The 223,140-nt window shown below is 64.6% G+C and carries 226 protein-coding genes, 3 tRNA genes, 1 pseudogene and 1 riboswitch (1 of these 231 only partly in view); of the genes and pseudogenes, 128 read left to right on the forward strand and 102 right to left on the reverse strand.

Annotated elements, in window-relative coordinates; genetic code table 11:
• The 3 genes from JQ635_RS14235 to JQ635_RS14245 form a co-directional block, all read left to right on the forward strand.
• Positions 1–198, forward strand: a 198-nt coding sequence (locus JQ635_RS14235; protein ID WP_211410502.1) for a GDP-mannose 4,6-dehydratase, incomplete at its 5' end; no start/stop codon positions are given.
• A complete protein-coding gene (fcl, locus tag JQ635_RS14240) occupies positions 179–1,123 on the forward strand; it encodes a GDP-L-fucose synthase (RefSeq protein WP_211410503.1) in 945 nt (314 codons plus the stop codon). The genes JQ635_RS14235 and fcl, both read left to right, overlap by 20 nt.
• A gap of 161 nt (positions 1,124–1,284) precedes the next feature.
• Complete coding sequence (locus tag JQ635_RS14245; protein ID WP_211410740.1) at positions 1,285–1,488, forward strand: hypothetical protein; 204 nt, start codon at positions 1,285–1,287, stop codon at positions 1,486–1,488.
• Between the two features lie 5 nt (positions 1,489–1,493).
• On the opposite strand, the gene JQ635_RS14250 is transcribed toward JQ635_RS14245, so the two are convergent.
• Together JQ635_RS14250 and JQ635_RS14255 are read right to left on the reverse strand one after the other, a co-directional pair.
• Positions 1,494–2,429, reverse strand: a complete 936-nt coding sequence (locus JQ635_RS14250; RefSeq protein ID WP_211410504.1) for a sugar kinase — start codon at positions 2,427–2,429, stop codon at positions 1,494–1,496.
• Entirely contained in the window at positions 2,413–3,459 is a 1,047-nt protein-coding gene (locus JQ635_RS14255) for an SPFH domain-containing protein (protein ID WP_211410505.1), read from the reverse strand. Before JQ635_RS14255 ends, JQ635_RS14250 begins: the two co-directional genes overlap by 17 nt.
• A 167-nt stretch (positions 3,460–3,626) precedes the next feature.
• Here JQ635_RS14255 and JQ635_RS14260 point away from each other — a divergent pair, with 167 nt between their 5' ends.
• The 8 genes from JQ635_RS14260 to JQ635_RS14295 all read left to right on the forward strand — a co-directional run bounded on the left by JQ635_RS14260 (position 3,627) and on the right by JQ635_RS14295 (position 11,627).
• A complete protein-coding gene (locus tag JQ635_RS14260; RefSeq protein WP_246583539.1) occupies positions 3,627–4,310 on the forward strand; it encodes an NUDIX hydrolase in 684 nt (227 codons plus the stop codon).
• 272 nt (positions 4,311–4,582) lie between these two features.
• Complete coding sequence (locus JQ635_RS14265; protein WP_211410507.1) at positions 4,583–5,980, forward strand: MFS transporter; 1,398 nt, start codon at positions 4,583–4,585, stop codon at positions 5,978–5,980.
• Between the two features lie 109 nt (positions 5,981–6,089).
• Complete coding sequence (locus tag JQ635_RS14270; RefSeq protein ID WP_211410508.1) at positions 6,090–6,917, forward strand: 3-keto-5-aminohexanoate cleavage protein; 828 nt, start codon at positions 6,090–6,092, stop codon at positions 6,915–6,917.
• A gap of 134 nt (positions 6,918–7,051) precedes the next feature.
• Positions 7,052–8,272, forward strand: coding sequence for an MFS transporter (locus JQ635_RS14275; RefSeq protein WP_211410509.1), 1,221 nt, complete (start codon positions 7,052–7,054; stop codon positions 8,270–8,272).
• A gap of 163 nt (positions 8,273–8,435) precedes the next feature.
• Positions 8,436–9,665 (forward strand): CaiB/BaiF CoA transferase family protein, encoded by a 1,230-nt coding sequence (locus tag JQ635_RS14280; RefSeq protein WP_211410510.1) that lies wholly within the window; start codon positions 8,436–8,438, stop codon positions 9,663–9,665.
• 209 nt (positions 9,666–9,874) lie between these two features.
• On the forward strand, positions 9,875–10,750 hold the full coding sequence (locus JQ635_RS14285; RefSeq protein WP_211410511.1) for a 3-keto-5-aminohexanoate cleavage protein: 876 nt from the start codon (positions 9,875–9,877) through the stop codon (positions 10,748–10,750).
• 175 nt (positions 10,751–10,925) lie between these two features.
• The gene (locus JQ635_RS14290; RefSeq protein ID WP_063682708.1) at positions 10,926–11,141 is read left to right on the forward strand and encodes a hypothetical protein; all 216 of its coding nucleotides are present in this window, start codon (positions 10,926–10,928) and stop codon (positions 11,139–11,141) included.
• Between the two features lie 93 nt (positions 11,142–11,234).
• Positions 11,235–11,627, forward strand: a complete 393-nt coding sequence (locus tag JQ635_RS14295) for a RidA family protein (protein ID WP_211410512.1) — start codon at positions 11,235–11,237, stop codon at positions 11,625–11,627.
• A gap of 192 nt (positions 11,628–11,819) precedes the next feature.
• Here the strand turns inward: JQ635_RS14295 and JQ635_RS14300 are convergent, their stop codons facing one another.
• On the reverse strand, positions 11,820–12,491 hold the full coding sequence (locus tag JQ635_RS14300; protein ID WP_211410513.1) for a TetR/AcrR family transcriptional regulator: 672 nt from the start codon (positions 12,489–12,491) through the stop codon (positions 11,820–11,822).
• 213 nt (positions 12,492–12,704) lie between these two features.
• On the opposite strand from JQ635_RS14300, the gene JQ635_RS14305 reads away from it, so the two are divergent.
• The 4 genes from JQ635_RS14305 to JQ635_RS14320 all read left to right on the forward strand — a co-directional run bounded on the left by JQ635_RS14305 (position 12,705) and on the right by JQ635_RS14320 (position 16,492).
• Positions 12,705–13,940 carry an acyl-CoA dehydrogenase family protein gene (locus JQ635_RS14305; protein ID WP_211410514.1) on the forward strand — a complete coding sequence of 412 codons (1,236 nt, stop codon included), beginning with the start codon at positions 12,705–12,707 and terminating at the stop codon, positions 13,938–13,940.
• Between the two features lie 144 nt (positions 13,941–14,084).
• Positions 14,085–15,143: a phosphotransferase family protein gene (locus tag JQ635_RS14310; RefSeq protein ID WP_211410515.1), complete on the forward strand. Its 1,059-nt coding sequence runs from the start codon at positions 14,085–14,087 to the stop codon at positions 15,141–15,143.
• 359 nt (positions 15,144–15,502) lie between these two features.
• Complete coding sequence (locus JQ635_RS14315; RefSeq protein WP_211410516.1) at positions 15,503–15,844, forward strand: NIPSNAP family protein; 342 nt, start codon at positions 15,503–15,505, stop codon at positions 15,842–15,844.
• A gap of 21 nt (positions 15,845–15,865) precedes the next feature.
• Entirely contained in the window at positions 15,866–16,492 is a 627-nt protein-coding gene (locus tag JQ635_RS14320) for a LysE family translocator (protein ID WP_211410517.1), read from the forward strand.
• Between the two features lie 121 nt (positions 16,493–16,613).
• Here the strand turns inward: JQ635_RS14320 and argE are convergent, their stop codons facing one another.
• Entirely contained in the window at positions 16,614–17,801 is a 1,188-nt protein-coding gene (gene argE, locus JQ635_RS14325; protein ID WP_211410518.1) for an acetylornithine deacetylase, read from the reverse strand.
• 922 nt (positions 17,802–18,723) lie between these two features.
• On the reverse strand, positions 18,724–19,509 hold the full coding sequence (locus tag JQ635_RS14330) for an SDR family NAD(P)-dependent oxidoreductase (protein ID WP_211410519.1): 786 nt from the start codon (positions 19,507–19,509) through the stop codon (positions 18,724–18,726).
• Between the two features lie 134 nt (positions 19,510–19,643).
• Here JQ635_RS14330 and JQ635_RS14335 point away from each other — a divergent pair, with 134 nt between their 5' ends.
• Both JQ635_RS14335 and JQ635_RS14340 read left to right on the forward strand, forming a co-directional pair.
• Positions 19,644–20,342: a histidine phosphatase family protein gene (locus tag JQ635_RS14335; RefSeq protein WP_211410520.1), complete on the forward strand. Its 699-nt coding sequence runs from the start codon at positions 19,644–19,646 to the stop codon at positions 20,340–20,342.
• A 67-nt stretch (positions 20,343–20,409) separates the two neighbouring features.
• Positions 20,410–21,177, forward strand: coding sequence for an SDR family NAD(P)-dependent oxidoreductase (locus tag JQ635_RS14340; RefSeq protein ID WP_211410521.1), 768 nt, complete (start codon positions 20,410–20,412; stop codon positions 21,175–21,177).
• Positions 21,178–21,322: 145 nt separating this feature from the next.
• On the opposite strand, the gene JQ635_RS14345 is transcribed toward JQ635_RS14340, so the two are convergent.
• Positions 21,323–22,546, reverse strand: coding sequence for a serine hydrolase domain-containing protein (locus JQ635_RS14345; RefSeq protein WP_211410522.1), 1,224 nt, complete (start codon positions 22,544–22,546; stop codon positions 21,323–21,325).
• A gap of 148 nt (positions 22,547–22,694) precedes the next feature.
• On the opposite strand from JQ635_RS14345, the gene JQ635_RS14350 reads away from it, so the two are divergent.
• Positions 22,695–22,770, forward strand: a tRNA-Trp gene (locus JQ635_RS14350).
• A 93-nt stretch (positions 22,771–22,863) separates the two neighbouring features.
• Here the strand turns inward: JQ635_RS14350 and JQ635_RS14355 are convergent.
• The 3 genes from JQ635_RS14355 to JQ635_RS14365 form a co-directional block, all read right to left on the reverse strand.
• A complete protein-coding gene (locus JQ635_RS14355) occupies positions 22,864–23,625 on the reverse strand; it encodes a glycosyltransferase family 2 protein (protein WP_211410523.1) in 762 nt (253 codons plus the stop codon).
• A 127-nt stretch (positions 23,626–23,752) separates the two neighbouring features.
• On the reverse strand, positions 23,753–24,259 hold the full coding sequence (locus tag JQ635_RS14360; RefSeq protein ID WP_211410524.1) for a hypothetical protein: 507 nt from the start codon (positions 24,257–24,259) through the stop codon (positions 23,753–23,755).
• A 7-nt stretch (positions 24,260–24,266) separates the two neighbouring features.
• Positions 24,267–24,842, reverse strand: coding sequence for a hypothetical protein (locus JQ635_RS14365; RefSeq protein ID WP_246583540.1), 576 nt, complete (start codon positions 24,840–24,842; stop codon positions 24,267–24,269).
• A 100-nt stretch (positions 24,843–24,942) separates the two neighbouring features.
• Here JQ635_RS14365 and JQ635_RS14370 point away from each other — a divergent pair, with 100 nt between their 5' ends.
• Positions 24,943–26,607 carry a hypothetical protein gene (locus JQ635_RS14370; protein WP_211410525.1) on the forward strand — a complete coding sequence of 555 codons (1,665 nt, stop codon included), beginning with the start codon at positions 24,943–24,945 and terminating at the stop codon, positions 26,605–26,607.
• On the opposite strand, the gene JQ635_RS14375 is transcribed toward JQ635_RS14370, so the two are convergent.
• The 18 genes from JQ635_RS14375 to JQ635_RS14460 all read right to left on the reverse strand — a co-directional run bounded on the left by JQ635_RS14375 (position 26,597) and on the right by JQ635_RS14460 (position 45,493).
• The gene (locus JQ635_RS14375; protein ID WP_211410526.1) at positions 26,597–27,631 is read right to left on the reverse strand and encodes a Gfo/Idh/MocA family protein; all 1,035 of its coding nucleotides are present in this window, start codon (positions 27,629–27,631) and stop codon (positions 26,597–26,599) included. The genes JQ635_RS14370 and JQ635_RS14375 overlap by 11 nt on opposite strands.
• Positions 27,632–27,634: 3 nt before the next feature.
• The gene (locus JQ635_RS14380) at positions 27,635–28,840 is read right to left on the reverse strand and encodes a class I SAM-dependent methyltransferase (RefSeq protein ID WP_211410527.1); all 1,206 of its coding nucleotides are present in this window, start codon (positions 28,838–28,840) and stop codon (positions 27,635–27,637) included.
• Positions 28,833–30,050: a class I SAM-dependent methyltransferase gene (locus tag JQ635_RS14385; protein ID WP_211410528.1), complete on the reverse strand. Its 1,218-nt coding sequence runs from the start codon at positions 30,048–30,050 to the stop codon at positions 28,833–28,835. The genes JQ635_RS14380 and JQ635_RS14385 overlap by 8 nt, the downstream gene beginning before the upstream one ends.
• A gap of 190 nt (positions 30,051–30,240) precedes the next feature.
• Complete coding sequence (locus tag JQ635_RS14390; RefSeq protein WP_211410529.1) at positions 30,241–32,529, reverse strand: hypothetical protein; 2,289 nt, start codon at positions 32,527–32,529, stop codon at positions 30,241–30,243.
• A 111-nt stretch (positions 32,530–32,640) separates the two neighbouring features.
• Positions 32,641–33,624 (reverse strand): lysylphosphatidylglycerol synthase transmembrane domain-containing protein, encoded by a 984-nt coding sequence (locus JQ635_RS14395; protein ID WP_211410530.1) that lies wholly within the window; start codon positions 33,622–33,624, stop codon positions 32,641–32,643.
• 59 nt (positions 33,625–33,683) lie between these two features.
• The gene (locus tag JQ635_RS14400) at positions 33,684–34,262 is read right to left on the reverse strand and encodes a WbuC family cupin fold metalloprotein (protein WP_211410531.1); all 579 of its coding nucleotides are present in this window, start codon (positions 34,260–34,262) and stop codon (positions 33,684–33,686) included.
• A complete protein-coding gene (locus tag JQ635_RS14405; RefSeq protein WP_211410532.1) occupies positions 34,240–34,905 on the reverse strand; it encodes a class I SAM-dependent methyltransferase in 666 nt (221 codons plus the stop codon). The genes JQ635_RS14400 and JQ635_RS14405 overlap by 23 nt, the downstream gene beginning before the upstream one ends.
• 25 nt (positions 34,906–34,930) lie before the next feature.
• Positions 34,931–35,323, reverse strand: a complete 393-nt coding sequence (locus JQ635_RS14410) for an LIC12192 family sporadic carbohydrate cluster protein (protein WP_211410533.1) — start codon at positions 35,321–35,323, stop codon at positions 34,931–34,933.
• Positions 35,316–36,122 carry a sporadic carbohydrate cluster 2OG-Fe(II) oxygenase gene (locus JQ635_RS14415; RefSeq protein ID WP_211410534.1) on the reverse strand — a complete coding sequence of 269 codons (807 nt, stop codon included), beginning with the start codon at positions 36,120–36,122 and terminating at the stop codon, positions 35,316–35,318. Before JQ635_RS14415 ends, JQ635_RS14410 begins: the two co-directional genes overlap by 8 nt.
• Positions 36,119–37,237, reverse strand: coding sequence for a DegT/DnrJ/EryC1/StrS family aminotransferase (locus tag JQ635_RS14420; protein ID WP_211410535.1), 1,119 nt, complete (start codon positions 37,235–37,237; stop codon positions 36,119–36,121). Before JQ635_RS14420 ends, JQ635_RS14415 begins: the two co-directional genes overlap by 4 nt.
• Entirely contained in the window at positions 37,227–38,333 is a 1,107-nt protein-coding gene (locus JQ635_RS14425) for a DegT/DnrJ/EryC1/StrS family aminotransferase (RefSeq protein WP_211410536.1), read from the reverse strand. The genes JQ635_RS14420 and JQ635_RS14425 overlap by 11 nt, the downstream gene beginning before the upstream one ends.
• A gap of 8 nt (positions 38,334–38,341) precedes the next feature.
• Positions 38,342–39,301 carry a transketolase family protein gene (locus JQ635_RS14430; protein ID WP_211410537.1) on the reverse strand — a complete coding sequence of 320 codons (960 nt, stop codon included), beginning with the start codon at positions 39,299–39,301 and terminating at the stop codon, positions 38,342–38,344.
• A 10-nt stretch (positions 39,302–39,311) separates the two neighbouring features.
• Complete coding sequence (locus tag JQ635_RS14435) at positions 39,312–40,160, reverse strand: transketolase (RefSeq protein ID WP_211410538.1); 849 nt, start codon at positions 40,158–40,160, stop codon at positions 39,312–39,314.
• Entirely contained in the window at positions 40,135–41,172 is a 1,038-nt protein-coding gene (locus tag JQ635_RS14440; RefSeq protein WP_246583543.1) for an aminoglycoside phosphotransferase family protein, read from the reverse strand. Before JQ635_RS14440 ends, JQ635_RS14435 begins: the two co-directional genes overlap by 26 nt.
• Positions 41,169–41,780: an HAD family hydrolase gene (locus tag JQ635_RS14445; protein ID WP_246583544.1), complete on the reverse strand. Its 612-nt coding sequence runs from the start codon at positions 41,778–41,780 to the stop codon at positions 41,169–41,171. Before JQ635_RS14445 ends, JQ635_RS14440 begins: the two co-directional genes overlap by 4 nt.
• A 5-nt stretch (positions 41,781–41,785) precedes the next feature.
• Positions 41,786–42,787: an NAD-dependent epimerase/dehydratase family protein gene (locus JQ635_RS14450; protein ID WP_211410541.1), complete on the reverse strand. Its 1,002-nt coding sequence runs from the start codon at positions 42,785–42,787 to the stop codon at positions 41,786–41,788.
• Between the two features lie 27 nt (positions 42,788–42,814).
• The gene (locus tag JQ635_RS14455) at positions 42,815–44,380 is read right to left on the reverse strand and encodes a PfkB family carbohydrate kinase (RefSeq protein ID WP_211410542.1); all 1,566 of its coding nucleotides are present in this window, start codon (positions 44,378–44,380) and stop codon (positions 42,815–42,817) included.
• An 84-nt stretch (positions 44,381–44,464) separates the two neighbouring features.
• Positions 44,465–45,493, reverse strand: coding sequence for an SDR family oxidoreductase (locus JQ635_RS14460; protein WP_211410543.1), 1,029 nt, complete (start codon positions 45,491–45,493; stop codon positions 44,465–44,467).
• Positions 45,494–45,653: 160 nt separating this feature from the next.
• On the opposite strand from JQ635_RS14460, the gene JQ635_RS14465 reads away from it, so the two are divergent.
• From JQ635_RS14465 to JQ635_RS14530, 14 genes are all read left to right on the forward strand, one after another.
• The gene (locus tag JQ635_RS14465; RefSeq protein WP_246583545.1) at positions 45,654–46,241 is read left to right on the forward strand and encodes an SIS domain-containing protein; all 588 of its coding nucleotides are present in this window, start codon (positions 45,654–45,656) and stop codon (positions 46,239–46,241) included.
• A gap of 11 nt (positions 46,242–46,252) precedes the next feature.
• A complete protein-coding gene (locus JQ635_RS14470; RefSeq protein WP_211410545.1) occupies positions 46,253–47,275 on the forward strand; it encodes a lysylphosphatidylglycerol synthase transmembrane domain-containing protein in 1,023 nt (340 codons plus the stop codon).
• 85 nt (positions 47,276–47,360) lie between these two features.
• A complete protein-coding gene (locus JQ635_RS14475; protein WP_211410546.1) occupies positions 47,361–48,629 on the forward strand; it encodes a class I SAM-dependent methyltransferase in 1,269 nt (422 codons plus the stop codon).
• A 328-nt stretch (positions 48,630–48,957) separates the two neighbouring features.
• Complete coding sequence (gene secE, locus JQ635_RS14480) at positions 48,958–49,149, forward strand: preprotein translocase subunit SecE (RefSeq protein WP_063682740.1); 192 nt, start codon at positions 48,958–48,960, stop codon at positions 49,147–49,149.
• Positions 49,149–49,703, forward strand: a complete 555-nt coding sequence (gene nusG / locus JQ635_RS14485) for a transcription termination/antitermination protein NusG (protein WP_018647229.1) — start codon at positions 49,149–49,151, stop codon at positions 49,701–49,703. Before secE ends, nusG begins: the two co-directional genes overlap by 1 nt.
• A gap of 131 nt (positions 49,704–49,834) precedes the next feature.
• Complete coding sequence (gene rplK, locus JQ635_RS14490) at positions 49,835–50,263, forward strand: 50S ribosomal protein L11 (RefSeq protein ID WP_011088164.1); 429 nt, start codon at positions 49,835–49,837, stop codon at positions 50,261–50,263.
• Positions 50,264–50,269: 6 nt separating this feature from the next.
• On the forward strand, positions 50,270–50,962 hold the full coding sequence (gene rplA / locus JQ635_RS14495) for a 50S ribosomal protein L1 (protein WP_011088163.1): 693 nt from the start codon (positions 50,270–50,272) through the stop codon (positions 50,960–50,962).
• 91 nt (positions 50,963–51,053) lie between these two features.
• A complete protein-coding gene (locus JQ635_RS14500) occupies positions 51,054–52,007 on the forward strand; it encodes a 2-hydroxyacid dehydrogenase (protein ID WP_211410547.1) in 954 nt (317 codons plus the stop codon).
• Positions 52,008–52,595: 588 nt separating this feature from the next.
• A complete protein-coding gene (gene rplJ, locus JQ635_RS14505) occupies positions 52,596–53,114 on the forward strand; it encodes a 50S ribosomal protein L10 (RefSeq protein WP_025037001.1) in 519 nt (172 codons plus the stop codon).
• Between the two features lie 54 nt (positions 53,115–53,168).
• Positions 53,169–53,546: a 50S ribosomal protein L7/L12 gene (gene rplL / locus JQ635_RS14510; protein WP_100177007.1), complete on the forward strand. Its 378-nt coding sequence runs from the start codon at positions 53,169–53,171 to the stop codon at positions 53,544–53,546.
• A 480-nt stretch (positions 53,547–54,026) separates the two neighbouring features.
• The gene (gene rpoB, locus JQ635_RS14515) at positions 54,027–58,145 is read left to right on the forward strand and encodes a DNA-directed RNA polymerase subunit beta (RefSeq protein ID WP_211410548.1); all 4,119 of its coding nucleotides are present in this window, start codon (positions 54,027–54,029) and stop codon (positions 58,143–58,145) included.
• A gap of 129 nt (positions 58,146–58,274) precedes the next feature.
• Positions 58,275–62,471, forward strand: a complete 4,197-nt coding sequence (gene rpoC, locus JQ635_RS14520; protein WP_130369831.1) for a DNA-directed RNA polymerase subunit beta' — start codon at positions 58,275–58,277, stop codon at positions 62,469–62,471.
• Positions 62,472–62,664: 193 nt separating this feature from the next.
• A complete protein-coding gene (locus JQ635_RS14525; RefSeq protein WP_211410549.1) occupies positions 62,665–64,725 on the forward strand; it encodes an FAD-dependent oxidoreductase in 2,061 nt (686 codons plus the stop codon).
• A 133-nt stretch (positions 64,726–64,858) separates the two neighbouring features.
• Positions 64,859–66,892, forward strand: a complete 2,034-nt coding sequence (locus JQ635_RS14530; RefSeq protein WP_211410550.1) for an ABC transporter ATP-binding protein — start codon at positions 64,859–64,861, stop codon at positions 66,890–66,892.
• Here JQ635_RS14530 and JQ635_RS14535 read toward each other — a convergent pair.
• A complete protein-coding gene (locus JQ635_RS14535; protein WP_211410551.1) occupies positions 66,808–68,058 on the reverse strand; it encodes an FAD-dependent oxidoreductase in 1,251 nt (416 codons plus the stop codon). The genes JQ635_RS14530 and JQ635_RS14535 overlap by 85 nt on opposite strands.
• A gap of 672 nt (positions 68,059–68,730) precedes the next feature.
• Here JQ635_RS14535 and rpsL point away from each other — a divergent pair.
• From rpsL to rplQ, 32 genes are all read left to right on the forward strand, one after another.
• On the forward strand, positions 68,731–69,102 hold the full coding sequence (gene rpsL, locus JQ635_RS14540; RefSeq protein WP_007603006.1) for a 30S ribosomal protein S12: 372 nt from the start codon (positions 68,731–68,733) through the stop codon (positions 69,100–69,102).
• 15 nt (positions 69,103–69,117) lie between these two features.
• Positions 69,118–69,588, forward strand: coding sequence for a 30S ribosomal protein S7 (rpsG, locus tag JQ635_RS14545; RefSeq protein WP_008136420.1), 471 nt, complete (start codon positions 69,118–69,120; stop codon positions 69,586–69,588).
• Between the two features lie 30 nt (positions 69,589–69,618).
• Positions 69,619–71,691, forward strand: a complete 2,073-nt coding sequence (fusA, locus tag JQ635_RS14550) for an elongation factor G (protein WP_018322261.1) — start codon at positions 69,619–69,621, stop codon at positions 71,689–71,691.
• A 40-nt stretch (positions 71,692–71,731) separates the two neighbouring features.
• A complete protein-coding gene (gene tuf, locus JQ635_RS14555; protein WP_080137239.1) occupies positions 71,732–72,922 on the forward strand; it encodes an elongation factor Tu in 1,191 nt (396 codons plus the stop codon).
• An 81-nt stretch (positions 72,923–73,003) separates the two neighbouring features.
• The gene (rpsJ, locus tag JQ635_RS14560; RefSeq protein ID WP_002712302.1) at positions 73,004–73,312 is read left to right on the forward strand and encodes a 30S ribosomal protein S10; all 309 of its coding nucleotides are present in this window, start codon (positions 73,004–73,006) and stop codon (positions 73,310–73,312) included.
• A 51-nt stretch (positions 73,313–73,363) separates the two neighbouring features.
• Entirely contained in the window at positions 73,364–74,077 is a 714-nt protein-coding gene (gene rplC, locus JQ635_RS14565) for a 50S ribosomal protein L3 (RefSeq protein WP_211410552.1), read from the forward strand.
• A 1-nt stretch (position 74,078) separates the two neighbouring features.
• Entirely contained in the window at positions 74,079–74,699 is a 621-nt protein-coding gene (gene rplD, locus JQ635_RS14570; protein ID WP_018647243.1) for a 50S ribosomal protein L4, read from the forward strand.
• Positions 74,696–74,998, forward strand: a complete 303-nt coding sequence (locus tag JQ635_RS14575; protein WP_018647244.1) for a 50S ribosomal protein L23 — start codon at positions 74,696–74,698, stop codon at positions 74,996–74,998. Before rplD ends, JQ635_RS14575 begins: the two co-directional genes overlap by 4 nt.
• 12 nt (positions 74,999–75,010) lie before the next feature.
• Positions 75,011–75,844, forward strand: coding sequence for a 50S ribosomal protein L2 (gene rplB / locus JQ635_RS14580; protein ID WP_211410553.1), 834 nt, complete (start codon positions 75,011–75,013; stop codon positions 75,842–75,844).
• A 12-nt stretch (positions 75,845–75,856) separates the two neighbouring features.
• Positions 75,857–76,135, forward strand: coding sequence for a 30S ribosomal protein S19 (rpsS, locus tag JQ635_RS14585; RefSeq protein ID WP_008136357.1), 279 nt, complete (start codon positions 75,857–75,859; stop codon positions 76,133–76,135).
• A 10-nt stretch (positions 76,136–76,145) separates the two neighbouring features.
• Positions 76,146–76,532: a 50S ribosomal protein L22 gene (rplV, locus tag JQ635_RS14590; RefSeq protein ID WP_024342451.1), complete on the forward strand. Its 387-nt coding sequence runs from the start codon at positions 76,146–76,148 to the stop codon at positions 76,530–76,532.
• A 17-nt stretch (positions 76,533–76,549) separates the two neighbouring features.
• Entirely contained in the window at positions 76,550–77,275 is a 726-nt protein-coding gene (gene rpsC / locus JQ635_RS14595; RefSeq protein ID WP_211406467.1) for a 30S ribosomal protein S3, read from the forward strand.
• Between the two features lie 30 nt (positions 77,276–77,305).
• The gene (rplP, locus tag JQ635_RS14600; RefSeq protein WP_008136349.1) at positions 77,306–77,719 is read left to right on the forward strand and encodes a 50S ribosomal protein L16; all 414 of its coding nucleotides are present in this window, start codon (positions 77,306–77,308) and stop codon (positions 77,717–77,719) included.
• A 5-nt stretch (positions 77,720–77,724) separates the two neighbouring features.
• The gene (gene rpmC / locus JQ635_RS14605) at positions 77,725–77,931 is read left to right on the forward strand and encodes a 50S ribosomal protein L29 (protein ID WP_011088144.1); all 207 of its coding nucleotides are present in this window, start codon (positions 77,725–77,727) and stop codon (positions 77,929–77,931) included.
• A gap of 13 nt (positions 77,932–77,944) precedes the next feature.
• The gene (gene rpsQ, locus JQ635_RS14610) at positions 77,945–78,193 is read left to right on the forward strand and encodes a 30S ribosomal protein S17 (protein WP_007603028.1); all 249 of its coding nucleotides are present in this window, start codon (positions 77,945–77,947) and stop codon (positions 78,191–78,193) included.
• 84 nt (positions 78,194–78,277) lie between these two features.
• Positions 78,278–78,646, forward strand: coding sequence for a 50S ribosomal protein L14 (rplN, locus tag JQ635_RS14615; RefSeq protein ID WP_007603030.1), 369 nt, complete (start codon positions 78,278–78,280; stop codon positions 78,644–78,646).
• Positions 78,646–78,960: a 50S ribosomal protein L24 gene (gene rplX / locus JQ635_RS14620; protein ID WP_011088142.1), complete on the forward strand. Its 315-nt coding sequence runs from the start codon at positions 78,646–78,648 to the stop codon at positions 78,958–78,960. The genes rplN and rplX overlap by 1 nt, the downstream gene beginning before the upstream one ends.
• Positions 78,953–79,510, forward strand: coding sequence for a 50S ribosomal protein L5 (gene rplE, locus JQ635_RS14625; RefSeq protein WP_211406466.1), 558 nt, complete (start codon positions 78,953–78,955; stop codon positions 79,508–79,510). The genes rplX and rplE overlap by 8 nt, the downstream gene beginning before the upstream one ends.
• 46 nt (positions 79,511–79,556) lie before the next feature.
• The gene (gene rpsN / locus JQ635_RS14630) at positions 79,557–79,862 is read left to right on the forward strand and encodes a 30S ribosomal protein S14 (protein WP_018647251.1); all 306 of its coding nucleotides are present in this window, start codon (positions 79,557–79,559) and stop codon (positions 79,860–79,862) included.
• Between the two features lie 14 nt (positions 79,863–79,876).
• A complete protein-coding gene (gene rpsH / locus JQ635_RS14635) occupies positions 79,877–80,275 on the forward strand; it encodes a 30S ribosomal protein S8 (protein WP_018647252.1) in 399 nt (132 codons plus the stop codon).
• Between the two features lie 16 nt (positions 80,276–80,291).
• Positions 80,292–80,825, forward strand: coding sequence for a 50S ribosomal protein L6 (gene rplF / locus JQ635_RS14640; RefSeq protein ID WP_211410554.1), 534 nt, complete (start codon positions 80,292–80,294; stop codon positions 80,823–80,825).
• Positions 80,826–80,836: 11 nt separating this feature from the next.
• Positions 80,837–81,199, forward strand: a complete 363-nt coding sequence (gene rplR, locus JQ635_RS14645) for a 50S ribosomal protein L18 (protein WP_008549238.1) — start codon at positions 80,837–80,839, stop codon at positions 81,197–81,199.
• Between the two features lie 44 nt (positions 81,200–81,243).
• Positions 81,244–81,837 (forward strand): 30S ribosomal protein S5, encoded by a 594-nt coding sequence (gene rpsE / locus JQ635_RS14650; RefSeq protein WP_008136332.1) that lies wholly within the window; start codon positions 81,244–81,246, stop codon positions 81,835–81,837.
• A 23-nt stretch (positions 81,838–81,860) separates the two neighbouring features.
• Positions 81,861–82,067 carry a 50S ribosomal protein L30 gene (gene rpmD / locus JQ635_RS14655; protein WP_211410555.1) on the forward strand — a complete coding sequence of 69 codons (207 nt, stop codon included), beginning with the start codon at positions 81,861–81,863 and terminating at the stop codon, positions 82,065–82,067.
• A gap of 18 nt (positions 82,068–82,085) precedes the next feature.
• The gene (gene rplO / locus JQ635_RS14660) at positions 82,086–82,571 is read left to right on the forward strand and encodes a 50S ribosomal protein L15 (RefSeq protein WP_018322273.1); all 486 of its coding nucleotides are present in this window, start codon (positions 82,086–82,088) and stop codon (positions 82,569–82,571) included.
• A gap of 150 nt (positions 82,572–82,721) precedes the next feature.
• Positions 82,722–84,053, forward strand: a complete 1,332-nt coding sequence (gene secY, locus JQ635_RS14665) for a preprotein translocase subunit SecY (protein ID WP_211410556.1) — start codon at positions 82,722–82,724, stop codon at positions 84,051–84,053.
• 17 nt (positions 84,054–84,070) lie between these two features.
• Positions 84,071–85,282, forward strand: coding sequence for a preprotein translocase subunit SecY (locus JQ635_RS14670; protein ID WP_211410557.1), 1,212 nt, complete (start codon positions 84,071–84,073; stop codon positions 85,280–85,282).
• Positions 85,279–86,157: an adenylate kinase gene (locus tag JQ635_RS14675; protein WP_211410558.1), complete on the forward strand. Its 879-nt coding sequence runs from the start codon at positions 85,279–85,281 to the stop codon at positions 86,155–86,157. Before JQ635_RS14670 ends, JQ635_RS14675 begins: the two co-directional genes overlap by 4 nt.
• A gap of 186 nt (positions 86,158–86,343) precedes the next feature.
• Positions 86,344–86,712, forward strand: coding sequence for a 30S ribosomal protein S13 (gene rpsM / locus JQ635_RS14680; protein WP_018647258.1), 369 nt, complete (start codon positions 86,344–86,346; stop codon positions 86,710–86,712).
• A gap of 122 nt (positions 86,713–86,834) precedes the next feature.
• Complete coding sequence (gene rpsK / locus JQ635_RS14685) at positions 86,835–87,224, forward strand: 30S ribosomal protein S11 (protein ID WP_007603045.1); 390 nt, start codon at positions 86,835–86,837, stop codon at positions 87,222–87,224.
• A gap of 112 nt (positions 87,225–87,336) precedes the next feature.
• Positions 87,337–88,368 (forward strand): DNA-directed RNA polymerase subunit alpha, encoded by a 1,032-nt coding sequence (locus tag JQ635_RS14690; protein ID WP_211410559.1) that lies wholly within the window; start codon positions 87,337–87,339, stop codon positions 88,366–88,368.
• Positions 88,369–88,491: 123 nt separating this feature from the next.
• Positions 88,492–88,908 (forward strand): 50S ribosomal protein L17, encoded by a 417-nt coding sequence (gene rplQ / locus JQ635_RS14695; protein ID WP_211410560.1) that lies wholly within the window; start codon positions 88,492–88,494, stop codon positions 88,906–88,908.
• Between the two features lie 77 nt (positions 88,909–88,985).
• Here rplQ and JQ635_RS14700 read toward each other — a convergent pair whose 3' ends face one another.
• Positions 88,986–89,963 carry a Bug family tripartite tricarboxylate transporter substrate binding protein gene (locus JQ635_RS14700; RefSeq protein ID WP_211410561.1) on the reverse strand — a complete coding sequence of 326 codons (978 nt, stop codon included), beginning with the start codon at positions 89,961–89,963 and terminating at the stop codon, positions 88,986–88,988.
• 188 nt (positions 89,964–90,151) lie between these two features.
• Here JQ635_RS14700 and JQ635_RS14705 point away from each other — a divergent pair, with 188 nt between their 5' ends.
• A complete protein-coding gene (locus tag JQ635_RS14705; RefSeq protein WP_211410562.1) occupies positions 90,152–90,940 on the forward strand; it encodes an SDR family NAD(P)-dependent oxidoreductase in 789 nt (262 codons plus the stop codon).
• A 9-nt stretch (positions 90,941–90,949) separates the two neighbouring features.
• Positions 90,950–91,246: a DUF1330 domain-containing protein gene (locus JQ635_RS14710; RefSeq protein WP_211410563.1), complete on the forward strand. Its 297-nt coding sequence runs from the start codon at positions 90,950–90,952 to the stop codon at positions 91,244–91,246.
• 100 nt (positions 91,247–91,346) lie between these two features.
• Here JQ635_RS14710 and JQ635_RS14715 read toward each other — a convergent pair whose 3' ends face one another.
• On the reverse strand, positions 91,347–92,360 hold the full coding sequence (locus JQ635_RS14715) for a zinc-binding alcohol dehydrogenase family protein (protein WP_211410564.1): 1,014 nt from the start codon (positions 92,358–92,360) through the stop codon (positions 91,347–91,349).
• Positions 92,361–92,491: 131 nt separating this feature from the next.
• On the opposite strand from JQ635_RS14715, the gene JQ635_RS14720 reads away from it, so the two are divergent.
• Complete coding sequence (locus JQ635_RS14720) at positions 92,492–92,866, forward strand: winged helix-turn-helix transcriptional regulator (protein ID WP_211410565.1); 375 nt, start codon at positions 92,492–92,494, stop codon at positions 92,864–92,866.
• A 50-nt stretch (positions 92,867–92,916) separates the two neighbouring features.
• Here JQ635_RS14720 and JQ635_RS14725 read toward each other — a convergent pair whose 3' ends face one another.
• From JQ635_RS14725 to JQ635_RS14740, 4 genes are all read right to left on the reverse strand, one after another.
• Entirely contained in the window at positions 92,917–94,206 is a 1,290-nt protein-coding gene (locus tag JQ635_RS14725) for an IS4 family transposase (RefSeq protein WP_211410566.1), read from the reverse strand.
• A gap of 243 nt (positions 94,207–94,449) precedes the next feature.
• Positions 94,450–96,042, reverse strand: a complete 1,593-nt coding sequence (gene purH, locus JQ635_RS14730) for a bifunctional phosphoribosylaminoimidazolecarboxamide formyltransferase/IMP cyclohydrolase (RefSeq protein ID WP_211410567.1) — start codon at positions 96,040–96,042, stop codon at positions 94,450–94,452.
• Between the two features lie 25 nt (positions 96,043–96,067).
• A riboswitch (ZMP/ZTP riboswitch) is annotated at positions 96,068–96,149 on the reverse strand.
• A gap of 59 nt (positions 96,150–96,208) precedes the next feature.
• Complete coding sequence (locus JQ635_RS14735; protein WP_211410568.1) at positions 96,209–97,927, reverse strand: heparinase II/III family protein; 1,719 nt, start codon at positions 97,925–97,927, stop codon at positions 96,209–96,211.
• Positions 97,928–98,085: 158 nt separating this feature from the next.
• Complete coding sequence (locus tag JQ635_RS14740; protein WP_211410569.1) at positions 98,086–99,432, reverse strand: RsmB/NOP family class I SAM-dependent RNA methyltransferase; 1,347 nt, start codon at positions 99,430–99,432, stop codon at positions 98,086–98,088.
• 187 nt (positions 99,433–99,619) lie between these two features.
• Between JQ635_RS14740 and JQ635_RS14745 the strand changes: the two genes are divergently transcribed.
• Together JQ635_RS14745 and JQ635_RS14750 are read left to right on the forward strand one after the other, a co-directional pair.
• The gene (locus tag JQ635_RS14745; protein WP_211410570.1) at positions 99,620–99,820 is read left to right on the forward strand and encodes a DUF1674 domain-containing protein; all 201 of its coding nucleotides are present in this window, start codon (positions 99,620–99,622) and stop codon (positions 99,818–99,820) included.
• Positions 99,821–99,872: 52 nt separating this feature from the next.
• Positions 99,873–100,463 carry a thermonuclease family protein gene (locus JQ635_RS14750; protein ID WP_211410571.1) on the forward strand — a complete coding sequence of 197 codons (591 nt, stop codon included), beginning with the start codon at positions 99,873–99,875 and terminating at the stop codon, positions 100,461–100,463.
• Between the two features lie 54 nt (positions 100,464–100,517).
• On the opposite strand, the gene JQ635_RS14755 is transcribed toward JQ635_RS14750, so the two are convergent.
• Entirely contained in the window at positions 100,518–101,033 is a 516-nt protein-coding gene (locus tag JQ635_RS14755) for a L,D-transpeptidase (RefSeq protein ID WP_211410572.1), read from the reverse strand.
• A gap of 461 nt (positions 101,034–101,494) precedes the next feature.
• Positions 101,495–103,441 carry an acetate--CoA ligase gene (gene acs / locus JQ635_RS14760; protein ID WP_211410573.1) on the reverse strand — a complete coding sequence of 649 codons (1,947 nt, stop codon included), beginning with the start codon at positions 103,439–103,441 and terminating at the stop codon, positions 101,495–101,497.
• A 391-nt stretch (positions 103,442–103,832) separates the two neighbouring features.
• Between acs and JQ635_RS14765 the strand changes: the two genes are divergently transcribed.
• On the forward strand, positions 103,833–105,002 hold the full coding sequence (locus tag JQ635_RS14765; RefSeq protein ID WP_211410574.1) for a DNA topoisomerase IB: 1,170 nt from the start codon (positions 103,833–103,835) through the stop codon (positions 105,000–105,002).
• A gap of 108 nt (positions 105,003–105,110) precedes the next feature.
• Here JQ635_RS14765 and JQ635_RS14770 read toward each other — a convergent pair whose 3' ends face one another.
• A complete protein-coding gene (locus JQ635_RS14770; protein ID WP_211410575.1) occupies positions 105,111–105,566 on the reverse strand; it encodes an SRPBCC family protein in 456 nt (151 codons plus the stop codon).
• Between the two features lie 102 nt (positions 105,567–105,668).
• Here JQ635_RS14770 and JQ635_RS14775 point away from each other — a divergent pair, with 102 nt between their 5' ends.
• Positions 105,669–106,748, forward strand: coding sequence for an adenylate/guanylate cyclase domain-containing protein (locus tag JQ635_RS14775; protein WP_211410576.1), 1,080 nt, complete (start codon positions 105,669–105,671; stop codon positions 106,746–106,748).
• A gap of 98 nt (positions 106,749–106,846) precedes the next feature.
• On the opposite strand, the gene JQ635_RS14780 is transcribed toward JQ635_RS14775, so the two are convergent.
• From JQ635_RS14780 to tsaD, 3 genes are read right to left on the reverse strand one after another with little or no spacing between them, the layout of a single operon-like run.
• On the reverse strand, positions 106,847–107,260 hold the full coding sequence (locus tag JQ635_RS14780; protein WP_211410577.1) for an EVE domain-containing protein: 414 nt from the start codon (positions 107,258–107,260) through the stop codon (positions 106,847–106,849).
• A 2-nt stretch (positions 107,261–107,262) separates the two neighbouring features.
• The gene (locus JQ635_RS14785) at positions 107,263–108,243 is read right to left on the reverse strand and encodes an NAD(P)H-dependent glycerol-3-phosphate dehydrogenase (RefSeq protein ID WP_211410578.1); all 981 of its coding nucleotides are present in this window, start codon (positions 108,241–108,243) and stop codon (positions 107,263–107,265) included.
• Positions 108,244–108,245: 2 nt separating this feature from the next.
• Positions 108,246–109,319, reverse strand: coding sequence for a tRNA (adenosine(37)-N6)-threonylcarbamoyltransferase complex transferase subunit TsaD (tsaD, locus tag JQ635_RS14790; protein WP_211410579.1), 1,074 nt, complete (start codon positions 109,317–109,319; stop codon positions 108,246–108,248).
• A 151-nt stretch (positions 109,320–109,470) separates the two neighbouring features.
• Between tsaD and JQ635_RS14795 the strand changes: the two genes are divergently transcribed.
• The 5 genes from JQ635_RS14795 to JQ635_RS14815 all read left to right on the forward strand — a co-directional run bounded on the left by JQ635_RS14795 (position 109,471) and on the right by JQ635_RS14815 (position 114,051).
• Complete coding sequence (locus JQ635_RS14795) at positions 109,471–110,217, forward strand: uroporphyrinogen-III synthase (protein ID WP_211410580.1); 747 nt, start codon at positions 109,471–109,473, stop codon at positions 110,215–110,217.
• Between the two features lie 90 nt (positions 110,218–110,307).
• A complete protein-coding gene (locus tag JQ635_RS14800) occupies positions 110,308–111,525 on the forward strand; it encodes a COG4223 family protein (protein ID WP_211410581.1) in 1,218 nt (405 codons plus the stop codon).
• Positions 111,526–111,561: 36 nt separating this feature from the next.
• Positions 111,562–113,361, forward strand: a complete 1,800-nt coding sequence (locus JQ635_RS14805; protein ID WP_211410582.1) for a heme biosynthesis protein HemY — start codon at positions 111,562–111,564, stop codon at positions 113,359–113,361.
• 89 nt (positions 113,362–113,450) lie between these two features.
• A tRNA-Thr gene (locus tag JQ635_RS14810) sits at positions 113,451–113,526 on the forward strand.
• A gap of 159 nt (positions 113,527–113,685) precedes the next feature.
• Entirely contained in the window at positions 113,686–114,051 is a 366-nt protein-coding gene (locus tag JQ635_RS14815) for a hypothetical protein (protein WP_211410583.1), read from the forward strand.
• Between the two features lie 80 nt (positions 114,052–114,131).
• Here the strand turns inward: JQ635_RS14815 and JQ635_RS14820 are convergent, their stop codons facing one another.
• On the reverse strand, positions 114,132–115,193 hold the full coding sequence (locus tag JQ635_RS14820) for a polysaccharide deacetylase family protein (protein WP_211410584.1): 1,062 nt from the start codon (positions 115,191–115,193) through the stop codon (positions 114,132–114,134).
• 252 nt (positions 115,194–115,445) lie between these two features.
• Between JQ635_RS14820 and JQ635_RS14825 the strand changes: the two genes are divergently transcribed.
• Both JQ635_RS14825 and JQ635_RS14830 read left to right on the forward strand, forming a co-directional pair.
• The gene (locus JQ635_RS14825; protein ID WP_211410585.1) at positions 115,446–115,754 is read left to right on the forward strand and encodes a hypothetical protein; all 309 of its coding nucleotides are present in this window, start codon (positions 115,446–115,448) and stop codon (positions 115,752–115,754) included.
• 174 nt (positions 115,755–115,928) lie between these two features.
• Entirely contained in the window at positions 115,929–116,144 is a 216-nt protein-coding gene (locus JQ635_RS14830) for a cysteine rich repeat-containing protein (protein ID WP_211410586.1), read from the forward strand.
• Between the two features lie 120 nt (positions 116,145–116,264).
• On the opposite strand, the gene JQ635_RS14835 is transcribed toward JQ635_RS14830, so the two are convergent.
• Positions 116,265–117,953, reverse strand: a complete 1,689-nt coding sequence (locus tag JQ635_RS14835; protein ID WP_211410587.1) for an MFS transporter — start codon at positions 117,951–117,953, stop codon at positions 116,265–116,267.
• Between the two features lie 138 nt (positions 117,954–118,091).
• Here JQ635_RS14835 and JQ635_RS14840 point away from each other — a divergent pair, with 138 nt between their 5' ends.
• The 7 genes from JQ635_RS14840 to JQ635_RS14870 all read left to right on the forward strand — a co-directional run bounded on the left by JQ635_RS14840 (position 118,092) and on the right by JQ635_RS14870 (position 125,841).
• Complete coding sequence (locus JQ635_RS14840) at positions 118,092–119,462, forward strand: hydrolase (protein ID WP_211410588.1); 1,371 nt, start codon at positions 118,092–118,094, stop codon at positions 119,460–119,462.
• 34 nt (positions 119,463–119,496) lie between these two features.
• The gene (locus JQ635_RS14845) at positions 119,497–120,864 is read left to right on the forward strand and encodes a cytochrome P450 (protein ID WP_211410589.1); all 1,368 of its coding nucleotides are present in this window, start codon (positions 119,497–119,499) and stop codon (positions 120,862–120,864) included.
• A 50-nt stretch (positions 120,865–120,914) separates the two neighbouring features.
• Positions 120,915–122,324 (forward strand): adenylate/guanylate cyclase domain-containing protein, encoded by a 1,410-nt coding sequence (locus tag JQ635_RS14850; protein ID WP_211410590.1) that lies wholly within the window; start codon positions 120,915–120,917, stop codon positions 122,322–122,324.
• Between the two features lie 166 nt (positions 122,325–122,490).
• Positions 122,491–122,979 (forward strand): TerB family tellurite resistance protein, encoded by a 489-nt coding sequence (locus JQ635_RS14855; protein ID WP_211410591.1) that lies wholly within the window; start codon positions 122,491–122,493, stop codon positions 122,977–122,979.
• A gap of 220 nt (positions 122,980–123,199) precedes the next feature.
• Positions 123,200–123,979, forward strand: coding sequence for an SDR family NAD(P)-dependent oxidoreductase (locus JQ635_RS14860; RefSeq protein ID WP_211410592.1), 780 nt, complete (start codon positions 123,200–123,202; stop codon positions 123,977–123,979).
• A 129-nt stretch (positions 123,980–124,108) separates the two neighbouring features.
• On the forward strand, positions 124,109–124,903 hold the full coding sequence (locus tag JQ635_RS14865; protein ID WP_211410593.1) for a glutamine amidotransferase: 795 nt from the start codon (positions 124,109–124,111) through the stop codon (positions 124,901–124,903).
• 125 nt (positions 124,904–125,028) lie between these two features.
• Positions 125,029–125,841 carry an enoyl-CoA hydratase gene (locus JQ635_RS14870; protein WP_211410594.1) on the forward strand — a complete coding sequence of 271 codons (813 nt, stop codon included), beginning with the start codon at positions 125,029–125,031 and terminating at the stop codon, positions 125,839–125,841.
• A gap of 123 nt (positions 125,842–125,964) precedes the next feature.
• On the opposite strand, the gene JQ635_RS14875 is transcribed toward JQ635_RS14870, so the two are convergent.
• Positions 125,965–126,040 (reverse strand) — tRNA-Ala (locus tag JQ635_RS14875).
• Between the two features lie 205 nt (positions 126,041–126,245).
• Here JQ635_RS14875 and JQ635_RS14880 point away from each other — a divergent pair.
• From JQ635_RS14880 to JQ635_RS14890, 3 genes are read left to right on the forward strand one after another with little or no spacing between them, the layout of a single operon-like run.
• A complete protein-coding gene (locus JQ635_RS14880) occupies positions 126,246–126,536 on the forward strand; it encodes a YggT family protein (RefSeq protein WP_018645113.1) in 291 nt (96 codons plus the stop codon).
• A 15-nt stretch (positions 126,537–126,551) separates the two neighbouring features.
• Complete coding sequence (locus JQ635_RS14885) at positions 126,552–126,911, forward strand: DUF167 domain-containing protein (RefSeq protein ID WP_211410595.1); 360 nt, start codon at positions 126,552–126,554, stop codon at positions 126,909–126,911.
• 9 nt (positions 126,912–126,920) lie between these two features.
• A complete protein-coding gene (locus JQ635_RS14890; RefSeq protein WP_211410596.1) occupies positions 126,921–127,805 on the forward strand; it encodes a bifunctional methylenetetrahydrofolate dehydrogenase/methenyltetrahydrofolate cyclohydrolase in 885 nt (294 codons plus the stop codon).
• A 94-nt stretch (positions 127,806–127,899) separates the two neighbouring features.
• Here the strand turns inward: JQ635_RS14890 and ppa are convergent, their stop codons facing one another.
• A complete protein-coding gene (ppa, locus tag JQ635_RS14895; RefSeq protein WP_211410597.1) occupies positions 127,900–128,436 on the reverse strand; it encodes an inorganic diphosphatase in 537 nt (178 codons plus the stop codon).
• Between the two features lie 178 nt (positions 128,437–128,614).
• Complete coding sequence (locus tag JQ635_RS14900) at positions 128,615–129,124, reverse strand: GNAT family N-acetyltransferase (RefSeq protein ID WP_008136728.1); 510 nt, start codon at positions 129,122–129,124, stop codon at positions 128,615–128,617.
• Positions 129,125–129,390: 266 nt separating this feature from the next.
• On the opposite strand from JQ635_RS14900, the gene JQ635_RS14905 reads away from it, so the two are divergent.
• The 4 genes from JQ635_RS14905 to JQ635_RS14920 are packed head-to-tail and all read left to right on the forward strand — an operon-like array spanning position 129,391 to position 132,489.
• Positions 129,391–130,290 (forward strand): alpha/beta hydrolase family protein, encoded by a 900-nt coding sequence (locus JQ635_RS14905; RefSeq protein WP_211410598.1) that lies wholly within the window; start codon positions 129,391–129,393, stop codon positions 130,288–130,290.
• Positions 130,287–130,754, forward strand: a complete 468-nt coding sequence (locus JQ635_RS14910; protein ID WP_211410599.1) for a DUF2269 family protein — start codon at positions 130,287–130,289, stop codon at positions 130,752–130,754. The genes JQ635_RS14905 and JQ635_RS14910 overlap by 4 nt, the downstream gene beginning before the upstream one ends.
• 8 nt (positions 130,755–130,762) lie before the next feature.
• A complete protein-coding gene (locus JQ635_RS14915; protein ID WP_211410600.1) occupies positions 130,763–132,082 on the forward strand; it encodes an SDR family oxidoreductase in 1,320 nt (439 codons plus the stop codon).
• Positions 132,082–132,489 (forward strand): thiol-disulfide oxidoreductase DCC family protein, encoded by a 408-nt coding sequence (locus JQ635_RS14920; RefSeq protein WP_211410601.1) that lies wholly within the window; start codon positions 132,082–132,084, stop codon positions 132,487–132,489. The genes JQ635_RS14915 and JQ635_RS14920 overlap by 1 nt, the downstream gene beginning before the upstream one ends.
• Before the next feature lie 62 nt (positions 132,490–132,551).
• Here JQ635_RS14920 and JQ635_RS14925 read toward each other — a convergent pair whose 3' ends face one another.
• From JQ635_RS14925 to JQ635_RS14950, 6 genes are all read right to left on the reverse strand, one after another.
• A complete protein-coding gene (locus JQ635_RS14925) occupies positions 132,552–133,829 on the reverse strand; it encodes a flavin monoamine oxidase family protein (RefSeq protein WP_211410602.1) in 1,278 nt (425 codons plus the stop codon).
• 218 nt (positions 133,830–134,047) lie between these two features.
• Positions 134,048–135,874 (reverse strand): translational GTPase TypA, encoded by a 1,827-nt coding sequence (gene typA, locus JQ635_RS14930; RefSeq protein WP_211410603.1) that lies wholly within the window; start codon positions 135,872–135,874, stop codon positions 134,048–134,050.
• Between the two features lie 239 nt (positions 135,875–136,113).
• Positions 136,114–136,392: a hypothetical protein gene (locus tag JQ635_RS14935; protein WP_211410604.1), complete on the reverse strand. Its 279-nt coding sequence runs from the start codon at positions 136,390–136,392 to the stop codon at positions 136,114–136,116.
• 266 nt (positions 136,393–136,658) lie between these two features.
• Complete coding sequence (locus tag JQ635_RS14940) at positions 136,659–138,104, reverse strand: radical SAM protein (protein WP_211410605.1); 1,446 nt, start codon at positions 138,102–138,104, stop codon at positions 136,659–136,661.
• Positions 138,085–138,801 (reverse strand): prolipoprotein diacylglyceryl transferase, encoded by a 717-nt coding sequence (locus JQ635_RS14945; protein ID WP_211410606.1) that lies wholly within the window; start codon positions 138,799–138,801, stop codon positions 138,085–138,087. The genes JQ635_RS14940 and JQ635_RS14945 overlap by 20 nt, the downstream gene beginning before the upstream one ends.
• Before the next feature lie 202 nt (positions 138,802–139,003).
• A complete protein-coding gene (locus tag JQ635_RS14950) occupies positions 139,004–139,768 on the reverse strand; it encodes a Crp/Fnr family transcriptional regulator (RefSeq protein WP_211410607.1) in 765 nt (254 codons plus the stop codon).
• Between the two features lie 181 nt (positions 139,769–139,949).
• Between JQ635_RS14950 and JQ635_RS14955 the strand changes: the two genes are divergently transcribed.
• Complete coding sequence (locus JQ635_RS14955; RefSeq protein ID WP_211410608.1) at positions 139,950–140,330, forward strand: response regulator; 381 nt, start codon at positions 139,950–139,952, stop codon at positions 140,328–140,330.
• Between the two features lie 4 nt (positions 140,331–140,334).
• Here the strand turns inward: JQ635_RS14955 and JQ635_RS14960 are convergent, their stop codons facing one another.
• From JQ635_RS14960 to JQ635_RS14970, 3 genes are all read right to left on the reverse strand, one after another.
• Positions 140,335–141,048: a hypothetical protein gene (locus tag JQ635_RS14960; protein WP_211410609.1), complete on the reverse strand. Its 714-nt coding sequence runs from the start codon at positions 141,046–141,048 to the stop codon at positions 140,335–140,337.
• Between the two features lie 115 nt (positions 141,049–141,163).
• Positions 141,164–142,705 carry an alkaline phosphatase D family protein gene (locus JQ635_RS14965; RefSeq protein WP_211410610.1) on the reverse strand — a complete coding sequence of 514 codons (1,542 nt, stop codon included), beginning with the start codon at positions 142,703–142,705 and terminating at the stop codon, positions 141,164–141,166.
• Positions 142,706–142,833: 128 nt separating this feature from the next.
• Complete coding sequence (locus JQ635_RS14970) at positions 142,834–144,279, reverse strand: TAXI family TRAP transporter solute-binding subunit (RefSeq protein WP_211410611.1); 1,446 nt, start codon at positions 144,277–144,279, stop codon at positions 142,834–142,836.
• Positions 144,280–144,432: 153 nt separating this feature from the next.
• On the opposite strand from JQ635_RS14970, the gene JQ635_RS14975 reads away from it, so the two are divergent.
• A complete protein-coding gene (locus tag JQ635_RS14975) occupies positions 144,433–144,732 on the forward strand; it encodes a 4a-hydroxytetrahydrobiopterin dehydratase (protein WP_211410612.1) in 300 nt (99 codons plus the stop codon).
• 105 nt (positions 144,733–144,837) lie between these two features.
• A complete protein-coding gene (locus JQ635_RS14980; RefSeq protein WP_211410613.1) occupies positions 144,838–145,221 on the forward strand; it encodes a YkvA family protein in 384 nt (127 codons plus the stop codon).
• Positions 145,222–145,387: 166 nt separating this feature from the next.
• Here the strand turns inward: JQ635_RS14980 and JQ635_RS14985 are convergent, their stop codons facing one another.
• The 3 genes from JQ635_RS14985 to JQ635_RS14995 form a co-directional block, all read right to left on the reverse strand.
• Positions 145,388–146,542, reverse strand: a complete 1,155-nt coding sequence (locus JQ635_RS14985; protein WP_211410614.1) for a TAXI family TRAP transporter solute-binding subunit — start codon at positions 146,540–146,542, stop codon at positions 145,388–145,390.
• An 18-nt stretch (positions 146,543–146,560) separates the two neighbouring features.
• Positions 146,561–147,673, reverse strand: a complete 1,113-nt coding sequence (locus JQ635_RS14990; protein WP_433996564.1) for a hypothetical protein — start codon at positions 147,671–147,673, stop codon at positions 146,561–146,563.
• Between the two features lie 88 nt (positions 147,674–147,761).
• Complete coding sequence (locus JQ635_RS14995; RefSeq protein WP_211410615.1) at positions 147,762–148,736, reverse strand: NADPH:quinone oxidoreductase family protein; 975 nt, start codon at positions 148,734–148,736, stop codon at positions 147,762–147,764.
• 221 nt (positions 148,737–148,957) lie between these two features.
• Between JQ635_RS14995 and JQ635_RS15000 the strand changes: the two genes are divergently transcribed.
• The 7 genes from JQ635_RS15000 (at position 148,958) to argG (ending at position 155,168) form a co-directional block, all read left to right on the forward strand.
• Complete coding sequence (locus JQ635_RS15000) at positions 148,958–149,797, forward strand: SDR family oxidoreductase (RefSeq protein ID WP_211410616.1); 840 nt, start codon at positions 148,958–148,960, stop codon at positions 149,795–149,797.
• A 116-nt stretch (positions 149,798–149,913) separates the two neighbouring features.
• Positions 149,914–150,549, forward strand: a complete 636-nt coding sequence (locus tag JQ635_RS15005) for an invasion associated locus B family protein (protein WP_211410617.1) — start codon at positions 149,914–149,916, stop codon at positions 150,547–150,549.
• 181 nt (positions 150,550–150,730) lie between these two features.
• Positions 150,731–151,933: a 23S rRNA (adenine(2503)-C(2))-methyltransferase RlmN gene (gene rlmN, locus JQ635_RS15010; RefSeq protein WP_211410618.1), complete on the forward strand. Its 1,203-nt coding sequence runs from the start codon at positions 150,731–150,733 to the stop codon at positions 151,931–151,933.
• Positions 151,934–152,100: 167 nt separating this feature from the next.
• The gene (locus tag JQ635_RS15015) at positions 152,101–152,592 is read left to right on the forward strand and encodes a hypothetical protein (protein WP_211410619.1); all 492 of its coding nucleotides are present in this window, start codon (positions 152,101–152,103) and stop codon (positions 152,590–152,592) included.
• Complete coding sequence (locus JQ635_RS15020; RefSeq protein ID WP_211410620.1) at positions 152,589–152,963, forward strand: hypothetical protein; 375 nt, start codon at positions 152,589–152,591, stop codon at positions 152,961–152,963. Before JQ635_RS15015 ends, JQ635_RS15020 begins: the two co-directional genes overlap by 4 nt.
• Positions 152,960–153,736: a phosphatase PAP2 family protein gene (locus JQ635_RS15025; RefSeq protein ID WP_211410621.1), complete on the forward strand. Its 777-nt coding sequence runs from the start codon at positions 152,960–152,962 to the stop codon at positions 153,734–153,736. Before JQ635_RS15020 ends, JQ635_RS15025 begins: the two co-directional genes overlap by 4 nt.
• A 94-nt stretch (positions 153,737–153,830) precedes the next feature.
• Positions 153,831–155,168, forward strand: a complete 1,338-nt coding sequence (gene argG, locus JQ635_RS15030) for an argininosuccinate synthase (RefSeq protein ID WP_211410622.1) — start codon at positions 153,831–153,833, stop codon at positions 155,166–155,168.
• Positions 155,169–155,452: 284 nt separating this feature from the next.
• On the opposite strand, the gene JQ635_RS15035 is transcribed toward argG, so the two are convergent.
• The 12 genes and pseudogenes from JQ635_RS15035 to JQ635_RS38975 form a co-directional block, all read right to left on the reverse strand.
• Positions 155,453–157,567, reverse strand: a complete 2,115-nt coding sequence (locus JQ635_RS15035; RefSeq protein WP_211410623.1) for an OmpA family protein — start codon at positions 157,565–157,567, stop codon at positions 155,453–155,455.
• Positions 157,568–157,753: 186 nt separating this feature from the next.
• Entirely contained in the window at positions 157,754–157,996 is a 243-nt protein-coding gene (locus JQ635_RS15040; protein WP_211410624.1) for a hypothetical protein, read from the reverse strand.
• A gap of 83 nt (positions 157,997–158,079) precedes the next feature.
• Positions 158,080–158,466 carry a VOC family protein gene (locus JQ635_RS15045; protein ID WP_211410625.1) on the reverse strand — a complete coding sequence of 129 codons (387 nt, stop codon included), beginning with the start codon at positions 158,464–158,466 and terminating at the stop codon, positions 158,080–158,082.
• A 25-nt stretch (positions 158,467–158,491) separates the two neighbouring features.
• Positions 158,492–159,316 (reverse strand): FkbM family methyltransferase, encoded by an 825-nt coding sequence (locus JQ635_RS15050; RefSeq protein ID WP_211410626.1) that lies wholly within the window; start codon positions 159,314–159,316, stop codon positions 158,492–158,494.
• Between the two features lie 239 nt (positions 159,317–159,555).
• Complete coding sequence (locus tag JQ635_RS15055; protein ID WP_211410627.1) at positions 159,556–161,508, reverse strand: ABC transporter ATP-binding protein/permease; 1,953 nt, start codon at positions 161,506–161,508, stop codon at positions 159,556–159,558.
• A 54-nt stretch (positions 161,509–161,562) separates the two neighbouring features.
• Positions 161,563–163,716, reverse strand: a complete 2,154-nt coding sequence (locus JQ635_RS15060; protein ID WP_211410628.1) for a hybrid sensor histidine kinase/response regulator — start codon at positions 163,714–163,716, stop codon at positions 161,563–161,565.
• Positions 163,717–163,908: 192 nt separating this feature from the next.
• On the reverse strand, positions 163,909–164,691 hold the full coding sequence (locus JQ635_RS15065) for a succinate dehydrogenase iron-sulfur subunit (protein WP_211410629.1): 783 nt from the start codon (positions 164,689–164,691) through the stop codon (positions 163,909–163,911).
• Positions 164,692–164,798: 107 nt separating this feature from the next.
• Positions 164,799–166,634 (reverse strand): succinate dehydrogenase flavoprotein subunit, encoded by a 1,836-nt coding sequence (sdhA, locus tag JQ635_RS15070; RefSeq protein ID WP_211410630.1) that lies wholly within the window; start codon positions 166,632–166,634, stop codon positions 164,799–164,801.
• 3 nt (positions 166,635–166,637) lie between these two features.
• The gene (gene sdhD, locus JQ635_RS15075; protein WP_211410631.1) at positions 166,638–167,042 is read right to left on the reverse strand and encodes a succinate dehydrogenase, hydrophobic membrane anchor protein; all 405 of its coding nucleotides are present in this window, start codon (positions 167,040–167,042) and stop codon (positions 166,638–166,640) included.
• Complete coding sequence (gene sdhC / locus JQ635_RS15080; protein ID WP_211410632.1) at positions 167,039–167,437, reverse strand: succinate dehydrogenase, cytochrome b556 subunit; 399 nt, start codon at positions 167,435–167,437, stop codon at positions 167,039–167,041. Before sdhC ends, sdhD begins: the two co-directional genes overlap by 4 nt.
• Positions 167,438–167,840: 403 nt before the next feature.
• Positions 167,841–168,557: a substrate binding domain-containing protein gene (locus JQ635_RS15085; protein ID WP_246583562.1), complete on the reverse strand. Its 717-nt coding sequence runs from the start codon at positions 168,555–168,557 to the stop codon at positions 167,841–167,843.
• Positions 168,558–168,617: 60 nt separating this feature from the next.
• Positions 168,618–168,752, reverse strand: a pseudogene (locus JQ635_RS38975) (LysR family transcriptional regulator); the annotation flags it as partial.
• 99 nt (positions 168,753–168,851) lie between these two features.
• On the opposite strand from JQ635_RS38975, the gene JQ635_RS15090 reads away from it, so the two are divergent.
• Both JQ635_RS15090 and JQ635_RS15095 read left to right on the forward strand, forming a co-directional pair.
• Positions 168,852–169,115, forward strand: a complete 264-nt coding sequence (locus JQ635_RS15090; RefSeq protein ID WP_211410634.1) for a hypothetical protein — start codon at positions 168,852–168,854, stop codon at positions 169,113–169,115.
• Entirely contained in the window at positions 169,112–169,969 is an 858-nt protein-coding gene (locus tag JQ635_RS15095) for a sulfite exporter TauE/SafE family protein (protein ID WP_211410635.1), read from the forward strand. The genes JQ635_RS15090 and JQ635_RS15095 overlap by 4 nt, the downstream gene beginning before the upstream one ends.
• A gap of 143 nt (positions 169,970–170,112) precedes the next feature.
• Here JQ635_RS15095 and JQ635_RS15100 read toward each other — a convergent pair whose 3' ends face one another.
• Entirely contained in the window at positions 170,113–171,642 is a 1,530-nt protein-coding gene (locus JQ635_RS15100; protein ID WP_211410636.1) for a malonate--CoA ligase, read from the reverse strand.
• Between the two features lie 95 nt (positions 171,643–171,737).
• Between JQ635_RS15100 and JQ635_RS15105 the strand changes: the two genes are divergently transcribed.
• From JQ635_RS15105 to JQ635_RS15120, 4 genes are all read left to right on the forward strand, one after another.
• Entirely contained in the window at positions 171,738–172,499 is a 762-nt protein-coding gene (locus JQ635_RS15105; RefSeq protein ID WP_211410637.1) for an SDR family oxidoreductase, read from the forward strand.
• 397 nt (positions 172,500–172,896) lie between these two features.
• Positions 172,897–173,451, forward strand: a complete 555-nt coding sequence (locus tag JQ635_RS15110) for a fasciclin domain-containing protein (protein WP_211410638.1) — start codon at positions 172,897–172,899, stop codon at positions 173,449–173,451.
• 183 nt (positions 173,452–173,634) lie between these two features.
• Complete coding sequence (locus tag JQ635_RS15115) at positions 173,635–174,264, forward strand: cytochrome b/b6 domain-containing protein (RefSeq protein WP_211410639.1); 630 nt, start codon at positions 173,635–173,637, stop codon at positions 174,262–174,264.
• A gap of 14 nt (positions 174,265–174,278) precedes the next feature.
• The gene (locus JQ635_RS15120; RefSeq protein ID WP_211410640.1) at positions 174,279–175,061 is read left to right on the forward strand and encodes a molybdopterin-binding protein; all 783 of its coding nucleotides are present in this window, start codon (positions 174,279–174,281) and stop codon (positions 175,059–175,061) included.
• A gap of 118 nt (positions 175,062–175,179) precedes the next feature.
• Here JQ635_RS15120 and JQ635_RS15125 read toward each other — a convergent pair whose 3' ends face one another.
• Positions 175,180–176,382: a YbfB/YjiJ family MFS transporter gene (locus JQ635_RS15125; protein WP_211410641.1), complete on the reverse strand. Its 1,203-nt coding sequence runs from the start codon at positions 176,380–176,382 to the stop codon at positions 175,180–175,182.
• 243 nt (positions 176,383–176,625) lie between these two features.
• Between JQ635_RS15125 and leuB the strand changes: the two genes are divergently transcribed.
• Positions 176,626–177,738, forward strand: a complete 1,113-nt coding sequence (gene leuB, locus JQ635_RS15130) for a 3-isopropylmalate dehydrogenase (protein WP_211410642.1) — start codon at positions 176,626–176,628, stop codon at positions 177,736–177,738.
• A 173-nt stretch (positions 177,739–177,911) separates the two neighbouring features.
• Here leuB and JQ635_RS15135 read toward each other — a convergent pair whose 3' ends face one another.
• Together JQ635_RS15135 and JQ635_RS15140 are read right to left on the reverse strand one after the other, a co-directional pair.
• Positions 177,912–178,295 (reverse strand): hypothetical protein, encoded by a 384-nt coding sequence (locus JQ635_RS15135; protein WP_211410643.1) that lies wholly within the window; start codon positions 178,293–178,295, stop codon positions 177,912–177,914.
• 156 nt (positions 178,296–178,451) lie between these two features.
• Positions 178,452–179,246, reverse strand: a complete 795-nt coding sequence (locus tag JQ635_RS15140; RefSeq protein ID WP_211410644.1) for a hypothetical protein — start codon at positions 179,244–179,246, stop codon at positions 178,452–178,454.
• A gap of 116 nt (positions 179,247–179,362) precedes the next feature.
• Between JQ635_RS15140 and JQ635_RS15145 the strand changes: the two genes are divergently transcribed.
• Positions 179,363–180,397 carry an aspartate-semialdehyde dehydrogenase gene (locus tag JQ635_RS15145; protein WP_211410645.1) on the forward strand — a complete coding sequence of 345 codons (1,035 nt, stop codon included), beginning with the start codon at positions 179,363–179,365 and terminating at the stop codon, positions 180,395–180,397.
• Between the two features lie 277 nt (positions 180,398–180,674).
• Here the strand turns inward: JQ635_RS15145 and JQ635_RS15150 are convergent, their stop codons facing one another.
• A complete protein-coding gene (locus JQ635_RS15150; RefSeq protein WP_211410646.1) occupies positions 180,675–181,319 on the reverse strand; it encodes a carbonic anhydrase in 645 nt (214 codons plus the stop codon).
• Positions 181,320–181,430: 111 nt separating this feature from the next.
• On the opposite strand from JQ635_RS15150, the gene JQ635_RS15155 reads away from it, so the two are divergent.
• Positions 181,431–182,312 (forward strand): HpcH/HpaI aldolase/citrate lyase family protein, encoded by an 882-nt coding sequence (locus JQ635_RS15155; protein ID WP_211410647.1) that lies wholly within the window; start codon positions 181,431–181,433, stop codon positions 182,310–182,312.
• Positions 182,313–182,316: 4 nt separating this feature from the next.
• Here JQ635_RS15155 and JQ635_RS15160 read toward each other — a convergent pair whose 3' ends face one another.
• The 5 genes from JQ635_RS15160 to JQ635_RS15180 all read right to left on the reverse strand — a co-directional run bounded on the left by JQ635_RS15160 (position 182,317) and on the right by JQ635_RS15180 (position 186,396).
• Positions 182,317–183,105 carry a Crp/Fnr family transcriptional regulator gene (locus tag JQ635_RS15160; RefSeq protein ID WP_211410648.1) on the reverse strand — a complete coding sequence of 263 codons (789 nt, stop codon included), beginning with the start codon at positions 183,103–183,105 and terminating at the stop codon, positions 182,317–182,319.
• 393 nt (positions 183,106–183,498) lie between these two features.
• On the reverse strand, positions 183,499–183,918 hold the full coding sequence (locus JQ635_RS15165) for a DUF6455 family protein (protein WP_211410649.1): 420 nt from the start codon (positions 183,916–183,918) through the stop codon (positions 183,499–183,501).
• Between the two features lie 293 nt (positions 183,919–184,211).
• The gene (locus tag JQ635_RS15170) at positions 184,212–184,997 is read right to left on the reverse strand and encodes a hypothetical protein (RefSeq protein WP_211410650.1); all 786 of its coding nucleotides are present in this window, start codon (positions 184,995–184,997) and stop codon (positions 184,212–184,214) included.
• A 136-nt stretch (positions 184,998–185,133) separates the two neighbouring features.
• Positions 185,134–185,739, reverse strand: coding sequence for a 3-isopropylmalate dehydratase small subunit (gene leuD / locus JQ635_RS15175; RefSeq protein ID WP_008539074.1), 606 nt, complete (start codon positions 185,737–185,739; stop codon positions 185,134–185,136).
• Between the two features lie 87 nt (positions 185,740–185,826).
• Entirely contained in the window at positions 185,827–186,396 is a 570-nt protein-coding gene (locus JQ635_RS15180) for a pyridoxamine 5'-phosphate oxidase family protein (protein WP_211410651.1), read from the reverse strand.
• Positions 186,397–186,495: 99 nt separating this feature from the next.
• On the opposite strand from JQ635_RS15180, the gene JQ635_RS15185 reads away from it, so the two are divergent.
• Positions 186,496–187,299, forward strand: a complete 804-nt coding sequence (locus JQ635_RS15185; RefSeq protein WP_211410652.1) for a helix-turn-helix transcriptional regulator — start codon at positions 186,496–186,498, stop codon at positions 187,297–187,299.
• A gap of 58 nt (positions 187,300–187,357) precedes the next feature.
• Here JQ635_RS15185 and JQ635_RS15190 read toward each other — a convergent pair whose 3' ends face one another.
• A complete protein-coding gene (locus JQ635_RS15190) occupies positions 187,358–187,756 on the reverse strand; it encodes a metallopeptidase family protein (protein ID WP_211410653.1) in 399 nt (132 codons plus the stop codon).
• A 172-nt stretch (positions 187,757–187,928) separates the two neighbouring features.
• Between JQ635_RS15190 and JQ635_RS15195 the strand changes: the two genes are divergently transcribed.
• Both JQ635_RS15195 and JQ635_RS15200 read left to right on the forward strand, forming a co-directional pair.
• Entirely contained in the window at positions 187,929–188,222 is a 294-nt protein-coding gene (locus JQ635_RS15195) for a hypothetical protein (protein ID WP_211410743.1), read from the forward strand.
• Between the two features lie 33 nt (positions 188,223–188,255).
• Positions 188,256–188,522: a hypothetical protein gene (locus JQ635_RS15200; protein ID WP_211410654.1), complete on the forward strand. Its 267-nt coding sequence runs from the start codon at positions 188,256–188,258 to the stop codon at positions 188,520–188,522.
• Between the two features lie 4 nt (positions 188,523–188,526).
• Here the strand turns inward: JQ635_RS15200 and JQ635_RS15205 are convergent, their stop codons facing one another.
• Positions 188,527–188,826, reverse strand: coding sequence for a DUF1330 domain-containing protein (locus tag JQ635_RS15205; RefSeq protein WP_211410655.1), 300 nt, complete (start codon positions 188,824–188,826; stop codon positions 188,527–188,529).
• 160 nt (positions 188,827–188,986) lie between these two features.
• Here JQ635_RS15205 and JQ635_RS15210 point away from each other — a divergent pair, with 160 nt between their 5' ends.
• Entirely contained in the window at positions 188,987–189,517 is a 531-nt protein-coding gene (locus tag JQ635_RS15210) for a hypothetical protein (RefSeq protein ID WP_211410656.1), read from the forward strand.
• Positions 189,518–189,570: 53 nt separating this feature from the next.
• On the opposite strand, the gene JQ635_RS15215 is transcribed toward JQ635_RS15210, so the two are convergent.
• From JQ635_RS15215 to ffh, 8 genes are all read right to left on the reverse strand, one after another.
• Complete coding sequence (locus tag JQ635_RS15215) at positions 189,571–189,780, reverse strand: hypothetical protein (protein ID WP_211410657.1); 210 nt, start codon at positions 189,778–189,780, stop codon at positions 189,571–189,573.
• Between the two features lie 94 nt (positions 189,781–189,874).
• A complete protein-coding gene (leuC, locus tag JQ635_RS15220) occupies positions 189,875–191,281 on the reverse strand; it encodes a 3-isopropylmalate dehydratase large subunit (RefSeq protein WP_211410658.1) in 1,407 nt (468 codons plus the stop codon).
• 400 nt (positions 191,282–191,681) lie between these two features.
• The gene (gene rplS, locus JQ635_RS15225) at positions 191,682–192,062 is read right to left on the reverse strand and encodes a 50S ribosomal protein L19 (RefSeq protein WP_011083318.1); all 381 of its coding nucleotides are present in this window, start codon (positions 192,060–192,062) and stop codon (positions 191,682–191,684) included.
• Positions 192,063–192,172: 110 nt separating this feature from the next.
• Positions 192,173–192,940, reverse strand: coding sequence for a tRNA (guanosine(37)-N1)-methyltransferase TrmD (trmD, locus tag JQ635_RS15230; protein ID WP_211410659.1), 768 nt, complete (start codon positions 192,938–192,940; stop codon positions 192,173–192,175).
• An 88-nt stretch (positions 192,941–193,028) separates the two neighbouring features.
• Positions 193,029–193,664 (reverse strand): DUF4304 domain-containing protein, encoded by a 636-nt coding sequence (locus JQ635_RS15235; protein WP_211410660.1) that lies wholly within the window; start codon positions 193,662–193,664, stop codon positions 193,029–193,031.
• Positions 193,665–193,765: 101 nt separating this feature from the next.
• Positions 193,766–194,290: a ribosome maturation factor RimM gene (gene rimM, locus JQ635_RS15240; protein ID WP_211410661.1), complete on the reverse strand. Its 525-nt coding sequence runs from the start codon at positions 194,288–194,290 to the stop codon at positions 193,766–193,768.
• A gap of 9 nt (positions 194,291–194,299) precedes the next feature.
• Positions 194,300–194,632: a 30S ribosomal protein S16 gene (gene rpsP, locus JQ635_RS15245; RefSeq protein WP_211410662.1), complete on the reverse strand. Its 333-nt coding sequence runs from the start codon at positions 194,630–194,632 to the stop codon at positions 194,300–194,302.
• Positions 194,633–194,732: 100 nt separating this feature from the next.
• On the reverse strand, positions 194,733–196,280 hold the full coding sequence (ffh, locus tag JQ635_RS15250) for a signal recognition particle protein (protein WP_211410663.1): 1,548 nt from the start codon (positions 196,278–196,280) through the stop codon (positions 194,733–194,735).
• A 436-nt stretch (positions 196,281–196,716) separates the two neighbouring features.
• On the opposite strand from ffh, the gene JQ635_RS15255 reads away from it, so the two are divergent.
• Positions 196,717–197,781 carry an MBL fold metallo-hydrolase gene (locus JQ635_RS15255; RefSeq protein ID WP_211410664.1) on the forward strand — a complete coding sequence of 355 codons (1,065 nt, stop codon included), beginning with the start codon at positions 196,717–196,719 and terminating at the stop codon, positions 197,779–197,781.
• A 221-nt stretch (positions 197,782–198,002) separates the two neighbouring features.
• Here the strand turns inward: JQ635_RS15255 and JQ635_RS15260 are convergent, their stop codons facing one another.
• Complete coding sequence (locus tag JQ635_RS15260; RefSeq protein WP_211410665.1) at positions 198,003–198,701, reverse strand: SIMPL domain-containing protein; 699 nt, start codon at positions 198,699–198,701, stop codon at positions 198,003–198,005.
• Between the two features lie 5 nt (positions 198,702–198,706).
• Positions 198,707–199,483 (reverse strand): GyrI-like domain-containing protein, encoded by a 777-nt coding sequence (locus tag JQ635_RS15265; protein ID WP_211410666.1) that lies wholly within the window; start codon positions 199,481–199,483, stop codon positions 198,707–198,709.
• A 234-nt stretch (positions 199,484–199,717) separates the two neighbouring features.
• On the opposite strand from JQ635_RS15265, the gene dapF reads away from it, so the two are divergent.
• Positions 199,718–200,593: a diaminopimelate epimerase gene (dapF, locus tag JQ635_RS15270; protein ID WP_211410667.1), complete on the forward strand. Its 876-nt coding sequence runs from the start codon at positions 199,718–199,720 to the stop codon at positions 200,591–200,593.
• Positions 200,593–201,846 carry a tRNA (N(6)-L-threonylcarbamoyladenosine(37)-C(2))-methylthiotransferase MtaB gene (gene mtaB, locus JQ635_RS15275; RefSeq protein WP_211410668.1) on the forward strand — a complete coding sequence of 418 codons (1,254 nt, stop codon included), beginning with the start codon at positions 200,593–200,595 and terminating at the stop codon, positions 201,844–201,846. The genes dapF and mtaB overlap by 1 nt, the downstream gene beginning before the upstream one ends.
• A 172-nt stretch (positions 201,847–202,018) precedes the next feature.
• On the opposite strand, the gene JQ635_RS15280 is transcribed toward mtaB, so the two are convergent.
• A complete protein-coding gene (locus tag JQ635_RS15280; protein WP_211410669.1) occupies positions 202,019–203,128 on the reverse strand; it encodes a DUF2336 domain-containing protein in 1,110 nt (369 codons plus the stop codon).
• A 133-nt stretch (positions 203,129–203,261) separates the two neighbouring features.
• Positions 203,262–203,963, reverse strand: a complete 702-nt coding sequence (locus tag JQ635_RS15285) for an RluA family pseudouridine synthase (protein ID WP_211410670.1) — start codon at positions 203,961–203,963, stop codon at positions 203,262–203,264.
• A 57-nt stretch (positions 203,964–204,020) separates the two neighbouring features.
• Between JQ635_RS15285 and ftsY the strand changes: the two genes are divergently transcribed.
• A complete protein-coding gene (ftsY, locus tag JQ635_RS15290; protein ID WP_211405264.1) occupies positions 204,021–204,968 on the forward strand; it encodes a signal recognition particle-docking protein FtsY in 948 nt (315 codons plus the stop codon).
• A 2-nt stretch (positions 204,969–204,970) separates the two neighbouring features.
• Positions 204,971–205,573 (forward strand): septation protein A, encoded by a 603-nt coding sequence (locus JQ635_RS15295; protein WP_211410671.1) that lies wholly within the window; start codon positions 204,971–204,973, stop codon positions 205,571–205,573.
• 135 nt (positions 205,574–205,708) lie between these two features.
• Here JQ635_RS15295 and JQ635_RS15300 read toward each other — a convergent pair whose 3' ends face one another.
• The 5 genes from JQ635_RS15300 to ccmA form a co-directional block, all read right to left on the reverse strand.
• A complete protein-coding gene (locus tag JQ635_RS15300) occupies positions 205,709–206,305 on the reverse strand; it encodes a DsbE family thiol:disulfide interchange protein (RefSeq protein ID WP_211410672.1) in 597 nt (198 codons plus the stop codon).
• Entirely contained in the window at positions 206,302–206,487 is a 186-nt protein-coding gene (gene ccmD / locus JQ635_RS15305; RefSeq protein ID WP_211410673.1) for a heme exporter protein CcmD, read from the reverse strand. Before ccmD ends, JQ635_RS15300 begins: the two co-directional genes overlap by 4 nt.
• Positions 206,484–207,269: a heme ABC transporter permease gene (locus tag JQ635_RS15310; protein ID WP_211410674.1), complete on the reverse strand. Its 786-nt coding sequence runs from the start codon at positions 207,267–207,269 to the stop codon at positions 206,484–206,486. The genes ccmD and JQ635_RS15310 overlap by 4 nt, the downstream gene beginning before the upstream one ends.
• 91 nt (positions 207,270–207,360) lie before the next feature.
• Entirely contained in the window at positions 207,361–208,029 is a 669-nt protein-coding gene (ccmB, locus tag JQ635_RS15315; RefSeq protein ID WP_130362890.1) for a heme exporter protein CcmB, read from the reverse strand.
• Positions 208,030–208,279: 250 nt separating this feature from the next.
• The gene (gene ccmA / locus JQ635_RS15320; RefSeq protein WP_211410675.1) at positions 208,280–208,882 is read right to left on the reverse strand and encodes a heme ABC exporter ATP-binding protein CcmA; all 603 of its coding nucleotides are present in this window, start codon (positions 208,880–208,882) and stop codon (positions 208,280–208,282) included.
• Positions 208,883–209,123: 241 nt separating this feature from the next.
• Between ccmA and acnA the strand changes: the two genes are divergently transcribed.
• From acnA to JQ635_RS15335, 3 genes are all read left to right on the forward strand, one after another.
• Entirely contained in the window at positions 209,124–211,844 is a 2,721-nt protein-coding gene (gene acnA / locus JQ635_RS15325) for an aconitate hydratase AcnA (protein ID WP_211410676.1), read from the forward strand.
• Between the two features lie 233 nt (positions 211,845–212,077).
• Complete coding sequence (locus tag JQ635_RS15330) at positions 212,078–212,854, forward strand: DUF1223 domain-containing protein (RefSeq protein WP_211410677.1); 777 nt, start codon at positions 212,078–212,080, stop codon at positions 212,852–212,854.
• A gap of 622 nt (positions 212,855–213,476) precedes the next feature.
• Entirely contained in the window at positions 213,477–213,848 is a 372-nt protein-coding gene (locus JQ635_RS15335; RefSeq protein WP_211410678.1) for a DUF2794 domain-containing protein, read from the forward strand.
• A 218-nt stretch (positions 213,849–214,066) separates the two neighbouring features.
• On the opposite strand, the gene JQ635_RS15340 is transcribed toward JQ635_RS15335, so the two are convergent.
• The 4 genes from JQ635_RS15340 to JQ635_RS15355 all read right to left on the reverse strand — a co-directional run bounded on the left by JQ635_RS15340 (position 214,067) and on the right by JQ635_RS15355 (position 219,238).
• On the reverse strand, positions 214,067–214,597 hold the full coding sequence (locus tag JQ635_RS15340) for a GNAT family N-acetyltransferase (RefSeq protein ID WP_211410679.1): 531 nt from the start codon (positions 214,595–214,597) through the stop codon (positions 214,067–214,069).
• A gap of 296 nt (positions 214,598–214,893) precedes the next feature.
• Positions 214,894–215,685, reverse strand: a complete 792-nt coding sequence (locus tag JQ635_RS15345; protein WP_211410680.1) for a Bax inhibitor-1/YccA family protein — start codon at positions 215,683–215,685, stop codon at positions 214,894–214,896.
• 269 nt (positions 215,686–215,954) lie between these two features.
• The gene (locus JQ635_RS15350; RefSeq protein WP_211410681.1) at positions 215,955–218,525 is read right to left on the reverse strand and encodes an ABC transporter permease; all 2,571 of its coding nucleotides are present in this window, start codon (positions 218,523–218,525) and stop codon (positions 215,955–215,957) included.
• Positions 218,522–219,238 carry an ABC transporter ATP-binding protein gene (locus tag JQ635_RS15355; protein WP_211410682.1) on the reverse strand — a complete coding sequence of 239 codons (717 nt, stop codon included), beginning with the start codon at positions 219,236–219,238 and terminating at the stop codon, positions 218,522–218,524. The genes JQ635_RS15350 and JQ635_RS15355 overlap by 4 nt, the downstream gene beginning before the upstream one ends.
• Positions 219,239–219,293: 55 nt before the next feature.
• Between JQ635_RS15355 and JQ635_RS15360 the strand changes: the two genes are divergently transcribed.
• The 4 genes from JQ635_RS15360 to mdh all read left to right on the forward strand — a co-directional run.
• Positions 219,294–219,929, forward strand: a complete 636-nt coding sequence (locus JQ635_RS15360) for an arylesterase (protein ID WP_211410744.1) — start codon at positions 219,294–219,296, stop codon at positions 219,927–219,929.
• 173 nt (positions 219,930–220,102) lie between these two features.
• Positions 220,103–220,639 carry an RNA 2',3'-cyclic phosphodiesterase gene (thpR, locus tag JQ635_RS15365; RefSeq protein WP_211410683.1) on the forward strand — a complete coding sequence of 179 codons (537 nt, stop codon included), beginning with the start codon at positions 220,103–220,105 and terminating at the stop codon, positions 220,637–220,639.
• Positions 220,640–220,823: 184 nt separating this feature from the next.
• A complete protein-coding gene (zapE, locus tag JQ635_RS15370) occupies positions 220,824–222,011 on the forward strand; it encodes a cell division protein ZapE (RefSeq protein ID WP_211410684.1) in 1,188 nt (395 codons plus the stop codon).
• Between the two features lie 249 nt (positions 222,012–222,260).
• Positions 222,261–223,140 carry the 5' portion of a malate dehydrogenase gene (gene mdh / locus JQ635_RS15375; protein ID WP_008145224.1) on the forward strand. Its footprint extends 89 nt past the window's final position, so only the first 880 of its 969 coding nucleotides appear in the window; its start codon is at positions 222,261–222,263; its stop codon lies beyond the right edge, outside the window.

Raw genomic sequence — 223,140 nt, forward strand, 5'->3', positions numbered from 1 at the left:
GGCAAGACGGTCGTGAAGATCGATCCGACCTATTTCCGCCCGACCGAGGTCGATCTCCTGGTCGGCGATGCCAGCAAGGCGCGCGAGGTGCTCGGCTGGAAGCCGAAGCGGACGTTCGCAGAGCTCGTCGCGGAGATGATGGGAAGCGATCTGGCCGAGGCGAAGCGGGACGCAGGCCATGGCCAACGCACCGTTTGAGCTCAAGGGCAAAAGCGTCTACGTCGCCGGCCATCGCGGCATGGTCGGCAGCGCGATTGTGCGCCGGCTCGAGCGGGAAGACGTCCAGCTCGTCACGGTGGCTAGGGACGAGGTTGATCTGCGCAACCAGGCTGCCGTGTTCGACTGGTTCGCAAAAGTGCGGCCGCAGGTGGTGTTCCTCGCCGCGGCCAAGGTCGGCGGCATCGTCGCCAACGACACGCTGCGCGCCGAGTTCATCTACGACAACATCGCGATCGCCGCGAACGTGATCCAGGCCGCGCATCAGAGCGGCGCCGAGAAGCTGATGTTCCTGGGCTCCTCCTGCATCTATCCGAAGTTGGCACCGCAGCCCCTGCGCGAGGACTCGGTGCTGACAGGTCCGCTGGAGCCGACCAACGAGCCCTATGCGATCGCCAAGATCGCGGGCATCAAGATGGTGGAGGCCTATCGCAGCCAGTACGGATGCAACTTCATCAACGTGATGCCGACCAATCTCTACGGCCCCGGCGATAATTATCATCCTGAAATGAGCCACGTCGTCGCCGCCCTGATCCGCCGCTTCCACGAGGCGAAGCTGTCGGGCGCGAAGAATGTCGTGGTCTGGGGCACCGGCACGCCGCGGCGCGAGTTCCTCTATGTCGACGACATGGCGGATGCGTGCGTGCACCTGATGAAGACCTATTCCGGTGCGGAACTGGTCAATATCGGCGCCGGCGAGGACATCGCCATCGCCGAATTCGCGCGCGTCGTCGCCGACATCGTCGGCTACAGTGGCGAGATCTCATTCGACACCACGCGGCCCGACGGCACCCCGCGCAAGCTGCTCGACGTCAGCCGCCTCGACAAGCTCGGCTGGCGCGCCACGACCTCGCTTCGCGACGGCTTGAAACGGGCATACGCAGCGTATCAGGCGAGCGCGCGGTGACTGCGCGGGAGTAGGAACCTTCGCCGCAAGCGCGAGTTGGCCGGTCGGGCAGGGCCATCCGATGCTGGTGCCGATCCCGATCGCATGGCGCTGCTGACGCCGCACATCCGCAGCTCATGCAGCGATAGAGCATGAATTTGAGAGAGCTGGAGGAGGAGACCATGGGCCTTGCTCAATACGCGATCGTGCCGGTGCAGAACGAATGGGGCGTGCTGCACGACGGCGATGTCAAGAGCAGATACGCCACCAAGGAAGCCGCCTTCGAGTCGGCGATCGCGGCGGCGTCCCTGGCCCTACGCGAGGGCCACGAAGTCCATGTCAGTGTGCCCGGGCGCGAGGCCGGTGAGAATGCGCTCGGGAGCTAACATCGTCACACGATCAGCCGCCCGCGCCGCGCGGCGATCCCGATCGTGAGCTCGGCGCCGGCATTGAAATCGAGCCGGTCGGCTTCGACGCCATCGCTGAAGATGACGCCGTTTTCCGCCATCAGGGAGCGGATGCGCAATTGTTCGGCGCCAGCGAGCCGGCCGCAGACGAGACTGGTCTGCGAATGGCGGCTGGGGAAGGGCTCGCGCACGGCGAAGCGCAATTCCGCTGCGTCCCAGGGCAGGGCGTCGTAATTGGCCGGCGGGGAGGGCTGGCCGAAACTGCCGGCGATTGCGAGCGATCCGGTGACGATGCTCTTGAACCAGGCGGTCGATCCGAGCCCGGTCGAGACGATCAGCCCGCTCGAGGACTGCCGCTCAGACAATCCGCCGGCTGCGATCTCGTAGACCGCAGAGACATGCGTGCGTGCGCCGACGAACAGGTCATTCACGGCATGCAGGACCTGGCCGTCGCTGAGCCGGGCTTCTGCCATCGTCACGGCCTGGCTGTCGCGCTTCTCGGTGGCGACATCCGGCAGGAGCTTTGCGAGGTCGCGGGGGGCGAAGGGCAGGAGAATGCCGTCATAGCGCGCAGGGTCTGGATTGACCCCGATCAGCGGATGGCCGTCGAGATATTTCATCGTGTTGGCGACGACGCCGTCCTGGCCGAGCGCAACCACGATGTCATCGGGCGCGAAGATGAAGTTGGGCAGGAAGCCGCGCTCGATGATTTGATAGCGTCCCCATTGCTCCAGCACCTGCAGCGTCGTGCGATGCTGCGCCTGATACACCTCGTGCTCGCGCTCATAGTCGGAGAAGTCGGCGCCGAGATGCTCGACATAGAAGCGCGCCTGCGCCGGCGTCAGGTAACGCGCGATCAGGTCTTCAAGCCTGGTCTTGCGCGTCACCAGCACGATCTTGCGGTCATTGGCGGCGGGCACTGCCGGCCTCCGTCAGCTTCGGCTTCTCCATCAACTGGCTGAGCAGGTCCGGAGAGACATTGAGCTGGCCGATCTTCTCGGCCTTTTCGGCGATGCCCGAGAAGGCCTGCGCGATCAGCTGCCCCGGCTGCATGCCGGCAGCGGCGAGGGCCTGGATCACGCGGGTGTCGACGCCCTCGAAGATCTTCATCAGCGCGCCGACACGATAGGCTTCCGCGTCCGCCAGCGTCCTGGTGTTCTCGGCGTTGAGGCCGACGAAATCCTTGCGCTTGCCTTCCAGCACGATGTCCGCGGCCATGCCGGCCTGGCGCAATTCGTTGCGCTTTGCGGCGACGCTCGCCTCGGCGTCCATCTGGGTCTCGCGGATCGATCGCTTCTTCTGCTCGACCGCGATCTCGGTGTCGAGCTCGCTTTCGCGAATGGCGCGCTCCTGCTCGACGGCAAAGTTGCGCCGGGCGAAGATCGCTTCGTCCGCATTCTTCAGGATCGCCTCGCGGGCTTCCGCTTCCAGCGCCTTTGCGGTGTCGGGCGTCGGCTTGATGCCGCGAATGGACACGCCGAGGATCTCGAGGCCGAGAGCGGCGATGTCGGCGCGCGCCCTGAGACCCGCTTCGATGATATCAGCGATGCGATCGGGGGACTGCAGCGCGTCCTTCAGCGTCAGCTCCTTGACCGCTTGCTGGGCGAGGACCTCGACCGTGCCGAGGATGCGCTGCGGCAGCTTCTCGGGATCGTCGGTTTCGTAGGTCTTGCCGTCCGACTTCAGCGTGAAGTCGAGCATCGAGGCCGCCTTCTTCGGCTCGTTGATGCGATAGGTGACGTGGCCCTGCACGGTCAGCGTCTGAAAGTCGCGCGCGATCTGCTGGAAGATGAAGGAGGCGTCGCGGCTGCCGATCGGCACGGCGACGAGCATGGTCACCGGCGCGTAGTAGAGCGCGGAAAGTCCGGCGCCTTCGGCGACGATCGCGCCGGCGCGATATTTCATCAGATAGGTGGTGGGCTGAGCCTTGATGAACCTGACGCCGAACATGGCTTTCTCCGTGATCCTATAAGTTGGTCTGGACAACTAAGTAAGTTGGACTGTACAACTAAGTGTGCTACTGTCAAGGCCGAACAGCGGAGTTGGCGATGGCAGGGGAGACTCGGAGCAAAGATCTTGGCAAAGATCTTGGCAAAGACCTTGGAAAGTTTGGACAATTGGACTTTCCGCGGCCCCTGACGACGGTCGATGTGGTGATCTTTGCGATCCTGAACGACAGCCTTCAGGTGTTGCTGGTGCAGCGTCCGGCGGGTGAGGGTGAGCCGTTTCCGCTGGGCTGGGCGCTGCCGGGCGGCTTCGTCGACGTCGCGAAGGACCGCGATCTCGCGGCCTGTGCCGCCCGCAAGCTCAGGGAGAAGACCGGAGTTACGAGCCCTTATCTCGAGCAGCTCGGAAGCTGGGGCAGTGCAACGCGTGATCCGCGCGGCTGGTCGGCGACGCACGCCTATTTCGCGCTGATCCCGGACGACGCGGGCGAGCTCGCGCCCGATGCGCGCTGGTTTCCGCTTCCTGGCGGCAGGCTCAAGGACAAGCTCGCTTTCGATCACGGCGACATCCTGGCAACCGCAATCCAGCGCCTGCGCAACAAGGTGGAGTACACCTCGCTGCCGGCCTATCTGATGCCGGCCGAATTCACGCTGCCGGACCTGCAGCGCGTCTACGAGATCGTGCTCGACCGCCCCCTCGAGAAGAGTGCCTTCCGGACGCGGATCCTGTCGGCCGACATGATCGAGCCGGTCGCGAAGATGCGGCGGGGCCCGAACCGTCCGGCGCAGCTCTATCGCCTGAAGAAGGGCAGGGAGCCCGTGTATTTCGTGCGGACGTTCAATCCTCCGGAATGATCTCTAGCGGCGAAATGCCGAGCCGACGTGCTGCGAGCATGGCCGCCGCCCCGGCGGAGGCGGGCGCCGACCAAGATAACATCATGTTAGGTTTATCGCATAACTGGGTAATTGTGTTAGCCCGGCGAAAGCCTATTGTTGCGAGCAATCAGACAGCCATCGGCAATGACAAGCGCTCCGCGAAGCCCCGCAGAGTGGCCGGAGAGTGCTGTCCGATTTCGAACGAAGCCCGCCAACGGGACGTCGATAAACCCAGAGGAGGAATTTCTGAGATGACCACGACTCGCGCGATACATGACAGGAGTCAGTCCAAGAAGGCTGCTGCGAGCGGCTGGATTGGGTCGGCTCTCGAATATTATGACTTCTTCATCTACGCGACTGCTGCCTCGCTGATCTTCCCGCAAATCTTCTTCCCGTCCGAAAATCCCACCGTCGCCATCGTCGCGTCACTGGCGACCTATGGCGTCGGCTATGTGGCTCGTCCCATCGGCGCCTTCGTCCTCGGACATTGGGGCGACACCCATGGCCGCAAGACCGTGCTCATCGTCTGCATGTTCCTGATGGGCATCTCGACCATGGCTGTTGGCCTCCTGCCGACCTATCAGCAGGTCGGCATCCTCGCTCCGATCCTGCTCGTCATCCTGCGCCTGGTGCAGGGATTTGCCGTGGCCGGTGAAATCTCCGGCGCGAGCTCGATGATCCTGGAGCACGCGCCGTTTGGCCGGCGCGGCTTCTACGCAAGCTTCGCCCTGCAGGGCGTGCAGGCCGGACAGATCCTCGCTGCAGCCGTATTCCTACCGCTGGCGGCCTACATGCCGACCGACGCCTTCAACAGCTGGGGCTGGCGGATTCCCTTCCTGCTCAGCTTCTTCGTCATCGTCGCCGGCTACATCATTCGTCGCGAAGTCGACGAAACCCCTGCCTTTGCCCGCGAGGGCGAACGGGGAGAAACGCCGCGGGCGCCCATCGTCCAGGCCATCAAGCTGAGCTGGCGCGACATGCTCAGGGTCATCTGCATGGCCCTGATGAACGTCATCCCCGTCGTTGCGACCATCTTCGGCGCGGCCTATGCGGTGCAGCCGGCCTACGGCATCGGCTTTGCCAAGGACGTCTATCTCTGGATCCCGGTGCTCGGAAACATGCTGGCCGTGTTCGTCATTCCCTTCGTCGGCCATCTCTCCGACAAGGTCGGCCGCAAGCCTCCGATCATCGTGGGCGCGCTGCTCTCCGGCTTGCTCGCCTTCGGCTACCTCTATGCCATCAGCATCAGGAACGTGCCGCTGGCGATCCTGCTGTCGCTCCTGATGTGGGGCGTCGTCTACCAGGGCTACAACGCGATCTTCCCGAGCTTCTACCCGGAGCTGTTTCCGACGCGCACCCGTGTGTCGGCGATGGCGATCTCGCAGAACATCGGAACGACCATCACCGCTTTGCTTCCGGCCCTGTTTGCGACCGTGGCGCCTCCCGGCTCGGCCAATATTCCCTTGACCGTCGGCGCGATCGCCTTCGGCATCACGGTCATCGCGGCGCTGGCGGCGATTACGGCCCGGGAGACCTATCGGATCAGCATCGACGATCTCGGTAATCCCAAGGCCGTTCCGATGCCACGGGCCGACTATGAGCGGCAGCGTGCGGAGGCGGCGGGCGGTGCGACCGCGGTCCCGACCTGACGTAAGAAAGCCCTGCCGCTGCGAACGATGATGTTTGCAGCGGCAGGGCCCCATGCGTTACGTAAAGGTCTATTTGTGCGCGCGAGCGCGATCATCATGAGGTCAATGGATGAACCCCGTCGTCGTTGCTGTCGCCATCACCGGCTCCGTTCCGCGCAAGAAGGACAATCCGGCGGTGCCCATCCTGCCGTCCGAGCAGATCGAGTCGACGCACCAGGCCTTCGAGGCCGGCGCCACGCTTGCCCATATCCATGTTCGCAACGATGACGAAACGCCGTCCTCCGATCCCGAGCGTTTTGCCCTGGTGCAGGAGGGGATCAAAAAGCATTGTCCGGGGATGATCGTTCAGTTCTCGACCGGCGGGCGAGGGCGCGATCCCTCGGCGCGGGGATCGTCGCTCTACCTGAAGCCTGACATGGCCTCGCTGTCCACGGGCTCGGTGAACTTTCCGACCATCGTCTACGAGAACAGCGCTGCTCTGGTCGAGACGCTCGCCACCGGAATGAAGGCGAACGGCATCCGGCCGGAGATCGAGATCTTCGATCTGTCGCATCTGCATGGTGCCCGCCGTCTGATCGAGGCGGGACTGATGGACTCGCGTCCGCATGTGCAGTTCGTCATGGGCGTCAAGAACGCGATGCCTGCGGACGAGCATGTCCTCGACATCCTCCTGGGAGAGCTCAAGCGTCTGATCCCGAAAGCGACGTGGACGGCTGCCGGGATCGGACGCCATCAAGCCGAGGTCATGGGCTGGGCGCTCGCGCGGGGCGCCGACGCAGTTCGCACCGGGCTCGAGGACAATATCAGGATCGACAAGACGCGCCTCGCGGCCAGCAACGCGGAGCTTGTGACCGTCGCCTGTGAGGCGGTCACGCGCCATGGCCGGCGCGTCGCCACCGCGGCCGAGGCGCGATCCCTGCTCGGCCTCGCGGGATAGGGCCTATTGCCTCCTCCTGACATGCTTCCGGCTGCCTGCTGCCATTCGGTGGCCGGCGTTCCCGCGCGCTGAGTCTCCGGCTAAGACGGGTACCACAGGCGTGATCGGCGCCTGCCGGGCAGGCGACGTTTGGAATGCAATTCTTGAAATCTGACAGCAGGCTCATCGGGGGCCTGCTCGTGCTTGCAATCACCCAGCTCATTGGATGGGGCACGATCGGGCTTCCGCCCATTATCGGGCGCGAGCTTGCGGCGGATCTCGGCATGAGCCTGCCGATGGTGTTTGCGGGCACCTCGACACTTTATGTCACCATGGGGCTGTGCGCGCCCTGGCTCGCCAAGGCCTTCGCGCGGCATGGGGCACGCAAGGTGATGATGATCGGGACGGTCGTCAGCGTGCCCGGATTCGTGCTTCTGTTCTTCGCGCGCGACCCAGCCCTCTATTTCGCAGCCTGGATCGTCTTTGGCCTTGCCGGCAGCGCCACGCTCTCGACCGGTGCCTATATCATGCTGAACGAGGTCGCCGGGCGGCAGGCCAAGAGCGCGATCGGCGCGCTCATGCTGGTGACGGGGCTTTCGAGCAGCATCTTCTGGCCGGCCACATCGTTCCTGAACGGCCTCGTCGGCTGGCGCTGGACGTGCCTCGTCTACGCCGCCATGCTGATCGTGGTCTCGCTCCCGCTCTATGCGTTGGCCGCGCCGCGCAGGAGCGTCGCAGAGGACGAGGGCCCCACGCCGGCAAAGCACGCGGATGTGCCGCCGGTTGCGCGCAGCACGTTCGGCCTCGTCGTCTCCGCGATCACCCTCAATGCCTTCGTCAATTTCGGCCTCGGCGCCGTGTTCATCGAGCTGCTGCGGGCGGAGGGGCTGGCGCCGGCCCAGGCCGTCGCGTTCGGCTCGATGCTCGGCGTGATCCAGGTCAGCGCCCGGGGCCTCGACTTCCTCGGCGGCGGGCGGTGGGACGGAATCACGACGGGGCTGGTGGCCGGCACGGCGCTGCCCGTCGCCATGCTGCTCTTGATGCTGAGCGAGGGGGCGACCTGGGCGGTCGCGGTGTTCATCCTGCTCTATGGTGCCGGCAGCGGCGCGATGGCGGTGGCGCGGGCGACCATCCCTCTCGTGTTCTACGACCAGGCCGAGTTCGCCAAGGCGATGTCGATGATCGCATTGCCGCTCAATCTCGCCTCCGCACTGTCTCCGCCGCTGCTGGCCAGCCTGCTCACCCAGTTCGGCAGCCGCAGTGCGCTCGGTCTCACCTTCGTCTGCTCCTGCGCGACGGTGCTGATCCTGGTCATGCTCGGCCGGCGCAGGCCAGGCGTGGCCGCAGCGGCTGCAAACCTGAGCTCGGCGAGGTAATCTTCGCGGCGCGGAAATTCGCCGCCGCGGGGCCGCTGCTGCCGGGTCAGGGATGGCCGTATGCCTGGAGCGCAGTGCTCGGGGAACGAAAATGGTGTATCCGCAGGGAGCGTGGCCCGCTTTCAGCCGCCGCGCCAACACCAGTTCCCCGGAGGAAACCGACATGTCGGCCTTGCCGCTCTCAGGCATCAAGATCCTTGACCTCACCCGCGTGCTTGCCGGGCCCTTGTCGGCCCAGATGCTGGGCGATCTCGGCGCGGAGGTCATCAAGATCGAGCGGCCGGGCACCGGCGACGACGCGCGCGCCTTCGGCCCGCCTTATTTGACCGATCCCGAGGGCAAGGCGAACAACAACAACTCGTTCTATCTCTGCGCCAACCGCAACAAGAAGTCGGTCACCGTCAACATCGCCAAGCCCGAGGGGCAGGCGATCATCCGCGAGCTCGCCAAGGACGTTGACGTCTTCATGGAGAACTACAAGGTCGGCGATCTCAAGCGCTACGGCCTCGACTACGAGACCATCAAGGCGATCAATCCCGGCATCATCTATTGCTCGGTGACTGGCTTCGGCCAGACCGGGCCTTACGCGCCGCGCGCCGGCTATGACGCCATCCTGCAGGCGATGGGCGGCCTCATGAGCGTCACCGGCCATATCGACGGCGAGCCGGGCGAGGGCCCGATGAAGGTCGGCCCGTCCATTGTCGACTACATGACCGGCATGAATTCCTCGATCGGGATTCTCTCGGCGCTCTACCATCGCGACGCCAATGACGGGCAGGGCCAGCACATCGACGTCTGCCTGTTCGACACCGTGATCGCATCGCTGTCGCACTGGCTACAGATCTACCTCGTCAACGGCAAGACGCCGCCGCGCCGCGGCACCTGGGGCAATGGCGGCATGCCGGCCGGCGTGTTCCGCTGCACCGACGGCGAATTGATGCTGGTGGTCGGCAATGACGGCCAGTTCCAGCGCACCTGCGCCGTGCTCGGCGAGCCCGAGCTCGCCAACGACAAGCGCTTCATCAAGAACAATGACCGCGTCGTGCACGGCAAGGAGATCATGGCGATCTTCGCCGGTCTGTTCCTGAAGAAGCCGGTGGCCTACTGGCTGGACAAGCTGGAGGAGGCCGGCGTGCCGTCGGGTCCGATCAACAATTTCGAGCAGGTGTTCTCCGATCCGCACGTCCAGTCGCGCGGCATGCGGGTGAAGAGCGAGCACAAGTTCGAGCCGGAGCTGTCGTTGATCCGCAACGCGCTGACCTTCTCGGAAACCCCGATCAAGAACTACCGCGCCCCGCCGCTGCTGGGCGAGCACACGCAGGAAATTCTTGGCGGCAAGCTCGGCTATGATGCGGGTAAGATCGAAGAGCTGAAGAAGCAGGGGATTATCTAGCTTCGACGAAGCGGCGAAGCTTCTTCCCCTCTCCCCTTGTGGGAGAGGGTGGCTCGCCGCGATAGCGGCGAGACGGGTGAGGGGTATCTATCCTCACGAACGATCTTGCGAGCGGAGAGAACCCCTCATCCGGCGCTTCGCGCCACCTTCTCCCACAAGGGGAGAAGGGAAGAGGGCAGCGATCGCGTTGAGATAGAGGACGATCACGGATGACCGGCAAAACCATCATCACCTGCGCCATCACGGGTAATCTCACAAAACCCGAGCAGTCGCCGTATCTCCCCATCACGCCCGAACAGATCGCGACATCCGCGCTGGAGGCGGCTGAAGCCGGCGCCGCCATCGCCCACATCCATGTCCGCGATCCCAAGACAGGCCGTCCCTCGATGGAGATCGATCTCTACCGCGAGGTGGTCGAGAAAATCCGCGCCCGCAACAAGAGCCTCGTCATCAATCTCACGACCGGTCCCGGCGGCCGCTTCGTGCCCTCGATCGAGGATCCCCGCGTCGCCGGTCCGGGCACCACGCTGCTCCAGCCTGAGAAGCGCGTCGAGCATATCGAGCTGCTCAAGCCCGACATCTGCACGCTCGACCTCAACACCATGAATTCCGGCGGCGAGGTCGTGATCAACACGCCGCGCAATGTCCGCATCATGGCCGAGCGGATGAAGGCGGCCGGCGTGCTGCCCGAGATCGAGCTGTTCGATTCCGGCGACTGCCATCTGGCGCGCGACATGTTCGCCGACGGCTCGCTGAAGGGGCCGGGCCTGTTCTCCCTCGTGCTCGGGGTGAAGTACGGCTTCTCGGCGACGCCGGAGACGATGTTCTATGCCCGGAGCCTGTTGCCGCCGGGCGCGATCTGGTCCGGCTTCGGCATCGGCCGTGCCGAATTCCCGATGATGGCGCAGGCCTGGTTGCTCGGCGGCCACGTCCGCGTCGGCATGGAGGACAATCTCTATATGTCCAAGGGCGTGCTGGCGAAGACCAATGCCGAGCTGGTCGCTCATGCCGCGGGCATCCTGAAGAGCCTGGGGGCGAGCGTTGCGAGCGCGGAGGACGCGCGTGCTATGCTGGGGCTGGCATAACAACGGTGCCGGCACCGGTCGCCTCGCATAGACTGGTGACGACAACGTGGCGCTCGCGCGGCCTTGCGTGGAGCTTGCGCGCAATCCCCAGATAAACCCGGTCCGTAGTCGCACAGGCTTCCACTCTGCGCGCGACTCTGATTCGATCTCTTTACTTGAGCGCGGGAGGGAACGAATGTCCTACACCATCGGGTTTCAGTCCAAGAACCAGAAGTCCATTCTGGCGACTGAGGCGGCTACCGCCAATCAGGCCGTCGCCATCATTGCCGCGCTGCGGCAGAGCGCCGACGAAATAAAGTTCATCCGCTCGCCGCAGGAAGGCGAGATGGGCATCGAGATGCTGCTGCTGCTCGCCAAGGAAGAGGCCGAGGAGATGCCGCAGCGGGCGTAGTTCCCGCACCCACACTTCGAGCTTAAGCGAAGCATGCCGGCTGCAGAATGATGTAGCAAGGCACCAGTCTCGCTTGAACCGAAGGTGGCCGCCATGAAACGCGAAGCGCTCCGCGTCGAACCGATCTCGTCGTTTCTGGATCGCTGGAAGGCGCCGACCTCGCCGGTGACGCGCGCCGGCAACATGATCTTCGTGGCCGGCCTGCCGCCATTCGATCCAGAGACCGGCGAAATCGTCGCTGCCCCGATCGAGCGCCAGAGCGAGCTCGTCATGGAGCAGATGAAGCTGTGCCTCGAGACGGCCGGTGCGAGCCTCGACAACGTCATGAAGTGCAACGTCTACTGCACCTCGACAAAACACTTCGCCGCCTTCAACGCGGTCTACGCCCGATACTTCCCGCACGATCCGCCGGCGCGGATCTTCGTCTGCACCCCGGAATGGTTCGCTCCCTTCGACGTCGAGATCGACTGCATCGCGATGATGTGAGGTGGTTGCTTCGCCTCCCTCCGCTTGCGGGGAGAGGCCGGAATGCGCGCGTAGCGCGGATTCCGGGTGAGGGGGAGTCTCCGCGAGTCCAACTTTCTCTGTCTTTGTGGAAGCGGCCCCTCACCCCAACCCTCTCCCCGTAAGAACGGGGCGAGGGAGTGCACCGTCATTGCGGCTTCCAGTTCCGTACTGTCAGCGCGCGTCCCGCGCCAATGCACGCGCGGGCGCCTTGGTCTCCGTCCGTCCCGCCGTCAGCGCCATCGTCGCCACGCTGACGACGCGCGCGACCACGTCCTCGACATCGTCGAGGTCGCATTTGCCTTCCGACAGTTTTGTCAGGCGCTCGCTCTCGCGGATGGTGTGGTGCGCCATGGCGAGCGCGAAGTTGAGGCCCCAATAGATATCGACGTCGCTGCGGTCGGGCAGGGAGCGGCGCATCGCGCCGGCGAATTTGCGCAGATGGTCGATCTCGCGGTTCTTGATGCGGCGGATCGGCGGCACGGATTCGATCGAGGCGCGGATCATGAAGCGCGCCGCGGTGGAGCGCTGGTTCTCCGGCCCGAGGCAACCCCGCAAGGTCGGCCCCACCAGCGCGCGCAAGATCACCTCGATCGGCGCGCGGCCGCCGCCTTGCTCTTCCGCCGCCTTCAATTCGCGCAGGCGCTCGCGGTTGGTGGCGATCGAGCGGGTGACAAATAATTCCGCGATCAGCTCGTCCTTGGAGCCGAAATGATAGTTCACCGCCGCGAGGTTGACGCCGGCCTCCGCGACGATGTCGCGCAGCGTCACGTCGCCGAAGCCGCGATCGGCATAGAGCCGTTCGGCGGCGGCGAGAATGGCAGACCTCGTATGATCGCTGGCCATGGGTGCCCTCTGGGAGGGGAGTTGCAATTCAAACAGTTGTATGAAACTATCGTTTGAAGGCCGGGAAATGTCAATCCGCAATCGGGACTCGTTCGCAACTGCGCTGGGTTCCGCAATGCCCGCAAGGCCAGCGCATTCGCGCTTGCGGGCCGCGCGCGGCGGGAGGACAGTCCGGCGCAAAACGACCAGCGAGAGAGAAACGAGGAGCGTCCCATGGATTTCGATCTGTCCCCCAAGCAGAAGGAATGGCTCGACCGCGTGCGGTCTTTCATGGCCAAGCACGTGCGCCCGGCGGTGCCTGTCTATGACGAGCAGGATCGCAGCGGTGAGCGCTGGAAGGTCATCCCGGTGCTGGAGGACCTCAAGAAGAAGGCGAAGGCCGAAGGCCTCTGGAACATGTTCATGCCGCCGAACGAGCATGAAGATGATGAATTCCGCGGCGCGGGATTAACCAATCTCGAATACGCGCTGCTGTCGGAAGAGATGGGCCGCATCACCTGGGCTTCCGAAGTGTTCAACTGTTCCGCGCCCGACACCGGCAACATGGAAGTGTTCATCCGCTACGGCTCCAAGGAGCAGAAGCGCAAATGGCTGCGTCCGCTGATGGACGGCGAGATCCGCTCGGCCTTCCTGATGACGGAACCCGCGGTCGCCTCGTCCGACGCGACCAACATCGAGACCCGCATCGAGAAGGACGGCGATCACTACGTCATCAACGGCCGCAAATGGTGGTCGTCCGGCGTCGGCGATCCCCGCTGCAAGATCGCGATCCTGATGGGCAAGACCGATCCGAAGGCCGCCAAGCATCAGCAGCAGTCGCAGATCCTGGTTCCGCTCGACACGCCCGGCATCAAGGTCGAGAAGATGCTTCCCGTGTTCGGCTTCGACGACGCGCCGCATGGCCATGCGCAGGTGCTGCTCGAGAACGTGCGGGTGCCGAAGGAGAACATCCTGCTCGGCGAGGGCCGCGGCTTCGAGATCGCGCAAGGGCGCCTCGGTCCGGGCCGTATTCACCACTGCATGCGCACGATCGGCAAGGCCGAGGAGGCGCTGGAGAAGATGGTGAAGCGGCTCGCCTCGCGCACCGCGTTCGGCAAGAGGATCATCGAGCACTCAGTGTGGGAGCAGCGCATCGGCGAGGCCCGCACCGACATCGAGATGAACCGCCTCCTGTGCCTCAAGGCCGCCGACATGATGGACAAGGTCGGCAACAAGACCGCGCAGCTCGAGATCGCCATGATCAAGGTCGCAGGTCCCAACATGGCCTTGAAGATCATCGATCAGGCGATCCAGGCCTTTGGCGGCGCCGGCGTCTCGGACGAGGCGGGCCTTGCCAAGGACTATGCCCACATCCGCACGCTCCGTCTCGCCGACGGTCCGGACGAGGTGCACAATCGCGCCATTGCCAGACTTGAACTTCGGAAGTATGCAAACTCTCCCAGTCATTGACAGGGGGCGCCAGGCGGGCTCCCGACTTGAAGAAACGACAGGGTATGATCCGCGTCGACAACGGCTTGACGCAAGTGCATCAGCTGTGGCCGGCTAGGATCATGCTCGACCTGAAATGGTCAGGACTGAAGAGGGAGCGTCACCGTGGCTGACGGCGTCAGGAAAGACGAGGAGTTCTCGGGCACCAAGCCGGTCGAGGAGCGGCATCGTTTCGACGAGCTGCGCCTGGAGGCGTGGATGCGCGAGAACGTCGAAGGTTTCGAAGGCCCGCTGGTCGTCCTGCAGTTCAAGGGCGGCCAGTCCAACCCGACCTATCGCCTCAACACGCCGAAGCGTTCCTACGTGATGCGCAGAAAACCGTTCGGCAAGCTGCTGCCGTCGGCGCATGCGGTCGATCGCGAATATCGCGTCATTGCAGCCCTTGGAAAGCAGGGTTTTCCGGTCGCGCGCGCCTACGCGCTGTGCCAAGACGACAGCGTCATCGGCGCGGCCTTCTACATCATGTCGATGGAGGAGGGCCGCGTATTCTGGGATCCGACGCTGCCGAGCCAGGATCCTGACGCGCGCCGAAAAATCTTCACCAGCAAGATCGAGACGCTGGCGAAGCTCCACATGTTCGACCCTGTCGCGATCGGCCTCGGCGACTTCGGCAAGCCCGGCAACTATTTCGCGCGCCAGATCGACCGCTGGACCAAGCAGTACCGGGCGTCTGAGACCCAGCACATTCCGGAGTTCGAGAAGGTCGCCGAATGGCTGCCCAAGACCGTGCCGGAGCAGGCGCGCGTCTCTATCGTCCATGGCGACTACCGTCTCGACAACATGATTTTCCACGCAACGGAACCGCGCGTGCAGGCCGTGCTGGATTGGGAGCTGTCGACGCTCGGCGATCCCATGGCCGACTTCACCTACCTGCTCATGCAGTGGATCATGCCGGGCCTGCAGGGCGTCGACCTCAAGGCGCTCAACATCCCGAGCCTGGAAGAGGCGGCGCAGATCTACTGCAACGTCACGCAGATGAGCGTCCCGGATCTCAACTGGTATTTCTCCTACAATCTGTTCCGCCTTGCGGGCATCACGCAGGGTATCGCCGGCCGCATCCGCGACGGCACCGCCGCGAATGCAAAAGCGCTCGAATCCGCCAAGCGCACCGTGCCGCTGTCGCAGGCCTCATGGCACTACGCGCAGAAGGCGGGCGCGGTTTAGGAATGACGAAGGCGCGGCCGGTGGCCGCGCCTTTTGCTTTTGATGTGCGCCGCTGTTTCCGCACACTCAGTGTCGTAGCCCGGATGAGCGAAGCGATATCCGGGACAGATGATCCCGCATGTCGCTTCGCTCATGCGGGCTACGCCAGCTCTCGTAGGGTGGGCAAAGGCGCGTAGCGCTGTGCCCACCATCTCTCCGCGATCACGGAGAAAATGGTGGGCACGCCTCCGCCTTCGCTCTTCGAGCTACGGCGGACAAGTCGCTTTGCCCACCCTACGGAGCTGGAACTCGGGTCTGGGAATCGCCACGTTTGACATCCCTCACCGTGATCTTATCTCCGCGAAGCACGGAGAATGATCATGATCCAGCAACTGCGCATCTATGAGATTTTCGAGAAGAACAAGGCCGCATTCCACGCCCGCTTTCGCGATCACGCCGCACGCATCATGCGAACCAGATATGGCTTCCAGATCATGGCGATGTGGGAAACGAAGTTCGGCGACAGGACCGAATTTGCTTATCTCCTGGAGTGGCCGGACGAGGCGGCCAAGACGTCGGCATGGGCGGCTTTCATGGCGGATACCGAGTGGAGCGAGATCAAGCGCGTGACCCATGCGGAGCACGGGTTGATGGTCGGTCAGATCGAGGATCGCCTGCTTGCGCCGGTCGACTATTCGCCGTCGCTCAGCCTCCCGCATTAATGCGTCTCCGGAGCCCGTCACATGATCGATCACGCCACCCTCATCACCTACATCCTCATCGTGCTCGGCTTCGTCTTCATTCCCGGCCCGGCGACCCTGCTCACCATGGCGCGAGCGGTCGGTTCGGGAACGAAGGTCGGCATCGCGACGGGCGCGGGGATTGCGGCCGGTGACTTGATCCACACCTCGATGGCGATCGTAGGTCTCTCGGCGATCATCGCGACATCCGCGCTGCTGTTCAGCATCGTCAAATATGCCGGCGCGGCGTTCCTGATCTATCTCGGCATTCGCGCCATGCTCGACAAGGCGCCGATCGAGCTGAACGGCGGCGCCCCCGCGATCAGCGCGGGCCGTGCCTTCCGCCAGGCCGTGCTGACTGAAGTGCTCAATCCCAAGACCGCGCTGTTCTTCCTGGCGTTCCTGCCGCAATTCGTGAAGCCGGAGCACGGGGCGATCACACTTCAGCTTGCCATTCTCGGTGTCGTCTTCGTGCTGCTGGGCCTTGTCAGCACCGTCGTGTTCGCCGTCGGCGCCGGCCGTCTCGGCAATCTCCTGCGCCGCCATCCGGCGGTAGTGAAGTGGCAGGGCAAGGTGGTCGGCACCATCTACTGTGCCGTCGGTGTCAGGCTGGCCTTGCAGGAAAGATGAGGCGGCTCGCGCCAGCTCTCGTAGGGTGGGCAAGAGCGCGTAGCGCTGTGCCCACCATCTCTCCGCGATCACAGCGACAATGGTGGGCACGCTTCGCTTTGCCCACCCTACGGCACCGACGTCACCCCTTCGCACAATGCGCGATCAGTCTCTCCACGAACCCGGCGCACTTCTCCAGCTCGGCCATCTCCACGAACTCGTCCGGCGTATGCGCCTGCGCGATTGCGCCGGGGCCGATCACCACGGAGGGGATGTCGGCGATGCTGGCGAACAGGCTCGCCTCGGTGCCGAAGGCGACCTTGGCGTGATCGTTGCGCCCGGCAAGGCTCTTGGCGAGGGTGACGATGGCGGCGTCGGCGGCGGTGTCGAGCGCGGGATAGTCGAGGATTTCCTCGAAATCGATACCGCAGTCCGGATGCCTCGCCTTCATCGCCGGCTCGAGCTCGGCCTTGGCCCAGGCGACGATCGCATCCGTGACCTCCCTGGACTCGGTGATGCCGATGCCGCGGCATTCGAAATCCACCGTGCAGGTATCAGGCACGATATTCAGCGCGGCGCCGCCATGCACGATGCTAGTGAGCAGCGTCGAGTGCGGGACGTCGTAGAGGCTGTCCGTCGATCGCGCGGCCGCGAGTTGCACAGCGCGGCGGCGGATCTCGACGATCAGCTCGGCCGCATATTCGATCGCGTTGACGCCGTCGGGCGCGATCGAGGAATGGCGCGCGAGCCCGCGAAAGGTTGCGCGCACGCCGTGCTTGCCCTTGTGGCCGATGATGACCTGCATCTGGGTCGGCTCGCCGATGAAGGCACCGAGCGGTCTGACCTTCTTCTTCGCGACCTCGCGCAGCATCGGCCGCACGCCGACGCAGCCGATCTCCTCGTCATAGGAGATTGCCAGATGGACGGGCGTGTTGAGCTTCGTCTCCAGCATCTCCGGCACCATGGCGAGGCACACCGCGACAAAGCCCTTCATGTCGGTGGTGCCGCGGCCGTAGAGCTTGCCGTCACGCTCCACCAGCTTGAACGGATCATGGCTCCAGTCCTGGCCGACGACGGGAACGACGTCCGTGTGGCCCGACAGCACGAAGCCCGGACGGTCCTGTGGCCCGATCGTGACCCAGAGCGAAGCCTTCTGCCCGGTGTCGTTGGTGATGCGCTCGCCCTTGACGCCGAGCGAAGCGAGGTAGCTCTCGATATGGGCGATCAGGGGCAGGTTGGTGCGGTCGCTGATGGTGTCGAAGCCGACGAGGTCGGCGAGGAGGTGGCGGATGCGGTCGGGTCTTGAGCTTGGGAAGATCGGGTTGGGCATTGTCATTTCTTGTCGTGAGAACGGAAGCAGAAGCGCTTGCACGAACCATACCAACGTAATGCCGGGGCGGGCAAATCGACACAGTGCCGTAGCCCGGGTGAGCGAAGCGATACCCGGGGCCGCTCGTGCCGAGAACCCCGGATATCGCTTCGCTCATCCGGCCTACGAGGCCTTGTGTTGTTCGACGGGCAAAACACCCAAAATGGCGGTCAATCCACATCGCCAAAAATATTCCACTTTACCGAAATTCGGAAACGGCGTATGCCTCGCCGCAACCCGGCCCAAGGAAGAGGGGCGTATCGCGATCGTCACGAACGCGGGCCGGGCGGCGGTGGACGCTGATCGCATCGGCGCGAAGGGCTTCGCAGGGCAGGCGACTGTGAGCGGAGACCTCGTGCCAACGACAAATGCGGTTCGCGTACGGCAAAATCGTGTGGTCCTGGCGCCCGGGGTCTGTGCGTCAAGTCTTGCGGTGATGTGGCGGCCCGACCGGGCACGCGCATCAGCCATCTGCAAGGCGACGGGGGCAATAGTGCATCGCTCCCCGGGGAGATCACGACATAAGCCGTAAAACCACTGCGCAGGGAAGGCCGGATGTTTGGCTTCACCTGTATGCCGCTGTGCAAATTCTTGTTGCCACCTTTCGCACAGTGGACCGTGGGTGCCCGGCCGGCACCCGGTCTTCCCTGCGCCCTCTTTCAATTGAGGGTGAGACGACCAGGCAAAGCTCGGGCGGAAGATGCCGCGAGGACGCGAAGTCATGTCAGTCATTCGACAACAGTCTCGTGCCCCGGACGCTGCGCAGCGCGAAGCGGTGCGCTGCAGAGCCGGGGCCCAGGCACCAGCGAACTGTGCGGCCTGCTGGGTCCCGGCTCTGCGCAGCAAGGCTTGCGCGTTGCAGCGCGTCCGGGACACGAGAGGGCTAAACCGGCTTGCCCGTATACGGCATCGACGCCGTCAAACCGCCATCCACCGGGAACGCCTGGCCGTTGACATACGACGCCTCGTCGCTTGCCAGGAACAGTCCCATCGCCGCGAGTTCGTGCGGCTGGCCGGGGCGCTTGAGCGGGTTGAGCTGGCCGATCTTGTCTTGGGTGCCGCGCTCCTTGGCGCGGTCGAAGATCGGCTTGGTCATGCCTGTTTCGATCAGGCCGGGGCAGACCGCGTTGATACGCACGCCGGTACCGGTGAGCGAATAGGCCGTGGTCTGCACCAGCGAGATCACGCCGGCCTTGCTCGCGGCATAGGGATGTCCGCTCGCGCCGGCCTTGAGGCCTGCGACCGAGGCGGTCAGCACGATCGCGCCCGACTGCTGCTTCACCATGTGCGGCATCGCATACTTCACCGCGAGGAACGGCCCGATCAGATTGACGCGTAAAATCTCCTGCCAGTGTTCGACGGTCTGTTCGGCGAGCGGAACAAGGCCGCCGGAGACGCCGGCATTGGCCCAGATCACGTCGAGCCGGCCATGCGTCTTCACCGCCTTGTCGATGACGGCGATGACGTCCTTCTCCGAGCCCGCGTCCGCCACCATCGCTTCCGCGACACCACCGGCCTTCTTGATCTCGTCGACGGTCTCTTTCACCGCCTCGGTGCGATCGACCGCGATCAGTTTTGCACCTTCCCTGGTGAACAGCAGCGCAGCCGCACGGCCGATGCCGCTGCCGGCGCCGGTGATGATGACGGATTTGCCTTGCAGACGGCCCATGCGTTTCTCCCTTTGGTGCCTCGCGCGACGCTTGCCGCGCGACGGAATTTCAAACAAGATTTCAAACGGTAAAGTGTCTTGAGACACGTTGCCTACTCACGTACAGCGACATCAGACGGGATGGAAGGGTTTCGATGGCAGCCGAAGACAAGCCCAATGTGGTCACGACACGATGGTGGTGGGTCCGTCACGCGCCGGTACGCAATGACGGCGGCAACATCTACGGGCAGAGCGATATCGCCTGCGACACCAGCGACACCTACGTTTTCAATGCTGTTGCCAAGGTGCTGCCACGCAAGGCGGTCTGGTATTCGAGCAATCTGATGCGCACGCATCAGACGGCGGAAGCGATCTGGGAAGCCGGCTTCCCGCGGCCTGCCTCGATGAAGTGGGAAGCGGACCTTGCCGAACAAAATCTCGGCCGCTGGCAGGGCATGAACCGGGCTCAGTTCATTGCCAGCCGCCCCGTCGGCACAAGCTGGTTCGCGGACATCAACGAGCCCGCGCCCGGCGGCGAGAGTTTCATGGATCTCTACAACCGCACCCGCCGCACCATCGAGCGCATCAACGTGGAGGCGGCCGGGCAGGACATCATCGCGGTCGCGCATGGCGGCACCATCAAGGCGGCGCTCGGCCTTGCGCTGGATGGCCAACCGGAGCGGGGACTGTCGTTCGATATCGACAACGTGTCGGTGACGCGGCTCGACTATTTCGCAAGCGCGGAGCGGACCGTCTGGCGGCTGCCGATGGTCAATCAGCAGCCGTGGATCGCGGATGACGCGCACGCGGCGATGCATCAGCTGGCGGGGCCGGAAGTCAAGAAGCTCGCCTGAAGCTGATGTCCGCTCGCGCGAGCGGCATAAGCTCCGGGCCAATCAAATCGTACTCAGGGAGAGAAACATGACCTTGTTCGACATGAAGGGGAAAGTCGCCGTCATCACGGGATCGACGCGCGGCATCGGGCTCGCGATCGCCGAGCGCATGGCCGAGCACGGCGCCAAGGTCGTGATCTCATCGCGCAAGGCCGATGTCTGCGAGCAGGTCGCGAAGGGCATCAACGACAAGTTCGGCAAGGGCACCGCCGCCGCGGTCGCCGCCAACATCTCATCAAAAGAGAATCTGCAAAACCTCGTCGACGAGAGCAACCGCGCCTTCGGCAAGATCGACGTGCTGGTCTGCAACGCCGCGTCGAATCCGTATTACGGGCCGCTCGCCGGCATCTCCGACGATCAGTTCCGCAAGATTCTCGACAACAACATCGTCGCCAACAACTGGCTGATCTCGATGGTGGTGCCGCAGATGATCGAGCGCAAGGACGGCTCGGTCATTATCGTCTCCTCGATCGGCGGCCTGAAGGGCTCGACCATCCTCGGCGCCTACGCGATCTCGAAAGCCGCCGACATGCAGCTCGCGCGCAACCTCGCTTGCGAATACGGCAAGCACAACATCCGCGTGAACTGCATCGCGCCAGGTCTGATCAAGACCGACTTTGCGAAAGCGCTGTGGGACAACCCGGAGAATTTGAAAGCCTCGACCTCGCGCTCGCCGCTGCTGCGCATCGGCATCCCCGACGAGATCGCCGGCGCCGCGGTGTTCCTGGGCTCGAAGGCCGGCGACTTCATGACCGGCCAGACCATGGTGATCGACGGCGGCGCGACGATTAGTTGAGGATCTCGTGTCCCGGACGCGGCGCAGCGCGAAGTGCTGCTCCGCAGAGCCGGGACCCAGAAAGCCAAGAGCGAGATCGCGGAGTCATGGGCCCCGGCTCTGCGCAGCAACGCCAAGGGCGTTGCAGCGCGTCCGGGGCACGAGACTAATCCACCGCCGCGTAAACCAGATCCCGCACCAGGGTCCGCGTGTAGTCGCGCTGGCCCGGGCCCTGGGTCATGAACACCGCGAACAGGTCTTCCTTCGGATCGATCCAGAAGAATGTTCCTGCAATGCCGCTCCAGAAATACTGGCCGACGCTGCCGGGGAAGGGCGCGATGCCGGCCTGCGTGCGCACCGCAAAGCCCAGGCCAAAGCCGTGGCCGGGCGACAGCAGCGTGCCGTTGGTGGGAACGCCGGGTCCGAGATGATCGGACGCCATCAGCTCCAGCGTCTTGCGGCCGATGATCCTGTTGCCGTCGAGCGTGCCGCCGTTGCGCAGCATCAGCGCGAAGCGGGCGTAGTCCATGGTGGTCGAGACCAGGCCTCCGCCGCCGGATTCCATCACCGGCTGCTCGAGCATGTTGAAGAGGGCGACCTTGTCGCCGGTCCAGGGATCGGCCGCGAACGGCTCGGCGAGCCTGTTGGCATTGGCCCCGGAGGTCGCAAAGCCGGTCTCGGCCATCTGCAGCGGCGCAAGCACGCGTTCGGAGAGGAATGTGCCAAGTGACTTGCCGCTGACGACCTCGATGATGCGGCCGAGGATGTCGGTGGAGCGGCTGTAGTTGAACTCGTCGCCGGGATGGCAAACCAGCGGGAAGCTCGCCACCAGCGCCGCGTGCTCGGCATTCGTGATCTTGCGGCTGCGGACGCGGGACTCCTGGTAGAGCTTGTGCACGGGACCGTCGCCCTGGTGCTCGTAGGTGAGGCCAGAGGTGTGGCGGAGCAGGTCCTGCACCGTCATCGGCCGCTTCGGCGGAACCAGCTCCAGCTTGCCGCCGCTGACGACGCCGACCTTCTGGTCGGCGAATTCCGGAATGAACTTGGCCACGGGGTCGCCCAGCAAGAGGTGGCCGTCCTCGACCAGCGCCATGGCCGCAACCGAGACGATCGGCTTGGTCATCGAGAAGATCCGGAAGATCGAATCGCGCGCCATCGGGGCCGCACCCGCCGGGCTCTGCTTGCCGAGCGCCTCGAACCAGCCGACCTGGCCGCCCCTCGCCACCAGCACGGTGACGCCGGGGACGGTGCCCTTGTCGATCTCGCGCTTGAAGGCGTCCGACATGGCCTGCAGGCGGGGGCGGGACAGCCCCAGCGTCTCGGGCCTGGCTTCCGGCAAAGGCGCCGTCTGGGCTGCGGAGGCGGGATTAGGGGCGGCTTGGGCGTGCATAGGGGCTCCCGGGTTGTTCTTGTCGTTCGGGACGGACTGTCGCCCAGAAGTCGCAGTGTGAACAAGCGCCCCGTGTGCGCTTCTCCCTTGCAATCCGGTCGTCCCCTGTGCTTGAAAGCGGCCCTGAGCCGCGGCGACGCAGGTTCGTAGGAGTGTAGCTCAATTGGTAGAGCACCGGTCTCCAAAACCGGGGGTCGCAGGTTCGAGCCCTGCCACTCCTGCCAGATAAATCAATCACTTAAGTCAAATTCTGGCGGGACGGGGATAAGTATGCCCGGCGGCCAGTATTGCCCGCCAGCATCGGCTTTGCCCGTGGATCAGCGTGCGGAGGTCCGGCCGGCTTCGACGGGAATCTGGCTGAGATCGACGTCCCGGATGGGAACGCGGCGGAGCAGCGAGAAGATCGTCCCGCCGAGCTCGAAATAGGTGCGCAGCCGCAGCGCACGGGAAGAGCCTTTCAGCTCCGCGTTCAGGCTGACCGGCACCTGCACATGGGTGAGACCGAGCTGGAGCAGCGAGATCAACGCACAGATCTGATAGCCATAGCCGTCGGCCTTAACCGCGATCCGGCGCAGCCACTTCACGGGGTAGACGATCATGCTGTGGTAGTCGGACAGCCAGAAGCCGAACAGGCAGTTCAGGATGAAGCGCAGCGAGTGCGACTGGATCGAGCGGTTGACGGAACGGTCCGATTGATTGTCGCGGTAGGTGATCACCATGTTGGCGGCGCCCACTGCCTTGAACATCCTCTCAATGCCCTCGTTCTGGAAGGCATGATCGCCGGGGATCAGGGTAATGGCATCGAACTTCGCGCGCGCCAGGGCGTACTCGAAGCCGGCGCCGACGCCCCGCCGCTCGGCGTTATGATGAACTGTGATCCGTGGCTCCCCGGCCGCGAACTCGTCCATGATCGCGCCGGTGGCGTCGGTGCTGCCGTCGTCGATCAGGAAAATCTCGAAATCGTCGAGCAGTTCGCGCGCAAGCGGCAGCACGCCGTCGATGGTATCGGCGATCTTGTCCTGCTCGTTCAGCGCAGGAATGACGATCGTAAGCCGTTTTGCCGCCCTGGAAGGTGTCATTGTATACCGCCGTTGCCGGCCACTCAGTTACTGTTGGAACCCCACCCACAACTCTAGGTGATCAGGATGCGGCCAACAATATCGGTCCCGTCAGTCAGGTCAACGCAACTGCGTTGCATTCGGGCAACTACTCCCCAAAATCGTAGAGTCCGGTATCACCGATGCCGAAGGCACGCCGCAGCCGCCCGATCCGGCCTGCCATGATCTGCCCTGCCGCCGTTGCGGCAAATCGCGAATCGACCTGCTCGACCAGACCGCCGTCAACCAAGATCCCTGTGCGTCCCCGGAACAGAGCTGGAACTTGCCGTTCGACGACGTCCGACAGCGGAGCCGTCCCTTCGGGCCGCTCGGCAAGACCCAGCAGGATGTCCAGCGAGACCGATTTGTAGACTGCGCCGAAAGCGAAAACGTAACCCATGACGCCAAAGCCGAAAATCGATGCGGCGTCCCAATAGCGGAATTGCGGAACGATCAAGACGCCGAGCAGCACGCCAAGAAGATGCGAAACGAGCGCGGCAATCGCGAGCACGATCACCGGCGCGAGCGACCATGCCCGCGCGCGAGCGACGAACTGCAGGACAGGCGCCAGCACGGCAAAGACGACGGCAGCAATGAAACCGACAGCGAATGACATCGTGGCGTTATCCGAGCCCCGTTGAGAAACGAACAAGCTTGACGAGATGCACCACGGCAAGCCCCTTGGCCGTCGGCGCCAATTTGCCGTCGGCCATCATCACCATCCCCGAACCGATCAGCAGCTTCAATCGATTGTGTGCGAACGTGCCGAGATCTCCGCCCTGCATGTAGGCAGCAGCCCATTGCTCCAAGGTGAGGGGAGATCCGGCCCTGGCGAGCGCCGTGAGCAGCGTCAGGGTAAAGCCCCAGGCCAGCAGGCTGAACAGGACGTAGCAAAGCATCATCGCCGTCGCGAGGAGGAAGAGGCCGCTGACCACGTCGTCGAGATGCCTTGGACCCGGAAGCGCGATGCAGGCGATCACAAAGAGCACGATCACGCTGAGGCAGCCGAGCCGAAAACGGCGGCCAGCTCCGCGAATGGCAGTGATACGTGCATAGCACAGCAACAGCAGCGGAAGCGCGACACTGAGACAAATCGCAGTGGTCTGCGCTGGGCCCGGTAGGAAGTTCATCGCGGAAAATCGCCTTGGACGCTGCCCGGCCTGTGCGGTGTCTATAGGAGGTCGGATTTTGGGGGTCAATGACCAATCGATATCCGATGATCCGGCTCTTGCGGCGCTCAGATAGGCATGCGAATTCTTGCTGCCGATGCCATCCCTCTTCCCTCTCGGCACATCCGGAATGCTGCGCGCGACAGTCGTTCTGCTGGCACTGCTGCTGGTAGCGCATGCGCCGATGCTGCTGAACGACGGCCTCTTCATGGACGACTGGCTGGTGCTCAAGCCGCGTCCGGACTACATGATCGACATCGACTTCCTTCTGTCCGGTGCCGGCCACCCGGTTTTCTACAGCTACGATACCATCGCCAACTGGACCGGCGCGCCGGTCGTCGTGATGGTGGCGCTGGCCTTTGCCGGAATTCTCCTCGGCGCGACGTGTCTGATGCTGACCGCAACGCGGCTCGATCTGCTCGATCGCGCCGAGGCGGTCGGCTTCGCGCTGATCGTCTGGACCTATCCCGGCTATCAGCTCTGGGCGGGGAAGGCGAATGCGGTCTACGTGTTCAGCTTCGGGCTCGTGTTCGTCGGCGCGTGGCTCTTGACGCTCGCCTTCAGTGCTCGTGGCCTGCGACGCGTTCTTCTTCGCATCGCCGTCGCGCTGGTATTCCTTCTGAGCTTCGCGCTCAACTCGACGATCGTACTCTATACCTTCGTGGTGCTCGGTCTCTTCGTCGCGATATGGCGGGGCGGGAACGCGGCACACGGCTTCGTTCTCCGCACATGGCTCGCAGCCTGGCGATGCGCCCTGGGCTATCCGGAACTGATAGTGCTTCCTCTGGTCTATTGGGGCACGCTCAATATCTGGTTCAAGCGGATCGGCGTGTACGCGCAGCACTATGGCGCCCATTTCCCGACGCTCGGCGAGTTGGCGGACGGCTGGAAGGCGTTTTTCATCACGAGCTATTGGGACGTCGTGGTCGGCGCGCTCAAGATGATGATCGAGGCACCGGTGCCGCTCGTCGTGGCCGCACTCCTCGTCGGCGCCGCCTTGTTGTTGTTGTTGCGGTCCGAGGCGAGACCGACCACCGCGAAATATGCGGTTGCCGCGCCGCTCTTGCTCGCCGTCGTGCTGTTTCTGGCCTTGTCGTTTCCCTACCTGGTCGCCGGCTTGCGGCCCTCCAGCATGCACTTCTATGAGAGCCGTCATCTGCTGATGTTCGGCCTGCCATCGGCGCTGATCGTTCTCGGTCTCAAGCGGTGGGTCGAGCACGCGATCGGTCCGAAGGCAGCCTTCGCAGTCGTGCTCGGATTTGGATCGGTGCTATCGATCGGCCTGCTATGGAACACATACATCTTCATGCAGGCGAGAACCCTCAGGCAGGAGGCCCTTGCGACTGATCTTGCGAACCGGGCACAGCCGGCAGCAACGGTCTTTGCGGTCGATGATGGCTTTGTCGACTACCCGTCCCAGCATGTGCCGTTCGGCTTGGCTGAGGTTACCGGCATGCTCCGCCTTGCCTGGGGCGATCAACCCTTCTTCGGATTTGCGTTGCGGGCAGAGCGTCCGACCATCCTTGAGGAAATGGAAATGGCGCGGACGGCGCCCGGAAGCGCGTTCCGTCATTTCGATCCGTCGGGGCCGCAGGCGACGATCTCGTTCCAGCCGGGTCCCGGCGCGGCGCCGAACCAGGCTCTGGTGCGCAAGTACTACGCATGCCGCCTGCTGTCGCGCTGCGACGTTTCACAGTTTCTGCGTCAACTGGCCGAGGTGACGATAAAGCTGGGTCCGATCGCGGGGATAGTGCCGCTCGATCGCCCGAAAGCGGATGCGATGCCTAGCCGCTGAGCTGCCGCTTCCAGATCGCCTCGGCAAGCGCAATGTCGGTCATCGAATCTGCGCCGGACGCAAGCGGCGTCCGGCGTTCGACGATGTCGGCGACGAATGCATTGGCTTGACGCCGAAACGCCCAGCTGGGCTCGCCCGTCAAGCGCGTGATTTGTCCGTGCTGGTCGAGGATGACCTCCGCCTCCTGCTCGGCAAAAGGCGGGGGCAGTTCAATGGTCACCGCGCCCCGCTCGAAATCGATCGTCAGCCCCTCGCGCCAGGTACCTTCGGACCCGTTCGCAAGCTGCAGCGCGCAGGCAATACCTCCGAAGTCGAGCGTCACCGTTGCGGCGCCGGAGGTCTCGACGATGCTTTCGGCGACTGTCGGCGATGATCCGAGCAGGTAGCGCGCGAGGTTGATGATATGGCTGAACACGTTCAGAAAGTTGTCGTAACCGGGCCGGAACGCGCCCGGCATCCAGTCGGGACCATCCTGCCAGAGCTCGAGCCCGTCCGGCCGGGTTTCACCGGTCATGACGAAGTTGTCGTGCGATCGGCCGGTTTCGCCGCCGAAGCACCAGCCTCTTGCCCCGACGATGCGTCCGAGCGAGCCGTCTGCGCGCAAGCGCGCCAGGTCGGCCAGCGCGCGCGCTACGCCGGCGTCGTGCCGCTTCATGTAGCCGATGCTGTAGACGAGGTGTTGTCGCCGCGCAGCTTCGACTAGCGATGCGGCCTGAGCCGTCGTGTAGGCCATCGGCTTCTCCGACAGCACGTGCCGGCCACTGTTCAACGCGTCCAGCACGATCGGGCCGGTGGCGCGACGCTTCGTCACGACGACGACGGCGGACACCTCGCTATCCGCGAGCAGCTCGCGATGCGTGCCGTAGACCCGTGAGATGCCGAATTTCTGCGCGGCGGCGGCCGCCAGATCGGGCCGGAGATCGGCGATCGCGACGACGCGGCAGGCGGGATTGGCAACGAAATTGGCGAGGTGGCACATCTGGCCGACCATGCCTGTTCCAATGATGCCAATGCCTGGCCTCACGGGTTACGATCCCTCGAGGCGCTTCCGGACGACGAGGAAATGCGCCGGCTGACCCCATGTGTTGATGAACGCTGGGTCTGATTGGGTGAGGGAGGTGATCGCGGACGCATCGCGCCGCCCGATCGCGCTGAAGATGCGATGGAAGCTGTCGAGCGTTGCCGTGATGGCTTCGATGTCGGAAGCATCGTCGGCGAGAATGTCCGTCGCCAGGATCGTCTCGCGCAGCGAAGCGAGGCTCGCGATCACGCGCGGCAGGCTGTCGCCGAAGGGCTCGTCGATCATTCTGTCGACATCGAGCACCAGCGCTTCAATTGAAGCCGAGATCGCGCTCACCGCGTCGGCCTGGCCGACCAGATAAAGCTTTCGTCCGCCGAGGAAGCTGAGGCGGCTGCGGTCGAGATGGCGCGTCGCGCGACGCAGCTTCTCGTCCCCCGACAGGACCTTCTTGTGCCAGTAGACGTCCAGGCTGTCCCGATAAGCGGGCCATGCCGAATGGATGTCGAATCCCTGCTCATGCGCCGCCGTACAAAGGGCGGCCGAATCGAGGAAGTACCGGTGTCGGACGAACGGATTTTCGAGCACGTCCATCAGCCAGGATTCGAAGCTGCGGGTGTGCCGAATGCTGTTCCACTTCGCCTCGAACAGCGACTTCGCCGTCTCCAGCGCCGGGCGGCCCGTCAGAGCCTTGCCAGCGGCATGGATCGCCTTGAGCGCGAGCTCGAAGAAGCCGCCATAGCGTTCGTAGTAGGAAACGACGGCGTAACCGTCCGGATTGAGCAGCCGGTGGAAAATGCCGAGCCATTTTTCGCTCGGCTGCACCGTGTAAATGAAACCCTCGGCGTCGATGATGTCGTAGCGGCGCTCGCTGCGAAATCCTTCGACATCGGCCAATGCGAGTTCGCGCAGACGATCGGTCAGGCCGAAATGCGCGAAATAGGCCTCGATTTTCGGATGCGCATGCCGGTTCGGTTCGGCGAGCGTCATGTTCGCGCCCCAGCCGGCAAACACGAGGGCGTTCTCACCGGAATCAGGACCGAACTCGAGCACCTCGGCATCGCGGAACAGCCGCGGAGGCAGCACCAGCTTGTCTGAAAACAGTTCGCGCCGCTGGCCGGCATAGGCGGCGAGTTCGGTCGAGGATTTGAAATTGCCGAACGTCGGCAGGATGTCCTGACGTTCGTAGTAGTTGAAGAGCTTGTCGTCAGCCATGCCGCGACCCTGCGGCCGCTTCGAGGCGATCGAGCTCGCTCCAGATATCGGAGGGCGCGAAGATAGAGACGATGTGTAGCGGGCGCTTCACGTTCTCGCGCAGCCGGCTGCTGACCTTGGCCTCGTTCTCCTCGTTCACGGCAAGAAGACAGACGAGCGCGTTCGACTTGCCGGCAAGGTCCTCCGGCGAGCGGATCGGGATCCCGGTACCCGGCAGGAACAGCCCCTGGCGCTCCTTCTGGTCGTCGACCGAGAGGTCGATGAGATCCGCGAGTTCGTGCGCATTGGTAAAGGTGCAGGCGCGGCAGCCGGCGCCGTAGATGGCGATCTCGGCGCCACTGGCGCGGGCCTTGGCGAGAATCGGTCGCAGGCGGGCGCCATACTCCCGCGCGCGCTGGCCGAATTTCTCGCCGACGCCGGCCGGCGCGGGCGGCACCGTCACTGGGCCTGCGGCACGGCGGGCGGCAATCGCGAGACTGCCGCCGCTGAAATTGTACTTCTTCACGGACACCGCCTCGAAGCCGTGGCGCGCGAGCAGTGCGACCAGCGTCGGCTCGGTGAAGTAGCTGACGTGCTCCTCCCAGAGCACCGAGAGATCGCCTGCCGTCGAGCCGGGCGCGAAATCAGGCACGTCGATGAAGAGCAGCCCGTCCTCCTTCAGCGCGATCTTCACGCAGGCGAAGAAGTTCTCGAAATCGACGATGTGTTCGAGCACTTGGCGCGATATCACGAGGTCGAACTTGCCGGACTGAGCGACTGCGTCGTGGGCCATCTCCGGGCTCAGCATGTCGGCATAGACCTTGATGCCGCGCTCGCGGGCGATCTTGCCCGACACCGGATTGGGCTCGACGCCGACCATGACCTTGGTGCCGCGCTCGCGGAGCTTGTCCATGAACAGGCCATCGTTGCAGCCGATCTCGAACACGGATTGATGCTTCGAGAATTTCGCGATGGTGTCGAGCTCGTCGACCTGGTGCGGTTCAGGCTTCCAGCTGCTGAAATTGTAGTTGAACTGCCGATACAGGATGTCGGGATCGATCGGCTTGACGATCTGGGGCAGGCCGCACTCGCCGCAGGCGAACACCTCGAACGGGTACCGTTCGTCCTGCTCGTTCCGGCTGTGTCGAAGCCGATGCGCAATCGGCATCAATCCAAGGTCGATGACCGGTCGCAGGTCGGTCGAATGGCAGAGGCGGCAATGGTCGGTCACGGGTCTAGCTCTTTGCAGGAAAAGCAAGGGAACATCGGTGTCCCCGGGGCGGCGCCCGGAGCTGCTAAAAGCCTATATAGCGCGACAGGCCATGCTACAATTCCTAAGTTGCCCTGACTGAGCTTTTCACAGGCGGAAGCTTTTCTGAAGCTTGTACTTGCGGCCTTCCGAGCCGGCACCGCATCTTTGATCATTCGCATGTGAAGAGCTTATCGAGGGCGTTGACGTCCGCGCGCTTGCCGCTAGGAGGCGAGCGGTGCTTCACCACCTCAAACGGCTCGACACCGTACGCCTCCCGGTAGATATCCTTTGATCGGGTCCGCAACGCGGAAATGCCGGTCTCGGCCTCTGGGTCCAATGCTTGACTGCCGTTCTTCCAGGTCAGCATCCAATAATTCGGTGTCTCGCTACGGACGGTAAACCGCCTCCCCAGTTCGGCGGGTTGGAACAGATCGGAAAACCCGTTGAGCCAGAAATCGCAATTCTGCTTCTGGACATAGAACAGATTTACGCCGAGTGACCGGAGCGTCGCTTCCGCGGTATCGGCAGTTCCCAATGCGATTTTCGCGAAGTCGCGCGCAACGTCGCTCTGATAGGTGTGTACGATCTTGCCTCGTGTGAGCAGGAGCGAAAAATAGCATGGCACCATCGCGCGATAGCCGTTGAGGGCGAGGACGCGATCGGAGCCCGTCGCTTGCTGCAATTCATCGCAGCGTTGCCAGTTCAGGCTGACGCGGGGCATCCGATCAAGCGGACGCCCCTGTACAAAGGCCATGGCCTTGTCGTTCCTGAAGCTCTGCCACGGATACGAAACGGTCATCCAGGCGCAGGCGGTCAGGAGTGCAAGGAGTGCTACATCGGGAGCGTAGCGTCCGGCGAACCAGCTAGGTCTGAATTGCCGGACGAGAACCAGTCCCCAGCAGCCGATTCCGGCAGCCGCAAGCGGAAATAGCGCGTTCACATGAATGGATAATCTGATCAGGCTCGGGATATTCAAAGTCATGTCCAAAAGCCGGACGCTGGCAACGTAGGCGATAACGACGAAAAGCGCCGCAATATTGGGCCATGCCCGCGACTTTGAGACGTCGGAGCGATCGGGAAACAGCTTCGAGTCCGCGAAAGCGACAACACAAATCGCCGCCGTGACAAGGATTGTGACCAGGAGTACAGACTTGGCCTGATTGAGGAAGGCGAGTACCCCCGCCTTGCTGAGGAAATCGCTGACCTCCAGCGACTGCGCCAGTACGAAATAATCAAGAATATCTAGGCTGCCGAATTGCGAAAAACGTTCTACCGATGCGACTCTCCGGAAGAGCGAGTACGGATTTGTCGCCGGGATTCCGAGATAGAAATAATTAACAGAGAAGGCCAGGATGCATCCCGCGATCGCGCCCAGCCCGAGGAGCAAACTCGTGATGAGGCCGGGCCGATCCCGTTGAAGTGCCTTGGTGAGCACTCCCAATCCTGAGATCAGGAAGACGAACGCGGCGTATAGCGGATAGGAAGAGGCAGCGGCAAAGGCGCAAATGCCGGCGGCAAGCCTGTCCCGGCTACGGGAGGACCGAATGACGACCAGCAGAAAATAGACAAAAAAGGCCGCTGTTTGAAGATGGTACTTGCCAAATTCCATGATGTAGAGGCCGGGCTTGACGCTCGGCATCGTTCGCGGCCACGCAAGTCCGAGGATCGCCAAGCCGAGTGCAATCGGTATCGCCGCGTCTTCCCACCGGCGACCGAGCGCTTGCAATGGCAGAACGATGCGGGCGAGCTCAAAAATGACTGCGCCGATTCCAACGAAATAAAGAAATGAAATGATCTGCGCGACGTGAGGAGGTAGGAACGTCGCAAGCATCAAATGCAGGCCGTTTCCGTGGCCGATTTCGAAGTCGGAGAAGATGGGATTGTCAGCCGCGAGCCAGATGCTGTGATTTCTCGCAACCTCCGCAAGATAGGGCGTATAGAGCTGCTGAACGTCGGTCGAAATGACGTCGGGTATGACGGCGCGATCGACGAACACCGTTGCGAGCAGCCAAAGACCTAGCAGCGATGTTGCTACCAGCGGCAACGTCACCGCGAATTTTTGCGGCTTCCTGAAGCTGTGGCTATCCCACAGGAGGACTGCGATCGCAGACCCGAGAACGATTTGCGGGTACAGGATGGAAAGGGCGCCGAGCCCGAAGCCGACCAATATGAGTGTAGCCGCGCCGACGAAGAATTCATCGACCCGCTGGGTAGGCTCGTGCTTGATCAGGGAGAATGTCAGGCGCCCAGTCGCCATCACAAACCAGCCGAGATATGGCGTCAGGATGACCCAGGCGACGACGTAAAATCGCGTTGTCCAGCCGCCGTCGAATAGCAAGGTGCGGTATGTGCCGGGGCGGTTCAGAAGCCAGATGGAAAGAGCGGCCGGCGTACAAATGACGATACGCCACGACAACGCCTGAATGAGGGCGCGCAAATTCGCTTGGGCTACTACCATTGCTTGACTTGTCCGTTGTCATATAGCCGAAAAGAACGTCGATCGACCGGGCGGTCCAGCGTCGATCGATTGTCAAATAAGGTATGGGCAGGATGTTCATTCGCGCCATTGCTAGATCGGTGCGGCGTCGGGCCGTTCGGCAGTGGCCCGCAGCTTGTCGGTGCTGAAATTGGCGCGCTCCGGTGCGAGGAGCCATACCAGGCCGCCCAGTAGCCCAACGATCAGGCCGCCAAGTCCGAGCAATACCGATATCGCAAGGGCCTTGTCGGGCGCGATTCCCGCGAGGCTGAGCGCGGCGACCATCGCGCCCTCACGCACGCCCCATCCTCCAATCGAGATCGGGACTGCTGACGAGAGAATCACGAGAGGGACAAGAACGAATGCGTCGAGTGCAGAGAGAGGCGCCTCCAGTCCGATCGCAAGGACATAACAGGCTGCGACCGTCATCAGATGGATGACGATGGCGGACGCGATCAGCATTCCGCGCACTTCGCTAGCCAGCAACGGCGCCCTGATCAAGGTCACGAACTGTATGATCCTGGCCGGCAGGACTGCGATCAGACGGGGCGGCCACCAGTTCAACGTAACCAGGGTGATCACACCGGAACATGCAAACGCGAGCACGGTCATGATGGCAAAAAGCAGCGAGCTGTCGCTGATGCGCGGCAGAAGGAACGGCATTCCTGCCAGGATGACGACGACGAGAGCCAGCAACGCGAGGAAGCGATCGGCGACGATGCTACTGATCGTCTGCGACCACTGCTTCCCATGCCGCCGCAGCATCCAGATGCGGACGGCGTCACCGCCTGCGGGCAGCACCTGGTTGAAAAATGTACTAATGATGAGGATGCGCCAGCCTGCGAACCAACCCAGGGAAACGTCCATGGCGCGGAGAATTAGAATCCAGCGGTGACAGAGAACGAAGGTCTGCGCGAACAGCAGCGACACCGCAAGCGCCAGCATGTCGAGTTTGGCGGCGAGAAGATCCACTTTCAACGACCCCAGATCCTGGCCGCGCATGATCAGCACGAGTATCCCGATCGAGACAACGAACTTGACTAGGGTCACCACCGCTTTCGTACCGGGCAGCTTCATCGGCTAGTTTGTCCTCGAAGATTCAAGGCGGGGCGTGGAACAGCGATGGCAGTCGAAGTCTATTTGCTCGCCAGATGCTCCGCGGCGAGCGTACCAGTCCTCGTCACGTAGTCCTGCACCTCGGCAGCATCGCTGCCGTCAGGCGCCCAGTCGGGAAATGCCGTGCGAGCCGGATCGAACGGGCCGGCGGTGGTTTCGTGAAACACCAGCCATTCCGAGGTGATCAGGATCGAGTGGAAGACCTTTTCCGGCATGCGGTAATAGCAGCGCTTGCCCTGGCCGTAGGGCGCCATCTCGAGCACCTCGCGAATGCGGCCGTCATCCTCGAAGATCACGACCTGCGCGGTGCCCTCGATCACGTGGAACGATTCCGGCTTGCCAAGATGCTTGTGCGGTCGCACATAGGCCTCGCGGTGATGCACGATGAGCATTTCGTGCAGGCCGGATGAGGGATCCGGATGCGTGCACAGGCGGCTGCGCAGGCGCGGGTTGCCGGCCGCGATGCGCTTCAGCTCCGCGATCGTGGCATCGTCCGCGGTGACGATGGCGTCGTCGGAATAATAGACTTCCGGATTTTGTGCACGCAGCGAGGTCGGCGGGCGCGAACGCGCCGTCTCATTCGAAGAAGATGAAGCCATGGTCGCCCCGGTAGCTGCATTTGTCATAGATCCAGGCCCATGTTTCCGGACCGTGGAAGCTCAGGCAGGTGAGCTGCCAGTAGAGGAGGTTCGCCTTCTCGCGTTCGTTGCGGAACGATTCCACCATCAGATATTTCGAGGTGCCGCGTCCGACGCGCTCGATCTCGGGCACCGCGCGGAAGACGTCCTCGAGCGGAAGGTTGTGCAGCACGCCGAGCGACACCACGAGGTCGAAGCTGTGGTCGGGGTAGGGGAGCTCGACGGCACTGCCGACCTTCAGGTGTGGCCGCACCTCCTCCTTGGCGTTGGCGATGCCGTAGTCGGAGATGTCGATGCCGGCGATCGAGAGGTCGGGGACGAGCTGGGTGAACTCGTACAGCAGATAGCCCTTGCCGCAGCCGACATCGAGCACGCACATGCCGGGCTTGATGCCATAGCGGTCGATCAGGGTCTGGGCGAGCGGGCGCCACCTTCCGTCATAGCGGTAACCGCCATAGCCGTAGCGTCGGTCGCCGTCCCAGTAGTCGCGTCCCCATTGCCGGGCGACTGTCGCCGATTCCGCCTTGTCATGCTCGACCACGCGCTGAACGTAGTTCCGCTTGGTCGACGCGTGCATCGGCTGGAGCAGGTTGACCTCGGCCATGGTCGTTAACGGGATCGCGGCATCGTCACAGGATGGTCGCGAATTTGTTGACGAGCAGGATGTCCTCGACGGCCTGGATGTCCTTCGGCGACGAGAGCGTGATCTCCTCCACAGCCGCGTGCAGATCGCAGCCCTCGCGCAGCACGCGATCGTAGATCTCGCGCCGCCGTGCCTCGTCGGGCGGCAGCATGAAGATGCTGTAGAGGATCAGGCCGTTCAGGCGGGGCAGCTCGTCCAGGATGTCCTCGAGCACCATGTAGCTGCCAGGCATGATGTGCTCGACGGCGCTGAGCAGATACTGCAGGTTCTTCCGCCGCGCGTAGTCGCGGATCACGATGTTCTGGACGTGCTGCGGGGTGCGGCTGCCGTTCAGCGGCCGGGCGCCGATATAGCCGCGGTGACCGGCTCGCTCAGCCATGGAAGCCTCCCGGCAGCTTGTACTGCATGCCGACGCGCGTCGCCGGACGCAGCAGGATCGGCTCGAAGAACTCGCCGAAGCGCTTGTCCGCGTAGGGCGACATGATGCTCTTGAAGCGGCAGTTCATGCTCCAGCGCGTGCCGGGCTCCTCGTTGACGCGATTGCCGTGCATCAGGGTCTGGTTGAACAGCATGACGTGACCGTAAGGGATCTCGATGAAGGTCGCGTGCGGCTTGATGGTCTTGTACAGTTCCTCGGCGCTGCGCAGGCCGGCCATCCGGTCCTGCATCTCGCCGTTCAGGGACGGCGGCAGCAGGTACATCGCTTTAGTACGGTGAACGTCGACCAGCGGCACCCACACCACGACCTCGAACGGCGAGTCGCCCGACCAGACGTCGGAATGGGTGGCGAGCAGCGACGAGCTGTCGCCGGGAAGCTGGATGCTGAGATTGACGCGGCGCTGCATGCAGAGCTCGTTGCCGACGATGGTCTCGATCGTTGAGCGCGCCAGACGGAAATAGGTCGGCCGGAACCAGGGCTCGGCGTTGAGGCCGTTGAAGACGTGCAGCCGCAGTCCGTTGAGATCATCCACGCTCACCCGCGTGTGGATGGTGTCGAGCATCGCATAGGGATCGTTGCTGTGCGGCAGCTTGAGATAGTCCGCCGCGAGCTCAGCGGCGCGCCGCTGGATGCGGTCGAGCCCGGCGCGGTCGTCAGCCGGCGTGGTGACAAAGCCGTTGTCGACGAAGCGCTGCGCCAGCGCCTGCTCATCGGCCTCGAGGAAGTCGGTATCCGTCATGCAAAGTACCCCCGGGCGGTCGCGCAGATATGGCTGATATCGGCGGCCGAGAGGAATTGGTTGATGGGAAGGGTGAGGATCTGGTCCGCCTGCCGCTCGGTTACCGGAAACGCGCCGCGACCGTGACCCAGATGCGCTGCCGCCGGCTGCAGATGGATCGGGACCGGATAGTGGATCGCGGTCTCGATGCCCTTGTCGGCAAGATATTTCTGGAAATCGTTGCGACGGTCGGTCTGCACGACGAAGGTGTGGAAGGTGTTGAACTCGATGTTGCGGCAGGGCGGAATGAACAGCGGTAAGTCTGCGAGCTCGGCGCGGTATTGCGCGGCGTTGCGCCGCCGGCGTTCGATCACCGAGGGCAGGTGGCGCAGGCGAATGCGAAGCACCTCGGCCTGCAGCGTGTCGAGCCGTGACACGAGGCCCCATTCCTGGACGTCGCTGCGGTTGATCAGGCCGTGATTGCGCAGGCGGCGGATCCGTGCGGCAAGTTCGGCGTCGGCCGTGACGAGGAAGCCGGCATCGCCTGCGGCATTGAGATTCTTCAGGGGATGCGCGGAGAAGCAGCCGAACGTTCCGATGGTGCCGCTCATGCGTCCGTCGTAGGTCGAGCCCACGGCCTGCGCGCTGTCCTCGATCACGGCGAGAGCGTGCTTGCTCGCGATCGCCATCAGCGGGTTCATGTCGGCCATGCGCCCGGTCAGATGCACCGGCATGATCGCCTTGGTGCGCGGGGTGACGGCGGCCTCGACCGCGGCCGGATCGATGTTCTGGTCCGGCAGCACGTCCGCAAAGACCGGCGTGGCGCCGACCGCGATGATCGCGGCGGTCGAGGCCACGAACGAATTCGGCGGGGTGATGACCTCGTCGCCGGGACCGATGTTGAGCGCCCGCATCGCGAGGATCAGCGCGTCGGTGCCGGAATTCAGCGTCACCACATGCGGCGAGCCGAGATAGACCGACAATTCCTCCTCGAGCTTTCCAACAGCAGCCCCGCCGATGAAATCGCTGCGCTGGAACACGCCTTCCACCGCCTGCATGATCTCCGCGCGCTCTTCCTCGAATTGGGCGGGAAGATTGACGTAACCGATGCGCCGGCGGCCGGTGTCAGCGTCCATGGCAGAACTTCCTGACGGTCGCGATGACGCGGTCCTGCTGGGCGCGCGTCAGGTGCTGGTCGACCGGGAAGCTGATGACTTCCTTGGCATGGCGGTCGGTGACCGGGAACGTGCCCGGCGCGTAACCGAGATGCTTAAGACCCTCCTGCTGATACAGCGGGATCGGATAGTGGATCTTGGCCTCGATGCCGTTGTCCAGGCAGTACTTGTAGAGCTCGTCGCGGCGCTCGGCGAACACCATGTAGAGATGATAGACGTGCTTCACGTTGGGACGGCGCGGCGGAACGCGCAGGCCGGGCAGGCCGGCGAGACCCGCGTCGTAATAGGCCGCATTCTCGATCCGGCGGCGCGTGATCTCGCTGGTCTGGCCGATCAGCCAGTTGCCGACGACGGCCTGCAAGGAATCGAGCCGCGAGTTGCAGCCGAGGATCGCGATCTCGTCGCGGTTCTTCATGCCGTGGTTGCGGATCAGGCGGAGCTTCTCGTTCATGCCGTCGTCATTGGTGACGACGACGCCGGCATCGCCCCAGACGTTGAGGTTCTTGAGCGGATGCAGGGAGAAGCCGGCCGCAATGCCGTGGGTGCCGGACCGCTTTCCGGCAAACTCCGACAGGATGCCCTGGCAGGCATCCTCGACGACGGGGATGTTGTGGCGCTGCGCGATCGCCATCAGCTTGCCCATGTCGGTGACCTCGCCGGTCAACTGGACCGGCATGATCGCCTTGGTCTTCTCAGTGATCGCGGCTTCGACATAGTCGACATTCATGCAGAAGGAATCGTCGCAGTCGACCAGGACCGGCGTCGCGCCGGTCTCGGCGATGGCGCCGACCGTGGCGATGAAGGTGTTGGCGGCGGTGATGACCTCGTCGCCATGGCCGATGCCGAGCGCCTTGAGCGGCAGCTTGAGCGCATCGGTGCCTGATCCGACGCCAATGGCGTGACGCACGCCGATCAGCTCGGCAAAGCGCTTCTCGAATTCGGCGACGGGCTTGCCAAGGGTGAAGTCACCGGTCGCCACCAGTCGGCCGATCTCGGCCAGGATCGGGGCGGGATCGGAGAATTGCTCGAGCAGATAGGAATATCGAACGTCGTACATGTGATCCGTCAGGTGGAATGAAGTTGAGGAGTGGAGGTGCGCGACGCCGCGAGCGCATGCTCGATCGAGGTCGCAATGGCGTTGGCGGAGAGCCCGTGCTTCTTCAGCAACGAGTCCTGCGAGCCGTAATTGTGCATGAAGCGATCCGGCAGCGACAGCCGAAGCATCGCGGGCAGGTTTGATCCGAGCTTGTCGATCAGCGTCTCCGCGACCGCGCTGCCCAGACCGCCGGAGGGGACATGTTCCTCGAGCGTCACCAGCAGGCGAGTGGCGCGCACCGTCTGCAGCAACGCCTCGGTGTCCAGCGGCTTGACCGTATGCATGTGCAGGATGCCAGCGCGAATGCCTTGCGCGGCTAGCACGTCGGCCGCGGCGAGGGCGCGCTGGAGCATGATGCCGGTGGTGACCATCACGACGTCGCCGGGCGGCCGCATCAGGATGGCCTTGCCGATCTCGAAGCCGTGCTCGGCCTTGGAGACGATGGCATCGCCGCCCTTGCCGAGCCGGACGTAGATCGGGCCCTTCCAGTCCAGCGTCTGCTCCATCATGCGCGCTGCCTCGTCGGCGTCGCACGGGCAGATCACCGTCATGTTCGGCAGCGCCCGCATGATGGCGATGTCCTCGATCGCCTGGTGGGTGGGGCCGAGCGGCGCATAGACGAGGCCGCCGCCGTTGGCGATCAGCCGCACCGGCAGATTGTGCAGGCACAGATCGACGGCCACCTGCTCGTAGCAGCGCCGCGTCAGGAAGGTCGCGATGGTGTTGACGTAAGGCACGAAGCCTTCCATCGCGAGGCCGGCCGACATGCCGATGATGTGAGCTTCCGAGATGCCCTCGATGAGGTGGCGCTTGGGAAATTCCTTGCTCATCGCGCGCAGCGTGCCGGCGCCGGGATCAGAGCCGATGTAAAGCACACGCTCGTCGCGCGCGGCGAGCTTGTGGACCATGTTCATCGCGGTGTTGCGCATGGGGAGCCGATCAAAAATCGCCGACAGCAACGCGAATGGCGTCGAGCTCGCTGTCGGTCAGCTTGTTCTTGTGATGCCAGTCGGCGTTGGACTCCGCAGCCGGAAGACCCTTGCCCTTGACGGTGTGGCAGATCATGGCGGTGGGTTTCCCCGCAACGGCGGGGACCTGCTTCAGCACGGTGCGCAGGGCGCCGACGTCGTGGCCGTTGACCTCCTGCACGGCGAAGCCGAAGCTGCGCCACTTGTCCGCTAGCGGCTCCAGCGGCAGCACGTAGTCGGTGGGCCCGTAGCTCTGCAGCTTGTTGTAGTCGATCAGCGCGACCAGGTTGTCGAGCCCGTGCTTGGCCGCGCCCATCGCAGCTTCCCACACCGATCCCTCGTTGATCTCGCCATCGCCGAGCAGGACGAAGGTCCGATAGCTGCGCTCGCGCATGCGCGCGGCAAGCGCAAGGCCGACGCCGATCGAAAGGCCGTGCCCGAGTGCGCCGGTCGACGCCTCGACCCCCGGCACCATGCCGTATTCGGGATGTCCGCCCAGGATGCTGTCGGGGCCGCAAAAGCCATCCAGCTCCGACAGCGGGAAGAAGCCGCGATCGGCGAGGAGCGCGTAGAGCGCCAGACAACCGTGTCCCTTGCTGAGGATGGCGCGGTCGCGATTGGGATCGCGCGGATTCTTCGGATCGATCCGCAGCACGTCGTCGTAGAGCACGCGGACCATCTCGATCAGCGACAGGGCAGGTCCGACATGTCCGCGTCCCGCGGAACGGACAGAACCGAGCACCAGGCGGCGCAAATAAAGGCTGCGCTCGTCCAGCGTGCAGGTGAGGGCGGCTTCAGCGTGGGGTGAGATCTGGATCACGTTGGCAAATCGTTTTGTGGAGCCGGCGCGCTTTGGCGAGCTGACCGGCGAGGCGGACCGTCAGATCGCCACCTTGCGCGGCCAATGCGCGTCGGGAGCGGCTTTCCGGCAAATAGGCATTCAGGACAATCAGGCACCAGATCGCCCCGAACACAGGATACAGTACGTCACGGCGGATCGCAAACGCGTCATCCCTAGCCGCAAAAGCTTGCGTGAGGCGTTCGGTCAACCGATTTGCGTTGGCTTCGGGCAGATCGCTACCGGGGTGAAGCGCGGTGTCAGACACGAGCTTGACCGGATCGTCCCAGCCGAAATATTCGAAGTCGATGAATCGCAGGCGGCCGTCTTCGCCGCGCAGCGCATTGTGCAGCCCGAAATCGGACGGGCTCAGTGCGCGATGCACCGGCGCAAGGTCCTCTCCAGGATCCCGGCCCAGTTCTGTATAGCGCCGGCGGAGCCGCTGGATCGCGACGTCAGTGCTGGGAACCAGGCTGCTGTCCACGAACGCTCGCAGCTCGGGTTCGTCAGCCGAGGCCCGCCGTAATCCGTCCAGGCGCTGCTCGTACTGCGCGATGGCTTCCTCAGGCGAGAAGATGCTGGCTGAAGCGTTCCGCAACGTCTGCGCGCCGTCGGCGTCGCGCAGTTTCTGCAGCTCGATCAGGAAATCCGCCAGTTGATCCGCATCGTCGTCTTGGGGACGCTGCACCGCCGCCTCGCCGTCGAACCATTGATACAGCGCGCAGAACGCATCCGCATCCCTCGCGATCGGACGCGGTGTCGACGTGATGCCGTGGCGCGACAGAAACGACAGCGCGTCATATTCCTGTCCCAGGCGATCGCGCCCGTCGGACGGATAATGCTTGAGGGCAAGGGCCGGTCCCTTTGCCATCTCGAGCCGAAACACCCTGTTGTTGCCGCCGGATCGCGCCGGTTGGGCGGCCGCGACCGGGGCGCCCGCCAGACGGCTGCCGATCGCCATTGCATCCGCTGCGCTGATGTCGGGCTCGCTCATGCCGCAAACACTTCGTTGCGGATGCCGGCCCATGTCGCGATCGGCTTGCAATGTTCGGGGTGCAGGGCCTGCGAACGCGTGAACAGGATCGATCGCGTCGCCTTCGGGAAATGCGGTTGGTCGAAGACCTCGACGAGATCGTCGATGAAGACGTCGAGCTCCAGGCTCGCGAGTCGCTCGACCTTGGCGGCCATCGTGTCCTCGAAATAGACGTCGCCGGCGGCCACCGCCGCATCCGCAGCGTCGATCAGGCCGACTTCACGCAGCCAGCCGCGCGCGGCCTCGCGCAGGTCGGTGTGGTCGGGGTCCTGATGACCGTATCGGGTCTTGTGGCTGACGATGTACACCTTCGCGCCAGCCTGTCTGCACGCCGCCAGGAATTCCCGCACGCCCGGATAGATTTCGGCGCCGCCGATGCCCTTGCCATAGACGAAGCCTTGCAGGCCCTGCCAGGCGAGCTCACCGCCAGTGCGGGATCGCAAGTAATCCCGCACATCGGTCTTCAGCCCCTCCCAGCCCTCCGGCACCAGATCGCGCTGACGCGCCGCGGCGGCAAAGACCTTGTCGTAGCAGATGATCGTGTTGTCGAAATCGATGCCGATCCGCACGCCGCTCACTTCAGGCTGATATTCTGCATCATCTTGATGTTGAAGTACCTGGGGTCGTTGAGCGAGTTCGGCAGACGGCCGGTCTTGAAGGCGTCCACCAGACCCGACACGGCCTGCTCGATCGTGTGCGTCGGCGCAAATCCGAGCTCGCGACGGATCTTCTCCGAAGAGACGTGATACGAGCGCAGATCGTCGGTCGGCTCGACCGCGATGTCGACGTTATTGCCGACCACCGACTTGACGATGTCGGCGATCTTCATCAGCGAGTGGTTCTCGTAGCCGATATTGTAGGTCTTGCCGTCGATCTTCGCGTCATCCTGCTGAAGCAGGAACAGATAGGCTGCCGACATGTCCTGGATGTGCAGGTTGGGCCGGCGCTGCGTCCCGCCGAACACGCGGATGCGGCCGGTGTTGACCGCAAGGTTGGTCAGGATGTTGACGACGACGTCGAGCCGCTGCCGCGGCGCGTAACCGCAGACGGTAGCCGGACGCACGGTGCAGGTGACGAACCCGGATGCGGCCTCCTCGGCGAGGTCGGTCTCGCACATCGCCTTGAACTTGGAATAGTCGGTGAGCGGTTCGCAGGACAGCTCCTCCGTCACCTCGGCTTCGTCCTTGATGCCGTAGACGCTGGACGAGGACGCATAGATGAAACGCTTGATGCCGGCCTTCTTCGCCGCGCGCACCATCGGCCGGAAGCAGTCGTAGTTGATGGACTTGCCGAGCGTCGGGTCGAGCTCGAACGAGGGATCGTTGGAAATGCAGGCGAGGTGGATCACCGCATTGTTGCCGCGCAGGGCTTCGTTGATCGCGGCCTCGTCGCGGATATCGCCCTTGATCAGGCGCAGGTTGGGGTTGTCACGGACGGCGTCGAAGACATTCTCGCCGTACATGAACAGGTCGAGCACCGTGACCTTGTGGCCTGCGGCGAGCAACTGGGGAACCAGCACGCTGCCGACATAGCCGGCGCCACCGGTGACCATCACATTCCACTTTTGATCAATCACTGTCGTTCTCCAGAATTTGCCTTCGCGCTACTTCAACAACGCGGTGACGAACTTGACCAGCGGCGCCTTCTCGACCGAGCTGCGGTGGCCGACGATACCGACCTTGATAGCGCCGGCCGCATTGCCGATGAAGGCGACGTCCTCGATATTGCCGCCGGCGGCAACCAGCGGCGCCGTGATCGTCAGGAACGCATCACCCGCGCCGACGGTGTCGACGACGGTCTTGGTGAAGGCGGGAACGCGTGCGACGCCGGTCTTCGACGAGAAGGGGTAGCAGCCGAAGGAGCCGTGCGTGATGATCATGTTGTCGCAGTCGATCTTGCTGTGGAGACCGCCCTCGATCACCGATGCGATGTCGCTGAACTTGTCGGTGGCGGCCAGCCGCGCTTCCGGTGCGTCGATGCAGATGTAGTCGGCCCGCGGATACTTCGTGATCAGATTGTAGCCGTGGTTTCCGCTGTTGCTCTGGGCGTTGATCGCCAGGAACTTGGAATTCGCGATCAGCGTGTCGATCGTGCTGGACGCGATCATGCCGTGGCCGAAATCGGTGACGATGACCACGTCCGCGCCGCGCACGCGCTCGGCGGTGACCCGGTCGATCTCCTGCCGCTGGGTCTCGCTGACCGGCGTGTCGTTCATGGTGTAGACCTCGAACAACTTGTGCAGGTAGCCGAGCTCGACGTAGCGGAGCTTGCGGGTGGTGGGGCGGTTTTCGACGCGGATCGGCGTCAGCTTGACGTTCTGGCGGATATGCGCGCGAAGGAATTCTTCGGGATAGTCGTCACCGCCGAGCGTCGTGACGATTTCGACCGACTTGCAGAAGCTGGCGACGTGGTTCGCCGCGGCGATCACGCCACCCGCGAACTGCTCCCGGTTCTTGAACAGGGTCGCGACGATGTTCTCCTTCGAGGCCTTTCCGAGCGCCGTGACATATTGGTACTCGTCGATGATGGTATCTCCGACCAGCACGACGTGCATGTCCTGGATCTTGTCGATCAGTTTCAGCAGGCGTTCGGCGCCGCCGCCTTCGCGCACCTTCTGGAGGTAGTCGCGCAGAGGGGGGTCGTAGATGTCGAAGTAGCGGTTCAGCAGCGACGACGAGCTGAAGGTCACGTCGCGCGTGAAGACGATGCGCCCGCCATGGCGCTCGACGGCCTCGCGCTCGGTGGCGATCTTGCCGGTGACGTCATCCTCGGGATTTTCGTAGTCCGAGCCCTTCACGTAGATGTCGGGGCGTACGGTGTCGAGGACCGGCTCGGCGCTGGAGGTCCGGTTGATGGCGACCCAGTCGACCGTGCCGAGTGCGGCCAGCATCTCGGCGCGCATGTTCTCGGGAAAGATCGGCCGTCCCGGGCCCTTGTTGACGAAACGGTCGGCGGTGATGGTTACGATGACGACGTCGGCCTCGTTGCGCGCCGCCAGGATGTGCCGGACGTGACCGAGATGCACCAGATCGAACACGCCGTGGCAGAGCGCAACGGTACGGCCCTCGGCCTGCGCGGCGCGTGCGATCGCTCCCAATTCCTCGAGCGTCTTGATCTTCTCGTGCGGTGCCGGATGGACCGCCGCCTTGTCTGTCGAAAAATTACCCATGTGAACTACCCAAAAGCGCCGGCCGGCCTCGGCCGGCTGGCCCGGAATTGATCGATTCGCGGCAACGATATCTCGCGAACCTGTTCAATAGCTTGCCTTGTGCGGCGTACCGGACGCCGCATCGTTGTCGTCACCGAGATATTTGAACCAGTCCTTGGTGGCGTCGGCAATCTTGTCCACTGTCCACAGGGGAGCGTCCTTGTACTGGTCCATGGACTTCAGCATCGTCGCGACGCCGTCCTCGAATTTCACCTTCGGCGTCCATTGCAGGACCCGCTTGATCTTGGTGATGTCGGCATAGGTGCAGTCGGGCTCGCCGGGGCGCTTGGGGATGTGGACCTTGTCGCCGCCGAGCAGCTCGACCAACCGGTTGACGCTGTAGGTGTTGTCCGAGCCGACGTTGAAGATCTCGTGCGAGACGTCGGAGCGTGCGGCCGTGACGAAGGCGTCCGCGACATCGCTGACGAAAGTGAAATCGCGGGTCTGCTCGCCGTCGCCGACCACAGTGAACGGCTTGCCGGCAAGCTTCTGCGCCATGAACACGCCGAACACGGCGCCGTAGGTTCCCGTGGTGCGATGGCGTGGCCCGAACACGTTGAACAGACGGAGCGCCACCGCCGGAAGCTTGTAGACCTGGCACCAGTGCATGACGCACTGCTCGCCGAGGTTCTTGGTGAGAGCATAGGGATACATCGGCCGGATCTCGGCGCTCTCCGGCGTCGGGTAGACATCGGGGATGCCGTAGCAGGACGACGACGCCGCATACACGAAGCGGCTGACGCCAGCCTGCCGCGCGGCCTCGAGAACGTTGACCGTGCCGTCGACATTGGCGCGGTGATACGGGATCGGCGATTCGATCGAGGGAACGATGTCGGCGAGTGCCGCGAGGTGGAACACCCAATCGATACCGTTGAAATACGGGGTGATCGATTCGCGGTCAGTGACGTCGGCGCGAACGATCTTCAGCCGGCTCGAACCGGCGTGCGACGACAGATTTTCGGAACGTCCGATGACGAAATTGTCGAGCGCAATAACCTCATGGCCGTCATTGAGGAGGCGATCAACGAGGTGACTGCCGATGAAACCGGCGCCGCCAGTCACGATACATTTCATGGGAACATCCGTAGCGCGAATGCCCTGCGGGCGTCGCCAATGTTGAGTGAGACCCTGACGCCGACTAACAGCCGGTCGCAACTTTTGCAAGTATTATACCTTTGCAATCCCTAGTAATAGCCGGTATCAGGGCGACATGTTGCAGTCGAGCCGCCACCCCATGCCCGCCGAGTCTCTCGATCCCGATCACAAGGCCTTCCTTGACGATTACGTGGGGCGCCTTCATCGCGCGACGTCGATTGACGACGGTATTTTCGTTAGCATCTCCGCCACCCGCGCGGCCTGGTTGCGCGCGCGCGAGCAGGGCGGTCGCGTCATCTTCATCGGCAATGGCGGTTCGGCCGGCATCGCCTCGCATCTTGCGATCGACCTGGCGAAGAACGCATCGGTGCCTGCGCTCTGCTTCAGCGATGCAAGCATGATGTCTTGCCTTGCCAACGACTACGGTTTCGAGGACTGGATCGCGCACGCCGTGCGGCTGAGCGCTCGCGCCGGCGATTGCCTCGTCGCGATCAGTTCGTCGGGACGCTCGAAGAACATCCTGAATGCCGTTGCGCAGGCGCGCACGATGAAGCTCGGCGTGATCACACTGTCGGGCATGAATGCGGACAATCCGCTGCGCAATCTCGGTGACGTCAATTTCTTTGTGGACAGCCGCAGCTACAACATTGTCGAGACCACGCACCAGTTCTGGATGATGGCCGCGATCGACCTCGTCATCGGTCGCGCAGAATACCCGGCATCCTGAGGCGGGCTCCGATGCAGGCGCGGTTCAAGCAGGCGGTCCTGTTCTCGGTGAAGCTGCTGCTGTCGATCGCCGTGCTGGTCTACATCGCGCGCGGTCTCGACCTGCACCGATTGCGCACCCATCTCCTCTCCGTCGATCCTTTCCTGTTCGGTCTCGCGCTGGCGCTGATCTTCTTTCAGACCTTCGCGCTCAACGGCCGGTGGGAGCTGATCATGCGCGCGCTCGGCGTGTCGCTGGACTGGCTGGCTGGTTGGCGGATCCTGATGATCAGCCTCTGGTTCAACCAGGTGCTGCCGTCGTCGGTCGGCGGGGACGCGGTTCGGATGTGGCTGTTGCGCCAGCGTGGCGTGCAGTGGCCGGAAGCGGTCAAGGGCGTTGCCGCAGACCGTTTCACGGCGTTGATCGGGCTGATCGTGCTGATGGTGGCGGGATTGCCGTTCCTGATGTCGCGCGTGTCCAACGAGGCCGCGATTCTGGCGATCGGAGGGCTGACGCTGGCGGGTGTCGCCGGTACCGTGGTCCTGTTGACGCTCGACCGCCTGCCGAAGCGTCTCATCGCGCTTCCCGCGATCGCCAGCTTCGTCCGGTTTGGAACGCTTGTCAGATTTCTTCTCTTGCGATCCGAGCACCGCGGTTTGCTGTTCGGATCGGCGCTCTTCATCCATCTCGTGACGGCGGCGGCGTGCTATGCCTTGGCGCGCGGCGTGGGAGCTCAGCTCTCGGTGGTGGACGCCGCTATCCTGATTCCACCGGTGGTCCTGCTGACGGCGGTTCCGATCTCGATCAGCGGCTGGGGCGTTCGCGAGGGCGCAATGGTCGCCTGTCTCGGCTTGGCCGGCGTTCCTTCCGAGGAAGCGCTTTCGGTTTCGCTCCTGCTGGGGGCCGTCAGCGTGATCGTCGGCCTGGCGGGCGGAGTGATCTGGCTGGCCAGTCCGGAGCGGGGCTCGTATTCAGCGGACAAGGCGGCGCAGGCTGCCGAAGAACCGCTGGATTACGGGCTGGCGAAGGCCGGGGAGGTCTCGAGCCGCACTTGACTCACTTGAACCATTACCGTCGATCTGATCTTCACAGGGTGGGGTTGTCCCGCTCGCTCGCTTGTCTCCGTTTTCCGGTTCCATGATGCAAAACCTGTTCTACGTCCGTCATACCTGCCGTCTCTGTCATTCGGACAAGCAAGAGCTGGTCGTTCCGATGGCAGGCATGCCCATTGGCACCCCGAACTTCCAGGTGCCCAACGCAAGCGTCGACGATCCCGTCTTCCGGGCCGCGGTGCCGATGGCGCTGCACCTGTGCAGGGATTGCGGCCACCTCCAGATCCTCCATGTCGGCAATCCTGAGGTCCAGTACCGCAACTACGTCTACACCACCTCGCTCTCGCTCGGCCTGCGGGAGCATTTCGCGGGTTACGCCAACGACGTCGTCAGCCGCTTCGGGATTGCGCCGGGCTCGCTGGTCGTCGAACTCGGCAGCAATGACGGATCGCTGCTCGGCTTCTTCAAGGAGCGGGGTATGCGGGTGCTGGGCGTCGATCCGGCCGTCGACATTGCGCGGCGCGCGACGGAGGCGGGGATCGAGACCATCGGCGATTTCTTCACCGACGTGATCGGTCGCCGCATCCTTCAGAGCCATGGTGCCGCCAGCGTCGTGATCGCCAACAACATGATCGCCAATGTCGACAACCTCGATCCGCTGGTGATCGGGGTTCGCGATGTGCTGGCGCCGGACGGCTTGTTCGTGTTCGAAACGCAGTATGGCGTCGACGTGACCGAGAAGAACCTTCTCGACACCGTCTATCACGAGCATCTGTCGTATTTTAACATCAAGCCGCTGATCCGTTTCTTTGCCCGGCTCGGCATGGAGCTGATCGACGTTCAGCACATCTGGACCAAGGGCGGCTCGATTCGCGTCACCGTGCAGCGCGCCGGCGGCGCCAAGAAGCCGTCGGCGGAAGTCGCGCGGTTCGTTGCTGAGGAAGAGCGGCTCGGTGTCGATCAGCCGGCCTACTATGCGCCCTATGTGAAGAGGATCGCCGCCATCCGCGACGAGCTGGTCGCGATGGCCGATGCCGCCCATGCGCGCGGCCAATCGGTTGCCGGCTATGGCGTCTCCGTGGGTACCACGACCCTGCTGCCGCAGTTCGGCCTGGAGAACAAGATCGACTTCCTGGTGGACGACGATCCCAAGAAGGCGAACGTGATGGCCGGCCCGGGTTACGACATCCCGATCCTGCCGCCCGCCGCCCTTTACGAACGCAAGCCGGCCTTTGTCGTCGTCTTCGCCTGGCGCTATGTCGATCCGATCCGGGCCAAGCACGCCCGTTATTTCGCCGAGGGCGGAAAGTTCGTGGTGCCGCTGCCGGGCATTACCATGGTGGACCGGGCCGACTGACGTTGCCAGTCTTGCTGAAAGCCTCCCCGGATGGCGGCCTGCGGGCGGTGGATAAGTCCTTGATCCACATGGTCTCTGCACGGCCGTCCGGGGGAGGGCGGCTTACCCGCACGAGCCCTCTATATCTTGACCTTTGGTCCCATCCGCAGTAGATACCCCGCACTCGCAGCCGGCCCGTTAGACGCGGATCTCCGGCGCGGCTTTGAAATCCCCGAACAATCGAGCCCGGTTCCCGGCTCATCCTTCGAGACAGAGGGCTGGGCCAACGGCGGCTGTTCGGATCCCTGAAATTCATATGCGTCTGTCGACGGACGCTGGACCTCAAACGATGGCAGTCAGCCCGTTCAAGTTCTTGCAGGAAGTGCGCTCGGAGACCGCCAAGGTCACCTGGCCGACCCGTCGTGAGACGACGATCACCACCATCATGGTGTTCGTCATGGTCGCCGTGGCGTCGGTCTTCTTCTTCGCCGCCGACCAGATTATCCGTGTCCTCATCACTTTCCTTTTGGGCATTCACTGATGGCTACAGCAACCGCTCAAGTGTCCGACAAGCGCTGGTACATCGTCCACGCCTATTCGAACTTCGAGAAGAAGGTCGCCGAATCGATCCGTGAGCAGGCCAAGCAGCGCGGGCTCGAGGAGCTGTTCGAGCTGGTGCTGGTTCCGACCGAGAAGGTCACGGAAGTGCGCCGCGGCCGCAAGATCGATGCCGAGCGCAAGTTCTTCCCCGGCTACGTGCTGGTGAAGATGAAGCTGACCGATGAGGCGTTCCATCTGATCAAGAACACGCCGAAGGTGACCGGCTTCCTCGGCGCGGAAAACAAGCCGATGCCGATCTCGGAAGCCGAGGCCATGCGCATCCTGCACCAGGTGCAGGAGGGTGTGGAACGGCCGAAGGCGTCGGTGTCGTTCGAGATCGGCGAGAACGTGCGCGTGGCCGACGGCCCGTTCGCCTCGTTCTCGGGTGTGGTCGAGGAAATCGACGAGGCGCGCTCGCGCGTGAAGGTCGCGGTGTCGATCTTCGGCCGCGCAACGCCGGTCGAACTGGAATTCGGTCAGGTCGAGAAGGTCTGATCGGGTACGCGTGAAGCCGAAAAGCTTCACGCAAAGAGAGGCCGTGGGAGGGAGAGGGCGGTTGCCAGCCGCATCCGACCCAGACCACGAACCTGAAACCGCCGGCTCCGCCGGCACAACAGGAGTGATACATGGCAAAGAAAGTGACCGGATACCTGAAGCTTCAGGTCCCGGCCGGTGCGGCGAATCCTTCGCCCCCGATCGGTCCCGCGCTCGGTCAGCGCGGTCTCAACATCATGGAGTTCTGCAAGGCGTTCAACGCCCAGACCCAGAAGGAAGAGAAGAACACCCCGATCCCGGTGATCATCACCATCTATGCGGACCGTTCCTTCACCTTCGAGATGAAGACGCCGCCGATGTCCTACTTCCTCAAGCAGGCCGCCAAGATCCAGTCCGGCTCGAAGGCGCCAGGCCGTGACAAGGCCGGCAAGGTGACCAAGGCGCAGGTGCGCGAGATCGCCGAGAAGAAGATGAAGGACTTGAATTGCGACACCATCGAATCGGCCATGAAGATGGTCGAGGGCTCCGCCCGTTCGATGGGTCTGGAAGTTGCGGGGTAAGCGGTCATGGCAATCGGAAAGCGTTTGAACAAAGCCCGCGAAGGCGTTGACCGCGAAAAGCTTTATCCGCTCGCGGAAGCCATCAAGATGGTCAAGGAGCGCGCGAAAGCGAAGTTCGACGAGACCATCGAGGTCGCGATCAATCTCGGCGTCGATCCGCGTCACGCCGACCAGATGGTCCGCGGTGTCGTGACCCTGCCGAACGGCACCGGCCGTACCCTCCGCGTCGGCGTGTTCGCCCGCGGCGCCAAGGCCGACGAGGCCAAGGCTGCGGGTGCTGACGTCGTCGGCGCCGAGGATCTGGTCGAGAAGGTGCAGAACGGCTCGATCGATTTCGACCGCTGCATCGCCACCCCCGACATGATGCCGCTGGTCGGCCGTCTCGGTAAGGTGCTGGGCCCGCGCGGCCTGATGCCGAACCCGAAGATCGGCACCGTGACCATGGACGTCACCGGTGCGGTGAAGGGCGCCAAGGGCGGCTCGGTCGAGTTCCGCGTCGAGAAGGCCGGCATCCTGCAGGCCGGCGTCGGCAAGGCGTCCTTCTCCGAGGAGAAGCTGGTCGAGAACATCAAGGCTCTTGCTGACGCCGTCTCCAAGGCGAAGCCGGCCGGTTCCAAGGGCACCTACATCCAGCGCGTTGCGGTGTCCTCGACGATGGGCCCCGGCGTGAAGGTCGAGCCGGGCACCATTCTCGGCTGAGGTTTGGAAATTGCATGAGGCGAGGGGCGGAATCGGGCGACCGATTCCGCCCCTCGTCGTTTGTGGCGGCGCTTTACCGGAAACAAGAACAATGGCTGACAAGGTCCTGATCTACTCGCGCTTTCCCAAGACGATGACGGCGCGCTTCGCCGAGCGGTTCGAGCTGCTCGACACCGGCGGCAAGCCCGCGCACGAGGTGTTTCCGGCGGAGGAGCTCGGCGGCATTCGCGCGATGCTGGCCCAGGGTGGCAGCCCGCTGGGCGCCGACGCCATGGACCTGTTTCCGAAGCTCGGCACCATCGTCTGCTACGGCACCGGCTATGACGGCGTGGACCTGAAGGCGGCCGCCGCGCGCAATATTACGGTCGGCCACAGCCCGGGCGCCAATGCGGCCTCGGTCGCCGACATCGCGATGACCCTGATGCTGGCGACGACGCGGCGAATCCTGGTCGCGGACCAATATGTCCGCAGCGGTGATTGGGCGGCGTCAAAGCAGTCGCCGCTGATGCGCGCGCAGGCCGGCATGCCCAGCCGCCGCATCGGCGTCTATGGCATGGGCGAGATCGGCCGCAAGATCGCGGCGCGCTGCGCCGCCTTCGAGAGCGAGGTCGGCTATTTCAGCCGCACCAGATACGATCTGCCCTATCAATATTTCCCCTCGCTGGAGGCGCTGGCCGACTGGTGCAGCGTGCTGATGATCGCGGTGCGGGCAGGGGCCGAGACCCAGAATATCGTCAACGCGGACATCCTTCGGCGCCTCGGCGCGGACGGCTATGTGGTCAACATCTCCCGCGGCTCCGTCATCGACGAGAAGGCCCTGGTTGCGGCACTTTCCGACAAGACCATCGCCGGCGCCGGCCTCGACGTCTTCGAGATGGAACCGCACGCGCCCGACGCGCTGACCGCTCTTCCCAACGTCGTGCTCGCTCCTCATATCGGCGGCCACACCCTGGACTCGCACGTCGCCATGCAGAACTGCGTGCTGGCGAACCTGACCGCGTTCTTCGCGGGCAAGCCGCTACCTTACGCGGTCAAATCGGCCTGAAACGGTCCTTGTTGGGCCATCTCAAGCCTGGCCGGCAACGGATTGGAACTGGTGTGAATTTTGCTCTTGGCAAGCAGGCCCGGAGCGGTTAAAGAACCGCCTCCGGACGTGCCGGCCTCGGCTGGCGCGTCCGTGCACGCATTCCGAAAACCCGACACGACAGGAGATCATTCCTTTTCAGGACGTCCGCAAGGATTTGCCGGAAAAGGAAGGAAAATCCGTCGGTTGGCTGGGATGCGGGCAGAGGTCGGGCGGTTCGCCGGCTGACCTTGTCCTGTCCAAGACTGCAGGCGCCCGCGGGAAATTTCGATTTCTCAACGGCTTAATCGCATGGCCTGCATAGACGGGTGAAGACCGGATTTCACTTCGCACCCAGCTTTAAGGGCTGGCTTTGCGAAACGGGTCTGGTTCGGACCTCGACACGCCGTGGGCCTTTTAAGGGGCTCCCGGAGGGCAGGCTTTGAATTGTCGTCTTGCCCGGCGTGTCCGAAGGGGTTTTGGCCCGGAGGTTCAGGTTTTGGGTGGGACGATGGGTGCAACCCGGCGGTCCCGCTTCTCGCGATGACCGCCAACCGGAGAGAGCTTGCTGTGGAACGAGCGGCAAAAAAGGAAGCGGTCGAACAGCTCAATGAGGTCTTCAAGACCACGAGCGTCGCGGTCGTTGCTCAATATTCCGGCCTCACCGTCGCCCAGATGCAGAAGCTGCGCCAGCAGATGAAGCAGGCGGGCGCTGCGGTGAAGGTCTCGAAGAACCGTCTCGCCAAAATTGCTCTTGAAGGCACTGACGTCGTTGCCATCGGCCCTATGTTGAAGGGGCCGACCGTGATCGCCACTTCGAACGATCCGGTAGCGGCGCCAAAGGTCGCCATCGAATTCGCCAAGGCGAACGAAAAGTTCGTCATCGTCGGCGGCTCGATGGGGAAGACCGTCCTGAATGTCGACGGCGTGAAGGCGCTTGCCTCGCTGCCGTCGCTTGACGAACTGCGCGGCAAGATCGTCGGCCTCATCGTGGCCCCGGCGACCAAGCTGGCCCAGCTCGCCAACGCGCCTGCGGGCAAGCTCGCGCGCGTCATCCAGGCTCATGCCTCAAAGGGCGAAGCGGCCTGACGCCCTTCGCAAAACTCAAACCCGAACCAGACTTACACGTAAGGAAACTGAACAATGGCTGACTTGCAGAAGATCGTTGACGACCTCTCGAGCCTCACCGTGCTCGAGGCCGCTGAACTCGCGAAGCTCCTCGAAGAGAAGTGGGGCGTTTCGGCTGCCGCGGCTGTCGCCGTGGCCGGCCCGGCCGGTGGTGGCGCTGCCGCCGCTCCGGCCGAAGAGAAGACCGAGTTCACGGTCGTTCTCGCCAGCGCCGGCGACAAGAAGATCGAGGTCATCAAGGAAGTCCGCGCCATCACCGGTCTCGGCCTGAAGGAAGCAAAGGACCTCGTCGAGGGTGCTCCGAAGCCGCTGAAGGAAGGCGTGAACAAGGAAGAAGCCGACAAGATCAAGGCCCAGCTCGAGAAGGCTGGCGCGAAGGTCGAACTCAAGTAAGCACTGCTTACTGGTGCGGGATCCCGGGCGGGCGTCAGCTCAGCCCGGGATCTTGGCCCCTCGGTAGGGTGGGCCGGATGCAAAAGGCGTGCGACGGAACATCCCGACGCGGGTCGAACACGAAAAAGTGTGGGGATTTGCGGGTTTAACCCTCGAATCTACACTATTGTCGCCCCATATCGGGTCGACAGCACGAAAGCGCGGTGGGCAGGGAGGCCGGATTTCCCTGTAAGCCGTTGGGAGAGCAGGCTATTTCGGGCTTTTGCAGTCCGTGAAGACGATCGTTGTGACGGGCGGGCGCGCCTATGCGCCCCGCGCGTCGTTTTGCGTTTTGAAGGTCTGAAGAACAGATTCAGGACATGACGGCCTGAAACTGGATTTTTGGCCCCCAAAGCGGGTTCGAAAAATTCAACCCGGGGAGCGGTGGCAGCCGCGTCCTGGACGGCGCGCCCAGAGCGGGCGACGAAATGAGAGGCCACGATGGCGCAGCAGACATTCACCGGTCGCAAACGCGTTCGCAAGTTCTTCGGACACATCAAGGAAGTCGCCGAGATGCCGAACCTCATCGAGGTTCAGAAGGCGTCCTATGACCAGTTCCTGATGGTTGACGAACCCCAGGGCGGTCGTCTCGACGAGGGTCTGCAGGCGGTGTTCCGCTCGGTGTTCCCGATCTCGGACTTCTCGGGCACCTCGATGCTGGAATTCGTCCGCTACGAGTTCGAGCAGCCGAAATATGACGTCGACGAGTGCCGCCAGCGCGGCATGACCTTCGCAGCGCCCCTCAAGGTGACGCTGCGCCTCATCGTGTTCGATATCGACGAGGAAACCGGCGCGAAGTCGGTCAAGGACATCAAGGAGCAGGACGTCTACATGGGCGACATCCCGCTCATGACGATGAACGGCACCTTCATCGTGAACGGCACCGAGCGCGTCATCGTCTCGCAGATGCACCGTTCGCCGGGCGTGTTCTTCGACCACGACAAGGGCAAGACCCATTCGTCGGGCAAGCTGCTGTTCGCCGCCCGCGTGATCCCGTATCGCGGCTCCTGGCTCGACATCGAGTTCGACGCCAAGGACATCGTCTATGCGCGTATCGACCGTCGCCGCAAGATTCCGGTGACGTCGCTGATGTTCGCCCTCGGCCTCGACGGCGAAGCGATCCTGTCCACGTTCTACAAGAAGATTCAGTACAAGCGGACCAAGGAAGGCTGGCGCGTTCCGTTCGACGCCAACCGTTTCCGTGGCTACTCGACCGTCAACGACCTGATCGACGCCGATACCGGCAAGGTCGTGCTCGAGGCCGGCAAGAAGCTCACAGTGCGCGCTGCCCGCCAGCTCCAGGAGAAGGGGCTGAAGGCGCTGCGCATGGCTGACGAAGAGCTGGTCGGCAACTACGTCGCCGAGGACCTCGTCAACCCGAAGACCGGTGAGATCCACGCCGAAGCCGGCGAGGAAATCACCGACAAGCTGATGAAGGCGCTCAACGAGCAGGGCTACAAGGAACTGCCGCTGCTCGACATCGACCACGTCAATGTCGGCCCCTACATCCGCAACACGCTCTCGGCCGACAAGAACATGACGCGCGAGGACGCGCTGTTCGACATCTACCGCGTGATGCGTCCGGGCGAGCCGCCGACGCTGGAATCGGCGCAGGCCATGTTCCAGTCGCTGTTCTTCGACGCCGAGCGCTACGACCTCTCTGCGGTCGGCCGCGTCAAGATGAACATGCGCCTCGACCTCGATGCGCCCGACACCCAGCGCACGCTGCGCAAGGAAGACATCCTCTCCGTCATCAAGACGCTGGTGGACCTGCGCGACGGCAAGGGCGAGATCGACGACATCGACCATCTCGGCAACCGCCGTGTGCGCTCGGTCGGCGAGCTCATGGAGAACCAGTACCGCATCGGCCTCCTGCGCATGGAGCGCGCGATCAAGGAGCGCATGTCCTCGGTCGACATCGACACAGTCATGCCGCAGGACCTGATCAACGCGAAGCCCGCGGCTGCCGCGGTGCGCGAGTTCTTCGGTTCCTCGCAGCTCTCGCAGTTCATGGACCAGACCAACCCGCTGTCGGAGATCACCCACAAGCGCCGCCTGTCGGCGCTTGGACCGGGCGGTCTGACCCGCGAGCGCGCCGGCTTCGAGGTGCGCGACGTGCATCCGACGCATTACGGCCGCATCTGCCCGATCGAGACGCCGGAAGGTCCGAACATCGGCCTGATCAACTCGCTCGCGACCTTCGCGCGCGTGAACAAGTACGGCTTCGTCGAGACGCCGTATCGCAAGGTCAAGGACGGCCGCGTCACCGACGAGGTCGTGTACCTCTCGGCGATGGAAGAGGGCCGCTACACGGTCGCGCAGGCCAACGTGCCGCTCGACCCGAAGGGCCGCTTCACCGAAGACCTCGTGGTCTGCCGTCACGCCGGCGAAGTCTTGCCGGTGACGCCGGACAAGGTCGACTACATGGACGTGTCGCCGAAGCAGCTCGTCTCGGTCGCCGCGGCGCTGATCCCGTTCCTCGAGAACGACGACGCCAACCGCGCGCTGATGGGCTCGAACATGCAGCGCCAGGCGGTGCCGCTGGTTCGCGCCGAGGCGCCGTTCGTCGGCACCGGCATGGAAGGCGTGGTTGCGCGTGACTCGGGTGCTGCGATCGCGGCGCGCCGTTCGGGCGTGATCGACCAGATCGACGCGACCCGCGTCGTCATCCGCGCCACGGAAGATCTCGATCCGACCAAGTCGGGCGTCGATATCTACCGCCTGATGAAGTACCAGCGGTCGAACCAGTCGACCTGCATCAACCAGCGTCCGCTGGTGAAGGTCGGCGACATCGTCAAGAAGGGCGACATCATCGCCGACGGTCCGTCGACCGATCTCGGCGAGCTCGCGCTCGGCCGTAACGTGCTCGTCGCGTTCATGCCGTGGAACGGCTACAACTTCGAAGACTCGATCCTGCTCTCCGAGCGGATCGTGAAGGAAGACGTCTTCACCTCGATCCACATCGAGGAGTTCGAGGTGATGGCCCGCGACACCAAGCTCGGACCTGAGGAAATCACTCGCGACATTCCGAACGTCTCGGAAGAAGCGCTGAAGAACCTCGACGAAGCCGGTATCGTCTACATCGGTGCGGAAGTGCGCGCCGGCGATATCCTGGTCGGCAAGATCACGCCGAAGGGCGAAAGCCCGATGACGCCGGAAGAAAAGCTCCTGCGCGCCATCTTCGGCGAGAAGGCTTCCGACGTCCGCGACACCTCGCTGCGCGTTCCTCCGGGCGTGCAGGGCACGATCGTGGAAGTCCGCGTGTTCAACCGCCACGGCGTCGACAAGGACGAGCGTGCGCTGGCGATCGAGCGGGAAGAGATCGAGCGTCTGGCCAAGGACCGCGACGACGAGCAGGCGATCCTGGACCGCAACGTCTACAACCGTCTTGCCGAGCTGCTCGAAGGGCGGCAGGGCATTGCCGGTCCCAAGGGCTTCAAGAAGGACACCAAGATCACCCGTGCGGTGCTCGAGGAGTACCCGAAGTCGCAGTGGTGGCTGTTCGCCTCGCCGAACGACAAGCTGATGGCCGAGATCGAGGCCATGCGGAAGCAGTACGACGAGTCGAAGAAGGGCCTTGAACAGCGCTTCCTCGACAAGGTCGAGAAGCTTCAGCGCGGTGACGAATTGCCGCCCGGCGTGATGAAGATGGTCAAGGTCTTCGTCGCGGTGAAGCGCAAGATCCAGCCCGGCGACAAGATGGCCGGCCGCCACGGCAACAAGGGCGTGGTGTCGAAGATCGTGCCGATCGAGGACATGCCGTTCCTCGAAGACGGTACGCACGCCGACATCGTGCTCAATCCGCTGGGCGTGCCCTCGCGCATGAACGTCGGACAGATCCTCGAGACCCATCTCGGCTGGGCCTGCGCCGGCCTCGGCAAGCGTATCGGCCAGACGGTCGATGCTTACCTGTCGAAGCAGGACATCAAGCCGCTGAAGGAAACCTTGAAGAAGGTCTACGGCGAGGACGAGACCATCAAGTCGCTCAACGACAACGAGCTGCTCGAACTCGGCCATAACCTCAGCCGCGGCGTGCCGATCGCAACTCCGGTGTTCGACGGCGCCAAGGAAGCCGACATCGAGGAGATGCTGAAGCTTGCCGGTCTCGACGCTTCGGGTCAGTCGACCGTCTATGACGGCCGCACCGGCGATCCGTTCGATCGCAAGGTGACGGTGGGCTACATCTACATGCTCAAGCTGCACCATCTCGTCGACGACAAGATCCATGCGCGTTCGATCGGTCCGTACTCGCTCGTCACCCAGCAGCCGCTGGGCGGCAAGGCGCAGTTCGGCGGCCAGCGCTTCGGCGAAATGGAGGTGTGGGCGCTCGAGGCTTACGGCGCGGCGTACACGCTCCAGGAAATGCTGACGGTGAAGTCGGACGACGTCGCCGGCCGCACCAAGGTGTACGAGGCGATCGTGCGCGGCGACGACACGTTCGAGGCCGGTATTCCGGAATCGTTCAACGTGCTGGTCAAGGAAATGCGCTCGCTCGGCCTCAACGTCGACCTGCACAACTCCAAGATGGGACCGGCGCCGACGTCGGAAGCGGCCGAGTAATTCGACCTTTCATGCCTGGCCTTCGCGGCCGGGCATTGGCGCCCCTCCCGAGGCCTTGAGGGCAGGGCGCCGTGCACGAGTGATTTTCGAATTTGCGGCCGGAGGCGACCGGCACGCGAGGAGAAGACGATGAACCAAGAAATTATGAATCTCTTCAACCCGACGACGCCGGCTCAGGTCTTCGACCAGATCCGGATCTCGATCGCGTCTCCAGAGAAGATTCTGTCCTGGTCCTACGGCGAGATCAAGAAGCCGGAGACCATCAACTACCGTACCTTCAAGCCCGAGCGCGACGGCCTGTTCTGCGCCCGCATCTTCGGGCCGATCAAGGACTACGAGTGCTTGTGCGGCAAGTACAAGCGCATGAAGTACAAGGGCATCATCTGCGAGAAGTGCTCGGTCGAGGTCACGCTGTCGCGCGTCCGGCGCGAGCGCATGGGCCATATCGAGCTCGCAGCCCCCGTCGCCCACATCTGGTTCCTGAAGTCGCTGCCCTCGCGCATCGGCCTTCTGCTGGACATGACGCTGAAGGATCTCGAGCGGATCCTCTACTTCGAATACTACGTCGTTCTCGAGCCGGGTCTCACCGCGCTCAAGGACCGTCAGCTGCTGTCTGAAGACGAGTATCTGAAGGCGCAGGACGAGTACGGCCAGGACAGCTTCACCGCCATGATCGGCGCCGAGGCGATCCGCGAGTTGCTCAAGGGCATGGACCTCGAGAAGCTCGAGGCTTCGCTGCGCGTCGAGATGCAGGAGACCGACTCCGACATCAAGCACAAGAAGCTCGCCAAGCGCCTTAAGATCGTGGAAGCGTTCCGCCACTCCGGCAACAAGCCGGAATGGATGATCATGACCGTGGTCCCGGTGATTCCGCCGGACCTGCGTCCGCTGGTGCCGCTCGACGGCGGCCGCTTCGCGACCTCTGATCTCAATGACCTCTACCGCCGCGTCATCAACCGCAACAACCGCTTGAAGCGGCTGATGGAGCTGCGCGCGCCCGACATCATCATCCGCAACGAGAAGCGCATGCTTCAGGAAGCGGTCGATGCGCTGTTCGACAACGGCCGCCGCGGCCGCGTCATCACCGGCGCCAACAAGCGTCCGCTGAAGTCGCTCGCCGACATGCTCAAGGGCAAGCAGGGCCGCTTCCGCCAGAACCTGCTCGGCAAGCGCGTCGACTATTCGGGCCGTTCGGTGATCGTGGTCGGTCCCGAGCTGCGCCTGCATCAGTGCGGCTTGCCGAAGAAGATGGCGCTCGAGCTGTTCAAGCCGTTCATCTACTCGCGGCTTGACGCCAAGGGCCTGTCCACCACGGTGAAGCAGGCCAAGAAGCTGGTCGAGAAGGAGCGGCCCGAGGTCTGGGACATCCTGGACGAGGTCATCCGCGAGCATCCGGTGCTGCTTAACCGCGCGCCGACGTTGCACCGCCTCGGCATCCAGGCGTTCGAGCCCGTGCTGATCGAGGGCAAGGCGATCCAGCTTCACCCGCTGGTCTGCTCGGCGTTCAACGCCGACTTCGACGGCGACCAGATGGCCGTGCACGTCCCGCTGTCGCTCGAAGCGCAGCTGGAAGCGCGCGTTCTGATGATGTCGACCAACAACATCCTGCATCCGGCGAACGGCCAGCCGATCATCGTGCCGTCGCAGGACATCGTGCTCGGTCTCTACTACGTCTCGATCATGCGTGAAGGCCTGCCCGGCGAGGGCAAGGTGTTCGGCGACATGGCCGAGCTCGAGCACGCCCTGCACGCGAAGGTCATCCACCTCCACACCAAGATCAAGTACCGGTGGGAAGGCATGGACGAAACCGGCAAGGTCTCCAAGCGCTGGATCGAGACCACCGCGGGCCGCGTCATGCTCGGCAATCTGCTGCCGAAGAACCCGCGCATCTCGTACGAGATCATCAACAAGCTGATGACCAAGCGCGAGATCTCCGGCGTCATCGATCAGGTCTACCGCCACTGCGGTCAGAAGGAGACGGTGATCTTCTGCGACCGCATCATGGCGCTCGGCTTCTACAACGCGTTCAAGGCCGGCATCTCGTTCGGCAAGGACGACATGGTCGTGCCGCACGGCAAGTGGAAGATCGTCGACACCACCCGTACGCTGGCGAAGGATTTCGAGCAGCAGTACAACGACGGCCTGATCACCCATGGCGAGAAGTACAACAAGGTCGTCGACGCCTGGTCGAAGGCCACGGAAGAAATCGCCAAGGCGATGATGAAGGAGATCTCCGCCACCAAGAAGACGGCGAGCGGAGCCGATGCCGACATCAACTCGATCTACATGATGGCTCACTCCGGTGCCCGCGGTTCGCCGGCCCAGATGCGCCAGCTCGCCGGCATGCGCGGCCTGATGGCCAAGCCGTCGGGTGAGATCATCGAGACGCCGATCATCTCGAACTTCAAGGAAGGCCTCTCGGTTCTCGAGTACTTCAACTCGACCCACGGCGCCCGCAAGGGTCTCGCGGACACCGCGTTGAAGACCGCGAACTCGGGCTACCTGACCCGTCGTCTGGTCGACGTCGCGCAGGACTGCATCATCACGCAGAGCGACTGCGGCACCAAGCTCGGCATCAAGATGCGCGCCATCGTCGACGCCGGCACCGTGGTTGCTTCGCTCGGCTCGCGCATCCTCGGACGCACGGCCTGCGAAGACATCCGTGACAGCTCGGGCAAGGTGATCATCAAGCGCGACACGCTGATGGAAGAAAGCCATCTGGACGCCATCCAGCAGGGTGGTGTGCAGGAGGTGAAGATCCGCTCGGCGCTGACCTGCGAACTCGTCAACGGCATCTGCGGCAAGTGCTACGGCCGCGACCTCGCCCGCGGCACGCCGGTCAACCACGGTGAAGCCGTTGGCGTCATCGCGGCGCAGTCGATCGGCGAGCCGGGCACCCAGCTCACCATGCGCACCTTCCACATCGGTGGTGCGGCGCAGCTCAACGAGCAGTCGTTCGTCGAAGCCAATTTCGACGGCAAGATCGTGATCCGGAACAAGGCCATCGCCCGCAACAGCGAAGGTCACTTGATCGCGATGGTGCGCAACATGGTGGTGGCGATCGTCGATGCCGACGGCACCGAGCGTGCGACGCACCGCGTCCAGTACGGCTCGCGCCTGCACGTCGACGAAGGCGATATGGTCAAGCGCGGCCAGCGCGTCGTCGAGTGGGATCCCTACACCCGTCCGCTCCTCACCGAAGTCGAAGGTACGATCGGCTTCGAGGATCTGGTCGAGGGGCAGTCGATCTCGGAAACGCTCGACGAGGCCACCGGTATCGCCAAGCGCGTGGTCATCGACTGGCGCTCGACCCGCGGCGGCTCGGACCTGCGTCCGGCCATCGTGGTCAAGGGCAAGGACGGCAAGGTGCTCAAGCTCGCCCGTGGCGGCGATGCCCGCTACATGCTGTCGGTCGACGCCATTCTCTCGGTCGACGTCGGAGCCAAGGTCAACCCGGGTGACATCCTCGCCCGTGTCTCGACCGAAAGTGCCAAGACGCGTGACATCACCGGCGGTCTGCCGCGGGTGGCGGAACTGTTCGAGGCCCGGCGACCGAAGGATGCGGCGATCATCGCCGAAATCGCGGGCACCATCCGGTTCGGGCGCGACTACAAGAACAAGCGTCGCATCTCGATCGAGCCGATGGACAAGACCGAGGAGCCGCGCGAGTACCTGATCCCGAAGGGCAAGCACATCCACCTTCAGGACGGCGACGTCGTCGAAAAGGGCGACTTCATCGTCGAAGGTAACCCGGCGCCGCACGACATCCTTGCGGTCAAGGGCATCGAGGAGCTCGCGGCCTACCTGGTCAACGAAATCCAGGAGGTTTACCGCCTCCAGGGCGTGCTCATCAACGACAAGCACATCGAGGTGATTGTCCGTCAGATGCTCCAGAAGGTGGAAGTCACCGACCAGGGCGATACGGACATGATCTCCGGCGAGCAGGTCGACAAGATCGAGTTCGACGCGCTGAACGAGAAGGCCAAGGAAGAGGGCAAGAAGCCCGCCACGGGAACGCCGGTTCTGCTCGGCATCACCAAGGCGAGCCTCCAGACCCGCTCGTTCTTCTCGGCGGCCTCGTTCCAGGAGACCACCCGCGTCCTCACCGAGGCGGCGGTCAACGGCAAGATCGATCCGCTCGAAGGCCTCAAGGAGAACGTCATCGTCGGCCGGCTGATCCCGGCAGGTACCGGCGCCTCCATGGCCAAGATCCGCGAAGTCGCGATGAAGCGCGACAAGCTGATTCTGGACGAGCGCGAGAAGCAGGCGTCCGTCGTGCCGCCCGCGCCGGAAGCGGAGCTTCCCGCGCTGCCGCCCGCGGAATGATCGTTCATCCGTAGGAATACCGAGGACACTGAAAAGGCCGGCGCAAGCCGGCCTTTTTGCTGCTTTGTTTGCTTGCTGCGGTGCAGGATCAACCTTTGTTCATCTTTCCTTCAGACGCAAAAGCGCTTCTGCTAGGGGTGTTTAGACCGGTGGATCCCGTGACGGGGGCAGGGCCGGAGACCACGGAACTGACATGCTTGATCTCGCAATCGTAGGCGGCGGCCCCGGCGGGCTGATGAGCGCCTGGTATCTGAAGCGTAAGCTCGGCGACCTCTGCCGCGTCACCATCTACGAGGCGTCGGACCGGCTCGGCGGCAAGATCGTCACGCGCAAATTCGATTCCGCGCCCGCGATGTACGAGGCCGGCGTCGCCGAGATCTACGACTACTCGATGACGGGTCCGGATCCGCTGCGCGAGCTGATCCAGCATTTCGGCCTGCAAACGATTCCGATGGATGCCGAGCAGGTGCAGTTCGGCGGCGAGCTGCTCAACGACGTGCCCGGCATGCGCCGCAAATACGGCGCCAAGACCGCGGCCGCGATCGAGGCGTTCCGCAAGCGCTGCACCGAAGTGATGTCGCCGATCGAATATTACGAAGGCGTCGGCGCGCACGACAACGAGAATCCCTGGGCCTACAAGACGGCCGAGCAGGTGCTCGACGAGGAGGTCGAGGACGAGACCGCAAAGCGCTTCTTCAAGGTGATGGCGCGCTCGGACATCGCGACCGAAAGCCACAACACCAACGGCCTCAACGCGCTCAAGAACTATCTGATGGACGTCGACGGCTATATCGGCCTCTATTCCATCCAGAACGGCAACGAGCAGCTGATCGAGTGCCTGCAGTCGGAGGTCAATGCCGACATCCAGCTCAATCACCGCGTGCTCACCGTCGGCAAGGCGCCGACCGGCCGCTACCAGCTCAAGATGATGAACGGCAAGGGCCCGGAGACGCGCGATTTCGATCTCGTGCTGGTCTGCCTGCCGCATTCCTGGCTCGCCACTGTTGGGTGGGAAGGCGAGCAGCTGCGCAAGTCGATGGTCAAGCACGTCTCCTATTTCGACCGTCCGGCGCACTATTTGCGCGTCTCGATCCTGTTCGACGAGCCGTTCTGGGGCGAGAAGATTCCCGGCGCCTGGTTCATGTCTGAAGCCTTCGGCGGCTGCTGCGTCTACAACGAGGGCGCGCGCCACGACGTCGGCAAGCATGGCGTGCTGAACTGGCTGATTCCCGGCTCCGACGCGCTGGCCTTCGCCAATCTCTCCGATCAGGAACTGATCGATGCCGCGCTGAAATCGCTGCCGGCCTCGCTCGGCGATGCGCGCGCGCATTTCATCGAAGGCAAGATCCATCGCTGGCTGTCGTCGGTGAATGCGCTGCCGGGCGGTCTGCCCGTGCGCGACGTCATGACCAATCACCGCCCCGAGCCGAAGGAACATCCCGGGATCGTGGTGGTCGGCGACTATCTGTTCGACTCGACGCTCAACGGCCTGCTCGACTCCTCGGATGCGGCCACCGACATCATCCTGACCGAGATGATGCGCCTGCGCCGCGAACGCGCGCAGGAGGACAAGCCGCTCTCCGACAAGATCGACCGCGACTATTTTGAGAACTATCGCGGCCTCGGTCCCTACAGCGATGCGTGGCAGCACTTCACCGATCCCGATTACGTGACAAAATTGATCGGCATCGTCTGGGGCAAGGCCAAGGGCACCAAGCTGCTCGTCGCGGGCTCGGCCAGCGGCGAACTGGTCGGCGCACTGCGCGAGCGGGGCATCGATGCCTGGGGCATCGAGAGCAACCGTGCGATCTACGCCAGGACGCCGAAGGCGCTGAAGAAGTACAACAAGCTCGGCTCGATCACCGACATGCCGTTCAAGGACGGCAGCTTCGACTTCGTGTTCGAGACCAGCCTCTGCCACGTGTCCCCGAAGCAGGTGGTCCGCGCGATCCGTGAGCTCAACCGCGTGGTCAAGACCGGCCTCGTGTTCGGCTCGGTCACCTCGGACATGGCGCCGGCTCTGATCGACCGCTACGACCTGCTGCGCGGGGTCAAGAAGCTCGGCACCTGGTGGGAATGGTCCGAGCTGTTCTTCGGCAACGGCTTCGATCTGTCGATGCACCGCAAGGACTGCACCGATGCGCTCTGGGAGGCGACGCTCGCCGCGGGCAAGGGCCCGGGCCAGTGGTACGCCGACGCGGACTCTTTGCGTTATTCGTTCTTCGACAAGGTCGAGGACGAGGACGACGACTAGCCCAAGGGATTGGGTGAATTCGCCAATTGCTTTGCCGAATTCATCGTGATCGCATAGAATCGGGGCAATAGCGGCTCTCCGCTATCTCCTGCTTTCTCTGCGGTCATGCCGGCCGTCAGCATCGGTTGGTTTCATGGCGTCCAAGCCTCTCTCGCCCGACAAACAGAAGCTCGCTGCCGAAGAGGCGGCCGAGCTCGACGACAAGCTCGCCTCCGCCGCCAAGCCCGATCTCGAAGACGACGAGGACGACGAAGACGAGAAGGATGACGAGCTGGAGCTCGACGACGACGATGAGGACGAGGACCTCGTCGTCTTTACCGCGCGCGAGGCCGCCGGCGCGCTCGCGACCATCCTGGCTTTCGTCAAGCCCTATCTGGCCAACTACAAGCGGATGCTGTCATTCGTGGCGTTCGGCGTCGTCGTCGAGACGCTGTTCAACGTCATCATGCCGCTCAGCCTGAAATACCTGATCGACGACGCGCTCGGCGAGGAGGATTTCCAGGCGCTGTACAAGATCCTCGGCGTGCTCGCGACCGCCGGCATCTTCACCTCGATCGTCGCGGTCTGGTACGAGCGCTGGGACGCGAGGCTGGCGGCCTGCGTCATCTCAGACGTCCGCAAGCGTCTGTTCGAGCACGTCCAGGACCTGCCGGCAGCCTATTTCGGCCGCACCAAGCGCGGCGAGATCCTGTCGCGCTTCTCGGTCGACCTCTCGGCCTTCGAAGGCTCGGTGAAGACCTTCGCCAACAGCGCGGCGCTGCCGTTCCTGGAATTGGTCGCCGGCATCATCCTGATGGTGTTTTTGAACTGGCAGCTCGCTGTGGTCGCGCTGCTGGTGTTCCCGATCACGCTGATCGGGCCGCGCATCCTCACCCCGAAGGCGGTGCAGGCCAATTACGAGCAGAAGCAGAACGAAGCCGCGCTGCTCGGCATGGTGCAGGAGAACATCGGCGCCCAGGCCGTGATCAAGGCGTTCAGCCTGCAGCGCAAGATGTTCGGCTTCTTCGCCTTCCGCAACGACGAGACGCGCAACAGGATCGCCTCGGCCGCCTTCCTGTCGACCATGGTGGAGCGGACGGTCACGATCTCGGTCTTGCTGCTGCACCTCGTGGTGCTCGCGATCGGTGCGTATCTGGCGACCAAGGGCCAGATCACCATCGGCACCTTCGTTACCTTCGAGAGCGCTTTCTGGGAGGTCTCCTACAACATCGCCCATGTGATGCATTTCATTCCGGTGTCGATCTCCTCGGCCGCCGCGATCCGGCACATCCAGGAGCTGCTCGACGAGCCGACGCGCGGCGCCGATCGTCCCGGCGCGCCCGATCTGCCGCGTATCACCCACGACATCACCTTCGACCGCGTGACGTTCCAGTACGAGGGCAGCCAGACGCCGGTGCTGGACAATCTCAGCCTCAAGCTGAATGCCGGCAAGAGCATCGCCATCGTCGGACCCTCGGGCTCCGGCAAGAGCACGCTGCTCAACCTGATCCTGCGGCTGTACGTGCCGGACGAGGGACGCGTCACCATCGACGGCGTCGATGTCCGCAAGGTGACGCTGGATTCGCTGCGTCGGAGCATGGCCGTGGTGTTCCAGGAGAACATGCTGTTCAACATGTCGATCCGCGAGAACATCCGGCTCGGCAAGGAAGGCGCGACCGACGCGGAGGTGGAGGACGCCGCCAAGAAGGCCGAGATCCACCGCTACATCATGAGCCTGCCGCACCGCTACGACACGCAGGTCGGCGAGCGCGGCGATACGCTCTCGGGCGGCCAGCGCCAGCGCATCGCGATCGCGCGCGCGATCATCCGCAATCCGTCCGTGCTGCTGCTAGACGAAGCGACCTCGGCGCTCGACCAGACCACGGAAGCCGCGATCAACCGCACGCTGCTGAAGGTCGCCAAGGGCCGCACCATGATCTGGTCCACCCACCGCCTGACCTCGGTGGTCGAGATGGACGAGATCATCGTGATTTCAGGGGGCAGGGCGATCGAGCGCGGCTCGCATGCCGAGCTGCTTGCCAAGAACGGCACCTATCGCCAGCTGTGGAACGACCAGATCCACCAGCCGCACGGCGCTGTGGCTCAGGCCGATGACGACAGCGACGATGACGACGAGGATGAAGACGACCTCGAGGATGATGAGGACGAGGACGACGAGGAGGAGTGACCGAGGAAGTTCGGCTCCAGATCGAAAGCGCCCCCGAGCGGTCGCAACAGCCCCTGAACCGACCAGGCGATGAAGCGCGCCCAGCGCTGCGCAGTCCAGTATGGGTTCGTGGCGGTCGAAACTGAGCGGAAGTCGAACGCCTTCGCCGCCGACCATTGGTCGCAGGCCCGCTTGACCGGATCGGCGTAGAATGCGGCGACCTTGGCGGCATCCATCCCGTCGGAGGCCAGCCATTGCGGAATGTAGTGGTTGCAGAGCCGCTCGACGTCCGTGAAGACCTTGTCGCAGCCGGTCCCGGCGACCGGGCAGGAGGTCGAAAAGGCATCGCCCACCAGCACGAGCCCGGGCTGGCCCCTTGCATCGTTCACATAGAGATCCACGGGGCGGATCGTCATTTCACTGACAATGTCGAACGGGCCGGTGATGCGCTTGAGCCGGGGCAGGGCGGCATGCAGGGTCTCGGCTGGGGCGCGGCGCAGCTCACGCAGCCAGGGATCGTCGAAGCCGCGATAGACGAACAAATTGGCGCGCATCCGCGTGCCGATCGGAAACAGGCTGATATAGGGGATGCGGTCGCTCGGCCGTTCCGAAAAGTAGGTGAGGGCCGGGAAGTCGAACGAAGTCCGTCCCGCCGGCGTCACATCGAATCCGATTGAGATCGAATGGCAGGCGCTGATGACCTTGCGGGTGATGCCGAGCTGGTGGCGCAGGCCGACATTCAGGCCGTTGGCGAGCACGACCAGGCGAGCCGAGATGGTCTCGTCATTGGAGAGTGTGACCCTCTGCCGCTCCGGGCTGGTCTCGACCGCGACAGTCTTGGCCCAGATTCGCTCGACGGTTGCAGGGATTTCGTCGCGGACGGCGTTGACCAGGGAATCGTAGCGGATGTTGAACTGCCGGCTCGGCGCCTTGTCGAGCAGATGGCCGAATCTCGCGATCCAGTTCTCGCCCGAATAGATCGCGCGCCGCAGCACCGATTCTGCGATTCCGGTCTTCAGGAATCGCTCGACCTGCACCTCGCCGCTGAGTTTTTCGACTCGAAAGTCCGGCGGATAGCTCTCATGCGGATCGATCAGCACCGCCGAAATGTCGGCGCGGCCGAGCATCGCGGCGGCGGTCGAGCCGGACAATCCCCCGCCGATAATGGCAATGTCGGTGTACCGCATGACGCAAATCTCTGCCGAAGGCGGCAGATTGACGCATCAACAGCAAAAAAAGCCTTAGCACGGGTTATAAAAGTATATTTCGCCCGGGTATAAATAGGTCATTGGGGTGGCGGAACAAGCCCTGCGTTCCCATATCCGCGCGAGGCGGTGAGTGCGGTAAACGTCGATTTCGACAGGCGCGAGAAGCGTTTTGTGACTGTCGTTTCACCTTGACTTGACCGATTCTCACTTATAGAAAGCGCCTCACTTAACGACAGGCGGTGAGCATCGCCAGCGTCGGAACGGGCCACCCGTTGATCCCTTAGGGGGTCGCTTAGGCGGGCACCAACCTCGACGAATGCCGCTCAAACGCTGTCGATCATAGCTAGGCAATGCCAGTGCGATTCTAGTTCTCTTGAGATTGTTCTCTTGAGATCGAATTCGGATGCATGACCTCGGTGCGCAAGCCGCAGCTTCACGCTGATTGGCCTGAAAACTGCGGTCCTCTGTGGCGTCGTAACGCTTTCCGCTCGGTGATGGAGCGGTTGGCGCAATTTCGCTTTGTGCGGATTGTTCCGCTTGAGGCGGCCTCGTCGGGCGGGTGGCTCGAAACGAATTTGCGGTCCCGGCAACGGGCCGCGGCAAGACAGCGGGCCCGGAAGGGGCCGCGGCAGAACAAAGGGTAAGGCCAGGATGCCGACGATCAACCAGCTGATCGCTCAACCGCGGGAAGTGCAGAAGTCGCGCAAGAAGGTGCCGGCGCTGCAGCAGTCGCCTCAGAAGCGTGGTGTTTGCACCCGCGTCTACACCACGACCCCGAAGAAGCCGAACTCGGCGCTTCGTAAGGTCGCTAAGGTGCGCCTGACCAACGGCTTCGAGGTGATCGGCTACATCCCCGGCGAGGGCCATAACCTCCAGGAGCACTCGGTGGTCATGATCCGCGGCGGTCGCGTCAAGGACTTGCCCGGCGTGCGCTACCACATCCTCCGCGGCGTTCTGGATACCCAGGGCGTCAAGAACCGTAAGCAGCGTCGTTCGAAGTACGGCGCCAAGCGTCCGAAGTAAGCGGGAACCAAGCCTATGTCTCGTCGCCACTCAGCGGAAAAGCGCGAAGTTCTCCCGGATCCGAAGTTCGGGAACATCATCGTCACGAAGTTCATGAACTCGGTGATGTATGCCGGCAAGAAGTCGGTTGCGGAAGGCATCGTCTACGGTGCGTTCGGCATCATCGAATCCAAGACCAAGCAGAACCCGCTCGGCGTGTTCGAGCAGGCGCTCGAGAACGTCATGCCGACGATCGAAGTGCGCTCCCGCCGTGTCGGTGGCGCGACCTACCAGGTTCCGGTCGAAGTTCGTTCGACCCGCCGTCAGGCGCTGGGCATTCGCTGGCTGATCTCGGCCGCGCGCGAGCGCAACGAGAAGACGATGACCGAGCGGCTCTCGGCTGAGTTGCTGGACGCCTCCAACAACCGCGGCAACGCCGTCAAGAAGCGTGAAGACGTGCACCGGATGGCGGAAGCCAACCGCGCCTTCTCGCACTATCGCTGGTAACGGCGACACACGGAATCTAAGGAACAACCCATGCCTCGCGTTCATGCCATAGAGAACTACCGCAATTTCGGTATCATGGCGCATATCGATGCCGGCAAGACCACGACGACCGAGCGCATCCTCTATTACACCGGCAAGAGCCACAAGATCGGCGAAGTGCACGAAGGTGCCGCGACGATGGACTGGATGGAGCAGGAGCAGGAGCGTGGCATCACGATCACCTCCGCTGCGACCACCGCGTTCTGGGCCGGCAAGCGTCTGAACATCATCGACACTCCCGGCCACGTCGACTTCACCATTGAAGTCGAGCGTTCGCTGCGCGTGCTCGACGGCGCCGTCTGCGTGCTCGACTCCAACCAGGGCGTCGAGCCCCAGACCGAGACCGTCTGGCGCCAGGGCGACAAGTACAAGGTTCCGCGCATCGTCTTCGCCAACAAGATGGACAAGACCGGCGCCGACTTCTTCAAGTGCCTGGCCGACATCGTCGACCGCCTTGGCGCCAAGCCGATCGCGATCCAGCTTCCGATCGGCGCCGAGAACAACTTCAAGGGTCTCGTCGACCTCGTGAAGATGCAAGGCATCATCTGGAACGATGAATCGCTCGGCGCGAAGTTCGACTATGTCGACATTCCCGAGGATCTCGTCGAGCAGGCCAAGGAATACCGCGAGAAGATGGTGGAAGCCGCCGTCGAGCTCGACGACGACGCCATGGCCGCCTATCTCGACGGCAAGGAGCCGGACGAAGAGACGCTGAAGCGGCTGATCCGCAAGGCGGTCTTGACGGGCGCGTTCTATCCCGTGCTGTGCGGCTCGGCCTTCAAGAACAAGGGCGTGCAGCCGCTGCTCGACGCCGTCGTCGACTATCTGCCGTCGCCGATCGACGTGCCCGCGATCAAGGGCACCGACGACCGCGGCAACGAGGTCGTGCGCAAGGCGGACGACAAGGAGCCGCTCGCGCTGCTCGCGTTCAAGATCATGGACGACCCGTTCGTCGGCACCATTACCTTCTGCCGCATCTACTCCGGCGTCCTGCAGAGCGGCACCGGCGTCGTGAACTCGACGCGCGAGAAGAAAGAGCGCATCGGGCGCATGCTGCTGATGCATGCGAACAACCGCGAGGACATCAAGGAAGCCTATGCCGGCGACATCGTCGCGCTGGCCGGCCTGAAGGAAGCGCGCACCGGTGACACGCTGTGCGATCCCGACAAGCAGGTGATCCTGGAGAAGATGGAATTCCCCGAGCCGGTCATCGAGATCGCGATCGAGCCGAAGTCCAAGGCCGACCAGGAAAAGCTGGGCGTGGCGCTGGCCAAGCTCGCTGCGGAGGATCCGTCCTTCCGCGTGTCGACCGACCAGGAGTCCGGCCAGACCATCCTCAAGGGCATGGGCGAACTCCATCTCGACATCAAGGTCGACATCCTCAAGCGCACCTACAAGGTCGACGCCAACATCGGCGCGCCGCAGGTTGCGTTCCGTGAGCGCGTGACCAAGAAGGCCGAGGTCAAGTACACCCACAAGAAGCAGACCGGCGGTACCGGTCAGTTCGCGGAAGTGTCGATCGTGGTCGAGCCGAACGAGCCCGGCAAGGGCTACGAGTTCGAGTCCAAGATCGTCGGTGGTGCGGTTCCGAAGGAATACATCCCCGGCGTTGAAAAGGGCCTCAACAGCGTGATGAGCTCTGGCGTGGTCGCGGGCTTCCCCGTGGTCGACGTCAAGGTTCAGCTCGTCGACGGCAAGTATCACGACGTCGACTCGTCGGCGCTCGCCTTCGAAATCGCATCGCGCGCGGCATTCCGCGAAGCGCTGCAGAAGGGCAAGTCCGTCCTGCTCGAGCCGATCATGAAGGTCGAAGTGGTGACCCCGGAAGACTACACCGGCTCGGTCATCGGCGACCTGAACTCCCGGCGCGGTCAGATCCAGGGTCAGGACATGCGCGGCAACGCCAACGTCATCAACGCGATGGTGCCGCTCATGAACATGTTCGGTTACGTGAACAACCTGCGCTCGATGAGCCAGGGTCGCGCGACCTTCACCATGCAGTTCGATCACTACGCAGAAGCGCCGGCCAACGTGTCGGCAGAAGTCCAGAAGAAGTTTGCCTGATTGTCGTCGGTTGAAAGCTGACGATTGAACGGAGAGTCAAATGGCCAAAGCAAAGTTTGAACGTACCAAGCCGCACTGCAACATCGGCACCATCGGTCACGTCGACCATGGTAAGACGTCGCTGACCGCGGCGATCACCAAGGTTCTCGCCGAAGCCGGCGGTGCGACGTTCACCGCGTACGACCAGATCGACAAGGCGCCGGAAGAGAAGGCCCGCGGCATCACCATCTCGACCGCGCACGTCGAGTACGAGACGCCGAACCGCCACTACGCCCACGTCGACTGCCCCGGCCACGCCGACTACGTGAAGAACATGATCACCGGCGCTGCCCAGATGGATGGCGCGATTCTGGTCGTGTCGGCCGCTGACGGCCCGATGCCGCAGACCCGCGAGCACATCCTGCTCGCCCGCCAGGTCGGCGTGCCCGCGCTCGTCGTGTTCCTCAACAAGTGCGACATGGTCGACGATCCGGAGCTCCTCGAGCTCGTCGAGCTCGAAGTCCGCGAGCTGCTCTCGAAGTACGAATTCCCCGGCGACAAGATCCCGATCATCAAGGGTTCGGCTCTGGCCGCTCTCGAAGATTCGGACAAGAAGCTCGGCCACGACGCCATCATCGAGCTGATGAAGAACGTCGACAGCTACATCCCGCAGCCGGAGCGTCCGATCGACCAGCCGTTCCTGATGCCGGTTGAAGACGTGTTCTCGATCTCGGGCCGCGGCACCGTCGTGACCGGCCGTGTCGAGCGCGGCGTCGTCAAGGTCGGCGAGGAAATCGAGATCGTCGGTCTCCGCGCCACCCAGAAGACCACCGTCACCGGCGTCGAAATGTTCCGCAAGCTGCTCGATCAGGGTCAGGCCGGCGACAACATCGGCGCTCTGCTCCGCGGCACCAAGCGTGAGGACGTCGAGCGCGGCCAGGTTCTGGCCAAGCCGGGTTCGGTCAAGCCGCACACCAAGTTCAAGGCTGAGGCTTACATCCTCACCAAGGAAGAGGGCGGTCGCCACACCCCGTTCTTCACCAACTACCGTCCGCAGTTCTACTTCCGCACCACCGACGTGACCGGTGTCGTGCACCTGCCGGAAGGCACCGAGATGGTGATGCCGGGCGACAACATCGCGATGGAAGTGCACCTGATCGTTCCGATCGCGATGGAAGAGAAGCTCCGCTTCGCGATCCGCGAAGGCGGCCGCACCGTCGGCGCCGGCGTCGTCGCCTCGATCATCGAGTAATTACGAGAAAAGGGACGGCGAGTAGCGAATGGCAACATTCGCTATTCGCTATTCGCCACCCACTGAAGAGAGACCACGGCAATGAACGGCCAAAACATTCGTATCCGTCTCAAGGCGTTCGACCATCGTATCCTCGATACGTCGACCCGTGAGATCGTGAACACGGCGAAGCGCACCGGCGCGCAGGTCCGCGGACCCATTCCGCTGCCCACCCGCATCGAGAAGTTCACCGTCAACCGTTCGCCCCACGTCGACAAGAAGAGCCGCGAACAGTTCGAGATGCGCACCCACAAGCGCCTGCTCGACATCGTCGATCCGACCCCGCAGACCGTCGATGCTTTGATGAAGCTCGACCTGGCCGCCGGTGTCGACGTCGAGATCAAGCTCTAAGATTTTGGATCCCGTTCGCGAAAGCGGACAAAGAGAACAGGAAGCAAGCCGATGCGCTCCGGAGTGATCGCACAAAAGGTCGGGATGACGCGGGTCTTTACGGAGGCCGGCGAACATATCCCCGTGACCGTGCTGAAGCTCGGCAATTGCCAGGTCGTAGGCCACCGCACCGAAGAGAAGAACGGTTACGTCGCGCTCCAGCTCGGTTCTGGTGCCCGCAAGACCGTTTACATGCCCAAGGCCGAGCGCGGCCAGTTCGCGGTCGCCAAGGTCGAGCCGAAGCGCCGGGTCGAGGAGTTCCGCGTCACCGCGGACGCCATGATCCCGGTCGGCGCCGAGATCCAGGCCGATCACTTCGTCGTCGGCCAGTTCGTCGATGTCACCGGCACCTCGGTCGGTAAGGGCTTCGCGGGCGGTATGAAGCGCTGGAACTTCGGCGGTCTGCGCGCCACGCACGGTGTGTCGATCTCGCACCGCTCGATCGGTTCGACCGGTGGTCGTCAGGACCCCGGCAAGACCTGGAAGAACAAGAAGATGCCCGGCCACATGGGTGTCGATCGCATCACCACGCTCAACCTTCGCGTCGTCCAGACCGATGTCGAGCGCGGCCTGATCCTCGTCGAAGGTGCCGTTCCCGGCTCCAAGGGCGGCTGGATCCGCGTGCGCGACGCCGTCAAGAAGCCGCTGCCGAAGGACGCTCCGAAGCCCGGCAAGTTCAAGGTTGCTGGCGACGCGGAAGCCGCTCCGGCTGCGCAGGAGGCGTGAGATGGAACTGAAAGTCACCACCCTCGAAGGTAAGGAAGCCGGCTCCGTCCAGCTCTCCGACGCCATCTTCGGTCTCGAGCCGCGCGAGGACATCATCGCGCGCTGCGTGCAGTGGCAGCTCAACAAGCGCCAGGCCGGCACGCACAAGGCCAAGGGCCGCGCCGAGATCTGGCGCACCGGCAAGAAGATGTACAAGCAGAAGGGCACCGGCGGTGCTCGTCATGGCTCGGCCCGTGTGCCGCAGTTCCGTGGCGGTGGCCGTGCCTTCGGTCCGGTGGTGCGTTCGCACGCCACCGACCTGCCGAAGAAGGTCCGCGCGCTCGCTCTCAAGCATGCGCTCTCGGCCAAGGCCAAGGACGGCGATCTCGTCGTGATCGAGAAGGCCGCGCTGGAAGCCGCCAAGACCAAGGCGCTGCTCGGTCACTTCTCGGGCCTCGGCCTGACCAACGCGCTGATCATCGACGGTGCCGAGCTCAACAACGGCTTCGCCGCTGCGGCCCGCAACATCCCGAACATGGACGTGCTGCCGATCCAGGGCATCAACGTCTATGACATCCTGCGCCGTCAGAAGCTCGTTCTGACCAAGGCCGCCATCGATGCGCTGGAGGCGCGCTTCAAATGACGAAGAACATCGAGCCTCGCCACTACGACGTGATCCTGTCGCCGGTCGTGACCGAAAAGGCGACGATCGCCTCGGAGCACAACAAGGTGCTGTTCAAGGTGGCCGCGAAGGCGACCAAGCCGCAGATCAAGGAAGCGATCGAGAAGCTGTTCGACGTCAAGGTCAAGAGCGTCAACACGCTGGTCCGCAAGGGCAAGGTCAAGGCCTTCCGCGGCAATCTCGGTTCGCAGTCGAACACCAAGCGCGCGATCGTGACCCTCGAAGAGGGCCACCGGATCGACGTCACCACCGGTCTGTAAGGTCGTACGACGATGGCACTGAAGACATTCAATCCCACGACGCCGGGCCAGCGCCAGCTGGTGATGGTCGATCGTTCGGCGCTCTACAAGGGCAAGCCGGTCAAGGCGCTCACCGAAGGCAAGAAGTCCTCGGGCGGCCGCAACAACACCGGCCGCATCACCGTGCGCTTCCGCGGCGGCGGTCACAAGCAGACGCTGCGCATTGTCGACTTCAAGCGTGACAAGGTCGATGCACCCGCGACGGTCGAGCGGCTGGAATACGATCCGAACCGCACTGCGTTCATCGCGCTGATCAAGTACCAGGACGGCGAGCAGGCCTACATCCTGGCGCCGCAGCGCCTGGCCGTGGGTGACACCATCGTCGCCGGCAACTACGTCGACGTGAAGCCGGGCAATGTCATGCCGCTCGGCAACATGCCGGTCGGCACGATCATCCACAACATCGAGGTCAAGATCGGGAAGGGCGGCCAGCTCGCCCGTTCCGCCGGCACCTACGCCCAGCTCGTCGGCCGCGACCAGGACTACGTCATCATCCGCCTGAACTCGGGCGAGCAGCGCCTAGTGCACGGCCGCTGCCGCGGCACGATCGGCGCGGTGTCGAACCCGGATCACATGAACACCTCGATCGGCAAGGCCGGTCGCAAGCGTTGGATGGGCCGTCGCCCGCACAACCGCGGTGTCGCCATGAACCCGATCGACCATCCGCACGGCGGTGGTGAAGGTCGTACCTCGGGCGGTCGCCACCCGGTCACCCCGTGGGGCAAGCCGACCAAGGGCAAGAAGACCCGCACCAACAAGTCGACCAACAAATTCATTCTCCTAAGCCGCCACAAGCGGAAGAAGTAAGGAACGCCGGACATGGTTCGTTCAGTCTGGAAAGGCCCGTTCGTCGAGGGTTCTCTGCTCAAGAAGGCAGATGCCGCGCGCGCGTCCGGCCGTCACGACGTCATCAAGATCTGGAGCCGTCGCTCGACGATCCTGCCGCAGTTCGTCGGCCTGACCTTCGGTGTCTACAACGGTCAGAAGCACGTGCCGGTGGCGGTCAACGAGGAAATGGTCGGTCACAAGTTCGGCGAGTTCTCGCCGACCCGGACCTTCCATGGCCACTCCGGCGACAAGAAAGCCAAGAAGGCTTGAGGATTAAACGATGAGCAAACCTAAGCGCGAACGGAGCCTCGCCGAGAACGAGGCCAAGGCGGTCGCCCGGATGCTGCGGGTGAGCCCGCAGAAGCTCAACCTGGTCGCCCAGCTCATTCGCGGCCGGAAGGCTTCCGCCGCGCTCGCCGACCTGCAGTTTTCGCGCAAGCGGATCGCGGTCGACGTGAAGAAGTGCCTGGAATCGGCTATCGCCAACGCCGAGAACAACCACGACCTCGACGTCGACGATCTCGTCGTGGCGCAGGCCTTCGTCGGCAACGGCCTCGTGATGAAGCGCTTCGCCGCCCGCGGCCGTGGCCGTTCGGGCCGTGTCTACAAACCATTTTCGCAGCTGACGATCATCGTTCGTCAGGTCGAAGCCGAAGCAGCGGCTTAAGGGCGCAGGAGAACACGATGGGTCAAAAGATCAATCCGATCGGTCTGCGTCTCGGCATCAACCGGACCTGGGATTCCCGCTGGTTCGCCGGCAAGCAGGAATACGGCAAGCTGCTGCACGAGGACGTCAAGATCCGCGAGATCCTGCACAAGGAGCTCAAGCAGGCGGCCGTCGCCCGCATCGTGATCGAGCGTCCGCACAAGAAGTGCCGCGTCACCATCCACTCGGCCCGTCCGGGCGTGGTGATCGGCAAGAAGGGCGCCGACATCGACAAGCTGCGCAAGCGCGTTGCGGACATCACCTCGTCCGACGTCGTCATCAACATCGTCGAGATCCGCAAGCCGGAGCTCGATGCGACGCTGGTGGCCGAGTCGATCGCGCAGCAGCTGGAGCGCCGCGTGGCGTTCCGCCGGGCCATGAAGCGCGCCGTGCAGTCGGCGATGCGTCTCGGCGCGGAAGGTATCCGCATCAACTGCTCGGGTCGTCTGGGCGGTGCGGAAATCGCGCGCATGGAGTGGTACCGCGAAGGTCGCGTGCCGCTGCACACGCTGCGCGCCGACATCGACTACGGCGTTGCGACCGCGTTCACGACCTTCGGCACCTGCGGCGTCAAGGTCTGGATCTTCAAGGGCGAGATCCTCGAGCACGATCCGATGGCCCAGGACAAGAGAATGGCCGAAGGCGAGAGCAGCGGCGGTGGTGATCGTGGTGGCCGTGGGCGCCGCGATACGGCCGCAGCCTAAGGCCGCACAGGGATTTGAGGGCTTAAAGCCATGATGCAACCTAAGAAAACGAAGTTCCGGAAGGCGCATAAGGGCCGCATCCACGGCGTTGCGTCTTCGGGCGCGACGTTGGCGTTCGGCCAGTTCGGCCTGAAGGCGACGGAGCCGGAGCGCGTCACCGCGCGTCAGATCGAAGCCGCCCGCCGCGCGCTGACCCGCCACATGAAGCGCGCCGGCCGCGTCTGGATCCGCGTATTCCCCGACGTTCCGGTGTCGAAGAAGCCGGCCGAAGTCCGCATGGGCTCGGGCAAGGGTTCGCCGGAACTGTGGGTGGCTCGCGTCAAGCCGGGCCGGGTGCTGTTCGAGATCGACGGCGTCAACACCCAGACGGCGCGCGAGGCGCTGACCCTCGCGGCCGCCAAGCTGCCGATCAAGACGCGCTTCGTCGAGCGCATTGCGGAGTAATGGCCATGGCCCAGATGAAGATCGAAGACATCCGCGCGATGAGCCCCGACCAGCAGGATGACGCCATCCTGAACCTGAAGAAGGAGCGCTTCAACCTGCGCTTCCAGCGCGCCACCGGGCAGCTCGAGAACACCTCGCGCCTGCGCGAGGCCCGCCGTGACATCGCCCGGATCAAGACCGTCGCCGCGCAGACGCGCGCGAAGAAGAAGTAAGAGGCTTACGAAGATGCCGAAACGTACTTTGCAGGGCGTGGTCGTCAGCGACAAGCAGGCCAAGACCATCGTGGTGCGCGTTGACCGCCGGTTCACGCACCCGATCTACAAGAAGACGATCCGCCGTTCGAAGAACTACCACGCGCACGACGAGAGCAACGAGTTCAAGCCGGGCGACATGGTGTGGATCGAGGAATCGAAGCCGATTTCGAAGTTGAAGCGCTGGGTCGTGATCCGGGGCGAACACAAGAAAAGCGCCTGATCTGTTGGCTTTAGCCGACTGACTTCAGGGAAATGTTGAGCGCCGGCTGGGCTGGCGCAAAGAGAAAGAGGACGAGGTGCATCAATGATTCAGATGCAGACCAACCTCGACGTGGCCGACAATTCTGGCGCACGCCGTGTCATGTGTATCAAGGTGCTCGGGGGCTCCAAGCGCCGCTACGCCACGATCGGCGACATCATCGTCGTCTCGATCAAGGAAGCGATTCCGCGTGGCAAGGTGAAGAAGGGCGACGTGATGAAGGCCGTCGTGGTGCGCGTCCGCAAGGACATCCGCCGCGCCGACGGTTCGGTCATCCGTTTCGACCGTAACGCCGCCGTTCTGATCAACAACCAGTCCGAGCCGGTCGGCACCCGTATCTTCGGGCCCGTGCCGCGCGAGCTGCGCGCCAAGAACCACATGAAGATCATCTCGCTCGCGCCGGAGGTGCTGTAATGGCTGCGAAGATCCGCAAGGGCGACAAGGTCGTCGTGCTGACCGGTCGCGACAAGGGCCGCACCGGCGAGGTGTTCGAGGTTCGCCCCGACGCCGGCACGGCGCTCGTGCGCGGCATCAACATGGTCAAGCGTCACCAGAAGCAGACGCAGGCCCAGGAGGGCGGCATCATCTCGAAAGAGGCGCCGATCCAACTGTCCAACATCGCGTATGTCGGCAAGGACGGAAAGCCGACCCGCGTCGGATTCAAGATTCTGGCGGACGGCAAGAAGGTTCGCATCGCCAAGAGCTCGGGAGCTGAGATCGATGGCTGAGACCGCTTACACGCCGCGCCTGCGCGCGGAATATGACGCGAAGATCCGCACGGCTCTGACCGAGAAGTTCGGTTATGAGAACGTGATGCAGGTTCCGCGCCTGGACAAGGTCGTGCTGAACATGGGCGTTGGCGACTCCGTCAACGACCGCAAGAAGGCCGAGACCGCCGCTGCCGAGCTGACCCAGATCGCCGGCCAGAAGGCGATCGTGACCTATTCGCGCATCGCGATCGCGACCTTCAAGCTGCGTGAGAACCAGCCGATCGGCTGCAAGGTCACGCTGCGCAAGGCCCGCATGTACGAGTTCATCGATCGCCTGGTGACGGTGGCGCTGCCGCGCGTCCGCGACTTCCGCGGCCTGAACCCGAAGAGCTTTGACGGCCGCGGCAACTACTCGCTCGGCATCAAGGAGCACATCATTTTCCCCGAGATCGACTTCGACAAGGTCACGGAAGCCCGCGGTATGGACATCACCGTCTGCACCACGGCCAAGACCGACGAAGAGGCGAGGGCCTTGTTGACCGCTTTCAATTTCCCGTTCCGGCAGTGAGACGCTGACCTAAAGCCTCTCAAACGCGGATACCCAGGAGCCAAGCATGGCAAAGAAGAGTTCAGTCGAGAAGAACAACCGGCGCAAGCGGATGGTGAAGAACGCCGCCGCCAAGCGCGAGCGGTTGAAGGCGATCATCGCCGACAAGAAGCTGCCGATGGAGGAGCGTTTCGCTGCGACGTTGAAGCTGGCCGAAATGCCGCGCAATTCGTCGGCGACCCGCATCCGCCTGCGTTGCGAGCTGTCGGGCCGCCCGCGCTCGAACTATCGCAAGAACAAGCTGTCCCGTATCGCGCTGCGCGACCTTGGCTCCAAGGGCATGGTCCCGGGCCTCGTGAAGTCCAGCTGGTAAGGAGGGTCGTTTAGATGTCTACGCACGATCCAATCAGCGATCTGATCACCCGCATCCGCAACGCGCAGATGCGCTCCAAGACCAAGGTCTCCACGCCTGGCTCGAAGATGCGCGAGAACGTGCTCGAGGTGCTGAAGTCCGAGGGCTACATCCGCGGCTACGCCACGCTCGAGCATCCCTCGGGCCGCAGCGAGATCGAGATCGAGTTGAAGTATTTCGACGGCGAGCCCGTCATCCGCGAGATCGAACGCGTTTCCAAGCCAGGGCGTCGTGTTTACGCCTCGGTGAAGAACCTGCCGCGGGTCAACAACGGGCTCGGCATTTCGGTGTTGTCGACGCCGAAGGGGATCATGGCCGACCACAGCGCGCGCGACGCGAATGTGGGCGGTGAAGTCCTCTTCACGGTGTTCTGAGAAGGATTTTTCATCCATGTCACGAGTTGGCAAAAGGCCTGTGGCGGTTCCGTCGGGTGTGACCGCGACCGTCGATGGGCAGACCGTCAAGATGAAGGGACCGAAGGGTCAGCTTCAGTTCGTCGTCCATGACGACGTCGAGGTGAAGCTCGAGAGCGGCCAGATCAAGGTCAAGCCGCGCGCTGATACCAACCGCGCCCGCGCGCTGTACGGTACCGCTCGCGCCCAGGTCGCGAATCTGGTCGAAGGCGTCACCAAGGGCTTCGAGAAGAAGCTCGAGATCACCGGCGTCGGCTACCGTGCCGCGATGCAGGGCAAGAACCTGCAGCTCGCGCTCGGCTACAGCCACGACGTGGTCTATCCGATCCCGGAAGGGATCACGATCACCGTGCCGAAGCCGACCGAGATCACGGTCGCGGGCAGCGACGTCCAGCGCGTCGGCCAGGTCGCCGCGGAGATCCGCGCCTACCGTCCGCCGGAGCCCTACAAGGGCAAGGGCGTGAAGTATGTGGGCGAATTCATCTTCCGCAAGGAAGGCAAGAAGAAGTAACGGAGCCGGTCATGTCCAAAGCCAAGGTTACGAATGCCCGGCGCAAGCGGAGTGTGCGGCTGAAGCTGCGCCGCTCCGGTGGCGGCCGTCCGCGTCTGTCGGTGTTCCGCTCGTCCAAGCACATCTACGCCCAGGTCATCGACGACCTGAAGGGCGAGACGCTGGCCTCTGCCTCGTCGCTAGAGAAGGCGATGCGCGACGGCGGCAAGACCGGTGCCGACATCGATGCGGCGAAGGCGGTCGGCAAGCTGCTGGCCGAGCGCGCCGCCGAGAAGGGCGTCAAGGAAGTCGTGTTCGATCGCGGCAGCTACCTCTACCACGGGCGCGTCAAGGCTTTGGCCGACGCCGCGCGTGAGAGCGGGCTGAGCTTCTAACAGAATTTGAGGATTGAGGCGTAAGCCTCTGAAGGATTGGAAAAATGGCAGAACGCGAACAACGTGGTGGACGCGATCAACGCGGCGGCGGACGCGAACGCAAGGAGCGCGAGGAGCGCGACAGCGAGTTCGTCGACAAGCTGGTCCACATCAACCGCGTGGCCAAGGTCGTCAAGGGCGGCAAGCGCTTCGGTTTCGCAGCGCTGGTCGTGATCGGCGACCAGAAGGGCCGCGCCGGCTTCGGTCACGGCAAGGCGCGCGAAGTGCCTGAGGCGATCCGTAAGGCAACCGAGTCCGCCAAGCGCAACCTGACGCGGGTGTCGCTGCGCGAGGGTCGCACGCTCCATCACGACATCGCCGGCCGTCATGGCGCGGGCCGTGTCTACCTGCGTGCAGCCCCGGCTGGTACCGGCATCATCGCCGGCGGCCCGATGCGCGCCGTGTTCGAGACGCTTGGCGTCCAGGACGTGGTGGCGAAGTCGATCGGCTCGTCGAACCCGTACAACATGGTTCGCGCAACCTTCGACGCGCTGAAGCATCAGGATTCGCCGCGTTCGGTCGCAGCCCGCCGCAACATCAAGGTGTCCACTCTGCAGTCGCGCCGTATCGGTGGCGATGCCGAGGCGGCTGCCGACTAACGGAAGCTTTGGAGTAGACTCCCATGGCCAAGAACGCCGCTAAGTCCAGCAAGACGATCAAGCTCGAGCAGATCGGCAGCGCGATCCGCCGCCATCACTCGCAGCGCTCGACGCTGATCGGTCTCAAGCTCAACAAGATCGGTCGCACCAGCGAACTGCAGGACACCCCGGCAGTCCGCGGCATGATCGAGAAGGTTCACCATCTCGTCCGCATCGTCGACGAGAAGTAAGAAATAAGGAGAAGGGCGATGAAGCTCAGCGATATCGCCGACAACGCCGGCTCGCGCAAAAAGCGTATGCGCGTCGGCCGCGGCATCGGTTCGGGCAAGGGCAAGCAGTCCGGCCGCGGCGGCAAGGGCCAGACCGCGCGTTCGGGCGTGCGCATCAAGGGTTTCGAAGGCGGCCAGATGCCGATGCATCGCCGTCTGCCCAAGCGCGGCTTCAACAACATCTTCCGCGTTGAGTTCGCCGAGATCAATCTCGACCGGCTCCAGGAAGCGGTCGATGCCAAGAAGATCGACGCCGGCAGCGTCGTGAACGTCGAGGCCCTGGTGAAGGGCGGCGTGCTGCGCCGCGCCAAGGCCGGCCTGCGGCTGCTCGGCCGCGGCGAACTCAAGTCCAAGCTCAACATCGAAGTGCATGGCGCCACCAAGACCGCGATCGCGGCGGTCGAGAAGGCCGGCGGCTCGGTGAAGATCCTCGCCCCTGCCAAGGAAGAAGGCGAGGCGGCGTAACAACTGCGTCATTGGCCCGCGGCTCGCGGGCCTTTACGCATGCGGGACGTGGACTTATCGAAGCCGAGCCCCAGATAATGTCCGGCGTCCGCTAGATAGTAGCCCGGCCGCGGGCATGACGGCGCAACAGGCGGCGGGAGAAAGTCCAAGATGGTCTCTGCAGCGGAACAACTGGCAGCCAACCTCAATTTCGGCGCGTTTGCCAAGGCCGACGAACTGAAGAAGCGCATCTGGTTCACCCTGGGTGCGCTGCTCGTTTATCGGCTCGGAACCTACATCCCGCTGCCGGGCATCGATCCCAACATCTGGGAGCAGGTGTTCAAGTCGCAGGCGGGCGGCATCCTCGGCATGTTCAACATGTTCGCCGGCGGCGGCATCCACCGCATGGCGATCTTCGCGCTGAACATCATGCCGTACATCTCGGCCTCGATCATCATCCAGCTCCTGACCACCGTCTCGCCGCAGCTCGAGGCGCTGAAGAAGGAGGGTGAGGCCGGCCGCAAGACGCTGAACCAGTACACGCGCTATCTGACCGTGATCCTGGCTGCGTTCCAGTCCTACGGTATCGCGGTCGGTCTCGAAGGCGCCGGCAACGTCGTCAGCGACCCCGGCATGTTCTTCCGCCTGTCCACGGCGATAACGCTGACCGGCGGCACCATGTTCCTGATGTGGCTGGGCGAGCAGATCACCTCGCGCGGCATCGGCAACGGTATCTCGCTGATCATTCTCGCCGGCATCGTCGCCGAGCTGCCCGCGGCGCTCGCCAACATGCTCGAGCTCGGCCGCCAGGGCGCGATGTCGACCGGCCTGATCCTGGTCGTCATCATCATGGCCGTCGCCGTGATCGCCTTCATCGTGTTCATGGAGCGCGCACAGCGCCGGCTCTTGATCCAGTATCCGAAGCGCCAGGTCGGCAACAAGATGTTCGAGGGCCAGTCCTCGCATCTGCCGCTCAAGCTCAACACCTCGGGCGTGATTCCGCCGATCTTCGCGTCCTCGCTGCTTTTGCTGCCGACCACGGTTGCGAACTTCAACGCGGGCAGCGGGCCGGAATGGTTCCAGTGGATCACGACCCAGCTCGGCCACGGCCGTCCGCTGTTCCTGATCATGTATCTGGCGCTGATCGTGTTCTTCGCGTTCTTCTACACCGCGATCGTGTTCAACCCGACCGAGACCGCGGACAATCTGAAGAAGCATGGCGGCTTCATTCCGGGCATCCGCCCCGGCGAGCGCACTGCGGAATATATCGACTACGTGCTGTCCCGCATCACGGTGCTCGGTGCGATCTATCTCGCGATCGTCTGCTTGATCCCGGAGATCCTGATCTCCTACGCCTCGGTGCCGTTCTACTTCGGCGGCACCTCGCTGCTGATCGTCGTCAGCGTCACCATGGACACCGTGGCTCAGGTGCAGGGCTATCTGCTGGCCCATCAGTACGAAGGCCTGATCCGCAAGTCCAAGCTGCGCGGTCGTCGCCGCTAGCCGCGGCGTCGCCGTAGATGAGCAGGGAGCTCGCGCGCCGAATCGCTTTCACGATTGGCGCGCTGCTCCTTTTCAGGCTAGGCACCCAGATCCCGGTCGCGGGAGTGAACACGTCCGGCTTCTCGCCGACGTCGGACATCATCGCCCGTCTCTCGCTCTTCGCGCTCGGCCTCGTTCCCTATCTGACCGCGGCGATCTTCGTCCGGCTGCTGTCCGTGGTGTGGCGCGGCCTGAATTCGCTGGAGCAGTCGGGTGAGGGCGGCCGGCGCAAGGTCGCCCGTGCCACGCTCGCACTCACGCTGGGACTTGCCGCCTTCCAGGCCTATGGCATCGCCTCCTCGTTGACGTCCATTCCGGGCCTGGTCAGCAATCCAGACGGCTGGTTCGCGGTGACTGCGACGGCTTCGATGGTCGGTGGCGTCTTCGTGCTGGTGTGGTTGAGCGAACAGATCACCCGCTACGGCATCGGCAACGGTTTGGCGTTGATCTTGAGCGTCGGCATTCTCGTCTCCATTCCTCGCGACGTTGCTGGCATCGTGGAGCTGGTGCGGAGAGGCGCGATCTCGAGCAACCTCGTGTTCGTCCACGCCATGCTCTGGGTCGTGACGGTTGCCGCGATCGTGCTTGTCGAAGGCGCGCGGCGAAATGTGCGCGTCGAGTTCGGCGCACTCGCCGTCGGCCATCGGCAACTGCCGGCGCGCGATGCCGTGCTGCCGATCAAGCTCAACAGCGCCGGGTTCCTGATTCCAGTTACCGTGGCGCCGTGGATCTTCTTTCTTCCGCTCGCCTTTGCGGGCCTCGTGCTGGGCGTCGATCACCCCTTGGTCGCCGCGGCCTACCGGCATTTTCAGTTGGGGCAGCCGGCGCACCTCATCCTCGTGTCGATCGCCGTGTTCGTGATCGCCTTCGTTTATACCGCCTATGTCGTCGATCCCGAACACACCGCCAAATCCCTGGCCCGGCATAGTGGCACTATTCCCGGTATCGCTCCCGGCGAGGCCACTGCCGGCTATCTCGATCGCGTCGTGTCATTGACGACGGTCGTCGGAGCCGTCTACCTGACGGTGTTGCAGTTGATTCCGGAGGTGTTCGAGCTTTACGGGATCGGTCTGCCTTATAGTATGGTCGTCGATGGCGGTGCGGCGCTGGTTGTGGTTTGCACTGTCCTTGATATCAAAACACAGGTGCGCGACGTATCGCTCACCAATCCGGGGGGCGTACGCCGATGAGAATTATACTTCTGGGACCGCCGGGGTCGGGCAAGGGGACCCAGGCGCAGCTCTTGGTGGAGCGCTATGGCATCGTCCAGCTTTCGACCGGCGAGATGCTGCGCGCGGCCGTTGCGGCGGGAACGCCGGTCGGTCTGAAGGCCAAGGAAGTCATGGCCGCCGGCGGGCTCGTGCCCGACGAGGTCGTGGTTGGAATCATCTCCGACCGGATCGACGAGCCGGACGCCAAGAACGGTTTCATCCTCGACGGTTTCCCGCGCACCGTGCCGCAGGCCGAGGCGCTGGATGAATTGCTCAAGCACAAGCACCTCAAGCTCGATGCGGTGATCGAGCTCCGGGTCAACGAGAGCGCGCTTCTGAGCCGGGTCGAGACCCGCGTCGCCCAGATGCGGGAGCGGGGCGAGGAGGTCCGACTCGATGACACCCCGGAGGTCCTGAGCAAGCGTCTAGCCAGCTACCGCAGCCAGACGGAACCCCTGATTCACTACTATTCCGAGCGGCGGAAGCTCTCCACCATCGATGGCATGATGGCCATCGACGAGGTCACCCGCGCTATCCACCGCCAGCTCCTGGCGCTTGGGGCGGTCGAGCCCAAGACCCATGCCCGCAGCGCGGCCAAGGCGGCCCCGGCCAAGAAGGCCAAGGCGGCGAAGAAAGCGGCCAAAAAGCCTGCGAAAACGGCCAAAAAGGCCGCCAAATCGGCCAAAACCGCCAAAAAGGCGGCCAAGAAGGCCGTGAAGGGTGCCAAGAAGGCAGCCAAGAAAACGACCAAGAAAACCGCTAAAAAGGCAGCCAAAAAGATCGCCAAGAAGGCTGTCAAAAAGAGTGCCAAAAAGGCCGCAAAAAAGGTCACGAAAAAGCGAGCCAAGCGCTAGCAGCGGTTGACGAAAGCCCCTGGAATCCCCTAATAAGCCCCGCATCCAAGTCGGATAGTTTCAGACGATGCCGGGCCCCAGGAAGACCGGGGGTGGGCGTCGTGTTCGCGTTTGTGAACACCTGCCCGAGAACGCAAGCACTTAAGCCCGATTCCTGACGAGGGATCGGCAACAGGAGAGAAGGCCGTGGCCCGTATTGCCGGCGTGAACATTCCCACCAACAAGCGCGTGCTGATCGCGCTTCAGTACATCCATGGCATCGGCCCGAAGATCGCCGGTGACATCATCGAGAAGGTGAAGATCCCCGAGGATCGTCGCGTCAATCAGCTCAGCGACGCCGAAGTTCTCCAGATCCGCGAAGTGATCGACCGTGACTATCTCGTCGAGGGCGATTTGCGTCGCGAGGTCGGCATCAATATCAAGCGTCTGATGGACCTCGGCTGCTATCGCGGCCTGCGCCATCGTCGCGGTCTGCCGGTGCGCGGTCAGCGTACCCACACCAATGCGCGTACGCGCAAGGGTCCGGCCAAGGCCATCGCCGGCAAGAAGAAGTAAGTTTTCGAATCCAATCGCGGCGTGTGGCGAAAGGGGATGACCCGTTCGCCACGCGCTTTTCGTTCCACAGGTGTAGCCGCTGGCATTACGGCGGCGTTTGAGATCTTCAGGAAAGGGACTCAATGGGCAAGGAAGCCACCCGCGTTCGCCGTCGTGAGCGCAAGAACATCGCCTCCGGCGTTGCGCACGTGAACTCGTCGTTCAACAACACGACCATCACCATCACCGACGCGCAGGGCAACACGATTGCCTGGTCTTCCGCCGGCACGATGGGCTTCAAGGGCTCGCGCAAGTCGACCCCGTACGCCGCGCAGGTTGCCGCCGAGGACGTGTCGAAGAAGGCGCAGGAGCACGGCATGCGCACGCTGGAAGTCGAAGTCGCCGGTCCCGGTTCGGGCCGCGAGTCGGCGCTCCGCGCGCTGCAGGCCGCTGGCTTCACCGTTACCTCGATCCGCGACGTGACCACGATCCCGCACAACGGTTGCCGTCCCCGCAAGCGTCGGCGCGTTTGATACCAAATTGCGGGCGCATCGGCGCCCGCAATGACTTTTGCAAGAAGCCGCGGGTGCGACCTGCGGCCTTTCTCCAACGCCAGTGTCTGCAACGGCAGTTCGACTGGCCTGTATGGGTGAAACAGTGACGATCCAGAAAAATTGGCAAGAACTGATTCGGCCGAACAAGCTCCAGATTCAGCCCGGCAGCGATCCCTCGCGTTTTGCGACCATCGTCGCCGAGCCGCTCGAGCGCGGCTTCGGCCAGACCCTCGGCAACGCGCTGCGCCGCATCCTGCTCTCCTCGCTCCAGGGCGCGGCGGTGCAGTCGGTGCACATCGACGGCGTGCTGCACGAGTTCTCCTCGATCGCGGGCGTCCGTGAGGACGTCACCGACATCGTGCTCAACATCAAGGACATCTCGATCAAGATGCAGGGCGAAGGCCCCAAGCGCATGGTCGTGAAGAAGCAGGGCCCGGGTGTCGTCACCGCCGGCGACATCCAGACCGTGGGCGACGTCGTGGTGCTGAACCCGGACTTGCAGATCTGCACCCTCGACGAGGGCGCCGAGATCCGCATGGAGTTCACGGTCTCGACCGGCAAGGGCTACGTCCCCGCCGAGCGCAACCGTCCCGAGGACGCGCCGATCGGCCTGATCCCGGTCGACAGCCTGTACTCGCCGGTCCGCAAGGTTTCTTACAAGGTCGAGAACACCCGCGAGGGCCAGATCCTCGACTATGACAAGCTGACCATGACGATCGAGACCAACGGCGCGCTGACGCCGGATGATTCCGTGGCCTATGCCGCGCGCATCCTCCAGGACCAGCTCAACGTGTTCGTCAACTTCGAAGAGCCGCGCAAGGAAGTCGCCCAGGAGATCATCCCGGACCTCGCCTTCAACCCGGCCTTCCTCAAGAAGGTGGACGAGCTCGAGCTGTCGGTGCGTTCGGCCAACTGCTTGAAGAACGACAATATCGTCTACATCGGCGACCTCGTGCAGAAGAGCGAAGCGGAAATGCTCCGCACCCCGAACTTCGGCCGCAAGTCGCTGAACGAGATCAAGGAAGTGCTGGCCCAGATGGGTCTGCATCTCGGCATGGAAGTGCCGGGTTGGCCGCCGGAGAACATCGACGAGCTCGCCAAGCGCTTCGAGGATCATTACTGATCCGCTTTTCACCGTCGCGGCCGGACATATCCGGCCGCGATTTTTATGGGCGAACGCAGGAAGCCCACCTGAGCAACTGGTCCGACGAACCGTCGCGGCAGTTCATACGTAAGGAATAGACACATGCGTCACGGCAAGGTTCATCGGAAGCTCAACCGCACGGCCGAGCACCGCCGCGCGATGTTCGCCAACATGGCGGCCGCGCTGATCAAGCACGAGCAGATCGTCACCACGCTGCCGAAGGCCAAGGAGCTCCGTCCGATCGTCGAGAAGCTCGTCACCCTCGGCAAGAAGGGCGGGCTGGCCATGCGCCGCCAGGCGATCTCCGAGATGCGCGACAAGGATCAGGTCAAGAAGCTCTTCGACACGCTGGCGACCCGCTACAAGGACCGCCAGGGCGGCTACACCCGCATCATCAAGGCCGGCTTCCGCTACGGCGACAACGCCGCGATGGCCGTGATCGAGTTCGTCGATCGCGACGTCGATGCCAAGGGCCAGGACTCCGGTCCGGTGCAGGAGAAGGAAGCCGAGGCGGCGTAAGCTGTTTCTGCGATATGGATTGAAAACGGCGCCCTCGGGCGCCGTTTTTGTTTCTGGAATGGTGCGGATCCGAAGGACTATTCCTCCTTGATCCCCGCTCGTTGCGCGATCTCCTTCATCTCGGCGGTCTCCTTGCCGATGGTGCCTGCCCAGTCGCTGTAGCGCACGAAGCCCGGTTCGAAGCCGACCTGGGTGAAGCGCTCGATGACCGAAGGGGTGTTGACGATCTCCTCCAGCGTCGTCGTCAGCTTGTCGCGAACGGCCGGCGGCAGCCCCTTGGGTGCGACCACAGCGCCCCAGGACGCGAAGTCGACGCCGCTGTAGCCGAGCTCGGCTAGCGTCGGCACGTCGGGCAGGAACGGCGTGCGCTTGCCCGAGAACACCGCGAGCACTTTGACGGTGCCGGCCTCGATCTGCGGCTTCACGGCGATCACGGTGTCGACGTGGTACTGGATGTGCTTGCCGATCAGGTCGTTCATCGCGGGGGCGCTGCCCTTGTAGGGCAGGTGGACCATCTTGATTCCGGCGGCCGATTTGAACAGCTCGCCGGCGAAATGCGAGACGGTCGCGACGCCGAAGGAGGCCAGCGACAGCTTGTCGGGATTGGCCTTCGCTTCGGCAACGAGTGCAGCGACGTCCGAGATCGGATTGTCCTTGTAGGTAACCAGCGCCAGCGTGGTCTGGCCGATCCGACCGATAGGCTCGAAATCCTTGGTGGCGTCGTAAGGCACGCTTTCCTTCACGGCCGCCGGCAGGGTGAAGCTCGAGTTCGAGCTGTAGAACAGGGTGTATCCGTCGGGTGCCGCGCGCGCCGCTTCCTTGGCCGCGATCGTGGTGCCGCCGCCCGGACGGTTCATGATGACCACGGGCTTGCCGAGCCGGGTCTCAAGCTCGCCGCCGAAGATGCGCGCGAGCACGTCCGAGGCGCCGCCGGGCGGGAACGGGACGAGCAGTTGCAACGACTTTTCCGGATAGACCGCTTGAGCCGATGCGAGCGAAGTGCCGCCGATCAGGCCGATCAACCCGAGGACAACAGTGAGAGTCGTTGATTTCATGCAGAGTTTTTCCGTGTTCACATGAGCAAGAGTGCTCGGTGCAGCCTAGCAATAATCGTTCCATCCGTAGACAGGACGTCCACGTTGTCGCGGGGAAGGCCGCGCAACGCCTCACTGATTGGTGAGGCCGATTGCAACCCGATCCGCCGCGTCCGATATCACCACCACCGAACTGACGGAGATATTGCATGAACATCGACCTTTCCGGAAAGACCGCACTCGTCACCGGCTCGACCGCCGGCATCGGCCACGCCATCGCCAAGGGCCTTGCCGGCTCCGGCGCCAGCGTCGTGATCAACGGCCGCGGCCAGGACAAGGTCGATGCCGCGGTGCGCAAGCTGGAAGGGACGGGCGCGAAGGTCCGCGGCATCGCTGCCGACGTTTCCACCGCCGCGGGCTGCAAGGCGCTGGTCGCGGCATTGCCCGAGGTCGACATCCTCATCAACAATGCCGGCATCTTCGAGCCGAAGGATTTTTTCGACATCCCCGACGAGGATTGGAGCCGCTTCTTCGAGGTCAACGTGATGAGCGGCGTGCGGCTGTCGCGGGCCTACATGAAGGGCATGCTCAAGCGCAACTGGGGCCGTATCGTCTTCATCTCTTCCGAGTCCGGCCTCAACATTCCCGTCGAGATGATCCACTACGGCATGAGCAAGACGGCCCAGCTGTCGGTCGCGCGCGGCCTCGCGCAGCTTACCCGCGGTACCGGCGTCACCGTCAATTCCGTGCTGCCGGGCCCGACCTTGTCGGAGGGCGTCGAGACCTTCGTGAAGGATCTCGCGAAGCAAAACGGGCAGTCCGTGGACGAGGCCGCAGCCAATTTCGTCAAGCAGCATCGCCCGAGCTCGCTGATCCAGCGTTTTGCGAGTGTCGACGAGATCGCGAACATGGTGGTGTATGTCGCCTCGAAGGAAGCCTCCGCCACCAACGGTGCGGCGCTGCGCGCGGAAGGTGGAATCGTCAATACGATCGCCTGAGGCCGAGTCATGTCGGCTTATGTGATCTCCGAGGTCGAGGTGCGCGACAAGGCCGCGATGGAGGCCTATCGCACGCTCGCGGCGCAGACCATCGTGCAATATGGCGGCCGCTACCTCGCGCGTGGTGGCGCCGCTGAAGTGGTGGAGGGCGGCCCGCCGGCGAAGACGATCATCATCGTGGAGTTTCCATCGATGGCGCGGGCGCGCGAATGGTACGCATCGGTCGAATATGCCGAAGCGCTCAAGCTGCGGCGAACGGCCCTGGAGCGGCGGTTGATGTTCGTTGAAGGGGTGCCGGTGCTGTAGGGTGGGCAAAGCGCAAGCGTGCCCACCACTTTGATTGCGCGTGTCGAGAAGATGGTGGGCACGGCGCAAGTGCGCCTTTGCCCACCCTACGAGATCTTCGCTACCACCCCTCCAGTACGATCTTGCCGCGCGACTTGCCGCTCTCCAGGAGCGCATGCGCGCGCTTGAGGTTGGCGGCATTGATCGTGCCAAAGGTCTGGTCGAGCGTCGTGCGCAGCACGCCCTTGTCGATGAGGTCGGCGACGTCGTTGAGCAGATGATGCTGCGCGATCATGTCCGGGGTCTGGAACGAGGAGCGCGTGAACATCGATTCCCAGTGCACCGAGATCGCCTTGCCCTTGAACGTGCTCATGGCGAATTCCGGGGGATCGTCGATCAGGCCGAACCGTCCCTGCGGAGCCATGAACTCCGCGATCGCCTTGTAGTGCTGATCGGTGAAGGTGAGGCTCGCGACCAGCGCGACCGGCGGCAGCTTCAAGCTCTCGATCTGCTCCTTCATCGGCTTGCCGTGGTCGATCACCGCATGCGCGCCGAGGTCGAGGCACCATTTCTGCGATTCCGGCCGCGTCGCGGTTGCGAGCACCGTGAGCCCGGTGAGACGGCGGGCGAGCTGGATCAGGATCGAACCGACGCCACCAGCGCCGCCCGTGATCAGCAGCGTGCGCGGATCGACGCTCTTGCCGGGCACGGCGCCGAGACGATCGAACAGCAATTCCCACGCCGTGATGGAGGTGAGGGGAAGGGCTGCCGCCTGCGCGAACGAGAGCGACTTCGGCTTGTTGCCGACGATGCGTTCATCGACCAGGTGGAATTCGGCGTTGGTGCCCTGGCGCAGGATCGAACCGGCGTAGAACACTTCGTCGCCCGGCTTGAACAGCGTGACATCGGGACCGACCGCATCGACCACGCCGGCTGCGTCATAGCCGAGAATCTTGGTCTCGCCCTCGGGCGGGGCGGCGCGCTTGCGCACCTTGTAATCGACCGGATTGGCCGAGATCGCCTTCACGGCAACGCGGATGTCGCGCCCCTTGGGCTCGGGTTTTGCGGTCTCGAAATCGATCAGTGACTCCGCGTCCTCGATCGGAAGCGATTTCTTGTAGCCGACGGCCTTCATGGCGTGTCTCCATCAGATGGCGCAGCTTGTCACGTGCGCCTGGCCTGCTAACTGTCCCGCTGGCGTCCATTTGGCAAGTACTGTAAATTCGGGGATATAGTCCCTGTTTGGATACTATTGGGAAAACACGCATGAAACGGCGCAATTTTGCCCGTCGTCCCGGCTGCTCGGTCGAGGCGACGCTGGACCTGATCGACGGCAAGTGGAAGGGCGTGATCCTCTACCACCTGCAGAGCGGGACCCAGCGCTTCGGCGAATTGCGCCGCCGGATGCCCGGCATCACTCAGCGCATGCTCACGAAACAGCTTCGTGCGCTGGAGGAGGACAAGCTCGTCATCCGCAAGGTCTATGCGGAAGTGCCGCCGCGGGTGGAGTATTGCCTCTCCGAGTTGGGTGAGAGCCTCAAGCCGGTGATCGACATCCTCAAGGCCTGGGGCGAGAGTCATCAGCAGCGGCTGTCCTGCGCGCCGCCGCCGGTGGTCGTGAAGAAGAAGCGCGCGGCATAAGTTTCTAGAGACGCCGGCGTCGCATTCTCCGTGTCGTCCCTGCGAACGCACTAGGGCATGCACATATCTCTGAGGCTCCATCCTGCTGCGACGGCATGGAAGTATTCGAGGCCGTTCTTGAAGGTGATCGGGCCTGGCGGCTTGGACGATGGGTAGCCGTCCCAGCCACCGAGACGGCCGATGATCCAGGCGGCCCAGGCGAGGCTATCGGGTGGATGTGGGTTCTTTAACCGCTTGCTCCCGGCTTCGAGTTGCTGGTTGAGGGCAGTGAGCGCGTTAATTTGGCCGTTGTCGAAGGCGGCGAGAATGGGCTGGCGACTACCATTGCGGGCCTGCAGAAGCTGGATTGTGATGACGGCCGCCTTGGCGGCGATTGCAACCAGTTTGAGAAGACGATCGGCGGCTCCGATCTGACTGTCTTCGAGCTTGAGGCCTTGCGTTTTCAGGACGCGGAAGAACTGCTCGATGATCCAGCGCTGCTTGTACCATTGGACGATGCGCCAGGCGTCCTCGAGGCCGTTGACCTCGTGCGTGGTGAGCAGCCGCCAGTGCAGCGGCTCCACACCGGTTTCGGCATTGATCTCGCGCACGTCGACCACTGCCAATGGCAAGCTTTTTGGCAAATGGCGCAGGAACTTGCTCTGCGGGCGAGCGAGCTCGATTGCGCCAAAGCGAAGTTCGAGGTGAGCCAGACGGGCGGGCCGCGCGGGGCGCGCAGGCAATTGGATCGCACGCCGATCTGCTACGGCCATGGTATCGCTGACCTCATACAAGCCAGTGCGGTCGGCAAGCTTGCGATCATGCATGCTGCGCGCGATGACGTGGAAGTGTTGCTCAGCCGAACTGGCATAAAGGGCAAAAATATCGCTCTCGCGGTCACCCAGCACCGTCACCGCCGCGGCTTTGGTGAGCAGCGGCTTGGCCGCCACGGCAGTGGATATCCAGCGCTGCGATTCCTTGTCCGATAACTCCCGATCGTCGTGCGAGGTCGTGCGGCGACCTGCGCGCGTCCATATCTGCCCGCTCAAAAGTCCAAGACAGTTGCCGTCGTCGGCATCCACAGCCAGCAGCGGATGCAGCAGCACGCCGTGGTTATTGCCTTTGCCGATTTCTCCAAGCCCGCGCCGGCGTTGCGGTATGGTGTTGAAGTGAATCTCGCTGGTGTCCTGGATGGCCAGTACGTGGCGGCCCTCTACCGCAGCGACCGTGCTTTCGCTCCAGCTTTCGATGATCCGCTCCGCCGTCACCTTGTCATGGCCAAGAAAGCGGTTGAACCGCACTTCCAGCGCACGGTTCCCCCTGGAGAGCTGCCGAAGGCAGACAGTTCTGCCCACAACCATGCGTTCGACGAACGCCGCCCCCCTTTATCGAGACGACGATCCCCGAACCGGCCCAGTGTCCAGTCAATCCGTGACAACATCGCGGCACCCCGTTCAAACCATGGAGTGCCACAATAGGAATCACACAGACTTCCGATTCTGGAATCCCCTGTGGCCAACCCGAGTCAATCCGCCGCACTAGATACGTGCATGCCCTAGCGCCTTCGCGGGGACGACCCTTTGAGAGTTTAGAGCACCAAAAACTTAGTGCCTGAAGTGCCGCGTGCCCGTGAACACCATGGCGATGCCGTGCTCGTCGGCGGCCTTGATCACCTCGTCGTCGCGCATGGAGCCGCCGGGCTGCACCACCGCGGTGGCGCCGGCCTCGATGCAGGCGAGCATGCCGTCGGCGAACGGGAAGAACGCATCCGATGCCACGACCGAGCCCTTGGTCAGCGGCTCGGCGAGCTTCAGCTCGTTGGCCGCATCCTGCGCCTTGCGCGCTGCGATCCGGGCTGAATCGACGCGGCTCATCTGGCCCGCGCCGATGCCGACCGTGGCGAGATCCTTGGCATAGATGATGGTGTTGGACTTGACGTGCTTGGCGACCCGGAACGCGAATTTCAGGTCGCGCATCTCGGCGTCCATCGGCGCACGCTTGGTCACGACCTTGAACGTCATGTCGTCGACCACGGCATTGTCGCGGCTCTGCACGAGAAGGCCGCCGGCGACGGTCTTGGCGGTGAGGCCGGGCGCGCGCGGATCGGGCAGGCTGCCGGCGAGCAGCAGGCGCAGGTTCTTCTTCCCGCCGATGATGGCGATCGCCTCCTCGCTGGCGTCGGGCGCGATGATCACCTCGGTGAAGATTTTTGTGATCTCGCGCGCGGTGTCGGCGTCGAGCGCGCGGTTCATCGCGATGATGCCGCCGAAGGCCGAGGTGGAGTCGCAGGCCAGCGCCTTGCGATAGGCGTCGACGAGGTTCGAGCCTTCCGCCACGCCGCAGGGATTGGCGTGCTTGACGATGACGCAGGCCGCGGTGCGCTTGGTGTCGAACTCGCCGATGCATTCATAGGCCGCATCGGTGTCGTTGATGTTGTTGTAGGAGAGCTCCTTGCCCTGCAGCTGTCGCGCGGTCGAGACGCCCGGACGCTTGTCGGGCGTGGCATAGAACGCCGCGGTCTGATGCGGGTTCTCGCCGTAGCGCAGCGACTGGATCAGTCTGCCGCCGAAGGCGCGGAAGTCGGGCGCGTCGATCTCGAGCTGACGGTTGAACCAGTTTGAGATCGCGGCGTCATAGGCCGCGGTGCGCGCGTAGGCTTTTGCGGCGAGACGCCGGCGCAGCTTCAGCGTGGTCGCGCCCTTGTTGGCTGCGAGCTCGTCGAGCACGGCCTTGTAATCTTCTGCTTCGACCACGACGGCGACGTCGTCATGGTTCTTCGCGGCGGCGCGGATCATCGCGGGGCCGCCGATGTCGATGTTCTCGATGCAATCCTCGAAGCCCGCGCCTTTGTCGACGGTCGCCTCGAACGGATAGAGATTGACGACGAGCAGGTCGATCGGCGCGATGCCGTGCGCCTTCATCGCCTCCGCATGCTCCTTGTTGTCGCGGATCGCGAGCAGGCCGCCATGCACCTTCGGATGCAGCGTCTTGACGCGGCCGTCCATCATCTCGGGGAAGCCGGTGAGGTCGGAAACGTCCTTCACCTTGAGGCCGGCGGCGGCGATTGCCTTCGCGGTGCCGCCGGTCGAGACCAGCTCGACATCATGCGCGGCAAGCGCCTTGGCGAACTCGATCAGGCCGGTTTTGTCGGAGACGGAGAGAAGGGCGCGGGTGACGCGGCGGGGATGGTCAGTCATGAGCAAGATCCTCTGTCTTAAGGAGTGTCTATGCCCAGGCGCGCGGCAGATATGTGTCGCGCTTCCCGATGGTGCTCCATCCAAGGTCGCCAGTCGCGCGAGCGAGGGCTCGATAGCAGCTTTCAGCCGTTTTCACAACGACGAGATGGGGCCGAATCGAGCGCGTTTACAGCGGAAGTTCCGGCTCGCGCCGGGCGTTGCGGCGGGCATTGGTAATCGCGGGCGACGTCGTGGAGCGGATGAAGCTCCAGCGGATCGAGGGGGCCTGCCGCGCGTCCTGCCGGATCACGATCTGGGCGGTGCGGCGCGGACCGTCATTGCCGGCCAGGAACACGCTATCCTCGAGGTCGACCTTGTCGTCCAAGGCTTCAAAGGTCCAGACGTCGCGGTTCGGCAGCACCAGCATGACGCCGCGGGCATCCGACAGCCGGCTCGCCTTCACCGCGGGATGCAGGTGGAAGCGCAGCGCGAAATCGGCATCCGCGCCCTTGAAGCGACCGCCCTGCGGCGGCGACAGCGTGTCCTCGCCGTCGATGCGTGCGCCGTCATTGGCGATCATCAGCACGCGGCGGTGGATCGCGCCGAATTTGGAGAGATAGCCGTCATGCGAGGTCGTGAGCAGCGTGCCGTTCTGCACGACCTCGCGATAGCTCTCGACCTCGACCGGGCCGCTGGTGACGGGCGAGCCGTGCAACAGCCGCTTCATCGCCGACATCTCCACGAACTGGCATGACGAGGTGTCGTGATAGGTCAGTGTCGAATGCGCCGCGGTGCCGCGCGCGAACGGCCGCCAATTATCGCGGCCCGTGGTCGGCATGCCGCAATTGGTGACGATGCGGCTGATGCCGGAGGACAGTTCGAACGACAGGCAGCCGGCATGGGCGTCGTGACTGACGCCGGCCGGCGGCGGCGGGCCGGTGTCGATGATCAAAGTGGTCTGGCCGGCGTCGAGGCGCTGGAAGCCGGTATGCGGCATGTTCGCCATCGGCGCGCCGTGGGTGTCGTCATAGGCGAGCAGTGTCGCGAGCAGGTCGGACGGCGTCGCGCTCATGCCGTTGAACAGCGCGAAATTGCCGTCGCCATGCCGGAAGAAGCGCAGCATCGGCATCATGCGGTCGATGGCGTTGAGCAGCGCCGGCGGCGGCGCGATGTTGCGCGCGGCAAAGGTCTGCCGCAGCGGCAGCAGGTCGATCAGCAATTCGATCAGCGCGCCCGGGTTGCGCGAGATGTGGCCGCCGTCGGGCAGGATCTGCCGCTGCAATTCGTCGGACAGTTTCTTCGACGCGCTGCGAATATGCCGCGCCTGGTTGGCGAGGCAGAGTGTCGTGTAGCACAGCGCGATCAGCACCTGGAGTTTCGGCACCCCGTCGGGGATGTCGACCATGGTGTAGCGCAGGAAGCGGATCTCGCGCGCGAGGGCGCGCAGGTAGCGGCGGTAGAACTTGTTGTCGGTGTCGTTGAGCACCAGGGGCGCCTGCGACAGCAGCGAGATCACGCGCCGCGCCAGCACATCGGCGCGCCGCGCGACGGGGCGGCGCTTGTTGGCGGGATTGGCGATCCAGTCCTCGACCAGCGCGCGCGCATTGGCCCGTGTCAGCGCGGTGTCGGCGGCGCGCAAGTGGCGCAGCCAGCCGAAGCCGAGCAGCGCGACTTCCCAATCCTCCGACGGCGGCTCGAGATCGAAGATCGAGCGGCCGTGGCAATTGACGATCTTGCCGGCGAAGACGAAGCGGCCGGCATAGATCTCGGCGGCGCGGGTCGCGTCCGCGGTGCGCAGGTCATGCGGCGCGATGATCAGCCGGTCGGTACGGCCGGGCCAGACCCGCGACAGCGCAACCGAACCGCCGCTCGCGCGTGCGAGCATGTTCCGCGCGAAGCGGTTCATGACCAGCGTCGAGATACGTCTGCGTTGAGCGACCGACACGCCTTGCCTTGAAGGGGGAGAGAGGATTCCGACGAATCCTTATTAATCCCAAAATCGGCCGGCTGACACCACCCTGAACGGCGCGAATCGGCGTCGGGATTGCAAAAACCAGTGCAAAATCAGGATTTAACGAGCCGGCTTGCGAAGAATCCATCGAGCCCGCCGAGCTTGGGATCGGCGTTCGGCAGATGGCTCGGCAGGGTGCGAAGATCGCCATCTCCGGTGATGATTTCGGCGAGGCCCGCGACCTCCGACGCCGCGATCGGGACGCGGCGAAGCGCGGGCTCCGCGGCCAGCAGCGTTGCGATCGCCTGCTCACCCTCTTCGGGTTCCAGCGAACAGGTGCAGTAGACCAGCGTGCCGCCCGGCTTGAGCAGCGAGACGGATTTCTTCAGCAGCCGCTGCTGGAGCGCGGTCAGGGCGGCGATGTCGGATTCCTGGCGGAGCCAGGCGACATCGGGGTGACGGCGGATGGTGCCGGTCGAGGTGCAGGGCGCATCGATCAGGATGCCGTCAAAACCTTCGGCCGGGCAGGCCCACTCCACGGCGTCGGCGACGACGGTCTCGGCCTGGAGCGACAGCCGCGCCAGATTCTCGCGCAGCCGCGCCACACGGGCGGGCGAGCGGTCGATCGCCGTGACCTGCGCGCCTGATAGCGCCAGTTGCGCGGTCTTGCCGCCGGGCGCGGCGCAGAGATCGGCAATGGACTTGCCCTTGACGTCGCCGAACAGCCGGGCCGGCAGTGCGGCGGCGGCGTCCTGCACCCACCATTGTCCCTCGGCGAAGCCGGGCAGCATGGTCACCGAGCCGTGCAGCAGCATCCGCACCGTCCCGGTCGGCAGCGTCGCGCCATGCAGGCGGCTCGCCCATTGTTCGGGGTCCGACTTCACGGTCAGATCGAGCGACGGCTCATGGCCGAGCGCCAGCGCCATGTCCCTTGCGGCCCTCTCGCCATAATGCGCGCTCCAGCGCGAAAGCAGCCAGGGCGGCAGATCCAGCGATTGCGTCGCGACTTCGTCGACCAGCGCCTTGCCCTCGCGCGCGCAGCGGCGCAGCACGGCGTTGACGAGGCCGGCATAGCGCGCGGCGCGCCGGTCGGATTGCACGAGGCGGACGGAGAGGTCGACGGCGGCGTGATCGGGCACGTCCATCCAGAGGATCTGGGCGGCGCCGATCAGGAGCGCGCTCTGCGCGCGTGGTGCGTCGGAGGGAATGCCCTTGTCGAGCAGGCGGGACAGCACATGGCCGAGCGTGCCGAGCCGGCGCAGCACGGTCGCAACCAGGCGGCGCATCAGCGCGCGGTCGCGGTCGGCCAGCGTCTTCAGTCCGGGATGGGCGCCACCGCCGTCGAGCTGATCGTCAAGCGTGCGGTGCTTGTGCAGCACGCCGTCGACGATATCGGCGGCAATCCGCCGTGCCGCAAGACCAGGCACTTCGGACGGAGGGGCGAAACGTTGAGATGGCATGCGGAAGCAAGGTTCTGAGCGAGCGGCAGTTCCGCCGCTATGGGCGCATGCCTAGAGGATTCGATCTGTGGCACGCGAATATGCCAAATGTAAGAATGGCGTCTCGCGTTTACAGCCCGTCATGACCATTTCAGCAATGCGATATTGGACCTCGCATGCCCCGTGATCTTGCGCTAGGAGCGCCGACATGAGTGACCAGCCCTCCGTTCCCGATCGCAAGCAGCTCCCGCCGGCCGCCCAGCGCGCGTTGGCCGAGGCCGAAGCACGCCGGCAGGCTGCTGCTGCGGCTCATGCCGAAGCATCGCCCAAGGAATTGCAGGGACCGAAGGGGCCTGAGCCCACCCGCTACGGGGATTGGGAGCGCAAAGGCATTGCCTCGGACTTTTGAGGCGCCCTCCACTCTCTTGCCGGTTCAGCCGACTCAGCCCTAGCGTGTGCGGATGCCACGCTTCGAGTCCAACCATCCACGTCGGCCGTCCTACGGCGGCTCGCCGTTCGGCCGCCGCTTCTCCGGTTTGCTCCCGTGGATGTTCGTAGTCGGCGTCGCGGTCGCGATCGTGCTTACGTTCCGGCACGGAACCAACTGGCTCATTCCGCATGCGGATGACGGCCGGTCGCAGGACGTCGAGATCATCTTGCAGCAGTCCGGCAACGCCAATGCACGTCAGCCGGTCGATGTCATCCGCGCCATCGACGGCGATACTTTTCTCGCACGCGTGCTCCAGCGCAACGGCCGCGATCTCGTCGTGCGGGTTCGCCTGCGCGGCATCGATGCGCCGGAGATGAAAGCATCCTGTCAGGATGAACTGGACAAGGCCAAGGCTGCGACCGCCGCGCTGCGCGATTTGCTTGGCCAGGGTGACGTGACCATCAGCAATCTCGGAGCTGACAAATACGGCCGCGTTCTCGCCGACGTCACCACCAGGCGCACCGCCAACGTTTCGGCGGCGTTGCTCGCCGGCGGTTACGTGCGCAGCTACAATGGCGGCCACCGCGACGGCTGGTGTGCACGGAGCAGGCGCTTCTGGTAACAAAAAAAGCCGCGTCGAACGACGCGGCCTTTCCATACTCTGCGATCTTAGCGATCAGCGCGTCACGACCACCGTGGTGCCGACGGAGACGCGGCTGTAGAGATCGGTGATGTCGTCGTTGAGCATGCGGATGCAGCCATAGGAGACGAAGCCGCCGACCGAGCCCGGCACGTTGGTGCCGTGGATCGCATATTCGCCGCCGGCCAGCGTCATTGCGGCAACGCCCATCGGGTTGCGCGGCGAGCCGCCGGGAATGACGTCGGGTAGCTGCGGCTTGTCGCGCTTCACCTCGGCGGGCGGCGACCAGGCCGGGTTGCGATACTTGCCGTCGATGCGGGTGGTGCCGGCCCACTGCTTGCCGGACTTGCCGACGCCGACCGGATAGCGCACGGCGTGGCCGGAATCGAGAATGAGATAGAGTTTGCGCTCGTTGGTCTTCACCACGATGGTGCCCGGCGAATAGTCGGCGAGGCGGGTCCCCACCATTTCCGGCCGCGCTTCGGCCGCCGTCGACATCAAGACCCCTGCCCCGATGGTGGCGGCCAGTGCCACCGCAATCCTCATCGACATTAATGCTTCCCTTCCGTTGCCCCGAACGGGTCGTCCAAATCTACGCAAACCCGGCAATGCCCGCTCGCCCACACAGTATTAACCGCGCCCGTTAACCGGATGGTTTCCAAGGGCGGCCGCCGAGGGCCAGCCAGCAGGGGGAACAAAGAAAATGTTCGAAATAAAGTAAATGACCTGAAAACAACACTCGGCGGGAAAGAAGCGGCCACGCCGGCGCGCGCCCTGACAAGAGCGTGAGGATGTGAACGGCTGTTGTTTTCGGCGGGTCAGCGCAAACCGCGGCTTCGAGTCCCGGACAAGGCGCGGCACGAAAAGCGCGTTTACGCGCGTCTTCGACGCGCTATGGTGACGCGACGCAGAGCCGGGACCCAGGAGGCCGCACGTTCTGCCGTTGCATGGGCCCCGGCTCTGCAGCGCACCGCTGAACAAGCGCTGCGCTGCGTCCGGGGCACGCGAGCGGCTTACGCCGACTTCTTGTTCTGCCGGTTCTTCACGAGATCATCGACCACGGCGGGATCGGCCAGCGTCGAGGTGTCCCCCAGGCTGCCCGGCTCGTCCTCGGCGATCTTGCGCAGGATGCGGCGCATGATCTTGCCGGAGCGGGTCTTGGGCAGGCCCGGCGCGAACTGGATCTGGTCCGGCGAGGCGATCGGGCCGATCTCCTTGCGCACCCAGGTCACGAGCTCCTTGCGCAGATCCTCGGTCGGCTGCACGCCGGCCATCAGGGTGACATAGGCGTAGATGCCCTGGCCCTTGATGTCGTGCGGGAAGCCGACCACAGCGGCCTCCGACACCTTCTCGTGCGCAACCAGCGCGCTCTCGACTTCCGCGGTGCCCATGCGGTGACCGCTGACGTTGATGACGTCGTCGACGCGGCCGGTGATCCAATAATAGCCATCGGCATCGCGCCGGCAGCCGTCGCCGGTGAAGTACTTGCCCGTGTAGGTCGAGAAGTAGGTCTGTTCGAAGCGCGCGTGATCGCCATAGACGGTGCGCATCATGCCCGGCCACGCCCGGGTGAGGCAGAGATTGCCGGTGGTCTCGCCTTCCAGCACCTTGCCGTCGGCGTCGACGATCTCCGGAGCCACGCCGAAGAATGGTAGCGTCGCCGAGCCCGGCTTGAGTTTCGTCGCGCCCGGCAGCGGCGTGATCAGAATGCCGCCGGTCTCGGTCTGCCACCAGGTGTCGACGATCGGGCAGCGGTCCTCGCCGACGACGCGATGATACCACTCCCAGGCTTCGGGATTGATGGGCTCGCCGACCGAGCCGAGCAGACGGAGCGAAGCGCGCGAGGTCTTTTTCACGGGCTCGTCACCGCCCTGCATCAGCGCGCGGATCGCGGTCGGCGCGGTGTAGAAGGTGTTGACCTTGTGCTTGTCGATGACGTTCCAGAACCGCGAATTGTCCGGATAATTCGGCACCCCCTCGAACATCAGCGTCGTGGCGCCGTTGGCGAGCGGCCCGTAGAGGATGTAGCTGTGGCCGGTGACCCAGCCGACGTCGGCGGTGCACCAGTAGATGTCGCCGTCGTGATAGTCGAAGACATATTGATGCGTCATCGCGGCATAGACGAGATAGCCGCCCGTGGTGTGCAGCACGCCCTTCGGCTGGCCAGTCGAGCCCGATGTGTAGAGGATGAACAGCGGATCCTCGGCGTGCATGTGCTCGACCGGGCATTCGGTCGTCACCATCGCCGCCGCCTCGTGGTACCAGAGGTCGCGCGTCGGGTTCATGTCGATCTTGCCGCCGGTGCGCTTGACCACGACGACCCAGTCGACGCCATCGGCCTTGGCGAGCGCCGCGTCGACATTGGCCTTCAGCGGCACCTTCTTGCCGCCGCGCAGGCCTTCGTCAGCGGTGATGATCACCTTGGATTGGCAGTCGTTGATGCGCTGGGCGAGGCTGTCGGGCGAGAAGCCCGCGAACACCACGGAGTGGATCGCGCCGATCCGCGCGCAAGCCAGCATCGCATAGGCGGCCTCGGGGATCATCGGCAGGTAGATGGTGACGCGGTCGCCTTTCTTGACGTTGCGGGTGCGCAGGATGTTGGCCATCCGGCAGACTTCGTCGTGCAGCTCCTTGTACGTGATGTGGCGGGATTGCGAGGGATCGTCGCCTTCCCAGATGATCGCGGTCTGGTTGGCGCGCGTGTGGAGATGCCGGTCGATGCAGTTGTGGGCGACGTTGAGGATTCCGTCCTCGAACCATTTGATCGAGACGTTGCCGGGCGCGAAGGAGACGTTCTCGATTTTGGTCGGCGCGTGCATCCAGTCGATGCGCTTGGCCTGCTCCGCCCAGAAACCGTTCGGGTCCGAGATCGAGCGGGCGTACATTTCCTTGTACTTGGCCTGGTCGACCCAGGCGCGTTTCGTCCATTCCGCCGGCACGTCGTAGATCTTCTCGGACATATTTCCCTCCACAAGCGGCAAGCTCAGGCAATGCCGACATCAATCATTTGGCTGATTATGCGTCGGGCTAACCGGACCCGACAAGGAGCACAAGCTGGACCTTCGGCGAGCCGCCGACCATGCGGAGGATCAAGGTCAGCCAGGTTGGCTGTCGCAAATCTGAAACAGGCCGACAGGTGCCTTTCGGCTCCTTACCCAAATCCCGGGAATAAGCCCCTGCAGAGCCCCATGCACCCTTTGGAGGTATTTAGAAACCGCCCCTCACTGATTCGGGACTCGCAATACGGTTCGGAACACCCTAAATGGCCAACCCGGGTCCGAAGAGACCCCGTGGAACAAAAATCAGAACAGCGGCATTGACCGATAACAGGCAGGGCTAAGGCGTAAGACTATGATGGATCAGCAGAATCTCGGGACGTTGCGGCCCGCTTCAGCCGATCCAGCCGCTATTGCGCTGGCCAAGGCCCTCGGACAATGGCCGAAAACGGCCGGTTCCACCCGCCCCAGCCCGAAAAAGGTGTTCGATACGGCGCCCGCGGCGACGGTCGAGGCGCTCGCCAAGGAGCTGGGCCTGCGGCTCGGCGACCAGAACGAGCTGAAGATCCGCCGCATCAAGCGCGGCAAGGGCTATTCCTTCGTGCGCCCCAACGGCGCGCATATCCGCGACGCCCGCACCATCCGCCGGCTGCACGCCATGGCGGTGCCGCCGGCCTATCGCGAGGTGCGCTACTCAGCCGATCCGAGCTCGCATCTCCAGGCGGTGGGTCGCGATGCCGCGGGCCGCCTGCAATATCGCTATCACGCCGACTGGGAGAAGGTCCGCGAGCATCGCAAGGCGCATCGCCTGGAGAAGCTCGTCGGCGCGCTGCCAAAAATCCGGCGCAAGGTCTCGGCGTTCCTGTCGGGCGACGAGCCGACGCGCGAGTTCGCGCTCTCGGCCGTGATCGAGCTGATCGCCCGCACCGCGATCCGCCCCGGCAATGAATCCTATGCCCGCCTCAATGGCACCCGCGGCGCCACCACGCTGCTGAAGGCCAATGTCACGCTCGAAGAGGACAGCTTCGTGCTGACCTTCAAGGCGAAGGGCGGCAAGGCGGTGCGCAAGGAGTGCGACGCGGCCAAGCTGGTGCGCGCCATCGGCATTCTGCGCGGCGTTCCCGGCAAGCGCATGTTCCAGTACCGCGACGCCTACGGCATCGTGCGCGCGGTCAACACCACACAGGTGAATGCGTTTCTGCGCGAGATCGCAGGCATCAAGATCTCTTTGAAGGATTTCCGCACGCTGATGGCATCCGCCGTCGTGGTGGAATCGCTGTCGCGGATCACGCCGGCGACCAGCCAGCGTGGCCGCAAGAAGCAGGTGCTGGACGCGATCCGCGCCGCGGCCGACAAGCTCTCCAACACGCCGGCGATCTGCCGCAAGAGCTACGTCCACGACACCATCGTCACTGCCTTCGAGGACGGCATCCTCGAGCGTTTTGCGGCGACGATGAAGGGCCAGCGCTCGCAGGCAAGGCGCGAGCAGCTGCTGGCGCAGGTGGTGGCGACCGCGGCGGTGTAACGACACGCTGCCGTAGGGTGGGCAAAGCGCAAGCGTGCCCACCATTTGCTCATGGTGAAAGGTGGTGGGCACAGCGCGAAGAGCGCGCCTTTGCTCACCCTACGAGAGCTACCACTTATCTGACACGCCCTTATCTGGACCGGGATCGCTGCCAGCGGCTGCGCTCGTGAGCCGTTCCAGATAATGCGCCCACCCCTTCGCATGCGCTGCCACCTGTTCCGCATTCGGCAGCCCGCTATGCGTCATGCGCAGCAGCGTGCCGCCGTCGCGTTCGATCAGGTCGATCTCGATCAGGCTCGAGCCGGGCGGCACTTCCTGGCCGCCCTCCCAGCCGAACGTGTACGCCAGACGATGCACCGGCACGACCTCGCGGAAGGCGCCGCGGGCGGCGGCGCCGCGCGGACCGATGCCCTTGAGCAGGTAGAGCCCGCCGGGATGTGGTTCCGTGGTCGCGTCGGACCCCATCCAGCTCAAAATCTTCTCGGGGTCGGTGAGATAGGCGAAGACGGTGGCGCGCGGGGCGGCGATCTGGGTCTCGCGTCGCACTATGAACGGCTCGGTCATCGGCGATCATCCCTGGCTGACGATGGGACATGGCGGCGCTGTGCCGCTCCGTCAAGGATTTGCCCGTGACAAAGACGGCCCGGCTTCGTCATCATCGGACCCATGCATCTGTCCCCGACCCTAGCCTGGCTCGTCGATGCCGCCTCGGATTGTCCCGGGGCAGACCGCCTGCTCGCGGAACTCGGCGCGCATCTGATCGCCGACGGCGTGCCGCTTGCGGCAGGCAGCCTGACGCTGGAGGTGCCGCATCCGCTGATCGCGAAGCGGACCTGGCTGTGGCGCGCCGAGACTGGCAGCGTCATCGAAGCGCTCGGCTTCGCGCCGGGCGGCCTTGCGCCCGACCCGCCCAACGATGGCGGTCGTCGCTGGCTGCGCGAGGTCGCGGGCGGCGAGGTGCACGAGGATGCCGTCGGACGGGCCGATGGGCCGTTGCTCGGCTGGGCCGGATCGCGACCGTTCACCGCCGATGACATCGAACGATTGCGCCAGGCTGCTCGCTTTGCGGCGACGCCCCTTGCCGTGCTCGCCGCGCGCGCCACGCTGCGGGCGACGCTGGATGCTTATCTCGGCAAGCGCAGCGCGGAGCGGGTGCTGGCGGCGCCCTTGCGGCGCGATCTCGGCGAGACCATCCAGGCCGCGCTGCTCTATGCGGATTTGCGCAATTTCACGACCCTGTCGGAAACCACACCGCCGGCCCAGGTCATCGCGGCGCTCGATGCCTGGTTCGACCGCATCGCCGGTGCTGTTCATGCCTTCGGCGGTGAGGTGCTGAAATTCATCGGCGACGGCGTGCTCGCGATCTTTCCGGTGGTCGAGGCATCCCCGCGCCGCGCGTGTGAGGCCGCTCTGCGTGCGGCGAGTGCGGCCGAAGCCGGCATGGCCTATCTCAACGCCGAACGCCGCGCGCAAGGGCTGCCACCCCTCGCGTTCGGTGCCGCGCTCCATCTCGGCGAGATGCTCTGGGGCAATATCGGCGCCGCCAACCGGCTCGACTTCACGGCGATCGGTCCCGCCGTCAATCTCGCGAGCCGGCTGGAAGGCTTGTGCAAACAGCTCGGCAGGACGGTGCTAGTGTCGGGCGCACTCGCTGCCGAGACGGAGATGCCGCTGATCGCGCTCGGTGAGCATGCGTTACGCGGCATTGCCGCGCCTTGCGAGGTGTTCGCGCTGCCGGAGACGTGAGGCCGGATATCGTAGCTACCGTAGCCCGCATGAGCGTAGCGACATGCGGGACCAGACTATCCCGGATGTCGCTGCGCTCATCCGGGCTACGGCACTGACTACACCCCGCCCATCTTGCAGACGAGCTTCCACTCCTCGACCGTCACCGGCTGCACCGAGAGGCGCGAATATTTCACCAAGGCCATGTCGGCGAGCTTTTTCTCGGCCTTGACCGCTGCCATCGTCACCGGCGCCTTCAGCGGCTTGTCGGCCTTGATGTCGACGCAGACGAATTTTTCGGTCTTGTCGGTCGGATCGAGGTAGGCTTCCTTGATGATCTCGACGATGCCGACGATCTCCTTGCCCTCGTTGGAATGATAGAAGAACGCCTTGTCGCCCTTCTTCATGTTCACGAGGTTCTGGCGCGCGGTGTAATTGCGCACGCCGGTCCAGGCTTCGCCCTTGGCGCCCTTCGCCACCTGCTGGTCCCAGGACCACACCGACGGTTCGGATTTCACCAGCCAGTACGCCATGCTCATTCCTCTGCCTTGAAGGGACGCGTCAACAGCCCCGAAATGGCGGCGTCGATCGTGCTGCGGCCGCTCAGGATCGAAGCGACCGCTTCTGATACTGGCATCTCGATGTTTTGCGAAGCTGCGAGTTCGATCAGTACCGGCGCGGTGAACTCGCCCTCGGCGAGCTTGCCGGCAGACGGCTGCTCACCGCGGCCGAGGGCGAGGCCGAGCGCGAAATTGCGCGATTGCGGGCTCGAGCAGGTCAGGATCAGATCGCCGAGGCCGGACAGGCCGGTGAGCGTCTCGCTGCGCGCGCCGAGCGCGCGACCGAGGCGCGTCAGCTCGGCAAAGCCGCGGGTCGTCAGCGCCGCCTGGGCCGAGGCGCCGAGCTTGCGCCCGACCGCAATGCCGACCGCGATCGCCAGCACGTTCTTGGCTGCGCCGCCGATTTCGACGCCGCGGATGTCGGTGGAGTGATAGGGGCGGAATGTCGGCGAGCCCAGTGCCTGCACCAGGCTGCTCGCCAGCGCGTCATCCTTCGCCGCCAGTGTCACCGCCGTCGGCAGGCCGCGCGCGACGTCGTCGGCAAAGCTCGGGCCTGACAGGATCGCCGGCAGCGCATGCGGCGCGGCCTCCGCGATCACGTCGGTCATGAATTTGTGGGTGCCGTGCTCGATGCCCTTGGCGCATGCAATGATCGGGACCGGCTTCGTGATGTGCGAGGCCAGCATGTTGACCGCGCCGCGCAGGTGCTGCGCCGGCGTTGCGATCAGCAGCATCTCCGCGCGCGATGCCTCCGCGAGATCGCTCGTCACCACGATCTCCGGCGCCAGCCGCACGCCGGGCAGCCGCGGATTGTCGCGCGTCGATGCGATCCGCGTTGCATGCTCCGCGTTGCGCGCCCAGAGCGTCACGCTCCGCCCTGCCCGCGCCGCCACCGTCGCCAGCGCCGTCCCCCAGGCGCCCGCTCCGATCACCGCGACGGATTGGAACGCGGTCATCGTCAATATCCCGCCCGCGTCTTGCCGTAGCCGGCCGGTGCCGTCGCATTGGCGTCGAGCAGCCAGCGTGCGCGCGGCTGCGCCTCCATCGTGTCGGTCATTCCCAGCGCGAGGCGCTCGGCGCCGGCCCAGGCGATCATCGCGCCGTTGTCGGTGCAGAGCGCCGGCGGCGGCATGATCAATTGCGTCCCGGCCTGCTGTGCGACGTCGTGCAGCGCGCCACGGATCGCCTGATTGGCGGCGACGCCGCCGGCGGCCACGAGCGCGCGTGGTGCGCCGAACTGCGCGCGGAAAAGCTTGAGGCCGACACTCAGCCGGTCGGCGGTCGAATCCAGCACCGCGGCCTGGAAGCTCGCGCAGAGATCGCTGATGTCCTGCGGCGTGATCTCAGGCAATCGGCTCGCTTCGGTGCGGACGGCCGTCTTCAATCCGGACAGCGAGAAATTGGCGTCGGGGCGTCCCTGCATCGGCCGCGGGAACGCAAACCGCGCGGCGTCGCCGCTTGCGGCCGCGCGTTCGACCTGCGGGCCGCCGGGGTATGGTAAGCCCAGCATCTTCGCGACCTTGTCGAAGGCTTCGCCGATGGCGTCGTCGACGGTGGTGCCGAGCCGCACATACTGGCCGACGCCGGTGACCGCCACGATCTGGGTATGGCCGCCCGAGGCGAGAAAGAGGCAGTAGGGAAAATCGATTCCGTCGGTGAGGCGCGGCGTCAGCGCATGCGCCTCCAGATGGTTGACCGCGACCAGCGGCGTGTCATGCACCATCGCGATCGCCTTCGCGGTGGTGAGTCCGACGATCACGCCGCCGATCAGCCCGGGCCCTGCGGCCGCGGCGACGCCGTCGAGCTGGGCATAGTCGATGCCGGCCTCGTGCATGGCACGGTCGATGATCCCGTCGAGCACGTCGACATGCGCGCGCGCGGCGATCTCCGGCACCACGCCGCCGAAGCGGGCGTGCTCCTCGACCTGCGACCGCACGATGTTCGACAGGATCTTGCCACTGCCGCCAGGCGCACGCTCGATCACCGCCGCGGCGGTCTCGTCGCAGGTGGTTTCGATGCCCAATACCAGCATTGGCGAATCGTTATCCAATTTGCGCCCTTGCACTCATCCGTAAAGCAGAGTTCTGGTAAGTCCGGTAGCATTCCGGGGTCGGCTTGCGCAATCGTCACGCGCAGCCATTCCGGCGAATACGTCACCGTCACGCGGTTCGGGAACACACGCGATGTCCATTCTTGTCACACGGCCGCATCCCGACAATGAGGCGACGGCGGAAAATCTGCGCGCACGGGGGCATGTGGTGCTGCTCGCGCCGGTGCTCAAGTTCGAGCCGGTCGCCTTCCATGACGAGAGTGAAGCGGGCTATGGCGCCGTCATCGTCACGTCGGCCAACGCGATCCGCGCCGTCGCGCCGCAATTGCGGGACCTCGGCCTTTTGGCGCTGCCGCTGTTCGCGGTCGGCGAGCACACCGCGTCTGCGGCGCGCGACGCCGGCTTTGGCGAGGTCATCGTCGCCGGCGGCGATGCCGCTTCTTTGCGCGACAGGGTCGTTCAAAGCGCACGCGACAAGGTGCTGAAGAAGAAAAGCACGCTGCTTTATCTCGCCGGCGCGGATCTGTCGCGCGATCTCGGCGGTGAGCTCGGTGCGGAAGGATTCAACGTGGTGACGCAGACCACGTATCGCATGGCGCCGGTCAAGCATCTGCCGCGCGAGGTCTGCGAGGGCTTTGCCGCCCACGGGGTCGAGGCGGTGCTGCACTACTCCCGGCGCAGCGCGCGGGCGTTTCTGGATGCGGCGCGGGATGAAGGCGTCGAAATTTCGGCGCTGGCGATCCCGCAATGCTGCCTGTCCGAGACGGTCGCCGGCGTGCTGCGCGATGCCGGCGCATCGCAGGTTCTGGTGGCCGCGACACCGGACGAAAATGCCTTATTTGACACCTTGGAGCGTGCTTTGCGTACTCGTTTGGCGTAAGAGGTCGGGCCGAATCCGGCGCGATCGGGTCCGCTTAAGGATCTATGCTAGGGATCTGTGCAAGGTATGGAAGTGTGAGGAACCGTCACGATGGCCGACGACAAGCCTGAAGACGCAGGATTGGCTCCCGACACCGGTCGTGCCAAGCGCACCCCGCCCACCATCGATCTGGAGGCGACGGAAGTCTCGACCCAGCCGCAGGACGTGGCGGGCGAGCCCGAGGCTCAGCCGGCGACCGAGCAAGCCGCGCATGAGGAGGTGAAGGTCGAGGAGAGCAAGCCCGAGCCTCAAACCGAGTCAGCCGAGGACCAGCCTTCCATTGCGCCCGCGCCCGCCTCGCGGCCGATTTCCCCTTGGGTCATCGCACCGTTCTCCGGTGCAGTGGCCGCAGCCATCGTGATCGGGGTCGGCTGGATGCTGGGCTGGCCCGCGGTGCAGGCGCCGCCGGCCGCGCCGCAAGTCACGAGTGCGACGGTCGATGCGCTGAGCGGTCGTGTCGCCGCGGTCGAGGCCAAGGCCGGCAAGCCCGTCGCCGATCCGGCCATGGTGGCGCGGATCGACGCGCTGGAGAAATCGGCAAGCGCCCTGCGCAGCGACATCGCCAATCTGCGCGCGCAGTCAGACAAGACCGCGAGTGCGCTCAACGATACCAAATCCGCGCCGCGCACCGCTTCGCCCGATGTTGCCGCGCTCTCCGACCGCATCGCGCAGCTCGAGCGCGCGAGCAAGACGGAGCGGGCCGAGCTCGCACAGCAGGGCGAGAAGATCGCCGATACAAAGGCGATGGATGACAAGCCGCTGCGCTTCGTGGTGGCGGCGACCCTGCTCGACGTCGCCGTTCGCCATGGCGATCCCTATCAGGCGCAACTGTCCGCGGCGCGTTCGCTCGCCGCCAAGCCCGACATGCTGAAGCCGCTCGATGCGTTTGCATCGTCGGGCATCCCGACGCCGGTCGCGCTGAGCCGCGAGCTGCTCAACATCGTGCCGAAATTGTCGCCGCCGGCGGAGGCCCCGGCTGCGAATGCCGGCATCGTCGAGCGCCTTCAGGCCGGCGCGTCGAAACTCGTGCGCATCGAGCGTACCGACGGCGTCGGCAACGATCGCGGCGCCATCGTCGCCCGCGTGACGGCCGCGGCGCTCCGCAACGATTTCGTCGAGGCGCGGCGGGAGCTCAAGACCCTGCCCGAGGCTGATCGGGCGCCGGCGCAGGCCTGGCTCGACAAGGCCGACGCCCGTGACGCCGCGCTCGCTGCGTCCCGCAAATTCGCCGACGATGCCATGGCGGATCTCGCCAAATCTGCTCAATAAGATTCGCGCAACAATCAGCGCGTAATAGGGATCGCCATGCTTCGCATCGTCCTTTTCCTTGTCCTGATTGCACTCGCCGGCGCCGGCGCGGCCTGGGTTGCCGACCAGCCCGGCGATGTCGTGATGAGCTGGGGCGGTTTTCGGGCCTCACCAAGCATTCCGGTGTTCGTGCTCTTGCTTGGGCTTTTTGCGGTCGCAGTCGTGCTCCTCTGGAGCATCCTGACGATGCTCTGGCGTATGCCGGGCCGCATGCGCCGCCGCCGTCACGAGAAGCGTCACGCGCGTGGCCGCCACGCCATCACCCACGGCCTGCTTGCGATCGGTCATGGCGACACTGCGCTCGCCCGCCGGCACGCCGAAGCGGCGCGGCGCCACGCGCCGAACGATCCACTGGCGCTGCTGCTGCATGCGCAATCCGCCCAGCTCGAAGGCAATCGCGACGAGGCGCAGCGCGTCTTCCGCGCCATGGCCGAGCGCGAGGATACGCGCCTGCTCGGCCTGCGCGGCCTGTTCATCGAGGCGCAGCGCGCCGACGATGTCGTCGGTGCCGTGATGATCGCCGAGGAAGCGATCAAGCTGTCGCCCTCCTCGACCTGGGCCTCGCATGCGGTGCTCGGCTTCCGCTGCGCCCGCAGCGACTGGAGCGGTGCGCTCGCGATCCTCGATTCGAATCTGTCCGCGGGCCTGATCGACAAGCCGGCCTATCGCCGCCAGCGTGGCGTGCTGCTCACGGCGCGCGCGCTGGAATTGGCAACCATGGACCGCGACGTCGCGCGCGAGAGCGTGATGGATGCGATCAAGCTCGCGCCGACGCTGGTGCCGGCCGCGGTGCTCGCCGCGAAATTCGAGAGCGAGGCGCATCAGGTGCGCCGCGCCATGAAGCTGGTCGAGGTCGCCTGGCTCGCCAATCCGCATCCCGATCTGGCGGACGCCTATGCGCATGTGAAGCTCGGCGATTCTGCGCGGCAGCGCCTGCAGCGGGTGGAGACGCTCGCGGCCAAGACGTCGGCCGACAAGCCCGGCCATGTCGAGGGCCAGCTCGCGATCGCGCGCGCCGCGATCGATGCCTCCGAGTTCGCCCGCGCACGCCAGGTGCTCGCGCCCTATGTCAACGACCCGACCCAGCGCGTCGCGCTGCTGATGGCCGAGATCGAGCGCACCGAGCATGGCGACGGCGGCCGTGCCCGCGCCTGGACCTTGCGCGCCGTGCGCGCCCGCCACGATCCGGCCTGGACCGCGGACGGCTATGTCAGCGACCGTTGGCGCCCCGTCTCTCCGGTCACCGGCCGGCTCGACGCCTTCCAGTGGCAGACGCCGGTCGCGAGCCTTCCTTCCGATAAGGGGACCACGATCGAATCCTCGGCCTTCGAGGAAGCCATGCTGGCCGCCCCGCCGCCGAAGCGGGTGACGGCGGCTCCGAGCCAGAGCCCGGTGGAACCGGTCGTGACTGCACCAGACCCGGTGCCGGCCGCCCAGGATAATTCGCCCCCTGATGAGGCCAAGGAGACAGTCAAGGAACCGGTCGGGGAAGCCGCCAAGGAAGCTGCCAAGGAAGAACCGGTGGTCAAGCCCGCCGAGCCGGTCGATCCGGCCCCCGAGGCAGCCGAATCATCGCCGCCGGCGGCAACCCCGGTGTTCAGGCCCCGCGCCGACCTCGGCAAGCCCGCACCTGCCCCGATCCCCGCCGTCATCCCGATCGTCCGTGCGCCAGATGATCCCGGGATCGATGACGAGGGGCCGAGCGATGAATTTACGGAACAAATCGGCACGCCCAAGGCCCATGCAAAGGCCCAGGCGGGCGGCTGGCGCGGATTCTGGTCCCGCTGGGGGGCGTGAGGCGCCGCTTGTCCTTGCCAATTCGGGCCATGCCCGATATCAGGGGCGCGCGTATCGGGACCGGCATCGCCCGGGTCCCGGCAGGGTTCGCCGCAATAGCTCAGTCGGTAGAGCACGTCATTCGTAATGACGGGGTCGGGGGTTCGAATCCCTCTTGCGGCACCAGCGCCTTGTTTCATCAGACCGCCATGAATGCGTGTGCCGACTGCAGCCGGCTCGCATAAGCGCGCGTTGTGTGCGGCGCCGGGTTGCGTGACGTGTGCCACATAACCCCAGGCGCCGCTCCCCTACTGTCCGCGTCACGCAAACACGGGGAGATTTCACATGCGCAAGATCATTCTGGTCGTTGCCATGGTCCTGGCTTCCGCATCTGCCCACGCAGGCGACCGCAGCCTGTCGCTGTCCGCAGCACCCGAGCGGACCTCCTCTCCGCCGGCAGCGGCGACAACCACCATGGCGCAGGTGAGTGACGTCGCACCGGCCAGCGAGGCTCCGAAATATGTCGACCGGCCACCGGCGATCCCGGCTCCTGCGGTGACCGCTCCCGCCGCGACCACGACGACCTCAGCTCCAGTCGCGGCGACGAAGACCACCGCCAGGACGGCAAAGGCGGACAAGCCGAGGCACAAGCACGGCTGGACCGAGCGCCGCATCATCAGCGAGCTGCATCGCCACGGCATCTACTGGTAGGCGGTCGCTCACTCCAAAAAAAGCAAATGGCCGGGCAAAAGCCCGGCCATGATTCGTTTTGAGGAGTCGTTTCGATCGAGCTACTGCGAGACCGTCTGCACCACGCTCGAGATCGGGCGCGTGTTCGTGCCCGCGGTCGGCACCTTCAGGTCCTTCATCAGCGCCTCGTCATATTCCGGCAGCGTCTGAAGCGTCGTCTTGGCCTTCATCTGCACGACCTTGTAGCCGCCGGCCTTGAGGCGCGCGAGCAGCGCCGGCAGCGCTTCGCCGGTGTGCTTCTGGAAGTCGTGCATCAGGATGATGCCCTTGCCGAGCTTGTCGAGCCGCGTCATCACCGTCTCGATGATCTTCTCCGGCGTCGCGCCCTTCCTGAAGTCGAAGGAGTCGATGTCGGTCGAGAACATCGCGACGTTGCGGGTGCCGAAATAGCTCACGATCGCCGGATTGTGCTGAAGCTGCGGGAAGCGGAAGAACGGCGCGGGGTTGGCACCGAGCGCGAATTTCACCGCGCTGATACCCTTTTCGACTTCGTCCTTGGCCATCTGCTCGGTCATCTTCTTGCCGTTCAGATTGACGTGCGACCAGGTGTGCGTGCCGACCGTATGGCCCTGGGCCAGCACCTGGCGCAGGATCTCCGGATGATAGGTCGCATGCTTGCCGACCGAGAAGAACAGGCCCTTGGTGCATTCATCCGCGAGCGCCTTCAGCACGGCGGGCGTGTTCACCGGCCAGGGACCGTCGTCGAAGGTCAGCACGACCTCCTTGTCGGTGAGGAAGTCGAACTGCTTGAAATGGTCGAAGCCGAAGCCGGGGCCGCCGGTGGTGTCGATCTCGACCACGCGGGAGACGCCCAAGGCGTTCGGATTGGCGCAGGCCTGCTTCGGCTGAACCGGCGCGGCCGGGGCGGGCGCAGGCGCGGGTGCCTGGGCAACGGCCGTCGGTTTCGCCGCGATCGTCGCGGTGGTCGCGACGTCGTCCTTGGCGGCGATTTTCGCCTGTGCCGGCAACGGGTCGGCGGCACGGGCGGCAACTGTCTTGGGGGCGCCCTGATCGGCGCTCGCGGAATAATAAAACCAACCGCCGGCGGCGATCACGACCGCCGCAACTACACTGGCCAGCATCAGGCCCAACGCATTACGCATCGCTACTCTTTCCAATTACGCAACCAAACCGGCGGAATCTCCCGCGCGACGAGCCATTAATGCGAAGGAACAGTTAACGTGACACCAACACGACGGCGGATGCGGAGGAATTTCAGCAAGGTGCGCCAAAGTGACCGAGGTCACAGAGGGCGGGGCTCTCGTGACCGTCATCACAGTGGAAACTGTTTTGCCGGAGCATCGTAGTTCCCATTAACAACGGGCCCGCCAAGGCGGCGCCAATGGGAGCTTCAAATGACCACGTCCTGCACGACCAAATCCCTGAGTAGCAAGATCCGCGACACCAGCCTGGCGCTGGGCTTTGCCGCGATCGTCTCGATCGTCTCGACGACATCGAGCTTCGCCTTCTCGGCCGAGGCGCAGCAGCAGTGCACCGGCGATGCCTTCCGCCTGTGCTCGGCGGAAATCCCCAACATCCCGAAGATCACCGCGTGCATGATGAAGCATCGTTCGGATCTGAGCGCTGGCTGCCGCGCGGTGATGGACAAGGACCTCGCCAAGGGCGCCTCACGCAAGGTCGCTGACGCGCAGGACAAGCAGTAAGAGAACGCGCAACGCCGCAAGCGTTGCGATTGACGAGCTCCCCTCGCGATGCGCCCCGGCGTCAAGCCGGGGCGACGCGGCGGTGTCATGCAGCCTGCCAATAAAGCCGTTGCGGCTGAGGGATCGTCGCACTAGCTTCGCCCGCACGTTCTTCCGGTTAAGAGGCATTACGCGATGACCAGATTTCTTTTCATGATTTCCCTGCTCCTGTGCGCATCCGCTGCGTCCGCGCAACAGCAACCCGGACACGACGCCTGCGCGCGCGATGTCAGCCGCTTCTGCCGTGCCGTGATGAACAATGGCGATGGCGCCGTGCTGGCGTGCCTGAAGCAGAACCGCACCCGCCTCAGCAAGGCCTGCGACAAGGTGCTGACGGAGCACGGGCAGTAAACACACCCTCGTCATTCCGGGGCGCGCCGCAAGGCGCGAGCCCGGAATCCATTTCTCCACGTTTATGCTGCTTGATGGATTCCGGGTTCGCGCTTTGCGCGCCCCGGAATGACGAGAGGCCTACGTGCTGCTCCCCGCCGCGGTCGCGACCACCGGCAGCACCTCGCCGCCCGCGCGGTCCGGCGTCTCGTCCTTCCAGCGCACCGAACCGAACGGACGCTCCAGCATGCGGCGGACGCGCACCGGCTCGGGGCCGATGTGGAAATCGATCGCCTGCTGATGCAGCGCGCGTTCGGACAGGGTCGAGCGGTTGCGCTGGCGTAAGTAGTCGAACCAGGTCGGGCAGTGATAGCGCTCGGTCCACAATTCGGGGTCGGCGATGTCGCGCGCGATCGACCAGCCATAGGCGCCGTTGCGCTGCCTCGAGAGCTGCACGTCCTGCATCACATTGTGGAAGGCGCGCGCGTTCTCCTGGGCGACGCGATATTCGATCTCGACCACCAGCGGCCCGCTGCGGCCGGTGAGCGACAGCCGCACCTCGGGATCGGCCAGCACCTCGGCATCCTCGTTGCGGGCGCCGACGCGCGGCATCGCGAGCCAGATTCCGAGCAGCGGCGAGAGCAGCATCAGGCCGGCGGCCGTTAGCAGCGCGACCTCGACGCCGGCATAGTCAGTGAGATGGCCCCAGCCCCAGGCGCCGATGGCGATGCCGCCGGAAATCGACGCTTGGAACGCTGCCAGCGAGCGGCCGGCGACCCAGCGCGGTGCAGAGAGCTGCACGCCGATATTGAACAGCGCGACCGCCGCCATCCAGACCGCGCCCGCAAGCACCAGCGCGGTAGCTGTCAGCACCGGCTCCGTGCTCACGGCGAGGGCGGCCATCGCGAACGCCATCGAGATGGTGCAGGCGCGGATCGCGGCCTCGCCGCTCATGCGCTTGCGGAGTTCGTGAATGTTGAGCGCGCCGACCACCGCACCCATGCCGAAGGCGCCGAGCATGATGCCGTAGGTTTGCGCGCCGCCATGCAAGAGGTCGCGCGCGACCAGCGGCATCAGCGCCATGATGGCGCCGCCGGTCAGGCCCATCACCAGCGTGCGCAGCAGCACGATCTTGATCGGCGGCGAATTGGCGATGTAGCGGAAGCCCGAGACCATGGCGCGGTTGAGCTTTTCCCGCGGGAGGCGCGATGGTTCGACTGAGCGGCGCCAGAGCAGCAGCACCACCAGCAGCGGCAGATAGAGGATTGCATTGCAGGCGAAAGCAGCCACCGCGCCAAGCGCAGCGACGATGACGCCGCCGACTGCAGGACCGAAGCTGCGCGCGATATTGTAGCTGATGCCGTTCAGCGCGACCGCCGACGGCAGGGCTTCCGGCGGCACCTGCTCGCTGACCGACGATTGCCAGGCCGGCCCGAACAGCGCGTTGCCGCTGCCGACGACGAAGCAGAAGGCGAGCAGCGTTTCCGGCGTGATGAGCTTGAGGCCGGCGAGGATCGTCAGCGCGCTCGCGCCGGTCAGCGCGATCGCGAGCGAGACCAGGGTGACGACGCGGCGGTCATACATGTCGGCGATGGCGCCGGCCGGCATCGAGATCAGCATGATCGGCAGCATCAAGGCGGTCTGCACCAGCGCCACCTTGTCCGCCGAGGCCGCCATCTGCGTCATCGCCCAGGCCGCGCCCACGCCCTGGATCAGGAGGCCGAGATTGGAGAGCAGGCTGGCGAGCCAGATGCGCCGGAATACGGTGAACCGCAGGGGGGCGGCGATGCCGTCGGCGGCAATTTTCTGACGTTTCGTCTGCTCGGTCATATCCCCTTCCATATGGGCTGGCAGAACTGGTCTTGGGTAATTCCGGCAAAATCAGTGATGCCCGCGAAAGTCCTTCGCTGTCCAGTGGTTAGGCCGGTATAAGCGGTGCAAAGACTGAGGTTTTGCCGGGAGGAACATGTGAAGCTGTCGCGACGGACGATCCTGCTGGGGGCGGGCAGCCTGCCTTTCGCGGTTGCGAGCTTGCGGACAAGCGCGCTGGCCCAGACGGCGCCCGCAGCGCAAAACGCGGAAGTGCCCCCGATCCTGTTCGTCCACGGCAATGGCGACTACGACGCGCTCTGGATGACGACGCTTTGGCGGATGGAATCCAACGGCATCGCCCGCGATCGCATGATGGCGATCAATTTCACCGATCCGCTGGCGCGCAGCGACGACAAGGTCGAGCAGGCGAACCGCTCCTCGACCGAGGACCAGCGCCGCGAGCTCGCTGCTGCCATCGCTGAGCTGAAGCGCCGGACCGGCGCGGCGCGCGTGGCCCTGGTCGGCAGCTCGCGCGGCGGCAACGCGATCCGCAACGTCATCAAAAGCGGCGGCGCCGGCGATGTCAGCCACGCAGTGCTGTGCGGCACGCCCAATCACGGCGTGTTCGCGACCGACGACCAGCTTGGAAACGAGTTCAACGGCCGCGGCCCATTCCTGCGCGGCCTGAACGAGGGCGAGAGTGAGGTGACGCCGGGTGTTGCCTTCCTCACGCTGCGCAGCGACGGTATGGACAAATATGCGCAAGCGGACGGCCGCTTCATCGGCAAACCCGGCACGCCGACCGGCGTCACCAATGAGGGGCCGGAACTGAAGGGCGCCACCAATCTGGTGCTCGGCGCGCTCGACCATCGCGAGGTGGCGTTCCACCCGCGCGCCTTCCGCGAGATCTACAAATTCATCGCCGGACGCGAGCCCCAGCGAATTGCGATCCTGCCGGAGCAGAGTGTCCGCCTGAGCGGACTCGTCACCGGCACGCCGGGCGGAGTGTCGACCAATCGCCCGGTCGCGGGTGCAACCGTCGAGATATTTCGCGTCGATCCTGATACCGGGGAGCGCAAGGGCGGTGCCGTGCACAGCGCCAAGACCGGCGCCGACGGCCGCTGGGGACCGGCGCAGGTCGAGCCGTCCTGGTCGCTCGAATTCGTTCTGGCGGCGCCGGATGCGCCGACCACGCATTTCTATCGCTCGCCCTTCCCGCGCTCGTCCGACGTCGTGCACCTCCGGGCCGCGCGCCCGCTCGGGCCGGCGGACAAGGACGCCGGGGCTGTCGTGATCATGTCGCGTCCGCGCGGCTATTTCGGCCTGCCACGGGACGTGGTGCTGTTCGACGGCAAGGAGCCGGCCGACGTCAAGCCGGGCGTGCCCACCGATGCGGCAGCAACATTGCGGCTTCCAGCCGCAGAGATCGGGCGTAACATCGTGGCCCAGTTCGGCGAAGAACGGATTGTGGCACGCCTCTGGCCGGCCGCCGAGAACAGGATTGCGATTGCCGAAATGACTTACTAGCTATTCATCTGCGCCAGATCTGCGGGAGCGAGCCATGAATATCGCCAGTGTGCGTCGGCCCATCGTCCCCCCCGCCCCGCCGCGTGCGCCCGACAACATGTCGTTCCTTGCTAAGCTCGCAGTGATCCGGCGCAACATGATCGCGACCTGGGGGCAGCGTGCCTACGAGGAAGAGGTCATCCCGGGCCGCTTCATCTTCCGCAACAGTTTCATCCTGAACCAGCCGGATGCGATCCGGCATGTCCTGCTCACTAATTACGAGAATTACACGCGTACGCCGGCGGCCATCCGCATGCTGCGTCCGGTGCTCGGCGAAGGTCTTCTGATCGCGGAAGGTCACTCATGGACGTTCCAGCGCCGCACGCTCGCGCCGGCCTTCACGCCGCGCGCGACCGCGAACCTCGTCCCGCACATGACGGCGGTGCTCGACGAGACCATCGCCAAGCTCGAGGCACGCACGAGCGAGCCGGTCGATCTGCGCGAGATCATGCAGCGCATGACGCTCGAGATCGCCGGCCGCACGATGTTCTCGTTCGGCATGGACCGGCACGGCGCGACCTTGCGCAACTTCGTGATGGAGTACGGCGAGCGGCTGGGACGGCCGTACTTCCTCGACATGCTGCTGCCGGTGTCCTGGCCGACCCCGATGGATCTTGCCCGCGCCCGCTTCCGCAAGCGCTGGACCGAATTCGTTTCGATGCTGATCGCCGAGCGGCGCCAAATGGGCAAGAAGGACGGCGCGCCGCCGCGCGATTTGTTCGATCTCATGGACGAGGCGCGCGATCCTGAAACCGGCAAAGGCTTTTCCGACGCGCAGCTCATCGACGAGGTCGCGACCATGATTCTCGCCGGTCATGAGACGACGGCGACGGCGTTGTTCTGGGCGCTCTATCTGCTCGCGCTCGATCCGGAGACGCAGGAGGAGGTCGCCTCCGAGACGCGGGGCGAACATCTCGACAGCATGGCCGATATCGATCGCCAGAAATTCACCCGCGCCGTGATCGAGGAGACGATGCGGCTCTATCCGCCTGCGTTCCTGGTCGCGCGGGCCGCGCGCGAAAAGGACAATGCGGCCGGCGTCGAGATCGGCAAGGGCGACATCATCATGATCGCGCCCTGGCTTCTGCACCGGCACGAGAAGCTGTGGGATCAGCCGAACGCGTTCATCCCAAAGCGCTTCATGTCGAAAGAGCCCGACCGTTTCGCCTACCTGCCGTTCGGCGCCGGCCCGCGGGTCTGCATCGGCGCGCCGTTTGCGCAGGCCGAATCCGTGCTGGCGCTGGCTCGGCTGATTGGCGCCTTCCGCGTCGAGCTTGCCGATGCAACGAATCCCGTGATTCCGCATGGCGTCGTCACGACCCAGCCGGATCACTCACCCATGTTCCGCATCACGCGTCGATGACAGGCGATCGCCTGGTCGAGGTCGTGATCGACCCAAGATAGAGTTACGCCATGAGCGACATTCAGGCCCAGTTTTCCGTTCTGAAGCAGACCGCCGATGCGAAGGCGGTCGATGAGATTGCGCGCCTCATCGAGGACGGCGAGGATCACGAACTCAATCGGGTCAATGTGCTCGATTTCGCCAGGCAGCACGGTGTCGACGAAGAGCGCGCGATCTCGGCCTTCCTGCATTCGGCGCGGCTTGGGCTGTTCGATCTCGGCTGGAACGTGCTGTGCCCGGGTTGCGGCGGCGTGCTCGGGGCACACTCGACCCTGAAGGCGCTCAAGCCTGATGATTATCACTGCGCGCTCTGCGCCTGCGGCTACAAGGCCTCCGTGGACGATCAGGTCGAAGTCTCCTTCACCGTGAATCCGCGCGTCCGGCGCATCGCAGCGCACGATCCTGACACGCTTCCGGTGTGGGAATATTTCAAGCAGGTGTTCTGGAGCTCCGGCGTCGACTTCAACAAGGAATCGTTTGCGACGCTCGCCAACGAGGTGACGCTGGATACGATGGAGCTGCCGGCCGGCGAGAAGGCGACCATGTCGCTGCAACTGCCGAACGATTTCATCATCATCTTCGAGCCGGTGACGCACGCCGCCCATTTCATCGACGTCCAGGGCGAGCCGACCAAGGACCGTCAGCAGCTCGCCATCATGTACAACAAGGTGCAGGCGCCGACGGGGACCACGACGATGCGGCCGGGCCCGCTACGGCTGTCGCTGGAGAATCAGGCCGGGGTGCGTGTGCTGCCGTCGGTGTTCATCGCGGCCGAGGCACTTCATCATCTCATCGGCAAGCGCAAGCCGTTCCTCACCGCCAAGCGGATGCTGTCGAACCAGACCTTTCGCGATGTGTTCAAGGCGGACAATCTCAGTCTCGACCAGCGGCTCCAGATCACCTCGCTCACCTTCCTGTTCACCGACCTGAAAGGTTCGACCGCGCTTTACGAACGCGTCGGCGATCTCGCCGCCTTCGACCTCGTGCGCGCGCATTTCCATGCGCTGCTCGAGATCATCTCCTCCGAGAAGGGCGCGGTGGTGAAGACCATCGGCGATGCCGTGATGGCGACCTTCGTCCGTCCCGAGCACGCGATCGTCGCGGGCTTGCGGATGCGCGCGGCGATGGACGAGCTCAACAAGCAGCGCGGCACCGCCGACCTCATCGTCAAGATCGGCATCCATGAGGGCCCATGCCTCGCCGTGATGCTCAACGAGCGGCAGGATTATTTCGGCCAGACCGTCAACATCGCCGCGCGCGTGCAAAGCCTGTCGACCGCGCAGGAGATTCACATCACCGGGCCGGTGGCGGATGCGCCGGCGGTCGCCGAACTGCTCCAGCGGCGCGAGATCAAGCCGATCCAGAAACAGGCCGCGCTCCGCGGCATCGCCGACAAGATGGTGGTGTACGAGATACCGTAGTCGGTGTCGTCAGGACGACATCGGTGGAGCCCGCCATCAGCCCGCCCAGATTGCCGAAACGTAATGCGCGCGCGAAACTGACGCACGTTGCGCCGGTTGAGTTTCCCGCTCATATAATGCTGGTAGCCGCCGCACCCCGCGGCGGCATCGATTTCGGTAGGACCTTATGCTCGACGGCCTGCGTCAATTCATCGCCGACATTGTTGCTCCCCAGGCCGGGGATCGCGCCTTCGGCGACAGCGACTATCGGCTCGCGGCAACTGCGTTGCTGGTCCACGTGGTGTCGCTGGATGGTCAGCCGAGCGCGGGCGAGCAGCGCAAGCTGCACAGCCTGATCGAAAGCCATTTCGGGCTCGATCGCGGCACGGCCGATCGCCTGATCGCCGATGCGACGGAGGTCGAGGGCGAGGCCGTCGATCTCTATCATTTCACCAGCGTCATCATGCGCTCGCTCGACGAAGCAGGCCGCAAGCGCATCGTGCAGATGATGTGGGAGCTGGTCTTTGCCGACGGCCAGGTCAGCGAGTTCGAGGACAACGTCGTCTGGCGCGCCTCCGACCTGCTCGGGATCTCCCAGCGCGACCGGATCGACCTCAAGCATGCCGTTGCGGAGCGCGCCGGTAGCCGGGTGAAGGACAGCGCCGTCGGCGGTTGATCCGCGCCAGCCGGCCGACGGCCGGTTGTGCGGATCACATGACGAAACTTTAATGTGGGTGATGTTCACCCGGATTTGCCCGTAAATTCCCGGGTTTTCTGCTTTCCCTGATGTCCGCTCAAGCGGCCATGCGGCCAGCGACGCTTGCCTGTCGCGCACGGCCTATGCTCTCGTTCCGCCATTGCGGGACCAAAAAACTTCAATTCAAGAGACATCGATCGTGACTGAGCGGGTAACGTTGATCACCGGTGCCTCGGCGGGCATAGGCACGGAGCTGGCGCGTGTGTTCGCCGCCAATGGACACCGCCTCGCGCTGACGGCGCGACGGGCCGACCGGCTGGAGGCGCTTGCCAATGAGCTCGCCGCCAAGGGCGGCAAGAAGCCAATCGTGATCGCCTGCGATCTTCAGGACGCCGGTGCCGGCGACAAGATCGCCGAAGCGCTCGCAGCCGAAGGCGTCGAGCTCGATCATCTCGTCAACAATGCCGGCTTCGGCGTGTTCGGCGATGCCATCGAGTGTGACCGTGCCGAGCAGGTCGGCATCGTCGATGTCAACGTGCGGGCGCTGACGGATCTGTCGCTACGCTTTGCCGATCAGCTCATCAGGAACAAGGGCGGACTTCTGAATGTCGGATCGGTCGCCGGCTTTCTGCCCGGCCCCGGCATGGCCGTCTACTACGCCTCCAAGGCCTATGTGATTTCCCTCACCGAGGCGCTGCGGGCCGAGCTCGCGCCGCGCGGCGTTCGCGTCACCGTGCTTTGCCCGGGCCCGGTGCCAACCGAATTCCAGGCCCGTGCCGGTGTCGGGTCCGGGCACAATACGGCGCTTCTCAACGTTTCGGCACCCGATGTTGCCCGGCAGGCCTATCACGGCCTGATGGCCAACAAACGGGCAGTGCTGCCGGGTCTCGGCATCAAGATTGTGCCGTTCGCGCTGCGGTTCTTTCCGCGCGGCTTCATCCTGTCCGCCACCAGCCGGTTCCAGCGGCAGCGGTACTGAACTCAGCTTGAAGTGACCGTAGTGGCCCGGAGCTTGCTTCAGTGTTGCAGCGTGTGTGCGCAAACTCACACGATGTTAACCATCGCTTAGCTATGCTGGCGGCTTGAACCGATAGCACTCGCAGAGGCCATGTCGTTCCGGACGGACAGGTTTGGTGGCGCAGATGTGGTGCCCTTCCGAAAGAGGGCGCCGCGCGCCGCCGCCTCCGAAAACCGGTTGCCGGTTCTGATCGTCCTGCATCAGGAATCCTCGACCCCCGGTCGCGTCGGCAATGCGCTGCGCGCACTCGGCCATCGCCTCGACATCCGCCGTCCCCGCTTCGGCGATCCCCTGCCCGAAACCCTCGACCGGCATGCCGGTGCCGTGTTCTTCGGCGGCCCGATGAGTGCCAACGATCCCGACGACTACATCCGCCGCGAGATCGACTGGATCGAAATTCCGCTCCGCGAACAGCGGCCGTTCCTCGGCATCTGCCTGGGGGCGCAGATGCTGGCGATGCAGCTCGGGGCCCGGGTCGCGCCGCATGCGGAGGCGCTGACCCAGATCGGCTACTACCCGATCCGTCCGACGGCGGCGGGACACGCGCTCTGCCCGCACTGGCCGGCGCAGGTCTATCACTGGCATCGCGAGGGATTCACGTTGCCAGTCGGTGCCGAACTGCTTGCGGAAGGCGATGACTTTCCGATCCAGGCCTATCGCGCCGGCAATGCTTTCGGCGTGCAGTTTCACCCTGACGTGACCTACGCGATGATGCATTGCTGGACCACGCGCGGTTATGACGGCCTGAGCGCACCCGGCGCGCGCGAGCGGCATCATCACTTTGCGGACCGCGCCGTGTATGACGCGGCGGAGCGCGCCTGGCTCGACCATTTCATCGACGGCTGGCTGGCGCGCCGGCCGGTGCTGGCGCAAGCCGCCGAGTAACCCGCGCCTTTGCGCAGATCCTTTGCGCAGGTCCTTGGCGCAAGTCCTTGCCTCATCCCTGGATATGCTAGGCTCGTCAACAACGAGCGCGCGCGAACGCGTGCCGGCAGCAAAGGGAGAGCGCCGTGGCCTATGAACACATTCTCTACGAGGTGAGCGACAGGATCGCGACCATCACGCTCAATCGTCCTGACCGCATGAACGCGTGGACGCCGATCATGGAGCGCGACGTGCGTCATGCCATGGAAGCCTCGAGCGCCGACGACAATGTTCGCGTCATCGTGCTGACCGGCGCGGGGCGCGCCTTCTGCGCCGGCGCCGACATGGATGCACTGAAGGGGCTCGATCCCGATGACGTCAGGCGCGCATCGAATCTGCCGGCGTTCGACATGAACCGCCGGCCGGACTGGCAGACGCGCTACGGCTTCTATCCGTCGATCGGAAAGCCCGTCATCGCCATGCTCAACGGCGCGACCGCCGGCATCGGTCTCGTCCACGCGCTCTATTGCGATCTGCGCTTTGCCGCCGACAACACCGTGTTCACCACGGCCTTCGCGCGTCGCGGACTGATCGCCGAGCACGGCATCAGCTGGATGCTGCCGCGCATCGTCGGCCACGCCAATGCGATGGATCTGCTGCTTTCGGCACGCCGTGTGTCGAGCGAGGAAGCGCTGCGCATCGGACTGGTCAACCGGCTCTGCTCGCCCGAGAAGCTGCGCGAGGAGACCTACGCCTATGCGCGCGACCTCGCCGATTTCGTCTCGCCGAGCGCGATGGCCGTGATCAAGCGCCAGCTCTACGAGGTCCCGTTCCAGACGCTGGCGGAGGCGACGATCGAGGCCAACAGGGAAATGATGGTGGCGCTGGCTGGCAGCGATTTCCGGGAAGGGGTCGCGAGTTTTATGGAGAAGCGGCCGCCGCGGTTTACGGGCAGGTAGGGGGAGATTTGCGGATAGAGCCCGCCGTCGCCCTCCGGGCTATGGCGGGGCAGCCCTCGCTCACTTCGCTACGATGGATTTCCTCAGGCTTGCCCAGCCGAAGCTCGCGAAGCGAGCGAAGGCTGGTGGAGCCAGGCGGGATCGAACCGCCGACCTCGTCATTGCGAACGACGCGCTCTCCCAGCTGAGCTATGGCCCCTTTGCTGGCCGCTCTGGTAAACGCGGCCGACAACCGGGCGCCATTTAAGTCCCTGCCAAGGTCAAGTCAAGGACGGGCGTAACCCGGTTTTAGCCATTTCGGTGCCCGAACTTCCCTTGTTTGGGCCGGGGGGAACCGATATCTAGCAAAAGGCGTCACTCCCGACCGAAGCCAGAATTTTCAAAAGCCAGAGGCCTCAAAAGCCATGCGTGCCGTTCTCGACATCGTCATCATCGTGCTCGACCTCTACGTCTGGCTGCTGATCGCCTCCGCGATCCTGTCCTGGCTGATCGCCTTCAACGTCGTGAACACGCGTAATCAGTTCGTGTCGGCGGTGGCGGAGTTCCTGTACCGGATCACCGAGCCGCTGCTGGCGCCGATTCGCAATTTCCTGCCCAGCCTCGGCGGTCTCGACATCTCGCCGATCATCCTGATCCTGATCATCATGTTCATCGAGCGGGTGATCCTGTACTACATCTACCCGAACGTGATCTGAGCAGGCTGGAGCGCCTTGGACGCGAAAGAGGCTCGCAAGGAACCCTGGCGTTATTCCGCCGCAGGAATCAGCATCGCGCTGCGGGTGACGCCGCGCGGCGGTCGCGACGACATCGACGGGATCGAGCAATTGGCCGACGGCCGCAGCGTGCTCAAGGTGCGGGTGCGCGCCATTGCCGATGGCGGCGAGGCCAACAAGGCCGTTTTGGTCCTGTTGGCAAAATCGCTCGGGGTGCCCAAAGCCAGCGTGAAACTGCTATCCGGAGCCACCTCGCGGCTGAAGCAGATCGCGGTCGACGGCGATCCGGCGCGGCTGGGCGAAGCCCTGCGCCAGCTCGTCCAAGCCAAAGCGGCAAACGCCAAATCGACAGACTAAGGAACTGACATGACCGCCAAGATCATCGACGGAAAAGTCATCGCCGCGGAACTCCGCGCCCGCGTCGCCGACGAGGTCGCCCGGGTCAAGCGCGAGCACAATCTGGTGCCGGGCCTCGCGGTGGTCCTGGTCGGCAATGACCCCGCCAGCGAGGTCTATGTCCGCTCCAAGGGCACCCAGACCCAGGCGGCCGGCATGGCCTCGTTCGAGCACAAGCTGCCGGCCGATGTGTCGCAAGCGGACTTGCTGGCCGTCGTCGCAAAGCTCAACCGCGATCCCACCGTGCACGGCATTCTCGTGCAATTGCCGCTCCCGAAGGGGCTGAACACCGAGGCCGTGATCAACGCCATCGATCCCGCCAAGGACGTCGACGGCCTGCATCCGAACAATGCCGGTCGTCTCGCCGGCGGTTTCGAAGCGTTGTCGCCCTGCACGCCGCTCGGCTCGATCATTTTGACCAAGAGCGTGCATGCCTCGCTCGAAGGCATGAACGCCATCGTCATCGGCCGCTCCAACCTGGTCGGCCGCCCGCTGGTGCAATTGCTGCTGAACGAGAACGCCACGGTGACGATCGCGCATTCGCGCTCGCGCGATCTGCCGGGCCTCGTGAAGCGCGCCGACCTCGTCTATGCCGCCGTCGGCAAGGCCGAGATGGTGCGCGGCGACTGGCTGAAGCCCGGCGCGACCGTGATCGACATCGGCATCACCCGTATCCCGAAGGAGGATGGCAAGACGCGCCTCGTCGGCGACGTCGCCTATCAGGAAGCGCTTGACGTGGCCGGCGCCATCACGCCGGTGCCGGGCGGCGTCGGTCAGATGACGGTGGCGTGCCTCTTGGTGAATACGCTGCGCGCGGCCTGCGCGATCGCCGGGCTGCCGAAGCCGGCGGTGTAGCTGTTCGTCATTCCGGGGCGATGCGCAGCATCGAACCCGGAATCTCGAGGTTCCGGGTTCGCCTCTTCGAGGCGCCCCGGAACGACGGAAGGGCTCAGCCCTTCTTCTTCTTCTCGCGCTCGATGCCCTCGAGGATCAGCTTGTGCGCTTCCTCCGGGCCGCCCCAGCGCAGGATCTTCACCCACTTGCCCTTCTCGAGATCCTTGTAGTGCTCGAAGAAGTGCTGGATCTGCTGCAGCGTGATGTCCGGCAGGTCGGAATAGCTCTTCACCTTGTCGTAGCGCTGCGTCAGCTTCGAGGACGGCACCGCCAGGATCTTCTCGTCGCCGCCGGCTTCGTCCTCCATGAACAGCACGCCGACCGGGCGCACGCTCATGACGGCGCCGGGGATGATGGCACGGGTGTTGATGATCAGCACGTCGCAGGGGTCGCCGTCGTCGGACAGCGTGTGCGGGATGAAGCCGTAGTTACCGGGGTAACGCATCGGCGTGTACAGGAAGCGGTCGACCACCAGCGTGCCGGCCTCCTTGTCCATCTCGTACTTGATCGGTTCGCCGCCCACGGGGACTTCGATGACGACGTTGACGTCGTGGGGTACGTTTTTTCCGATCGAGATCGCATCGATACGCATTCAAGGCTCCGTTGTTGCCGAGGTTAAATCGCGCCCGGCAGCGATTTTCGCGCTGTCATACGCGGGCTTGGCCCGCCAATCCATCGTGTTTTTGTGAAATAATGAATCCAGCGATCACCGGCGCGACAGGCGGGCGGTATCGCAGGAAGGAAAGCGCTGCCGGCTGGACTTCAGCAGGTCAATTGGTCCAAGCGAAGGCAACCTTGTCGAGCGACTTCGGCCCGAAACGTTCCGAGGAGCGCGCCACCATGCGGCCGCCCAGGGCACGGTAGAACTCGGTCGCCGGATCGTTGTCCGAGAGCGCCCACACCACCATGCTCTTCAGGCCGCTCTGCATCAGGTCGCGGCGGGCGGCGGCGAACAGGCGGCGGCCGAAGCCGAGGCCCTGAAACTCAGGGCGCAGGTAGAGCTCGTAGATCTCGCCGTCGAAGTGCAGGCTGCGGGCGCGGTTGCGGCCGTAATTGGCGTAGCCCGCGATCTTGTCGCCGAACACCAGCACGCTGACGCGGCTGCCCTTGCGGATCGCGCTGTCCCACCACTGCGGACCGCGGCGGTTGATCAGCTTCTCGAGCTCGGCGCCTGGAATGATGCCCTGATAGGCCGAACGCCAGGCTTCGTCATGCGTCGACGCCACCGCAGTTGCATCTGCAGCTTTGGCCGGCCGGACCTCGATCAGGGTTGTGCTCATGGACGCGATCAAATCAAGTCGCCGCGCCGGCGGCAAGACCTATCGTTAATTATCGGTTAACCTGTGGACTTTCTGCATCAGTATTGTGGCCATGTTGTACCGAAAGAGGACAAGGCGCTGCCTTGAACGGCAACCCGCTGCCACGCGCCGGTGCAAAACTGCGTCGCGGCAACCAATGAACGGCAATGGCAGCGCAGAAAGTCCAACCAGAATGATTCGTTCCTACTAGTCTGGCGGTCGCTGTCCGTGCTCGCCTTTGGCAATTCATGCGGCTCTTCAACATCCTTGCGCTCATGCCTCTGCTGGCCCTGCTGACCGTGTCGCCTCTGTGCGCTCAGGTCACGTTCGGTGCGGCGGGCGCAGAAGGCGAGCCGTTTCGCAGGCAGGCGTGGCGCGTGCCCTCGCCGGATTCTGCTATCGCCGCGCATGCGCTGCTGTTTCGCCCCGCTGGTGTCGGTCCGTTCCGGCTTGCGGTCATCGCGCATGCCTCGACGCAGAACGCGTTGCGTCGTGCGCAAATACCGCAATCGGAATACCGCGCGCTCGCAGCGTTTCTCGTTGCGCGCGGGTTTGCCGTGCTGGTGCCGGAGCGGCTCGGCCATGGTGCGACCGGTGGCCGCTATCTCGAAGACCAGGGCAGTTGTGACGAGGCGGACTATGCGCGCTCCGGTCGCGCAACGGCCGAAGAAATCTCGCTCGCGCTGGACTATTTGCGCAAGCAGGATTTTACCCGCAAGGATGCCGCGATCGTGATTGGCCATTCCGCCGGTGGCTGGGGCGCGCTGGCGTTTGCGAATGCCGATCCAAAGGCGATTTCCGCGATCATCGCGTTTGCGCCCGGGCGTGGCGGCCATGCCAACGACGAGCCCAACCGGATCTGTGCGCCGCATGCGCTTGTGGCGGCGGCGACCGAATTCGGCAAGGCGGCGCGCATTCCCGTCACATGGTTCGTCACAAGCAATGACAGCTATTTTGCCCCGGCATTCTCGAAGTCGTTGGCAGATGCATTTCGTAGCGCCGGCGGGAAGGTCGATTTCCGCGCGCTGCCCGCGGTCGGCAGCGAGGGGCATGGGATGATCGAGACGGACGCCGGCGTGAAGGCCGCGGGCGCCGAACTCGAACGCGTGCTGAACCAGTCGAAGCCAATGGCGACCAAGAAGCCATGACGCTGTATTTCCTGGTCAAATATCTGCATGTGCTCGGCGCCATCGTCATTCTCGGCACCGGGACCGGCATCGCCTTCTTCATGCTGATGGCGCATCGTACGCACGATGCCGAGTTCATCGCGCGCACCGCGTCGGTGGTGGTGATCGCGGATGCGATCTTCACGCTGTCGGCCGTGGTTCTCCAGCCGGTCAGTGGCGGCCTGCTGATGATGCTCTCCGCGACGTCGATCACGGAGCGCTGGCTGCTGGTCTCACTCGCGCTCTATGCCATTGCTGGCTTGTTCTGGGTGCCGGTCGTGTTCATGCAGATCGAGATGCGCGATCTCGCGCGCAAGGCTGCCGATCAGCGCGCGGCACTGCCGGAACGCTATTTCGTGCTATTCCGTCGCTGGTTCGCGTTTGGTTTTCCCGGCTTCGGCGCGACAATGCTGATCCTCTGGCTGATGGTCGCAAAGCCGTTTTGAGGGACGCGATGACCCCAAAAACCATTTTGGTGCTCGGCGCTTCCGGCCTGATCGGCCGCTTCGTCACCGACGATCTGCGCTCGCGGGGTTTTCGTGTGGTCGGCATGGCGCGCAACCTGTCGCCGGCGCAGACAATGAGTGCGCTGGATCTCGAATTACCGATCCTCTCGCTCGATGTGACCGCCTTGAAGCGGCTCCTGAGCGAGCATTCCGTCGATGTCGTCGTGAACTGCCTCGGCGTGCTCCAGGATGGTCCGGGCAGCGACACCGGCGCCGTGCACTGCGACTTTGTCGCGCGCCTGCTTCAGGCCGTCGCCGACAGCGGCCGCGCGGTTCGGCTGGTGCACATCTCGATTCCCGGCGCCGCTGAGGCCGATCGGACAGCCTTCGCGACGACCAAGCGCGAGGCCGAACGGCTGATCGCGGTATCAGGCATTCCCTATGCCATCCTGCGCCCCGGCTTCGTGGTCGCACGATCCGCCTATGGCGGCAGTGCGATGCTCCGCGCGCTCGCGGCCTTTCCGCTGGACCTGCCGGAAAAAGAAATGACAGCGCCATTTCAGCTCCTTGCAGTCGAGGATATTTCGGCCACCATCGCCTGGCTCGCCGTGCGCGACATCGACGATGCCGCTGTCAAAGCCGTGACTTGGGATCTGATGCAGGCCGAATCGATCACCATGGCCGGCGTCATCAAGCAGTTTCGCCATGCGTTCGGCACGGCCGGCTGGCCACGCATCGCGATGCCGTCCGTCCTGCTCGATCTCAGTGCGAAGATCGGCGATCTCGCCAGTTATCTCGGCTGGATGCCGCCGATGCGCTCTACGGCCATCACCGAGCTCCGCCGCGGCGTCCGAGGCGATCCCTCCGCCTGGATCGCTGCGACAGGCATCGCGCCCAAAACGCTGGCTGAGACGATCGGACGCCATCCCGCCACCATCCAGGACAAATGGTTCGCGCGGCTGTTCCTGGTCAAGGCGCTGATCTTCGCGAGCCTCGTGGCGTTCTGGGTTGTCTCCGGCTTCATCGCACTGTTCGTGTCCTACCGCGCCGCCGCCGGCATCTTGACCGCGCACAATTTTCCGCCCGCGCTGGTCGATCCCATCACTATCGGTACCAGCCTGATGGACATGAGCATCGGCGTGCTGATCGCCTTCCGCCGCACCGCGGCGGCCGGGCTCGTCGCGGGCATCGTGGCCTCGCTCGGATATATGTTCGGCGCGGCAATCCTCACGCCCGACCTCTGGATCGAGCCGCTCGGCGCGTTGGTGAAGACCGGACCGGCGATCGTGCTGATGCTCGTCGGCCTCCTGATACTGGATAACCGCTGATGCCCAAATGGCCCGACGATGATGTGATCCTGTTCGACGGCGTCTGCATCTTCTGCTCGCGCTGGGTCCGCTTCGTCGCCAGGCGCGACACGGCGAAGCGGTTTCGCTTCACGCCGATCCAGTCGGACTATGGAGCGCGGCTCGCGCAGACGTTCGGCATTGATCCCGCCGATCCCGATACCAACGCAGTCGTCCATGGCGGCGAGGTGTTCATGAAGTCCGATGCCGCACTGACGGTGTTGTCGCAGCTCCCCGGCTGGAGCTGGGTGCGCGCATTGTTCGTCGTGCCGAAGCCGCTGCGCGACCCCGTCTACAACCTCATCGCGCGCAATCGCTATCGAATCTTTGGCAAGTATGATGCGTGTTTCGTGCCTGATGCCGATTTGCGGGCGCGGGTGATCGAGTAGCCCGTCATTGCGAGCGCCGCGAAGCAATCCAGAATCTTTCCGCGGTGACAGTCTGGATTGCTTCACTTCGCTCGCAATGACGGAGTGTGTGGCTTTGGCTTGCCCAGAGCCACCAGCACTTCCTTCGCCGCCCGCTCCCCACTGTCCCGCGCGCCGTGCGCCGTCGTGAAGAAGGTCGGTGACGTCGCTTCGCCTGCGAAGAACAGGCGTTCATCCACCGGCGCGGCCAGCACGGCGCGATCGCCCGCATGCCCCGGCAGCGCATGCGAATACGATCCCCGCGCAAATGGATCATGCGCCCAGCGCGATTCATACAGCGGCTTCAGCTTGCGCCTGACATCGTTGCCGAGAAAACCCGCGATCTCGTCGATGCTGTGCGCGGCGATGGCGCCTTCGCCGGCGTCCTCCAACGTGCGCGCAAAGCTGCCGCCGAAAAAGCCTTCGATGCAGGGCTGGCCGAACGGGCGGATGTGATAGGTACCCATCTCCGTGCGCATGGTGGCACCGCGCAGATTGCCCTCTTTCGGGAAGGCTTCGGCATCGCCAAGTGCCAGCGTCACCTTGTCGTCGATGCCGAGCGGCAGGCCGGCGGCAGCGCCCACCTTGGAAGGGAGTGGTGGCGAGAAGCGGATCGCTTCGTCCGCGATCAGGTTGGTCGGCACGGTGACGATCACCTTGTCCGCGGTCAGCGTGCCCTGCGACGTCTCGATGCGGATGCGTTTGCCGGAATGATCGATCAGGGTGACGTTGCAGTTCAGCGCCACCGGGCAGGGCGCGCCATAGGCTGAAACAAGCGCGCCATAGCCGCGGCGGACGCGCCAGTTGAGGTTGGTATCCTCATAGGCGTCCCAGTCGAGCGTCGACATGTCCTTCAGCTCGCAGCCGTTGATATAGGTCGAGATCGCGTCGATCATCGCATTCCAGCGATTGCCTACCTCCAGACTCAGGCTCGCGGGCTCGTCCTTGCCCGTCTGCGCCGCCTGCCCCAGGCGCTCATAGAACGCGTCCATCGCGCGCATGAAATCGTCGCGCTGGTCCTGCGGAAACGCATTGCCATAGGCGCGCTCGCGCCAGGGCGGCAGGTCCTTGTTGAGCTCGAAACCCAGCTGTTTGGCGATTGCGACGAAGGAGTTTTTGTCCGCCGAATGCAGCCAGCCGCAGCCGACGTCAAAGGTCACCTCGGGCGAGGCCTGTACGGTCCAGGCCCGGCCGCCGAGCCTGTCGCGCGCCTCCAGCACGATCGCGGAGAGGCCGGAGCCCGCCAGCGCATGCGCCGCGCCGAGGCCGGCGGCACCGGCGCCGATGATGGCGACGTCGACGGAGGAGGGCAGGGAGGTCATGGGCGGGCTCTAGCACGTTCGGAATGTGCGCTAAAGCCACCACGCGTATAGCCGTCATCACCCGCCCATGTGCGCAACAGCACTTTGGAGCGGGTGATTCAATATTCCAGAGACGGTCTCGTAGGGTGGGCAAAGGCGCTCTTGCGCCGTGCCCACCATTCTCAAGTGGTGGGCACGCTTGCGCTTTGCCCACCCTACGGCACTGAGGCGTGATGGCCTTACGCCACCGCTTCCTTGGCCTTTTCCGCGCGCTTGCGCTCGTTCGGGTCGAGGTGCTTCTTGCGCAGGCGGATCGACTTCGGGGTGACCTCGACGAGCTCGTCGTCCTCGATATAGGCGAGCGCCTTTTCCAGCGTCATGCGGATCGGCGGGGTCAGGCGCACGGCTTCGTCCTTCGAGGTCGTGCGGATGTTGGTGAGCTGCTTGCCCTTGAGCACGTTGATCTCGAGATCGTTGTCGCGGGTGTGCTCGCCGACGATCATGCCCTTGTAGACCTTCCAGCCCGGCTCGATCATCATCGGGCCGCGGTCTTCCAGCTTGAACATGGCGTAAGCGACCGCTTCGCCCTGGTCATTGGAGATCAAGACGCCGTTGCGGCGGCCCTGGATCTCGCCCTTGTACGGCGCATAGCCGTGGAACAGGCGGTTCATGATCGCGGTGCCGCGGGTGTCGGTGAGCAGCTCGCCCTGGTAGCCGATCAGGCCGCGGGTCGGCGCGTAGAACACCAGGCGCTGACGGTTGCCGCCGGATGGCTTCATCTCGATCAGCTCGGACTTACGCTCGCTCATCTTCTGCACGACGACGCCGGAATGCTCCTCGTCGACGTCGATCACGACTTCCTCGATCGGCTCCATGGTGGCGCCGGTGGCTTCGTCCTTCTGGAACACGACGCGCGGACGCGACACCGAGAGCTCGAAACCTTCGCGGCGCATGGTCTCGATCAGGATCGCGAGCTGGAGTTCGCCGCGGCCCGACACTTCCATCGCGTCCTTGTCGGCGGATTCGACGACGCGCAGCGCGACATTGCCCTCGGCCTCGCGCAGCAGACGGTCGCGGATCATGCGGCTGGTCACCTTGTCGCCTTCGGTGCCGGCGAGCGGCGAGTTGTTGACGATGAACGACATCGACACGGTCGGCGGATCGATCGGCTGGGCCGGCAGCGGCACCTCGACGGTCGGATCGCAGAAGGTGTCGGCGACGGTGCCCTTGGTGAGGCCCGCGATCGCGACGATGTCGCCGGCTTCGGCTTCATCGAGCGGGGTGCGCTCGAGGCCGCGGAACGCCAGGATCTTGGTGATACGCCCGGACTCGACCAGCTTGCCGTCGGCGCTCAGCACCTTGACCTGCTGGTTCGGTTTGAGAGTGCCGGACGAGATGCGGCCGGTGATGATGCGGCCGAGATAGGGGTTTGCCTCCAGGATGGTGCCGATCATCTTGAACGGGCCTTCCTCGACCTTCGGAGGCGCGACGTGGCGCAGGACCAAGTCGAACAGCGGCTCCATGCCCTTGTCCTGCGGACCCTCCGGGCTGTCGGCCATCCAGCCCTGCTTGGCCGACCCGTAGAGGATCGGGAAGTCGAGCTGCTCCTCGCTGGCATCGAGCGCCGCGAACAGGTCGAACACCTCGTTGATGACTTCGGTCGGGCGCGCGTCGGGGCGGTCGACCTTGTTGATGACGACGATCGGCTTGAGGCCGACCTTGAGCGCCTTGGAGACGACGAACTTGGTCTGCGGCAGCGGGCCTTCGGCGGCGTCGACCAGCACCAGGGCGCCGTCCACCATGTTCAGGATGCGCTCGACCTCGCCGCCGAAATCGGCGTGGCCGGGGGTGTCGACGATGTTGATGCGGGTGTCCTTCCACTGCACCGAGGCCGCCTTGGCCAGAATAGTGATGCCGCGCTCACGCTCCAGGTCGTTGGAGTCCATGGCGCGATCGGTCACCTTCTGGTTCTCGCGGAACGTGCCGGATTGCTGGAGAAGTTTGTCGACCAGGGTCGTTTTGCCGTGGTCGACGTGGGCGATGATGGCGACGTTGCGAAGGTTCATGTGTGAGCTTCTTTGCGGTCGAACAATGGGTTAAGCGCGATCTCGCCGGTCAGACCGGGACCTCTTCACGGACAACGCTGGAAACGTGGAAAACGGGGCCTGCTTCGCCCAAAAAGGAAGCCCGGTCAGCTTGACCGGGCACCCTACGCGTTTGCGGCGCAATATATGCAAAAAACGCCAAAAAACAATGCGTTCTTTGCCGGTTGGTTGACTGAATTTTGTCCGGGAATTCCCGGGGCTTAGGGCTGGGTTCCGGGATCGGCGGGGGCCTTTCGCCCCTTGATCGCCGCCCAGATCAGGACGACGCCCCCGATGCCGACGACCAGCCCCAGGAAGACCAGCGGCGCGATGTCGGAATCGATCTTGCCCCCCTCGGATATGGAAATTCCGCCGAACAGGAGTGCGCAGAGACCCGGCAGCAGCAGGATCACCCCCGAAATCACCATGAACGCGGTGAGGCAGCCGCTACGCTGTGTCAGGGCGACCGGAGGCGGGGGTGGGGGCTCGATGTTGCTCATGAGGATGCGACGCTACTGCCGGGGTTTAGGTGGGGTCGCCACGCGGATGAAGAGGAAGATCGCAAACCCGACCAGGACCAATCCAATCAGGACAAATGGGGCGCCTTGGCCGGCGAATGCCAGGAAACATAGGCCGGGGAAAAGCAGCACCACGCCGGCGGTCACCATGAACGCGGTCAGGCAACCATCGCGCCGTGGCGGTAGCGGTGGGGCGACGGGAACGTCTGCTGGTTGCTCCGGCGCCGGAGGAGGCGTGCCAGTGTCGCTCACCGCGGCACCTCCTCGCCTTGGCGTGCCTCGCGATAGGTCTGGCCAGCCAGTTCGGCGCGGATGCCGTCGATCTTTCCGTTCCGGTAGAACAGATTGTAGGTATCGAACGGAATGATCGCGCCCTGCTCGGTCACGAAATGGATGCAGCTGCGCTTGACGTTGCCGACGCAGAAATTGAAGCGGTCGAGAAACTGCACGATGGTGACGCGGAAGACGTTCTCGTAAGAGAGTCCTTCCGGCACATGGAAGCTCGGCAGGCAGCATAACAATTCGCACACGCGCTCGGAAGTGTTGAGCGGGCCCGACGACAGCGAGAACAAATCGATGAATTTTTCCCGCAGCATCGGATATTTTTCCGGGCTGATGGTGTTGGGCATCACCGCAACCAGCTGCTCCTGCGGGATCAGCGAGGTCAGCGGCAGCACCTTCTCGCCATTTCGCAGGCCATAGCCGATCGAGATGCTTTCGGGGTTGCAAGGCAGCGGGATCATGTCCTTGTCGCCGAACACGCCGGTCTCGACGACGCGGTTGCGAATCTCCGACAGCATGATGCGGTCGGTATTTTTGTCGAAGTTCTCGTTGCGGCCGGCATCCTGCACCGGCTGGAGCGTAACGCCGCGCACGCATTTCCAGGTCAGGGCATGGCGCACGATGTCGCCGATCTCGGAATCGTTGACCCCGCGCTTGATGGTCGCGACCAGCGTTGTCGACACGCCGTAATGCTCGAGATTCTCCAGTGCCTGCTGGCGAATTTTTCGCAAATCCGCGCCGCGCAGGTTGATCAGCGCGTCGCGCTGAAGCGAATCGAACTGGAGATAGACCTCCAGCCCGCGCCTGTTCTCGGCGAGCCGCGCCACAAAATCCTTTTCGCGGGCGATGCGCAGGCCGTTGGTGTTGATCATGACGTGGCGGATCGGGCGGGCGCGCACGGCGTCCAGGATCTTGAAGAAATCCGGATGCAGCGTCGGCTCGCCGCCGGAAATCTGCACGAGGTCGGGCTCGCCCTCGCTCGCGACCAGCGCGTCGAGCATCTTCTCGACCGTCGCCAGCGGGGTGAATTTCGTCCGCGTGGGCGAAGATTCGGCGAAGCAGACCGGGCAGGTAAGGTTGCAGTGCTCGGTGATCTCGATCAGCGCCAGGCAGGAATGCTGCTCGTGGTCGGCACAGAGGCCGCAATCATAGGGGCAGCCGAATTCGGTCCGGTGCTGGAATTGCAGCGGCCGGTCCCCCGGCTTGATGAAATCCTTGCAGAGGCGCCAATAGGCGGCATCCGTCGACACCAGCGTCGACTGGACGCCGTGCTCCCGACAGCGCTTCTCGTACCAGACCTCGTTGTCGAGGATCTGGATCTTGGTCGGCACCAGCTTCAGGCAGGTCTCGCAGAGGGATTGGGTCTGGCCCCAGAAGATGTAGGGACGCGACTTACGCAACGGCGCGTTCATGCACGGGTCTCGCTTTGGGCGCCGTCGCCAGCATGATTGCGGCATAGAGCAGGATGGACAGCGACAGCAGGTGAAACAGGGTGAAGGGGCCGATCAGCGTGCCGTAGGGCTTGAGGAATTCCCACAGGAAGCGTTGTGCTCCGTAATAGGCGAGCACCAGGTAGAATCCATTGGTGATCACAAACCCGTTCCGGTTCAAGACCGCCAGCACATAGATAAGCGCGAACAAGCCCATCGCCGCGCTCTCGTAGAGCTGCACGGGATGGCGGAGAACGCCGTCGCCGAAATCATGGGCCCAGGGCAGCGCCGTCGGCGTGCCATAGGTGAAATCATCTAGGCCCGCGAAGTAGCAGCCGAGCCGGCCGATCGCGATGCCGAGCGCCAGCGGCAGCGCGAAACGGGCGCCGGTTCGCAACGTGATCCCTGCGGACCATTTGTAGAGCTCGATCGCCACGATGCCGCCGGCCAGCGCGCCCTCGACCGAGCGCGCAATGCCGCTCTGCCCCGACAGCCACAGATTGGTTGACCCGAACAGATAGGCGCCAAGGCCGGCGCCGAACACCAGCGCGGCGATATAGGGCAGCTCGAAGGATTGCGCAGGAAACCGCAAGCCTTGTCGCGACAGCCAGTAGACGGCGGCCGCCGCCGCCAGCCACGCCGCGATGTCAAAGACCGTGTGAAGGAATGCCCCGCTCATGCGGGGGAGAGTATAGCACGAGTCACGTCCAAAACGGCGCGATGCGCATTACTGCGCCCTCTCCCCTTGTGGGAGAGGGCAGCTCCGCCATTAGCCACAAGCTCATTCGGGTGAGGGGTCTCTCTCGGCAGACGTAATCGCGGAGAAAACCCCTCATCCGGCGCTTCGCGCCACCTTCTCCCACAAGGGGAGAAGGAAGAATCTACCCCGCCTCCCGCTCCTCCGTCGGATACACGCCGCGCAGCACCTCCTCGAAGTGCATCTTCACGGCGTCATTGCACAGGCAGGCGCGCAGCTTTAGGCCGTCGCGGTTGCGGACCAGGATCGATCCGCGCCGCGTGTCGAGCACGCCTTCGGCCCTGAACGACTGGAGCACGCGGCTCGCATAGCTGCGCCCGACCCCGAGCAGCGTCGCGAGCTGCTCATGGGTCAGCGGCACGCTGCTCTCGTCGCCGGTCCGCTCCATCGCCGCCAAGATCCATTTCGCCGTACGCTGCTCGATCGAGTGGATGGCGTTGCAGGCGGTGGACTGGAAGATCTGCGCCAGCATGCAGTCGGCGTAGCGGACAAAAATGCTGCGCAGTGACGCCGAGCGCAGCTTGGCGGCTTCGAGCTTGCCGACATGAATGCGTGCAAAGGGACCGCTGAACTTGACGCAGATGCGGGTATAAGCCGGCAGGAATCCTTCGCTGACGATGCCGCCCACCGCGCCCTCGCGGCCGACCAGGATGGTCTCGACGTCGCGGCCGTCCTCATTGGGCACCAGAAAGGTGGCGAGTGACGGTCCGCAGGGGAAGTGGACGACCTGGACGTCATCGCCGGGGTTGTAGAGCAGTTGGCCTGCCGCGGAGTCTTCAACGGTCACGTATGGCGCGAGCAGCGCATAGTCCGCCTGGTTCAAGCGCCGCAGCAGATTGTTGGCCGGTCGGCTCCCGACCTCGCTCGTCCTGTCGATGCGCGCATCCATCGTGAACCTCTTGTCCCTCCCCTCGGCATTACCGAGTTCTGTCCATCTCCTGTGTGCACAAGTGGACAGACTGGAGAACTGTGATGTGGTGGGTTTCGTTCCAAGAACCCTCCGATGCGCTGGGCGCAGGCATCGTGTCGCGGCAGTCCTGATCCGAAAACCCCACACACAAGATGTGATCATGGCACCCGCATTCTCCAATGGTTCAGGCCGACCCGCCGATGTCCTGATCGTCGAGGACGATCCGATCATTGCGATCGATTTCGAGGACCGTCTCATCGGGTTTGGCGTGACGAGCGTGCGGACCGTCGGCTCGGTGACACAAGCGCTGGAGGCGATCGCGGAGCGGGCTCCCGACTTCGCACTGCTTGATGTCGAGTTGATCCGCGAGACGAGCTTTGCGATCGCAGAGCGGCTGGTCGCGCTGAAGATCCCGTTCGTCTTCGTCACCGGCCACGGTGCGGAGACGATCATTCCCTCGCAGTTTGCCGCACGACCGCGTCTGCAAAAGCCCTGCTCGAGCGACGCGCTGGAAGCGGCGCTACAGGCGCGGGGCACCTGACCGCCTATTTGCCGGAGCGAATGCAGAGCTCGGCGAGGTCGTTCTCAACGCCTTTGAAGAAGGTGTGTGGAAGCGGCGGCGGTGACGAGATCGTCTTGATCGCCGCGGCCTGCGCGGCTCCCGCCTGCTCCGACAATTGCAGGAAGCGCTTGAGTGCTTTCGACCGGCTCTTGCCGGCGAACGCCTCCAGCTTCTCCTCCGTGGCATCGGTCGGATTGAGACGGAGCAGAGCCTCGTTGCCGGTGCCTAGTGGGGACACCGCTCCGAGCTTCACGCGGCTGATCAGATTGTAGCGGTCGAAATGCTCGAAGATCAGATCCAGGATCCTGGCCTGACGTATCGGCTCTTCCATCGCCAGATAGCGCTTCACATCCGCATTGCTCTTCAGGCTTTCCAATTCAGCCGCGCCGGCGAACGGATTGTCTGAGGTCTGTCGGTCGATCAGCGCGAATGCGCCTTCCAGCATGCGCGTGCCCCATGTGACGACGATATCGCGGCCGCGCGGTTCGAGCTGGTCGGCAGCCAGCCTCTTGTCCGTCAGGCATGCCGGGTCGGCGCTTGCGCGCAGCGACTTGCCGAGCTCGGCGGTCAGCGCCTTGCCGTAAGGCGAAGCGAAGGCCTCGCGCACCAACGTGGCCTTGTCCTGGGTCTGCGCGCATGTGGGGGATACTGCGCTCAGCAGGAGCGCGATGACGATCGTTCGGCGGCTGAACGGCACGGCTTCAACTCGAAAATGGGTCGGACGGTATCAAGCCCGTGAAAACGCGCGGGCGCCTGCAATTGTCGTCCGCGCCGGCCAAATGGTTCACCGCCATCCGGTGCCAAATTGGCCGTCACGCAAGCTTCGGATCGAGCGTGGTCGACCACAGCGCGACGTCGGCGCGATCGCGCAAGGTCACCGTCATCTGGCCGGACGCGCCGTCGATCTTGACGTGACCGAAGAACTGCATGCCGGCGGACGGCGGCAGGTTCTGGCTGTCCTTGCCCGGCGCCTTGACGAAGCGCACCTCGGGTCCGAACGTGTTGTCGAGCGCGTTGGGTCCGAACGTGCCGGCGTGCAGCGGGCCTGAGACGAATTCCCAGAACGGTTCGAACTCCTGGAATTGCGCCTTGTTCGGATCGTAATAGTGCGCGGCAGCGTAATGCACATCCGCCGTCAGCCACACCGTGTTGCTGATCGGCGCCATCTTGATGAAGCGGAGGATGTCGGCGATCTCGAACTCGCGGCCGCGCACCGGGCCGTCGCCCTGCGCAATGGCTTCCGATCCGCCCTGCGGCGTGTCCGAGACGATCAGGCTGATCGGCATGTCCGAGGCGATCACCTTCCATGTCGCGCGCGAATTCAAAAGGCCGCGCTTGAGCCAGGCGATCTGGTCCGGGCCGAGGAAGTAGCTCGCAGGGCCGTAGGCGGTCTCGAGATTGGCGCCGTTCGGGCCGCGATAGCTGCGCTCGTCGAGCGCGAACACGTCGAGATGCGGGCCGTAGGAGATCTGGCGGTAGACGCGGCCCGGCTCAACGATGCTCTCGCGCATCGGGTACATCTCGTGGAAGGCGCGGCCCGCGCGGGCCGCGAGCAGCGAGATGTCACGCACCTTGTAGGCGGCCGGCAACTCCTTCGACAGCGACCAATTGTTGGTCACCTCGTGGTCGTCCCACTGCACGAAGATCGGCACCTCGGCATTGAAGGCACGCAGATTGTCGTCGGTGAGATTGTATTTGTGCGCGGCGCGGTACTCGTCCAGCGTCTCGGCAACCTTGGCCTTCTCCGGGATGGTGACGTTCTTCCAGATCTTGCCGTCGGCGAGCTTCACTTCGGATGCAATGGGACCGTCGGCATAGATCGTATCGCCGGAATGCAGGAAGAAATCCGGCCGGTGCTTGCGCATCGCCGCGAAGGTGAACATGCCGCCGTCGTCGGGGTTGATGCCCCAGCCCTGGCCGGCGACATCGCCGCCCCAGACGAAGCTGACGTCGCGGCGGTCGGCCGGCGCGGTGCGGAAGCGGCCGGTCACCGGCTCGCCCTCGATCGCGGCATGGGAGAGATCGCGGAAGCGGACGCGATAGAAGATGTCCTGTCCGCCCGGCAGGTTCTCGATCAGCATCTTTGCGGTGAAGTCGCTCTCGGGCAGCGCCGCGATCGGCGGCAGGGCGCGGGCGCCCTTGAAGGACTCGGTCGTCGCCACCTCGACCAGCATCTGCGCGGGACGGTCGGCACGCGCCCACACCACGCCGCCGTCGACGGTGACGTCGCCCGACTGCACGCCATGCGTGACCGCCGGCCGGTCGGCTGCGCGCGACAGATAGGGCATTGCGATGGCGCCGAGCGCGCCGGCGCCGGTGGTGAGGAAACGGCGGCGGGAGAATTTGATGTTCATGGCTGGCTCGCTGGCTGGCGCATCTTTCGCGGTCATTCCGGAGCGCGCGAAGCGCGAATCCAGAATCTCGGAATGACGGCGGAAGCTATATTGAGACAATGTGACGCAGCAATAACGCGGGCAAGCTCTCAGGCGTTGCCGGCGGCCCTGAACTGCGCGCCCGCGCGTTGCAGGTTTTGCGGCAGGCTCATCAGCACCGTCTTGCGGTCGGCGACGGCAGCGTGGAACTGGTCGAGCGCGATGTTGAAGGCCGTGAGCCCGCCTTCCTCGATCGCGCCGTGATCGAAGCAGTGCAGCGTGTCGCGCAGGATCCCGTCGGCCTCGGCCTGCATCTGGTCGAGCTCTTCCGTCGTCTCGCTCTTGCGGGCTGCCGCGATCATGTCGAGCAGGCGTTCGCGCAGATGACTGTTGTTGTCGCGCTCGTCCTTCTTCAGATAGCCCGCGAACCAGGCACCGAGCGAGCCCATGGCCGAGAGTGCCATCAGGCTCCACCAGATGTAATCGCTGTATTTGTCGAGGAAGCTCTTCTCCTCGCCGTCGACGAAGGCGGCGGCGCCGGGATGCACGGGGATGACCGCATCCTTGTCGGTGTCGGGCGTTTCAATCTTGGCCGCCAGCGGGAATTCCGTCACCAGCTGCTGCCGCACGGCGAACAGCTGTCGCGTGAACGCCGCGATGGTGGTCTCTGATATGCCTTTGCGCGCCACGATGTGGTGCGAGAAGCTGATGGTCTTGACCTCGTCCTCGGGACGATCGGGCGAGCCCCCATAGGTGCCGGCGGGAATCTCGGAGGCTTCATAGACCGGATGATTCTGTGCGATCGCGTCCGCCGAATCGATCGCGAGGAAGGTCGGCGCGCCGAAATCCTTGGTGGAGGCGGCAATCGCGTCCGCTGTGATCTTGCTGTTGACGGGGCCGGCGGCGAGATAGACATCGGCCTTCTGGGTCTTGATGGCCTCGGCGGCCTCGTTGGCCGGGAACTGGATGATCTCGACCTTGGCAGGATCGACGCCGTATTGCTGCAGGATCACCTTGAGCAAATTGACGTTGGCCTGGGTGCGGCCGACCACGCCGACGCGATGGCCGGCGAGCTGCGCGATCTTGGTGATCTTGGGGCCCTTCTTCTTGCCCTTGCCCTGCACCGACCACAGCACCACGACGTTCTTGCGCAGGGTCGCGACCGCCTGCGCGTTCTTCGGCACGTCGACGTCGCCGCGCACGATGGCGAGGTCGACCTTGCCCTCCGCGAGCGCCCCGGCGCTGGCCGTGGCACCGTCGGTCTGGACCGGACGCAGCCGCACATAGCTCTTGTTCTGCGAGAAGGCCTGTGTCAGCGCCTGCACGACCTTGACGTCGTCGCTGTTGGCGGGGCCCACCGCAACCTTCAGCGTCACCGGACGCATCGCGAAATAATAGCCGCCGACGAGCGCGCCGATGATCGCAAGCACCAGCGCGAGCGACACGAGCGCCGTCTTCCGCGCCGCTGATCGCGGCGAAGGCGGAGTGGGCGCTTCGGCCAGGTCCAGACCCCCGGTCATCGATCTCCCAAACAGGCGTTTCAGGCTCAGCTTCATCTCGGCCGGCGATTTAGGCCCGTAATTGTAGCAAATTTCTTGTCCGGCGGGGTTACATCTCCGTCATGGTTAGCGGATCGAGGAAATCCCCCGGTGGACCCCGACCGTAAGCATGGCGTTAGGGTAAAGTTCCCCTGAAGCATGGAGACGATCATGGCAGAACGGCTGGCGGCGGAAGCACGCAAGCAGGCACTGGGTGGTATCCCGGGCTGGAGCGAGGTCGGGGGGCGCGACGCGATCGCGAAAACCTTTGTCTTCAAGGATTTCAACGAGGCGTTCGGGTTCATGACCCGTGCGGCGCTGGTCGCCGAGAAGATGGATCATCACCCCGAATGGCGTAACGTCTACAAGACTGTGGAGGTGGTGCTGTCGACCCATGATGCCGGCGGCGTCACGGCGCGCGACATCGAGCTCGCCAAGGCGATGAACGCCATCGCCAGGCTGACGGCTTAGCTGACACCAGCCTGACATCTTGCAGGGAGCGGCCGCATCCCCATCTTGTGATCGTCAGGGCATGCGGCGATCCGCCGCTCCTGGCTGAACGGGGAGTTTTGGAGCATGGCTGCCGAGCACAGCGTCGGCTTCGAGCCGGCCGATCGGCTCGCGGAAGATCGTGAGAGCGTCCGCCGCCGCTTCTGGCGCAAGCTGAAGCGCGTCGCCGCGCAACTGCCGTTCGCCGAGGACCTCCTTGCGGCCTATTACTGTGCGTTCGACCGGCAGACGCCGCGCCATGTCCAGGCCTCGCTGCTGGGGGCGATCGCGTATTTCATCCTGCCGTTCGACTTCGTCCCCGACGTGATGCCGATCCTCGGCTTCACCGATGACGCCGCCGTGCTCGCCACCGCCATCCGCATGGTCGCCACCCACATCACGACCGAGCACCGCGAAGCCGCCCGCGCCGCGCTGAAGCGCGGACTGGATGAGGGCGAGGCCGCGCAGTAGGCGTTGTTGGCGGCACGCCGCTGCCACACCCACTAATGTCGTCCTGGCGAAAGCCAGGACCCATTACCCCGTTCGGGAATGGTTGCGGGCGGTGCTCACTCCGAGTCTTCGCCAAACTCCTCTCGGTGATAATGGGTCCTGGCTTTCGCCAGGACGACGTCGAGAGCTATTTCTTCTCCGCCCGCGCCTTCTCCGCGTCCCAGGCCTGGAATTGCCTGAACAGCGTCTCCCTCTCCGTGTCGGAGACGTTTGCAGCGGCGGGACTCTGCTTCAGGAACGCCTCGAAGCGCTGGCGCGTCACCGCCTCGACGCCGTGCTTGTCGAGCCATTGCTGCGCCACCGGCAACCTGTTCCAGCCGGACAGCGGCGCCGCGAGCGAGACCTCCTTCCACTTGGGATGGAAGGGCGGGTTCTGCAGCGCCGGGAATTTCGTGAAGAACGCGTCCACGAACAGCGCGAGCTTGCGATAGCGCTCGGTGTTGGGCGCCCAATTATAGGCCGCGAGCACCGCAGGCACCGCGATCGTGTCGACGCTCTCGCCCTCCTTGATCAGGTTCGGATAGTCCTTCGCGGTCAGCGTCGCCGGCAGATAGTCGCTCTGCAGCGGTTTCGCATAGTCCACCTTCGCGAGATGGAAGCGGCCGTCATTGCCGAAGGTCGAGACCGATTTGTACGGCTTGCCGCCGACCACGATGACGGCGTCGATCTCGCCGGCCTTCAGCTTTTCCATCGCGATGCGCTGCTCGACATAGACGAAGTTCGCTCTGATCCCGAGCCGCTCGAACACCGTCAGTGCGGTGACGAAGGTTCCGCCATTGGGCAGATCGACGCTGACCTTCTTGCCCTCGAGGTCCTTCAGCGTCGCGATCGATTTCGGCGCGATGACCTGCATCTCTTCATTGTAGAGCTTGGTCACGTAAGTGAACTGTTTCTTGATGTCCTTGGCAAAGCCCTTGCGCTCGAGATAGTCGAGCGTGTCGGCGCGCACGACGCCGAGATCGACTCCTTGCAGGAACAGGATGTCGGCGACGCTCTGCACCGAGCCGCGGCCGACGATCGGCAGCACGCGGATCTTGTTGCCGTCGTCGAGCACCGAGGCGAGATCGGCGCCGAACTGCACATAGGTGCCGCCGATCGTCCCCGTGATCAGCGTGACGGTGTTGGCGTTCAGCGACTGCTTGGTCGAGCTCGAGCCGAACTGGAAGATGGCCTTCAAACTGTCCGAGACCTTGGCCGGATCGTATTCGGTCTGATCGGCGCGGGCTGTGACGGCACAGATCGTCATGATGGCGGCAAGCGCCATTTTCAAAGCGTTACGCATGATGTCCCCTGAAGTGATCTAGTTCGAGAGCCGGGCGAGGCGCTTGCGCGCTTCAGCCGATCCAAGGCTGGCAGCGCGCTGGTACCAGTCGTGCGCGGCGGCTGCGTCGGCAATGACGCTCCGCGCGTCGCTGGTGCCGAGCACCGCGGGGTCGTAGGTCTGTGCCAGAAGTAGCGCGGCCGTTGCGTCCTTTGCGTTGGCGGCGCGTTCGAGCAGCAGGCGCGCGGCGGCGATGTCGCCGACGCCGATCAAGCTTTTCGCGCGCGTCATCAGTCCTGCCAGCGTGTCGGCGTCGAGCGTCCTGGCGGGCTCGGGCGGTGCAGGCTGTGCCGCGACGGGCGCCGGCGCTGGCGCTTCGACTTGGCTTTGGGCTTGCAGCGCGGTCTGGTAGGCGGTCGCAATCGCTTCGCGGCTTGGCGTCGAAGGCGCCGGAAGCTCCTGCTTGTCGGCGCTCGCCATCACGCGAGCCGGATCCTTGAGCTCGACCTGGCGTACGGCCGGCGGATTGGTCTGAGCCGCGCTTGTTGCGCTGAAGGCATTGTCGGCGAGGAGGCTGCGCAGGTCGAACTGAAGCAGGTCGGACTGAAACAGCACGGCCGCGATCGCCGCGGCGGATATCGCAAGCCCGGCGGCGACAAGAGGCGCGACCCTGGTTCTGGGGCGCAGCGCCCGCGGCGCATATTCCCGTGGGTCCGGTGCTCCGAGCGGGTCGGAGAGGAACAGCGGAATTGGATCGTCTTGTGGAAGTTCGGCGCGCCTGGCGCGCGCACGGATGTAGTCCGCGGTGGACGAAGGTGATGCAGATCGATCGGAGTCGAGCGCGCGCGACTCCTTCGACGGACGGTAGGCCGTCGTCTCCATGGTGTGATGCTCCCCATTACTGACGCAACGCAGGGGCAGTCCCGGTTTCAGTCTTCTTGTTGTTGTCCAGAAGTGCCCCGCAAACTGGAACCGGTAAATCGCCGTCCGATTCAGCCCAAAAAACGACGGCGGTTTGCGCGAATCTGGAGAGATTTGGGTTTGATTGCGGCGGCGCGGCGGAATGCACCGCAATTTTGGCGGTGATGGTTGGGGGGACTTTACCAGACGATGCGCGCGCTCAAGCGCGGGGTGGATGAGGTGGAGGCGCAATAACACGCTCCAATGTCGTCCTGGCTCCCGTGCGCAATTGCGCACTAGGCCAGGACGACGCGCGGAGGGAGTCTTCGCCGTTACATCCTCACGGATGCAGGATCACCTTGCCCATCGCCTGGCGTCCCGCCAGCACCTTCAGCGCATCGGCAGTTTGCGCCAGCGGGAAGGTGCGGTCGACATGCGATGAAATCTTTCCTTCCGCGGTCCACTTCACGAGCTTCTCGAGATTGGCGCGGTTCTTCGCCGGGTTGATCCGGGTCCAGGCGCCCCAGAACACGCCGCGGATATCGCAGCCCTTCAAGAGCGCGAGGTTCAGCGGCATTTTCGGGATGTCGCCGGCGGCAAAGCCGATCACGAGGAAGCGGCCTTCCCAGGCGATCGAGCGCAGCGCCTGCTCGGCATACGCACCACCAACCGGATCGAAGATGATGTCGACGCCCTTGCCGCCCGTGAGCTTGCGCAGGCCTTCCTTCAAATCTTCCTTGCCGTAGTTCAGCGTCAGCTCGGCGCCATGCGCCTTTGCAAACGCGAGCTTCTCGTCCGAGGAGGCGCAGGCGATCACTTTCAGGCCCATCAGCTTGCCGAGCTCGCAGGCGGCAAGGCCCGTGCCGCCGGCAGCGCCCAGCACTGCGAGCGTCTCGCCCGGTTTCGGGCTCGCGCGATCCTCCAGCGCATGCAGCGCGGTGCCGTAGATGATGATGATGCCGGCCGCGCGATCATAGTCGAGATTGTCGGGGATCTTCACGATCGACGCCGCCGGCAGCGCGATCTTCTCGCGCGCGCCGTTGTGGCCGCAGGAGGCGACGACGCGATCGCCGACCTTCAGGTCGGTCACACCGGGACCGATGCTCTCGATCACGCCGGCGACTTCCGCGGCCGGCGAGAACGGGAACGGCGGCTTGATCTGGTACTTGCCCTGGATCATCAGGATGTCGAAAAAATTCAGCGCCGCCGCCTTGATCGCGATCACGGCTTCGCCGGGACCCGCCACCGGATCCGGCACATCGGCGAGCACGAGATCGTCGGGCTGGCAATATTGCGAGCAGAGGATGGCTTTCATGGCAGCACCTGGAGCGTTTCGAGTGGAATTATAGTTGGGTCGGTTTTGCCGGATTTAGGCACGGGCGACAATCCGGATTCTTTGCCCAATGCGATGCACAGACCTATCCTCCCGTCATTGCGAGCGCAGCGAAGCAATCCAGACTATTTCCGCGGCACGGACTCTGGATTGCTTCGCTGCGCTCGCAATGACGCGGTGTGGAAACAGCGAGGATTCAAACGATGTTTGAAACAGGTCTGCTCAAGGACAAGCGCATCCTCGTCACCGGCGGTGGTTCGGGCCTAGGTGCAGCGATGGGACGCCGTTTCCTCGCGCTCGGCGCGGAGCTCGTGATCTGCGGCCGCAAGCTCGACCGGCTCGAGGCAACGGCGGGCGAAATGCGCGAAGAGACCGGCGGCAAGGTCACCACGGTTGCGTGTGACATCCGCGACGGTGCCGCCGTCGACAGCATGATGGAAGCGATCTGGCGCGAGGCGCCGCTCGACATTCTCGTCAACAATGCCGCCGCCACCTTCATCGCGCAGAGCGAGCATCTCTCCTTCCGCGCCGCGGATGCGATCCTGGCGCCGACGCTGCATGGTGCGATGTATTGCACGCTCGCCGCCGGCAGGCGCTGGATCGAGGGCAGCCACGGGGGCGTCGTGCTCTCGATCCTCTCGACCTCGACCATCACCGGCCGCGCCTTCACCGTGCCGTCGGCGATGGCGAAATCGGCGGTGCTGGCGATGACCAAAAGTCTCGCGGTCGAGTGGGGCCCGAAGGGCATTCGCACCGTCGCGATCGCGCCGGGACCGTTCCCGACCGCCGGCGCATCGGGGCAGCTCCGCCCGGAGGGCCGCGACGACGGCTGGACCGCGCGCAACCCGCTGGGCCGCACCGGGGAACACGGCGAGCTCGCCGATCTCGCCAGCTTCCTGGTTTCGGACCGTGCCGCTTACATCAATGGCGAGATGGTGGTGATCGACGGCGGCGCGCATTTGCGCAGCTCCGGCGCCGAAGACCTGCTCGGCTGGACCGACGCGCAATGGGCCGATCAGCGCGCCGCGCGGTCGAAGGCTTAGCCGCGGTTAACCCGCTAACTGCCTTCCCAAATTGAACTTTCCCGGTTATCCCTGCTGCGGGGACAAAGCGCGGCCGGGCCATCTTCCAGTCACAATATTGAGGGAACCACTCCAGCATGTGGCGGGTGCTATTATTGGCTTTGATGACTGGCGTGGTGGCGTGGGGAATCCCTGATTCCGCGCGGGCGCAGACGGCGCAACCGGCGCCCAAGGCTGCACCGAAGGCGACAGCACCGGCGGCCAAAACGGCTGCAAAGCCCGAGAGCAAACCGGCGAGCCCGGCTGCGGCGGTTGCGGGCGGCGCGGAGCCGACCCTGATCGGCCAGTTCGGCACCTGGGGCGCCTATTCGGCGACACCCAACGGCAAGAAGGTCTGCTTCGCGCTGGCAAAGCCGTCGTCGTCGAAGACCAACCCGCCGAATCGGCCGCGCGATCCCGCCTATGCCTTTGTCTCGACCCGGCCGGCGGAAAAGGTGAACAACGAAGTCTCGGTCATGATCGGCTACGCGCTGAAGCCGGGCTCGGAATCCTCGGTCGAGGTCGGCGGCGCCGCCTTTGCGATGTATACGCAGGGCGATGGTCTCTGGATCAAGAACGCGGCGGAGGAGGAGCGGATGGTCGAGGCCATGCGCAAATCCGCCGATCTCGTGGTCAAGGGCGTCTCGGCCAAGGGCACGGAGACGACCGACACGTTCTCGCTGAAGGGCCTCGCCCAGGCGCTCGACAAGATCGCCCAGGATTGTAGGCGGTAACGCCTAGTCGTTAAGGCTGAGGGCGATAAGGTCGCAATCGGCGGTTCCGGTTGCTATATAGGGGCGGTTCCAGATTTCTTCCGTCATTCCGGGGCGCGCGAAGCGCGAACCCGGAATCTCGAGGTTCCGGGTTCAGCTCTTCGAGCTGCCCCGGAACGACCACAGCCATCAGGTCCATTCGATGCAAACCTCGACCGAGCCGCACAACGCAATCCTGGTGGAGAAGACTCCGCTCGAAACCTATGTGCCGCCGGCAAAACCGTCGCTGATCGGGCTGTCGCGCGCCGAGCTTGCCGATCGCCTTGGCGAGATCGGCGTCGCACCGGCGCAGCGCAAGATGCGCGTGCAGCAGCTGTGGCACTGGCTCTACTTCCGCGGCGCCCAGAGCTTCGACGACATGACCTCGATCTCGAAGGGCATCCGAGCCGATCTCGCCCAGCACTTCACCGTCGATCGTCCCGAAGTCGTGGCCGAGCAGATCTCGAGCGACGGCACCCGCAAATGGCTGCTGCGGCTGCCGAGCGGCGACAATGTCGAGAAGGCGCATGAAGTCGAGTGCGTCTACATCCCCGAGACCGATCGCGGCACGCTCTGCGTCTCCTCGCAGGTCGGCTGCACGCTGAATTGTGCCTTCTGCCACACCGGCACGCAGCGCCTCGTGCGCAACCTCACCGCCGGCGAGATCGTCGGGCAGGTGATGGTCGCGCGCGATCGTCTCAATGACTGGGCCGATCGCGAGGACGGCACGCGCCGCGTCACCAACATCGTGATGATGGGCATGGGCGAGCCGCTCTACAATTTCGATGCGGTGCGCGATGCGCTGCTCATCGTCGGCGACAATGAAGGCATCGGCATCTCCCGCCGCCGCATCACGCTGTCGACCTCAGGCGTGGTGCCGAACATCGTGCGCGCCGGCGAGGAGATCGGCGTCATGCTCGCGATCTCGCTGCACGCGGTGCGTGACGAGCTGCGCAACGAGCTGGTGCCGCTCAACCGCAAATATCCGATCAGGGAGCTCTTGCAGGCCTGCCGCGACTATCCCGGCGCCTCGAACGCGCGCCGCATCACCTTCGAATATGTGATGCTCAAGGGCGTCAACGATTCGCTCGACGATGCCAAGCTGCTGGTGAAGATGCTCAAGGGCATTCACGCCAAGATCAACCTGATCCCGTTCAATCCCTGGCCCGGCACCGCCTATGAATGCTCGGACTGGGACCAGATCGAGAAATTCTCCGAGTACATCTTCAACGCCGGCTACTCTTCGCCGGTACGTACCCCGCGCGGCCGCGACATCCTCGCCGCCTGCGGTCAGCTCAAGTCGGAGACCGAAAAGCTCTCGGCCCGCGAGCGCCAGGCGCTCCGCGCCATGGCGATGACGGATTGATGAATGCGTGCCTCGTGCACTCTCGTCATGGCCGGGCTTGACCCGGCCATCTGCGTTTATGAGCTGTCATTCCGGGGCGCGCAAAGCGCGAACCCGGAATCTCGAGATTCCGGATTCGGTGCTGCGCACCGCTCCGGAATGACGGCGATACTTGACAGGTCCCTCAGATGTCCCTGATCGGCCGCCTCGTCGTTATCTTCATCGGCTTTCTCGCCGCCTGCTTCGTCGGCGGCATGATTGTGGTCATGGCGCTGCTGTTTCCGGAGTTCGCCGATCTCGGCGCCGGCCCCGTCGATCAGGGCGCGATCGATATCCTGCTCGGCTTCGGTTTCATCTTCGTCTCGGGTTTTGCGCTGGTGCCGGCGGCGGTGATCGTCGCCATCACCGAAGCGCTCTACATCCGCAGCGCGCTCGCCTATGCCGTCGGCGGCGGCCTCGTCGGGCTCGCCTGCTATCTCGGCCTCGTTCCTTTCCATTCCGACACGCTGCAGTTCGAGGGTATCGTGCGGCGTCACCTGGAAATCATGACCGGTGCGGGCATCGTCGCCGGCGTCGTCTACTGGCTGATTGCCGGCCGCAACGCCGGTGCCTGGCGCGAACCGCCACCCCCGCGCAAGCCGCCTCCGCCATTGCCGGCGAATTCGCGGCCGCAGGCATGACCCTTGCCGAGAGAGCTCATACCGACATGGATTCGAATCAGAGAGTAGCGTCTGCAATCTTGGAAAGCGTGATTGGCGCGCAGCTGGGCAAATTGTCACTTCCCGAGCTCGAGCAAGATATCCTAGCTCAATTGCCAGCTATTGACTCGACCTTGCCCAGAGCGACCCGGGAACTTCTGGATCGGTTAGTACTGAACGTCTTTCAGACGCAGACTAGGAATGGTGCCGCAGCCCTCAATACTCCGCGCCAGTTTACCTACGACGAAGATCAAGGTGTCGATCTCCTGTTTGAGGAAGCAGCAAATGCCATTAGGACCTACCTTGAAAGTATTGCGCCACCTCATCCCACTCCGCTAAACCGCGCGCCATGAACCGGACTGGACTCTTTATCGGCCTGGCGCTGTGGCTCGTGATCGGTGTCGTTTTCGGCCTCTATCCCGAGCTTGATCTCAAGCTGGCCTCGCTCTTCTTCGACCCCGAGACGAAGACGTTTCCGCTCAAGCTGAACGAGTGGGCCGGCTTCGCGCGCGATGCTGCGATGTGGGTCGCCTGGGCGTTCGTGCTGCCCTCGCTGGTGGCGCTGGTGGTCAAGATGATCCGACCCGACCGGCCGTTGATGGTATCGGGACGCGCGATCGTGTTCCTGCTGGTGACGATCATCCTGTCGGCGGGCATCCTCACCAATCTCACCTTCAAGACCTATTGGGGCCGGCCGCGCCCGGTGGTGGTGACGGAGTTTGCCGGCGACCAGCAATTCGTGCCGTGGTGGGATCCGCGCGGCGGCTGCGCGCGCAATTGCTCGTTCTTCTCGGGCGAGGGCGCGACCGCGTTCTGGACGCTGGCCCCCGCCGCACTGGCCCCGCCGGCATGGCGGCCGCTCGCTTATGCCGGCGCGGTGATCTTCGGCGCTGTCACCAGCGGGCTGCGCATGGCCTTCGGCGGGCATTTCTTTACCGATGTCTCGATCGCCGGCCTCGTCACCTTCGTCGTGATCTGGTTCGCCTACGCGCTGATCTACCGCTGGCCGCGGACCCGGTTTTCGGACGAGGCGGTGGATGCCGCCCTGACCCGGCTGAACATGCCCGCCTACCGGCTCCGCCAGCGCCTGTTCGGCCGCAAGACCGGCCCCGCGCCGTCGATTTGAGCCATTAAATGCGTGCCGAGCCCCGCGAAATTTGATATTCGCGCGGTCAAGTTCGCCCCGAAATCAGACCCTTTGAGACCCGATTGGAAGCCCCATGACCACGATCCTGAAAAGCCTGCCCAAGGGTGAGAAAGTCGGCATCGCTTTCTCGGGCGGTCTCGACACCAGCGCGGCACTGCTCTGGATGAAGCAGAAGGGCGCGCGCTGCTACGCCTACACCGCCAATCTCGGCCAGCCCGACGAGGCCGACTACAACGAGATCCCGCGCAAGGCGATGGAGTTCGGCGCCGAGAATGCGCGGCTCGTCGATTGCCGCACGCAGCTGGTCCATGAAGGCATCGCCGCGATCCAGTCCGGCGCCTTCCACATCTCCACCGGCGGCATCACCTATTTCAACACCACGCCGCTCGGGCGCGCCGTCACCGGCACGATGCTGGTCGCGGCGATGAAGGAAGACGGCGTCAACATCTGGGGCGACGGCTCGACCTTCAAGGGCAACGACATCGAGCGCTTCTACCGCTACGGCCTGCTCACCAATCCGGGCCTGAAGATCTACAAGCCCTGGCTCGACCAGCAGTTCATCGACGAACTCGGCGGCCGCGCCGAGATGTCGGCGTTCATGACCGCCCAGGGCTTTGCGTACAAGATGAGCGCCGAGAAGGCGTACTCGACCGACAGCAATTTGCTCGGCGCCACGCATGAGGCCAAGGATCTCGAAAGCCTCGACAGCGGCATCAAGATCGTCAACCCGATCATGGGCGTGCCGTTCTGGCGCGACGATTGCGCCGTCAAGGCCGAGAAGGTCGTGGTGCGTTTCGAGGAGGGCCAGCCGGTCGCGCTGAACGGCCAGATCTTCGCCGATCCCGTCGCGCTGTTCCTCGAAGCCAACGCCATTGGCGGCCGTCATGGTCTCGGCATGAGCGACCAGATCGAGAACCGCATCATCGAGGCCAAGAGCCGCGGCATCTACGAGGCGCCCGGCATGGCGCTGCTGCACATCGCCTATGAGCGCCTCGTCACCGGCATCCACAACGAGGACACCATCGAGCAGTACCGCATCAGCGGCATGCGCCTGGGACGCCTGCTCTATCAGGGTCGCTGGTTCGACTCGCAGGCCCTGATGCTGCGCGAGACCGCGCAGCGCTGGGTCGCACGCGCCGTCACCGGCGAGGTCACGCTGGAGCTGCGCCGCGGCAACGACTATTCGATCCTCAACACCGAGAGCCCGAACCTCACCTATGCGCCGGAACGGCTCAGCATGGAGAAGGTCGAGGACGCCGCCTTCACGCCGGCCGACCGCATCGGCCAGCTCACCATGCGCAATCTCGACATCGCCGACACGCGGACGAAGCTCGGTCTCTATTCGAAGACCGGTTTGCTCTCAGGCAGCGAAGGCTCGCAGATCTTCAAGCTCGAAAGCGACAAGGGCTGAGGCTCTCGTAGCCCGGATGGGCGAAGCGATATCCGGGGACTTTCTCGCCAAATGGATAGACCCCGGATGTCGCTTCGCTCATCCGGGCTACGGGCGATAGCTGATGATGTAGCTTCATTCGTCATTGCGAGCGAAGCGAAGCAATCCAGAATCTCTCCGCGGTGACAGTCTGGATTGCTTCGTCGCACCAGCGCAAAATTGCTTCGCAATTTTGTCGCGGGCTCCTCGCAATGACGAAAAAAATGGCCGGGATCGCTCCCGGCCATTTGCGTTTGTGCGTGCCGTTACCGCGGCGGCGCGGTGCCGGGCGGGGGCGGCGGCAGCGAGGCCTGGCCGCCGTTGAGCAGCGGCGTGATGCGGCGGACCGTGACGCGCCGGTTGATCAGGCTCGGCCCCTGCGTCTGCTCCTTCAGATACTGCTCGCCATAGCCCTGCGACGTCAGGTTCTCCGCGGGCACATTGAACTGCTGCGTCAGCAATTCGGCCGCGGACTGCGCGCGGCGGTCCGACAGCGACAGATTGTCGACCTCGTTGCCGACCGCGTCGGTGTGGCCCTCGATCAGGAACACCTCGCGCGGGTTGCGCTGGATCGCCTGGTTGAGGCCGTCGGCGATCACCTGCAGCCGGGCCGCCTGGTCCGGCGGGATGGTCCACGATCCCGTCTCGAAGTTGATCGTGTTGACGTCGATGCTCGGCATCTGCATGCGAACATTGGGGCTGTAGCGGATCTCGTCGAGCGAGTAACGCCGATCGATCCGCTGCACCGGCGGTGCAACCATCGTCTGGTAGATCACGTCCGGCGACGCTTCCTGGGCGTCGACGATGTAGCGATCGTAGGGGATGTTCACGACCGGCGGCGGCACGTCGACATAGAAGCCGCCGACCGACCGCGGATCGCGGTAGCTGTTGTCGATGATGACGATCTCGCGCCCGCCGGGGTCCCTGCGGATTCGACGCAGGAGCGAGCCGTCCGGGCCGACCACGGTGATCACCTCGCTGCCATCAGGACGGATCACGACGGTGCGGGTCTCGCCGCCGATCGTGTCGGTGCGGATGTCGCGGGCGCCATAGCGGAAGCGATAGAGATCGTTGCCGCGGACGTACGCCTGCCCGCCTGGATCGCGGATGATGATGCGATCCGGCTCGGTGTAGACGGTGCGGCCGCCTTCGACGATCTCCTGCCGCTGGTTGCGGTAGTCGGCGATGGTCGCACCGATCACGGCGCCGGCCACCACGCCCGCACCGATCGCGAGCGGCGTCAGGTCACGCTGCGGCGGGCGGGGCGGAGGCGGCAAGGGTGCAGCGACCGTCGGCGCGGCGCGGAAGGCCGGTGCGACCGTCGGCTGCGCGTACTGCGGCCTGTTCGGTGGTGGCGCTGCGGCGGCCGAGCCGGGGACGACCGTCGGCGCGGCAGCGCCGGCCGGAGGCGCGGGCGGGCGCACCGGAGCACCGGCTTGCGGTGACGCGGGCGGAGCTCCGGCAGCGGGCGCGCCGGCAGGAGGCGTTCCACCCTGTTGGCCGGGGGCTGGCGTCGCCGTTGGTGCCGGGGCCGCGCCGGGAGCGGGGGCCGCTGCCCCCGGACGTCCGGCCGGCGGCGTCGGAGCGCCAGTCGGGGCCGGCGTTGCCGTTGGAGCAGGCGCAGCACCGGGTGCCGGCGTTCCCGCCGCCGGAGGAGCGCCGGGACGTACGCCGGGCGGAGGTGCGCCGGGGCGGCCGGCGGGCGGCGCGCCAGGCGTGCTGCCCGGAGCCGGCGTTGCGGTCGGCGCAGGTGTTGCTGTCGGTGCCGGCGTGGTGGTCGGGGCAGGCGCGGCAGGTCGCGCCGTCGGTGCTGCGGGCGCAGGAGCCACGGGCGTTGCCGTCGGCGCAGGCGCGGGCCGCACCGAGGGGGCCGCTGCAGGAGGCGGCGGAGGCGTTGGAGTCGGATGTGCTGCGGCAGGCGGCGGCGCCGGCGGCGTGGGCGCCGGGCGTGCTGCAGGCGGTGCCGGAGGCGGCGGTGTCGGGGCGTGCTGCTGCGGGGCCGCAGCCGGAGGCGGTGCAGCAGGCTTCGGAGCGGCAGGCGGCGGGGGTGGCGGCGGCGGAGCCGGACGAGCCGCAGGGGGAGGCGGAGGCGGTGGCGGCGCTGCAGGGCGCGCCGGAGCGGCAGCCGGCGGCGGCGCAGCGGGCGGGTGAGGCGGTGCAGCCGCGGGCGGCGGTGCGGCCGGGCGCGCGGGCGCGGCAGGCGGCGTGGCCGCTGGCGGGCCCTTCGGCGGCTGCTTCGGTTTTCCGTCAGGGCCCGTCTCTTGCGGCTGGGCCTGCGCGACCACGAGCGGCGAAGCGCCTTGCGCGTGCGATGCGGTGTTGGCCAATTGCATCGCGGTGAGAGCCGTCGTCGCAAGCAGCACGAAACGAAGGTTGGTCATGGTGGTGAACTTCCCCGGAAGGTTCTTTGACGAAGTGTTGGGATGAACAGCTACGCGTTAGGCCGCATTGTGGCGGGCGAAGCGGCCGCGGCCCGATTTATTTCTGCACGCAAATCGACTCACTATGGTGACGTTCATTGCGCATTCAGACGCACGTTGCAATCGCCTCACATGTGATGCTTCGCCTCATATGTGATTGCGCGGCGGCGTTGCGTCCGTCTCGGGATTGGGCGTGAGCGGACCGTTCGGCCCGCGCGATGGAATCTCCTCGGGCACGTTGCCCGGCAATTCGTCGGGCAGCGGTGATTCGCCGGGCTCGCGCACCGGCGGCGTGATGTCGGGCTGCGGATTGCCGGGCGGAATTCCCGGCGGCGGTTCAGCGGGAGTGCCCGGTGTTGCCGGCGGTATCTCGGGCGGTTCGATCGGCATCGGCATCATCGAGATCGTTGTCCAGAGAACGATAACGGCTATGCCGCGCCGATGTTCCGCCTCGCATCGTTCCGAAGCGCGCCCTATTCCGGCAGATGGCAGACGGCCTCGATGTTGTGGCCATCGGGATCGAGCACGAACGCGCCATAGTAGTTGGCGTGATAATGCGGGCGGAGGCCGGGCGGCCCGTTGTCGCGGCCGCCGGCTGCCATCGCCGCCTTGTAGAATGCGTCGACCGTGGCGCGGTCCTTTGCGGCGATCGCGATGTGCACCGGCTTGTTCATGGCACCTTCGCCGCCGAACCAGAGATCCGGCTTGCCGTCGGCGCCGAAGCCTGCGGCCGCAGCGTGACCGGTCTGCTCCGCCGTGACCTCCATGATCAGGCCGTAGCCGAGCGGCGCCAGCGCTTTCAAATAAAACGCTTTCGCGCGCTCATAGTCGGAGACCGAGAAACCGAGATGGTCGATCATCGCTAACCTCCCTTCCTTGTCCCTGTCAGCGTGACAGGAACGTATTGCTTCGCGTCTTGCGCGCGACCGTAAAGCCGCGCGCGATCATGTCGGCAATACAATCCTGCTGCCACTCGTTTTGTGACAGATGCTCGATCACCACCGCGCGCGGCCACAGCGATTGCGGTGCGTCGCGGAAGAAGCCGATCAGCACGCGGTCCTCAAAACCCTCGACGTCGATCTTGAGCGAATCGACCCGCGCAACGCCGGCCTCATCCAGAATCCTCGTCAGCCGCAGCGACGGCACCTTGATGGCGTCAGCGCTCGCTGCGCCGGTCACGACATGCGTGGCGCCGAGATTGCCGCCGCCGCTCTCGATCATCAGCTCGCCGTCGCTGTCGCCCGCCGCGGCCTGAATCAGGCGCACCTGCGTCGCCTTCGATGCGGCATGGTTGAAGGAGAGCCGTCCGAAGGTCAGCGGATGCGGCTCGATCGCGACCACCTTGCCTTGGGTGCCGACCTGCCGCGCCATCACCAGCGCAAACGTGCCGACATTGGCGCCGACGTCGACGAACACGCCGCCCACGGGGGTGTGCTGGCGCAGGAAGTCGAGCTCGTCGAGATTGTAGTCGGGATTGAACAGCGCACCGCGCTCGGTCGCGCTGCCCTGGTGATAGAAGCGGAACGAGGCGCCCTGATACTGCACATCGATCGGGCCGCCGCGCAGCAGATTGACCAGCCGCGACAGCCAGGGCCGGAACGCGCCGCGCTTCAGCCCCGATCGCGTCGCGAGGCTGATGATCGCGGCCTGCGCGGCATTCGGCGCAAACGCGCCGAATGGCGCGGACGAAGGGGCATTGTCGGGCGTCAAGCAGCAGGTCCTCGTTGCGAGCGGCGCATGCATAGCCGGTTTTGCCGGGGACTCCAACGCTCGATCACAGGTGTCGTCCCGGACAAGCGTAAGCGCAGATCCGGGACCCATAACCACAGGACCACAGGGCGTGGTTGGGTGCGAGTTGGCAACTCCGAGTCTTCGCCAAACTCAATCCTGTGGCTATGGGTCCCGGATCGGCGCGCGCTTGGGGCGCGCTTGTCCGGGACGACGAAACCTCACGCCGCCTTCTTCGCCGCCTTCCGCTGCCTCAGGAATCGCCTGAGCAGCCTGCGCCGGCTGTTGCGCGGGATCAGGTCGATGTCGCTGACGAGCTTGGCGCCGCCCTTGCGGCGCTCCAGCACGATCTTGCGGCTGTGGAAGGCTTCCAGCTCGACGCGATGCGCGACGCTGACGATGGTCGCCTTCGGCAGCTCGTCGGTGACCATCTTCATCATTTTGTCCTGGCTCTTCTCGTCGAGCGCCGAGGTCGCTTCATCCAGCACGACGATATCAGGGCTGTGCAGCAGCAGCCGCGCGAAGGCGAGGCGCTGCTTCTCGCCGCCCGACAGCGTCTGGTCCCAGGGGCCTTCTTCCTCGATCTTCTCCTTGAGATGGGCGAGGCCGACCTTGTGCAAGGCCTCCCCGATCTCTTCGATGGTCCAATCCTCTGCGGCGCCGGGATAGGCGACGGCGCGGCGCAGCGATCCCGTGGGTACGTAGGGCCGCTGCGGCAGCATGAACAGCCGCCGGTCGGGATGGAAATTGACGCTGCCGCCGCCCCACGGCCATAGCCCCGCAATGGCGCGCACCAGCGTGCTCTTGCCGGTGCCGGATTCGCCGGCGACCAGCAACCGCTCGCCGGGCTCGATCACCACCTCGGTCTCGCCGACCACGGCGGTGCCGTCGTCGAGCGTGACGGAGAGATCGTGCAGCTCCAGCATGGCCTCGTTGCTGGTCTCGCCGCGCTTGATGCGGCCGAACCCGTCGCCCTGCTCGGCGCGTTCGAGGCCGTCGAGCGACATCATCAGCGAGGCGATGCGGCGCGCGCAGGCGTTCCAGTCGGCCAGCCGCGGATAGTTGTCGACCAGCCAGCCGAACGCACTCTGCACGATGGTGAAGGCGGAGGCCGCCTGCATCACCTGCCCCAGCGTCATGCTGCCGTCGAGGAATTTTGGCGCGCAGAGCAGCAGCGGCACGACCGGTGCAACGAGGCTCGACCCTTGCGACACCAGCGTGGTGCGCATGTGCTGGCCGGCGAGCCGCGCCCATTGCCGCAGCACGTTGGTGAAATTGCGGTCGAGGCCGTCGCGCTCCTCCTCCTCGCCGCCGAGCAGCGCGATGCTCTCGCCGTTCTCGCGCACGCGTGTCAGCGTGTAGCGGAAATCAGCCTCGGCCTGGTTCTTGTCCTCCGAGACCTGCACGAAGCGCCGGCCGATCACCGTGATCGATCCGGATGCGATCGCGGCGTAGAGGATCGCGGCGATCACGAGGAAGCCGGGAATGGTCACCGACGAGCCGCCGAGCGTGACGGTGAGCGCGCCGCCGATGGTCCAGAGCACGACGATGAAGGTCGCGGCCGACAGCAGCGCCGAGGTGACGCCGGCGAGGAAATCGACCGGCGAGTCGGTCGCGATGCGTAAGTCCTCCGCGATCCGGTATTCCGGATTCTCGTGGTCGCCGCCGACGAGGTTGAGCTGGTAGTAGCGCCCGTTGGTGAGCCAGCGCGTCAGCACGCTGCTGGTGAGCCAGGCCCGCCAGCGCCGCTGGATCCCCATGCGCGCGAACACCTGCACGACGCCAAGCACGACGCTGCCGATCGCGAGCGGGAAGAACATTGCGGTGAGATGGAAGACGCTTGTCGCGTCGCGCTGCTCGATGGCGTCGAAGATCGCGCGATTCCAGACGTTGATGCCGTATTGGAAACAGACGGTGAGGACGATCAGCACGCCGAGGCCGATCGAGAACGGCCATGCCAAGCGGTCGCCGTTGGGGCCCCAGAAGCCGCGCGCGCTGATCCAGAAGCGGGTCAGCAGATAATCCTTGCGGGCCTGCTCGGCCTCTTCGGGAGAGAGCTCGGGATCGGGTTCGACCTCGGGCGGTGGCGGCGCGACTCCCTCGCCGTTCTCGCCCTTGATCTCGACAATGGGCGGCGTCCTGCCCTGTTCGCGCTTTCCGGCCGGCTTTTGCATGGCCGGATAACGCGAGAAAAATCAGTCGGTTCCCGCCAGTTCCCGCTCGCAGCCCTACTCGGCGGCGCCGTCGCGTACCCGCCGCAGCCGCGCGGCGTGGTGGAGCACGCGCGACAGCTCCTCGATCGAATAGGGCTTTTGCACGAGATCGAAGCCGAGGCTGCCTTCCTGGGACAGGGCCTGGCTGTAGCCGGTGGTCAGCACGACCGGAACGCCGATGCCGCGATCGCGGATCGCCCGCCCGAGATCGAGCCCGGTCATCCCGGGCATCACGATGTCGGAGAACACGACGTCGAAACGATCCGTGCCCACCACAAGCTCGGCAAGCGCATCAGCGGCGTTGTCGACCAGCGTGATGCTGTAGCCGAGCGCGGTGAGGCCATCGGCGGCGAAATTGGCAAGCTCGATATTGTCTTCGACCAGCAGCACCGACATGCCGCTGCCGGCCACCGCAGGCGCGGTATTCGGCGCCTGCTGCTGCGGCAAGAGGTCCGCGGGCACGCGCGGCAGATAGAGCGAGAAGGTGCTGCCCTGGCCGACTTCGCTCGTCACCGTCACCTCGCCGCCGGATTGCCGGGCGAAGCCGAACACCTGGGACAGGCCAAGACCGGTGCCGTGGCCGACCTGCTTGGTGGTGAAGAACGGCTCGAAGATCCGCCCGAGTCGCGCGGCCGGAATGCCGACGCCGGTGTCGCTGACGGTCACGACGACGAAGCCCGGGTTTCCCGGGATATGATTGTGCGAGACGTGCGCCGGCGTGTCGGGAATGGTCGCCGCCGCCTCGACGGTGAAGCTGATCCTGCCCTTGCCAAGCATGGCATCGCGCGCATTGGTCGCCATGTTGATCAGCGCGGTCTCGAACTGGCTGGCATCGGCATTGACGAGGCACGGCACCGCCGGCAGCCGCATCGCGATCTCGATGGCGGGTCCCAGCAGCGTGGCGAGCATGTCGTGCAGCGACTGCAACCGCTCGCCGACGTCGAACACTTCCGGGTTCAGGGTCTGGCGCCGCGCAAAGGCGAGCAGCTGCGAGGTCAGCCTGGCCGCGCGCGCCACCGCGTCCGCAATCGCCGTGATGTAGCGCTGCCGTCGCTCTTCGGTCAGCTGCGGGCGGTTCAACAGATCGACCGAGGCGCGGATCACGGTCAGGAGGTTGTTGAAGTCATGGGCGACGCCGCCGGTGAGCTGGCCGAGCGCCTCCAGGCGCTGGCTGTGCTTGAGCGCCTCCTCGGCCTCGCGCCGCTTTGCGGCCTCCATCTGCAGATGCTGGGTGCGCCGGAAGGCGAATGCGAGCAGCAGGAACAGCAGCGCCGTGGCGGGAACGCCGAACACCAGATGCTGGCCCATGGTCGCGTACCAGCGCGCGCGGATCGCCGACGTCTCGAGTCCGGCGCTGACATAGATCGGATATTCGGCGACGCGCCTGTAGCCGATGCGGCGCTCGATCCCGTCCGACGGCCAGGCGATGGTCATGAGCCCGCGCGTGGGGTGCGCGGCGATCTCGCGGCCGACCGGTCCGCCCGGATCGAGGCGGAGGTCGCGGTCGAGCCGCGGGAAATGTGCCACCACCACGCCGTCGGTGCGACCCATCGCGAAGAAGCTGCCGGGATCGGAGCCGATCCTGGCGTAGAAGCTCTCGAAATATTCCGGCAGGACGGAAGCCTGGATCACGCCGATGAAGCTGCCGTCGTCGGTATCGCGGCGGCGGCTCATGCCGAAAAAGCGCGCGCCCTGATAGGGCGGACGCGGCGTCAGCGGCATGCCGATGAAGGTGCCGATGGTCTGGTCGACATGGACGTAGAAATAGTCGCGGTCCGCAAAGCGGAGCTCAGGCGGCGGCGAAACCAGGCTGTTGACCAGTGCTTTTCCATTCGCGTCGAAGATCCAGGCCGATTTGAGCTGCGGCAGCGAATCGGTCAGCCGCTTCAGCCGGCGGTGCAGCACCGCTTCGCGCGCGCGGATGACGTCGTCGGGAAGGCCGCGCACGACCTCGTTGAGCTCGGACAGGCTGCGGTCGATGGTCTCGAACACCTTGAGCGCATGCTCATGCGCCACATCGAGCGTGCGCTCGATCTCGCGGTCGGCGATGTCCCTGGTCGAGGTGTAGGAGATCGTGGAGGCGATCGCGAACAGCGCAATCGGCAGTGCCAGGGATGCAACCATCATCCACTGCAAAAGCCTCAGCGAATTGCGTTGCGCTCCCTGCACGGTCGCTCCGGTCCCTGACCGGAGAGCTTACTTGAATTTCCCGCCAGGAAGGAAGCGGCTTGTGGCGATAATCTTGGGTTGTATTCCGCCGAATCGCCCGCCACGCGCGTTGCGGCAAATTCTACTCAAACTGACGTCGATCGTGGCATGCCCCGGCCGCGGTGGTGGCCGGGGGACATGGCAAGAACGATGCTAGATCTGCCGCTCGACCATCTTGAGCTTCAGCTCGGCGATGGCTTCCGCCGGGTTGAGGCCCTTCGGGCAGGCCTTGGCGCAGTTCATGATGGTGTGGCAGCGGTAGAGCCGGAACGGGTCCTCGAGATTGTCGAGGCGCTCGCCGGTGGCTTCATCGCGGGAGTCAGAGACCCAGCGGTTGGCCTGGAGCAGCGCAGCGGGACCGAGATAGCGGTCGCTGTTCCACCAATAGCTCGGGCACGAGGTCGAGCAGCAGGCGCAGAGGATGCACTCGTAGAGGCCGTCGAGCTTCTCGCGGTCCTCGTGGGTTTGGCGCCATTCCTTCTGCGGCGTCGGCGAGGTCGTCTTCAGCCACGGCTCGATCGAGGCGTACTGCGCGTAGAAGTTCGTCAGATCGGGGACGAGGTCCTTGACGACCGGCTGGTGCGGCAGCGGGTTGATCTTCACCGCGCCGTCCTTCACGTCGTGCATCGAGCGGGTGCAGGCGAGCGTGTTCTGGCCGTCGATGTTCATGGCGCAGGAGCCGCAGACGCCTTCGCGGCAGGAGCGGCGGAAGGTCAGCGACGGGTCGATGTTGTTCTTGATCCAGATCAGGCCGTCCAGCACCATCGGACCGCAATCATTGGTGTCGACGTAATAGGTGTCGACGCTCGGATTCTTGCCGTCGTCCGGATTCCAGCGATAGACCTTGAACTCGCGCAGCTCGGTCGCGCCCGCGGGCTTCGGCCAGGTCTTGCCGCCGGTGATCTTGGAGTTCTTCGGAAGTGCGAATTCAACCATTGCTCTAACCTTTCGTCATTCCGGGATGGTCCGAAGGACCAGACCCGGAATCTCGAGATTCCGGGATCGATGCTGCGCATCGCCCCGGAATGACGGCTGCTGTTCGATCAGTACACGCGCGCCTTGGGCGCGATGTACTGCACGTCGTTGGTCATGGTGTAGTCGTGAACCGGGCGGTACTCGATCTTGACCTTGCCGGCATCGTCCAGCCAGGCCAGCGTGTGCTTCATCCAGTTCTTGTCGTCGCGCTCGGAGAAGTCCTCGCGGGCGTGCGCGCCGCGGCTCTCGGTGCGGTTGGCGGCCGAGTTCATCGTCACCACCGCCTGCGAGATCAGATTGTCGAACTCCAGCGTCTCGACGAGGTCCGAATTCCACACCAGCGAGCGGTCGGACACGGCGATGTCGGTGATGCCGCTGTGGACCTTCTGGATCAGGTTCTGGCCCTCGCTCAGGACTTCGCCGGTGCGGAACACGGCGCAGTTGTTCTGCATCACGTGCTGCATGCCTTCGCGCAGCTTCGCGGTCGGCGTGCCGCCGGAAGCATAGCGGAAATGGTCGAGGCGGCCGAGCGCCATCTCGGCCGAATTCGCCGGCAGCTCCGGCTGCTCGGCATTGGGCGTGAGCTTCTCGGCGCAGCGGAGCGCTGCGGCGCGGCCGAACACGACGAGGTCGATCAGCGAGTTGGAGCCGAGGCGGTTGGCGCCATGCACGGAGACACAGGCTGCTTCGCCCAGCGCCATCAGGCCGGGGACCACGGCATTATCGTCGCCGTTCTTCTTGGTCAGCACTTCGCCGTGATAGTTCGTGGGGATGCCGCCCATGTTGTAGTGCGTGGTCGGCACGATCGGGATCGGCTCGCGCGTCACGTCGACATTGGCGAAGATCTTTGCCGATTCCGAGATGCCCGGCAGCCGCTCGGCGAGCACCGCGGGATCGAGATGGTCGAGATGCAGGAAGATGTGGTCCTTCTTCTTGCCGACGCCGCGCCCCTCGCGGATCTCGATGGTCATCGCGCGCGAGACGACGTCGCGCGAGGCGAGGTCCTTGGCCGACGGCGCATAGCGCTCCATGAAGCGCTCGCCCTCGGAGTTGACGAGATAGCCGCCTTCGCCGCGCGCGCCCTCGGTGACGAGGCAGCCGGCGCCATAAATCCCGGTCGGGTGGAACTGGACGAACTCCATGTCCTGCAGCGGCAGGCCGGCGCGCAGCACCATGCCGCCGCCGTCACCGGTGCAGGTATGTGCCGAGGTGCAGGAGGCGTAGGCGCGGCCGTAGCCGCCGGTGGCGAGGATCGTGGTTTGGGCGCGGAAGCGGTGCAGCGTGCCGTCGTCGAGCTTGAGCGCGATGACGCCGCGGCAGACGCCCTGGTCGTCCATGATCAGGTCGATGGCGAAGAACTCGATGAAGAACTCTGCCGCGTGGCGCAGCGACTGGCCGTACATCGTGTGCAGCATGGCGTGACCGGTGCGGTCGGCGGCGGCGCAGGTGCGCTGCGCCTGGCCCTTGCCGTAATCCATGGTCATGCCGCCGAACGGGCGCTGGTAGATCTTGCCGTCCTCGGTGCGCGAGAACGGCACGCCCCAATGCTCGAGCTCGTAGACCGCCGCCGGCGCGTTGCGCACCATGTATTCGATCGCGTCCTGGTCGCCGAGCCAGTCCGACCCCTTCACGGTGTCGTACATGTGCCACCGCCAGTCGTCCTTGTGCATGTTGCCGAGCGAAGCCGAGATGCCGCCCTGCGCCGCGACCGTGTGCGAGCGGGTCGGAAACACTTTGGTGATGCAGGCGGTGCGAAGGCCGGCCTCGCTGCAGCCGACCACGGCGCGCAGGCCCGCGCCGCCGGCACCGACGACGACGACGTCATAGGTGTGGTCTTCGATCGGATAGGCTTTGCCGTTGGTGGCGGGAGCGCCGTTGCCCGAGCCATTCGTTGTGGTGGCCATGGGTTACACTCCGGATGACAGTTTCAGGATCGCGTAGGTCGAGGCGAGCGCCACGCCGATCGAGAAGAAATTGTTGAGCATGACCGAGACGAGCTTCAGCTTCTCGTTATGGACGTAGTCCTCGATCACCACCTGCATGCCGATCTTCATGTGCCAGGCGCTGGCGAAGATGAAGAGGAGCAGGATCACCGCGACGGGAATGGAGCTCAGAGTCTGCGCAGCATAGACCTGGTTGCGGCCGAGCAGCATCATGATGATCACCAGCGCCGGGATCATCAGCAGCGTCATGGCGACGCCGGTGATGCGCTGGCGCCAGAAATCGGACGTGCCGGAATGCGCGGCGCCGAGATTGCGGACGCGGCCGAGCGGGGTGCGCATGCTGCGCTTGGGCGTATCGGCTGCGCTCATCGGCCGCCTCCGTTCGCATAGGCGATAATCCAGATCAGCACCGTCAGCGCGATGCCGCCGATCAGGGCGCCCCAGGTCAGCGCTTCGCGCTCATTGGCCTTGAAGCCGTAGCCGAGGTCCCAGACGAAATGCCGGATGCCGCTCAGCATATGGTGCATCAGCGCCCAGGTGTAGCCGAACACGATCAGGCGGCCGATGATGCTGCCGGTGAAGGCCTGGACATGGGCGTAGGCGGCGGGGCCGGAGGCCGCCGCGACCAGCCACCAGACCAGCAGCAGGGTTCCGACATAAAGGGCGATACCGGTGGCACGATGAACGATGGACAGCGCCATCGTCAGCGTCCAGCGATAGACTTGCATGTGTGGTGAAAGCGGTCGTTCGATCCGTGCGGTCATGGGCTTTGATGTTGTATGGCGGCCCTTGAGGGCGCGCGCGGGGATCGCGAAAGGTCGGCTCTATTTACGGAGTCGATTTCGCCTGCGCAATCACCAAATCGCCATAAATCGAACGCTGGTTCATCTCTACAGCCTTGATGAAACAAGGCCAATCAGGGGCTTGGTATACCAGAGCCTCGGTCCGCCAACAAAGAAACGAACATTAGTTCATAGTTTTAGGAGGTGCCAGGCGCGTTGAAATTGCTATTGGAACACCTCTAAACGGACCATGCCGTCCAAACCGGGCAGAGATCGCCCAAGGGCGTCGCCGGCCTTATTCACCCGGGCGCCAACCTTCCTCCTCGCCATCCGATTTGATCCGGTCCGGATATGCGCACCCTGCATCCCACCCCGCCACAGAGAATCACCGGCTGAGCGGATCGCTTCCGCGCCACCGCTCGACCAGGAAATCGATGAAGGCGCGAATCTTCGTCGAGCCGAGTCGCGACGGCTGATACAGCGCGTGCAGCGGCGCCGGCGCCGGCTCGTGTGCGCGCAACAGCCGTCGTAGTCGTCCTTCCGCCAGCTGCCTCTCCACCTGCCATGACGGCACGCGGACGATGCCTGCGCCGTTCTCTGCGGCGGCGGCGAGCGCATCGAGGCTGTTGACCCAGAGCCGTCCCGCGATGCGGATTCGCGTTCCGCTGTTCGCCTCGCGGCCGAATCGCCAGGTTGCAGCGCCCGGCGCGTCGGAAAACACCAGGCAATCATGCTGCGCCAGATCGGCAGGCGTCTGCGGTTCGCCGCGGCGTGCGAGGTAATCGGGCGAAGCGCAGTGAATCATCTGCACCTCCGCGAGCTTTCGCATCACCAGCTGCGAATCGGGCATGCGCCCGACGCGAAGCGCCAGGTGAACGTCCTCCTCGATCAAATCGACGTTGCGATCGACCAGCAGAAGGTCCACGGCGAGCGATGGATAGGCGCGCAGGAAATCGCCGAGCAGCGGCGCGATCAGCAGGCGTCCCATCAATGTCGGCGCGCTGACGCGCAGCCGTCCCGATGGCTCGCGGCGATTCCCGGCCAGCCCCTCCTCGATCTCCTTGAGCTCGCCCAGGATCGACCTGGCGCGCTCGTAGAGCATGCGCCCATCCTCCGTGAGCGCGAGCTGTCGCGTCGTCCGCATCAGCAGGCGCGTGCCGAAGTGGCGCTCGAGCGCAGAAATCTGCCGGCTCACCGATGTCAGCGAGCTCGGCAACGATCGCGCCGCCGCCGACAGGCTGCCGGCATCCACGGCCCGCACGAAGGTTGCCATCGCTGCAAGCTGGTCCATCGCCATCCTTCCGTGATTCGCAAGGGATTATGACGCTTGCCAGAGATAGCGCCGAAAAACGGAAGGGTCTACATTGCGGTGGCTCCTAGCAGTCCGGGACTTACCATGCCCACTCATGTCAGCCTGACGTCCATCGCCCGCCGGCGGACCGCACGCGGCCTCCATAGCGTCCTGCCGGGCCTGCTTCCGTTGCTGGTCTTCTCGCTGGTCGGCGTCACGCTGGACGGCCTCGCGGCGCTTGGTGCCTACGGTCGGCACGGCCTGGGTCTCGCGGGCCTGCTTCTGGTCGTCTCCGCGCCCGTCCTCGCCGCTGCCGCAGCCTTCTGCGCCGCGCATCCGCGGGAGCTGCCGATGGATCGCCGCCGATGAGCGGCCTCGAGGTCTCTGACGTCGTCGAGCTCGCGCTGCTGCTGATCGCAACCGGCGCACTCTCGGGATTTCTGGCCGGCGTGTTCGGCATCGGCGGCGGTGCGATTCTCGTGCCGGTGTTCTACGAATGCTTCCGCATCGCCGGCGTGCCATTGGAGGTGCGGATGCCGCTCTGCGTCGGCACCTCGCTCGCCGTGATCATCCCGACCTCGATCCGTTCGTTCCAGGCCCATTACAGGCGCGGCGCGGTGGACATGTCGATCCTGCGCGTCTGGTGGCTGCCGATCGTGCTCGGCGTCGTCTCGGGGAGCGTCGTCGCGCGTTACGCGCCGGAGCGGTTGTTCAAGATCGTGTTCGTTTGCGTCGCCTGGTCGGCGGCAGCGCGTCTCATCTTTGCGCGCGAGGGCTGGAAGTTCGGCGACGATCTGCCGAAGGGACCGGTGATGCGCGTCTACGGCTTCTGCGTCGGTGTCCTCTCGACGCTGATGGGCATCGGCGGCGGCCTGTTCTCGAACCTGCTGATGACCTTCTACAGCCGTCCGATCCACCAGGCGGTCGCGACCTCGTCGGCGCTCGCGGTGCTGATCTCGATCCCCGGCGCGCTCGGCTACATCTATGCCGGATGGCCAGCAGCGGCGAACTACCCGGCCGTAGCAGCGCTGCAAGTGCCGTTCGCGCTCGGCTACGTCTCGCTGATCGGCGCCGTGCTGGTGATGCCGATGAGTCTCGTCACCGCGCCGCTCGGTGTGAAAGCCGCGCACGCGATGTCCAAGCGGACGCTGGAGGCCGCGTTCGGCTGCTACCTGTTCATTGTCGGCAGCCGGTTTGTGATGAGCCTGGTGGGCGGGCAGTGAGCGCCGCCATCGTAGGGTGGGTTAGCTCGCCGCTGCGCGAAGCGCAGTCCGCTAGCGTAACCCACCACTTCTGTCACCGCGGAGATTAAAGCGGTGGGTTACGCCTTCGGCTAACCCACCCTACGGATTTGCGCGCGCCAATCCTATTTCTTCGCGTAAATATCCTTGTACGTATCGCGCAAAATGTTCTTCTGCACCTTGCCCATCGTATTGCGCGGCAGCTCGTCGACGACGAAGACGCGCTTGGGCATCTTGAATTTTGCCAGGCGCCCGTCGAGTGCCTTCAGCACCGAGGCCTCGCTGACGTCGGCGCCCTTGTTGCAGACCAGCACCGCGGTGACGCCTTCGCCGAAATCGGCATGCGGCACGCCGATCACGGCGGACTCGACCACGCCGGGCATGGCGTCGATCTCGCTCTCGATCTCCTTGGGGTAGACGTTGAAACCGCCGGAGATCACGAGATCCTTGCCGCGGCCGAGAATGTGGACGTAGCCCTTGTCGTCGATCTTGCCGAGATCGCCGGTGATGAAGAAGCCGTCGGGCCGGAATTCGGACTTGGTCTTCTCTGGCATGCGCCAATAGCCTTTGAACACGTTCGGGCCCTTGACCTCGATCATGCCGATTTCTTCGCGCGGCAATTCCTTGCCGGTCTCGGGCTCGGTGACGCGCACGGAGACGCCGGGGAGCGGAAAGCCGACCGCGCCGGGCACGCGCTCGCCATCATAGGGGTTTGAGGTGTTCATGTTGGTCTCGGTCATGCCGTAGCGCTCGAGCACCGCATGTCCCGTGCGCGCCGACCATTCGCGATGGGTCTCCGCCAGCAGCGGCGCCGAGCCCGAGATGAACAGCCGCATGTGCTTGGTCGCCTCCTTCGACAGCGCGGGGTTCTGCAGCAGGCGGGTGTAGAAGGTCGGCACGCCCATCAGCACGGTGGAGCGCGCCATCAGCTTGATGATCAGGTCAGGATCGAGCTTAGGCAGGAAGATCATCGACGCGCGCGAGAACAGCGTCACGTTGGTCGCCACGAACAGGCCGTGCGTGTGGTAGATCGGCAGCGCGTGGATCAGCACGTCCTTGTCGGTGAAGCGCCAGTAGCCGACGAGCGAGAGCGAGTTCGACGCGAGATTGTCGTGCGTCAGCATCGCGCCCTTGGAGCGGCCGGTGGTGCCCGAGGTGTAGAGAATCGCGGCGAGATCGTCGCTCGCGCGGGGAACGGTGGTGAACTCGCTGCTCGCCTTCCCGGCGGCGTCCGTCAGCGAGCCCTTGCCGTCAGGGCCGAGCGTCTCGACCTTGGCCTTCACCTTGGCGGCGATCGGCGCGAGCCCTTCGGCCTTGGAGGGATCGCAGACCACCAGCGACGGCTCGGCATCGCCGATGAAGTAGTCGAGCTCGTTCAGCGTATAGGCGGTGTTGAGGGGCAAATAGACCGCGCCGGCGCGCACGGTCGCCAGATACAGCACGATATTGGCGACGGATTTCTCGACCTGCACCGCGACGCGGTCACCCGGCTTCACGCCGCGCGCGACCAGCACGTTCGCCATCTGCCCGGCCCGCGCGATCAGATCGCCATAGCTGATATGGGCGCCGTCCTGCGTCTCGATCGCGAGCCGTTTGGGATCGTCGAGGCCGTCGAACAGGCGGGAAAACAGGTTGGCGTTGGCTGCGTGGCTCATGCAAGATTTCCTCGACCGCAAGACTGACAAGGCCGGTCAAAACCGAGGGCTGGATTAGCAAAAACCGCCCCAATGAAGCAACGGAGACAGTTTGCATGTCAAAAAACGGGAAACGCGTGGCCTGGGTGACGGGCGGCGGCAGCGGGATCGGGGAAGCCGGCGCCGAGGCGCTGGCTGCCGACGGCTGGACAGTGGTGGTCTCGGGCCGGCGCAAGGACGCACTGGATACCGTGGTTGCGAAGATCACGGGGGCCGGCGGGGTCGCGGAGGCCATCGCGCTGGATGTGTCCAATGCGGCTGAAGCCCAGAAGGCGGCCGATCAGATCGTCGCCAAGCACGGCCGTATCGACCTTCTGGTCAACAATGCCGGCATCAACGTCCCCAAGCGCAGCTGGCAGGACATGGAACAGGAGGGCTGGGACAGACTGGTCCAGGTCAATCTCAACGGCGTGCTCTATTGCATGCGCGCAGTGCTGCCGACGATGCGCAAGCAGCAGGACGGCTCGATCATCAACGTCTCGTCCTGGGCCGGCCGCCACGTCTCGAAGATGCCGGGCCCGGCCTACACCACCACCAAGCACGCGGTGCTGGCGCTGACCCATTCCTTCAACATGGACGAATGCGTCAACGGCCTGCGCGCCTGCTGCCTGATGCCGGGCGAGGTGGCAACCCCGATCCTGAAGCTGCGCCCGGTGGTGCCGAGCGAGGCGGAGCAGGCGAAGATGCTGCAGCCCGAAGATTTGGGGCGCACCATCGCCTTCATCGCCTCGATGCCGCCGCGCGTCTGTATCAACGAGCTGCTGATCAGCCCGACGCACAATCGCGGGTTCATCCAGACGCCGCTGAGCAGGGATTGAGGCAAAGGACGCGCGGCAATCTCCACTCGTCGTCCCGGGGCGCGACGAAGTCGCGAGCCTGGGACCCATAACCACAGGGAGAAGTGGTTGCACGAAGCTGGTCACTCCGGGTCTTCGCCAAACATCTTCCTGTGGTTATGGGTCCCGGATCTGCGCGCGCTTGGAGCGCGCTTGTCCGGGACGACGGCGGAGGGTGAGGTGCGTGCGTGCACACACGAACACGCCGCCCGATAGTTTCACCCATCACAAAGAATTTTTCCCCGAAACCGCATCGCAAACCCTCCCGTAGTTCGGCCAACGACGGCGCTGCTGCTTCGCGCCAAGAGGTCGCAAGCACCGTTGTTGCCCCAACTCAAGCACCGGCGAGTGCCGGTCAAATTCAATCGGGAGATTCTCCATGTCGAAGCGTATTGCCTATCTCACTGCCGCCGCCTTCAGCGCCCTCGCCATCACCGCGACCGTCGTCGCGCCGGTGCGTGCCGAGGAAAAGACCGTCATGGTCGGCGGCGCCGCGATGTTCCCGTCGAAGAACATCGTCCAGAACGCTGTCAACTCGAAGGACCACACCACGCTGGTGGCCGCAGTGAAGGCGGCGGGCCTGGTGTCGACGCTGGAAAGCAAGGGCCCGTTCACGGTGTTCGCGCCGACCAACGCCGCCTTCGGCAAGCTGCCGGCCGGCACCGTCGACAATCTGGTCAAGCCCGAGAACAAGGCAACGCTGACCAAGATCCTCACCTACCATGTCGTGCCCGGCAAGCTCGAGGCCTCCGACCTCACCGACGGCAAGAAGCTGAAGACCGCCGAAGGCGAGGAGCTGACGGTCAAGAAGATGGACGGCAAGACCTGGATCGTCGACGCCAAGGGCGGCATCTCGATGTTGACGATCACGAACGTCAACCAGTCGAACGGCGTCATCCATGTGGTCGACACCGTGCTGATGCCGGCAACGTAACACCGCGCACCCCTGTTTCATCCCCCGAACAGGGTGCTTTGAGACGGCGAGCCGGGGGCGCCCGGCTCGCCTTTTTGTGACCGGCATAGCCTGCGGGCATCGATTCGATGGCCAACGGGGCGTAACGAAAGCGGACGCATCGGCGTATATTCGGTGTCACACGACGTTCAGGACGGAACCATCATGGCGAGCCTCACAGTCACCGACGAGCAGGTCAGGGCCACCCCGACCAAAGCGATCCAGCCGGCCTGGGTCCGCGTCATGCATTGGATCAACGCCCTCGCCATGATCCTGATGATCCTGTCGGGCTGGCAGATCTACAACGCCTCGCCGCTGTTCGGCTTCAGTTTTCCGCGCGAATACACGCTGGGTGGTTGGCTCGGCGGCGGCCTGCTCTGGCACTTTGCGGCGATGTGGCTGTTGATGATCAACGGCCTCGCCTATCTCGTCACCGGCTTCGCCACCGGCCGCTTCCGGAAAAAGCTGCTGCCGATCACGCCATCAGGCGTGCTCCACGACGTCAGGGCGGCGCTGACCTTCAAGCTCGGTCATGACGATCTCACCGTCTACAATTACGTGCAGCGTCTGCTCTATGCCGGCATCATCGTGGTCGGCGTGCTGATCGTGCTCTCCGGCCTCGGCATGTGGAAGCCGGTGCAGCTCTATTATCTCGTGATGCTGTTCGGCGACTATCCGACTGCGCGCTACGTGCACTTCTTCTGCATGGCCGCGATCTGCGCCTTCCTCGTCATTCACGTCCTGCTCGCGCTGCTGGTGCCGAAGAGCCTGCGCGCGATGATCATTGGCCGTTGAGTAGGAGAACAGTCATGGCCAAGCGCTCTTTCCTGATCCCCGGCGTCGACAAGCGGCTGCTGATCAAGGACTCCATCAAGACGATGCCCGACGTCACCCGCCGCCGCTTCATCGCGGGCGGTGCCAGCCTCGGCGCGCTGACGCTGCTCACCGGCTGCGACGTGATCGACTCGTCCTCGGCCGAGGAGATGCTGAAGAGCGTCTCGAAGTTCAACGACGCCGTGCAGTCCTTTATCTTCAATCCCGACGCGCTGGCGCCGACCTTCCCCGAGAGCGCGATCACGAAGCCGTTCCCGTTCAACGCCTATTACGATCTCGACGACGCGCCTGATGTCTCGGCCGCAGACTGGAAGCTCGAGGTGCGCGGCCTCGTCGACAACAAGAAATCCTGGACGCTGGAGGAGCTCTACAAGCTGCCGCAGGTAACGCAGATCACCCGTCACATCTGCGTCGAGGGCTGGAGCGCGATCGGCAGCTGGACCGGCACCCCCTTGCGCGATTTCCTAAAACTGATCGGCGCCGACACGCGCGCGAAATATGTCTGGTTCCAGTGCGCCGACAAGGACGGCTACAACTCGCCGCTCGACATGCGCAGCGCGCTGCATCCGCAGACGCAGATGACGTTCAAATATGCGAACGAGATTTTGCCGCGCGCCTACGGCTTCCCAATGAAGATCCGCGTGCCGACAAAACTCGGCTTCAAGAACCCGAAATACGTGGTCTCGATGGAAGTCACCAACGACTACAAGGGCGGCTACTGGGAAGACCAGGGGTATAATTCGTTCAGCGGAAGCTGATGGCTTCGTAGGGTGGGTTAGCCTCGCGGCTGCGCGAAGCGCAGTCCGCCAGGCGTAACCCACCAACTTCGTCCGGCAAACGCGGAAGCATGGTGGGTTACGCTGGCGCTAACCCACCCTACGGCACCGTTGATTTGGGCGGCCCCACCTTCCGCTGGCACAGCGCCGCCACCGCACCCAGTGCCAGCAGCGCGGCCGACACATTCAGCGCGTAACTCAGACTCCCCAGCGCATCGGTGATCGCGCCGACCACGATCGGGCCGAGCGTCTGGCCGACGCCGAACGAGATCGTCATCGCCGCGATCGCGGTCGGCCACACCTCGGGCGGGTAGTTGAAGCGCACGAACGCGGTGGTCGAGCCGACCACGGCGAAGAAGGCGACGCCGAACACGACCGCCGACACCGCGAGCCATGCCGGCGAATGCCCCAGCATCGGCAAGGCCGCACCGAGCGCGTTGGTGCCGAGGATGATGGTGGTGGCGAGCCCGCCGCGGTCCAGCGCCAGCACGCCGCGCCAGGCCCAGGGCGTGACGAAGGCGGACAGGCCGATCAGGCTCCAGAACGCGGCCTGCGCCGCGGCGCCGCCGCCGCCGTCGCGCACATAGGCGATCATGAAGGTCATGTAGGCGATGTAGCCCGCGCCGAACAGGAAATAGCCGGCTAGATAGATCAGTATGGGCATGATCGCGAAGGCGGCGTGGCTGCCTTCCGAGAAGCGCACCCGGCTCTCGATGCGGATCAGGAACAGCGGGATCGTCATCGCGACGGACAGTAGCGTCAGCGCCCACCACACCAGCCACCACGAGCCGGGTCCGAAATATTGCAGCGTGAACGGGGCGATCAGCCCGGAGGCGAGAATGCCGATGCCGGGCCCGGCATAGAACAGGCTGAGCAGGAAATTGGCCCGCTCCGGGCGCGACTGCGCGATCGCCGCGGCCAGCGCGCCGCCGGCGACGAAGCCGGCGGCCGCTCCGAGGCCCAGCACGAGGCGGGCAAGGCTCAGGGCGACGAAATTGCCCGTCAGCGCGCAAGTTGCGAGCGCGGCGACGCAGGCCAGGGTTCCGCCGCGGATCGCGGCCGACCAGCCGACGCGCCGGATCAGCCGGGACGCCACCAGCGCGCCCACGAGGTAGCCGACGGCGTTGATCGTGTTCATGAAACCGGCCGCCGAGTAGGACCAGCCGAGATCCTCCCGCATGTCGGGCAGCACCAGCGCATAGGCAAAGCGGCCGATGCCGAGCCCGACCGTTGCGGCCAGCGACAGGGTCAGGATCAGCCGCGCAGGATGTGCGTCGGGCGGGGGGCGATCAGGGGCGTGCAAGGGATACTCCGGCAGCCCGCACTGTGGCAGGCCCTGCCGGTCTTGCACAGCCGCGGCGCGGCAATGGTGTCTTGCCAAGCGCGCAACGCCGCTCTAGCACTCCGGCCGAACCGTCATTCCGGGGCGCGCGAAGCGCGAGCCCGGAATCCATTTCCCGGCTTGCGCTGTGGCCCGATGGATTCCGGGCTCGCTCGCTTTGCTCGCGCCCCGGAATGACGAGAGAGGATCGAGAAGGAAACGACCATGGCGACCCACAAATTGCTGCTGCTCCCCGGCGACGGTATCGGCCCGGAGGTGATGGGCGAGGTGAAGCGGCTGATCGATTGGCTCAATTCGGCCGGGATCGCCAAGTTCGAGACCGACACCGGCCTCGTCGGCGGCTCCGCCTATGACGCCCACAAGGTGTCGATCTCCGAGGGCGACATGGCCAAGGCGCTTGCGGCCGACGCCATCATCTTCGGCGCGGTCGGCGGCCCGAAGTGGGATGCGGTGCCTTACGAGGTGCGCCCCGAAGCCGGCCTGCTGCGCCTGCGCAAGGATCTCGCTTTGTTCGCCAACCTCCGCCCCGCCATGTGCTACCCGGCGCTGGCCGATGCCTCGAGCCTGAAGCGCGAGGCGGTCGAGGGCCTCGACATCGTCATCGTGCGCGAGCTCACCGGCGGCGTCTATTTCGGCGAGCCCAAGACCATCACCGATCTCGGCAACGGCCAGAAGCGCGCCATCGATACCCAAGTCTACGACACCTATGAGATCGAGCGCATCGGCCGCGTCGCCTTCGAGCTTGCCAGGAAGCGCAAGAACAAGGTGACCTCGATGGAGAAGCGCAACGTCATGAAGTCGGGCGTGCTCTGGAACGAGGTCATGACCCAGGTCCACAAGCGCGAATATCCCGATGTCACGCTCGAGCATCAGCTCGCCGATTCCGGCGGCATGATGCTGGTGAAGTGGCCGAAGCAGTTCGACGTCATCGTGACAGACAATTTGTTCGGCGACATGCTGTCCGACATCGCGGCGATGCTGACCGGCTCGCTCGGCATGCTGCCCTCGGCCTCGCTCGGCGAGGTCGACGTCAAGACCAAGAAGCGCAAGGCGCTGTACGAGCCCGTGCACGGCTCGGCGCCTGATATCGCCGGCAAGGGCCTCGCCAACCCGATCGCGATGATCTCGTCCTTCGGCATGGCGCTGCGCTATTCCTTCGACATGGGCGATCTCGCCGACAAGGTCGACGCCGCGATCGCCGCGGTGCTCGCCAGCGGCCTGCGCACCGCCGACATCAAGTCGGAGGGCACCACGGCCGCTTCCACCACGCAGATGGGCGAAGCGATCCTGAAGGAATTGCAGAAGCTTCACGCGTAAGCGGCAAGCACCGCGATCGTAGGGTGGGCAAAGCGAAGCGTGCCCACCAATCGATCGCGATCAGAGAGAGGTGGTGGGCACGGCGCGTCGCGCCTTTGCCCACCCTACGGCACCTCTCACAAACAAAAATGGCCGGGCGCGAGCCCGGCCATTTTGATTCGGTGCCTGCCGCCTCAGTACAGCGGGAAATTCCGCGGATAGCCTCCGACGTCGGCCGGCGTTGAGAGCGGCTGGCGATCGATCGGCCGGTTGTTGTTCTCGCGTGCGAAGGTCGGATAGCCGATCTCCGGCGGGAAGGCGTAATCCATGAACTTGCGGTCGCCCGGATTGACCTCGGTGCCGCCGTCGAGCCAGGAGCGCTTGCTCACATAGATGCGGGTGCGGCCCTGCTGATAGACCGCGTTGGGACCGCTCGGGCCGTAATAGGGCCGGCCGCGATCGTCATAGCGCTTGGTCTTGGTGTCGGCCGCAGCCGGCGCCGCGAAGGCGATGGCAATCGCGGCGCCCGCCGCAAGCAGCGTCGCCAGTTTGTTCGCGGCAGAGAATGTCGAGCTCATCACGTCCCCTTCAGGCGGCACGCCGCCAGTCGATTTCGCCCCATAATAGACCGGCCGGGGTGGCCGCAACTAGGTCTATTGGGTCACACCAGCCCGGAATAATCGGGCGTGCCGGCAAAAGTTGCATGCAAACCAGCCACTTGAGCTTGATGCCGGTCAAAGCGCCCCGCGCAATTGCGCGTTCGCTGCGCCGAGCAGCCAGTCCGACGTGCCTTGGGACGACCCTTGGGGCTCGCAACCCCGGCGCTTGAGCTCGGCATGGGCGAACAATTCCGCCAGCTTGGGCTCGTTGCCGGAGGTGAGCAGCGTCAGCCGGTTCAGGGTGCAGGCGATCGCCGCGCGCCGGGCGGGCAGCGTATCGCCCTGGCAGGAGAAGCCGGAGATCTGCAGCGCCGGCTCCTCGCTGCGCTTGAGGTAGCCGAGGCAGGCCGCCTTCGCCGTGCCGGTCGGCCGGAACAGGGCGACCGGACCGAATTTGGTGTCGATCAGGCCGGCCTGCTCGAGCGGAGTATCCGCACCCAGCCCCATCTGGACCGCGAGGTCGGTTGCCGCCGGGCGCGCCACGTCGAATTCGCCGCCCTCCCGGTAGATCTCGAGCTGAGCCAGCGGCTTGTCCGCCTCGCCGGTCCAGCGCATCACGTCCTTGCGGCCGCCTTCGGGGTGCCGAAGGACGGCGTAAGATGCTGTTTTGTCGGATGAATCGAGCCGGCTGAGGGCGAAGGCCGGATGCGAGCGGTCGGCCACGCTCCAGCCCGGCTTTGAGGCGGGCTCATCGTCGCGCAAGGCAGGCAGCTGGCCGAGGGCCGCGAGGCCTACGATGGCAAACAGAAGTAGCGCCCCCACATAGGCGAACAGGCGTGCCACCGTGCCGACCACCTCGTCGGCGAAGGCTGCGAGCGTCAGATGGATCTGGGTAGGGCTAACGGCCGTCCTGGCCTCAGGCGACTGCATCCACGGCCTTCAGGCATGGTCCAACGTTGTCTTGAGGCCGGTTCTCGCATAGAAGCGCTGCTCTTCCTGTTTAAGCGTCAGCTTCAGGAACGGGCTTTTTCATCGGAGAGTGAACGATGGGTTACAAAGTCGCAGTCGTCGGCGCGACCGGCAATGTCGGACGGGAAATGCTCAACATCCTCGATGAGCGCAAATTCCCCGCGGACGAGGTCGTGGCCCTGGCGTCACGCCGCAGCGTCGGCGTCGAGGTCTCCTATGGCGATCGCACCCTGAAGGTCAAAGCGCTCGAGCATTACGATTTCTCCGACGTCGACATCTGCCTGATGTCGGCGGGCGGCTCGGTGTCGAAGGAATGGTCGCCGCAGATCGGCGCCGCCGGCGCGGTCGTGATCGACAATTCCTCGGCCTGGCGTATGGACCCGGAGGTACCGCTGATCGTGCCCGAGGTGAACGCAGCCGCGACCGAAGGCTTCAAGAAGAAGAACATCATCGCCAACCCGAACTGCTCGACCGCGCAGCTCGTCGTCGCGCTCAAGCCGCTGCACGACAAGGCGACGATCAAGCGCGTCGTGGTCTCGACCTATCAATCGGTGTCGGGCGCCGGCAAGGACGCGATGGACGAATTGTTCTCGCAGACCAAGGCTGTCTACACCAATGACGAGCTGGTCGCGAAGAAATTCCCCAAGCGCATCGCCTTCAACGTCATCCCCCACATCGACGTCTTCATGGAGGATGGCTACACCAAGGAAGAGTGGAAGATGATGGCGGAGACCAAGAAGATCCTTGATCCCAAGATCAAGCTCTCCGCGACCTGCGTGCGCGTGCCCGTGTTCGTCGGCCACTCCGAAGCCGTCAACATCGAGTTCGAGAATCCGATCAGCGCCGACGAAGCGCGCGAGATCCTGCGCAAGGCGCCCGGCTGCCTCGTCATCGACAAGCAGGAGCCCGGCGGCTACGCCACGCCCTATGAGGCGGCCGGCGAGGACGCCACCTATATCAGCCGCATCCGCGAGGACGCGACGGTGGAGAACGGTCTCGTGCTGTGGTGCGTGTCCGACAACCTGCGCAAGGGCGCAGCCCTCAACGCGATCCAGATCGCGGAAGTGCTGATCAACCGCAAGCTGATCACCGCTAAGAAGAAGGCGGCGTAACTCCGCTGCCGTAGGGTGGGCAAAGGCGCGCTCTGCGCCGTGCCCCTCTCGTCCTCCCGGACAAGCGCGCCAAAAGCGCGCGCAGATCCGGGACCCATAACCACAGGGAGACGTGGTTACGGGGACTCGGAGTTACGCCTTCGCGCCTCACTTGGTCCTGTGGTTATGGGCCCCGGATCGGCGCTCCGCTCTGGACAACGCTGCGCGTTGCCAGGAGCTCCGCTTGTCCGGGACGACGATCGCATCTGAGGCGGCAATTGCCCGCCTTCGAGCGACCCTAAGCCACGCTCCGCGCGTTCTTGAATTCCTTCGCGATCTTGTCCAGCACGAACAGCGATCCCTCCGCGACGCCGAAATAGGCGCCATGGGTCTGCATCTGGCCGCTCTCCACGGCCTTGCGCACGAACGGAAACGTCATCAGGTTTTCGAGGCTGCGGAACACCGCGGCCTTCTCGATGCGCTCGACGAATTGCGCCATCGACTCGTGGCCGCGCTGCTCGACGACTTCGCCGGGCTTGATGAACATCTGCATCCATTTGCCGATGAAGTCGCCGGGCGTGAGCGGCTCGATCTTATCGACGAAGGCGCGGATGCCGCCGCATTGCGCGTGGCCGAGCACGACGATGTGCTTCACCTTCAGAACCGTCACCGCATATTCCAGCGCCGCCGAGACGCCGTGCGCGTTGCCGTCGGGCTGATACACGGGCACGAGGTTGGCGATGTTGCGGACGACGAACAGCTCGCCCGGGCCGACGTCGAAGATCACCTCGGGCGAGACGCGGCTGTCGCAGCAGCCGATCACCATCACTTCCGGCGACTGTCCTTTCACCGACAGCTCGCGGTAGCGGGTCTGCTCGGTCGGCAGCCGCTGGGTGGCGAAGGCCCTGTAGCCTTCCAGCAAATGCGTCGGGAATGTCACCATGGCCTATGCCTAACCATAGAGCCCGGGAGCGAACAAGCCTTTCGAATGGGCAGGCCAAATGCTATCGGCATCGGTCAGAAGAGAGACGAGGAAACAGGAAGGAACGATCGCATGACCCGCCCGCGCCGCAGCCATCTGTTCATGCCCGGCTCCAACCCCCGCGCGCTGGAAAAGGCGCGGAATCTGGCCGCCGACGGCCTGATCCTCGATCTGGAAGACTCCGTTGCCCCCGAGGCCAAGGCGGTGGCCCGCGACGGGATCGCCGCCGCGATCGCAGCCAAGGGCTTTGGCAAGCGCGAGGTCCTGATCCGCACCAACGGCCTCGATACGCCCTGGTGGATCGATGACGTCGCGATGGCGGCCAAGGCCTCGCCCGACGGCATCCTGGTTCCAAAAGTTTCAAGCATCGAAGATCTCGACACCATCGGCCGCCGCCTCGCCGAGCTCGGCGCCGCGCCCACGGTCAAGGTCTGGGCCATGATCGAGACCGCGCGCGCCGTGCTGCATGCCGAGGAGCTGGCCGCCGCCGGCCGCGATCCATCGAGCCGCCTCTCCGGTTTCGTGTTCGGCCCGAACGACATCTCGCGCGAGACGCGCATCCGGATGCTGCCGGGACGCGCGGCGATGATCCCGATGATCACCCACTGCATCCTGGCGACGCGCGCCCACGGCCTCGAGATCCTCGACGGCCCCTATAGCGACATCGCCAACTCCGACGGCTTCGCCACCGAATGCGCGCAGGGCCGCGACCTCGGCTTCGACGGCAAGACGCTGATCCATCCCTCGCAGATCGAAGCCTGCAACGCGATCTTCACCCCGCCCGAAGAGGAAGTCGCGCGTGCGCGCAAAATCATCGCGGCGTTCGAACTGCCGGAGAACGCCTCGCGCGGCGCGATCCGTCTGGATGGTGCGATGGTCGAGCGGCTGCACGCCGACATGGCACGGCGTACGATCGAGATCGCGGATGCGATTGCCACGATGGGGAAGGGCTGAAGCGTCAATTCGAAAACGCGATATCCGCTTTTCCGCGCCTGGATTCCAGGCTTTGCTCTCTATCGGCAGGCGGCGGCGCGGCCAACTCCTGGCAATACATCCGATCGATCTTGCGCTGCATGAGCGCATAGCAATCGCACGCGATCCTCTCGAGCCGCCCGCGATGAATCTCGACAAACCCGCGCCGCTCGGACGGGATGGCGCCGGCCTCACGCAGCTTGCTCATCGTCAGCGTCACTGTCGGCCGCCGCACCCCAACCAATTGCGCCAGCGCCTCCTGCGTCACCGGAAGCAGGTCCTCGGGAACGCGGTCGTGAAGCTGCAGGAGCCACCGCGCCATGCGGCCATCCACCCGGTGCAGCGCGTTGCAAGCGGCGACGTGCTGGAGCTGCAACAGCACGGCGCGGGCGTGGACCTGCACGACATTCCTGATGGCTGCGCTTTGCGCATGGGCAGCGCGAAATTTGGCGGCGGAGATCACCGATGCAGTGCCGGCTATGCGGGCAATCGCGGTCACGGATGAAGGCGACGGGCCGAGCACGGAGAACGAGGCCAAAGCGCCCTCTCGTCCCATCAAGGTGGTCGCGACCGTTTGCCCGTCCGGCATATCGAGCATGAAGGCGATTGCGCCGCTATGGGGAAAATAGACCGGGTCGAGCTCATCGCCCGATCGCACCAGGACGGCGTCGGGCTCGAACGAGACCTTCTGGAGGTGGGGCGTGAGCAAGCCGAGGTCCGCCGGCGGCAACGCCGCCAATAGCCGGTTCCCGATCTCCTTGCGATGGACGGTCACGATATCCTTTTGTGGACGAGCCCCCAATGAACGACGGGATCCATCTGTTTCATTTGCCATGATTATCCGAAATGCGAATTGTTCAACGGCAATGATCCAAACAGAGCCAATAGGCGAGATCAAGCACGGACAATTGCGGTGAGCTTTCCCGCATCCTCGCCGCGCAAACAGTCATACTATTAGCGCCCGTTGCCACCCGGCGGGGTGCCCACAAGGTGGGGCTCTGCTGTGTGCCGCTATCAGCGGTCCGGCAGATGGTCGAGGTTTTTCCCGGTGACGGTAGTGCTGGCGAGATCGCGGCCGCACTGTCCCTTGTGATTGCAGCGCGGGACAGAACCGCTCCATTTCGCGGCAACAGCAGCGGCCGCGCGCGTCCGGGCAATAAATTTTCGATCAGCGCGGCGCGAGATCGGCGCGATCGAGCGATTCCAGCGTCGCGGCGTTGGCGCAGTAGCCGTGATAGTTCTCCGCGGCGGTGCCCTCAGCGAGATCGCGGTCGCATTCTCCCTTGTGATTGCAGAGCGAGCAGGTCCGCTCCATGTCGCGCAGCAGCAACGGCTGCGCCTGCCCGAGCCGTTCCGCGCTGATGCCGAGCTGATGCAGCATCTTCGGCAGCTCGTCGGCGGCGTGCTTGCCGTGACGGACCAGCTCTTCGAGATCATCAGGCGCAATCCTGAGATCGGCCGCGATGCGGTCGAAATCGGCGCGGTCGAGCTGCCGCATCTCGTTCATCTCGCGGCGATGCTTCAGCCAGTTGGCAAAGGTCTCGATGAGATCCTGAACGATCGGATAAGGCCTGCTTGCCGTGCTCATGCGAGGCTCCTCTTGGGGTCGTGGAATTGGAGCCAGATTAGGCACAATGGTGCAGGAGCGCGTTGCGCTGGATCAAATTGAGAAACGGTCAAGGAAGCTGCTCGTGTCCTGGACGCGCTGCAGCGTGAAAAACCACCGGTGTCGTCCCGGCGAAAGCCGGGACCCATACCGCGAGGTTTATCGATGGTGCGCGGTGCGCGTTGCCATCGAAACGTAACTGAGGGCCTTCGCCAAACTACTCCCTGGGGTTATGGGTCCCGGCTTTCGCCGGGACGACACCGGAGAATTGGTGCTCAGCCAAACCGCTCCGCCGCCCAGGCATACAGGCTGCCCGGAATCGGCCTCTCGCCGCCGCGGCCTTTGGGCGAGATGTGCAGGCCGATGATCTCGGGGTTGGTGACGAGGCCGAGATAGCTCGAGGGATCGAAGAACAATTTCGGCTCGGCATGCACGGCATAGAACGACTGCTTCGGCAAGGCGTTCTGCAATTCACCGGTACGGCGCGCGAGCGCGGTGAGTGCCGCGGGCCCGTAGATCGCAACGCGAATGTCCGAGAGCCGGTTCGAGCCGCCGCGCAGGCGGCGCATCATGAAGGTGATGCGATGGCGCAGCGACAGCCAGTTCGGCGTCAGCTCCTCCTGCTCCATCAGCTCTTCGAACGCGCGCACGATGCCATGCTCCGCCGGCAGATAGATCACGGAGTTGCCAAGTTGGCGCGGCCGCTCCCAGGCGAAGTAGGGTTTTACCGGATCGATCTCAACCGGCTTCAGGAGCAGCACGTCGGCATCGAGCCAGAGGCCGAGGCCCTTCGCCATCAGCTTCATGCGGAAGAAGTCGCTGAACTGCAGCGTGGTCCAGTCGCGCCAGCTTCCGTCAGGCTGCGGCGGCCGCAATCGCTCGGAGAATGCATGCGGCAGGATCGCTTCGGCCTCGGCATTTGCGACGTCCGCGGGCAGCCCGGGGATGGGGTCGAAGCTGTAGACGGTGACCTTGTGGCCGGCCGCGAGCTGCGAGCGCAGACAGGTCTGGCGCAGCGCATCCATCGGGCCATGCCAGAAGGTGACGATCTCGGGCAGCATGCGCGCAAGCTTAGAGCATGATCCGGAAAAGTGTGCAGCGGTTTTCCGTCAAGATCATGCTCGAACAAAAGAGATAATGCGGGCAAAGAAAAAGCCCCGGCGCTGACAGCACCGGGGCTTCAAACGAGATTAAAGATCAGGCCCAGGCGCGTTCGCGCTTGAGCTTGTCCTCATAGGTGTCGATCGAGGCCTTCTTCTCCATGGTGAGACCGATGTCGTCGAGGCCGTTGATCAGGCAGTGCTTGCGGAACGGGTCGATCTCGAACTTGACCTTGCCGCCGTCGGGACCGCGAATCTCCTGGTTCGGCAGGTCGATCGTCAGCGTCGCGTTGGCGCCGCGCTCGGCGTCGTCGAACAGCTTGTCGAGGTCTTCCTGCGACACGCGGATCGGCAGGATGCCGTTCTTGAAGCAGTTGTTGTAGAAGATGTCGCCGAACGAGGTCGAGATCACGCAGCGGATGCCGAAATCGAGCAGCGCCCAGGGCGCATGCTCGCGGCTCGAGCCGCAGCCAAAATTGTCGCCGGCGACCAGCACCTTCGCGTTGCGATAGGCGGGCTGGTTGAGGACGAAATCCGGGTTCTCGCTGCCGTCGTCCTTGTAGCGCTGCTCGGAGAAGAGCCCCTTGCCAAGGCCGGTGCGCTTGATGGTCTTGAGGTACTGCTTCGGAATGATCATGTCGGTGTCGACATTGATGATCTTCAGCGGCGCCGCGACGCCTTCCAGCGTGGTGAACTTGTCCATTTCAGGCTTCCCGGTTCGAAGTCAGGGGAGGGCTGTTTAGCCCGGTTGGAGCGTAAATCCTAGGCCGGATTCGGCAATCTTGGTCTGTCAGCCTGGCGGGGCCATGCGGTCGGGGGCAAAGCCGGTCGGCAGGCCATCGATGCTCTTCATGTTCTTCAGCCCCCAGTATTTTCGCAGGTTGTTGATGCCCTGCGCCGTCCAGTAGCGCACGAGGCTGCCGCGCTCTTGCCTGTAGTCGAACAGCGGCACGCCCATACCGCATGACGTCTGCACGAGGTCTATCGAGAGACGTACGATCTGGCGTGCCCCGGCGACGTCCTCGAACTTCGGAAGGAGATCGGCGTATTCAGGCGTGCCGCGCATCAGCGACCGACCCTGGCCATAGAGCCGCAGGATCACCGGATCGCCTTCGAAGGCGCAAAACATAATGGTCAGCCGCTTGTCATCAGATGCGATCAGGTGTGCGCGGGTCTCGCTGCCGCTACCGGTGCAATCGAGGTAGGCGACATCGGTCTCTCCGAGGACCCGGAAAGACGACAGGCCCTTTGGCGACACGTTGATGCGTCCTTTCGGCGGGGCGCTCGCGACGAAGAAGATCTTCTGCCGCTCGATGAAAGCCCTGTGCGCCGGTTCGATCCTCCCGAATTGCTTGCCCATGTCCGTGCGTCCTCTGCGCAGCGACGAAGCCAGGGTCAAGAGCTAGCATACCGTAGGTACCAGTTTAAGAACCTATATTATGCTGGTATAAAAACCACCATGAAAGGACAGGATCCAGTCGCTCCGGCTCTCTCGCTCAGCGCGTTCTTGCGGGCGCTCCGGGAGCGCCAGTCTCCAGCAGAATTCGGCCTCGCGGCCGGACCACGACGGCGCACGCCCGGTCTCCGGCGCGAGGAGGTCGCTCAGCTCTGCGGATTGAGCGTCACCTGGTACACCTGGATCGAGCAAGGGCGCGATGTATCCGTCTCGGCTGCGGCACTTGCGCGCCTCGCCCGCGGATTGCGCCTGTCACCAGCCGAACGCAGCTATCTGTTTGAAGTCGCCGGCAAGCGCGATCCCGAGCGGCCGGGCAACAGGGATGATCCACCCGAGGAGATAATGGCCTGCGTTGATGCGATCGATGGTCCCGCCTACATCCTCGATCGCACATGGCGCGCACGCTGTTGGAATGCGAAAGCGTCCCTTCTGTTTGCAGGATGGCTCGATGCCGACGGCGAAAAAAATCTTCTGCGCTACATCTTCCTCAGGCCTGAAGCTCGAACCCTGATCCTTGACTGGACCTCTCGTGCGCGTCGAGTCGTGGCGGAGTTCCGCGCGGCGGTGACCGCCTACTCAGACGATCCCGATATTCGCCGGCTCGTGGAAGAACTGAGAATTGGAAGTCCCGACTTCGAGCGCTGCTGGGACACACAGGGGGTTTTGGCACGCGAAGGGGGCGAACGTGCGTTCAATCATCCGGCCATGGGACTGCTACACTATCAGCAGGTGTCGCTGTCTCTGGCGGGCTGGCCTGACTATCGGCTGACGATGCTTCTCACCAAACCAACCGTTCGCAATCGATGATCTGGCGCGAGGCCGAAGCCGCGGCTCAAGCTGCGGCTACGCCTGATGAGCCGGCATCCTACTCCGCCTTGGCCTCAATCGCGGCCATATCGTCGTCCGAGAGGCCGAAATGGTGGCCGATCTCGTGGATCAGGACGTGGCGGACGATATGGCCGAGGCTTTCGTCGTGCTCGGCCCAGTAATCCAGGATCGGCCGGCGGTAGAGCCAGACCATGTTGGGCAGCCGTGCCACGTCGCCGAGGCTTTGCTGAGGCAGGCCGACGCCCTGGAACAGGCCGAGCAGGTCGAACTCGCTCTCGCATTCCATCTCGTCCAGGACCTCGTCGGTCGGGAAGTCGTCGACGCGGAGGATCACGCCCTCGCAGAGACGGCGAAACTCCGCGGGCAGGCGCTCGAACACGTCGTGAGCCATCGCTTCCATCTCGGCCAGCGAGGGCGCTTTCAATTCTGTCCACATGAGACCGTCATAGCGCGGGTTCCGTGGCGATGCATCCCGCTTTATAGGATCGGGCCAAGAAGGAGCGTTGACGCCGCGCGCGAAAACGAGGAGCGTACGGCGCATCAAGGGGTTGGCTCAGGTCAGTGGTGATGTGATGCGGGCGGGAACAGCAGTACCGGTTCTACTGTGCATGGGGTTGTTTTCGGCTTTTTTTGTTGGCGCCCAGGCCAACGCCCAGGCGCAGATGACCGCTCCCGAGATCCGGCTGGCCCAGGCGGTCTTGCCCGACGACGTCCCCCCGCCGCGCAGGCGGCCCCCGGCGCGGCTGCGCGTCACGCCCTATTACACCCCTGATGGCGTCTATCCGCGCTACAACCCCGGCCCCGACGCGGTGCGCGAATGCAACGTCGCCTATGTGCAGGAGCACAGGCCGAGCGGCACCGTGATCACGCCGCATATGAGCTGCTACTGGCGCCGGGGCTGACGCGAGCAGCGCGGAGGCCTCGTGAGGGTCGTCATGGCGAGATGGATTGCACTGGCCGCCGTAGCCGTCGCGCTTGCCGCGGGTCTGCCTCGCGCATCTGCGGCGCACAGGGTGGTGACGATACCTGAGGCTTCGGCGGGCATCGCGGTTTTCGATGCGCGGCGACACGCGCGAGCCCCTGACGTCGTGCGGCCTGCCGTGCGCCGTGATCCGCGCTATTACGCGCGGCCCGTCACCTACCGTCCCTATCCCTACGCCGTGCCCGCACCCTTCGTATTCGGCTACGGGCCGTTCTGGTGACGCTCTAGCCGGCCGGCGCAAATTCCTTCACCAGCAGCACCGTCGCTTGCGCGCCAGCCTTGCGATCGCGCGAGATGTCTTCGTACTCGGGCGAGTTCGAGAAGGCGAGAAATGCAGCTTCGTCCGGAAACGACATCATGACGAGCTTGTCATGCGGCCATGCGCCTTCGAGCACGCGCGGATGTTCATCGGCGGCGAGCAGCCGCCCGTTGAACTTTTTGAACACGTCGAAGAACCGCGCCTGATAGCGGTCATAGGCCGCGCGGTCCGTCATCTTCAATTGCGCAATCGCGTAGACGGTCATTTTCAAATTCCTTGTGGCACTGCGCCGCGGCGAGAGCGTCGTCATTCAGGAGGCATTCACGTCGCTGTCCGTAACTTAATCTTGGGAGCGACTGCAAATGAACAGCGGCGGCGCGGGACGCCACGCCACAATGCCGCTGTCCACATACAGGGAGGAGTCCATGCTGAGGAGTTTGGGTCTCGGGGCAGGCCCGATGCGCTTGCTCGGGATTGCGGCCGCCGCGACGCTGATGCTGTCGATCGGGAGCGCGCAGCGCGCTGAAGCGCTCACCTTGATCAATCCGGCAACGTCACCCGCGACGAAAGCCGCGGCCGACGACCTCGTCACGCAGGTCCGGCATGGCGGCGGTGGACATGGTGGCGGCGGACATTTTCACGGCGGCGGTGGCTTCCGCGGTGGCGGCGGACATATCGGCGGCTTTCATGGCGGCGGCTTCCGCGCCGCGCCTGCCTTCCACGGTGGCGGCATTCGTTACGGCGGATTTCGCCACTATGGCGGCTATCATCGCTACGGGATCTATCGCCCCCATTACGGCTATCGCCACTTCCACCGGCGCTATTATTACGGCGGCTACTATCCCTACTACCACTATCCGCGCCGCTGCCGGATCATCTGGACCTATTACGGCCCGCGCCGCATCTGCCGCTGGCACCATTGGCATCGCTGGCACTATCCGTATCGCTATTGGTAAGCACGATCGAAATGAAAAGGGCGCCTCAGCGGCGCCCTTTGTTCATCCGGTCATTACAGCCAGTCCTTCAGCTTCCACGACGAAGCCTTCCACCGCATCAGGTTCTCGAGCTTCCACTGCTTGAACATCGCCGGCGGCCAGCGGCTGAGCTTCGAGGTCTCCTCGATCTCGGGCTTGGCGACGATGCGAAGCGGCGTGGCGCGCCGGCGGTGCTGGCGCGTCGCCTCGCTGATCAGATCGACATATTCCGGCTTGTTGGCCATGGCCTAGCGTCCTCGCGAACCGTCGCGAGGACGCAGTGTCGTTGTAGGCGCTTAACGGCGCTTTGCCGCGATCGCTACAATTGCAGGAACTGGCTTACCGCCAGTCCCGGACGTCGACGAAGTGACCCGCGATCGCTGCGGCCGCCGCCATTGCCGGCGACACCAGATGCGTGCGGCCCTTGAAACCCTGGCGGCCCTCGAAGTTGCGGTTCGAGGTCGAGGCGCAGCGCTCTTCCGGCTTCAGCTTGTCCGGGTTCATGGCGAGGCACATCGAGCAGCCCGGCTCGCGCCATTCGAAGCCGGCCTTGATGAAGATCTTGTCGAGACCTTCAGCCTCGGCCTGCTCCTTCACGATGCCGGAGCCCGGCACCACCATGGCGTTGACGCTGCCTGCGACCTGCTTGCCTTCCGCAATCTTCGCTGCCGCGCGCAGATCCTCGATGCGGCCGTTGGTGCAGGAGCCGATGAAGACGCGGTCGAGCTTGATGTCGGTGATCTTCGTGCCCGCGGTCAGGCCCATATATTTCAGCGCGCGATGCTTGGAGATGCGCTTGGCCTCGTCCGCGATCTTGTCGGGATCGGGCACGATGCCGGTGACCGAGATGACGTCCTCGGGCGACGTGCCCCAGGTCACGATCGGCGGCAGTTTTGCCGCATCGAGGCGCAGCTCGTGGTCGAAATGCGCGCCTTCGTCGGAGCGCAAGCCCTCCCAATAGCGCATCGCCGCGTCCCAGGCCGCGCCCTTCGGCGACTTCGGACGGTCGCGCAGGAAGTCGTAGGCCTTCTGGTCGGGCGCAACGAGGCCAGCGCGGGCGCCGCCTTCGATCGACATGTTGCAGACCGTCATGCGGCCTTCCATCGAGAGCGCGCGGATCGCATCGCCGGCGTACTCCAGCACGTAGCCGGTGCCGCCCGCGGTGCCGATCTCGCCGATGATGGCCAGGATGATGTCCTTGCCGGTCACGCCGTCGGGCAATTTGCCGTCGACGGTGACGCGCATGTTCTTGGCCTTCTTCTGGATCAGCGTCTGCGTCGCCAGCACGTGCTCGACCTCGGACGTGCCGATGCCGTGCGCGAGCGCGCCGAACGCGCCATGCGTCGAGGTGTGGCTGTCACCGCAGACGATGGTGGTGCCGGGCAGCGTAAAGCCCTGCTCGGGGCCGATGACGTGGACGATGCCCTGGCGCTTGTCGAACTCGTTGTAATATTCGATGCCGAATTCCTTGGCGTTCTCGGCCAGCGCCTTGATCTGCTCGATGCTCTCAGGGTCGGGATTCGGCTTGCTGCGGTCGGTGGTCGGCACGTTGTGGTCGACGACCGCGAGCGTCTTCTCGGGCGCGTGCACCTTGCGGCCCGTCGCGCGCAGGCCTTCGAACGCCTGCGGCGAGGTCACCTCGTGCACCAGGTGGCGGTCGATATAGAGCAGGCAGGTGCCGTCGTCGGCTTCGTGCACCAGATGGTCGTTCCAGATCTTGTCGTACAGGGTGGTCGGCTTGGACATGAGCTTGAGCTCCGGGAATGTTGTGTAAGCGGATTGCGCGCCTCGCGCGCGGGCAACAAAATCGTCAGCGCAGCTTTTAGGCTGCGCGCGTAAGCTCTGACGTTGCCGAGGTCGCGAAGCGTCCGAAGAACCGGCCAGGCAGCCGCGAGCGATCGTCGATGACGATGCGCTGGACGGGTGAGAAGCTGGTCAGATCTGGAAACATTCTAGAAGCTATATAGCACGCAGCGGTAAAAGCGCGAGAGTTTCAGCTCGTCATTGCGAACGCAGCGAAGCAATCCAGAGATGCATCCGCGACGACGGTCTGGATTGCTTCGCTGCGTTCGCAATGACAGCGGGGCCAAACAAAAAAGCGCGGAGCCGAGCCCCGCGCTTTTGAAAACTTGCCTGGTGGCGAAGCTTACTCGCCGACGGCGGCCTGACGGTCCTGCTTCTCGACGATGCGGGCCGACTTGCCGCGAAGGTTGCGGAGGTAATAGAGCTTGGCGCGACGCACCTTGCCGCGGCGCACCACCTTGATCGAGTCGATCATCGGCGACATCACCGGGAACACGCGCTCCACACCCTCGCCGTACGAGATCTTGCGCACGGTGAAGCTCTCGTTGAGGCCACCGCCGGAGCGGCCGATGCAGACGCCTTCATAGGCCTGCACGCGGGTGCGGTCGCCTTCGACCACCTTCACGTTGACGATCACGGTGTCGCCGGGGCCGAATTCCGGGATGTCCTTGCCGGCGGACAGCTTGTCGAATTGCTCTTGCTCGAGCTGCTTGATCAGGTTCATGGGTAAATCTCCATCGGCGCGCCCAGCCCTGGAAACGGGGGGCTGCGCAAAATTCGTCTATCCAGCCATTGCGGATTTGGCCGCTCCTATAAGGCAAGCCGGAGCGTTTGTCACCCGTCTGTCTTGTTTTTTGGCGTTTTTTGGCGACGGGGCCGATTCGGGGGCTTGGGCGGGATTTGGGCCCATAAATCAGGCCGCCGGGCCTCTGTCAGGGCCTCGGATTGCGCCCGCCGCCAGCTAGCAACCTTGGCGTGGTCGCCCGAGGTCAGGATTTCCGGGATCGGGACCCCCTCGAACAGCTGCGGGCGGGTGTATTGGGGGTATTCGAGCAGGCCGCCCGAAAAACTTTCCTCGGTTCCCGAGGCTTCCTTGCCCATCACCCCCGGCAGCAGCCGGACGCAGGCGTCGATCAGGGCTAGGGCCGCGATTTCACCCCCGGACAGCACGTAATCGCCGATCGAGACCTCCTCCAGGCCCCGCGCGTCGATCACCCGCTGGTCGATCCCCTCGAACCGCCCGCAGACGATCAGGGGACCCGGGCCCTGGGCGAGCTCCATGACGCGGGCCTGGGTCAATGGCCGACCCCTTGGGCTCATCAGCAGGCGCGGCCGCTCTTTTGACGGATCTTGGCCGATCTCGGCGGCATCGATCGCCGCCGCCAGAACATCCGCCCGCAGCACCATGCCCGGGCCGCCACCGGCGGGCGTGTCATCAACGCTGCGATGGCGATCGGTGGCGGAGGCCCGGATGTCCCGCGCCTCGAGTTGCCAAAGCCCGGAGGCCAGCGCCCGGCCGGCGAGGCTCACGCCGAGCGGTCCCGGAAACATCTCCGGAAACAGCGTCAGCACCGTCGCGCGCCAGGGTGAGGAGTTGGTCATGATCGCTGGTTAGGACATCGTGCACGCCAGGTCGAGACCCGGCATGGGGCCGCATTCAAGTGGCAATCTTCACAGCCGCGGCGTCTCGTTACGTCTGCTTCGATTCCGTTGCTCTACACAATTCTTCCAGTTCCGTACGTAGCGCGGACGCATTTGCTAGACTCGCCAGCGCAATCCGGGCGAAGGCGTTGGCGTCAACCAGATTGCCCATCGATTGCCGCATGAGCGCCAATGAGCGCGCCATTCGAACCTTCGTGGAGCCGAAGCCCGAAAAGCTATACTGGCCGGCCTCGAATTGTGCAGGTGTGACCTTTTGCAACGGAGATTCTGGTCCAGACACCTCAGAGAATAGATTTCGACCAATTGTCGCGTAAACCAATGCCGCCGCCCGAACGGCCGCGTCCATGCTCTCTATTGACCCTTCGTGCTCCCACCATTGATCGCTTTTTGCATCGGACAGCCTTCGCCGAAACTCGCAGAGCTCGTCTCTGATTTTCGTTGTATCAGGTGAGTTGCCAGCGACATCCGGGATTGACCGAGGCTGGATGCCGAGGTTTACGGCGAACTTGCCGCCGAACCGCGATCCTTGAACCTGAACGACGTGGATGAGATCTTCCGAGACACGACGAAAAGTGCGGCCGGAGCCGACGAATCCGTCGCTCCTGAGCGTTGGACTCAGGTGATTCTTGATTGAAGATTCGAGGCGAGGCATCGGTCCGCTCACATGTCTCTCCGAACCTTTGCTCTCAGTTCCGCTGGCCCGCGCACTGAGGAATCTCATGCGCACTTCGCGCACGATCTCTGCGCAGGAACTCAGACCAGAAGTTATGACGATGACTTCTCGTCCTCGCCCTCGATCTCCTGCGGCAGCGCGATCACCACACGACCGCCCGCAACATCGATCTCCGGCACCACCGCATTCGAGAACGGCAGCAGCATCGTCGCGCCCTTGAGCGGTGCGATCTCGATGATGTCGCCGGCGCCGAAATTATGGATCGCGAGCACGCGGCCGAGCGCATCGCCATCCGTGGTAACGGCGGCGAGCCCGATCAAATCGGTGTGGTAATATTCGTCCTCGTCCGTCGCGGGCAGTTTTTCGCGCGCGACGTAGAGTTCGATGCCGTTGAGGCGCTCGGCCTCATCGCGGGTCGTGACGCCCTTGAACGTCGCGACCAGATGATCTTTCGCCTCGCGCGCCGTCGCGACCTCGAACTGGCGCTTGCCGTCCTTGGCGAGAAGCGGACCGTAGCGCCTGACGGCAAACGGATCCTCGGTGAAGGTCCATAGTTTGACCGCACCGCGCACACCATGCGCGGCGCCGATCCGCGCGACGCAGACCAGCGCCGACATGATCTAGCCTTAGCCCTTGGCGGCGGCTTCGGCCTGCGCCTTGCGCTCCTTGCGCGGCACGGCCTTCTCGGGGTTGTTGCGCGCTTCGCGCTTCTTGACGCCGGCGGCGTCGAGGAAACGCATCACGCGGTCCGAGGGCTGCGCGCCCTTGGCGAGCCAGGCCTTCACCTTGTCCATGTCGAGCTTCAGGCGGGTCTCGTTGTCCTTCGGCAGCAGCGGGTTGAAATAGCCGAGACGCTCGATGAAGCGGCCATCGCGGGGAAAACGCGAATCGGCGACGACGACGTGATAGACGGGACGCTTCTTGGTGCCTGCACGGGCGAGGCGGATAACGACGGACATTCAGTTCTCCTTCGAAGTACGGTTTGCAAAGTACGTTTTGTTCGGTTGATTGGTATTCCGCGTCACGCGAGATCGGTTGAGATCCCGTGCGACGAATTCCTCATTTCTTCTTGCCCGGGAAACCGCCGAGGCCCGGCAGCGTCGGCTTGCCGCTCAGCCCGGTCAGTCCGGGAAGGTTGGGCAGGCCGCTGCGAAGCCCGGGCGGCAGATCCTTCGGCAGATTCGGCAGGCCTTGTCCGCCGCCGCTCTGCATCTTCTCCTGCAGCGCCTTCATCTCTTCCGGCGAAGGCATCTTCATGCCGCCGCCGAAGCCCATCGCCTGCGCGATGCCGGCGAGCGGGCCGCGCTTGCCCGAGCCCATGGCCTTCATCACGTCGGCCATGTTCCGGTGCATCTTGAGCAGCTTGTTGACGTGCTCGACGCTCTGGCCGGAGCCCGCGGCGATGCGCTTCTTGCGGCTCGCTTTGAGCAGGTCCGGATGACGGCGCTCGTCGCGCGTCATGGAATCGATGATCGCGACCTGGCGCTTCAAAATCTTGTCGTCGATGCCGGCCGCGGCGATCTGGTTCTTCATCTTGGAGATGCCGGGCATCATGCCCATCAATCCGCTGATGCCGCCCATGTTGGACATCTGCAAAAGCTGTTCGCGCATGTCGTTGAGGTCGAACTGACCCTTGCGCATGCGCTCGGCCGTGCGCGCGGCCTTCTCGGCGTCGATATTGGCGGCGGCGCGTTCGACCAGCGAGACCACGTCGCCCATGCCGAGGATGCGGCCGGCGATACGATCAGGGTGGAAATCCTCCAGCGCATCGGTCTTTTCACCGGTGCCGATCAGCTTGATCGGCTTGCCGGTGACCGCGCGCATCGACAGCGCGGCGCCGCCGCGGCCGTCGCCGTCCACTCGTGTCAGCACGATGCCGGTGAGGCCGACGCGCTGGTCGAACGAGCGCGCGAGGTTCACCGCGTCCTGGCCGGTGAGGCTGTCCGCGACCAGCAGCACTTCGTGCGGGTTCGCAGCAGCTTTGATCGCGGCTGCTTCCGCCATCATCTCTTCGTCGAGCGTGGTGCGGCCGGCGGTGTCGAGCAGTACGATGTCGTAACCGCCGAGCTTGCCGGCCTCCAGCGCGCGCTTTGCGATCTGCGGCGGCTGCTGGCCCGCCACGATCGGCAGGGTCGGGATGTCGAGGTCGCGGCCGAGCACGGCCAGCTGCTCCATCGCCGCCGGGCGATAGACGTCGAGCGAGGCCATCAGCACCTTGCGCTTGTCGCGCTGGACCAGGCGGCGGGCGAGCTTCGCGGTGGTGGTGGTTTTACCGGAGCCTTGCAGGCCGACCATCATGATCGGCACCGGCGGCACGGAGTTGACGTCGATGGTCTGGCCTTCGGCGCCGAGCGTGTTGATTAGCTCGTCATGGACGATCTTGACCACCATCTGGCCGGGCGTGACCGACTTGACGACGGTGGCGCCGATCGCCTGCTCGCGGACGCGCTCGGTGAAGCTGCGCACCACTTCGAGCGCAACGTCGGCTTCCAGCAGCGCGCGGCGCACCTCGCGCATCGCGGCGTCGACGTCCTTTTCGGTCAGCGCACCGCGCCCCGTCAGACGATCGAGAATGCCACCAAGCCGTTCCGACAGATTGTCGAACAATGCCGTTGTCCTTCTTTACCTCTCCCCGCCTGCGGGGAGAGGTCGCCGCGCCCTTGCGCGGCGGGTGAGGGGGTACGGGACCATCTTCGCGCACCACGCGCGGAGAGAGCCCCTCACCCCGACCCTCTCCCCGCAAGAGCGGGGCGAGGGAGCAGAAAACCAAACACCTTTGCGCCCGAGGGCGCATAGCGCTGTCGGGCGTTGACCTCCGGCCTCCAGGGCCGGTCGGCGGGTCGAAAAGAAAGCCTTTCCGAGAAAGTGGCGGGGTTAAACGCCGCTCCCGCTCAAAAGTCAAGGAAAGTTAGGGTGCCGGGACGCCTTTGGTAAGGTAAGGCTCTGAAAATATGTCATTTTTGGCGACGGGTTCCTTTTCTGGCAACCCCGCCCATATAGGCGGTGATGTCTTACCACCCCGACCATCCCTAGAAGCCCGCCCGTGCCGGTCACCCGCCGCCGCCTTTTCGGACTGCTTGCCGGAGCCGGTGCCCTGGTCGGTGTCCCCTCCCTCTGGATGTCTCGCATGAAAACCTACGACGGACCCGCCTCCGACCATTTCGACGGCCTGACCTTCTTCGATCCGGATGGAGCGCCGCCAAAATCGCTTCGCGAGGTCCTGCGCTGGCAGTTCAGCGGCAAGCGGCAGCGGGCGGCCTGGCCCGATTGGGTTCCGAGCCCGCACGCCGACATCCCGCCGGCGCGGGTCGATGGCGACAAGGTGCGGCTCTCCTTTGTCGGCCACGCCAGCTGGCTGATCCAGGCTGGCGGCCTCAACATCCTCGTCGATCCGGTCTGGTCGTCGCGGGTCTCGCCCGTCAGCTTCGCCGGGCCGAAGCGGCACAACGATCCCGGCATCGCCTTCGAGAAGCTGCCGAAGGTCGACGTCGTGCTGGTCTCGCACGGCCACTACGATCATCTGGACATGGCGACGCTGTCGCGCCTCGCCAAGAATTTTGCCCCGCGCGTGGTCACCCCGCTCGGCAACGACGTGACGATGCGCAGCACCGACTCGTCGATCAGGGCCGAGGCTTTTGACTGGCACGACCGCGTCGAGCTCGGCGAAGGCGTCGCGGTGCATCTGGTGCCGACCCGGCACTGGACCGCACGCGGCATGTTCGACCGCAACAAGGCGCTGTGGGCGAGCTTTGTGCTGGAGACGCCGGCCGGGAAGATCTACGTGGTCTGCGATTCCGGCTATGGCGACGGCCGGCATTTCCGCCGCGTCGCCGAGAAGCACGGGAAGCTGCGCCTCGCCATCCTCCCCATCGGCGCCTACGAGCCACGCTGGTTCATGCGCGACCAGCACATGAACCCGGAGGACGCAGTGAAGGCGCTGGCCGATTGCGGCGCGCAGCAAGCGCTCGGGCATCACCACGGCACGTTCCAGCTGACGGATGAGGCGATCGACGCGCCGGCCAAGGCGCTGGTGGAAGCGCTCGATGCCGCGAAGATTCCGCAGGAGCGGTTCGTGGCGATGAAGCCCGGGCAGGTGGTGGAGATTTAGCTCTCGCCACGCCAAAACATACAGCTCGTCGTCCCGGACAAGCGAACGAAGTGAGCGCTGATCCGGGACCCATAACCACAGGGCGACGTTTGGCGAAGGCTCGGAGCTGCTGACTTCGCGCGACAACCACTTCCTGTGGCTATGGGTCCCGGATCAGCGCGCGCTTGAGGCGCGCTTGTCCGGGACGACAGTTGTGGTTGCCGGCCGCAGCGCCTTGCAGCCTACTGCCCCTGCTTGATCGCCCAGCTCACATTCACCGTCACCGACAGCGTTTCCTCGCCCGGCGCGACCGCGGCGGGTGCAGCCATCGGCGCGGCCCCCCTCGCCTTGAACAGTGGCACAGGCGCGCCGCCCTCGGACACACTGAGCGGTGCACCCAACGTCACGCCGGTCGCCTTCGCATAAATCTCGGCCTTGCGCCGCGAGTCAGCCACCGCCTGCTCGCGCGCATCGTCGAGAAGTTTTGACGCCTGCGTCACCTCGAACGAGATGTTGCCGATGTCGTTGGCGCCGGCGGCAACCAGCGTGTCGATGATACCGGCCACCTTGGTCACGTCGCGGATCTTCACGGTGACGCGGTTGGAGGCGCGGAAGCCTGTTACGGGCGAGGCGCCGGTGGATTTGTTCTGGCCGTATTGCGGCTGCAGCGACAGCCGCGAGGTCTGGTAATCCTTCTCGGCGATGCCGGCGCCCTTCAGCGCCAGCAGCACCTTGCCCATCGCGGCATTATTGGCATCGGAGGCCTCCTTCGCCGTCTTGGCGTCGTTGGCGACACCCGCGTCGATCTGCGCGAGATCAGGCGCCACCGACACGGAGGCTTCGCCGCTCACCGAGATCGCGGCAGGGAAATCGTCGGCGCGCGCGGGGGCGGCCAGCAGCGTGGTGGCAAGGACGGCGGCGAGTATTGCAGGCTTTTTCATCAGTCTCACTTCAACGGCACGAATACATTGATCACGAGCTTGTCCTCGGCCGTCTTCAGGGGATCGGTGAGGTATTCCTCGATGAAGGTGTCCTTGGCTTCCAGCCTCTTGTCGTCGAGGTGATTGGTGATCGCCTCATAGGTGTTGTCCATGTTGTCGTAGGAGCCGCGATGGACGAATTTCAGCGCCTTTCCCTCCGGCGATTTGCCGATGCTCATGTCCTTGGGCAGGTTCTTCGGGTCCTGCTCGACCGGGATCTCAGCGAGGAAGGTGAAGCCGGTGTCATCCGTCGAGGTGTAGACGATCATCGAATTGCCGGCGTGCTTGATGCCCTGCTTGTCCAGCAGCGTGTTCAGCGCCTTGAAGGCGTCGATCAGCGTGTCGAAGGCGGAATCCCAATTGGCGGTGCCCTTGACCATCACCACCTTCTTCGGCTCGAGCGTGGTCTCGAGGCCAAAGGGATCGGCGGTCTGCACCGGAGCGGGCGTGGCGGCCGCGGCGGGCGGCGGGGCCTGCGGGCTGGGCGAGGCGCTGGCTGCGGGTGATGGCGAGGCTGCAGGAGCGGGAGAGGCGCTGGCCGCCGGCGATGGCGTTGCGACGGGGGCGGGCGATGCGCTCGCGGCCGGGGAGGGCGACGCCGACGGCGCAGGACTTGTCGAAGAGGGGCTCGCCGAGGCAGCCGGCGCCGGACTCGGGGACTGCGCCAGAGCGCCTGATAGTCCAAGCGACAAGGCCGCTGCCGCGATCAGCGCGGCCAGAACAAGACGACGAAAAGTGTTCATTTTATTCTCCCCAAGGCCCTGGTTCGCCAGGGCCTTAAATCATCAAGACCTTACCCACCAAGGCCTTAACCCGGCCGCGCGTCCCGGTTCGCGCGAACCGCGCCGTTCTAACACGCGAGCGCCGAATTCGTCCCATGACAGATGCGTCATGGCAGATGTCCTGCTCGCAGTGGCAAATCACTGGCCAAGCGGCCTGGGATCACCATATAAGGCAGGCGAAATTCGGGAATTTTCATGAGCGCGCTGGCCAACCACGCATTTGCCAAGATGAACGGCATCGGCAACGAGATCGTCGTTGTCGACATGCGCGATTCCGCAGGCCGGGTGACGCCGGACGACGCCCGCGCCGTGGCGTCCGCGCAGGGCGGCGTGCCCTACGACCAGCTCATGGTGCTGCAGAAGCCGCGGCTCGACGGCACCGAGGCCTTCATCAGCATCTACAACAGCGACGGCTCCGAAGCCGGCGCCTGCGGCAACGGCATGCGCTGCGTGGTCCGCCGCATCTTCGAGAAGACCGGACAGAGCACGGCGACCTTCGAGACCGCCGCCGGCCTGCTCAATGCCTGGCAGGGCCCCGCGCCGGATCTCTACACGGTGGACATGGGTGCGCCAAAATTCGGCTGGCAGGACATTCCGCTGGCGGAAGAGTTTCGCGACACCCGCTACATCGAGTTGCAGATCGGGCCGATCGACAATCCGATCCTGCATTCGCCGTCCGCGGTGAGCATGGGCAATCCGCACGCGGTGTTCTGGGTCGACGACGTCAACGCCTACGATCTCGGCCGCTTCGGTCCGCTGCTCGAAAATCATCCGATCTTCCCCGAGCGCGCCAACATCACGCTCGCCCATATCGTCGATCGCGAGCACATCACCATCCGTACCTGGGAACGCGGCGCGGGGCTGACCCGGGCGTGCGGCTCGGCGGCGTGTGCGACGGCGGTTGCGGCCGCGCGGCTGAAGCGCGCCGAGCGCAAGGTCGGGATCACGCTGCCCGGCGGCAAGCTCGGCATCGAATGGCGCGAGCGCGACGACCATGTGCTGATGACGGGCACGGCGACCTTCGAATTTGAGGGCAATTTCGATCCGGCGCTGTTCGCGCCGGTCGGCTAATGGCCGTCGACATCGTCACCTTCGGCTGCCGCCTCAACGCCTTCGAGGCCGAGGTGATCCGCGGCAAGGCGGAAGGCGCAGGACTCGTCGACACCATCGTCATCAACAGTTGTGCCGTCACCAACGAGGCGGTCGCGCAGGCGCGTCAGTCGATCCGCAAGCTGAAGCGCGAGCGTCCCGAGGCGCGCATCGTCGTCACCGGCTGCGCGGCGCAGACGCAAAGCGCGATGTTCGCCGACATGGCTGAGGTCGATCGCGTCGTCGGCAATGACGACAAGATGCGCGGCGATGCCTGGCGCGAGGCCCGCGCGGCGTTTGATCTGGGCGCCGGCGAAAAGATCGCCGTCAGCGACATCATGGCCGTGAAGGAGATGGCGCCGCATCTGATCGACGGCTTTGCCAGCGGCCTGCCACGCGTGTTCGTGCAGGTGCAGAACGGCTGCGATCATCGCTGCACCTTCTGCATCATCCCGTTCGGCCGCGGCAATTCGCGCTCGGTGCCGATGGGCGCGGTGGTCGAGCAGGTGCGCGCGCTCGTGGCGCGCGGCCATGCCGAGATCGTGCTGACCGGCGTCGATCTCACCAGCTATGGCGCCGACCTGCCGGGCGCGCCCAAGCTCGGCATGCTGACGAAGCAGATCCTGCGGCATGTGCCGGAGCTGAAGCGCCTGCGCATCTCCTCGATCGATTCGATCGAGGCCGACAGCGACCTGTTAGATGCCATCGCCGACGACGCGCGGCTGATGCCGCATCTGCACCTGTCGCTGCAATCCGGCGACGACATGATTCTGAAGCGCATGAAGCGGCGGCATGCGCGGCAGGATGCGATCGCCTTCTGCGACCAGGTCCGCCGCCTGCGTCCCGATGTCGCCTTCGGCGCCGACATCATCGCGGGCTTCCCGACCGAGACCGAGGAGATGTTCACGCGCTCGCTCGATCTGGTCGAGGAATGCGGGCTGACCTTCCTGCACGTCTTCCCCTACTCCCCGCGCCCCGGCACGCCCGCCGCGCGGATGCCGCAGGTCGCGGGCCCGGAGATCAAGGAGCGTGCGAGGCGATTGCGCGCAGCCGGAGAAGCGGCGCTGCGACGACGGCTGCAAGCGGAGATCGGTGCGACACGTGAGGTGCTGATCGAGAGCGAGGGGCAGGGCCGCACGGAGCACTATCTGCCGGTGGCGATTGCGGGCGAACGGGTGGGCAGTGTTGTGTCGCTGATGATCGCCGGCAGCGATGGCGAGCGGCTGACCGTGTAAACCGCTGCTCTCTTCCCTTCTCCCCTTGTGGGAGAAGGTGGCGCGAAGCGCCGGATGAGGGGTTGCTTCCGCGTACTCAAACTGGAGTGTGGACTCGCGGAGAGAGACCCCTCACCCGTCTCGCCGCTATCGCGGCGAGCCACCCTCTCCCACAAGGGGAGAGGGGAAGACCCTATGACGCCCTGACCTGCCAGAACCGCAGCGTGCGCCTTGCGTTCTCCGCCGTCATACGCGCGTAATGCCCCTGCGCCTTGGCAAGATCCGCTGGCTTCATCGCGCCTGTCGCAAAACGGCTTTCGAGCACAGCAACTGTCGTTTCCCAGCCGAGCTGGGCCGCCTTGCACGGCACCAGCAGGCCGTCCTCGCGCAGGCTCTGCATCAGCGGGCGAATCACCTCGACGGTCGATCCGGACAACGCCGCCAGGGCCGCGGCGGTCTCCTCATAGCGACGCTGTCTGGCAAAGCCGAGCAGCGTTGCCTCGTTGAGCTGGTCGGTGGCCTTGAGATGGGCGATGGCGCGCTTGGCGCCTTCGAAATCGCGAACGCCCGACATCTCGCGCTCGACGCCAACGGTGACCGCGGCGATCGCGCTCTGGATCTCCTCGAACAGATGCGGCGGCGCGCGCGACAACAGGCGGGTGCGCACCGCGTCTGTTGCCGAACGAAGCAGCCGGCGGCGCAGCTCCGACGGCAAATCGACACGGACGCCGACGCTCACGGCAAGCTCGGGATCGCTTTCGGCCTGCCCGACGATGAGCGCAAATCCACCTCCGGAGACGCGCGCGCCGGGATTGGCGGCGAGGCGCCGGCTGACGCTGGGATAGCGGCGCGCCAGCAGCGCGTCGGTGACGATCTCCTTCAGCCACCAGCGGCCGGCGACCGCGAGCAGGTGCGGCTCGCCCTTGCTGGAGGCGATCTTCACCAGTTCGCCGTCGTCGAGACGCGCGGATTCCTGCAGCACGGGGCCGGCGATGCGGATCTCGTCATTGTTGGCGAGCCGGCGGATTACCGAGGGCGGCGCCTGCGCGATCGGCGCCAGCTGCGCGCTGATCTCTGCCAGCGCGACGCGCGCTGCCATATCGGCAATCGCGCGCAGCTCGATGGTGCTGATCAGGCGCTCGAGCACCTCGTCGAACAGCGCGATCTGCTCGTCGTCAAAACTGCCGGCAGAGGCCAGGAACAGGTCGGTGACGCGCCGCGCCGTTTCCAGGCCCTTTTCCGGCGAGCCTATCCGAAGTGCGGATTCGACCTCGTCGATGATCGATAGCTCGGCCTTGGGCATGACGCGCGGCTCGTCCTGAGCGGATTGACGGAAGCTTGTTCTAAGCAACCGTTATCATTAGAGGCGAGCACTGAACGTTTCGTAAACCATGCACGGGAGCGGCTCGCTTTGGCGAGCCGCTGTCGCGCGGGCTTTATTCCCCGTTCCAGCCGCAGGCACGGAGCTTTTCGTGCATGTGGGGCGGGGCGGGGGCCACCACGCGGACCGGCTCCTTGTTCCGGGAGATTGGCACCACGATCTCGCGGGAATGCAGATGCAGCTTCGGCTCGCCGAAGCGCGGGCCGTTGCCGTAAATGTTATCGCCGAAGATTGGCCATCCGCTCGCGGACGAATGCACCCGCAATTGATGGGTCCGCCCGGTCACTGGTTCCATGGCGAGCCAGGTGAAACCGTCGCCCCGGCCCATCACCTTCCAGTTGGTGATCGCCTTCTGGCCTTCCGGATCGGGCTTCTGCCACCAGCCGCGTTCGGCATTGAGCCGGCCGAGCGGCATGTCGATCGTGCCTTCGTCCTCGGCAGGGCCGCCCTCGACCACGGTCCAGTAGGTCTTGCCGATCTTGCCGTGCTTGAACAGCAGGCCCAGCGAGGCGGTCGCCTTGCGATGGCGTCCGAGCACGAGACAACCGGAGGTGTCCTTGTCCAGCCGGTGGGCGAGCACAGGCGGCCGCGGCAGGCCGAAGCGGAGCGCGTCGAAGGAATCCTCGAGATTGGGGCCGCCCTTGGGGCCGCGATGCACCGGCAGGCCGGCCGGCTTGTCGATGACCAGCATCAGTCCGTCGCGATGAAGCACGCGGGCCAGGATTTCATCGGCGGTCAATTGGGGAACATCGAGCAATTGCAAGACTTTCGGTCAAGGCTTTCGTTTGCGAGCCGGAACGGCTAACACGCCACCATGAACGATACCACCTCCGAGACCCCCAAGCTGAGCTGGTGGCGCCGCCTGTCCAACGGGCTGAAGCGCACCTCGTCCTCGCTCGGGACCGCGGTCGCCGACCTCGTCACCAAGCGCAAGCTCGACCGCGCCATGCTCGACGACATCGAGGACGTGCTCTTGCGCGCCGACCTCGGCACGTCAGTCGCGGTGCGGATCGCCGATGCCGTCGGCGCAGGCCGCTACGACAAGGCGATCTCGGCGGACGAGGTCAAGGACGTCGTCGCCACCGAAGTCGAGAAGGTGCTGTCGCCGGTGGCAAAGCCGCTCGAGATCGATGCGGCCAGGAAGCCGTTCGTGATCCTCGTGGTCGGCGTCAACGGCTCCGGCAAGACCACCACCATCGGGAAGCTATCGCAAAAATTCGCATCCGAAGGCCGCAAGGTGATGCTCGCCGCCGGCGACACGTTTCGCGCCGCCGCGATCGAGCAGCTCAAGGTCTGGGGCGAGCGCACCAAGACGCCCGTCATCGCCGGCGCGCAGGGCTCGGATTCGGCGAGCCTCGCCTTCAACGCCCTCACCGCGGCGAAGGAGCAGAACATCGACGTGCTCCTGATCGACACCGCCGGCCGCCTGCAGAACAAGGCCGAGCTGATGAACGAGCTCGAAAAGGTCGTGCGCGTGATCCGCAAGGTGGATGACACTGCGCCGCATGCCGTGTTGCTGGTGCTGGATGCTACTGTCGGCCAGAACGCGCTGTCGCAGGTCGAGGCCTTCCATCGCACCGCCGGGGTCACCGGCCTCGTGATGACCAAGCTCGACGGCACCGCGCGCGGCGGCATTTTGGTGGCGCTCGCGGAGAAATTCAAACTGCCGGTGCATTTCATCGGCGTCGGCGAAGGCGTCGACGATCTCGCGCCGTTCACCGCGCGCGATTTCGCCCGCGCCATCGCCGGAATCGAAAGCTGAGAATGGACAAGACCCAGCCGCATCCGCTGTTCAAGCTTGCGACCGAGCTCGGCCCGCTGCTCGTGTTCTTCTTCGTCAATGCGAAGTTCAACCTGTTCGCCGCGACCGGCGCCTTCATGGTCGCGATCGTCGCGGCGATGGTCGCCTCCTATGTGGTGACGCGCCACATCCCGATCATGGCGATCGTCACCGGCGTGATCGTGCTGGTGTTCGGCACGCTGACCCTGGTGCTGCACGATGAGACCTTCATCAAGGTCAAGCCGACCATCATCTACGGCCTGTTCGCCGCGATCCTCGGCGGCGGCCTGCTCTTCGGCCGCTCCTTCATCGCCGTCATGTTCGACCAGATGTTCAATTTGACCCCGCAGGGCTGGCGCATCCTCACGCTGCGCTGGGCGCTGTTCTTCGCCGGCATGGCGGTGCTGAACGAGATCGTCTGGCGCACCCAGAGCACGGATTTCTGGGTGAACTTCAAGGTGTTCGGCGTCACCCCGATCACGATGATCTTCGCCATCGCGCAGATGCCGCTGACCAAGCGCTACGGGATCGAGCCAGCGTCGCTGGAGACCAGCGAGGCGGAGGCGGGGGATGTGAGGAAGGGGTAGTCGGTCTCGTGTCCCGGACGCGCGAAGCGCGAGCCGGGACCCAGGCTCTCTCCTGAAGTGCGGTCGTGGTGACATGGGCCCCGGCTCTGCAGCGCATCACTGCGTGCTGCGCAGCGTCCGGGGCACGGAGCGGTGCTAGGATCCCGCCGCCTTCAGCGCCTTCTCCATCTGCGGCAACAGCACCTTCTGCAGATTGTCCGGCGTGATCGGGCCGACCAGCTTGTAGACGATGGTTCCCTCGCGCCCGACGACGAACGTCTCCGGCACGCCATAGACGCCCCATTCGATCGAGGCGCGGCCGTTGGCGTCGACGCCGACGCGGCTGAACGGGTTGCCGTAGCGCCCGAGGAAGCGGCGCGCGTTGTCGGCTGCGTCCTTGTAGTTGATGCCGACGAGCTGGAAGCGCTTGTCTTTTGCCAGTTCGGTCAGAAGTGGCGCTTCGTCATGACACGGCACGCACCAGGACGCCCAGACATTGACCAGGCTGACCTTGCCCTTGAAGGCGGTGGGATCGAGCCCCGGCACCTGTGCGCCGTTGTCCTGCAATCCCTCGAGCTGCGGCAGCACGGTCTGCGGTGCGGGCCGGCCGATCAGCGCCGAGGGAATCCGCGAGGGATCGCCGCTGCCGAGCCGGAACCAGAACAGCACGGCAAGGCCAATGAAGGCGATCAGCGGCAGCACCATCAGGAAGGTGCGGCGCTGCGGCGACGCAGAGGTCGACTGATCGCTCATGACGCGTCCATCGCGCTGCGGCCCGAGCGGCGGGTGACGCCGCTGCGGTCGAGCTCGCGCAGGCGCCGCGTCTGGTTGCGATAGTCGAGCACGATCCAGCCGATCAGGATCGCGACGACGAGCGCCGCAGCGGCGTAGGAGGTCACGATGAAGGAGGCGTAGGGACCGAGTGACATGATCACGCCGCCCCTGTTGACGCGTTTTCTTGACGCGAACCGGCGCCCACTTCGCTCGAGAACGCGACGCGGCTCGCCTGCATCATCTGCAGCGAGCGGACGCGGCGGCGCAAAATCTCGTTGCGCATCGCCGCCAGATGCAGCGTCACGAACAGCAGCGTGAATCCGATCGCCATCAGCAGCAGCGGGATCAGGAAGGATTTGTCGAGCGTCGAACCGCCCATGCGCATCACGGACGCCGGCTGGTGCAGCGTGTTCCACCAATCGACCGAGAACTTGATGATCGGCAAATTGATCGCGCCGACCAGCGTCAGCACCGCGGCGGCGCGCGCCGCGCGCGAGGGATCGTCGACCGCACGCCACAGCGCCATCAGGCCGAGATACATCAGGAACAGGATCAGCACCGAGGTCAGCCGCGCATCCCATTCCCAATAGGTGCCCCACATCGGCCGGCCCCACAGCGAGCCCGTCAGCAGCGCGAGGAAGGTGAAGCTGGCGCCGATGGGAGCAGCCGCCTTCGCGGCGACATCGGCGAGCGGATGCCGCCACACCAGCGTGCCCAGCGAGGCGATGCTCATCACGCCCCACACGAACATCGACAGCCACGCATTGGGCACGTGGATGAACATGATCTTGACGGTCGCGCCCTGCTGGTAGTCGTCGGGCGCGTAAGCGGATTGATAGAGGCCGATGGCGAGCAGGATGACGGTCGCACCCGCAAGCCATGGCAACACCCGCGCTGTCAGCGCAAGGAACCGCGTGGGGTTGGCGAGGTCGATCAGCGACATGGTATCCTGATAATCACCGGGGGCTGCTCACGCAATCAGCATAAAAGCGGGCAGCGAAAGTTGATCGGGGTCAAGGTCAGTCCAGTCCAACTCAATCCAGTCCATGCCGCAGGCTCGCCGCCGCCGCGAAGGGGCCGACCACGAGGCTAACCAGCGACAGCGCGCACAGGATCGAGAACGGCGCCCCGAACGTCATGGGGCCGACGATCGCGGCCTGCGAGGCCGCAACGCCGAAGATCAGCACCGGAATCGACAGCGGCAGCACCAGCACGGCCATGAGCAGCCCGCCCCGATGCAGGGTCACCGCCAGCCCCGCGCCGATCATGCCGGTAAACGTCAGCGCCGGCGTGCCCGCCAGCAGCGTCAGCGCCACCGCGCCGGTTGCGACCATGTCAAGGTTCAGCAACAGGCCGAGCACGGGGGTTGCGACAATCAGCGGCAGGCCGGCGGCCAGCCAATGCGCCAGCGCCTTGGCGGCGCAGGCGAGTTCCAGCGGGGTCCGGCTCATCGTGATCAGGTCGAGCGAGCCGTCCTCGTGGTCGGCCATGAACAGCCGGTCGAGGGTGAGCAGGCTCGCCAGGAGCGCGCCGAGCCAGAGGATCGCCGGCCCCAGCCGCGACAGCAGCGCCAGGTCCGGCCCGACCGCGAACGGCATCAGCACCACCACGGTCAGGAAGAACAGTACGCCGATCAAGGCCCCGCCGCCGACGCGGAGGGCGATCCGGATGTCCCGGCGGATCAGGGCGGACAGGGCGGTCATGGGGTGGCCCTCGCGGCGGAGTGGGCGCTAACGACTCTGAGACCCAGGCACACTGTGCTCCCTCCCCCCTTGCGGGGGAGGGCGGGGGAGAGGGGTAGCCCCGGAAAAGGTGCGCTTGAGTTCGGGGAAGGACTTCGGTCGATCGAGAGAATCCCCGTGTGGCACCCCCCTCCCTGACCCTCCCCCGCAAGGGGGGAGGGAACGGAGACGGCGGAGCCCGGCCGCTTGGAAAGCTGAGGGTCGGCGAACTTCATGCCGTACCCCCGATCCGAAGCTCCCGCGAATCGATCCCCAGCGGTGCGTGGGTGGCCGCGATGATCAGGCCGCCGCGGGCGAGGTGATCGCGCATCAGGCCGCCGAACATGTCCTGGCCGGCGACGTCCAGCGCCGTGGTCGGCTCGTCCAGCAGCCAGATCCGGCGCCTGATAGTGAGCAGCCGGGCCAGCGAGAGCCGGCGGCGCTGGCCGGCGGACAGGAAGGCCGCGGGCAGATGGGTGGCGTGGTCGAGGCCGACGGCTGTGAGGCTCGCGGCGGCGTCGCCGCGCTCCCCGCCGAGAAAATCGGCCCAGAATGCCAGGTTTTCCTCAACGCTCAGCGCCGGCTTCAGGGCATCGCGATGGCCGAGATAGTGGCACTGTTCGGGCAGCGTCAGCTCGGCATCGCCGCCATCGAGCGCGATTGTCCCGCCGGCCGGAATGAGCAGGCCGGCGATCAGCCGCAGCAGCGACGTCTTGCCCGACCCGTTGCGACCCGTCACCGCCACGGCTTCGCCGGAGACCGCCGCGAAATCGAGCCCGGAAAACACCTCGCGGCCGCCGCGCACGCAGGCGACCCCGCGTCCGGACAGTTGCATCTTGGCTTGATCCAATCCGCTCAAAGCCAGGCCTCAGGAAATCTTGGGGTAGCGCATGGGAATTTTTGGCTCGGCAATTGCTGCGGCACGATTGTGGCTGTGGCGGCGCGGTTAGAAAGCTTCTATAAGCCCGGAACTACTTGATGCAGCAACTCAACCTGCCCCTGCAAGCGACCCAGCCTGCTACGCTGACGGTGTTAAAATACCCTGCCGGGTATAACTAACAATTGGGATTTCCTACATGACCTCGCTCGACAGCTTCAAATGCAAAAAGACCCTCAAGGTCGGCGCCAAGACCTATGTCTATTACAGCCTGCCCACGGCCGAGAAGAATGGTCTGAAGGGAATTTCGAAACTCCCCTATTCGATGAAGGTCCTGCTCGAGAACCTCCTGCGCAACGAGGACGGCCGCTCGGTCAAGAAGGAAGACATCGTCGCGGTGTCGAAATGGCTGCGCAAGAAGTCGCTGGAGCATGAGATCGCCTTCCGCCCGGCCCGCGTGCTGATGCAGGATTTTACGGGCGTTCCGGCCGTGGTCGATCTGGCTGCAATGCGCAACGCCATGCAGAAGCTCGGCGGCGATGCCGAGAAGATCAATCCGCTGGTCCCGGTCGACCTCGTCATCGACCACTCCGTGATCGTGAACTTCTTCGGTGACAACAAGGCCTTCGGCAAGAACGTCGCCGAGGAATACAAGCAGAACCAGGAGCGCTACGAGTTCCTGAAGTGGGGCCAGAAGGCGTTCTCGAACTTCTCCGTCGTGCCGCCCGGCACCGGCATCTGCCACCAGGTCAATCTCGAATATCTCTCCCAGACGGTCTGGACCAAGAAGGAGAAGATGACGGTCGGCAAGAAGACCGGCACCTTCGAGGTCGCATACCCTGACTCGCTCGTCGGCACCGACTCCCACACCACCATGGTCAACGGTCTGGCCGTGCTCGGCTGGGGCGTCGGCGGCATCGAGGCCGAAGCCTGCATGCTCGGCCAGCCGCTGTCGATGCTGCTGCCCAACGTCGTCGGCTTCAAGCTGAAGGGCGCGATGAAGGAAGGCGTCACCGCGACCGACCTCGTGCTGACCGTGACGCAGATGCTGCGCAAGCTCGGCGTGGTCGGCAAGTTCGTCGAGTTCTTCGGCCCCGGCCTCGACAACCTCTCTGTCGCCGACAAGGCCACCATCGCCAACATGGCCCCCGAATATGGCGCGACCTGCGGCTTCTTCCCGGTTGACGCTGCCGCGATCGATTATCTCAAGACCTCCGGCCGCGCCGCGCCGCGCGTCGCGCTGGTGCAGGCCTATGCCAAGGCGCAAGGGCTGTTCCGCACCGCCAAGTCGGCCGATCCCGTGTTCACGGAGACGCTGACGCTCGACCTCGCCGACGTGGTTCCGTCGATGGCCGGCCCGAAGCGTCCCGAAGGCCGCATCGCGCTGCCCTCGGTTGCCGAAGGTTTTTCGGTCGCGCTCAGCAACGAGTACAAGAAGGCCGAAGAGCCCGCGAAGCGCTTTGCCGTCGAGGGCAAGAATTTCGAGATCGGCCATGGCGACGTCGTGATCGCCGCGATCACCTCCTGCACCAACACCTCGAACCCGAGTGTGCTGATCGGCGCCGGCCTGCTCGCGCGCAACGCTGCCGCCAAGGGCCTCAAGGCAAAGCCGTGGGTGAAGACCTCGCTTGCCCCGGGCAGCCAGGTGGTCGCGGGCTATCTCGCCGATTCCGGCCTGCAGAAAGATCTCGACAAGGTCGGCTTCAACCTGGTCGGCTTCGGCTGCACCACCTGCATCGGCAATTCCGGTCCGCTGCCGGAGGAGATCTCGAAGTCGATCAACGACAACGGCATCGTCGCCGCCGCCGTGCTCTCCGGTAACCGCAACTTCGAAGGTCGCGTCTCGCCGGACGTGCAGGCGAACTATCTGGCCTCGCCGCCGCTGGTCGTCGCGCACGCGCTCGCCGGCAGCGTGACCAAGAACCTCGCGGTCGAGCCGATCGGCGAAGGCAAGGACGGCAAGCCGGTGTACCTGAAGGACATCTGGCCGACGACCAAGGAGATCAACGCCTTCATGAAGAAGTTCGTGACCTCGACGATCTTCAAGAAGAAGTATGCCGACGTGTTCAAGGGCGACACCAACTGGCGCAAGATCAAGACCACCGAGAGCGAGACCTATCGCTGGAACATGTCTTCGACCTATGTGCAGAACCCGCCCTATTTCGAAGGCATGAAGAAGGAGCCGGAGCCGGTCACCGACATCGTCGAGGCACGCATCCTCGCCATGTTCGGCGACAAGATCACCACCGACCACATCTCGCCGGCCGGTTCGATCAAGCTCACCTCGCCCGCGGGCAAGTATCTCAGCGAGCACCAGGTGCGTCCCGCCGACTTCAACCAGTACGGCACGCGTCGCGGCAACCATGAAGTCATGATGCGCGGCACCTTCGCCAACATCCGCATCAAGAACTTCATGCTCAAGGGCGCTGACGGCAACATTCCGGAGGGCGGCCTCACCAAGCACTGGCCCGACGGCGAGCAGATGTCGATCTACGACGCCGCGATGAAGTACCAGCAGGAGCAGGTGCCGCTGGTGGTGTTCGCCGGCGCCGAATACGGCAACGGCTCCTCGCGCGACTGGGCTGCGAAGGGCACGCGTCTGCTCGGCGTTCGCGCCGTGATCTGCCAGAGCTTCGAGCGTATCCATCGCTCCAACCTGGTCGGCATGGGCGTGCTGCCGCTGACCTTCGAGGAAGGCACCTCCTGGTCGTCGCTCGGCCTGAAGGGCGACGAGAAGGTCACGCTGCGCGGCCTCGTCGGCGACCTCAAGCCGCGCCAGAAGCTGACCGCGGAAATCGTCTCCGGCGACGGTTCGTTGCAGCGTGTTTCGCTGCTCTGCCGCATCGATACGCTGGACGAGCTCGACTACTACCGGAACGGCGGCATCCTGCACTACGTCCTGCGCAAGCTCGCGGCCTAAGCGCGAATTTGTGAACGGTGGCTCACTGCGACGTGAGTAGAAGGTTAAACGAAGGCGGCCTATCACAAGGCCGCCTTCGCGCGTTTGTGGCATGTTTTGGATGGGCCCATCCGGCGGAAAATCGGTTTGGCCCGGTTTCCTGGATGGTTGAGCATGCCGCGCCCCGTAAGACTACGGTGACCATCAATCGATAAGATTCCCCCTCCCACGAGCTTTGGTGTGCGGCGTTCGACATGACAACAATGACGGCTTCTCATCTGATTTCACGTTGGTCCGGTGCCCTCTGGTCGGGAGCACTCGGTATCTGTGCAATCGTCGCCGTCATCCGTCCCGCCCACGCCGATCCCCGCGCCGTTGTCGAATTGTTTACCTCGCAGGGCTGCTCGTCCTGCCCGCCCGCCGACAAGATCATCGGAGATCTCTCCAGCGATCCCTCGATCATCGCGCTGAGCATGCCGATCGATTATTGGGACTATCTCGGCTGGAAGGACACGCTGGCGGATTCGCGTTTCTCTGCACGGCAGCGTGCCTATTCACGCATGCGCGGCGACCGCGAGGTCTACACGCCGCAGGTCGTGGTGAATGGTTCGACGCATGTCATCGGCAGCGATCGCGCCGGCATCGAGAGCGCGATCGGCAAGACCGACAAGGGCACCGGCGTGATGAGCGTTCCGGTGACGATGTCGCTTGCGGGCAAGCAGATCAACGTCTCGGTGGCCGAAAGCAAGGAGCCGGCCGTCTCGCATGGCGAGGTCTGGATCTGCTCGATCGCCAAGTCGGTGCCGATCGCGATCGCCAAGGGCGAAAATCGCGGGCAGCAGATCACCTACCACAACGTGGTGCGCAACCTGCTCAAGGTCGGCGACTGGAACGGTCGTGCCGAAAGCTGGACCGTGCCGATCGAGAACCTCACGCGCGACGGCGTCGACGGCGCGGTGGTTTACGTCCAGGACGGCAACCGCGAGAAGCCGGGCCCGATGCTCGGCGCGGCGTACACGTCGCTGCACTGATTCGAATTTCTCTTGAGCGTCGCACTCTGCTCTCAACCCTCATGGTGAGGAGCGCGCCCTTGTGCGCGTCTCGAACCATGCAGGCCCTGCTGATGCAGCGCGGCCTTGCATCCTTCGAGACGCCGCGCGAAGGGCGCGGCTCCTCAGGATGAGGGGAGAGAGTCTTCCGGCGGATGTTCGGAGAGAGGGGCGTCGCGCCGGAAACATCCCGACACAAACAAAAAAGGACCAACTCGCGTTGGCCCTCCTTGTCGCGCGTACAGACCCGATCCTGTTCGACCCCGGGGGGCTGGGGGCTGAGGAATCCGGAACCGAAAGGACCGGGTCAACGCACATCAGTCTTTTCGCAATGCAGGGCGGCAGGCGCTGGGCGGAAAAGCGGCGAGACTAAGATTCTTGAGCACGATCCCGTGACGGTTCGTCGCGACAGAGTTCCACCCCTGCGTGTATCCCGATTCGCACCCGATTCCATCGGTTGCGTCCCCTCGGTTCTGGGCTCTGGGTTCCATCGAGAGCCCTTGCGGAGGACAGCGGTTGGCGCAATCATGCAACTGTCATGATCCGCGGTTCCGGGGACGGTTTTCGCGGACGCGGTCATGCTTGTGACGAGGAGGCGCTTCGCATGGGTCTGATGCCGGAGGATGCCGATCCAAGCGGGCAGCGCGCGGCGGCGTATCCCGCCGCTGCGAACGCGCAACCGAACCGGGTGACCTTCAACCGGCTCGAGCTGCACCGTATTCTCAATCTCTACGGCCGCATGGTGGCCGACGGCGAGTGGCGCGACTACGCCATCGACTTCCTGAAGGACCGTGCGGTGTTCTCGGTGTTTCGCCGTGCCTCGGAAGTGCCGATCTATCGCATCGAGAAGGACCCGCGCCTCGCACGCAAGCAGGGCATGTACAGCGTGATCTCGGCGACGGGCCTGATCCTGCGCCGCGGCCACGAGCTCGAGCGCGTGCTGCTGGTGATCGATCGCAAGCTGGCGGTGGTCTAACCGCACGACCGGTGCCGTAGGGTGGGCAAAGCGAAGCGTGCCCACCATTCTGAGTATGATCGGAGAAAGCTCGTGGGCACGGCGCGTTGCGCTTTTGCCCACCCTACGACAGCAGTGATGTGGCGAGACTTCGTAGCCCGGATGAGCGAAGCGACATCCGAGTCTTTGCTTATGGCGGTCCCGGGTATCGCTGCGCTCACCCGGGCTACGGGACTGTCCTACTTCCCCGGCACCGTCTTCGCGCCCTCGCCGAGGTCGCGCTGCATCATCACCGTATCCAGCCAGCGGCCGAATTTCAGCCCGACATTGGGATGCGTGCCGATCATCTTGAAGCCGCCCCTGGTGTGCACGCCGATCGAGCCGGCATTGGCGGAATCGCCGATCACAGCGATCATCTGGCGGAAGCCGCGCGCCTCGCATTCGGTGATCAGCCGCTCCAGCAGCTTTGAGCCGACGCCGCGGCGGTGGAAGGAGGGATCGAGATAGATCGAGTTCTCCACCGTGAAGCGGTAGGCAGGGCGCGGCCGGTAGGCCCCGGCATAGGCGTATCCGGCCACGCGCCCCTCGAGGATCGCGACGAAATAGGGATAGCCGCCGTCGACCAGTGCGCGGTAGCGGCGCGTCATCTCCGCAAGGTCGGGCGGGTCCAGCTCGAACGTCGCCGTGCCCTCGCAGACGGCCTGCTGGTAGATGGCGGTGATGGCGGGAAGGTCGGCCTCGGTCGTGGGCCTGATTTCAGGTGCGGACATGGCGGGGAGGATAGAGCCTTCCCGCGGGCGCCGGAAGGGGCCTCGGCGCATCCCACATCCGTCATTGCGAGCGCAGCTGCCACTTGCTCCGCTGTCATTCCCCGCGAAGGCGGGGAATCCAGTACGCCGCGGTCTCTCGCTTCGATCATGGGTGTCACGGAGTACTGGATCGCCCGCCCCAGTGCGCAATTGCGCACAAGGCGGGTGATGACAGTGGTGGATGTTGCAACACCCGCCCCGAAACAAAAACCCCGGCCTTTCGGCCGGGGTTCGTGTCCGTTCTCTCGTCTCAGAGCTTAATCGCGCTGGCCGAGGAGCTGCAGGAGCAGCGTGAACAGGTTGATGAAGTTCAGGTACAGCGACAGCGCGCCGGTGATGGCCGCACGCTCTGCGATGTCACCGCCGGCCGAGGCGTAGCCGTAGATATAGTCGTTCTTCAGCCGCTGCGTATCCCAGGCGGTGAGGCCCGCGAACACCAGCACGCCGACCACCGACACGATGAACTGCAGCATCGAGCTCGCCAGGAACAGGTTCACCAGGCTGGCGATGATGATGCCGATCAGGCCCATGAACAGGAACGAGCCCATGCCGGTCAGGTCACGCTTGGTGGTGTAGCCGTAGAGGCTGAGCGCACCGAAGGTCGCCGCGGTGATGAAGAACACCCGCACGATCGAGGTGTGGGTGAATACCAGGAAGATCGACGACAGCGAGATGCCCATCAGCGCCGAGAACACCCAGAACAGGATCTGGGCAGTCGAGGGGGCGAGGCGATTGATGCCCGCCGAGATCACGAACACCATCGCAAGCGGCGCGAGCATGAACAGCCACTTCAGGGGGCTGACGAACATCGCATAGCCGAACGGCGTCAGGAAGATCTTGCCGACGCGGACCGCGTCCGCGGTCGGAACGTCGGTCACGGCGGCCATGTAGACGCCGAGCGCGGCCAGGCCCGTGATGGCGAGGCCAATGCTCATGTAATTGTAGATGCGCAGCATGTAAGCGCGCAGGCCGGCATCGACCGTCGCGGCGTCAACACGCCCGGCGGCCCTGCCGAAAGGAGAAGCGTAGTTACGGTCTAGGTCCGACATGGTCGAATTCCCGTTGGTTGGCCGGTCCGGCATGAGGGTCGCCATGCCTCCGGTTCGTCAAACTCTATCTCGGATACCGCTGCCTGCCGACTAAATTTTGGCTAACAATCGGGGCTCCGAACCCATTCGATATGTGGGAAACTAACACATTCGCTGCAACCGTCCACGCGCGGCTGAATGTCGCCCTTGGCTGCAATCCAGACAGGCAAGCGTGGTTAATCGCAAGAATCGTGCGATTTCGCACCCGCACGGCTGCCCGCTACCATTTGTCACAAATTCCGCAACACCGTGGCGGGCTTTTTGTTCAACGCCAGCAGCGTGCCGGCGAGCCCGAGCCCAACCGTGACGATCAGGGCGGCCGCCACCACGCCGGCCGCGCTTCCGGCCTGCCAGACGAAGCTGAGCGTCATCAGCCGCGTCACGATCATCCAGGCCGCGATGCTGCCGGCGATCACGCCGAACACCGCGGTGGCGAGCCCGATCAGGAGGTATTCGAGCGCATAGGCGCCGAGCAGCCGCAGGCGCGTCGCGCCCAGGGTCTTCAGGATTACCGCATCATAGACCCGATGACGGTGGCCGGCGGCGAGCGCCCCGCCCAGCACCAGGATCGCCGAGATCAGGGTCACCGCGCTGGCGCCGCGGATCGCCAGCGCCAGATTGGTCACGACCGAGCCGACCGTCTCCATCACCTCGCGCACGCGCACGCTCGTTACCATGGGGTAGGCGTCGGCCACCTGCTTGATGATCTTGCCGTCGCCGGCAGCATCGCCGCCGGTTTCCGTCAGCGTCGCGATATGGGTGTGGGGCGCGCCCTTGAAGGCGTTGGGCGAGAACACCAGGACGAAATTGATGCCCATGCCCTGCCAGTCGATGTTGCGCAGGTTGCTGATCTTCGCCGGGATGTCGCGGCCGAGCACATTGACCACCACCTCGTCGCCGAGCTTGAGGCCAAGCCCGTCAGCGATCTTCTTCTCCATCGAGACCAGCGGCGGGCCGGAATAGTCCGCGCTCCACCACTCGCCCTCGACCACCTTGGAGCCCTTCGGCAGCTCGGCCGTGTAGGTCAGGCCGCGGTCGCTCTGCAGCACCCATTCGGAATCCGTGGTGGGCTTGAGCTCCTCGGCGCGCACCCCGCGCGCACCGACGATGCGTCCGCGCAGCATCGGCACGTCCTCGACCTTCGCGCCCGGCGCGATCTGGCGCAGATAGAAGTCGAATTGCTCGGCCTGCGTGCTCGGGATGTCGATGAAGAAGAACGACGGCGCGCGGTCGGGCAGGGCGGCGAGGAACTGCCGGCGCAAATTGCCGTCGATCTGGGTGATGGTGACGAGCACGGCGAGCCCGAGACCCAGCGACAGCACCACCGAGGGCGTCAACGCGCCCGGCCGGTGGATGTTGGCGATCGCCAGCCGCAGCATCGGCAGCCGCGTCCGCGGCAGCCGCCGCGCGATTGTCATCAGCAGGGCGGCGATGCCGCGCAGCAGGGCGAACACGACGACGGACGAGGCCACGAACACCGCGGCGATGCGCTTGTCGAACGAGAGCCCGATCACGACCGCGACGAGCAGCGCGATCACGACGCCCATGAATACGAGATAGCCCAGGCGCGGCCGGTGCCATTCGGAGCTGATGGTGTCGCGGAACAGCGCCGCCACCGGCACGTCATGCACGCGCCCGAGCGGCCACAGGCCGAAGGCGAGCGCCGTGAGCAGGCCATAGACAAAGGACAGCGCGAGCTCATCGGCATGCACGGCCGGCACCACCGGCAGCGGCAGCAGCTTGCCGAACAGCCCGACGATGGCGAAGGGCATCGCGGCGCCGAGCGCCAATCCGATCACGGACCCGATCGCGGCCAGCAGGATCACCTGCGCGAGATAAATCCCGAACACGTCGCGCCCCGTCGCGCCGACGGCCTTGAAGGCCGCGATCACCTCGAGCTTGCGGTCGATATGGCTCTTCACCGCGTTGGCGACGCCGACGCCGCCGACCAGCAGCGCGGCGAGGCCGACAAGCGTCAGGAACTGCGTGAAGCGGCTGATGTTGCGCTCGAGCTGCGGCGAGGCATTGGAGCGGCTGCGGATCTCCCAGCCGGCTTGCGGCGCGGCGCTCCGCGCATCCGCGATGAAGGCCTCGGTGGCGCGCTCGTTGTTGGCGGTATCGGGCAGCTTCACCCGGTAGACCCAGCGCACCAGGCTGCCGGGCTGGATCAGCCCGGTGGCGCGCAGGCCCGCCTCGCTGATCAGGAAGCGCGGGCCGAAGCCGATGCCGCCGGCGAGCTTGTCCGGCTCGGCCTCGACGGTCGAGCGGACCTGGAAAGTCGCAGATCCAATGGTGACGCGGTCGCCGGTCTTCAGCGAAAGCCGCGCCAGCAGCGTCGGATCGGCGGCGGCGCCGAACGCGCCGTCGCGCTCCGCGAGCAGTTCGGACATCGGCAGAGACGGCGCCAGCGTCAATTGGCCCAGCATCGGATAGGTGTCGTCGACCGCCTTCATCTCGACCAGCGCGAGCTTGCCGTCGGTCGAGCGCGCCATGCCGCGCAGAGTGGCGGCGGTCGAGACCGTGCCGCGCGAGCGCAGGAAGGCGACTTCGTCGGGCTTGGCCTCGCGCTGAAACAACACGAACGACACGTCGCCGCCGAGCAGCGTGCGGCCTTCGCGGGCGAGGCCGTCGGAGAGGCTCGCCGAGACCGAGCCGACGCCGGCGATCGCCATCACGCCGAGCGCGATGCAGGCGATGAAGACGTAGAAGCCGCGCAGGCCCCCGCGCAATTCGCGCAGCGCGTAGCGCAGCGACAGCGCGACGGCGTTCGGCCTCGCGAACGGTTCGGCAGCGGCGCTCATGCCGGCGCCGACTGCGTGTCGATGCGGCCCGAGCGCAATCGGATGACGCGATCGCAGCGATGCGCCAGCGAGGAATCGTGCGTGACCAGCACCAAGGTCATGCCGCGCTCGGCATGCTTGGTGAAGAGCAGGTCGACGATCTGCTTTCCGGTGGCCTCATCCAGATTGCCGGTCGGCTCGTCGGCGACGAGGATGGCGGGATCGGGCGCCAGCGCGCGCGCAAGCGCAACGCGCTGTTGCTCGCCGCCGGAGAGCTGGGTCGGATAATGATGCAGGCGGTCGCCGAGGCCGACCGATTGCAGCTCCTGTGCCGCGCGCTTTGCGGCGTCGGGATTGCCGGCGAGCTCGAGCGGCACGGCAACGTTCTCCAGCGCAGTCATGGTCGGGATCAGATGGAAGGACTGGAAGACGATGCCGACCTGGCGGCCGCGGAAGCGGGCCAGCGCGTCCTCGTCGAGGGCATTGAAAGGCGTGCCATTGACCACCACCTCTCCGCTATCAGGACGCTCCAGCCCCGCCATCACCATCAGCAGCGTGGATTTGCCCGAGCCTGACGGGCCGATCAGGCCGATCGTCTCGCCCGAGGCGACGCGCAGGCTGATGTCCTTGAGGATATGAACGCGTGCCGCGCCCGTGCCCAATGAGAGATTGACGTTGGAGATGGCGATGGTGTCCATCGCGGTCGTGGCGAGCGAAGAGGAATAGGTGTCCATGGTCCGGTCATATGGCAACTCCGATAGCGCGGTCGAGAGGCGTTACGGATTGTTCATGCACATAGCCGTGTTGATGCTCGCCTTCATGACAATTGCGAACCCGGCTTGGGCGGACGCGACAAAGCCGGTCAAGCTTGTCGTCCTCGGCGATTCCCTGAGCGCCGGCCTTGGCCTCCCGGCCCAGGAGGCGTTTCCCCAAAAACTCCAAAAAGCCTTGCAGGCCAAAGGTATAGCGGTCGACATGACCAATGCCGGGGTGTCCGGCGATACCACCTCCGGCGGCCGCGACCGGCTCGACTGGTCGGTCCCCGAAGGAACCGAGGGCGTGATCATCGAACTCGGCGCCAACGACGCGCTGCGCGGCATCGACCCCGCCTTGACGCGCACGGCGCTCACCGACATCGTGCAGCGGCTCAAGGCGCGGAAGATTCCAGTCATGCTGTGCGGTATGCTGGCGCCGCCGAATTACGGCGCCGACTACGCGGCACGCTTCAATTCGATTTATCCGGATCTGGCCAAACAATTCGGCGTGCCGCTCTATCCGTTCTTCCTCGAGGGCGTTGCGGCCGACGCCAAGCTCAACCAGGCCGACGGCATCCATCCGACCGCGGCGGGCGTCGACATCATCGTCGGCAACATCATGCCCACGGTGGAGGCATTCCTTGGTACGATAACCGAGCAACGGCGTTGAAAAGCAGGCAGTGCTAACCCTAATTCCCAGGGTTTTACGGGGGTGAGGCGCGCGATGCTTCGCAGAGTCACACAACTGCGATAGGAATCAGGGTACCGGTGATTCGTCGCCGGCTCTAATTCGGATATGGTCCTGGTTCGAGGGCTGTACCCGAGCATCGGGAGTGCGAAACGATGCCGCGTTTGTTCACTGGTCTGGAAATTCCGGCCGAGATCGGCCAGTCGCTTTCCAATCTTAGGGGCGGCCTTCCCGGCGCCCGGTGGATCGATCCCGAAAATTATCACGTCACCCTGCGCTTCATCGGCGATATCGACGGCGTCTCCGCCAACGAGATCGCCTCGATGCTGTTTCGCGTCGACCGCAAGCCGTTCGAGGTGAAGGTGCAGGGGCTGACCAGCTTCGGCGGCCGCAAGCCGCGCGCGGTGGTCGCAACGATCGCGCCGAGCAAGCCGCTGATGGAATTGCAGGCCGAGCTCGAGCGCATGATGCAGCGGATCGGTCTCGATCCGGAGGGGCGCAAGTTCATCCCGCACGTCACGCTGGCCCGGCTGCACGACGCCTCCGACCGCGACGTCGCCGACTATCTCTCGCTGCGCGGCTACTTCCCGAGCAAGGCCTTCATGGCCGAGCGCTTCGTGCTGTTCTCCTCGCGAGCATCGACGGGTGGCGGGCCGTACATCGTCGAGGACGCCTACGAGCTGTGTGAGTAGCGCAGCTCTCGTGCCCCGGCCGCAGAGCCGGGGCCCAGCGTTCCGCGATCGATGTACGAAATAGTGGGTCCCGGCTCTGCGCAGCAGCGCATGAGCGCAGCAGCGCATCCAGGACACGAAAGCGCATAGCTCTGACCTCATTTCACGGCTTGCAATTTCCGCCCATCTCTGGCGGTAAAGGGCCATGCTCTCCACCCCCAATTCCTCATTTCGCGAGGCATACCAGGCCGAGATCGCATCAGGCGCGATCGAGCCGGATGCTGCGCAGGCCGAGGTCGCCGAGGCCTATGCGGCGCTCGACCAGCGGCTCGCAAGTTACAAGCCCGCGCGCAAGCAGGGGCTGCTCAGCCGCCTGTTCAGCAGCAACGACAAGGACGATGCGCCGCACGGGCTCTACATCCATGGCGAGGTCGGCCGCGGTAAGACCATGCTGATGGATCTGTTCTTCCAGCAGTCGAGCGTCGAGCACAAGCGCCGCGCACATTTCCACGAATTCATGGCGGATGTGCATGAGCGCATCTACGACTATCGCCAGAGCATCGCGCGCGGCGAGATCGCCGACGGCGATGTCATCGCGCTGACGGCGACTGCGATCTTCGAGGAGAGCTGGCTGCTCTGCTTCGACGAATTCCACGTCACCGACATCGCGGATGCGATGATCCTGGGACGCCTGTTCGCGAAATTGTTCGAGCTCGGCACCGTCGTGGTCGCGACCTCCAACGTCGCACCCGACGATCTCTACAAGGGCGGCCTGAACCGCTCGCTGTTCCTGCCCTTCATCAAGCAGATCACCGACCACATGGACGTCGCGCGGCTCGATGCGCGCACCGACTTCCGGCTGGAGAAGCTGCAAGGCGTGCCGATGTGGCTGACGCCGGCCGACGGTGATGCGGATGCCGCGCTCGACCGCGCCTGGTTGCGAATGTCGGGCGGGGCCAAATGCAGGTCGCGCGATATCTCGATCAAGGGCCGCATCCTGCACGTGCCGTGCTCGGCCCACGGCGTGGCGCGGTTCTCGTTCGCCGATCTCTGCGAGAAGCCGCTCGGTGCATCCGACTACCTCAGGCTGGCGCACGACTACCACACCATCCTGGTCGACCATATTCCAGTGATGGACTTCTCCCAGCGCAACGCCGCCAAGCGCTTCATCACGCTGATCGATACGCTCTATGACAATGCCGTGAAGCTGATGGCCTCGGCCGACGCCAACCCGATCTCGCTCTACCTCGCAACCGAGGGCACCGAGGCCATGGAGTTCAAGCGGACGGCCTCGCGCCTGATCGAAATGAGCTCGGAATCCTATCTGGCGCTGCCTCACGGCCGCAAGGATTCCACCGCCAGCGGTTCCACCAAGGGTCTGGTGGAGACTTAAGTCCTATTTGCCAGCGCTGTCATTTGCGGGGCGCGACGAAAGTCGCGAGCCCGGAATCTCGCGCGACGATTTCGAGATTCCGGGTTCGCCCGCGCCTTGCGCAGGCGCCCCGGAATGACGGCTTCAGGGTTTGCTGGCCGGAATCACGGCAAGCCCGACAATTGGGCATCCGCCGACTTGAACGCGGGAAGCGAAAGGGATAACCACCCATCAGTTTTCCCTCCTCACGTGTCTAAAGGACAGGTTCACATGGCGCGCGACAAGATTGCTTTGATTGGCTCCGGTCAGATCGGCGGAACGCTGGCTCACCTCATCGGCCTGAAAGAACTGGGCGACGTCGTGATGTTCGACATCGCCGAGGGCGTGCCGCAGGGCAAGGCGCTCGACATCGCGCAGTCCTCGCCGGTCGACGGTTTTGACGCCCACTACACCGGCGCCAACTCCTACGAAGCGCTCGACAACGCCAAGGTCTGCATCGTCACCGCCGGCGTGCCGCGCAAGCCCGGCATGAGCCGCGACGACCTCCTCTCCATCAACCTCAAGGTCATGGAGCAGGTCGGTGCCGGCATCAAGAAGTACGCCCCCGACGCCTTCGTCATCTGCATCACCAACCCGCTCGACGCGATGGTCTGGGCGCTGCAGAAGGCTTCGGGCCTGCCGCACAAGAAGGTCGTCGGTATGGCCGGCGTGCTCGACTCCGCGCGCTTCCGCTACTTCCTGGCCGACGAATTTAATGTCTCCGTTGAAGACGTCACCGCCTTCGTGCTCGGCGGCCACGGCGACACCATGGTGCCGCTGGTGAAGTACTCCACCGTTGCCGGCATCCCGCTGCCCGATCTCGTCAAGATGGGCTGGACCTCGCAGGCGCGCCTCGACGAGATCGTCGACCGCACCCGCAATGGCGGCGCCGAGATCGTCAATTTGCTCAAGACCGGCTCGGCTTTCTACGCCCCGGCCGCGTCCGCGATCGCGATGGCCGAGAGCTATCTGCGTGACAAGAAGCGCGTGCTGCCCTCGGCTGCGTACCTGAACGGCGAATACGGCGTGAAGGACATGTATGTCGGCGTGCCCGTCGTGATCGGCTCCAAGGGCGTCGAGCGCGTCGTCGAGATCGAGCTCGCCGGCAAGG

The sequence above is a fragment of the Bradyrhizobium iriomotense genome (assembly GCF_018130765.1).
In the GTDB taxonomy this organism is placed as follows: Bacteria; Pseudomonadota; Alphaproteobacteria; order Rhizobiales; family Xanthobacteraceae; genus Bradyrhizobium; species Bradyrhizobium iriomotense_A.

Excerpts from the sequence above, each read along its gene's own strand:
- fcl (WP_211410503.1), top strand. The coding sequence starts at position 179 with ATGGCCAACGCACCGTTTGAGCTCAAGGGCAAAAGCGTCTACGTCGCC.
- JQ635_RS14245 (WP_211410740.1), top strand. The coding sequence starts at position 1,285 with ATGGGCCTTGCTCAATACGCGATCGTGCCGGTGCAGAACGAATGGGGC.
- JQ635_RS14255 (WP_211410505.1), bottom strand. The coding sequence starts at position 3,459 with ATGTTCGGCGTCAGGTTCATCAAGGCTCAGCCCACCACCTATCTGATG.
- JQ635_RS14265 (WP_211410507.1), top strand. The coding sequence starts at position 4,583 with ATGACCACGACTCGCGCGATACATGACAGGAGTCAGTCCAAGAAGGCT.
- JQ635_RS14270 (WP_211410508.1), top strand. The coding sequence starts at position 6,090 with ATGAACCCCGTCGTCGTTGCTGTCGCCATCACCGGCTCCGTTCCGCGC.
- JQ635_RS14275 (WP_211410509.1), top strand. The coding sequence starts at position 7,052 with ATGCAATTCTTGAAATCTGACAGCAGGCTCATCGGGGGCCTGCTCGTG.
- JQ635_RS14280 (WP_211410510.1), top strand. The coding sequence starts at position 8,436 with ATGTCGGCCTTGCCGCTCTCAGGCATCAAGATCCTTGACCTCACCCGC.
- JQ635_RS14285 (WP_211410511.1), top strand. The coding sequence starts at position 9,875 with ATGACCGGCAAAACCATCATCACCTGCGCCATCACGGGTAATCTCACA.
- JQ635_RS14290 (WP_063682708.1), top strand. The coding sequence starts at position 10,926 with ATGTCCTACACCATCGGGTTTCAGTCCAAGAACCAGAAGTCCATTCTG.
- JQ635_RS14295 (WP_211410512.1), top strand. The coding sequence starts at position 11,235 with ATGAAACGCGAAGCGCTCCGCGTCGAACCGATCTCGTCGTTTCTGGAT.
- JQ635_RS14300 (WP_211410513.1), bottom strand. The coding sequence starts at position 12,491 with ATGGCCAGCGATCATACGAGGTCTGCCATTCTCGCCGCCGCCGAACGG.
- JQ635_RS14305 (WP_211410514.1), top strand. The coding sequence starts at position 12,705 with ATGGATTTCGATCTGTCCCCCAAGCAGAAGGAATGGCTCGACCGCGTG.
- JQ635_RS14315 (WP_211410516.1), top strand. The coding sequence starts at position 15,503 with ATGATCCAGCAACTGCGCATCTATGAGATTTTCGAGAAGAACAAGGCC.
- JQ635_RS14320 (WP_211410517.1), top strand. The coding sequence starts at position 15,866 with ATGATCGATCACGCCACCCTCATCACCTACATCCTCATCGTGCTCGGC.
- argE (WP_211410518.1), bottom strand. The coding sequence starts at position 17,801 with ATGCCCAACCCGATCTTCCCAAGCTCAAGACCCGACCGCATCCGCCAC.
- JQ635_RS14330 (WP_211410519.1), bottom strand. The coding sequence starts at position 19,509 with ATGGGCCGTCTGCAAGGCAAATCCGTCATCATCACCGGCGCCGGCAGC.
- JQ635_RS14335 (WP_211410520.1), top strand. The coding sequence starts at position 19,644 with ATGGCAGCCGAAGACAAGCCCAATGTGGTCACGACACGATGGTGGTGG.
- JQ635_RS14340 (WP_211410521.1), top strand. The coding sequence starts at position 20,410 with ATGACCTTGTTCGACATGAAGGGGAAAGTCGCCGTCATCACGGGATCG.
- JQ635_RS14345 (WP_211410522.1), bottom strand. The coding sequence starts at position 22,546 with ATGCACGCCCAAGCCGCCCCTAATCCCGCCTCCGCAGCCCAGACGGCG.
- JQ635_RS14355 (WP_211410523.1), bottom strand. The coding sequence starts at position 23,625 with ATGACACCTTCCAGGGCGGCAAAACGGCTTACGATCGTCATTCCTGCG.
- JQ635_RS14360 (WP_211410524.1), bottom strand. The coding sequence starts at position 24,259 with ATGTCATTCGCTGTCGGTTTCATTGCTGCCGTCGTCTTTGCCGTGCTG.
- JQ635_RS14370 (WP_211410525.1), top strand. The coding sequence starts at position 24,943 with ATGCTGCGCGCGACAGTCGTTCTGCTGGCACTGCTGCTGGTAGCGCAT.
- JQ635_RS14380 (WP_211410527.1), bottom strand. The coding sequence starts at position 28,840 with ATGGCTGACGACAAGCTCTTCAACTACTACGAACGTCAGGACATCCTG.
- JQ635_RS14390 (WP_211410529.1), bottom strand. The coding sequence starts at position 32,529 with ATGGTAGTAGCCCAAGCGAATTTGCGCGCCCTCATTCAGGCGTTGTCG.
- JQ635_RS14395 (WP_211410530.1), bottom strand. The coding sequence starts at position 33,624 with ATGAAGCTGCCCGGTACGAAAGCGGTGGTGACCCTAGTCAAGTTCGTT.
- JQ635_RS14400 (WP_211410531.1), bottom strand. The coding sequence starts at position 34,262 with ATGGCTTCATCTTCTTCGAATGAGACGGCGCGTTCGCGCCCGCCGACC.
- JQ635_RS14405 (WP_211410532.1), bottom strand. The coding sequence starts at position 34,905 with ATGGCCGAGGTCAACCTGCTCCAGCCGATGCACGCGTCGACCAAGCGG.
- JQ635_RS14410 (WP_211410533.1), bottom strand. The coding sequence starts at position 35,323 with ATGGCTGAGCGAGCCGGTCACCGCGGCTATATCGGCGCCCGGCCGCTG.
- JQ635_RS14415 (WP_211410534.1), bottom strand. The coding sequence starts at position 36,122 with ATGACGGATACCGACTTCCTCGAGGCCGATGAGCAGGCGCTGGCGCAG.
- JQ635_RS14420 (WP_211410535.1), bottom strand. The coding sequence starts at position 37,237 with ATGGACGCTGACACCGGCCGCCGGCGCATCGGTTACGTCAATCTTCCC.
- JQ635_RS14425 (WP_211410536.1), bottom strand. The coding sequence starts at position 38,333 with ATGTACGACGTTCGATATTCCTATCTGCTCGAGCAATTCTCCGATCCC.
- JQ635_RS14430 (WP_211410537.1), bottom strand. The coding sequence starts at position 39,301 with ATGCGCAACACCGCGATGAACATGGTCCACAAGCTCGCCGCGCGCGAC.
- JQ635_RS14440 (WP_246583543.1), bottom strand. The coding sequence starts at position 41,172 with ATGAGCGAGCCCGACATCAGCGCAGCGGATGCAATGGCGATCGGCAGC.
- JQ635_RS14455 (WP_211410542.1), bottom strand. The coding sequence starts at position 44,380 with ATGGGTAATTTTTCGACAGACAAGGCGGCGGTCCATCCGGCACCGCAC.
- JQ635_RS14460 (WP_211410543.1), bottom strand. The coding sequence starts at position 45,493 with ATGAAATGTATCGTGACTGGCGGCGCCGGTTTCATCGGCAGTCACCTC.
- JQ635_RS14465 (WP_246583545.1), top strand. The coding sequence starts at position 45,654 with ATGCCCGCCGAGTCTCTCGATCCCGATCACAAGGCCTTCCTTGACGAT.
- JQ635_RS14470 (WP_211410545.1), top strand. The coding sequence starts at position 46,253 with ATGCAGGCGCGGTTCAAGCAGGCGGTCCTGTTCTCGGTGAAGCTGCTG.
- JQ635_RS14475 (WP_211410546.1), top strand. The coding sequence starts at position 47,361 with ATGCAAAACCTGTTCTACGTCCGTCATACCTGCCGTCTCTGTCATTCG.
- secE (WP_063682740.1), top strand. The coding sequence starts at position 48,958 with ATGGCAGTCAGCCCGTTCAAGTTCTTGCAGGAAGTGCGCTCGGAGACC.
- nusG (WP_018647229.1), top strand. The coding sequence starts at position 49,149 with ATGGCTACAGCAACCGCTCAAGTGTCCGACAAGCGCTGGTACATCGTC.
- rplK (WP_011088164.1), top strand. The coding sequence starts at position 49,835 with ATGGCAAAGAAAGTGACCGGATACCTGAAGCTTCAGGTCCCGGCCGGT.
- rplA (WP_011088163.1), top strand. The coding sequence starts at position 50,270 with ATGGCAATCGGAAAGCGTTTGAACAAAGCCCGCGAAGGCGTTGACCGC.
- JQ635_RS14500 (WP_211410547.1), top strand. The coding sequence starts at position 51,054 with ATGGCTGACAAGGTCCTGATCTACTCGCGCTTTCCCAAGACGATGACG.
- rplL (WP_100177007.1), top strand. The coding sequence starts at position 53,169 with ATGGCTGACTTGCAGAAGATCGTTGACGACCTCTCGAGCCTCACCGTG.
- rpoB (WP_211410548.1), top strand. The coding sequence starts at position 54,027 with ATGGCGCAGCAGACATTCACCGGTCGCAAACGCGTTCGCAAGTTCTTC.
- rpoC (WP_130369831.1), top strand. The coding sequence starts at position 58,275 with ATGAACCAAGAAATTATGAATCTCTTCAACCCGACGACGCCGGCTCAG.
- JQ635_RS14525 (WP_211410549.1), top strand. The coding sequence starts at position 62,665 with ATGCTTGATCTCGCAATCGTAGGCGGCGGCCCCGGCGGGCTGATGAGC.
- JQ635_RS14530 (WP_211410550.1), top strand. The coding sequence starts at position 64,859 with ATGGCGTCCAAGCCTCTCTCGCCCGACAAACAGAAGCTCGCTGCCGAA.
- JQ635_RS14535 (WP_211410551.1), bottom strand. The coding sequence starts at position 68,058 with ATGCGGTACACCGACATTGCCATTATCGGCGGGGGATTGTCCGGCTCG.
- rpsL (WP_007603006.1), top strand. The coding sequence starts at position 68,731 with ATGCCGACGATCAACCAGCTGATCGCTCAACCGCGGGAAGTGCAGAAG.
- rpsG (WP_008136420.1), top strand. The coding sequence starts at position 69,118 with ATGTCTCGTCGCCACTCAGCGGAAAAGCGCGAAGTTCTCCCGGATCCG.
- fusA (WP_018322261.1), top strand. The coding sequence starts at position 69,619 with ATGCCTCGCGTTCATGCCATAGAGAACTACCGCAATTTCGGTATCATG.
- tuf (WP_080137239.1), top strand. The coding sequence starts at position 71,732 with ATGGCCAAAGCAAAGTTTGAACGTACCAAGCCGCACTGCAACATCGGC.
- rpsJ (WP_002712302.1), top strand. The coding sequence starts at position 73,004 with ATGAACGGCCAAAACATTCGTATCCGTCTCAAGGCGTTCGACCATCGT.
- rplC (WP_211410552.1), top strand. The coding sequence starts at position 73,364 with ATGCGCTCCGGAGTGATCGCACAAAAGGTCGGGATGACGCGGGTCTTT.
- rplD (WP_018647243.1), top strand. The coding sequence starts at position 74,079 with ATGGAACTGAAAGTCACCACCCTCGAAGGTAAGGAAGCCGGCTCCGTC.
- JQ635_RS14575 (WP_018647244.1), top strand. The coding sequence starts at position 74,696 with ATGACGAAGAACATCGAGCCTCGCCACTACGACGTGATCCTGTCGCCG.
- rplB (WP_211410553.1), top strand. The coding sequence starts at position 75,011 with ATGGCACTGAAGACATTCAATCCCACGACGCCGGGCCAGCGCCAGCTG.
- rpsS (WP_008136357.1), top strand. The coding sequence starts at position 75,857 with ATGGTTCGTTCAGTCTGGAAAGGCCCGTTCGTCGAGGGTTCTCTGCTC.
- rplV (WP_024342451.1), top strand. The coding sequence starts at position 76,146 with ATGAGCAAACCTAAGCGCGAACGGAGCCTCGCCGAGAACGAGGCCAAG.
- rpsC (WP_211406467.1), top strand. The coding sequence starts at position 76,550 with ATGGGTCAAAAGATCAATCCGATCGGTCTGCGTCTCGGCATCAACCGG.
- rplP (WP_008136349.1), top strand. The coding sequence starts at position 77,306 with ATGATGCAACCTAAGAAAACGAAGTTCCGGAAGGCGCATAAGGGCCGC.
- rpmC (WP_011088144.1), top strand. The coding sequence starts at position 77,725 with ATGGCCCAGATGAAGATCGAAGACATCCGCGCGATGAGCCCCGACCAG.
- rpsQ (WP_007603028.1), top strand. The coding sequence starts at position 77,945 with ATGCCGAAACGTACTTTGCAGGGCGTGGTCGTCAGCGACAAGCAGGCC.
- rplN (WP_007603030.1), top strand. The coding sequence starts at position 78,278 with ATGATTCAGATGCAGACCAACCTCGACGTGGCCGACAATTCTGGCGCA.
- rplX (WP_011088142.1), top strand. The coding sequence starts at position 78,646 with ATGGCTGCGAAGATCCGCAAGGGCGACAAGGTCGTCGTGCTGACCGGT.
- rplE (WP_211406466.1), top strand. The coding sequence starts at position 78,953 with ATGGCTGAGACCGCTTACACGCCGCGCCTGCGCGCGGAATATGACGCG.
- rpsN (WP_018647251.1), top strand. The coding sequence starts at position 79,557 with ATGGCAAAGAAGAGTTCAGTCGAGAAGAACAACCGGCGCAAGCGGATG.
- rpsH (WP_018647252.1), top strand. The coding sequence starts at position 79,877 with ATGTCTACGCACGATCCAATCAGCGATCTGATCACCCGCATCCGCAAC.
- rplF (WP_211410554.1), top strand. The coding sequence starts at position 80,292 with ATGTCACGAGTTGGCAAAAGGCCTGTGGCGGTTCCGTCGGGTGTGACC.
- rplR (WP_008549238.1), top strand. The coding sequence starts at position 80,837 with ATGTCCAAAGCCAAGGTTACGAATGCCCGGCGCAAGCGGAGTGTGCGG.
- rpsE (WP_008136332.1), top strand. The coding sequence starts at position 81,244 with ATGGCAGAACGCGAACAACGTGGTGGACGCGATCAACGCGGCGGCGGA.
- rpmD (WP_211410555.1), top strand. The coding sequence starts at position 81,861 with ATGGCCAAGAACGCCGCTAAGTCCAGCAAGACGATCAAGCTCGAGCAG.
- rplO (WP_018322273.1), top strand. The coding sequence starts at position 82,086 with ATGAAGCTCAGCGATATCGCCGACAACGCCGGCTCGCGCAAAAAGCGT.
- secY (WP_211410556.1), top strand. The coding sequence starts at position 82,722 with ATGGTCTCTGCAGCGGAACAACTGGCAGCCAACCTCAATTTCGGCGCG.
- JQ635_RS14670 (WP_211410557.1), top strand. The coding sequence starts at position 84,071 with ATGAGCAGGGAGCTCGCGCGCCGAATCGCTTTCACGATTGGCGCGCTG.
- JQ635_RS14675 (WP_211410558.1), top strand. The coding sequence starts at position 85,279 with ATGAGAATTATACTTCTGGGACCGCCGGGGTCGGGCAAGGGGACCCAG.
- rpsK (WP_007603045.1), top strand. The coding sequence starts at position 86,835 with ATGGGCAAGGAAGCCACCCGCGTTCGCCGTCGTGAGCGCAAGAACATC.
- JQ635_RS14690 (WP_211410559.1), top strand. The coding sequence starts at position 87,337 with ATGGGTGAAACAGTGACGATCCAGAAAAATTGGCAAGAACTGATTCGG.
- rplQ (WP_211410560.1), top strand. The coding sequence starts at position 88,492 with ATGCGTCACGGCAAGGTTCATCGGAAGCTCAACCGCACGGCCGAGCAC.
- JQ635_RS14700 (WP_211410561.1), bottom strand. The coding sequence starts at position 89,963 with ATGAAATCAACGACTCTCACTGTTGTCCTCGGGTTGATCGGCCTGATC.
- JQ635_RS14705 (WP_211410562.1), top strand. The coding sequence starts at position 90,152 with ATGAACATCGACCTTTCCGGAAAGACCGCACTCGTCACCGGCTCGACC.
- JQ635_RS14710 (WP_211410563.1), top strand. The coding sequence starts at position 90,950 with ATGTCGGCTTATGTGATCTCCGAGGTCGAGGTGCGCGACAAGGCCGCG.
- JQ635_RS14715 (WP_211410564.1), bottom strand. The coding sequence starts at position 92,360 with ATGAAGGCCGTCGGCTACAAGAAATCGCTTCCGATCGAGGACGCGGAG.
- JQ635_RS14720 (WP_211410565.1), top strand. The coding sequence starts at position 92,492 with ATGAAACGGCGCAATTTTGCCCGTCGTCCCGGCTGCTCGGTCGAGGCG.
- JQ635_RS14725 (WP_211410566.1), bottom strand. The coding sequence starts at position 94,206 with ATGGTTGTGGGCAGAACTGTCTGCCTTCGGCAGCTCTCCAGGGGGAAC.
- purH (WP_211410567.1), bottom strand. The coding sequence starts at position 96,042 with ATGACTGACCATCCCCGCCGCGTCACCCGCGCCCTTCTCTCCGTCTCC.
- JQ635_RS14735 (WP_211410568.1), bottom strand. The coding sequence starts at position 97,927 with ATGAACCGCTTCGCGCGGAACATGCTCGCACGCGCGAGCGGCGGTTCG.
- JQ635_RS14740 (WP_211410569.1), bottom strand. The coding sequence starts at position 99,432 with ATGCCATCTCAACGTTTCGCCCCTCCGTCCGAAGTGCCTGGTCTTGCG.
- JQ635_RS14745 (WP_211410570.1), top strand. The coding sequence starts at position 99,620 with ATGAGTGACCAGCCCTCCGTTCCCGATCGCAAGCAGCTCCCGCCGGCC.
- JQ635_RS14750 (WP_211410571.1), top strand. The coding sequence starts at position 99,873 with ATGCCACGCTTCGAGTCCAACCATCCACGTCGGCCGTCCTACGGCGGC.
- JQ635_RS14755 (WP_211410572.1), bottom strand. The coding sequence starts at position 101,033 with ATGTCGATGAGGATTGCGGTGGCACTGGCCGCCACCATCGGGGCAGGG.
- acs (WP_211410573.1), bottom strand. The coding sequence starts at position 103,441 with ATGTCCGAGAAGATCTACGACGTGCCGGCGGAATGGACGAAACGCGCC.
- JQ635_RS14765 (WP_211410574.1), top strand. The coding sequence starts at position 103,833 with ATGATGGATCAGCAGAATCTCGGGACGTTGCGGCCCGCTTCAGCCGAT.
- JQ635_RS14770 (WP_211410575.1), bottom strand. The coding sequence starts at position 105,566 with ATGACCGAGCCGTTCATAGTGCGACGCGAGACCCAGATCGCCGCCCCG.
- JQ635_RS14775 (WP_211410576.1), top strand. The coding sequence starts at position 105,669 with ATGCATCTGTCCCCGACCCTAGCCTGGCTCGTCGATGCCGCCTCGGAT.
- JQ635_RS14780 (WP_211410577.1), bottom strand. The coding sequence starts at position 107,260 with ATGGCGTACTGGCTGGTGAAATCCGAACCGTCGGTGTGGTCCTGGGAC.
- JQ635_RS14785 (WP_211410578.1), bottom strand. The coding sequence starts at position 108,243 with ATGACCGCGTTCCAATCCGTCGCGGTGATCGGAGCGGGCGCCTGGGGG.
- tsaD (WP_211410579.1), bottom strand. The coding sequence starts at position 109,319 with ATGCTGGTATTGGGCATCGAAACCACCTGCGACGAGACCGCCGCGGCG.
- JQ635_RS14795 (WP_211410580.1), top strand. The coding sequence starts at position 109,471 with ATGTCCATTCTTGTCACACGGCCGCATCCCGACAATGAGGCGACGGCG.
- JQ635_RS14800 (WP_211410581.1), top strand. The coding sequence starts at position 110,308 with ATGGCCGACGACAAGCCTGAAGACGCAGGATTGGCTCCCGACACCGGT.
- JQ635_RS14805 (WP_211410582.1), top strand. The coding sequence starts at position 111,562 with ATGCTTCGCATCGTCCTTTTCCTTGTCCTGATTGCACTCGCCGGCGCC.
- JQ635_RS14815 (WP_211410583.1), top strand. The coding sequence starts at position 113,686 with ATGCGCAAGATCATTCTGGTCGTTGCCATGGTCCTGGCTTCCGCATCT.
- JQ635_RS14820 (WP_211410584.1), bottom strand. The coding sequence starts at position 115,193 with ATGCGTAATGCGTTGGGCCTGATGCTGGCCAGTGTAGTTGCGGCGGTC.
- JQ635_RS14825 (WP_211410585.1), top strand. The coding sequence starts at position 115,446 with ATGACCACGTCCTGCACGACCAAATCCCTGAGTAGCAAGATCCGCGAC.
- JQ635_RS14830 (WP_211410586.1), top strand. The coding sequence starts at position 115,929 with ATGACCAGATTTCTTTTCATGATTTCCCTGCTCCTGTGCGCATCCGCT.
- JQ635_RS14835 (WP_211410587.1), bottom strand. The coding sequence starts at position 117,953 with ATGACCGAGCAGACGAAACGTCAGAAAATTGCCGCCGACGGCATCGCC.
- JQ635_RS14845 (WP_211410589.1), top strand. The coding sequence starts at position 119,497 with ATGAATATCGCCAGTGTGCGTCGGCCCATCGTCCCCCCCGCCCCGCCG.
- JQ635_RS14850 (WP_211410590.1), top strand. The coding sequence starts at position 120,915 with ATGAGCGACATTCAGGCCCAGTTTTCCGTTCTGAAGCAGACCGCCGAT.
- JQ635_RS14855 (WP_211410591.1), top strand. The coding sequence starts at position 122,491 with ATGCTCGACGGCCTGCGTCAATTCATCGCCGACATTGTTGCTCCCCAG.
- JQ635_RS14865 (WP_211410593.1), top strand. The coding sequence starts at position 124,109 with ATGTCGTTCCGGACGGACAGGTTTGGTGGCGCAGATGTGGTGCCCTTC.
- JQ635_RS14880 (WP_018645113.1), top strand. The coding sequence starts at position 126,246 with ATGCGTGCCGTTCTCGACATCGTCATCATCGTGCTCGACCTCTACGTC.
- JQ635_RS14890 (WP_211410596.1), top strand. The coding sequence starts at position 126,921 with ATGACCGCCAAGATCATCGACGGAAAAGTCATCGCCGCGGAACTCCGC.
- ppa (WP_211410597.1), bottom strand. The coding sequence starts at position 128,436 with ATGCGTATCGATGCGATCTCGATCGGAAAAAACGTACCCCACGACGTC.
- JQ635_RS14900 (WP_008136728.1), bottom strand. The coding sequence starts at position 129,124 with ATGAGCACAACCCTGATCGAGGTCCGGCCGGCCAAAGCTGCAGATGCA.
- JQ635_RS14905 (WP_211410598.1), top strand. The coding sequence starts at position 129,391 with ATGCGGCTCTTCAACATCCTTGCGCTCATGCCTCTGCTGGCCCTGCTG.
- JQ635_RS14910 (WP_211410599.1), top strand. The coding sequence starts at position 130,287 with ATGACGCTGTATTTCCTGGTCAAATATCTGCATGTGCTCGGCGCCATC.
- JQ635_RS14915 (WP_211410600.1), top strand. The coding sequence starts at position 130,763 with ATGACCCCAAAAACCATTTTGGTGCTCGGCGCTTCCGGCCTGATCGGC.
- JQ635_RS14920 (WP_211410601.1), top strand. The coding sequence starts at position 132,082 with ATGCCCAAATGGCCCGACGATGATGTGATCCTGTTCGACGGCGTCTGC.
- JQ635_RS14925 (WP_211410602.1), bottom strand. The coding sequence starts at position 133,829 with ATGACCTCCCTGCCCTCCTCCGTCGACGTCGCCATCATCGGCGCCGGT.
- typA (WP_211410603.1), bottom strand. The coding sequence starts at position 135,874 with ATGAACCTTCGCAACGTCGCCATCATCGCCCACGTCGACCACGGCAAA.
- JQ635_RS14935 (WP_211410604.1), bottom strand. The coding sequence starts at position 136,392 with ATGAGCAACATCGAGCCCCCACCCCCGCCTCCGGTCGCCCTGACACAG.
- JQ635_RS14940 (WP_211410605.1), bottom strand. The coding sequence starts at position 138,104 with ATGAACGCGCCGTTGCGTAAGTCGCGTCCCTACATCTTCTGGGGCCAG.
- JQ635_RS14945 (WP_211410606.1), bottom strand. The coding sequence starts at position 138,801 with ATGAGCGGGGCATTCCTTCACACGGTCTTTGACATCGCGGCGTGGCTG.
- JQ635_RS14950 (WP_211410607.1), bottom strand. The coding sequence starts at position 139,768 with ATGGATGCGCGCATCGACAGGACGAGCGAGGTCGGGAGCCGACCGGCC.
- JQ635_RS14955 (WP_211410608.1), top strand. The coding sequence starts at position 139,950 with ATGGCACCCGCATTCTCCAATGGTTCAGGCCGACCCGCCGATGTCCTG.
- JQ635_RS14965 (WP_211410610.1), bottom strand. The coding sequence starts at position 142,705 with ATGAACATCAAATTCTCCCGCCGCCGTTTCCTCACCACCGGCGCCGGC.
- JQ635_RS14970 (WP_211410611.1), bottom strand. The coding sequence starts at position 144,279 with ATGAAGCTGAGCCTGAAACGCCTGTTTGGGAGATCGATGACCGGGGGT.
- JQ635_RS14975 (WP_211410612.1), top strand. The coding sequence starts at position 144,433 with ATGGCAGAACGGCTGGCGGCGGAAGCACGCAAGCAGGCACTGGGTGGT.
- JQ635_RS14980 (WP_211410613.1), top strand. The coding sequence starts at position 144,838 with ATGGCTGCCGAGCACAGCGTCGGCTTCGAGCCGGCCGATCGGCTCGCG.
- JQ635_RS14985 (WP_211410614.1), bottom strand. The coding sequence starts at position 146,542 with ATGCGTAACGCTTTGAAAATGGCGCTTGCCGCCATCATGACGATCTGT.
- JQ635_RS14995 (WP_211410615.1), bottom strand. The coding sequence starts at position 148,736 with ATGAAAGCCATCCTCTGCTCGCAATATTGCCAGCCCGACGATCTCGTG.
- JQ635_RS15000 (WP_211410616.1), top strand. The coding sequence starts at position 148,958 with ATGTTTGAAACAGGTCTGCTCAAGGACAAGCGCATCCTCGTCACCGGC.
- JQ635_RS15005 (WP_211410617.1), top strand. The coding sequence starts at position 149,914 with ATGTGGCGGGTGCTATTATTGGCTTTGATGACTGGCGTGGTGGCGTGG.
- rlmN (WP_211410618.1), top strand. The coding sequence starts at position 150,731 with ATGCAAACCTCGACCGAGCCGCACAACGCAATCCTGGTGGAGAAGACT.
- JQ635_RS15015 (WP_211410619.1), top strand. The coding sequence starts at position 152,101 with ATGTCCCTGATCGGCCGCCTCGTCGTTATCTTCATCGGCTTTCTCGCC.
- JQ635_RS15020 (WP_211410620.1), top strand. The coding sequence starts at position 152,589 with ATGACCCTTGCCGAGAGAGCTCATACCGACATGGATTCGAATCAGAGA.
- JQ635_RS15025 (WP_211410621.1), top strand. The coding sequence starts at position 152,960 with ATGAACCGGACTGGACTCTTTATCGGCCTGGCGCTGTGGCTCGTGATC.
- argG (WP_211410622.1), top strand. The coding sequence starts at position 153,831 with ATGACCACGATCCTGAAAAGCCTGCCCAAGGGTGAGAAAGTCGGCATC.
- JQ635_RS15035 (WP_211410623.1), bottom strand. The coding sequence starts at position 157,567 with ATGACCAACCTTCGTTTCGTGCTGCTTGCGACGACGGCTCTCACCGCG.
- JQ635_RS15040 (WP_211410624.1), bottom strand. The coding sequence starts at position 157,996 with ATGCCGATCGAACCGCCCGAGATACCGCCGGCAACACCGGGCACTCCC.
- JQ635_RS15045 (WP_211410625.1), bottom strand. The coding sequence starts at position 158,466 with ATGATCGACCATCTCGGTTTCTCGGTCTCCGACTATGAGCGCGCGAAA.
- JQ635_RS15055 (WP_211410627.1), bottom strand. The coding sequence starts at position 161,508 with ATGCAAAAGCCGGCCGGAAAGCGCGAACAGGGCAGGACGCCGCCCATT.
- JQ635_RS15065 (WP_211410629.1), bottom strand. The coding sequence starts at position 164,691 with ATGGTTGAATTCGCACTTCCGAAGAACTCCAAGATCACCGGCGGCAAG.
- sdhA (WP_211410630.1), bottom strand. The coding sequence starts at position 166,634 with ATGGCCACCACAACGAATGGCTCGGGCAACGGCGCTCCCGCCACCAAC.
- sdhD (WP_211410631.1), bottom strand. The coding sequence starts at position 167,042 with ATGAGCGCAGCCGATACGCCCAAGCGCAGCATGCGCACCCCGCTCGGC.
- sdhC (WP_211410632.1), bottom strand. The coding sequence starts at position 167,437 with ATGACCGCACGGATCGAACGACCGCTTTCACCACACATGCAAGTCTAT.
- JQ635_RS15085 (WP_246583562.1), bottom strand. The coding sequence starts at position 168,557 with ATGCTCTACGAGCGCGCCAGGTCGATCCTGGGCGAGCTCAAGGAGATC.
- JQ635_RS15090 (WP_211410634.1), top strand. The coding sequence starts at position 168,852 with ATGCCCACTCATGTCAGCCTGACGTCCATCGCCCGCCGGCGGACCGCA.
- JQ635_RS15095 (WP_211410635.1), top strand. The coding sequence starts at position 169,112 with ATGAGCGGCCTCGAGGTCTCTGACGTCGTCGAGCTCGCGCTGCTGCTG.
- JQ635_RS15100 (WP_211410636.1), bottom strand. The coding sequence starts at position 171,642 with ATGAGCCACGCAGCCAACGCCAACCTGTTTTCCCGCCTGTTCGACGGC.
- JQ635_RS15105 (WP_211410637.1), top strand. The coding sequence starts at position 171,738 with ATGTCAAAAAACGGGAAACGCGTGGCCTGGGTGACGGGCGGCGGCAGC.
- JQ635_RS15110 (WP_211410638.1), top strand. The coding sequence starts at position 172,897 with ATGTCGAAGCGTATTGCCTATCTCACTGCCGCCGCCTTCAGCGCCCTC.
- JQ635_RS15115 (WP_211410639.1), top strand. The coding sequence starts at position 173,635 with ATGGCGAGCCTCACAGTCACCGACGAGCAGGTCAGGGCCACCCCGACC.
- JQ635_RS15120 (WP_211410640.1), top strand. The coding sequence starts at position 174,279 with ATGGCCAAGCGCTCTTTCCTGATCCCCGGCGTCGACAAGCGGCTGCTG.
- leuB (WP_211410642.1), top strand. The coding sequence starts at position 176,626 with ATGGCGACCCACAAATTGCTGCTGCTCCCCGGCGACGGTATCGGCCCG.
- JQ635_RS15135 (WP_211410643.1), bottom strand. The coding sequence starts at position 178,295 with ATGAGCTCGACATTCTCTGCCGCGAACAAACTGGCGACGCTGCTTGCG.
- JQ635_RS15140 (WP_211410644.1), bottom strand. The coding sequence starts at position 179,246 with ATGCAGTCGCCTGAGGCCAGGACGGCCGTTAGCCCTACCCAGATCCAT.
- JQ635_RS15145 (WP_211410645.1), top strand. The coding sequence starts at position 179,363 with ATGGGTTACAAAGTCGCAGTCGTCGGCGCGACCGGCAATGTCGGACGG.
- JQ635_RS15150 (WP_211410646.1), bottom strand. The coding sequence starts at position 181,319 with ATGGTGACATTCCCGACGCATTTGCTGGAAGGCTACAGGGCCTTCGCC.
- JQ635_RS15155 (WP_211410647.1), top strand. The coding sequence starts at position 181,431 with ATGACCCGCCCGCGCCGCAGCCATCTGTTCATGCCCGGCTCCAACCCC.
- JQ635_RS15165 (WP_211410649.1), bottom strand. The coding sequence starts at position 183,918 with ATGAGCACGGCAAGCAGGCCTTATCCGATCGTTCAGGATCTCATCGAG.
- JQ635_RS15170 (WP_211410650.1), bottom strand. The coding sequence starts at position 184,997 with ATGCTGCCCGAGATCGTCACCTTCTGGCATGGCCCGATGGATGCGCTG.
- leuD (WP_008539074.1), bottom strand. The coding sequence starts at position 185,739 with ATGGACAAGTTCACCACGCTGGAAGGCGTCGCGGCGCCGCTGAAGATC.
- JQ635_RS15180 (WP_211410651.1), bottom strand. The coding sequence starts at position 186,396 with ATGGGCAAGCAATTCGGGAGGATCGAACCGGCGCACAGGGCTTTCATC.
- JQ635_RS15185 (WP_211410652.1), top strand. The coding sequence starts at position 186,496 with ATGAAAGGACAGGATCCAGTCGCTCCGGCTCTCTCGCTCAGCGCGTTC.
- JQ635_RS15190 (WP_211410653.1), bottom strand. The coding sequence starts at position 187,756 with ATGTGGACAGAATTGAAAGCGCCCTCGCTGGCCGAGATGGAAGCGATG.
- JQ635_RS15195 (WP_211410743.1), top strand. The coding sequence starts at position 187,929 with ATGGGGTTGTTTTCGGCTTTTTTTGTTGGCGCCCAGGCCAACGCCCAG.
- JQ635_RS15200 (WP_211410654.1), top strand. The coding sequence starts at position 188,256 with ATGGCGAGATGGATTGCACTGGCCGCCGTAGCCGTCGCGCTTGCCGCG.
- JQ635_RS15205 (WP_211410655.1), bottom strand. The coding sequence starts at position 188,826 with ATGACCGTCTACGCGATTGCGCAATTGAAGATGACGGACCGCGCGGCC.
- JQ635_RS15210 (WP_211410656.1), top strand. The coding sequence starts at position 188,987 with ATGCTGAGGAGTTTGGGTCTCGGGGCAGGCCCGATGCGCTTGCTCGGG.
- JQ635_RS15215 (WP_211410657.1), bottom strand. The coding sequence starts at position 189,780 with ATGGCCAACAAGCCGGAATATGTCGATCTGATCAGCGAGGCGACGCGC.
- leuC (WP_211410658.1), bottom strand. The coding sequence starts at position 191,281 with ATGTCCAAGCCGACCACCCTGTACGACAAGATCTGGAACGACCATCTG.
- rplS (WP_011083318.1), bottom strand. The coding sequence starts at position 192,062 with ATGAACCTGATCAAGCAGCTCGAGCAAGAGCAATTCGACAAGCTGTCC.
- trmD (WP_211410659.1), bottom strand. The coding sequence starts at position 192,940 with ATGACCAACTCCTCACCCTGGCGCGCGACGGTGCTGACGCTGTTTCCG.
- rimM (WP_211410661.1), bottom strand. The coding sequence starts at position 194,290 with ATGTCGGCGCTGGTCTGCGTCGCGCGGATCGGCGCCGCGCATGGTGTG.
- rpsP (WP_211410662.1), bottom strand. The coding sequence starts at position 194,632 with ATGTCCGTCGTTATCCGCCTCGCCCGTGCAGGCACCAAGAAGCGTCCC.
- JQ635_RS15260 (WP_211410665.1), bottom strand. The coding sequence starts at position 198,701 with ATGAAAAAGCCTGCAATACTCGCCGCCGTCCTTGCCACCACGCTGCTG.
- JQ635_RS15265 (WP_211410666.1), bottom strand. The coding sequence starts at position 199,483 with ATGAACACTTTTCGTCGTCTTGTTCTGGCCGCGCTGATCGCGGCAGCG.
- dapF (WP_211410667.1), top strand. The coding sequence starts at position 199,718 with ATGAGCGCGCTGGCCAACCACGCATTTGCCAAGATGAACGGCATCGGC.
- mtaB (WP_211410668.1), top strand. The coding sequence starts at position 200,593 with ATGGCCGTCGACATCGTCACCTTCGGCTGCCGCCTCAACGCCTTCGAG.
- JQ635_RS15280 (WP_211410669.1), bottom strand. The coding sequence starts at position 203,128 with ATGCCCAAGGCCGAGCTATCGATCATCGACGAGGTCGAATCCGCACTT.
- ftsY (WP_211405264.1), top strand. The coding sequence starts at position 204,021 with ATGAACGATACCACCTCCGAGACCCCCAAGCTGAGCTGGTGGCGCCGC.
- JQ635_RS15295 (WP_211410671.1), top strand. The coding sequence starts at position 204,971 with ATGGACAAGACCCAGCCGCATCCGCTGTTCAAGCTTGCGACCGAGCTC.
- JQ635_RS15300 (WP_211410672.1), bottom strand. The coding sequence starts at position 206,305 with ATGAGCGATCAGTCGACCTCTGCGTCGCCGCAGCGCCGCACCTTCCTG.
- JQ635_RS15310 (WP_211410674.1), bottom strand. The coding sequence starts at position 207,269 with ATGTCGCTGATCGACCTCGCCAACCCCACGCGGTTCCTTGCGCTGACA.
- ccmB (WP_130362890.1), bottom strand. The coding sequence starts at position 208,029 with ATGACCGCCCTGTCCGCCCTGATCCGCCGGGACATCCGGATCGCCCTC.
- ccmA (WP_211410675.1), bottom strand. The coding sequence starts at position 208,882 with ATGCAACTGTCCGGACGCGGGGTCGCCTGCGTGCGCGGCGGCCGCGAG.
- acnA (WP_211410676.1), top strand. The coding sequence starts at position 209,124 with ATGACCTCGCTCGACAGCTTCAAATGCAAAAAGACCCTCAAGGTCGGC.
- JQ635_RS15330 (WP_211410677.1), top strand. The coding sequence starts at position 212,078 with ATGACAACAATGACGGCTTCTCATCTGATTTCACGTTGGTCCGGTGCC.
- JQ635_RS15335 (WP_211410678.1), top strand. The coding sequence starts at position 213,477 with ATGGGTCTGATGCCGGAGGATGCCGATCCAAGCGGGCAGCGCGCGGCG.
- JQ635_RS15340 (WP_211410679.1), bottom strand. The coding sequence starts at position 214,597 with ATGTCCGCACCTGAAATCAGGCCCACGACCGAGGCCGACCTTCCCGCC.
- JQ635_RS15345 (WP_211410680.1), bottom strand. The coding sequence starts at position 215,685 with ATGTCGGACCTAGACCGTAACTACGCTTCTCCTTTCGGCAGGGCCGCC.
- JQ635_RS15350 (WP_211410681.1), bottom strand. The coding sequence starts at position 218,525 with ATGAGCGCCGCTGCCGAACCGTTCGCGAGGCCGAACGCCGTCGCGCTG.
- JQ635_RS15355 (WP_211410682.1), bottom strand. The coding sequence starts at position 219,238 with ATGGACACCTATTCCTCTTCGCTCGCCACGACCGCGATGGACACCATC.
- JQ635_RS15360 (WP_211410744.1), top strand. The coding sequence starts at position 219,294 with ATGCACATAGCCGTGTTGATGCTCGCCTTCATGACAATTGCGAACCCG.
- thpR (WP_211410683.1), top strand. The coding sequence starts at position 220,103 with ATGCCGCGTTTGTTCACTGGTCTGGAAATTCCGGCCGAGATCGGCCAG.
- zapE (WP_211410684.1), top strand. The coding sequence starts at position 220,824 with ATGCTCTCCACCCCCAATTCCTCATTTCGCGAGGCATACCAGGCCGAG.